This is a genomic window from Xanthomonas sp. NCPPB 1132, from assembly GCF_056629235.1.
In genome coordinates this window covers 1324211-1554896 of sequence record NZ_CM152819.1, presented here as the reverse complement: position 1 = coordinate 1554896, position 230686 = coordinate 1324211, and the positions used below count along the sequence as shown (strand labels likewise).

Below are 230686 nucleotides of genomic sequence, written 5' to 3'. Positions count from 1 at the left end.
CCCACCAGCGTGCCCACGATGCGGTTGCGCGCCTTGACCACGCTCATGCCGCGGTCGGCCTGGGCCACGATGAAGACCGTCATCGCCGCCCACTTGGGGTCTTCCATCGAACAGAGCAGCGCGATGGCCAGCGCCAGCAGCGCGGCGGCCGTGGTCCGCAGCGCAAACCACACCTCGGGAGAAGGACGGAGACGGACCATCGACACCGCGTCGAAGCTGGGCAGGCGCATGGACCTCATCGTAGCGGCGGACGGTTTTCAGCATAATGCGGCCGGAGATGGATAGACTCTTGCCAGAAACGGAAGAAAACGCGCGCGCCGGCCGCGTGGACTTCGACAACGTGCGGCTGTTCCTGCGCGTGGTCGAACAGGGCAGCCTCACCGCCGCCGCGCGCCAGGCGCGCGTGCCGCTGACCAGCGTCAGCCGTCGCATCAAGGCACTGGAACAGGCATTGGGCGTGCAACTGCTCCATCGCAGCACCCGCCGGCTGGCGGTGTCCGAGGCCGGGCGCGCCTTCTATGCCCGTTGCGTGGAGGCCGAACAGACCCTGCAGGATGCCGTGCAGGACGCGCGCGACCTGCGCGCGCAGGCGCGCGGCACCCTGCGTGTGCTGGCCCCCTATGCGCTGGGCCTGCTGGTGCTGGAGCCGCAGCTGGCGCGATTCCGCCAGCGCCACCCAGGCGTGCAACTGGCGCTGACCTACGACGATCAGCCACTGGACCTGCTCAGCCATGGTCTGGACGTTGCCGTCCACGTCGGGCCACCGCCCCACTCCAGCTACGTTGCGCGGCCGTTGGGCGCCTCGCGCGCCATCCTGGTGAGCAGTCCCGATTATCTGGCCCGTGCCGGCACGCCTGCGCATCCCAAGGACCTGCTCGGCCACGCGGTGCTCGCGGTCGGCGCGGATGCCCCGCTCGTGGTCTGGGCGTTGCGGCACGGCACCGGCGAATCGATCGAGCTGACCCTGCGGCCGCTGCTGATTTCGAACGAATCGACCACGGTGATCCGCCAGGTGGCGCAAGGGGCCGGCATCGCCCTGCTCTCCCAGCCGCTGGTCCAGGCGCGGCTCGACCAGGGCCAACTGGTGCGCCTGCTGCCAGACTGGCAACGCTGGCCGGATCTGGAGATCACCGCGCTCTATCCGCGGCGCGCCACCCAGGAACGCAAGGTGCGCGCCTTCGTCGACTTCCTGCTGGAGATCTTCGCCGATTGGCGCGTGTGCGACTGAAGCACCTCTCAGGTTGCCCTGTAGGAGCGGCTTCAGCCGCGACGGGCGTTATCGGGAACGCCCCGTCGCGGCGACGCTGCCTCGCGCTCAGGCCTGCGCCAGCGCCTGCTGCAGGTCGGCGAGCAAATCGTCGATGTGTTCGATGCCCACCGACAGCCGCACCGTGTCCTCGCTGACGCCGCTGCGCTGCAATTCCTCGGGCGAGAGCTGGCGATGCGTGGTGGATGCCGGATGGGTGGCCAGCGACTTGGCATCGCCGATGTTGACCAGGCGGGTGAACAGTTGCAGCGCATCGAGGAAGCGCGCGCCAGCGGCGCGGCCGCCGCGCAGGCCGAAGGTCAGCACGCCGGAACCGTGCCCGCGCAGGTACTTCTGCGCCAGCGCGTGCTCGGGATGGTCCGGCAGGCCGGCGTAATTGACCCACTCCACCTTGGCTTCGCCCTGCAGGTGCCGCGCCAGTGCCAGCGCGTTCTGGTTGATCCGGTCCATGCGCAGCGGCAGCGTCTCGATGCCCTGCAGGATCTGGAACGCGTTGAACGGCGACAGCGCCGCACCGGTGTTGCGCAGCGGCACCACCCGCGCGCGGCCGATGTAGGCGGCCTCGCCCAGCGCCTCGGTGTAGACCACGCCGTGGTAGCTCACGTCCGGCTCGTTGAGGCGGCGGAAGCGCTGCGCGTGCGCCGCCCACGGGAAGCGCCCGGAATCGACGATCGCCCCGCCCAGGCTGGTGCCATGGCCGCCCAGGTACTTGGTCAGCGAATGCACCACGATGTCGGCGCCGAACTCGAACGGCCGCAGCAGGTACGGCGTGGGCACGGTGTTGTCGACAATCAGCGGCACGCCATGCGCATGGGCGATGGCGGCCACCGCTTCCAGGTCGGTGACGTTGCCGCGCGGATTGCCGATCGACTCGACGAAGATGGCCTTGGTGCGCTCGTCGATCAGCCCGGCGAAGGCGCCCGGATCGCGGTAGTCGGCGAAGCGGGTCTGGATGCCGGACAGCGGCAGCGTATGCGCGAACAGGTTGTAGGTGCCGCCGTACAGCGCGCTGGAGGAGACGATGTTGTCGCCGGCCTCGGCGATGGTCTGGATGGCGTAGGTCACCGCCGCCTGCCCGGAGGCCACCGCCAGCGCACCGATGCCGCCTTCCAGCGCGGCGATGCGCTGCTCCAGCACGTCGGTGGTGGGATTCATGATGCGGCTGTAGATGTTGCCCTGCACCTTCAGGTCGAACAGGTCGGCGCCGTGCTGGGTATCGTCGAAGGCGTAGGCCACGGTCTGGTAGATCGGCACCGCCACCGCGCGGGTGGTCGGATCGGGACGATAGCCGCCGTGCACGGCGATGGTTTCCAGCTTCCAGTTCGGGTCGGACATGGGCGACGAGTCTCGGCAGGGAGAGCGGAGACAATAACGGCGATTCGGTAAGGGCCTGCTAACCGCTGGTTATGAGCCTATACCCGGAGTGCGCGAAGCGCTTTGAAATTCCCGTCCGCCGTGCCACATGTCCTGGCTTTGCGCGAGCCACGCGACGGCCCCGATCATCGCCTTCGCCGTGCGGAGCCGTTGGCGTCGTTCGGCATGGCGGCCATGGCAAGACGCTGAAGCACCGCATTACTGCCATTGATCACCACGCTATTTGCGCACCAGATATCCTACCAGTGCGCCGCCTACCGCGGTAAGGAACGACATCGCCCACTTCTTGTCGTCAGCCGATACCTTGCCGGTCGTATCCAGCAGCGTCGCCAGACAGAACCAGCCGATCGCGCCGATGAAGATCGAAGCGAACAAGAACAGCAGGACGTCCTTGATCAAGCGTACCGCGCGCTCGGCATCGGTTTCGTTCTTTTCGACATTGACCTTGAAGCTATGTCCGCTTGGCGGATTGTTCAGGTCAAGCGTACTCATAACCCGATGATTTCGGTTTCGAGCTGGCGGGTCTCCGGATTCACCAAGCCGATCTTGCGACCCTGTTTAGTGCCGTCACGGGCAGCGAGGTAAAGCTGCAACGCCTTGCGCAGGATCTCGCTCTTGCTCTGCTGGGATTCCAGGGCGGCCTGGTCGATAGCTTTGTTGAGATCGTCGGAAAGGTTCAGGTTCAGACGGACAGACATGACAGCCTCCAGATCGCGCAATGAGGCAAATATACATCAAATATCCTCAAATACACCTCACCACGCATTGCGGGCCGGCTCGTCCATCGCCCAGGCTCGCCCCGGGCGATGGCGGCCGCAACGTGCCGTGCGCCACCTCAGGCCTTCTCGAACACCAGCTTGCCGCCCTCGGCCTCGACCTTGATGGTGTCGCCGCTGACGAACTGGCCGGACAATATCTGATGCGCCAGCGGGTTCTCCAGTTGCGCCTGGATCGCGCGCTTGAGCGGCCGCGCACCGTACACCGGGTCGAAGCCGACGTTGCCGAGCAGTTCCAGCGCGCGGTCGCCCAGTTCGATCTTCAGCCCGCGCTCGGCCAGGCGCTTCTCCAGACCATGCAACTGGATGCGCGCGATCGACTTGATCTGCGCCTTGTCCAGCGGGTGGAACACCACGATGTCGTCCAGGCGGTTGATGAACTCCGGGCGGAAGTGCGCCTGCACCACCCCCATCACCGCCGCCTTCATCTGCGTGTAGGCCTCGGCGCTGCCGTCGCCGCTCAGCTCCTGGATCTGGTGCGAGCCCAGGTTGGAGGTCATCACGATGACGGTGTTGCGGAAGTCCACGGTGCGGCCCTGCCCGTCGGTGAGGCGGCCGTCGTCGAGCACCTGCAGCAGGATGTTGAACACATCGCTGTGCGCCTTCTCGACCTCGTCGAGCAGGATCAGCGAATACGGCCGGCGCCGCACCGCCTCGGTGAGGTAGCCGCCTTCTTCGTAACCCACGTAGCCAGGAGGCGCGCCGATCAGCCGCGCTACCGAGTGCTTCTCCATGAACTCGCTCATGTCGATGCGGATCATCGCGTCGCTGCTGTCGAACAGGAACTCGGCCAGCGCCTTGCACAGCTCGGTCTTGCCGACGCCGGTGGGGCCCAGGAACAGGAACGAGCCGCTCGGCCGGTTCGGATCGGACAGGCCGGCGCGCGAGCGGCGCACCGCATCGGACACCACCTTGATCGCTTCTTCCTGGCCGACCACGCGCTGGTGCAGCTCGTCCTCCATGCGCAGCAGCTTGTCGCGCTCGCCCTCGAGCATCTTGTTGACCGGGATACCGGTCCAGCGCGACACCACCTCGGCGATCTCCTCGGCGGTGACGCGATCCTGCACCAGCTTGAAGTCGTGCTGTTCGGCTTCGTTGGCCGCGGCCAGCTGCTTCTCCAGGTTCGGCAGCAGGCCGTACTGGATCTCGCTCATCTTGGCGTAGTCCTGGCGTCGCTGCGCCGCCTCCAGCTCGACGCGCGCCTGCTCGATCTGCTCCTTGATCTTGGTCGCGCCCTGCAGCGCGGCCTTCTCCGACTTCCACACCTCGTCCAGGTCGGAGAACTCGCGCTCGAGCTTGTCGATGTCGCTCTCCAGGTCGGCCAGGCGCTGCCGCGAGGCCTCGTCCTTCTCCTTCTTCAGCATCTCGCGCTGGATCTTGAGCTGGATCAGGCGCCGCTCCAGGCGATCCAGTTCCTCCGGCTTGGAGTCGATCTCCATGCGGATGCGGCTGGCCGCCTCGTCCATCAGGTCGATGGCCTTGTCCGGCAACTGGCGGTCGGTGATGTAGCGGTTGGACAGCGTGGCCGCGGCGACGATCGCCGGGTCGGTGATCTCCACGCCGTGGTGCACCGCGTAGCGCTCCTTGAGCCCGCGCAGGATGGCGATGGTGTCCTCCACGGTCGGTTCGCCGACGAACACCTTCTGGAAGCGCCGCTCCAGCGCCGCGTCCTTCTCGATGTACTTGCGGTACTCGTCGAGGGTGGTGGCGCCGATGCAGTGCAACTCGCCGCGCGCCAGCGCCGGCTTGAGCATGTTGCCCGCGTCCATGGCGCCATCGGCCTTGCCGGCGCCGACCATGGTGTGCAGTTCGTCGATGAACAGGATGATCTGGCCTTCGTTCTTGGCCAGGTCGTTGAGCACGCCCTTGAGCCGCTCTTCGAACTCGCCGCGGAACTTGGCACCGGCGATCAGCGCGCCCATGTCCAGCGACAGCACGCGCTTGCCGCGCAGACCTTCCGGCACTTCGCCATTGACGATGCGCTGGGCCAGGCCCTCGACGATGGCGGTCTTGCCGACGCCGGGCTCGCCGATCAGCACCGGGTTGTTCTTGGTGCGCCGCTGCAGCACCTGCACGGTGCGGCGGATCTCCTCGTCGCGGCCGATCACCGGGTCCAGCTTGCCGCTCTCGGCGCGCGCGGTGAGGTCGATGGTGTACTTCTCCAGCGCCTGGCGCTGTTCCTCGGCGTTCTCCGACTGCACGGTCTCGCCGCCGCGCAGCTTGTCGATGGCGGCCTCGAGCTTCTTCTTGTCGGCGCCGGCCGCGCGCAGCGCCAGGCCCAACGGGCCGCCGTCGTCGGCCGCTGCCAGCACGAACCACTCGCTGGCGATGAACTGGTCGTTGTGCTGCTGCGCCAGCTTGTCGGTCTGGTTGAGCAGGCGGCTGAGGTCGTTGCCCATCGACACGTTGCCGGGCTGGCCGCTGACCTTGGGCAGCTTGTCCAGCGCCTCGCCCAGGCGTTCGCGCAGCACCGGCACGTTGACGCCGGCCTGCGCCAGCAACGGCCGGGTGCTGCCACCGGCCTGATCGAGCAGCGCGACGAACATGTGCACCGGCTCGATGATGGTGTGGTCGCGGCCAACGGCCAGCGACTGCGCGTCGGCCAGGGCCTGCTGGAAGCGCGAGGTGAGCTTGTCCATCCGCATCGGAAAGTCCTCTGAAGGAAAGGGCCGGCCGTGCCGGCATGCCAGCAAAATGCGGCTGTCCGCCCCTGTTTCAAGGCCGTCGGCGGCGTCTGTATACGCTACGCAGGAGCACCGCGACGCGGTGTGCGGTTCGCCGCACTTTGGCACTGGCCAGTCACACGCCGCTACCGCAAGGGCGCTACCCTCGGTGCCATTGTTCCCACGCACAGGCACGCCATGCACTACGAGCTCTACTACTGGACCGGCATCCAGGGCCGCGGCGAGTTCGTGCGGCTGGCGCTGGAGGATGCCGGCGCCGGCTACCGCGACGTGGCCCGCGAGCAGGGCGATGCGGCGATGCAGCCCTTCCTCGACGGCGCCCATGCCGGCGCGCGGCCGTTCGCACCGCCGTTCCTCAAGGCCGGCCGGCTGGTGATCGCCCAGGTCGCCAACATCCTGCACTACCTCGGCCCGCCGCTGGGCCTGGTACCGGACAGCGAATCGCGGCGACTGCAGGCGCTGCAACTGCAACTGACCATCGCCGACCTGGTCACCGAGGTCCACGACAGCCACCACCCGATCGCCAGCGCGCTGTACTACGAAGACCAGCAAGCCGAAGCGCGGCGGCGCGCCGAAGACCTGCGCAAGCAGCGGCTGCCGAAGTTCCTGGGCTATTTTGAGCAGGTGCTGGACCAGGGCGGCGGGCGCCACGTGCTGCGCGAGCATTCCTATGTGGATCTGTCGCTGTTCCAGCTGATGAGCGGACTGGACTACGCCTTCCCGCAGGCGATGAAGAAACTGTCGCCGAAGCTGCCGCGGCTGCGCGCGCTGCAGCAGCGCGTGTGCGAGCGCCCGGGCATCGCCTCCTACCTGGCCTCGCCGCGGCGCCTGCCGTTCAACGAGAACGGCATCTTCCGGCATTACCCGGAGTTGGATGGCTGAGCGGGCCGGCGGCCTTGTCATTTACCGGAAGCCCGCTGTCACCCGGCGGGCTGACAGATGACGGCATCGCGGTTGTAGGAGTCAACTGTCATGCACCTGCGATGGCAGGAGGAGCGTACGGGGCCTGATCGCGCGCGATGGCATTGAGCCAGCGCAGGAACTTGTGCATGCAGGCGACGATGGCGACCTTGGCCGGCTTGCCCGCTGCGCGCAGGCGCGCGTAAGTGTTGGCCAAGGGGGATTTGGCGCGGATGCTGGCCCAGGTGGCCATGTACAGCACGCGCCGCACGTCGGCACGTCCGCCTTTGATGCGGCGCTGGCCTTTCCAGCAGCCGCTGTCGTGATTGAACGGGGCCAGCCCGACCAGGGCAGCGAGCTTGCGTGGCGGCAGCGTGCCCAGCTCTGGCAGCCGCGCGGCCAGAACCGCGCGCAGGATCGTGCCGAGCCCAGGCACCTTGGGTAGGCTCGAGCAGGTCTTGCCCTGCTGCTCGATCTCCTGCGTCAACGTCTGGATCTGCTGGTTCAGCAGGGCGATCACCTCTCGGCAGCGGTGTTGCACCTTGGCGCTGGTGATGTGCTCCAGGCGCCGCCGATGGACATCACGCTGGCTCACCAGGGTGGCACGCAGGTCCAGCAGTTCGCGAAGAGACTGCTGGTGCTCGGGTGCCACGGGCGTGGGCATGGTCGGGATGTGCTGGGCGGCGATGGCCAGCAGGCGCGCGTCCAGGGCATCGGTCTTGGCATGCAGGCCCAAGGCCTGGGCGAGCTTGCGCGGACGATCGGCAGGCATCCGCACCACGGGCAGGTCGGCCTGCCGCAACACTTGCAGCACGGCATGTTCGTAGCCGCCACTGGCTTCCAGCACGATCCGCTCGCAGCCCAGCTCGGCCAGGCGCTGGGCCAGCGCACGCTGCCCCTGTGGCGTATTGGGTTGGGTCCAGGTCTGCTCGTCCGGCAGGACATGAATGACCAGTTCGGCCTTGGATACATCGATCCCGACATGGCGTCGCATAGACGTTCTCCGCAGTAGACTTATGGACGAGAGCGCTCCTGCCGATGCCCATGCTTGTGGAGTTCGAGCTCGTCACTCGGGCAACTGTTCGGGCTTGTCAGGCAGGAGAACCGGAGTGCGGCGGCGCTGACTCCTACTCGTGCTTGCTGGCACTGCGGCTAAACGGCCTGCCGCACTCCGCTCTCACCTGCAACGATAGACCCTTATTTGACACAAGCGGCTTCAGCCGCGATGGGCATTTCCCGGTAAGGCCCGTCGCGGCTGAAGCCGCTCCTGCGAGAACCAAAAGCCCGCGACCGCATGACGCGGCACGCGCCTCGCGCCCGGCTCAGGTCCGCGTCAACTCCACGCGCACCGCACGCAATTGCGCCTTCACCGCCGCGGCCTGGGTCGGGCCCATGCGCAGCAGCGCCTTCTGCCCGATCGACAGCGATTCCAGCGCCGGATCCACGAAGCGGTACTTGCCGCGCACCGGATCCATCTCCACCGCGAGCGGCGCGGTCGGCGTCGGGGTCTGCAACAGGTGGTCGATCACCTGCACCAGCCGATCGTTGAAGTAGCCCTGCGGATAGCCCAGTTCCACGTAGGCCTGCTGGAACAGCGGATAGAAGCGCCGGTAGGCCGCCACCGCCGTGCCCGGATCGGCGCGGGTGAACGCCTCCACGTAGGGTGCATAACGCTGGGCATTGGTGTCGGCGATGACGCTGGCGCCGCTGGCATCGGTGCTCACCTGCAGGTCGCCCGGCACCTGCTTGAGCGCCAGGGAGCGGGCAGTGACGCGGCGCTGGGTCAGGTTGTCGACCATGGTCACCAGGCGCTGGATCAGGTGGTCGCGCACCAGCAGCGCCAGCGGTGCGTCGCCGCCGGCCAGCGCGCTCAGTGCCGACCAGGCCGCATCGTCGCTGGCGGCAAGCGCCGGAATCGCCGCATCGGCCGCGGCCGCGGCATCGATCGGGTGCTGGATCGGCGGAGGTGTTGCCGCCGGCGCGGGCGCGGTCGGCGCGACAGGCGGAGCCGCGGCGGGCGCTGGCGTGACTGCGGCAGGCGCCGGTGCGGCGGCCGGCCATAACGCTGCGATGTTGTCGCGGAACAACCATGCCGCAGCGGCGGCCACCAGCACGGCGACCAGGATCCACGGCCAGAACGAAGGACGCGACTGCATGGGATGCACATCTCCATCGGACAATGGAGGTGTGACCGCCGCGATGCGCACCGGTTCCAGCGTGCGACGGCTGGCGTTCAGCCTCGACGCATCGTCCCCATGCAATGTCGCCATGGCCGGCGCACCACCGCGCCGCTCACTCCACCAGCACCGCGCGCGGCTTCTGCAACGACAGCAGGCCGAGCAAGGCGGCCAGCACCAGGTAGCCGCCGACGAACTGCCAGGCGATCAGCTTGGGCACGCCGCTCAGCGTCCACGGCAGGTACAGGCCGCCGCGTGGGTCCACCGAATGGATCAGCCCGAACAGGGTCAGCCCGGCCGCCACCAGCAGGAACGCGGCGGCGCGACGCAGGCGGCCGTCGACCATCGCCGCCACTGCGGCGATCCACAGCATCGCGGTGATGATGAAGCCGTTGCCCAGGGTCAGGATCACCGCCAGCTCCGGCAGGCCGTGGCCGTCGAGGGTGGTGGTGAGTTTGGCCAACTGCTCCGGGGCGATCCAGCCCGGCGCCTTGATCGCCAGCAAATAGGCCACCGACGGCAGGAAGCCCAGCACCATCGCCCCAGCGTGGCGCTTGGGCGTGGCCTGGAAGGCCTGGGTGGTGATGTCGATGGCGACGTAAACGATGATCGGCGCCAGCACCGCCATCGGCAGCCACTGCACCAGGCCGGCGACCAGCCCGAGCATGCCGCCCAGGCCGATGAAAAGGCCGGTGAGCAGCGTGTAGCCGCTGCGCGCGCCCATGTGCTTGTAGGCCGGCTGGCCGATGTACGGCGTGGTCTGGGCGACGCCGCCGCAGACGCCGGCGATCAGGGTCGCGCCGGCCTCGACCAGCAGGATGTCGCGGGTGCGGTAGTCGTCGCCGGCGGCGCGCGCGCTCTCGCTGACGTTGATGCCGCCGACCACCATCAGCAGGCCGAACGGCAGCAGCAGCGGCAGCAGCGGCACCGTGTCGGCCAGGCCGGCGACGAAGCCCAGGCTCGGCCACGGCAGCACCAGTTGCGGCGCGATCCACTGCGGCGCCTGATGGCCGGGAATGCCGAAACCGGCCGCATTGGCCCAGTAATACAGGCCGGTGCCCAGGGCCAGCGCCACCGGCACCCCGGGCAGGCGCCACGGCAACCGCCCCTTGGCGATCAGCACGTACAGCAGCAGGCCCAGCACCACCAGCCCGACCAGCGGCGTGCGCAGCGTCTCCAGCAGCGGCAGGAAGCCCATCAGCACGATGGCGATGCCGGCGATTGAGCCGAGCAGCGCGGCGCGCGGCAAGGCGCGGGTGACAGCATCGCCGAAGAACGACAGCACGGTCTTCAGCCCGCCCATCACCACCAGCGACGCCATGCCCAGGTGCCAGGTGGCCAGCGCCGCGGCCTGCGGGTCCAGGCCCTGCTGCTTGTAGCGCACGAACGCCGGGCCGAGCACCAGCAGGGCCATGCCGATGCTGGTCGGCGCATCCAGGCCCAGCGGCATCGCGGTGACGTCGCTGCGCCCGCTGCGCGCAGCCAGCCGCCGCGCCATCCAGGTGTAGAGCAGGTTGCCGACCAGCACGCCGAAGGCGGTGCCGGGAATCATCCGGGTGTAGATGACCTCGGCGGGGAACTGGAACAGGCCGACCAGTGCCAGGGTGATGAAGCCGAGGATCGACAGGTTGTCGACCACCAGGCCGAAGAAGCCGTTGAGGTCGCCGGCGACGAACCAGCGCAGGCGCGGCGAAACGGGAGCGGGACTGGACATGCGGGCAGTGGCGGCGTGGGGAGTCGAGGGATGGTAAGGGGAAGCGGCACCGACGGATCGGTGCACGCGCAGGATGCCGTTTTCCGGCGGCGGCGCACCGCTACGGCGACAGCGGCAGATGCAGGAACTGGTTGAACGCGCTGGGCACGTAGTCGCCGAACGCCGGCCCGTTGCGGAAGCCGCGTCGGCGATACAACGCCAGCGCCGGCTCGAATGCCGCGCCGCTGCCGGTCTCCAGGCTCAGCCGTTGCAGGCCTTCGGCACGGGCGAGTGCGATCAGGTGGTCGAGCAGCGCCGCGGCCGCGCCCTGGCGCAGGAGCGACGGATGCGTGCGCATCGACTTCAGCTCGCCACCGCCATCGTCCAGCGTCCGCAACGCGCCGACCGCGGCCAGCGCATCGTCGCGCCACACGCTCCACACCCGCACCTGCGGCTGCCGCAGGCCGGACAGATCCAGCGCATACACGCTGCCCGGCGGCGACTGCGCATGCATCTGCTGCACGTGGTACTCCAGCAACCCACGCACCGCCGGATCGTCCAGATCACCAGGCCGAATCACGAACGACCCCACCGTCACCGCAGCGCTCCGCTTTTGCGAATCCCCACTCCCCACTCCCGAATCCCGGCAGTCAAAACGACACGTCCACCGCCTGCCGCGCCCAAAGCACCGACTGGTGCCCGGTGGCCTGCTTCCACGCCAGCCGGATCGCCTCGATGTCGGCGCGGCGCTGCGGGGTGTCCTCGTGCAGGATCACCAGCACCTTGGTGTTGAGCCGGTTCGGTTCCTTGGCGCCGCGGAACAGCCACTGGCCGTAGGCATCGAACACGGTCAGGCCGTCGGGAAAGCGCGGCGTCACTTCCTTGTCCAGGAACGCGCGCCAGCGCGCCTCGCTGATCGGCTCGGCCTGCGGGCGGTCGGCCGGGCCGCTCTCCTCGCCGACGCCGAAGTACAGTTCGCTGCGCACCCAACCGCTGGCCTGCGCCGGCCGCGCCGCATCGCCCTGCATGGTCGCGCTGACCTTGCTCGGCGCGGTGGGGGCAGACGGGGCGACGCTGGCGCAAGCGCTCAGGGCCAGGAGGACGGCGATCAACGGGGCACGCAGCAGCATCGGCAAGGTCTCGGTCGGAAGGGGCAGACAACACACGATCGTAGGCCAGGTGCGGACCGGGCCGGATAACCGCCGGGCATGAGCTCATGCCCGAGCGCACCGAACACGCGGCTCGCACATCGCCTTAACGTCAGGATAATATATCGCTTCATCCGGATGGATGCAGCAACCTTTGCCGACCCCAGTCGCCGCCATGGCCGGCGCGGCCGGTCTTGATGGTCATCGTTTCAGGAGAGAGCCCCCATGTCGTCCCCGTTCGTCAGGCCGTTGAGCCTGGCCATCGCCCTGGCCCTGGCGGCCCCCGCCTTCGCCCAGGACGCCGCCCCGGCCACCACGACCAACCTCGATACGGTGATCGTCACCGGTACCCGCGCCAGCGGCCGCACCGTGCTCGAATCCACCGCCCCGGTGGACGTGCTCAGCGCCGAGGACATCCGCAAGGCCGGCGTAGTCAACGGCGAACTCGGCAGCGCGCTGCAGGCGCTGCTGCCCTCCTTCAATTTCCCGCGCCAGTCCAACTCCGGCGGCGCCGACCACGTGCGCGCCGCGCAGCTGCGCGGGCTCTCGCCCGACCAGGTGCTGGTGCTGGTCAACGGCAAGCGCCGCCACACCTCGGCGCTGGTCAACACCGACAGCAAGATCGGCAAGGGCACCACGCCGGTGGACTTCAACGCGATCCCGATCAGCGCGATCAAGCGCATCGAGGTGCTGCGCGACGGCGCCGGTGCGCAGTACGGCTCCGACGCGGTGGCCGGGGTGATCAACGTGATCCTCGACGACGACCCGGACAGCGCCGCGCTGGAAGCCAGCTACGGCGCCAACCACACCGACGTCAAGCCGATCCACCGCACCCTCACCGACGGCCAGACCGGCTATGCCAGCGGCAAGGTCGGCACGCGCCTGGGCGAGGACGGCGGCTTCTTCAAGGTCGGCCTGGAACTGAAGAACCACGAAGCCACCAACCGCGCCGGCTTCGACCAGATCCCCTCGTTCGAGGAACAGACCCCGGCCAACCTGGCCCTGGCCGGCAAGCGCAACTACGCGCTCGGCGACGGCGCCAGCAAGGACCTCAACGCCTGGCTCAACGGCAAGCTGCCGTTCGGCCAGAGCAGCGAGGTCTACGCCTTCGGCACTTATAATCAGCGCGACACCCAGGGCGACAACTACTTCCGCTACCCCGACGGCGCCGCCAACTGGACCCAGGTGTATCCGCAGGGCTACCGCCCGGTGTCGCTGGGCGAGAACCGCGATCTGCAGGCGGTGCTCGGCGCGCGCGGCCAGTGGGGCGAATGGGCCTACGACGCCAGCCTCGACTACGGCCGCAACGACTTCACCTACCGCCTCAAGCACTCGCTCAATGCCTCGCTGGGCCCGGGCAGCCCGACCCGCTTCAAGACCGGCGACTACGCCTTTGCGCAAGGCGTGGCCAACCTCGACCTGAGCCGCAGCTTCGACGCCTCCGGCGCCACCCACACCGTGGGCACCGGCGTGGAACTGCGCCGCGAGCACTACCGCACCCGCCCGGGCGACCCGGCCAGCTACGCCGCCGGCCCCTACACCGACCGGCCGACCGGCGCCCAGGCTGGCGGTGGCCTGACCCCGCAGGACGCGGCCGACCTGTCGCGCAACGTCGCCAGCCTCTACGCCAGCGTGTCCAGCCAGTTCGGCGACAAGCTCTCCACCGACCTGGCCGCGCGCTACGAGCACTATCAGGACTTCGGCGGCGAACTGACCGGCAAGCTGGCCGCGCGCTACGAGTTCGTCCCGGCGTTCGCCCTGCGCGGCGCCATCTCCAACAACTTCCGCGCGCCGTCGCTGAGCCAGATCGGCTACGAAGCCAGCTCCACCGGCTACAACGCCAACGGGCAGTTGCTGCAGGGCCGCCTGCTCTCGGTCGACAACCCGATCGCGCAGGCGCTGGGCGCGCGCACGCTGCAGCCGGAGAAGTCGCGCAACTACAGCCTGGGCTTCACCAGCCGTGTCGGCAGCCACTTCGACCTGTCGCTGGATCTGTTCCAGATCGACATCGACAAGCGCATCGCGCTGTCGGAAAGCATCGACGGCGACGCCCTGACCGACTTCGTCGCGCAGCGCTTCGGCATCACCGGCCTGCAGAGCGCCAGCTTCTTCGTCAACGCCGCCGACACCCGCACCCGCGGCGCCGAACTGGTCAGCAACTGGCGGCAGGCGCTGGGCCAGGGCCAACTGCAGCTGACCGGCACCTGGAGCTACGCCAAGACCGAGCTGGAGAACGTGGTGGCCACGCCGGCGCAGTTGCTGGCGCTGAATCCGGACTACGTGCTGTTCGGCGTGGAGGAGCGCAACACCCTGACCGAGGCGACCCCGCGTACCCGCGCGCAGCTGGCGGCGAACTGGAGCGACGCGCGCTGGTCGCTGCAGACCCGCGTCACCCGCTACGGCAGCGCCACCCGCGTGTTCGACTTCGGCGGCGGCTTCGCCCCGGAGCAGACCTACAGCGCCAAGTGGCAACTCGACGCCGAGGTCGAGTATCACCTCACCCCGCAGTGGAGCGTGGCGGTGGGTGGCCAGAATCTCACCGACGCCTACGCCGACCGCTCCAAGCCCGACATCGCCTACTACGGCAACCTGCCCTACGACGTGCTGTCGCCGATCGGCAGCAATGGCGCTTACTACTATGGGCGGGTGCGGTACACCTTCTGACGAAGGTGTGGGGAATGGGGAGACGGGAATCGGGAATGGGTAAAAGCAACAGCCGTGCGCGCAGGCCCGCCTTTGCTCCTCCCATTCCCGTTTCCCCATTCCCGATTCCTGGCCCAGACACCTTCTGACGAAGGTGTGGGGAATGGGAAGACGGGAATCGGGAATGGGTAAAAGCAACAGCCGTGCGCGCAGGCCCGCCTTTGCTCCTCCCATTCCCGTTTCCCCATTCCCGATTCCTGGCCCAGACACCTTCTGACGAAGGTGTGGGGAATGGGGAGACGGGAATGGGGAATGGGTAAAAGCAACAGCAGCGCGCGCAGGCCCGCCTTTGCTCCTCCCATTCCCGTTTCCCCATTCCCGATTCCCGGCCCCCGACCAATCCACCTGACGCTAACGCCACCCCGTTCATCATGGCGGAATGGCAGACGCGCTCCCCCTCCGACCGCCGCCGCCGCGTCTGGACGATGCCTGCGCATTGTTCCTGGACGTGGACGGCACCCTCATCGCCTTTGCCGAACGTCCCGACCAGGTGCAGTTGCTGCCCGAGGTGCGTGAGGCGATCGGCCGCCTGCACCAGCGCCTGGGTGGCGCGGTGGCGCTGGTCAGCGGACGTCCGCTGACGCAGCTGGACGCCTTGTTCGCGCCGCTGCGGCTGCCTGCCGCCGGCCTGCATGGCCACGAACTGCGCAGCGACGCCGACGCGCAGGCGGCGATGCCCACCGACACCTCCGACTTTCTCCATGCGCTGCATGCACGCGCCGCGCATCTGCGCCAGGCGCATCCGGGCGTACTGGTCGAAGACAAGGGCGCGAGCATGGCCCTGCATTGGCGGGCCGCGCCGGCCGCCGCGGAGGCGGTCCTGGCGTTCGCCAACGAACAGCTCGCCGACCTGCCCGGCTACCGCCTGCAGCCCGGCGACCACGTGGTCGAGTTCGTGCCCGAAGGCAGCGACAAGGGCGTGGCGCTGACCACGCTGTTGCAGCAACCGCCGTTCCGCGGGCGCCGCCCGGTGTTCGTCGGCGACGATCTCACCGACGAATTCGGCTTCGCCGCGGCCAACCAGGCCGGCGGCTGGAGCGTGCTGGTCGGCAGCCGCGCCGACAGCGTCGCCACCTATGCGCTGCCCGATCCACGCGGCGTACACGCCTGGCTGCGCGATAACGCCGGATGAGGCCGCCGCAACGCCCGTCCGTCCGCGCCCCGTGGCCGTTTCCCCCACTGCTTCCGCACAAGGACCCGACCGCTCCATGAGTTCCCCCAATCTCGACCTCGGCGTCATCGGCAACGGCAGCTTCGGCGCCCTGATCGACAAACGGGCCAGCGTGGTGTGGAGCTGCCTGCCGGCCTTCGACGGCGACCCGGCGTTCTGCGCCCTGCTCTCCCCGCGCGCGCATCCCGGCGGCGATTTCAGCATCGAGCTGGAAGATTTCGTCGACAGCGACCAGCACTACCTGGCCAACACCGCGATCCTGCGCACCGTGTTGCGCGACGCCCACGGGGGCGCGGTGGAGGTGATCGACTTCGCGCCGCGCTGGCGCAACCACGGCCGCTTCTACCGGCCGGTGAGCATCATCCGCCAGGTGCGGCCGTTGGCCGGCAACCCGCGCATCCGCGTGCGCGCGCGGCCGCTGGCCGACTGGGGCGCGCGCCAGCCGGAGAGCACCTGGGGCAGCAACCACGTGCGCTGGCTGCTGCCGGATTTCACCCTGCGCCTGACCACCGACGTGCCAGTGCGCTTCATCCGGGAAGAACTGCCATTCGTGCTCAACCACCCGGTCAACCTGATGCTGGGCGTGGACGAGTCGCTGACCCGCTCGCTGACCGGCTACATCCAGGAAGCGCAGGAACGCACCGAGGAATACTGGCGCGAGTGGGTGCGCTATCTGTCGGTGCCGCTGGACTGGCAGGAGGCGGTGATCCGCAGCGCGATCACGCTGAAACTGTGCCAGTACGAGGACAGCGGCGCGATCATCGCGGCGATGACCACCTCGATTCCCGAAGCGCCGGACACCCCGCGCAACTGGGACTACCGCTACTGCTGGCTGCGCGATGCCGCCTTCGTGGTGCGCGCGCTGAACCGGCTCGGCGCCACCCGCACCATGGAGCAGTTCCTCGGCTACATCTTCAACATCGCCACCACCGACGGCAGCCTGCAGCCGCTGTACGGCATCGGCTTCGAGGCGGCGCTGGAGGAACACGAGGTCGAGTCGCTGGCCGGCTACCGCGGCATGGGCCCGGTGCGGCGCGGCAACCTGGCCTGGATCCAGAAGCAACACGACGTGTACGGCAGCGTGGTGCTCGCCTCCACCCAGTTGTTCTTCGACCTGCGCCTGAAGGATCCCGGCGACACCCACACGTTCCTGCGCCTGGAACCGCTGGGCGAGCGCGCGTTCGAACTGCACGACGTGCCCGACGCCGGCCTGTGGGAATTCCGCGGCCGCGCCGAGGTGCACACCTACACCAGCGCGATGTGCTGGGCCGCCTGCGACCGCCTGGCCAAGATCGCCGCGCGGCTGGGCCTGGAAGACCGCGTGCTGTACTGGCGCGAGCGCGCCGACCGTATCCACGCGCGCGTACTCAGCGAGGCCTGGAGCGCGGACCTCGGACACTTCACCGACACCTTCAACGGCCACCGGCTGGACGCATCGCTGCTGTTGCTGGCCGACATCGGTTTCATCGCCCCGGACGATCCGCGTTTCATCGCCACCGTCGAGGCGATCGGCCGCGATCTCAAGCATGGCGATGCGCTGTACCGCTACGTGGCGCCGGACGATTTCGGCGAACCGGAGACCAGCTTCACCATCTGCACGTTCTGGTACATCGACGCGCTGGCCGCGATCGGCCGCAAGGAGGAGGCGCGCGAGCTGTTCGAGCGCATCCTCGCCCGGCGCAATCACCTGGGCCTGCTGTCGGAGGATCTGGCCTTCGACAACGGCGAAGCCTGGGGCAATTTCCCGCAGACCTATTCGCATGTCGGCCTGATCATCGCCGCCATGCGCTTGTCGCGCAGTTGGCAGGAGGCATCATGAGCAGATTGGTGGTGGTATCCAACCGTGTGGCCTTGCCCGGCGAGAACCGCGCCGGCGGCCTCGCGGTTGGCTTGCTGGCGGCGCTGAAGGAGCGCGGCGGCGTCTGGTTCGGCTGGAGCGGCAAGACCGTGCGCGGCGACAGCGGCGCGATGCACGAACAGACCCAGGGCGACATCCGCTTCGTCACCATGGACCTCAATCGCGCCGATCTGGACGCGTACTACAACGGCTTCGCCAATCGCACGCTGTGGCCGCTGCTGCACTTCCGCCTGGACCTGGTCGACTACGACCGCGCCACCCGCGAAGGCTACCGCCGGGTCAACGCCATGTTCGCCGACAAGCTCGCGCCGATGCTGCGTGAGGACGACACGGTGTGGATCCACGACTATCACCTGATTCCGCTGGCCTCGCTGCTGCGCGAGCGTGGCATCGGCTGCCGCATCGGCTTCTTCCTGCACGTGCCGTTCCCCTCGGCCGACCTGATCCAGGCGCTGCCGGACCACGCGCGGCTGTTCTCCGGCTTCTACGCCTACGACCTGATCGGCTTCCAGACCCGCCGCGACGTCGACCGCTTCCAGGCCTATGTGCGCCTGTTCGGCGGCGGCAAGGTGATCAAGGACGGCGTGCTGGAAGCGCCGGGCGGGCGCCGGTTCCGCGCGGCCATGTTCCCGATCGGCATCGACACCGAACTGATCGCGCAGCAGGCGCGCGCGGCGATGTCCAAGCCGGCGGTGCGCGATCTGCGCAGCAGCCTGCGCGATCGCCAACTGGCGATCGGCGTGGACCGGCTGGACTACTCCAAGGGCCTGCCGGAACGCTTCCTCGGCTTCGAACGCTACCTGGAACGGCATGCGGACCAGCGCGGCAGCCTCACCTACCTGCAGATCGCGCCGGTCTCGCGCGGCGACGTCACCGAATACAAGCAACTGCGCAACCAGCTCGAGCAGATCGCCGGACACATCAACGGTGGCCATGCCGAGCCGGACTGGACCCCACTGCGCTACGTCAACCGCAACTTCACGCACGCCACGCTCACTGGCTTCTACCGCGCCGCGCAGGTGGGCCTGGTGACGCCGCTGCGCGACGGCATGAACCTGGTGGCCAAGGAATACGTGGCCGCGCAGGACCCGGAGAATCCCGGCGTGCTGGTGCTGTCGCTGCTGGCCGGCGCCGCCGACGAACTGAAGGAGGCGCTGCTGGTCAATCCGCACGACCTGGACGGCGTGGCCGATGCCATCGCCACCGGCGCGTCGCTGCCCAAGCCCAAGCGCATCGAACGTTGGCAGGCGATGATGGATCACCTGCGCAAGCACGACATCAATGCGTGGCGCCAGCGCTATCTGCAGGCGCTGGAGAGCGTGCGCTAGCGGCAGCGCACGCTTCCCGCGACGCGGCGCGCATCGCCTGCGCGTCGCACGATCCGACCTTGCACGCCATGCGGCGCCCGCCATGGCACCGCATGACGCAGTGTTCCGTGCTCCGTCACGGCCCGACCACCTGCGTCGCCTAAAATAGCCATCACGCGCCGCGCCGGTTCCTCTGCTTTGCCAGACCACCGCAGCGCGGCCGCTGCTTCGCGATGCACGCCGCGCTTGCGGCCCCGCTCCCGCCTCTCCCCCCACGATCCGCCTGCACCGCCGCCATTCGCGCCACGCGCAGGGATCCTCGTCGGATGTTTCGCTCATGACCGTTTCTTCCCCACCGAATGCCGGCCGCTGGCTGTTCGCCGGCTATGCCGTCCTCATCGCCGCGATCGGCGTCGCGCTCGCCCTCATGGGCGGGCAACTCGTCGCCGTCGGCGGCTCCTGGTACTACCTGCTCGCCGGCGTGGCGCTGGCTGTGTCCGGCGGGCTGCTCGCGCTCGGCCGTCGCACCGGCCTGTGGCTGTTCGGCGTGACCCTGGCCGCGACCATCGCCTGGGCGCTGGCCGAGGTCGGCCTCGACGGCTGGGCGCTGATCCCACGCCTGGCGATGATCTCGGTGCTCGGCCTGCTGCTGTTGCCATTCTGGAAGGTCGCACGTTGGCGTCTGGCGCCCGTCTCCGGCATCGGCTACCTGCTGGTCGCCGGCGTGCTGCCGGTGCTCGGCGCGGCGCTGGTGTTCGTGCCGCTGCTGTTCCCGCGCACGGTGGAACTGGCCGACCCCAGCCTGGCCGCGCAGCGCCCGCAGGCCGCCTTCAGCCGCGCCACGGTGGACAGCCCCGACGGCAACGTCGCCGGCAACCACGACGCCGGCAACTGGACCGCCTACGCCGGGTCCAACCTGTCCAACCACTACAGCCCGGGTGCGCAGATCACCCCGGACAACGTCAAGGATCTGAAGATCGCCTGGGAATTCCACACCGGCGACCTCAAGCCGGCCGGCTCCAAGCTCGGCTACGCGTTCCAGAACACCCCGCTCAAGGTCGACGACCTGGTCTACATCTGCACGCCCACGCAGAAAGTGATCGCCGTGGAGGCGACCACCGGCAAGGAGCGCTGGCGCTTCGATCCGCACACCGATCCCAAGGCCATGGCCGGCGTCGCCGCCACCACCTGCCGTGTTGTGTCTTACTTCGAGGCCACCACGCCGGTCGCCGAATGCGCCAAGCGCATCTTCTGGCCGATGGTCGACGGCCGCCTGGGCGCGCTCGACGCCCTGACCGGCAAACTGTGCGAGAGCTTCGGCACGCACGGCTATGTCGATCTGAACAAGGACACCGGCAACACCAAGCCCGGCTACGTCGGCCCGACCTCGCCGCCGGTGGTGATGCGCGGCGTGGTGATCCAACCGACCGGCCAGGTCCGCGACGGCCAGGAGCGCGATGCGCCGTCCGGCGTGGTGCGCGCCTTCGACGCGGTCAGCGGGCAACTGCGCTGGGCCTGGGACCTGGGCAACCCGGCGATCGCTGCGGCCCCGCCGGCCGGCCAGACCTACACCCGCTCCACCCCGAACGTGTGGTCGCTGATGGCCGCCGACGACCAGTTGGGCCTGGTCTACCTGCCCACCGGCAACGCCTCCGGCGATTTCTTCGGCAAGCAGCGCACGCCGCAGGAAGAGGAGTACACCGCCTCGCTGGTCGCGCTGGATGCGGCCACCGGCAAGGAACGCTGGCATTTCCGCACGGTCAACCACGACCTGTGGGACTACGACATCGGCCCGCAGCCGAACCTGGTGGATTTCCCGGTGCCCGGCGGCGGCACCCGCCCGGCGGTGATCCAGGCCACCAAGTCCGGCCAGGTGTTCGTGCTCGACCGCGAAACCGGCGCGCCGATCATGCCGGTGGAGCAGAAACCGGTGCCGCAGGGCACCGACCACGGCGACTGGACCGCAAGGACCCAGCCGGTGTCCCCGGGCATGCCCAACACCGTCGGCGCGCCCAGCCACGAGTACGAGACCCTGGTCGAATCCGACGCCTGGGGCATCACCCCGTTCGACCAGTTGGTGTGCCGCATCCAGTTCAAGCGGCTGCGCTACGAAGGCATGTTCACCCCGCCCAGCCTGGGCGGCTCGCTGGCCTTCACCGGCAACCACGGCGGCATCAACTGGGGCGGCGTGTCGGTGGACCTGCAGCGCGGCATCATGGTGATGAACAGCAATCGCCTGCCCTACACCGAACACGTGTACCCGCGGCAGGAAATGCAGTCGCTGGGCGTGGTGTCGGTGTTCAACGGCAAGAGCAGGACACCCGGCTACATGGCCCAGGAAGGCCTGCCCTACGGCGCGCGCAAGGAACCGTGGATGTCGCCGCTGAACACGCCGTGCGTGGCGCCGCCGTGGGGCTACATCTCCGGCGTGGACCTGCGCACCCAGCAGGTGATCTGGCGGCGTCCGCTGGGCACCGGCTACGACCAGGGCCCGATGGGCATCCCGTCGAAGATGAAGTTCGAACTGGGTACGCCCAACAACAGCGGTTCGCTGGCCACCGCCGGCGGCGTGACCTTCATCGGTGCGGCGCTGGACAACTTCCTGCGCGGCTACGACACTCAGACCGGCAAGCTGCTGTGGGAAGTGCGCGTGCCGGCCGGCCCGCAGGCCGCTCCGCTGAGCTACACCGTCGGCGGCAAGCAGTACATCGTCGCCGCCATCGGCGGCCACGACCGCATGGACACCAAGGCCGGCGACAGCGTGATCGCCTGGACCTTGCCGGACACGGCGCCGGCAAAGTAACCGCCCACCGCGCACCACCGGCCGCCTGCGGCCATGGCGGGTGGCCGGCAGCGGCGATGGGCGACCCCGCAGCGGGCGGCGGACTATCCAAGCGCCCGCCACAGGCGCCTCCGCCGCTCACCCTGCTGCGATGCAGCACGCCAGAACATCCCATGCAGACACCCATGGACGTTCAGGCCACGTAAAGTTTCCGACGAACGGCAGGTGCAGGCGATCAAGCCAGCGTGGTGATGCGCCGATACTGGATAAGCCCCCGCGCGACCGCCTCGCCCTCGCGGCGATGCCCGTTGTTTTCCAGCCGGTGCAGACCATGCCCTCGCCATCCGCCGTTTCCCGCTCCACCACAGCCTCATGGCTGCGCTCCCGTTCGACGCTGCTTGCCCTTTTCCATGCGCTGCTCCTGCTGGCGCTGGCCGGCTATGCGCTGCACGTCGGCCGCACGGTCGGTGCAACCGGATCGGCGCTGCCGCGCTTGCTGCCGGCCCTGCTGATCGCCGTGGCGGTGGCCGCGGCGCTGGCCTGGTTCGGCAGGCGCAGCGCACCGCGCGCTCTGGCGCAGGCCACGCAGGCGCTGCAGGCGCTTGGCGAGGGCCGCTTCGCGCAACGGGTGGAGTTGGCCGGCGACGCCGCCGAGGTGGCGCTGCTGCGCGCGCTGCAGCACGCACAACAGGCGCTGGCGGCGCGCCAGGCGCAGACCGAGGCGGAGCTGCAGCATGGCCGCTTCGTGATCCAGGCGCTGGACGATCTCGACACCATGGTGCGCATCGCCGACGACGATGGCCGGGTGCACTTCGCCAACCGCAAACTGCTGCAGATGTTGAAGACCATCGAACCGGACGTGCAGCGCTTCCGTCCGGAATTCCGCGCCGAGCAGTTCGTCGGCGGCAGCATCGGCGACATCTATCCGGACAGCCAGGCGGCGATCGACCGCATGCGCGCACTGACCGGCTCCAAGCGCGTGCGCGCGCCGTTCTTCGGCCGCCAGATCGATTTCGTGTACAGCCCGATCGACGGCGCCGACGGCCGCCGCCTGGGCACCATCGCGCAATGGGACGAGGTGACCGCGCAGGTCAACGCAGAACAAGCGCTGGCCACGGTGATCGAAGCCGCCGCGCACGGCGATTTCAGCCAGCGCATCGAGACCGCGGCGATGGACGGCGTCCTCAAGTCGCTGGCCGAGGGCGTCAACCGCATCGCCGATGGAGTGGAGAGCAACCTGGCGCAACTGGCCGGGGCGCTGGCGGCACTGGCCGAAGGCGACCTCACCCACCGCGTCGACGGCCAGGCGCAGGGCGTGTTCGCGCGGCTGCGCGAGGACACCAACCGCACCGTCGCCAAGCTCACCGAGATCATCGTCGGCATCCAGGACTCGGCCGAAACGATCCGCCGCGCCGCCTCGGAGATCGCCGCGGGCAACACCGACCTGTCCGACCGCACCGAGCAGCAGGCCGCGAGCCTGGAGGAAACCGCCAGCTCGATGGAAGAGTTGACCTCGGCGGTAAAGCAGAATGCCGATAACGCCCAGCAGGCCAACGGCCTGGTGCAGAACACCGGCGAGGTCGCCCGTTCCGGCGGCAAGGTGATGGACGACGTGGTGGCGACGATGCGCGCGATCAGCACGTCTTCGCAGCGCATCGGCGAGATCATCGGGGTGATCGACGGCATCGCCTTCCAGACCAACATCCTGGCGCTCAACGCGGCGGTGGAGGCCGCGCGCGCCGGCGAACAGGGCCGCGGCTTCGCCGTGGTCGCCTCGGAAGTGCGCTCGCTGGCGCAGCGCTCGGCCGATGCGGCCAAGGAGATCAAGGAGCTGATCGAGGCCTCCACACGTACCGTCGGCGAAGGCGCCGAACTGGTCAACCGCGCCGGCGCCACCATGCACGAGATCGTCGGTTCGGTGCAGCGGGTCACCGGCCTGATCGGCGAGATCAGCGCCGCCAGCGGCGAGCAGTCCAGCGGCATCGAACAGGTCAACCGCACCGTGGCGCAACTGGACGAGGTGACCCAGCGCAACGCCGCCCTGGTCGAGGAAGCCACCGCCGCCGCGCGCAGCATGGAGGAACAGGCCGGTGGGCTGGCTGCGGCAGTTGCGGTGTTCCGGATCGACAGCGGCCGTGCCGGCGGCGGCGACGGCAAGGTCGTGCCGTTCGCGCGCGGCGCCGGCTGAGCCGGTCCGCGCGAGGCGCTCAGTCCAGGAAGCGCGCGCGCTGTTGCGGTTCCGGCAGGAAACACTGTGCAGTCGTGCCGAACCAGCGATGGCGGTTGCGCGCCAGCACGCGGTAGCCGGCATCGCGCCAGCGACGCGGCAGCAGGCGCAGCAACGCGACGCTGCGCCACACGCCGCCGAGCCCGGCGATCACCGCAATCGCCGCGTCCGAATCGGTCAAGGCGCCGTGCCGTGTCAGCAGCAGGAACGACAGCGGATCGGCCGGATCCAGGCCATGCTCGCGCAACAGCGCGCTGCCGCGCGGCGACTGCATCGCCGCGAAGCGATAGCGGCCGCGGCGATCGAAGCGCAGCAGGAACCGCACCCAGCGGCTGCACAGCGCGCATACCCCATCGAACACGACGATGGCCGTGTCTTCCGACGCCGCAGGCGCCGCACCCGGTGGCGGCTCAGGCCGGCGCAAGCCAACCCTCGTAGCGGATGAACGGGCCGATCCACGGCAGCGTCACCGCGATCACGAACGCGTAGCAGCCGTCGCGTTGGTCTTCGCGGCAGTGCACGCCGGCCAGCCAGCGTCGCGGCAGCGGCAGCACGCCGAAGGCCCAGGCCCGCGCCGCGCGCCATTCGATGCCCGCGCCATCGACCCGCAAGGCGAATTCGAACACCACCGCGCCCAGGCGCTCGCGCAGCCGGCCGCGGTGCAGCCATAGCCGGGACGGCATGGCATGCGTGCCGAAGCGGCGTTCCCAGCGCTCGCCGCGGGCATCGGCGCGGAACACCACCTCCACCGGCGTCGCCGGCCCGGTGCGCGGCAGCCGCACCAGCCACGCGCACAGCGGCAACAGCGGATGGCGACCGCGCTGCACCATCGCCTGGCCGACATAGCGCGACTGCGACGAGGGCGTGTGCAGTTCGCGCAGCACCGGCGGCAATTGCGCGAACGCCGGTCCCAGCACCTGCGCGAACAGCGGCGGTGTCAGGGCGCGATCCACGCCAGGGTGGCCATGCGTCCGCTGCGACGGTCGCGCCGATAGGAGTAGAAGCGCTGCGCATCGGCGATGGTGCACAGCCCGCCGCCGTGGATCTGCTCCGGCACCATGCCGGCCGCGACCAGGCGCTGCCGCGCCAGCGCGTACAGATCCACCAGCCAATGACCGGGTCGGGTGGCGACGAACGCGGCCGCGGCGGCCGGATCGTGGCGCAGGAACGCCTCGCGCACCTCGACGCCGATCTCGTAGTGCTGCGGTCCGGCCGCCGGCCCCAGCCAGGCCTGCAGTTGCGCCGGCGCCGTGCGCAGCGCGGCGACGGTGGCCTCCAGCACGCCGCCGGCCAGCCCCTGCCAGCCGGCATGCGCGGCGCCGACCTCGCTGCCGTCGCGGGCGGCGAACACCACCGGCAGGCAGTCGGCGGTCAGGATCGCCAGCACCACCCCCGGCTCGGCGGTGACCGCGGCATCGGCGGTCGGCTCGGCGTCAATGCCGGTGCCGTGCGGCGGCCCGTCGAAACGCAGCACCTGCACGCCGTGCACCTGCCGCAGCCAATGCGGCGGCGTCGGCAGCGCCAGCCGCGCGGCCAGTTCGTCGCGGTTGCGCTGCACCGTGGCCGGGTCGTCGCCGTCGGCGGCGCTGCGGTTGCCCAGGTTGAAGCGGTCGAACGGCGGCAGCGAGGCGCCGGCGCCATGGCGCAGCGTGGTCAGGGCATGGACGCGCGGCGGGGCCGGCCAGTCGGCCTGCAAGGCGAAGTCGCTCATCGGCGCCGCCCTCGCCCGACATGGGGCGCCATGCCGCCCGCCTGGCGTCCCAGGCCGCAGCACGAGACGGAGCCACGCGCCACGGCGCGGGAGACCGGCAACCCGGCCATGCTCAGCGCCGCGCCCGCTCGGCGGCCGCCTGCGCATCCACGCGCAGGGCGGCCATCAGTTGCTGCAGGTCGGCGGGCACCGCCGCGGTGGCGCGGACCGGCTCGCCGCTCAGCGGGTGCTTGAACTCCAGGGTCTCGGCATGCAGCGCCTGGCGCTTGAAGCCGCGCAGTTCGGCGATCAGTTCCTCGCTGGCGCCCTTGGGCAGCTTCAGCGGGCCGCCGTACAGCGGGTCGCCGACGATCGGGTGCTTGAGGTGCGCCATGTGCACGCGGATCTGGTGGGTGCGGCCGGTCTCCAGGCGGCATTCCAGGGCCGTGTGGGCGCGGAAGCGCTCGCGCAGCCGGTAGTGGGTGACTGCGTCGCGGCCGTCCTCGCGCACCGCCATGCGCAGGCGGTCGCGCGGGTGGCGGTCGATCGGTGCGTTGGCGGTGCCGCCGGAGACCAGGGCCCCGACCACCACCGCCAGGTACTGCCGGTGCACGTCGCGCGCGGACAGCTGCGCCACCAGCGAGGTATGCGCCTGCAGGGTCCGCGCCACCACCATGGCGCCGCTGGTGTCCTTGTCCAGGCGGTGCACGATGCCGGCGCGCGGCAGCGCCGACAGCCCCGGATCGCGGTACAGCAAGGCATTGACCAGGGTGCCGCTGGGGTTGCCGGCGCCCGGGTGCACCACCAGCCCGGCCGGCTTGTTCAGCACGATGACCTGGTCGTCCTCGTACAGCACCTCCAGCGGGATGTCCTCGGGCAGGGCGTGGGTCTGGGTGTCCAGCACCGCGTGCAGGCTGGCGATCTCGCCGCCGCGCAGCGGATCGCGCGGCCGTGCCGGGGCGCCGTCGAGCAGGGCGTCGCCGGATTTGATCCATTCGGCCAGGCGCGAGCGCGAGTATTCGGGGAACAGTTCGGCCAGCACCGCGTCGAAACGGCGGCCGGCGGCGTGATCGGGGACGCGCGCCTGGCGCGGGCCGTCGCTGACGGCGTCCTCGGGCAGATCCGGGGGGGTATGGGGCATGGCAGGGGCACGGCTTGGGTCGGAAAAGGGGGTCGCGGCGGCCGTAGTCAGTCGCAGGACAGGCCACTAGGCTATCATCGCCCCTTCGTATTCCTGCCCTGCCGCGCCCGAACCCATGATCCGACGCTCCGTCCCGCTGTCCGCGCACGTCCGTTTCATCGCCCTGCTGCTGGTCACGCTGGTCGTGGCGACGGGTTGCCACCGTCAGAAGAAGAACCCCGAAGAAGGCATGCCGGTGGAGCAGCTCTACCAGAAGGCGCACGGGCAGATGGAGACCGGCAACTGGGCCGGTGCCGAGAGCAGCTTCAAGCGGCTGATCGCGCAGTACCCGTACGGCAACTACACCGAGCAGGCGATGATCGAAAGCGCCTACGCCCAGTACAAGGCCGGCAAGCACGACGACGCGGTGTCGACCATCGACCGCTTCATCCGCACCTACCCGACCCAGCGCAACATCGCCTACATGTATTACCTGCGCGGGCTGTCCAACTCCAACCGCGACACGGTGTTCCTGCGCCGGGTGTGGTCGCTGGATCCCAGCCGCCGCGACCTGTCCACCCCGCAGCAGGCCTATGCCGATTTCAACACCGTCGCCGAGCGCTACCCGAACAGCCGCTACGCCGCCGACGCGCGCGCGCGCATGATCGCCCTGCGCAACGTGTTCGCCCAGCACGAGCTGGACAACGCGCTGTACTACCTGCGCCGCGATGCCTGGGTGTCGGCCGCCTCGCGCGCCACCTACCTGCTCGAGACCTACCCGCAGAGCGCCTACCAGAACGACGCGGTGGCGGTGCTGGCCGATGCCTACACCCACCTGGGCAACAAGACCCTGGCCGCCGACGCGCGCCGCGTGCTCGAACTCAACGATCCGCAGCACCCGTGGCTGACCGGCAACTGGCCGAAGTACCCGTGGATGATCCGCAAGCTCAACCCGTTCGCCGGCGAGAAGTCCGCCGCCACCGGACAGTCGAATTCGCAGATGCAGCGCTGATCCACCGCGCCGGCACGATGCACACCGACAGGGGCCGCAAGGCCCCTGTCGCGTTCTGGAGGGCGATCGCTGCGGCCGCCCTGCAAGGCGAGCCGATCCGAACCGGTACACGCCACGAACGCCGCGCCGCAGCGCAACGACGCCGGGCCAGCCTGGCGCTGCGGACTGCGACGCATGCCCCAATCCGGACGATTGTCGGCCAGGCCACTGCGCAGGCTTGCTAGGCTGCCCGCACACCTCCTCCGTGCCGATCCGCTGGGACCATGCCCATGCCCATCCTGCGCCCGCTGCTGTGGTTGTTCGCCGCCGTCCTCGCCACCGCCGCCCTCCAGGCCGCCGCGGCACCGGCCATCGTGTACGGGGTCAATGGCCACGACGGCCGCCAGGCCTACCCGCTCAGCCAGAGCGAGGCGGTGTTCCGCCTGCTCGATCAGCGCAACCTGCGCAGCTACCGGTTCGACGTGGACCCGCGCAACTTCACCGTGCTCGACCGGCTGGTGCAGCTCTCGCGCCAGTACAACATCGCGCTGCGGCCGATGGTGTATCCGATGTCGCGCGAGATCGGCTACGCACTGGCGCGCCGCTATGCCAACGACATCAAGGTCTGGGAGATCGGCAACGAGCAGGACCTGGACCGTGCCGCCGCGCCGGCGCGGATCGCGGCGATGACCACGATGTACCGCGGCATGAAGCAGGCCTCCGACGAACTGGGCGCCGGCCTGCAGTTCACCATCAACATCACCGCCTGCAACAGCGACGATCATTCGGCCACCGCGCGCTGCCCGGGCGACCGCAACGGCTCGCTGTGGTTCCTGGACCAGGCCAAGGCCGCCGGCTTCGACTTCGACCGGATCAGCTTCCACTACTACGCCTTCCACGGCGAGCGCGGCTACTGGATGGACCTGTATCTCGGACAACTGCGCGCCGCCGCGCAGAAATACGGCACCAAGGTCTACGTCAACGAACTCAACTGCGCCGAGATCTACACCGGCACCACCGATGGCGGCCATCCCGGCGATGGCGCCTGCTACGACAGCGTGGCGGAGTTGCTGCAGACGTTGCGCAGCGACTATGCCGACGTGGTCGCCGAGATCAATCTCTACGAACTGCTCGACCAGCCTGACCAGCAGGGCGCGGAAGCGCATTTCGGCCTGATGTACGACCTGGGCCGGCCGAAACCGACGCTGGACCTGCTGACCGACGTCGCGCGCTGAGCCGGCCGCGTCTTCGCACGGCGTGGTCGCCGCCTGCGGCTATGCTGCGGCGATGTTCGAACTGCATCGGGTCACCCGCCGCTACGGCGACATGCTGGCGCTGGACCGGGTCGATCTCTGCATCGCCCCCGGCCGCACCACCGCGTTGATCGGCCCCAGCGGCGCCGGCAAGTCCAGCGTGCTGCGCCTGCTGCTGGGGCTGGAATGGCCGGATGGCGGCGAGGTGCGCTTCCAGGGTGAACCGCTGCGCCGCGCCACCCTGCTGGCGCAGCGCCGGCGCATCGGTTACGTGATCCAGGAAGGCGGGCTGTTCCCGCACCTGACCGCGCGCGACAACGCCGCCCTGCTGGCACGCACGCTGGGCTGGACGCGACCGCGCATCGCCGCGCGCCTGCACGAGCTGGCCGAATTGTGCCGGCTGCCGGAAGCGCTGCTGGCGCGTTACCCGGCCGAGCTGTCCGGCGGCCAGCGCCAACGCGTGGGGCTGATCCGCGCGCTGTTGCTGGATCCGCCGGTCCTGCTGCTGGACGAGCCGCTGGGCGCACTCGACCCGATCGTGCGCCACGAACTGCAGACGCAGATGCGCGAGCTGTTCGCGCTGCTCGGCAAGACCGTGGTGCTGGTGACCCACGACGTCGCCGAGGCCGCCTACCTGGGCGACACCCTGGTGCTGATGCGTGGCGGCCGCGTGCTGCAAGAAGGCAGCGCGCGCCAGTTGCTGGAGGCGCCGGCCGATCCGTTCGTCGGCCAGTTCCTGCAGGCGCAGCGCACCCTGGAGGATGCGCGATGACGTCGCTGGGCGCGCACTTGCGCGCGGTCGCGCTGCTCGCCTTCGGTGCAGTAGCCAGTCTGCTGAGCCTGCCGGCCGCCGCCGCCGACACCAAGGTCGTGGTCGGCTCCAAGAACTTCACCGAAGCGGTGGTGCTGGGCGAGATCGCCGCCGGCGCCGGGCGCCAGGCCGGCGTCGAGGTCGAGCACCGGCGCCAGCTCGGCGGCACCCGCATCCTGTGGCGCGCGCTGGAGCAGGGTTCGATCGACGCCTATGCCGAGTACACCGGCACCCTGGCCGCCGAACTGCTGCACATGCCCGACGCCGACGACGACGCGCTGCGGCAGGCGCTGGCGCAGCGCGGCCTGGCGATGAGCGCGCCGCTGGGCTTCGACAACACCTATGCGTTCGGCATGCGCCGGCAACGCGCGCAGGCGCTGGGCATCGCGCGCCTGTCCGACCTCGCCGCGCATCCGACGCTCAAATTCGGGCTGAGCAACGAATTCGTCTCGCGCGCCGACGGCTGGCCCGGCGTGCGCGATGCCTACGGCCTGCCGCAGGTGCCCACCGGCCTGGACCACGACCTCGCCTACCGCGCGCTGGACAGCGGCGCGATCGACCTCACCGACCTGTACAGCACCGACGCCGAGATCCCCGCGCACGACCTGCTGGTGCTGCAGGACGACAGGCATTACTTCCCGCGCTACGCCGCGGTGTTCCTGTACCGCGCCGACCTGGCGCAGCGCGCGCCGCGCTTCGTGCAGGCGCTGCAGGGACTGGGCGGACGCATCGACGCGGCGACCATGCAGCGGCTCAACGCCGAAGCCAAGCTCGACAAGCGCGCCGAGAGCGCCATCGCCGCACACTGGCTGGGCATCGCCGCGCCGGCCGAGGACGGCCGCCTGCCGCGGCTGCTGCAACGCACCCGCGAGCACCTGGCGCTGGTCGGGCTGTCGCTGGGCCTGGCCCTGCTGGTGGCGCTGCCGCTGGGCATCCTGGCCGCGCATCGACCAAGGCTCGGCCAGGCGGTGCTGGCCCTGACCGGCGTGCTGCAGACGCTGCCGTCGCTGGCGGTGTTCGTGTTCATGATCCCGCTGTTCGGCATCGGCGCCAAACCGGCGATCGCCGCGCTGTTCCTGTACAGCCTGCTGCCGATCGTGCGCAACACGCACGCCGGCATCACCGGCATTGCGCGCGAACTGCGCGAGACCGCCGCCGCGCTGGGCCTGCCGCCGGGCACCCGGCTGTGGCGGATCGAACTGCCGCTGGCGCTGCGCACCATCCTCGCCGGCATCAAGACCGCCGCGGTGATCAATGTCGGCACCGCCACCCTGGGCGCGCTGATCGGCGCCGGCGGCTATGGCCAGCCGATCCTGACCGGCATCCGCCTGGACGACCTCGGCCTGATCCTGGAAGGCGCGGTGCCGGCCGCACTGCTGGCGTTGCTGGTCCAGGGCCTGTTCGAGCTGCTGGAGCGGGTGCTGACGCCGCGCGGGTTGCGCCTGGCGGCGCGGCGCTGAAGCGGGCGCCGCACCGGGGAAATGCGATGCGCGCTGTACGTTCGCGGCGCAGGCGCACACGACACGCATGACACCGACGTGGTGGTCGCGGCTGAAGCCGCTCCTGCGGCATGCGTGCCGCGTCTGTCGTAGGAGCGGCTTCAGCCGCGACGAACGAAGGCATGCATCTCAACACGATCGACGATTCGGATCGGTCGTCGGCCGCTGACAGACCACGTCGCACACGCGTGCCTCAGCCGCGCACCACCGCCACCATCTCGCGCGCCAGGCCGCGCATCGCCTCTGGCGTCAGTTGCAGGTACGGCGCGATCCGCAGCGCGCCGTGCCGATGCGTGCAGATGACCTGCGCGCGCTGCAGCCATGGCAGCAACACCGGCATCGTCGAGGCCGGCGGACGCAGCGCGTACAGATGCGGCGCATGCCCCGACGCGATCCAATCGTCCGCGCCCAGCGCCTGCAGTTCCGCATCGAACGCCGCGCCAAGTTCACCGAGCCGCTGCGCGATGCGTGCCGGCTGCCAGTGCTGCACCTGCTGCAGCGCCGCGTTGGCCATCGCCAGGCGCAGCGGATCGGCCACGCCGCCGGCATCGAAGCGGCGCGCGCCGCTGCGGTAGGGCGGCGGCGCCTCGGCAGGGAATTGCCAATCCGCGCCCGGATCGCGCGCCTGCCAGTGCTGCTCGAACGGGACGCCGTGCGCGCGCCAGTGCGGCGAGGCCCACAGCCATGCCAGCCCCATCGGCCCGAGCAGCCATTTGTGCCCGACCGAGACCACGAAATCCGGCCGCCAGGCGTCCAACCGGACCGTCAGCACCCCCAGGCTCTGGCTCAGGTCCAGCACCAGCATCGCGCCGGCCGCATGCACGCCCGGCGCGATGCGGTCCAGATCCAACAGACCGCCGTCGCGCCAATACGCATTCGGCAATGTCGCCACGCGCACGCGCGGCTGTGCGTCGAGCGTGGCCAGCACCGCATCGGTCCAGTCCTGTCCGGGCGCCCGCCGCACCACCGCCAGGTGCGCACCGCTCTCGGCGCAGCGTTGCTGCCACGCCAGCAGGTTGGACGGGAATTGGCCATCGAGCAGCAGCACAGCATCGCCGGGCGCCAACGGCACCTGCCGCGCCGCGATGGCCAGGCCGTAGGCCGCCGACGGCACCATCGCCACCCCTTCGCTGTCGCCCGAGAACGCGGTGGCGGCGGCCAGCGCACGCAGGTCTTCGATCTGCGCGCGCCAGGCATCGAAGGACAGCGTCCACGGCGCGATCGACTCAGCCAGCGCCGCCTGCCCCGCGGCCAGCGCACGGTGCAGGCGCGGCCCCTTGCTGGCGGTGTCCAGGTAGCGCACCCCGGCCGGCAGGGCGAACGCCTCCGCCGCGGCATCGAGGTCGACCAATTGTCCGGTGGACGCCAGACCGGCTGCGTGGCGCGAGGCGATCGTAGACATGTGCCTAGGGTAACGCCACGGTCTGCGACGCGTGACGGTCCGTTCACGCCCCAGCGCTAAGACTGCGTCGATGCAAGCGATCTCTCCGGCGTCACCGCCCTCGCCCATCACGTCCGCCGCGACGCTGGCCGAGCGCCTGCGCCGCGTGCGCGCCCGCAGCCGTCATCTCGCCGCACCATTGAGCGAAGAAGACGCGATGGTGCAGAGCATGGACGACGCCAGCCCGGCCAAATGGCATCTGGCGCATACCACCTGGTTCTTCGAACGTTTCGTGCTCGGCGCCGATCCGGCGTACCGCGCCCGCGATCCGCAGTGGGACTACCTGTTCAACAGCTACTACCAGAGCATCGGTCCGGCGCATGCGCGGCCGCATCGCAGCCTGCTGTCGCGGCCATCGCTGGCGCAGGTGTTGGACTACCGCGCGGAGATCGAAAGCCGCGTGCTGGCGCAGCTGCAGGCCGGCACGCTGGAGCCGCAGACGCTGCAGATCCTGGAGCTGGGCCTGCAGCACGAGCAGCAACACCAGGAGTTGCTGCTCACCGACATCAAGCACGCGTTCTGGCGCAATCCACTGGGCCCGGCCTATCGCGCCGACCTGGCGACCCAGCACGCGCCCGCGTCCCCGCTGCGCTGGCTGCAGCGTGACGAACAGATCAGCGAGATCGGTGCCGCGCCGTGGCCGGCGCATGGCGACTTCGCCTACGACAACGAATCGCCGCGGCATCGCGTGCTGGTGCCGGCGCATGCGCTGGCCAGCCGCCCGGTGAGCAACGCCGAATATGCCGAGTTCATCGCCGATGGCGGCTATCGCACGGTCGGGCTGTGGCTCAGCGACGGCTGGTCCAAGCGTTGCGCGGAGGACTGGCAACGCCCGCTGTACTGGCATGCCGACGGCGCGCGCGAATTCACCCTCGGCGGCTGGCGCGAACGCGATCCGCATGCACCGGTGTGCCATCTCAGCCTGTTCGAGGCCGATGCGTTCGCGCGCTGGGCCGGCGCACGCCTGCCGACCGAGGCGGAGTGGGAACAGGCCGCCGCCGGCGTCGCCGTCGCCGGCAACTTCGTCGAACGCGATGCGCTGCATCCGCAGTCGACGGCGCCGGCCAGTACTGGCCTGCAGCAGTTGTTCGGCGATGTCTGGGAATGGACCGGCAGTGCCTACCTGCCCTATCCCGGCTTCCGTCCGTGGTCGGGCACGCTGGGCGAATACAACGGCAAGTTCATGAACGCGCAGTGGGTGTTGCGCGGCGGCAGTTGTGCCACGCCGCACGATCACATCCGCGCCAGCTACCGCAATTTCTTCCCCTCCGATGCGCGGTGGCAGTTCGCCGGCGTGCGCCTGGCCAAGGATCCCGCATGAATGCCGCAACCGCCCGTGCCCTCACCGAAGCCGCCCTGACCGACCTGCATCCGCAGCCGGACGACATCACCGCCGATGCGATCGCCGGCCTGTCGTGCAGCCCCAAGCAGCTGCCGTCCAAGTATTTCTACGACGCCGAGGGCTCGCGCCTGTTCGAGGCGATCACCCGCCAGCCCGAGTACTACCTGACCCGCACCGAGCTGGATCTGCTGGAAGCGCGGATGCCCTCGATCGCGCAGGCGGTGGGCACCGGCGCGCACGTGGTGGAACTGGGCAGCGGCAGCGGCCGCAAGACCCAGCTGCTGCTGGACGGCCTGCGCATGCCGGTGGCCTACACGCCCATCGAAATCTCCCGCGACATGCTGATGTCCAGTACCGCGCGGCTGGCCGAGCGCTTCCCGCACATCCAGATGCTGCCGGTGTGCGCCGACTTCACCGCGCCGGTGGCGCTGCCGGCGCCGCAGCGCGGCGCGCGCCGCACCCTGGTGTTCTTCCCCGGCTCGACCCTGGGCAACTTCACTCGCGAGGACGGCATCGCCCTGCTGCGCTCGATGCGCCAGACCATGGGCGCGGACGGCTGCGCGCTGATCGGCATCGATCTGGTCAAGGACACGGCGCTGCTGGAGGCCGCCTACAACGACGCCGCCGGGGTCACCGCCACATTCACGCTGAACCTGCTGCGCCGGCTCAACCGCGAGATCGGCAGCGATTTCGACTTGGTGCAGTTCCGCCATCGCGCGGTGTACTCGGAAACGCGCCAGCGCATCGAAACCTTCCTGGTCAGCCAGCGCGCGCAGCAGGTGACCGTGGCCGGGCGCCGCTTCGATTTCGCCGAGGGCGAAGCGATGCAGGTCGAGTACAGCCACAAGTACACCGACCAGAGTTTCGCGGCGATGGCCGCCGAGGCCGGCCTGCGCGTCAGTCATGGCTGGAATGCGCAGGACGATGCGTTCGGGCTGCGGTTGTTGCAAACGGTCTGAAGGGTGGGGATTTGGGATTGGGGATTGGGGATTCGTAAAAGCGAATACGGCGCGATGCCGTAGCTTCCTGTCAACGACACCCGCGTAACATCTCTCGTAGGAGCGGCTTCAGCCGCGACGGGCTTTACCAGCAAGGCCCGTCGCGGCTGAAGCCGCTCCTACAGATGAGGCAGATGCCAGGTCGAGGACCGCGTCAGGCCTGGTACCCGTTGCTGATCGGATAGCGCCGCTCGCGGCCGAACGCGCGGCGCGACACCTTCGGCCCCGGCGCGGCCTGGTGGCGCTTCCATTCGCTGATGCGCACCAGCCGCACCACGCGATCGACCACCTCGGCGGCATAGCCGGCGGCGACGATTTCGTCGCGCGACTCCTCCTGGTCGACGTAGCGGTAGAGGATGCCGTCGAGCACGTCGTACGGCGGCAGCGAGTCCTGGTCGGTCTGGTTGGCGCGCAGTTCCGCCGAGGGCGGCCGCGCGATCACCGCCGGCGGGATCACCGGCGTACCGCCGACCGTGTTGCGCCACTTCGCCAGGCCGAACACCTCGGTCTTGTACAGGTCCTTCAGCGGCGCGTAGCCGCCGCACATGTCGCCGTAGATGGTGGCGTAGCCCACCGCGTACTCGCTTTTGTTGCCGGTGGTCAGCAGCAGGCCGCCGAACTTGTTGGCCAGCGCCATCAGGATCACGCCGCGGCTGCGCGACTGCAGGTTCTCCTCCGTGACGTCGGGCTCGGTGCCGGCGAACAGCGGGCCGAGCGCGCTCAGCAAGCCCTCGAACGCCGGCTCGATTGCCACCGTCTCCAGCTTCACGCCGAGGACGCGGCATTGATCCGCGGCCAGGTCGTTGGACAGGTCGGCGGTGTAGCGCGATGGCAAGCGAACCGCGGTGACGTTGTCCGCGCCCAGCGCGTCCACCGCCATCGCCAGCACCAGCGCCGAATCGATGCCGCCGGACAGGCCCAGCCAGACCTTGGAAAAGCGGTTCTTGGCGCAGTAGTCCTGCAGCCCGCGCACCACCGCGCGCCAGGCCAGCGCATCCATGCTCTCGTCGCCGTCGTCGGTCCAGCGCAGCGGCGCGAAGCGGCGCGCGGCGGTGTCGTACTCCACCACCAGCCATTGGTCGGTGAAGGCGGCCGCCGCCGGATGCACGGTGCCGTCGCCGTCGGCCACCACCGAGGCGCCGTCGAACACCAGCGCATCCTGGCCGCCGACCACGTTGAGATAGGCCAGCGCCGCACCGCTCTCGCGGCTGCGCTCGGCCAGCAGCGCGTCGCGCTGCGCATGCTTGCCGCGTTCGTAGGGGGAGGCATTGGGCACCAGCACCAGTTCCGCGCCCACTCGCACGGTCGCCGCCAGCGGCTCCGGGAACCACAGGTCCTCGCAGATCACCAGGCCGACCGGAGTGCCCTTGACCTCGAACACGCAGTTCTCGCCGTCCGGGTCCACGTCGAAATAGCGGCGCTCGTCGAACACTGCGTAGTTGGGCAGTTCGCGCTTGCGGTAGGTGCGCTCGATGCGGCCGCCGCGCAGCACGCTGGCGGCGTTGTAGACCACGCTGCCGGCGCTCTGCGGCCAGCCGACCACCGCGACGATGCCACGCACCTGTGCGGCGATGCGCTGCACCGCGCGCTCGCAGTCGGCCAGGAAACCCGGCCGCAGCAGCAGGTCCTCCGGCGGATAGCCACTCACCGCCAGCTCCGGGAACAGCACCACGTCGGCGCCGTACTCGTCGCGCGCCTCCTCGATCAAGGCGATGATCCGGTCGGTGTTCTGGGCCACGGCGCCGACCGGGAAATCGAATTGGGCCATGGCGAGGCGGAGCGAAGAAGACATGGACAACCTTGCAGAAGCGGGAGGGGAAAGCGCGGCGGTCGTGCCGATGCCGGCCACCCACGGCGGTGCCAGCAGCAGCGCAGCCGAGATGCGCACGGCAGCAATGCGCAGTGTAGCGCCGCACCGCGGCCGGCGATCCGGTCGGCCGCACTTCATGCGGTGCCGGCCACCTGACGAATGCACTGTGGGAGGGACTTCGGTCCCATCTGATGCCGAAGCCGGCCGCTGACAGACTCCGCGTCGCGACTGACGTCGCTCCCACAAGGAGCGGCATGCCAAGTGCTGTCGGGGCACCGTCGTAGGGACTTCAGGGCAACTCGAACAGCGTGCTCTTGCCGCGGCTCAGCGGATATCTCGTGCCCCTCGTACGAGCGGCTTCAGCCGCGACGGGTATTCCCGGTAACGCCATCGCGGCTGAAGCCGCTCCTACAGGGACGCGACGCAGCAACGGAAGACGGCATGCTGGCCAAGCGCTGTGGGAGGGACTTCAGTCCCGACTGCATCACTCCCAAGCGCTAACCCGCCACCGCCATGTGCTTCAGCGGACGCCAGCACCGGTCCGTGCACGGCGCCGCCGGCGCCAACGCCGCACCAGCATCACCATTCCCGCGCACAAACTCAGCGCGGCGAGGCCCAGCACCGCCATGCGCACGCCGACGCCATGCTGGAACACCACGTCCTTGCCCGTGCCGTCGAGCGTATAGGCGACCACGTAGTCGCCCATCGTGCCCATGCCCTCGCGCCCGCCGGCCGCGATCACCACGTATTGCTTGCCGCCCACCGCATAGACCGAGGGCGTGGCCTGGCCGCCGGCTGGCAGCTTGGCCTCCCACAGGGTCTTGCCGGTGGCGCTGTCGAGCGCGCGCAGGCGCGCATCGGCCGCCGCGGCAATGAAGGTCAGACCACTGGCCGTGGTCACCGCGCCGCCGAGCAGCGGCGTGCCCACCTCCAGCGGCAGCCACGGCAGCTTCTCTTCCAGGGTGCCGAGCGGGCGCTCCCAGGCGATCTTGCGCGTGCGCAGATCCACCGCCACCAGTCGCCCCCACGGTGGCTTGACGCAGGGAATGCCGCCGGAGGAGCTGAGCATGCCGCGGCGCATGTAGTACGGCGTGCCTTCCATGTCGTTGAACTGCTGGTCCGGATGGCGCGCACGCTCGGCCTTGCTGAACTGCTCGCGCGGGATCAGCGCTACCTGCATCGGCAGGTCCGACACCGGCAGGATCGCCAGCTGCCGCTGCGGATCCACCGCGATCCCGCCCCAGTTCACGCCGCCGGCCCAGCCCGGCAGCGCGATCGTGCCGCGCACACTGGGCGGGGTGAACAGGCCTTCCGAGCGCAGCCCGGCGATCAGCGCAGCGCATTCGCGGCGCGCGCCCGGCGTCGCCCCCCAGGCATCGGCGGCGGTCAGCGGTGTATGCCGTGCCAGCCGCAACCCCGGCTCGGGCATCGGCTGGGTCGGCGAGGTGCGCTCGCCCGGCACGTCGGAGGCCGGCACCGGCACCTCGCTGATCGGGAACAGCGGCGTGCCGTCGCGGCGATCGAAGGCGAACAGGAAGCCGGTCTTGGTCGCCTGCAGCACCGCCGCGCGCGGCCCCTGCGCGGTCTGCACCGTGGTCAGCACCGGCTGCGAGGCCTGGTCGTAGTCCCACAGATCGTGGTGCACCAGTTGCTGCGCCCACACCCGGCGCCCGCTGTGCAGGTCCAGGGCCACCAGCGAGTCGGCGTCGCGGTTGTCGCCCAGGCGCTCGCCACCGTAGTAGTCGGGGCTGGCCGAGCCGGTCGGCACGTAGACCAGACCCAGCGCCGGATCCACCGACAGCGGCGCCCACGCATTGCCGCCGCCGACCGTGGCCGCCTGCTCCGGCTGCCAGCCGGCCGCAGCCGCCTTGGCCGGATCGCGCGGCACCGGATCCCAGCGCCACAGCTCGCGACCGCTGCGCGCGTCGTAGCCACGGACCACGCCCTGCTCCAGCGCATGCCCGCGGTTGTCGCCGATCGAGCTGCCGACCACCAGCACGTCGCCGGCCACCACCGGTGGCGAGGTCACCGCATAGTTGGCCCAGGCATCGCTGGCGTTGTCGTGCACGTCGATGCCGGCATGCAGGTCGATCGTGCCGTCCTCGCCGAACCCGGCGCAGGGCTTGCCGTCGGCGGCATCCAGCGCGATCAGCCGCGCATCCAGGGTGCCATACACGATGCGCTCGCGGCACGCGCCCGCCGTCGCCTGGGTATCGCGCCAGAAACTCACCCCGCGCGAGGCCGGGTCGCTGTAGTGCTTGTTGCGCGCGACCTTGGCATCGAACGACCACAGTTCGCGGCCGCTGGTCGCATCCAGGGCGAAGGCGATGCCGGTCCCGGTGGTGAGGTACATGCGCCCACCCAGCACCAGCGGATTGGCCTCGAAGCGGCGCCGTTCCGGATCGGGCAGGCCCGCGCCGAGTTCGCCGGTGCGGAACGACCAGGCGATGCGCAGCCGGCCGATGTTGTCCGGGGTGATCTGGGTCAGCGGCGAATACTGCCCGCCGCCGGGCGCGCCGGCATAACTGGCCCAGTCGCCTGGCGCCGCCGCGCAGAGGCCACCGATACCCATCGCCATGCCCGCCCCGCATACCGCTGCCCGCCATCGCCTGATCACGCATCCGCTCCTGTCGCTGTCGAAGAAAGTGGCGCCAGTGTCGGAGTCGTGCCGGGCCCTGTCAGCGCAGCAGGGACGGCAACCCCAGGCCTGGGGACCAATGGCGGGTCGGCAGGGACGAGTGGCGACCCCGGGGATGGCGCAAACGCTTGATTGCGCAGGGGGCTGGTCGGCTGCAGCGCGTGGCCGCCCGCACCCGGCCCGTCACACCAGGCACGCCGCAACGATGCCGTACACCGGCCAACCAAAACGAAAAAGGCCCCGCTTGCGCGAGGCCTTTCCGGACAGCGGCGGCGACAGCGACAACCCGAAGGCGGGTCGCTGCCGCGGCGCTGACGCCTTACTTCACCAGCGAGGCGATCGCCGCACCCAGGTCGCCCGGCGAGCGGACGGTCTTGACGCCAGCGGCTTCCATCGCCGCGAACTTGCCTTCGGCCGTGCCCTTGCCGCCCGAGGCGATCGCACCGGCGTGGCCCATGCGCTTGCCGGCCGGCGCCGAGGCACCGGCGATGAAGCCGACCACCGGCTTCTTGACGTGCTTGGCGATGTACTCGGCACCGGCTTCCTCGGCGTCGCCGCCGATTTCGCCGACCATGATGATGCCTTCGGTCTGCGGGTCCTCGTTGAACAGCTTGAGGCAGTCGACGAAGTTCAGGCCGTTGATCGGGTCGCCGCCGATGCCGATGCAGGTGGACTGGCCCAGGCCGACTTCGGTGGTCTGCTTGACCGCTTCATAGGTCAGCGTGCCCGAACGCGACACGATGCCGATCTTGCCCGGCTTGTGAATGTGGCCCGGCATGATGCCGATCTTGCACTCGCCCGGGGTGATCACGCCGGGGCAGTTCGGCCCGATCAGCACGGTGTCCGGATGCGAGCGGGTCAGCACGTTCTTGACGCGCAGCATGTCCAGCACCGGGATGCCTTCGGTGATGCAGACGATGACCTTGATGCCGGCCGCGGCCGCTTCCAGGATCGCGTCGGCCGCGAACGGCGGCGGCACGTAGATCACCGAGGCGTCTGCGCCCGTGCTCTGCACGGCATCGGCCACGGTGTTGAACACCGGCAGGTCGATGTGGGTGGTGCCGCCCTTGCCCGGCGTGACACCGCCGACGACCTGGGTGCCGTACTCGATCATCTGGGTGGCGTGGAAGGTGCCCTGCTGGCCGGTGAAGCCCTGCACGATCACCTTGGTGTTCTTGTTGATCAAAACAGACATTGGAGTTCCTTGGTGTCGTGGATCAGGCGGCGTTCTTGACAGCTTCAACGACCTTCTTGGCGCCGTCGTTGATGTTGTCGGCCGGGATGATGGCCATGCCGCTGTCGCGCAGCAGCTGCTTGCCCTCTTCCACGTTGGTGCCTTCCAGGCGCACCACGACCGGCACCTTGACGCCCACTTCCTTGACCGCCGCGATGATGCCCTCGGCGATCATGTCGCAGCGGACGATGCCGCCGAAGATGTTGACGAAGATGCCCTCGACCTTGTCCGAGGACAGGATCAGCTTGAACGCCTCGATCACGCGCTGCTTGTTGGCACCACCGCCCACGTCGAGGAAGTTCGCCGGCTCGCCGCCGTTGAGCTTGATCACGTCCATCGTGGCCATGGCCAGACCGGCGCCGTTGACCATGCAGCCGATGTTGCCGTCCATGGTGACGTAGTTGATGTCCAGCTCCGAAGCGGTCACTTCGGTCTCGTCTTCCTGGGACTTGTCGCGCATGGCGACCAGTTCCTTGTGGCGGAAGTTGGCGTTGTCGTCGCTGTTGAACTTGCCGTCCAGCGCGTAGAGGTTGCCGTCGTCCAGGATGGCCAGCGGATTGATCTCCACCAGGGCCAGGTCCTTCTCGTTGAAGATGCGGTACAGGTTGACCATGATGCTGGCGAACTGACCGGCCTGCTTGGCGGTCAGGCCCATCTTGAAGCCGATGTCGCGGCCGTGGTAACCCTGCACGCCCTCGACGAAGTCGACGTTGAGCGTGTGGATCTTGTCCGGGGTCTCGGCGGCGACCTGTTCGATCTCCATGCCGCCCTCGGAGGAGGCGATGTAGCTGATGGTGCGGGTGCCGCGGTCGACCAGCACCGACAGGTACAGCTCCTTGACGATCTCGCCGGCGGTGGTCACCAGCACCAGGTTGATCGGCAGCTCGACGCCGGCGGTCTGATAGGTGGCCATCTTGGTGCCGAGCAGCTTCTCGGCAACGGCCTTCACATCGTCGGTGGTCTTGCAGAACTTGACACCGCCGGCCTTGCCGCGGCCACCTGCGTGGATCTGCGCCTTGACCATCCAGGGGCCAGCGCCCAGCGACTTGGCGGCTTCAACCGCTTCTTCCGGAGTCGCCGCGACCTTGCCGGCCGGGACCGGGATGCCGTACTCGGCAAGCAGTTGTTTTGCCTGATATTCGTGGAAATTCATGCGTCACCGTGGGAAAAGGAACGGCCGTCCCGCAGCGATCCGGGCCCTGAGTGGCGGCCGGGAGCGGTACGGACGGGACGCCTATTGTCGCCGACCCAGGGCGGCGGCGCAAAAGCGGCGGCGCTCCGACCCGGCCGAGGACGCCGGGAAGGGCCGCGGCGGCAGCATCGACTGGAGCAGGCACCGGGCCGTCCCCGCCCTGCCGCACTCGCCCGTCCTTCTCTTGCCCGGACCGAGCACCGCCTCCCCGCGGCGACGGCCCGACCAGGCCGCCGCCGTCCCGGCTGCCATCCGCGCAGACGGCACCACCCCTATACTCGCGCCGTCCGCTGCCCGCCCGGAGTCCGGCTTGCCCCCCAGCGCCTCGCTCATCGATCGCATCGAGTCCATCCCGCGCCGCGAGCTGTATTTCTTCGCGCTGTACCGTGTGCTGGTGGCCGGGCTGATCGCCGCCCTGGTGTTCAGCCCGCTCGGCGTGCTGGTCGGCGAGCCGCGCTACCCGCAACTGGCCACCACCCTGTCCACCGCCTACCTGGCGGTGGCGCTGGCGCTGCTGGTGTGGGGCCGCAACGAGGCGCACCTGGCGCCGATCGTCGGCTTCAGCGCCATCGCCGACATCGTCGCCGCGACCCTGGCCGCGCATGCCCTGCCCGCGGCCAGCGCCGGCATCGCGATGATGCTGCTGTTCAACGTCGCCGCCGCGGCGATGCTGCTGCGCCTGCGCGGCGGCCTCGCCGTCGCCCTGACCGCCTCGGCGGCGACGCTGGCCGAATACATCTGGAGCGTCCTGGACGGCGCCGACAACACCCGCAGCCTGGCCGAACTGGCGATGTTCGCCACCAGCTATCTGGCGGTGGCCTACATCTGCAACCGCCTCGGCCAGCGTGCGCGCGCCAGCCAGAGCCTGGCCGAACGCCGCGGCGCCGAGGTGGCCAATCTCTACGAAATCAACGAACTGATCATCCGCCGCATGCGCACCGGGGTGCTGGTGGTGGACACGCAGAACCGGGTGACGCTGGCCAACGAGGCCGCGTCGGCACTGCTCGGCGACACCGACGGCAACAGCGAAAGCGGCCGGCTTGACCTGCTCAGCGCCGCGCCGGAACTGGCCCGGCGCCTGCAGCGCTGGCGCAACGGCTGGAACCAGGACGAAAGCCCGCTGCAGCTGTCGCCGGACCAGCCGGAGGTGCAGCCGCGCTTCGCCCGGCTGCTGGCCGAGGGCGACCTGACCCTGGTGTTCCTGGACGACGCCACGGTGGTGTCGCGACGCGCCGAGTCGTTGACGCTGTCGGCGCTGGGCCGCTTCTCGGCCAGCCTGGCCCACGAGATCCGCAACCCGCTGGCCGCGATCAACTACGCCTCGCAGTTGCTGGAAGAATCGCCGGCGATCGGCGATGCCGACCGCCGCCTGCTGCAGATCATCCACCAGCAGTGCCAGCGCACCAACGGCATCGTCGAGAGCGTGCTCGGCCTGGCCCGGCGCGAGCGCTCCAATCCGGAGAACCTGGACCTGGGCGCGTTCGTGCGCCGCTTCGTCCTGGAGTACCGGCAGACCCTGTCGATCGAGACCGACAGCCTCGAAGCGATCCTCGCCCCGCAGCCGGTGCACGCGCTGGTCGATCCCAAGCACCTGCACCAGATCCTCAGCGCCCTGGTGCACAACGCGCTCAAGTACGGGCGGGTGATGGAGGAGCCGGCGCGGGTGCGGCTGCGCGTGGCGCTGCAGGAACGCAACGCCATCGTCGACGTGATGGACCGCGGCCCCGGCATTCCCGAGGCGGTGGCGGCACAGCTGTTCCGGCCGTTCTTCACCACCTCCGAGCACGGCACCGGGCTGGGCCTGTACATCGCCCGCGAGCTGTGCCGGGCCAACCAGGCGCGTCTGGAATACGTGCCGGTACCGGCCGGCGGCGCCTGTTTCCGCGTCGCCCTGCCCGGCCCCCACACCATGCTCAGCGGCTGACAGGTGAGAATCGCTCCGCCAGCGCGCGGCCGGCGCCGGTAAATTGGCGCATGCCCCGGTTCCTACGCTATCTTCCCTGCACATGAACGAAACCCGAAGCGCCCTGGTCGTCGACGACGAGCGCGACATCCGCGAGTTGCTGGTCCTGACCCTGGGCCGGATGGGGCTGCGCATCAGCACCGCCGCCAACCTCGCCGAAGCGCGCGAACTGCTGGCGAGCAATCCCTACGATCTGTGCATTACCGACATGCGTCTGCCCGACGGCAACGGCATCGAATTGGTCAGCGAGATCGCCAAGCACTACCCGCGCACGCCGGTGGCGATGATCACCGCCTTCGGCAGCATGGACCTGGCAGTGGAGGCGTTGAAGGCCGGCGCCTTCGACTTCGTCAGCAAGCCGGTGGACATCCAGGTGCTGCGCGGCCTGGTCAAGCATGCGCTGGAACTCAACAACGAGAGCCGCGCCGCGCCGCCGCCGCCGGCCCCGGAGCAGGCCAGCCGCCTGCTCGGCGCCTCGGCGGCGATGGACGCGCTGCGCAGCACCATCGCCAAGGTCGCGCGCAACCAGGCGCCGGTCTACATCCTCGGCGAATCCGGCGTGGGCAAGGAACTGGTCGCGCGCACCATCCACGAACAGGGCGCCCGCGCGGCCGGCCCGTTCGTGCCGGTGAACTGCGGCGCGATCCCCGCCGAACTGATGGAAAGCGAGTTCTTCGGCCACAAGAAGGGCAGCTTCACCGGCGCCCATGCCGACCAGGCCGGCCTGTTCCAGGCCGCGCACGGCGGCACCCTGTTCCTCGACGAGGTCGCCGAACTGCCGCTGCCGATGCAGGTCAAGCTGCTGCGCGCGATCCAGGAGAAATCGGTGCGCCCTGTCGGCGCCGCCAGCGAAGTGCCGGTGGATGTGCGGATCCTCTCGGCCACGCACAAGGACCTGGCCGACCTGGTCGCCGAGGGCCGCTTCCGCCACGACCTGTACTACCGCATCAACGTGATCGAACTGCGCGTGCCGCCGCTGCGCGAGCGCGGCGGCGACCTGCCGCAACTGGCCGCGGCGATCCTGGCGCGGCTGGCCAAGAGCCACGGCCGCCCCACCCCGCTGCTGTCGCCCTCGGCGCTGGACGCGCTGAGCAGCTACGCCTTCCCCGGCAACGTGCGCGAACTGGAAAACATCCTCGAACGCGCCCTGGCGATGGCCGAGGACGACCAGATCAGCGCCACCGACCTGCGCCTGCCGCAACCCGGCAACCACGCCCGCAGCGCCGCCGAGGCCGCCCCCGCCCTGCCGCGCGGCGTGGTCGACATCGACCCCAGCTCCTCCGCCCTGCCGTCCTACATCGAACAACTCGAACGCGCCGCGATCCAGAAGGCGCTGGAAGAGAACCGCTGGAACAAGACCCGCACCGCCGCGCAACTCGGCATCACCTTCCGAGCGTTGCGCTACAAGCTGAAGAAGCTGGGGATGGAGTAGAGGAGCCGGGAATGGGGAATCGGGATTGGGGAATGGGCAAAGCCGCTCTTCCGGCTACCCCGTCCCTTCGCCCGAGGGAGTGATCCGACTAGGCGGGTAATAATGCGATTGGGCGCAGCCAGCATCGTGCGCCCTGCGCTACAAGAGGCCTGGGAATAAGACTTGGAATACCAGCAGGCCACCAGGAATGGGAAAGCTGCTTTTCCGATTCCCCAATCCCGATTCCCCATTCCCAGCCTTCAATCCTTCGTCACCCGATTGATCTCGGCCAGACTGGTGATGCCGTTGCGGGCCTTCAGCAGGGCCGACTGGCGCAGGTCCCTGACGCCGATGTTCTGCGCGGCGCTGGCGATGTCCATGGCGTTGCCGCCCTGCAGCACGATCGCCGCGATCTCGTCGTTCATCGGCATCACCTGGTAGATGCCGGTGCGGCCCTTGTAGCCCTCGGTGCACTCGTCGCAGCCGACCGCCTCGTAGAGCTGCACGCCGTCGGCGATCTCCGCCTCGGTGAAGCCTTCGGCCAGCAAGGCCTTCTCCGGCAGTTGGACCGGACGCTTGCAGTTGTTGCACAGGCGCCGCGCCAGACGCTGGGCGATGACCAGGGTCACCGAACTGGTGATGTTGTAGGGCGCGATGCCCATGTTCATCAGGCGCGCGATGGTCTGCGGCGCGTCGTTGGTGTGCAGGGTGGACAGCACCATGTGGCCGGTCTGCGCGGCCTTGATCGCGATCTCGGCGGTCTCCAGGTCGCGGATTTCGCCGACCATGATGATGTCCGGATCCTGGCGCAGGAACGAGCGCAGTGCCGCGGCGAAGGTCATGCCGCGCTTGTTGTTCTGCTGCACCTGGTTGACCCCGGGCAGGCGGATTTCGACCGGATCCTCGGCGGTGGAGATGTTGCGCGTGTCGTCGTTGAGGATGCCCAGCGCGGTGTACAGCGACACCGTCTTGCCCGAGCCGGTGGGGCCGGTGACCAGGACCATGCCGTACGGCTTGTGGATCGCATCCAGGAACAGCTTCTGCTGCTCCGGCTCGTAGCCGAGCTTGTCGATGCCCAGCTTGGCCGCACTGCCGTCGAGGATACGCAGCACGATCTTCTCGCCGAACAGCGTCGGCAGCGTGCTGACACGGAAGTCGATCTGCTTGTTCTTGGACAGGTTGAGCTTGATGCGGCCGTCCTGCGGGACCCGCTTCTCGGCGATGTCCAGCTGCGCCATCACCTTCAGGCGCGCGGCGATGCGCTGGTTGAGCTTGACCGGCGCCTTGGCCACGCTCTTGAGCAGGCCGTCGATGCGCAGGCGCACCCGGTAGTCGTCCTCGTAGGGCTCGAAGTGGATGTCGGAGGCGCCGCGGCGGATCGCATCGACCAGCACCTTGTTCACGAACTTGACGACCGGGGTGTCCTCGCCCTTGGCGTCGATACCGGTGTCGCCACCGCCGCCCATGTCCTCGTCGCCGCCGCCGACATCGAGGTTGTCCATGCCCTCGTCGTCGCCCAGCGCGCTGCCGAGAGAATCGTTGCTGGCCTGCCACTGCTCCAGGGTCCGGCGGATCTGGTCCTCGTCGACCAGGATCGGCTCCACCGTCAGATTGGTGTGGAACTTGATGTCGTCCAGCGCCCGGGTCTGGGTCGGGTTGCTGATGCCGACGAACAGGCGGGTGCCGCGCTTGAACAACGGCAGCACCTGGTACTTCTGCAGCAGCTCCTCGCTGACCAGCTTCATCGCGTTCTGGCTGGCGTCGAAAACCGAGACATCCATCAACGGCATGCCGAACTCGACCGCATTCGCGGCGGCCAGCTGTGCGGCAGTGACCAGCTTCTTCTCGGAGAACCACTGCGGCAGCGGCACCTTCGCCTCGGCCGCCTGGGCCATGGCGGTCCGCGCTGCGGCTTCCTCGAGCGCCCCGTCTTGCACGAGGCGGCGGGCAATCCCGGTTATGCCGACAAGATTTGGAGCCATCAACGCGCTCATTTTGCCACCTCAACTCACGATGAAAGAGCGGGCATGCATCTCAACCGCAGCCTCCTGGCCTGTAAGGTACCTCAAAGGCGCTCGCGTCACACGTCCAAACACCTTCCACATTGCGCCTCAAGTACAGGATCTTTCCTTCAACCTTTGAATTACCCGAAACACGGCAACCGAGTTGAACCATATAATTACCAGTCACATCGACACTCACTGCGGAGCAAGAAGCAGCCGCTTTGATCCCGATGTAATCGGCATCGAGGAGAGAAGCATCGCGCTGCTCCGCGACGGCAGTTTCGATCATGGTCTTTCCGGGGCGCAATATCGCTAATGCAGCAGTCGTTTGGCTTCTCGCGACATATCCCTGATAGACAGGGAACCCTATAGCAGCAAGGACAGCTACTATGACAATAGCCATCATCAATTCAATCAAAGCAAATCCGCGCATATGCCCCCCTTCATTGCGCACCCAAAAACATGTAGGCCTTATATGGCAACCATAGAAACAAAGAAGCCCCCATTCGGGGGCTTCCTGTAAACAACAGCGCTACAGATCAGCCCGCAGCGCAACTGCCCGGACGATACTTCGCGTCCAGGGTGCTGGTGCAAGTCCATGCACCGTTTGCGTCGCGAGTCCAGATAATCGTCTTGGTGTTGAACTTACCGGCATTTCCGCCCTTCGCGGTGCACGTGATATTACCAGTAGCGGTCGCCCCCAGCGTAACGTTGCAGTAGGTGGTGGTAGCCGGAATGCCGATGTAGCCATCATCCGTCGCGGTGGTGCTGGGAGTCTTGCCCTGGTTGATCGCGGTCTCAAAACCAACCTTGCCAGGCGTGATTTCAGCCAGAGCCGAGGTCGCCTGGGACTTGACAACATAGTCCTGGTACATCGGGATCGCGATGGCGGCCAGGATGGCAATGATCGCGACCACGATCATCAGTTCGATCAGGGTAAAGCCCTGCTGCTTCTTCATTGTGAACCCCTAGAGATGGAATGAGGTGGTGGTAGGCACTCGCCCGCGGATCCTACTCCCCGAGCGCCGCGGCGAAGCGCCACGTGCGAGGTGACAGAAGCAGACGGCGTGCCAACTTCTCGCACCGCCCGGCCCTATGCCTCGTGGCACATCATGCCCTAGCACGCCAAGCGAGATGCAGATAAATCGGCAATTTGCGACAGACTGGACCATCCGCCAAATTTCGGCAAAAAGTGACGCTGAAGGTCACCCCGTGGACAATGAGGCCTTGCCGAGACAGCTCCCACGGGTGCCAGATGCCCAGGAAACCGATACCATGCTCGGCATGTCCGCCCGGGGATGGCCGGACGGGGGAGACGACCTGATGTCCGCAACGCGCAGCGCAGTCAAGAAAGAGCCGGTCGCACGCAGCACCAGTCAACAGGTGCCATTTGTCTGGGAGGGCACCGACAAACGCGGCATCAAGATGAAGGGCGAGCAAGTCGCCAAGAATGCCAACCTGCTGCGTGCAGAGCTACGCCGCCAGGGCATTACCCCCTCGATGGTCAAGCCCAAGCCCAAGCCGTTGTTTGGCGCCGCTGGCAAGAAGATTAGCCCCAAGGACATCGCCTTCTTCAGCCGCCAAATGGCGACGATGATGAAGTCGGGCGTGCCGATCGTGGGTTCGTTGGAGATCATCGCCAGCGGACACAAGAACCCGCGCATGAAGCAGATGGTGGATCAGATCCGCACCGACATTGAGGGCGGCTCCTCGCTCTACGAGGCAATCAGCAAGCATCCTGTTCAATTCGACGAACTGTACCGAAACCTGGTCAAGGCCGGTGAAGGCGCCGGCGTGCTCGAGACGGTGCTGGAGACGGTTGCCACCTACAAGGAAAACATCGAGGCGCTGAAGGGCAAGATCAAGAAGGCCTTGTTCTATCCGGCCATGGTGATGGCGGTCGCCCTGATCGTTACCTCGATCCTGCTGGTCTGGGTTGTCCCGCAATTCGAGGACGTATTCAAGGGTTTCGGTGCGGAACTGCCAGCCTTCACCCAGATGATCGTCGCGGCGTCGCGCTTCATGGTGTCGTATTGGTGGATGCTGTTGCTGTTGCTGATCGGCAGCATCGGCGGCTTCATCTTCGCCTACAAACGTTCGCCTGCGATGCAGCACGGGATGGACCGATTGGTACTCAAAGTGCCCATCATCGGCCAGATCATGCACAACAGTTCGGTGGCTCGGTTTTCGCGCACCCTGGCTGTCACCTTCCGCGCCGGCGTGCCATTGGTGGAAGCGTTGGACATCGTCGCCGGCGCCACGGGCAACAGCGTGTACGAAAAAGCGGTACTGCGCATGCGCGACGACGTGGCGGTCGGCTACCCGGTCAATGTGGCGATGAAGCAGACGAATCTGTTCCCGCACATGGTCATCCAGATGACCGCCATCGGCGAAGAGGCCGGCGCGCTGGATGCCATGCTGTTCAAGGTGGCCGAGTACTTCGAGCAGGAAGTGAACAATGCGGTCGATGCCTTGAGCAGCCTGATCGAGCCGTTGATCATGGTGTTCATCGGCACCATCGTCGGCGGCATGGTCATCGGCATGTACCTGCCGATCTTCAAGCTGGCCTCCGTCGTTGGATAAGCATTAATGGCATTTCTCGATCAACACCCCGGCCTCGGCTTCCCGGCCGCGGCCGGACTCGGCTTGCTGGTGGGCAGCTTCCTCAATGTGGTGATCCTGCGCATGCCCAAGCGCATGGAGTGGCAGTGGAAGCGCGATTCGCGCGAGATCCTGGAGCTGCCGGACATCTACGATCCGCCGCCGCCCGGCATCGTGGTGGAGCCGTCGCACTGCCCGCACTGCAAGCACAAGCTGGCCTGGTTCGAGAACATTCCGCTGTTCAGTTGGCTGGCGCTGCGCGGCAAGTGCCGTTATTGCCATGCGCCCATCTCGCCGCAGTACCCGCTGGTGGAACTGCTCACCAGCTTGCTGGTGGTCGCGAGCGTGTGGCGTTTCGGCTTCGGCTGGCAGGGCTTCGGCGCGATCGTGTTCAGCTGCTTCCTGGTGGCGCTGTCCGGCATCGACCTGCGTACCCGCCTGCTGCCGGACCAGTTGACCCTGCCACTGATGTGGCTCGGCCTGATCGGCAGCATGGACAACCTGTACATGCCGGCCAAACCGGCCCTGCTCGGCGCGGCGGTCGGCTATTTCTCGCTGTGGTCGGTGTGGTGGCTGTTCAAGCAGATCACCGGCAAGGAGGGTATGGGCCATGGCGACTTCAAGCTGCTCGCCGCGATCGGCGCCTGGTGCGGCCTGAAGGGCATCCTGCCGACCATTCTGATCTCCTCGCTGGTCGGCGCGATCCTGGGTTCGTTGTGGCTGGCGGCCAAGGGCCGCGACCGCGCCACGCCGATCCCGTTCGGCCCGTACCTGGCGATCGCCGGCTGGATCACCTTCTTCTGGGGCACGGAAATCGTCGAGACCTACATGCGCTGGTCGGGACTGCGCTGACGGAGCCCGCCGCTTGACTGATTTCGTCGTCGGCCTGACCGGAGGCGTGGCCTCCGGCAAGAGCGAATTGAGTCGCCGCTTCGAGGCCAGGGGCATCGTCGTCGCCGATGCCGACCTTGCCGCACGTGCGGTGGTCGCCCCCGGGCATCCCGCGCTGGCGCAGATCGTGGCGCGGTTCGGGCCGCAGATCCTGCAGGACGATGGCCACCTGGACCGCGCGGCATTGCGCCAGCGGATCTTCGAGGACGCGACGGCGCGCCGTGACCTGGAAGTGATCACCCATCCCGCCATCCGCCAGTTGCTGCAGCAACAGTGCCGCGAAGCCGCAGGACCGTACGCGATCGCGGCCATTCCCCTGCTCACCGAGGTCGGCGCACGCACCGCCTATCCCTGGCTCGACCGGATCCTGGTGATCGACGCCCCCGAGGCAATGCAGCACGCCCGCCTGATGCAGCGCGACGGCATCACCGCCGACCTGGCGCAGCGCATGCTGGCGGCGCAGGCGACACGTGCGGAGCGCCTGGCCATTGCCGACGATGTCGTAGTTAACGATGGAGACCCCTCAAAGTTGGACCAAGAGGCAATCGCTGCAGACAAGCTATATAAGCACCTTTCCAAAATAAAGAAAAAGTAGCTATTGATCTAAAAAACCCGCCGACCACCTGATCGACGGGATGAAGAATAACGCATGAAAACAATCACGCAACAACCATATACTAAAAATCAATCAATGCCCAAAGGGGTTGTGCTTGACATTGCCAACATCGTTACCAGGAGGCAAGGGGGTCTGAGGCTCCGGAAGACGCGGAAAAGGGTTTTTACCTTTTGTCTCAATATTATCCCCACCACTCACATGAGCAACATCAAAAGCATCAAGCTCTCTCACAAATAACCTCCAGTGGACCATTGGAATTACCCTATAAGTCATACAGGGCTCAAGGAGGATATGCCTCTTTTTTTAGCCAACTACAGATGCTGATCGAACTACACTCAGCTAAAATTAACAGCTAAATTTTAAACCCACAGACGCTTGAGCCTGTCTAGTCGAAAATCACGGTTACATGATAATAGTTGGCTTCATTCGGCCCTGAACCACAGCGTCGCCACCACGCCCTTGGAGACACCGGGACGCACGTTGACCTGCCAACCGTAGAGGTCGCACAGCCGGCTGACGATCGAAAGGCCAATGCCGCCGCCTTGCGAATGACCGGCGTGGGTGCCGCGGTAGCCGCGCTGGAACAGCTTGGCCGCATCCTCCTCGCTCAGGCCCGGGCCGGAATCGATCACCTGCACCGCATCGCTCAGCACCCGCACCACAACCTGCCCTTCCTGGGTGTACTTGACCGCATTGCCGATCAGATTGCCCAGCGCCACCGACAGCGCCGCTTCCGGTGCATCAATGGTCAGGTTGCGCTCGCCTTCCAGCAGCAACTGCAGCGGCTTGCCGCCCAACTGCGCGCGGTGCGACTCGATCAACTGCTCAGCGACCTTGGCGACGTTGCTGTGTCCCTGCCCGCGCTCGTTGCGCGACAGCAGCAGGAGCGACCCAATCAGGTCGCTGCACTGCTGTTCGGCGCGCTGGATGCGCTGCAGGCGCTGCAGCACCTTCTCGTCGAGATTGGGTCGGGTCAGCAGCAGTTCGGTGGCGCCGCGGATCACCGCCAGCGGCGTGCGCAGTTCATGGCTGACGTCGGCATTGAACTCGCGGTCGCGCTGTACAACTTCGGTCAGGCGCGCCGAATAGTCGTCCAGCGCCTCGGCCAACTGGCCGACCTCGTCGTCGGGAAAGTGCGGCGCCAGCGGCTTGGGATCGCTGCTGCCGCGATAGGCGCGCAGGCGCGCGGCCAGGTCCGACACCGGCCGCATCACCCGCGAGGCCGACCACCAGCCGATCACCAGCGACAACGCGCTGAACACCAGGACCGACAGGATCAGGGTGCGCTTGAGCTGCACCTCGCCCTGCATGGTCTGGGTCATGTCGTAGGCGAGGAAGAACCAGACGTTCGGGGTCTTGCGCACCGCCACCTTGTAGGAGAACGGCTTGCCGGCTTCATCGCGACCGGACACGTTGTGGATGCCGTCGGAGAAGTTGTACCAATCCGGCTGCTCACGCCGCAGCGCTTCAAAGCGGTCGCTCTTCACCACCCGGCCGACCATCTGCTGCACCGGCAGGTCAGGATTCTTCGACGGATCGGAGAAGAACCGGTGCGAGTACTCGTCGATGTTGCGGTTCAGCACCACCTCGACCAGCTGGTTCTCCACGCGCGCGCGCGCCCAGTTGGTGGCGAACGCGAACAGCGCGGTCAGGCCGAAGCCCAACAGCACGAACGAGAGGATGATGCGGCTGCGGAGACGGCGGCGGTAACGTCCGCGCCGCCGCACCACCCGCGGCAACGCAGGCGTTTCAGGCATCGGGCGCGGCGATGCGGTAGCCGATGCCGTGGCGGGTCTGGATCATCGGCACGTCGAACGGCTTGTCCACCACCGCGCGCAAGCCGTGGATGTGCACGCGCAGGGAGTCGGAATCGGGCAATTCCTCGCCCCACACGCGGGTCTCCAGCTCCTGCCGGGTCACCACCGCCGGGGCGGCTTCCATCAGCGCCTGCAGGATCTTCAGCGCGGTGGGATTGAGCTGCAGCAGCTTGCCCTGGCGGCGCACTTCCAGCGTGTCCAGGTTGTATTCCAGGTCGCCGGTCTCCAGCACCCGGGTGTGCACGCCCTTGCCGCGGCGCGACAGCGCGTTGAGCCGCACTTCCACTTCCTGCAGCGCGAACGGCTTGATCAGATAGTCGTCGGCCCCGGAATCGAAGCCGGCGAGCTTGTTGTCCAGCGAATCGCGCGCGGTGAGCATCAGCACCGGGGTCTGCTTGCGCGCTTCGTTGCGCAACTTGCGACACACCTCGATGCCGTCCATGCCCGGCAGATTGAGATCGAGCACGATCGCATCGAACTCGTGCACCACCGCCAGGTGCAGGCCAGTGACGCCGTCGGCGGCGAAATCGACGGTGTGGCCGCGATCCTCGAGGTAGTCGCCCAGATTGGCAGCGATATCGCTGTTGTCTTCGATCACTAGAATTCGCACCAACATTTACCCCGTCAGTCGTACTACGTGTCAGTGGAGCGCCGCACCGATGCCGCGCCTCCCGGTCGCCCGCGGCGGCACGCCGCCATGGTCCTTGCAATGCATTTCAATGGGTGGTCGAGCAACGTTTCGCCCTTGCAACCCATCTGACGATCGCTGCCTTGGACAGCGCATCGCCGCCATCAGTTCTCGTTCCAGCCATTACGCGCGACCCACAGTGATCGCAAACGGCACGGCCTGCCAATCGTGCTCCGGCAAAGTCTGCCTCAAGCCACAGCCGCGGGCTTCTTGAACACGTTCACTCAAACCGGATCGCTGCCGAATTGTACTGAGTTGCAGTGCGAACACTTTCTTCACGTTCATGGGCGCCTCACGTTTGGCGCCATGACCCATCTGTCTGCATCCGCGGCACACCGCTGCATCGCAATGTAGCCGCCGTACAAACATGGCCGCAAGCGAGCCCGGCACAGGCCAGTAAGCGCTCGCCAACAAAAAGACCCAGGCAGCGGGGCTGCCTGGGCCGAAAGTTTTCTATCCCGATTACCGTTCCTGCTGAGGAGGGCAGAGCTGCGGTCCGATGAAGCTTACGCAGGGCGGAATTAAACCGGTGTTAAGCCAGAACCCGCGGCCACAGAGTCGGCTAAGCCACTGATTTCTTTCGCTTCAGGCAGGCTTCGAGGTGTTCGATGACCTTGCCGGCGATATCCAGCCCGCAGACCGTCTCGATCCCTTCCAGGCCCGGCGTGGAATTGACCTCCAGCACCAGCGGCCCACGCCTGGAGCGGATCAGGTCGACGCCGGCCACGCCCAGGCCCAAGGCCTTGGCCGAGCGCACCGCCACCTCCTGCTCGCCACGGCTGGCCGTGGTGCGCTCGGCGGTGCCGCCCAGATGCAGGTTGGAGCGGAAGTCGCCCTCCGGCGCGGTGCGGCGCATCGCCGCCACCACCTGGTTGCCGACCACGAAGCAGCGCAGGTCGGCACCCTCGGCCTCGCCGATGAACTCCTGCACCAGGAAATTGGCATACAGCCCGCGCAGCGCCTCGACCACGCCGCGCGAGGCGCTGGCCTTCTCGGTCAGGATCACCCCGGTGCCCTGGGTGCCCTCGTTCAATTTCACCACGTGCGGCGGCGGGCCGAGCATGGACAGCAGATCGCCGGTATCGTCGGGGTTGTCGCCGAACACGGTCATCGGCATGTCGATGCCCTTGGCCGCCAGCAATTGGTGCGCACGCAGCTTGTCGCGGGCACGCAGGATCGCATCGGACGGGTTGGGCGTGCAGACGCCCATCATCTCCAGTTGCCGCAGCACCGCGGTGCCGTAGCGGGTTACCGAATTGCCGATGCGCGGGATCACCGCGTCGTAGCCGGTGATCGGCTTGCCCTTGTAATGCATGGTGAAGGCGCCGGCGGCGATGCGCATGTAGCAGCGCAGCGGGTCCAGCACCCGCACCGTATGCCCGCGTTCGCGGCCGGCCTCGACCAGGCGCCGGGTCGAGTACAGCTTGGTGTTGCGGGACAGGATGGCGAGCTTCATCGAAGGCGGCGGCGGTGGCAGGCCCGGCATCATACGTCGCGCCACCGGCGCCGCGATGCCGCACGTCGCCGCAGATGCCGACTGCATGGCAAGGCCAGGCTGCGCGGTGACCGCCGTCACCCACCGTCCGCGTGCTGTCCCACAGCCGACATCGGACCGCCCCGAAACGTTCACAAAACCGTTGCATCGTGGCGGGCGGGCCGCGTACCGGCCCGGTACCGGCTGCCCGCGCCCCGCGCGGCAGGTCCGGAGCCTCTCTCCCTCATGATTGGTGACTTTCGATGACCCCCACTTCCAGATCCTTGCGCCCGCACGCGCTGGTGCTCGCCGTCGCGTCTGCCCTGCCGGCCTTTGCCGCGCTGGCCGAGACCGCGCCGGCCGCCGCCACCGCAACCGCCGATGCGGCGGCCAGCGCGAGCGGCAACGATGCCACGATGCTCGACGCGATCACCGTCGTGTCCAGCGGCACCACCCGCCAGGTGCAGCGCATCACCCGTGAGGACATCGGAATCGCCGCCCCGGGCACCAGCGCGCTGAAGGTGCTGGACAAGCTGCCGGGCGTGCAGTTCCAGTCGGCCGATCCGTTCGGCGCCTACGAATGGTCCACCGCGATCAGCCTGCACGGTTTCGACCAGAGCCGGCTCGGCTTCACCCTGGACGGCGTGCCGCTGGGCAACATGAGCTACGGCGTCACCGACGGCCTGCAGGTGACCCGCGCGATCATTTCCGAGAACGTGGCCTCGGTGGAACTGGCGCAGGGCGCCGGCGGCCTGGGCACGCCGTCGAGCAGCAACCTCGGCGGCACCGTGCGCTACTACTCGGCCGATCCGGATGCCGACGCCGGCTTCCGCTTCAGCCAGACCCTCGGCTCCGACAGCACCCGCCGCACCTACCTGCGCGGCGACACCGGCGACATCCACGGCTTCTCGCTGTACACCTCGCTGGTGCACGGCGAAATGGACAAGTGGAAGGGCTACGGCAACAACGAGTACAACCAGGCCAACGCCAAGGCGCTGTACCAGTGGGGCGACGGCAACCGCGTCAGCCTGTACCTGGACAGCTCGCACCGCAAGGAATACGACATCATGGACCTGTCGCTGACCTCGCAGCGGGTCCTCGGCTGGGATTGGGACTACCTGATGCCGGACTGGAACAGCGCGGTGCAGATCGCCAACGCGCTCAATGGCAAGGGCAGCTACCCGGCCAGCCTCAACGGCCTGCCGGCCGACTACGACAAGGCCGACGCGTCCTACTACTCCGGCGCCGGCCTGCGCCGCGACAACCTGGCCGCGCTCAGCGGCACGTTCAACCTCGGCGGCAGCGCCACGCTGAACCTGACCGGCTACTACCACGACAACAACGGCGAGGGCCAGTGGACCACGCCGTACGTCGCGTCCTCGGCCAGCGTGCCGCTGTCGATGCGCACCACCGACTACCGCCTCAACCGCCATGGCGTCACCGGCTCGCTGAACTTCACCGTAGCCGGCAACGAGATCGAGGTCGGCGGCTGGTACCAGAACGCCAAGACCGTGCAGGAGCGCAACTACTTCCTGCTCGATGGCCCGTTCACCGATCTGTACTACTTCAACAAGAACGGCACCCTGTTCGCGCGCGGCTTCGCCCAGCACTACGATACCGACACCACCATGGTCTACGCGCAGGACACGCTGCGCCTGATGGACGAGCGCCTGACCCTGAACTTCGGCGCCAAGAAGCTGATCGTCGACACCACCGCGCAGTCGCAGGTGCCGTCCGCGTCCAATGCCGCCGGCGAGATCAAGGCCGACTCGGACCTGCTGCCGCAGGTGGGCGTGAACTTCAAGATCGACGAGCACCAGGAGGTCTACGCCTCCTACAACAAGAACATGGCCGGCTTCGGCTTCACCCCGTTCCAGGAATCGCAGGCCGCGTTCAACGCGATCAAGGGCTCGCTGGAACCGGAGACCGCGCAGACCTACGAACTGGGCTACCGCGTGCGCGGTGCCGGCGTGGAAGCGTCGCTGGCGCTGTACCACACCACCTTCGACGACCGCCTGCTGGTGACCTCGCCGTGCAGCGCGATCCAGACCTGCTCGGCCACGCTCAACAACGTCGGTTCGGTGCGTAGCCAGGGTGCCGACCTGGCAGTGATCTGGCGTCCGATCGAACAGCTGCGCTGGCTGAACTCGCTGTCCTACGACGACTCGACCTACCAGGACGACTACCTCAATGGCGGCGTGGTAGCCACCTCCGGCAAGCGCGTGGTCGGCATCCCCGAGTGGATGTTCTCCAGCAGCCTGGCCTACGAGAACGCCGGCTGGCACGCCTCGCTGGACGGCAAGTACACCGGCCGCCGCTACATCAGCTACCTCAACGACTCGTCGGTGCCCAGCTACTGGCGCTTCGACCTGAGCGCCGGCTACGACTTCGGCCAGGTCGGCATGTTCCAGAACCTGGGCCTGAGCGCGAACGTCACCAACCTGTTCGACAAGCGCTACTTCGCCACCGTCGGCACCAACGGCTACGTCGTCTCCGACCCCAACGGCTACAACCAGACGCTGATGGCCGGCGCGCCGCGCCAGTTCTTCGTCACCTTCAGCGGCAAGTTCTGAGCCGACGCGACACTGCCAGGGAAGGCATCACGCACCGCCGCTGCTCTTGCAGCGGCGGCGTTTGCGTTTGGGAGATCATGCAAGCGCGCGGAGTGCCTTAGATCACCCGGCAATAGGAGTGGCGTTTCGGATCAGCGGTCGCGGCTGAAGCCGCTCCTACGGCAGCCGCATGGCCTGTAGGAGCGGCTTCAGCCGCGACCGGATACAGCTAGAAATCGTGCGCCCGTGCTGGAACGCCGCGCGTGCTACGCGTCGACCGCACGGCCGATCGCCGGATCGCTCATGCTCGGACGGCCGGTTTCGATGTGCCCGGCCAGGCGCCGGCGCCATTGCGGCAGGGTCGCGCTGTCGATGGTCAGGTCGTACCAGTGGTGCTGCGCCTGCAACGGCAGACGCAGGACAGTGCGAGCGCCGGCGGCCAGCGTGAGCGTCTGCTCAGCGCCATCGCCGCGATACCCGTCGCGCACGCGCAGCGTGCACGGCTGCGTGCCGGCATTGCCGAGCGTCAGCAGCAGGCACTGCGCAGCGGCATCGTAGTCGGCCTCCGCCTGCAGCCCGGCATCGCCGATCCCGTCGCCATGGAACTCGCGCAGGAACCCGTTGGGCCCGTGCACGCGCAGCGCGTAGCCGGCATCGGCGGCATCGCCGCGCCACGCGCGCGCATCCTGCAGCTCGCTGCCGGCGGCGAGCGTGTAGAACCAGGGGCCGGCCATGCCACCGTCGGCGTAGGCATTGAGCGCCACGCCAGCGTCGCCACGATTGCGCATGCGCAACACCCGCGCATCCGCCTGCACCTGCAGCCGCACGTCGAAATCGTAGGGCAACGCGCGCGCCGGGCGCTGGCCAGGCTCCTGCACCGGCAGCACCTGTTGCGCGGGACGCTGCGGCGGCGGCAACGTCGCGGTGGCGTCGATGCGCGCGATGTAGTCGCGGGTGTCCGGCAACGCCACCGGCGCCGGATCGTGGCCGACGAAATCCAGCGTGGAGGTCAGATCGCCGGCGACGGCGCGGCGCCAGGGATTGATGTTCGGCTCCATCACGCCGAAGCGGCGTTCGAGGAAGCGCAGCACCGAAGTGTGGTCGAACACCTGCGAGTTCACCCAACCGCCGCGGCTCCACGGCGATACCACCAGCATCGGCACCCGCGGCCCCAGGCCGACCGGCACGCCGTGATAGTCCTCGCCACGCAGGTCCACGTTGCTGGCGCCCAGTTCCGGCCGGATCGCCGGCAACGCCGGCGGCACGTGGTCGAAGAAGCCGTCGTTCTCGTCGTAGTTGATCAGGAACACCGTCTTCGACCAGACCTCCGGCGAGGCGGCCAACACCTCAAGCAGGCGCGCGCTCAAGGATTCGCCATAGGCCGGGGTGGCCTCGGGATGTTCGCTGAGCAGGTACGGCGCGACGATCCACGACACCTGCGGCAGCGTGCCGGCGCGCACGTCGCGCGCGAACGCCGCGACCAGGTGCTCGCCCCGCGAGGCCTTGGCATTGTCGGCGGTGGAACCGGGCACGATCGCGCGGCCGCGGCGGTACAACGGTGAGGCGCGGTCCAGCTTGCGAAAGTTGGCGAAGTACGGATGGCTGTTGTCGCCGTAGTTGTCGAACTCCTGATACACCTGCCAACTGATGCCGGCGGCCTGCAGGCGCTCGGAATAGGTGCTCCAGGTGTAGCCGGGAAAGCGCGGATTGTCGCGCGCCATGTCCGCGGTCCAGTTGCCGTCGTCGCGGTTGTTCACCGCCTGCTCGCCATCGTTGCCGACGCTCAGGCCGCTGGTGCCTGTGAACATGTACATGCGGTTGGGATTGGTCGGGCCGAACAGCGAGGCGTGGTAGCCGTCGCAGATGGTGAAGGCGTCGGCCAGCGCGTAGTAGAACGGCAGGTCCTCGCGCTGAAAGTGGCCCATGCTCATCGCGCTCTTTTGCGCGATCCAGGCGTCGTGATGCTTCCAGGTCTCGTGCGAGCCCTTCCAGTCGTGGTTGAGATCCTTCATCCACTGCGCACTGCTGGTCTGGCTGTTGAGCCGGAACGGCAGCACATAGCGATCGCCGCCCTTGCGCTCGGTCTGGTACCAGACCGGCTTGCCGCTGGGCAGCCGCAACGGCTGCGGATCGCCATAGCCGCGCACCCCGCGCAGGCAGCCGAAGTAATGATCGAAGGAGCGGTTCTCCTGCATCAGGATCACCACGTGCTGCACGTCCTGCAGCGTGCCAGTGACCCGCGCCGGCGGCACCGCCAGCGCGCTGCGGATGACGCCCGGCAGCAGCGGCATGGCCGCACCGGCCCCGAGGGCCACGGACGTGCGGGCGAGAAAACGACGACGGCTGTGATCGACCACGGGGAGCAGCACCGACAACGAGCGAACGCTCAGGCGTCGGCCAGCCTAGCGCTGGTCGATGAAGCGGGTTTGACAAAGGCTGCGGCGGGCACCGGCAATGGTCCTCCAATCCTCCTACACTCGCAGGCGGCCGCACGCGGGGATAAGCAGCGGATGCAAGCGGTGGACGGTGTACATGGGGCGCATCTCGGCAGATACCTCATGTGAAACCGGTGTCGGCCTGCTCGCTTTTTGCCGACCGAAATATGCGCCTTGCAGCGTGCCGCACCTGCCATCGCCTGGCCAGCCAATCACGGTACCGCTAAGACGTCTGCAAGATCCCGTAGCGACCTTGAGACCATTTCGAAGGCCTCGTTGCCGTCGTAACGCAGGGAGGACTCGTAACGAACCCATTGACTCTCCGCGCGTCGAACCGCGGACAACCAGTTGAAGGAGCCAACCACCAGCCAAGATCGATCGACCAGCAGCATCTTACTATGCACGCCCTTCGTAGTAGCCAGACCTACCTGAGCCCCTGCATCTTCCAAACGTAAGATGCAGCGCTCGAAAGCAACCTTATCCTTGTTCAAATGGGGATCGGAGATGATCCGAACCTTTACCCCGCGCCTTACCGCCGCACGAATCCCGGTCTCGATGGCATCGGCAGCGATAGCTGCTTCGGTCAGGAACGGCGACACGATCACCACATGCCGCTTCGCCGTCTCCAGCGCATCTCTCAAGACGGCGCGGTGATCTTCTAGGCTAGCAATCAGACGCCCAGGACCAATATCCGGCCCCGGCACCAGCAGAACGGGATCCACGCCGGATATCTCATTAGCACCATCATTGAACAGCATCCGGCCAATCACCGCACAAGGGTGCTGGCCGACAGGCTGAAACAGGTGCATGTTGCCGAAGATCAGGAATGCGTCTTTCGCCCTGGATATCGCCACGTTCAACATCGATCGATTGCGATCCAGGAAAGTATTGCCCGGCTCAGCTGCGAGGCCGTATGTCGGTGAAAATATCACCACACGTCTCTCGGCACCCTGCAGTGCGTGCACAGTGCCGACTGTGATGCTATGACCTGCGCCGAGCGCGTCGTCCAGCGAGGACCTCACCCGTCGGCTCTGCGCAGCAAAAGGAGTGACTACGGCGACCAGCCGACCTATGCTTTCGCCAGGATATACAGCCTCGATCTCTCCCCTCCGCAATGCAAGCCATCGGGCGATGGCGGTGGCCTCGGCAGGGTTGTCACGGCTGCCGCCTCTGGACCGGTCATTTCCAGGGATATGGACATAGCCGACGGAAGGAACGATCTTCCGCTCTCCGTCATCTTCCCGACAGGGCTGCAATCTCCCGCCGTAGACGAGCACATTGCACATGCGGATGATTTCCGGCCAGCATCTGCGATGTTCGGACAGGAACAGACCACGACCCCGCTCCGGGTACTTGGCATAGGGAGTTGCCCGCTGCGCCATGCGCATCAGGCTTCCATTGGATGCAGCAATGCCCGATTCGCGGAAGCCTTGCAACTGCTTGTCTCCATCCACTAGCCCGCTATGAAGGGCATTGGCGGCGTCGACGTGCCCCGGGATCGACCAGATTGGCTCGATCTGGTCTACGTCCCCCACCACCAGCCCGTGCTTAGCCAGAGCGAAGCTCGGCGCACCGATTTCGGGCGGAACCTGCCCCGCTTCATCGACGATCAACAAGTCGATCTCATTGAAAAGGGCGACCGACTCTGTTGGACTGGGATAAGCGATGAACTTATCCGGCAGCGTGTACAGGGTAGCCACAAAACACGGGTGGAGCTTGGCGAGCCTACGGTACTGTCCCAGCAGACGAGCCGGCGACTTGCTGTCCTGCATCGCGTCCTTGTTGCGAAAATGCTCCTGCAACTGGAGCAGGTAGCGCGCCTCCCAGTAATGCGTCGCCAGTTTGAAAGCAGTGTAGCGATGACCTACGTCCAGCGCCTGCTGTACCGATTCGACACTGAGAGCCTTACCTTCCAGCAACGTCTGCAGGGCATCCAATGCCTGTTGAAGTTGGTCGATTTTCTTCTCGGTCTCTTGAGCGCGCCACCCCGCCTGTACGAGTGCTTCCTGCTCCGCGCTGACCAGAGTCCGCATCGCCCGGTCAATGTCCAAGCGTTGCGCCGATTCGATCAAGCTCTCCTCAAAGAACTGAGGGTGAGATAGAACCGCTTCGGCACAGAAAGCTCGATCACGACGAATCCGCGGACTTACCAGACCGACCGCCGCCAGCAGGGATAGCCACCAAGGCTCCGAACTTACATGCGACATCCAGTTGGCACGAAGCCGCTGTTTCGCTTGAAGCCGGCGCTCTATAGTTTCCACATCGCATGCGTACCTGGTTCGGGCCTCGCCAAGTTCTTCCCGATACCTGCCGACCGCAGCATCCGACACGTCCCCGCTGCCGATAAGCACAACGAGCGTCTTGAGGGCATCGATCGCCTCCCTCATACCCAGGACTTCTTCCCCGAGGCGCGCGTGCAAGAACCTCACCGCCTGGGCCAGGTCGACGTTGTTGTCAGTCTCGAATGCTTGCTTGAAGCGAGTCAGGAATTCTCCTCCGGCCTCTTCGAGCGCGACCTTGTTCTCGAATCGCTGCGCATCGAATATGGCATCCCTTCCCATTCCCCGCATCTCATGCACGGGGAAACCGAAGATCTCCTTTTTTCGTGTTTTGGCAGGCAGATACAAGCCATAGCTCTGCATACCTGACAACCATCGCCCAGACCACGGACCTTCGGCTTCTTTTACTTCTGCAAAAGCGCGCAGGATGTTCGTCACCGCCTGATTGTTGGTGGATGCCGCCACGATGATCGGAGGCTCGCCATCCTCCAGCGCATGCTTTACCCATGACGTGGCGATGACACTCAGCAGCAGCGTAGTTTTTCCGGTACCTGGAGGTCCATCGACCGCCGTGACGGCAGGGCAGGCCTGACCATCAAGGTGATGCGCCAGTGCCTCTCGCTGGGAGACCGAAAGGCCGTAGTCGCACTCCATCTGCCCCAAATGGCCCATGGACAGATCGAGCTGCCGTTTTGCATCAAGCAGATCCCGGTTATCGGCCTCGGCAAGCAAGGTTTCGAAGAGTGGCGTGTCAGGCTGGTTCTTTGCGCGCAGCAGGTCGACGAGTCTCAGGATTGAATGCGTCGACGAGGAAATACCCGACACGAGCATGTAACCCTCATCGAGCCGCTCATAGCCTTCGATCCCGAATTCCTCGTACGGCCTGCCACAGACTTGCTCGAGAATCCCGATGCCCTTGCGCATCAATTCCGACCAACTCTCTGCACGACCCTTCTGCTTCGCGTAGACGACATCCGCGTCTTCAGCGCTTCCAATGCTGACGTCAAGGCGATTGGGCTCAAGCAGGTCGCGCGGCAGGATCGCCTGACGATCGCCCGCATCCTCGGGCATCAGACTTCCGTCCTTGCCCAGCTTGGCGAACAGCATCAGCGGCACGACCTTCTCAGGCAGTCGCCTCGTGGGCTTTCCGCGCTCGGGGCGCAATCCGTAGACATCCGGCATGATGACCACATCAATCGGCCACAACCGCTCCTCTTCCTGCTTGCTCCCGGCCCCGCGCGCTAGAGACCTCTTCGCCCGTGCGAACAACTGCGTTCTTGCATGCTCGCCGACCACGCCTCGCTCCAGCTCGTCGTGCGTGATCTCCACAACACTATCGTCTGCCAGTGAAGGCGTAAGACGAGCGGCATCAGCCAACGACAGATGGATGTATCGCAGATACTTCGCGGACCACGCTTCCATACGCACCATTTGCTGACGTCAACGAACCGAATTCAAGCACATTCAAAACCCAAACCCCACGCCTTTCATCACGTAGCGAGCTTGAATCCATAAGCTGGGGGCGACACGCGGTTTCGAGCGCAGCGGAATGCCCACCATCATGGGCATGATTTTCAGTGCCGGCATCAGCCTGGCCGCCAGCGCTCCTTTGGCCCATGCGGAGTTTCGTACATCCGCGAGCAGCCGCTGGACAGCTGCTTGCATAGAACGCGACGTCGTCCTCGGAAGTCACTGTGGATCAACGCCGCGGCTACCTTGCACGTGGCTGACCTGAATAGAAGGCTTCGCAAGCCAGCTAGCATGCCTCAGGCAAGAGCGCTCCCGATGCGTCCGAACGATGCCTAATGGAAAGCCACGTAGTGGCAGTAACTGCGAAGCAGCCGGAGTTAAAGCGCATGCCACAGAATGGAGCGGGCGATGGGAACAGAATCCAAATCACCCTAACCCATTGATTCAACTAAAATTCAGGCAGAATTAAAGGGTCGAAAACCGATACATCGAACGATACCTTGCTAGCTACGGACCATAGCTTAGAACCGCGCGCCGAGGCAAGCGAGCAGAGCCCCCGGACCATGCGCTATCCTGCCCTTGGGGACGGCGGCATGGGAGCTGCCAGCGGGAGGAACCATGCGTGTTGCTCGCGTCAAGATCGAGAATTTTCGGGGTATCCGCAGCGCTACCCTCCACATAGCGGGGACTACGGTCCTCCTCGGCGACAACAATACCGGCAAGTCCACCGTTTTCGAGGCAATCGAACTAGCCATTGGCGCTGATCGGCTGGCCCGGCACCAGGTGATTGACGAGCACGACTTCTTCGGTGGCGCCTACAAAGCCGCAGGCGACCAGCCAGCGCCCAAAATCACGATCGAGGTTGTGATTGCTGATCTGGACGCAGAGCACTGCCAGCGCTTTCGTGCCAACCTCGAATTTTGGCGGGAGACAGATAAACGTCTGCTGGAACCTGGCGAGGCTCGGCAAGTCGCCCAAGAAGGCGTCGTGCCCGCAGTCCGTATCCGATTCGAGGGGAAATACGATCCGGAAGGAGACGAGTTTGAGGCTAAAACCTGGTTTGCCGTGCCCCGGGCAGAGGATGGAACTCCTACGAGCGAATGCCGCTCCGGCGACAAGCGCGAGTTCGGCTTTTTGCACCTCAGGGCCTTACGCACTGGTTCGCGCGCGCTCTCGATGGAGCGCGGCTCGCTTCTCGACATCATCCTGAGAACCTACGAAGTCCGGACGAAGATGTGGGAGGGGCTGCTTGACAAGCTACGTCCCCTAGATGTCGTCAGTGCCGAGGATGAGGAGTTCGGACGAATTCTCAATGCTATTCAGGAGGCCATGCGAGACATTGTGCCCGGAGAATGGGCAGACGCTCCGCATCTGCGCGTTTCCGAGCTGACACGCGAAGATCTCAGGCGGGTTCTGAAATCATTCCTGGCAACGGGAGTTGCGGGCTACGCCGCCCCATTTCAGCACCAGGGTTCGGGCACGATCAATGCATTAGTTCTCTCAATGCTTGGCCTCATCGCTGAGCGCCGCCGGGGACGCGTAATTTTTGCCATGGAGGAACCTGAGCTTTCACTACCCCCTCATGTCCAACAGCGGGTCGTCGACAAAGTCCGAGGGCTTGCCTCACAGGCGCTGTTCACGTCGCACTCCCCGTACGTAATCGAGCAGTTCGAGCCAGAGCAGATGACGGTAATGCGACGTGACCCGACTGGTGTCATGTCTGTAACGCCAGTCTCGCTTCCGATCAACTTGAAATTGAAGCTCTTTCGCGATGGCTTTCGCACCCGCTTCTGTGAAGCACTACTCGCCCGCCGAGTCGTTGTCGTTGAAGGAAAGACGGAATTCGTCGCCTACAGTGCTGTGTCCCGTCGCCTGGCATTACTTTCACCTCAAAATTTCAAGCGGCTTGACTCGCTTGGCTGGGTGCCTTTTGACGCTGGCGGCGAGACAAACGTAGCCTCATTCGCAGCGTTCTTCCGACAGCTGGGAAAGACGGTCGCAACCATATTCGACCAGCAGTTAGCAGGGGCACGCGCGGCGATCGCATCCTCATGTGATCGGGCCTTCGAGCAACCCTATGCGGGTTTCGAGCACTTGCTAAGAGCTGAGGTTCAAACCGATATGCAGAGCTGGTTCGTCAAATGGCTGGTTGCCAACCAAGAGTGGCCGCATGCACTAGCAGGTATCGTTCCTCCAGAAGGCAGCCCAAATGACGCTTACATAGAACCATTCATGACATTGATGCGCCATAAGAAGGGCGACGACTACCTGACACTGTTCTTTGAGCAGTGTCAGGTCGGACATATGCCAGCATCGATGGTTCAGACACTGCGTAGCCTGCGCGAGATGGTAGAACGCCCAGCTGCGCATCCGGTTCTGCCCCTTCCCGTCATCGTGCCGCCGGTGGCATAGCGAACGTTAGGGAACGCAATGGCCATTGTTCTTTGCGATCAACGGCGGCGCCTTCTCACAACAGAAGGGCATATCGCGGTGCGAGGTGGGGCCGGCTCGGGCAAAACCACCATCGCACTTGCAAAGGCATGCGAAGACTTGACGGCTGGCCGACTGGGACGCACGGGTAAGGCCCTGTTCGTCAGCTTCGCCCGCGCCACTGTGGCGCGGGTTGCTGAGCAGGCGACCGCATCATTGCCGCGCGATCAACTGGCTCGAATCGAGATCAATACTTACCACGGCTTTGCCTGGTCGATCCTAAGAAGCCACGCCTATCTGCTAGGCACTCGCCCGGGTGTATCGCTACTTCTTCCAGCTCACGAGCGATCTCGTCTAGCGGGCGTGTTGGAAGAAAACCGCGCACGCGAGCTGCGGCGCTTGTTCGAAGAAGAAGGGCTAGTAGCCTTTGATCTTTTTCCAATCCTCCTAGCTGAGCTGCTCGACTTGCTACCCGTCGTTGCTCGCGCCATTGGTGACGCCTATCCGGTGATCATCCTCGATGAATTTCAGGACACGAACGCCGAGGAATGGGCAATGATTTCTCGTCTCGGGCGCCATAGCACTCTGATCGCCCTCGGGGATCCAAAGCAACGCATCTATGATTTCAAAGGCGCCGACGTCCCCCCGCTTTCAGTAGCGGGGCTCTTTAGAGTCCGGGTTTCATCGTAGCGGCTTTGGCTGCTAGCTGTTGGGCATAGGCGGCCGGGGGCAGGCCGCCCAAGATCTTCTTCGGTCGCTCCTCGTTGTATTCCCGTCGCCAGGTCTCGATCTCGGTGCGGGCGTGCAGCAGCGTCGGGAACCAGTGCTCGTTGAGGCATTCGTCGCGCAGGCGGCCGTTGAAGCTCTCGATGTAGGCGTTCTGGTTCGGCTTGCCTGGCTGGATCAAGCGCAGCTGCACACCGCGCTCGTGGGCCCACGTCACCATCGTCTTGCCGCAGAACTCCTTGCCGTTGTCGGTGCGGATCACCTGCGGCAGACCCCGTGTCAGCGCCAGCCGATCCAGCACCCGGGCCACGCCGTGACCAGAGATGGCCCGCTCCACCTCGATCGCCACTGCCTCGTGCGTGGCATCGTCGACGATGGTCAGGGCCTTGAGCACCCGGCCCTCGGCGGTGCGGTCGAACACGAAGTCCATCGACCAGACCTGGTTGGCGGCTTCAGGCCGAAGCAACGGCTGGCGCTCGCCCAGCAGCACCTTCTTCCGCTTGCGCCGGCGCACCTGCAACCTGGCCTCCTGATACAGCCGTTCCACCCGCTTGTAGTTCACCGGCCACTGCTCCTGCCGCAGTTTCAGATAGATCATCCCGACGCCGTAGCGCTTGTGCCGCTGCGCCAGCGCCAGGATCCGCTCGCGCAGCTCGACGTTGCGATCCGGACGCGGGACGTAGCGCAGCGCGCTGGCGCTCATCCGCACCACGGCCAGAGCCCGTCGCTCCGTGAGCCCGCGCTCCATCAGCTGCCGCACCAGCATCCTGCGCGCCGGTGCGGTCACCACTTTTTTCGCAGGGCATCCTTGATGACGTCGTTCTCGAACAGCTGCTCGGCCAGCAGCTTCTTCAGCCGCGTGTTCTCCGCCTCCAGCTCCTTGAGCCGCTTGGCCTCCGGCACGCTCATGCCGCCGAACTTGCTGCGCCACAGGTAGTAGGACGCCTCGCTGAACCCGTGCCGCCGGCACAGGTCCTTCACCGCCACGCCGGCTTCGGCCTCACGCAGAAAGCCGATGATCTGCTCTTCGGAAAAGCGCTTCTTCACGTCCAATCTCCGTCTCGTTGGGGATTGGACTCCAAATCGCCGTGCTACTCAAAACTGGGGGGACGTCGAGGTCCGAACGCTGTCCCGTGGTGACTGGGAAATTCGACGGGTGACACCATGAAAGCCGGGGTCACGAGCGCCTAAGGGAGCGCACATTCTCCGCGTGGAAGCAGACATGGACGTCTATCCTTGCCTGCTTCACATTGTCCGAGTTGGCGCTGCCTGCTCTTGCGCTTGCTTCTGGGTCATCTCCACCTGCTGCTGGCGCACTTGGTCCTGCTTGATGACCTCTGCCTGCTGCAGATTCTGCCCCGCTGGCTGCTGGGCTGCTTCGCGTCCATCCACACGGGCGTGGAAGAACGGGGATTTGTCGCCAAAGGGCGCGTAGACCGCCAACACGTTCTCAGCTCCGTCCTTACCCAGCGCGCCAGTCACCCGGTCCACCCGCTTGACCAGGGGATCCTCGACTTGCTGCTTGTAAAGCGCCGCTGAGACATTCCGGCTTTCTTCCTCGTTCCAGTTCCCAGTGCCTTTCACCCAGGAATGAATCGTTTGGTAGGTCGCATGGTCTGGGTGCGCGGGGTTGTCGGCTAGCAATGGACCAGCTGGCGTTCTTTCCTGAGCCGGTTCGGCTTCGTGCTCTTTGCTACGGGGTGGCGCGGTCACCGAGACGGTGCCAAGCGTTGGCACATGCGCCATGGTGGGCTGACTGAGTTCAGCCTTGGCCTGACGCAACTCCTCAGGCGTGGTCAATGCGACCTGATGGGCCACGCCATCTTGCCCGACCTGGTAGTGCGCGATCGGGCTGTCGTAGCCGAATTGCCCCTGCTCGTTCGGCTTTAGCTGCTGCATCGTCGGGCCAGTGAGCCCCTCGGCTTCTTTCGTGCGCTCAGTGGCGAGTTTGACCGCCTCTAAGTTGTGTTCCTGAGCATTGAGGTCCACGCCAGCAGCGCGGTAGCGATGCAAAAGCTCGTTGCGCTCCATCTGCTCAGGAGTGGGTGCAGGACGAGCCTCAATGGCGGCCAAGGTCTCCTGCGCGCGTTCCAGCGAGGGCTGGCGCATCTGATTGGTGAGTTCCAGCTCAACCGCCAGGTTGCCGGTGGCCACTCCGTCCTTCCCAAGCCACTGCCCGGCCTCATTGCGCTGGTAGGTCTGACCATCATGACCTTGCACCCGGTCCTGCTTGGCACGAGCACTTTCTACGGCGGCAGGAACGCCGACCCCATAGTCTTGCCCGCGCTGGGCGGCATGGCTTTCCAGGTAGGCCTGGGCGATAGCCTCGCGGCCGTTGGCGATGTTGCCCTCGATCCGTGCCAAGGCTTCTTGGTTCAGGCGCTGCGTTTGCTCGGGGTTGGCGATCTGGGGCTCATAGACGCCCCGGTCGTTGGCCCCGTCCACGCCGGTCTTGACCTGGCGCTCCCAAGCTTCTGTGCTCGGATTGCGATGCCAGTTCTGGTTGTCCAGCCCCGACTGGTCACCAGGCTGAGCTGGTAAGTTGAAGGGATCTCGCGGTGGGGGCGCCTTGCCCAAGGCGAATTCGACAGCCTTGGCATTGGCCATTGCGCCCAGTTCCTGGGACTTAGCGTAGCTGGCACCGACGGATACTTGGTCAGGGGCTTCGCGCCCATCAGCCGTGCGATCGAACGCGCCTTGGCGCTCCCAATCCCGTCCGTTGAACTGCCAGTCCACGCCGGCCCGATCGGTCTGGTGGAAGATGTCGCGGTTTTCTTTCAGATCCACAGCCTTATCGAAGGCCTTGCTCATCAAGACCGCGTCACCAACCACCAATGCCGCTGGCACAAAGCCACTGCTACTGCCCAGCGCAGCGGCCGTAGAGGCACCACCGGCCCAGCCGCCTACGTTGCGAGCAACGGCGTGATTGACTTCGGACTGCGCAGCGGTGAGGTTGCCCTGCTCCATTAGCGTCGCCGCCGTGCGGGCGGTCATCACAGCATCCGCCCCGGTCGCCAAGAGTCCGCCGGCGCGCGTGAGCCCACGCGCGGAAGCCTCGCCCATCAGCAGCTGCATGGAGACTTCACCACGCTGGCCGCGCGGCACGCGGAGACTGTTTGCGGCCTCTTCTCCCAATGTGTTTTCGACCACCGCTACCCCACCCGGCGACATGGTCAAGCGGCCGTCGTGGTAAGCGTCCGCTATAGCCTGGGATAGACTATTGCGTTGGAAGTCCAGGTCGCCGTCCCTCAGCAGCGGCCTTCCCGAACTTTGAAAGTGCTGTAAGGTGGAGACAATGCGGCCTTCGCTATACGTCACTGGGGCCCATTGGCGGGCATTGGCACTGGCCTTGCCATGTGCATCTAACTGCGTTTGGTTCTGAAAAGCATAACCGTTTGGGTCACGATAGAACGCTCGCGTGATAGCTCGCGTCTGGTCCATCGTTTCCCCTAGCGCATTGTTGGTGCGCAAGTCGCCATTAATGAGCGCTATTTGCACCGTGTCGCCCAATCGCTGAACCTTAAGGGCAACTCTATCTAAGGCATCAGGATCAGGTTTGGGGAGCAGCACGGCCTGACCATCCTTTGTGGCAGCCAAGTCATCGAGAGCATCTTTGATACCAAGGGGATATTCCTTGATATGGCGCCCTGTATGTGGCGTAACCCCAATGGCGTGAGCAAGGGCCTTGTCGCTTGGCAAATTAATCAGATTAGTGGCCGCGTCCTTGTTTAATCGACCGCTATCAACAAGCACCTGCAATAAAGCATGTTTTTCAAACGACTTCTGATCAACGCCATGGTGCTCCTGGAAGAGAGGCTTACCTGCCATGATCTAGGCTCCGTCCTTATCAGCTTATGAGATCAGATATCCGATGCATCAATGAAAGATATGCCACTGGATTCTGCGTCGTCAGGCACTCCGCCTTCGCGAATCGCGTCCTTAAACGTCTTGTCGCAGAACACAGATGGATTGAACGGCAGACGGAACACATGCGCCTGTCCCAACTCCTCATCCCGGAATACAAGGCTGGCGCCGCCCCCTAAGGAATAGAACTTTCCACGCACATAGTCATCACTGACCTTGACCATAAGCCTGGATACATCTTCATCCAAGGCATCCAGCTCTCGAACAACATCGCACAAGAAACGACGAGATCCCTTAATGCCATCGGCTAGACGATAATCCACCTCGGCAAATGCGAAGGCCTCTGGATCGACCGAGCACATGACGTCATGGAGTTTCTCGGAAACCAACCAATAGCCACCAAACCCCGCTTCCAGATCCCGAGGCTCGGGGCCGGCGCTGGGATCAAAGGTCATCTGTGGTTGCTCGAGCATCGAAGGGAAACCGCCCTCTGGCGGACGCAGGTTCACACAAGGCGTCGAAAGCAACCGGTGAAGGTTGTCAAACCTCACTCCGCAGCGCGGCCTATTGCTCTCCATGTCCGAGACGAACATGTAGAAGGCACCCTGCTTGGGCTGATTGGTCATCGTTGTTTCCATGCGTTGCATCCCGTCCACTTGGGTATGGCCTCCACGTCACCATGGCCAGAGTCTACCGCTCCGATCACCGACATGGGCAGACAAAGGGGGCATGCGCAAGCCCTCTAAGCACGCCCACCTCGATGAAACTTTCAGCGCGTTGTCGGCTGCCACTCTGCCTGCACCGCCTCCTCAGGGCTACAGAACATGCGCTCACCAAGGCTCAGGTCGATGCTGGTGCGCTCGTAGTCCCGCTGGCCAGGCACGTGGTAGATTTTCTTACCATGCCGGGAGATGTTGCCCTTGATCAGGCATCTGTCTGGCATGGGTGGCGCGGCCCTCCTACTGGCTGAGCATCGCTAGTCCGCTTCAAGATCAATCCCACCAATCTTTCTCAGGCTTGTTCCAGTGCGAGTAGCCACTAAAGTAAGGATCGAGCTTTACTTCCAAGTTGATCACGTTCGAGAGAGACGAGGCGATTGGATCCAAGCGCCTCACTTGTTCGTTGGCCCAGACCAGCCATGCCTGCGCTTCCGGTGTCGGATCTGCGCTTTGCTCGACTGCCAAGATGAAGTGGCGAATTCGCTCAGCGCGCTCCCAAGCAAGCATGTTCTGCACTAGGCCGGCGCGTTGTGCGCGCAAGATGGCCTTTGCTCGCTCCGCCTCTATGCGCCTGGCTTCTTGCTCTCTCGCATCAGCAGCTCGCTTTTCGTTCTCCAAGCGCCGCGTGCGTAGCGCGTTTTCCCACATTGGGACTTCTGCAATCACCTCATAGAGCTGAGACTCCAAGGGGTTCCCTGCTCGATCCTTCCAGGTGTGGCGACTGTTGCCAAGCCATTGGTCAAACTCCAATGCAAATTCCCCTGTCCCTACCAAGATGTAGGCTGGCCTAGATGGTTCGTAGTAATACTCTCCTCGCCGTCCGGGCGGGCGAGGCGGAGGGGGTGGTGGTAGCGTTTGCTTGGTCCTTTCGCTCAACCGGAAGGATACAGCTCCTTCTTTCAACACCAGCTCTGTTGAAGCCCGCTCCTCGTTGATGTGGACTTTGCAGCCTTTGGCCTCGAACTGCTTGATCAAGACATCCAACAGGATCAAGGCTCTGGGTAGCTGAGCCGCCGAGGTTCTGAGACGAAGCACCTTGTGGTAGTTCAACTGCAAGACGCCCTTGTCCTCTTGGGCAGCCTTTGCCGCCGCCTTGACCTCAGCGATCAAGCGGTGGGGCTTGATGAGTTCTTGGGGAACCTCAACAGGTGGTCCAAGCGGCACCTCGGGTCGAGGTGGTTTGGGAGGAGGGTTCTCGGCAACGGTGAAGTGCACGACGCTCGGCTGCCCTTCCTTGGCATCCGGGAGAGGCAGCTGCTTGACGGTGCGGCCAGTCCGCACGATTGCCCAGTGCCCTCTGTTCGGAAGTGGGATCCCTGCTTTTCGACATGCCTTCGAGAGGGCGACATCGGATACGCCGATTTCCTTGGCAAGAACGAGCACAGGGCGTTCCCAAACCATCTCGTAGAGTTCTTCCCGAGTGAACTTGACTTGCTTATACATAGAAGGCGTGCCTTTGATGTGCCAGCCACAACATCCTAGATGGACCGGATGACCAACGGAACCAGCACGGCAAGATCTTCTATGCACCCACAAAAAAGCCCCGATCAACTCGGGGCTTTTCGCCTGCTACCTATCAAGTAGATCAGTCAGGATACTTGGGAAACCTCAATCCTTCTTGGGCGGGCCACCGAAAAATCCCAGTTCGATCCACAACGCCAAGGCGCGCACAGCGATTTCTAGCGAGTGACTGTCTTCATATCTTCCTAGACGCAGCGCCGCCAATGACTGGACCTCAGGCGGCATCATGAATGCCGCTTTCTTCTCGCCTTTAGCTCTCTTCTTGACGACGAAGCTAAACGGCATCAAAGGCCAGTATCGAATGGTCGGCCACATATACGTCATGTATATTCTAGTGAGGGATGAAGTCTCCATCTGTGCCGAAATCCTGGCACCATCGCTTCCCACCCCAGAGAAGCGAAGTAGCCCATCCTTTTCGCCAGCAACAGATAGCCCGACTCTCGGAAAAGCATCTCTTGCCACCTCATTGAATATCTGTTTTCGCGCAACAACCGATTCCCCTCCTGTCAAATCGATAGCCGCTCCACGCGTGACGACACAGAGATTTTCAACCTCTTGTTCGACGCTTTCTTGATAGGCCGGCAGATGAGCAGAGAGCATCTGTCCGAGCTGCTCAGGAAAGAACCGCACGAGCAAATCACGCTTTCGCAAGAAATCGAGAATAGGATCATTCAAGATAATCGCAACGGCCTTTTTCACCTCTTCTCGAGAGGTGGCTTCCGACTCCGCCAGTCGAACGCCAAGCTCACTCTCGCGGCCGTTGGCAGCAACAAATAATTCTGGGAATGACTGATTTTCAATGAACTTTTGGTAGCTATCAGGCCCAAAAATAGTCGTTGCGAGAGCCATCTCACCTTGAATACTGGAAAATCCCCGATCGGCGAAAATCTCGTCAATCGGGGCCAGGCCTAGCTTTTCGTTCGAAATTTGCAAAATGAGGATCGCCCTTACTTTTCCGGATACAACCGGTTTTCGAATGTGGGCAAGACATACCAAGGCGAGACGTTTTTCATGTCCCTCAAGGTGCGATCAATCTCTCGACCCACTGGGTAATCCACCAAGTCCGCCCTATAAAAAACCAAGCCCGTGTTACCCGGGTGCGTATCGTGATAGAGCGTTAGTTCATAGACTTGACGCAAAAAGCCCCTGCCAACCTGAACGGTTCCAAGATAATCGCCGTCTTTGAAAAGATTACCAGTTGACTGACCGGCAGTCCAGCCTGTGCACATCTTACTCTTCTCGTCTGTGACAGGCCTGTTCGCAGACTTCAAGTAGCGAGCTATCTGAGGCTTTGCTATCCGGCGGTAAAGCTCTTCGTTATCACGATTTGAGATTGGCTTCAACTCAAAGACAGTCTTTCTGATTGGATTATAAGCGTCAGGGCGGCCGCTCTCAAAGGTTCCGCCATACGTGTCGTTGGCTCCGTATCCCATGCCGGTGACTTTTGCGCTGAAATAGTAATGCGCGCCTATGCCCACCATCAGCTTATTCCACCAGCCAGGGACCTCAGCACCCGCAGGCTCCCACTCCAACCCGAGCGGATCGGCAGCCGAAAACGGCTGAGAACCCGCATAGCTGAAAGTAGAAACGCCTCCATTTAATCCTATGGGATCGGATTGAATATAGCGACCACTAACCGGATCATAATCCCGAAATGCGTTCTGGTTAAGGCCGCTGGCGGGGTCATATAGCTGGCCCGGATAGCGCATATCCAGAGAAAATCCAGACCCGTCCATGTCCGGATCTTCGTTTGGAGGACTCGCTCCAAAAGACTCGCCCATCAAATCCCACTTCCATACTGCCTTATCTTGGGAAGGGTCAATGACCACACGTGGAGTGCCAAGATGATCTGCCTCCACATACTTCAAACGATTGGTTGAACTACTGGCACCTTGCAGCAGGCCAACTGGCTGGTCGTCAAGCCAGATCGCTTGCTGGACGGCTTGCCCGGCACCATCGAAGTCACCCAACCAATGACCCGCAGGGTCGTAAAGCCTGTGAATTGCGCCATTTGCGGTGGTGCGCTTCGCCTGCTGACCATGGCCGTTATAGACGTATGTTCCAAGCACAGCACCGCTGGATTTGGCTTCGGACATCCGACCAGCGTCGTTGTAGATGAACTCTTTCGAAGCTCCCCCAATCGACGTCGTGTTGCCAGCGCTATCGTAGGAACGCGCCTGCCCAGCGATGCTCGACAGCCGATTGGTGTTTGCCTGATACGAATAGGCCTGGTTTCCGGAGGCTGTTGACAGCCCGGAACGGTTTCCAACCGCATCATAAGAATAGGACTCGATCGAAACCCCAGTCGCGCCGTCTCGGAAGTGCGTGAGTCTTCCTACACCATCGTAGTCCAGCGTAGCGCGCTGCGTCGTTCCAGCAGCATAGCCAAGCCCAACCAAGCGCCCCGATGCGTCATAGCTTAGGCCTACATCAATGCCACCGTTCCCAGCGTCCTTGATCGATTTGGCCCGATAACTGCCATCAAAAGTCCGCGACAACGTTCTGCCGTTGCCGTAGGACCAAGCGGTAGCAGGTCCGAAGGGCGCATAAGTCACCCCCTCAAGCAGTGTTTCCACACCGGTGCCTGGCGTATCGACACGCAGAGCAGAGACACGCCCCTGCGCACCGTAGGCATAGTTGACGATTGAGCCGTCCGGATAGGTTCTTGAAGAAATCCGTCCTGCGGTGTCGTAGGTGTCTACAAAACTCAGAAGCGTGCCGTCACTTGCGGTGAAAGACGTACGAACGAGGTCTCCAAAACTGTTGTAGCAGTATTTCGTCTCGCCACTCTGATCCAGCATGCGAGTCAATCTTCCCACGGCGAATGTCTCCGCCTGAGCGCAGCTATTCTGTACCTCGTCATACACATACTGGATTAGGGCGTCACTACCGGACTTTACTGAGGTCAGACGGTTGAGCGCATCAAAAGTTCGGGTTGTGACCACACCACGCGCGTCCGTCGTCTCAATCCTATTGCCAGCAGCATCTACGCCATGTGTGCTGATCCCCGTGTCCGGGCTCTCAATTCCGACAGAATCGCCCAGCGTATTGAACGAGTAAGTCGTGGTCAGTCCGTTGGGATCCTTCACCGAGTCCAAGTTGCCCAACGGATCGTAATGGTAGTTGGTTTTTTGATTAAGACCCGTCGCGTCCCTTACAGCCTGCCTCAGTCGTCCTAACTCATCGTAGTGCCGTTCATCAACGATATTCAAAGCCGACGTGGTCGAGGTCAGCCGGCCCTCCGCGTCATACCCCAACTCGGTGGCGTTGCCATCATGATCGGCCTGGGTCACAGCCTGGCCCAACGAGTTGTAAATCGTGGAATTCTGACGACGCACCACGTTATTGCTGTCGGTTATGGTCTCCTGAATACGATTTCCATCGTTATCCAACGTGTAAGAAAGCTGTGCCCCGGAATTGTCGGTGACCTTTATCAGGCGCCAAGCGGCGTCGTAGTCGAACTTCCTCCAAGTGCCGTCCGGGCTTGTGATTTGCTTAACTTTCCCGGTTGGCCAATACTCATATAGCGTGACCCGATCATACGATGACGGCGCGCCTTGGGCTCGAATGGTGACGGAAGATACCGCACCTCGCGGCGTGTATGTCGTAGCCGTCAGAACGCCATTGCTATCCTTGGCCGAGGTCACGCGCCCCATCGGATCATAGGAAAGCATCTCGGTGCTTTGCCCCAGAGCATTAACCACCTTCCATAGATCGCCCTTACGATAAGCGCAAGCACCACCGGTTGTGCAAGAAGGATCGTCAGAGGCGTAGTAGAAATACTGCGTGACATCGTTCACGTCGAGGCGCGGACCATCAATTGCCTTGAGCAGCCCCAAAAGCGGACAGTTGCCACCCGCTGCAACATCCGCAGCCTCACAGTAGGAGTAGGTGGTGGTTCTTTCTCCAACCCCGCCTGCACCTATCTGGCTTGCCGCTGCTAGTTGGAGCCTGCCATTTCTGATGAATTCGGTGGACCCGCCGCCATCCTGCACGCTTGCCACGCGGTTTGACTGGTCCATGATGCGTTCGACAACGACACGCTCTGATGGTGTTCCCGCCGCTTCGGTTCTGCTTTGCAAGCGGTAGCTCGTCCCATTTACGGACTCTGACGAATACTCATAGTTGGTCACAATCCCCGATCGACTGCTTGATGAGGAAAGGCGCCCTGCGTTCGAACTATTTGTGCCGAAATATGAATACGTCCGCGTTCCCGCCGAGTCAGCGATCGAGGTTATCTGCCGAGAGCCTCCCACTGTGGTAATTGCATAGGTCTCAACTTCGCCCAACGCATTGGTGACCTGAGCACCACTTGGCGTGTAGGTGATGGAGGTCGCCCCGACACCGCCCGCCAGGTTGCTGCTTATTGCGCGCCCCTTTGCATCGTAGGTGAAGGTGCTTTTTCTTGATCCAGACTCGTCGGTAATTCCAGTCAAATGTCCCCGGAAACGACTGTCTTCATAATGGTAGATGCGCGAGTTTCCATCGGGGTATGTCACCGACTGCAGGATCCGATCCGCATAGGCGAAGGACGCTAGGACCACGCCTGAGGATTCGATCGACGTAATTAATGCGCCGCTCGAATCGTCACCGTATTTATATTCTATATACCTACCTTGCCCGGAGTGGACCTTCCAAAGCCTCGAGTATTGGTCATACTCGTAATTGAGTGTCTGTCCGTTTTCCTGGACAAACGACTGCAAGCGGCCACTCTGGTCAAACTGATAAATTCCAGAGGCTCTTCTCAGATCCCAGCCCGTGCTCGACGAGACCAAGACATCTCCGCTTCCGTCAGTGGCAGAGTAGCTCGTGCTGTCTACTGGGGCGAAGGTTGTTGTGTAGCCCGCACCATTGATCAGGATGGCACTATTTGTCGTGACGTTCAGTCTTAACCGATGACTGTCCGACCAACCGGGACCGTAGGCGCCAGCCTGGGTTGAGTAGCCCGAGTGGTAGGATCGAGTTAGGTCGATCCAGGCCAAACTTGCGTCACTCTCCTGCTCTACTTGCTCTCCTGTCTTGATGTCGCACGGGTCACCGACCTGGGCACTCGGCGCGCCTTCGTCAGCTTGGCATTCGGATTTCTGCGTGACGATTGATGCGATAGCCCATTCGTTGACGCAGCCGCCGAACGCGTTCTTCCAGTTGGTAAAATATTGCTGTGGCGGACAGTCGTAATATCTAGTCCGCACGAGCTGCATCTGATCTTGACGCAAGTCGCAATCGTCTGAAGAGTAGCGCGTCAGCGTGTAATCCTTGTTCTGCGCTTGACCACCATACGTCCCATCAGAATCGGTCGCATACCAGTCGCTGGTTAACTCGATACTCGGATATGGGCACGTCGGCTCGTTGGAGTATGTTATATCCAACTGCTCTTGCAGCGCTTCTTGTTCAGTTGGCCAGGAGTTGGCCATCTGGTAGGCCCACTCTTTATCGTTGGGCTGCTTTATCCCTATCCAATAATTGATCTTAATGAGCCCTTGCCCTATATCCTCAACATCCCTTATCTCTTTAACATAAGAGAATATCCCATCATAAATTGATACGGGCGCCGGGATAGTCGAGATGGCTGCCTCAGCTTCCTGCTGTGTTTCATATATGCCAACTTGCTTTCCGTCCAAATCATAAAGAGTGAAAGTCTGATCACTCTCTTGCGCAAGGCCCGTCTGAGCGACAAGCAAAAGCATTAATGAGATGAGAGCCAGTGCCGCATTCTTGATCTTGTTCATCGCAACTCCTTTTTGCGAAGCGCGCCGTTCGATCTATTGAGATCGATAGAACAGCATTCCTAGCAATCCATGCCATTTGGCGGGCTAAACCGCCGACATTGTTAGCACGGCCGCACGCGAGGATCAAGTGACCACCGTCGCATTATGAGCGCACTATACAGTCCACTTGCAAAAAAGCCCCGATCAGCTCGGGGCTTTTTTTGCCTACTGTTTATTGCAAGATCAGCCCGGATACTTGGGGAATTTTTCGTCCGGGTGGTTCTTTTTCCACTCTTGATAAGCCGAGGTTCCTTCCCAAGCCTTGAACGCCAAGGGCGTGCGTCCGCGACCAGACCAAGTCTCTTGAGTGTGCGGAAGCCAGTATTTTGGAGCCACTTCCTTTTTAGAGGTAGCTGCCTTCTTGGGCCTTGCCGCACCATTGATCACAAAGCCCGCAATTTCGGAGCGCTGCTTGGCATTGAAATACTCCGCAAACTCGCCGAGCAGCTTCACCACTTCGGTGAAAGCCTCGGTAGCCTGATCTTGCCGCAGTTGGGCTTCTTGCTCTTCAAGCTTGCGAAGCTCTTCCTCCAACTTGGCCTTGGCGGAGGTGATCGATTCCAAAGATTTTTTACTCACAAACGCCCTTTAATAAGATAGAACCAACGGCTTGACATGCTCCATTATTCGACTACAAAAAGCAAGCCACTCTCATCGACAACACCCATATGAAAATTGAAGATTTCTGGAACCAAGCCTTTATCGCAGCACTGACCAGACTACCCGTTGCAGAAGCTAAACAAGAAGCCACGGATGCACTCAATGCATGCATTGATCATTGGAATGAAGAGGGCCGTCAATATTTCCCGCAGCTTCCGCAACGTTGGTCTGATGCGGAACTCACCTCAATCCCGAGACGTGGAACTGATTTCTAAGGCTGGTGCCCGGCAGGAAATGGCGTGGGATCTGCTTCAAATGAATATCCCAAGTTTTCCGCTCTTTGTATTGCTTCTTCTTTGGTTGACCCACTACAAACAAACATGCGAGGCGGCGGATCGGTTAGCACCAGAAACCATTCTGGCGGGTCACTCAGCGTTGGATATCCATGCTGAGGATCTGCTTTAACGAGAATCACTTTGCGACTCTGCTCTTTGGGCTTCGATTTTTGGCTTCCGTATTCCATTTATATACCTCACACGGTTTAAAACATCAAAATTCAGTGAAGACTGATTGAGAACTGATCTAGTTCTTGGCCTTTAAATGCAGACAGTTTACTGGATAGAGCGGTAACGCGACTGGCGGATTGAAACGAGCCAAAGTCGCCACACGATCAGGCAAAGTCCGCCGATCAATGTAGAACTTCTCCAACACCCCCTGCCCTCGCGCATGACCGGTGATCGCCGCAATGGCTGAGGCCGACACACCCGCCTCATCCAAACGCGACGCGATGGTGTGGCGAAAGCCATGAAAGCCTTGCCCCTTCGCCGTGATCCCTTGACGTTTAATGTAAACGGAAAACTGTCGGCTCAACTGTCGACCAAAGCCCAGTCCCGTGCTGTTGGGCAGATGAGGAAAGATCTGCGTGTGTCCTGCTTGGCGCACCTCATCGATGTAGATCAGAAAACCCGCATCGATCACCGGCTTGGCCAACGGCACGAAACGGCGGCTGTTCTTGTTCTTGACGCTTTGGCCCTTTCCACCCTGTCGCACGAAGAACCCGGGCACCCCATCGATCGTGTCGATGTCCTCCACCCGAAGCTGCGCGATCTCATTCACGCGCGCCCCCGAGTAGAGCCCAAGCATCGGTCCAAACCACCGGTGCGGATACTTTTTGGCCCATGCCGGGAAGGCCACCGGATCGAAGATGGCCTTCAACTCGGCATCCGTGAAGGGCTCACCTGTGTCATCTGCGTCAGGCGTGGCAATCGCCCGGATGCCTGCCAATGGATTGTTTGGCAAAAGCCCTGCTGACACGAGCGACACCAAGAACACCGACACGCGCTGCCGATGCTTGGCAACCGTCCAGGCGGCAGGCTCGGGAACTTGATTGGCTTGGGCAAGCGTCACTACATCCATGACCGCAAGACCCTTGTAGGGCGCGCGCTTGGTCGCATTCGACGGCCACCACCGCACGACATCGAAAAAGGCGCGCACATGGTCTGCCGTCAACTCGGACACCGCCAGGTCTTGCCCCACGGCGCCCGCGAACAAACGCAGCGAGTGGCGGCTTTCAAGGATGGTCTTACTGTGGAGCTTGGCGCGACCCAAGTCTCCCAAGTGATCCGCAATCGCTTTGGACAACAGCGGGCCAGACGCTTTCGCCTTGCCTGTGCGCCAGCCGCTTCGCTTGTTGGTCGCGGCATTTCCGCTGGCTGGCTCACGCAACAACTCAGCGAACAATGCTGCGTCTTCGGGCGTGTCGATCTGGGCTCTACCCAAATGCGTGCCGTTGGGCAGCGTCACATCGGTCAATGTGAGTTCGCGCAGTCCTTGCTCTCGGATGCGGCGCAGCACTTCGTCCAGATCCACCGGCTTCCCCTGCCTCAATGCTTGGAACGCGTTCGATAGTGCCATCCCCATGTAGGCCGACACCAGACGCGCAGCATCGCCGGGGCGAAGATGGAGAGGACGAACGAGATATCGCGAGCCAACTTGCCCCCGCAAATCAGCAGGAACCAAGAAGCGCACATAGAGGCCTGACGGCCGATGCAGCAAGAAGGGCTTGGCCAAAAACGATACCTCAAACGATACCTTGGGAGGTCGTTCGAGGCGGTCTTCAGTCGGGAGGAATAGTCAGCGCGGTCAACAACTTAGCGCTAGCATTCGCGAGACTGGAGCGGGCGATGGGAATCGAACCCACGTCAGTAGCTTGGGAAGCTACAGCTCTACCATTGAGCTACGCCCGCGTTGCCGGTGCAGTCTATGCGCTGGGCCGGGGGTTGCGCAAGAAATCGGCGTGATGCGGCTGCAGCGCGCCATGTTCCGAAGCGGCCGGCGATCATGACCCGGCAAATGCGAAAGGGGCTTCAGCCCCGACGGCTCGCATTCCGAGGCGTCGGGGCTGAAGCCCCTTCCATAACAGGCATGGCTGCCCTGGTACGGTATGTCGCTCGCCCTACCCTGCCCGGCGCGTAGCCGGGCAAGGCGGGCGAACTCGGCGTTGCTTAGAAGCTGCCGCCGAAGTTCACGAACAGCGAGGTGTCGTGCGCACGCGACTGGCCGGTGGTGGCGGCGATGCCGACGTTGCTCTCCAGGCCCCACATCTTGGTCCGCGCGCCCAGCACCACCGAGGCGTAGTTGCGGTCGAAGTTGATGCCCGGCACCGCGTACTCGCCCAGGTCGGACATGGTCTGCAGGTACGCGGTGGCTTCCTGGTTCTTCTTGAACTCGTGGTCGTAGGTGGCCTGCAGGTACGGCTTCACCATGCCGGCGTCGATGCTGGCCTTCCAGCCAATGCGGCCGACCATCGACTCGACGTCGCGGTCGCTGTAGCCCAGCGCGCTGGAGTTCGGGTTGCTCTCGGCATAGCCGTCGAGCTTGACCTTCTGCCAGATCGCCGCGGCCACCGGGCCGTGCCTGAAGCTGCCTTCGCCAAACTCGTAGCCGCCCTGCAGCGCCGCGGTCAGGTTGCTGCCGTCCGGCGAGCCCTTGTGCTCGATGGTGGCCGGGCCGAGGTTGACCTTGCGGGTGACGTCGTAGCTCAGCCAGGTGTAGCTGACCTGGGCGTTGACCCAGGCATGCTCGCCGTACCAGCCGGCGAAGCCGCCGAGGGTGCTGTCGTCCTGGGTGTAGTCGCCGCCGCGGTTGCCGAAGTCGGCATCGGTGCGACCGAAGCCGCCGAAGCCGCCGAACACCCACTCGCCACGCGACCAGTCCACGCCGAACAGGCCGGCCGGGGCCAGACCGTCGTACAGGTCGCCGTGCTGGTAGCGCTGCATGTCGCCACGCAGGTTGCCCCACCAGCGCACGCCGTCCGCTTCCGGGCGGCCATCGACGTGCCAGGCGACCTGGTCGGCGCGCGAGCGGCCGACCATCTGCGCCGAGTGGGTCAGGATCTGCTGGGTGCGCGGGCCTTCCAGGATCGACAGCGCGTACTGCGCCAGCAGCTCGTGGGTGCGGCCGGTCGGGTGCACGCCGTCGGCGAACACATAGGTATCGGCGGCGTCGGCGCTGACGTAGCTGGTCGGGTTGCAGGTCAGCGACTGCGCGGTGATCTGCGGCTGGCAGGCGGTGCCGGTGACGTTGGTGAAGCCGTAGGTGCCCGGATTGGCCACCACTTCCTGCAGCAGGTGGAAGGTGTCGAACGGGATCACCCGCAGCCCGGCGCTCTTCAGGCCGGAGAACAGGGCGGTGTTGTACGCGGTGGCCAGGGCGGTGCCCTGCGCCATCGCCGCGGCGCCGCCGGCGCGGAAGCGCGGGGTGATGCCGACGTCGGGCAGGTTGTTGACCATGACGTAGCGCGCGCCGGCGTTCTGCAGGCTGGCGACGATGCCGACTTCGGCGGTCACGGCGTTGCCGATGGTGGTCTGCACCGGCGCACCGCCGGCGATGGCGAACAGGTCGTTGGCACCGCCCCACACCGAGTACAGCGCGTTCGGATCGGCCTTGCCGCCGTTGGCGGCCAGGTAGTTGCTGGCCTGGGTCGCCAGCGACGGCGCCACGCCCAGCGCGCTGGCGTTGGCCACGCCGACGCGCGCGTTGCCCGCGGCATAGTCGTCGCCGATCTGGCCATTGCCGTTGGCGGCGGCGTTGGTGCCGTAGTACTCGGCCACGTACTGCGCCCAGACGAAGTCCGGGTTGGTGGTGAACTGGCCGGTCACCGCACGCACCGAGGCCGGCAGCAGCGGACGGTAGTAGCCGGCGTCGGTCAGGCTGTCGCCGAAGAACACGGTGCGGCTGTAGGTGGTGGACTGCGCGAACGCAGGCGCGGCGGCGAGCACGATCGCGGCGGCGAGCAGCGAGCGGAGCGGACGGATAGACGACGTCATGGAAGCCCTCCCGGGCAAAAATGGAACACGAAGTGGAGCGAAACTGGGGTGCGGCCGCACCATACGTTGCCGCATGGCCGACATCATTCCACCTCTGCCGGACACGCTCACGTTGCACCGCCGCAAATGACACGACTCGCGCGCCAGTGGCACGCATTGCACAATGATGGCATGAACATCGAATTGAACGGCAGACAATGCACGCTGGCGCCGGCCACCACGGTGGCCGCGCTGCTGCAGGCCGAAGGGCTGGGGCAGCGTCGGGTCGCGGTCGAGGTCAACGGCGAGATCGTGCCGCGCGGCGCGCACGCCACGCACGAGCTGCACACCGGCGACCGGGTCGAGATCGTGCACGCGCTCGGCGGGGGCTGAATCGGGCGGCTGCGCGCCGCGGCGCGGACTCGGCAGGGCCGGTGCGATGGGCGATAATCCGCCGATGAACGCTCCCGCCCCCCACGATGCGCTGGTGATCGCCGGCAAACCCTATCGTTCGCGCCTGCTCACCGGCACCGGCAAGTTCGCCGATCTGGAACAGACCCGCCTGGCCACCGAGGCCGCCGCCGCGCAGATCGTCACCGTGGCGATCCGCCGCAGCAACATCGGCCAGAACCCGGGCGAGCCCAACCTGCTCGACGTGCTGCCGCCGGAGCAGTACACCATCCTGCCCAACACCGCCGGCTGCTACACCGCCGAGGACGCGGTGCGCACCTGCCGGCTGGCGCGCGAACTGCTCGACGGCCACAACCTGACCAAGCTGGAAGTGCTGGGCGACCAGCGCACCCTGTTCCCGGACGTGGTGCAGACCCTCAAGGCCGCGGAAATCCTGGTCGCCGATGGCTTCGAGGTGATGGTCTATACCAGCGACGACCCGATCCTGGCCAAGCGCCTGGAAGAGATCGGCTGCGTGGCGGTGATGCCGCTGGCCGCGCCGATCGGCTCCGGCCTGGGCATCCAGAACCGCTACAACCTGCTGGAGATCATCGACAACGCCAAGGTGCCGATCATCGTCGACGCCGGTGTCGGCACCGCCTCGGACGCGGCGATCGCGATGGAACTGGGCTGCGACGGCGTGCTGATGAACACCGCCATCGCCGGCGCGCGCAACCCCGTGCTGATGGCCAGCGCCATGCGCAAGGCGGTGGAAGCAGGCCGTGAGGCGTTCCTGGCCGGGCGCATCCCGCGCAAGCGCTACGCCAGCGCCTCCTCGCCGGTCGACGGGCTGATCGGGTGAGGCTGCAGGCATGACCGATCCGTTCTCCAGCGCCGGCGCCAAGACCCCGCCGAAACCCTTCACCGTCGAGGAAGGCCATCGCCAGGTGCGCAGCTTCGTGCTGCGCCAGGGCCGCTTCACCCCGGCCCAGCAGCGCGCGTTCGACGCGCTGTGGCCGCGCTTCGGCCTGGACTACAGCGGCCAGCCGCGCGACCTGGACGCCACCTTCGGCCGCAGCGCGCCCAAGGTGCTGGAGATCGGCTTCGGCAACGGCGCGGCCTTGCGCCACGCCGCGCAGCACGACCCCAGCCGCGACTACATCGGCATCGAGGTGCATGCGCCGGGCGTCGGCCGCCTGCTCAACGCCCTGGCCGAGGACGGCGCCGACCACGTGCGCCTGTACCACCACGATGCGGTGGAGGTGCTGCAGCACGAGATCGCCGACGGCAGCCTGGACGAGGTGCGCATCTACTTCCCCGACCCCTGGCACAAGAAGCGCCACAACAAGCGGCGCCTGCTGCAGCCGGCGTTCGCCGCGCTGCTGGTGCGCAAGCTGCGCGCCGGCGGCCGCCTGCACTGCGCCACCGACTGGGCCGACTACGCCGAACAGATGTGGGACGTGCTCGACGCCACCCCCGGCCTGGTCAACCGCGCCGGCCCGCGCGGCCACGTGCCGCGCCCGGACTGGCGCCCGCAGACCCACTTCGAGACCCGCGGCCAGAATCTGGGGCATGGGGTGTGGGATTTGTTGTACGACCGGGAATCGGGAACGGGGAATCGGGAATCGGAAGCGGGCTCGTCTGCCGCTCCCCGATAGCGACGACCTGCGACGACCGGCCGCTTCTGCCATTCTCCATTCCCGATTCCCCATTCCCGGCCTCGCATGGATACCGCGCTGACGCTGACCACCGATATGAAGCTCGTGCTCGGGCTGGTCGGCTTCACCATGGCGATGTTCGTGTTCGAGCGGATCCGCGCCGACGTGGTGGCGCTGGTGGTGCTGGTGGTGCTCGGGGTGACCGGGCTGATCGCGCCGGAGGAGCTGTTCAGCGGCTTCTCCGGTAACGCGGTGATGAGCATCATCGCCACCACCATCCTCGGCGCCGGGCTGGAGCGCACCGGCGCGCTGAACCGGCTGGCCTCGTGGCTGCTGCGGCGGGCGCGCGGGGTCGAGGAACGGTTGATGCTGCTGACCACCGCCATCGCCGGGCTCAATTCCTCGTTCATGCAGAACCCCTCGGTGATGGCGCTGTACCTGCCGGTGGCCTCGCGCCTGGCCGGACGCACCGGGCTGACGCTGCAGCGGCTGCTGCTGCCGATCGCCGCGGCCATCGTGATGGGCGGTGCGCTGACCATGGTCGGCAACTCGCCGCTGATCCTGCTCAACGACCTGCTGCAGTCGGCCAACAACAACCTGCCCTCGGGCATGGCCACCATCGAGCCGCTGCGCATGTTCGCGCCGCTGCCGATCGGCGTGGCGCTGCTGGCGGCGTCGCTGATCTATTTCCGCGTGCGCGGCGACAAGGCGCTGGCCGAAGAAGAGCGGCTGATCAACGACGGCGTCACCCCGGCGCGCACCGAGAGCTATTTCGCGCGCACCTACGGCATCGAAGGCGACGTGTTCGAGCTGATCGTCAGCGCCGACAGCCCGCTGGTCGGCATGACCCTGGGCGAGGCCGAGACCGTGCACAACGCGCCGCTGCTGCTGGCCCTGAAGACCGGCAACGACACCCGCCTGGCGCCGCCGGCGGATATGCGCATCTGGGTCGGCAGCGTGCTCGGGGTGATGGGCGCGCGCCAGCAGGTGGCCGATTTCGCGCAGAACCAGTTCCTGCGCCTGTCCTCGCGCCTGCGCAACCTCGGCGACCTGTTCAACCCCAGCCGCGCCGGCATCTCCGAGGCGGTGATCCCGCCGACCTCGCGCTTCATCGGCAAGAGCGCGGCCGAGCTGCGCCTGCGCAAGCAGGCCGGGATCAGCCTGCTGGCGATCAACCGCGACAAGCAGGTGATCCGCGAGGACGTGCGCAAGGTGCCGCTGCGCGCCGGCGACATGCTGGTGTTCCACAGCATCTGGCAGGACCTGGCGCAGGCCTCGGAAAGCCGCGACTTCGTGGTGGTCACCGACTACCCCAAGGGCGAGCACCGCCCGCACAAGTTCAAGATCGCGATGACGATCTTCGCCCTGACCATCCTGATCGCGCTGACCTCCAGGCTGCCGGTGGCGCTGACCCTGATGACCGGCGTGGCCGGCATGCTGCTGACCGGCGTGCTGCGCATGGACGAGGCCTACGCGGCGATCAACTGGAAGACCGTGTTCCTGATGGCCGGGCTGATCCCGCTGGGCTGGGCGATGGACAGCAGCGGCGCCGCCGCCTGGGTCGCCGGCCATACCATCGCGCGGCTGCCCGAGGGCATGCCGGTGTGGGCGCTGGAGATCGCCCTGGGCCTGCTGACCACCGCGTTCTCGCTGGTGATCAGCCATGTCGGCGCGACCATCGTGATGGTGCCGATCGCGGTCAACCTGGCGCTGGCGGCCGGCGGCAACCCCACCGCGTTCGCGCTGATCGTGGCGCTGTCGGCCTCCAACAACCTGATGACCGCGTCCAATCCGGTGATCTCGATGATCACCGGCCCGGCGAACTACCAGCCGCGCGAACTGTGGCGCGTCGGCGGCCCGCTGTCGCTGGTCTACACCCTGGTGGTGGTGCTGATGGTCAACCTGATGTCGATGGGCTGGTGGCACGCGCTGTAGCGCGGCTCGTCGCAAGCACCTGCGCTGCGCGCTAAACCAGCACCACCTGCCCGTCGCGCACGTCCACCGGCACCGCGTGCAGGCTCTGGCCGCGACAGGGGCCGGACACGCACTCACCGCCCTGCAGTTCGAACGCGGCGCCATGCGCGGCGCACACCACGTGGCCCTCGCGGCTCTTCAGGAACTGCCCCGGCGACCAGTCCAGGCGGCGCCCGGCATGCGGGCACACGTTCAACCACGCGCGCACGGTGTCGCCCTCCCGGTACAGCAGCAGCGACTCGGATTCGCCGCCGATCAGCGCCTCGGCCTCGGCCAGTTCGCCGGAAACGAGGGCGTGCAGCGACGCCAGCACGGCGGAAGATTCGGTCATGGCTTACGGGCACGCACGGCGACGGGGCCGCAATTCTGGCACGGACGCGCATGGCCCGCGCCGGCGCGCGGCTTCACTCCGCGAGGACATGCAAGCGATTGAACGCAAAGTGTTAATTTTTCGCTTAACGAAGTTTTCACTCCGTCACATAAAACAGCGTCGATACTGCGCGCCTTCGGTTCAAACTGAAACAGAATTCTGCCATGCGCGCTCGCCTCTTCAATTTCGACCAATTCCGGCACGTCTTCGCGCCGCGCAAGCCGCGCCATCCGCTGGTGAAGCTGGCCGTGGGCCTGCTCGGCCTGGCGATCCTGGCCGGGCTGGTGTTCGTCAGCGTGTTCGTGGGCGCGGCGATGATCCTGGGCGGCATCGCCATGAAGCTGCTGAGCCAGCGCGGCAAGCGCCCGGCCACCGCGCGCCGGCATGTCGTCGATGGCGAGTACCGGGTGGTGCGCAAGCCGGCCTTGCCGCTTTAGAGCTGGGAATGGGGAATCGGGATTGGGGATTGGTAAAGCGCCATCCCGCTGCTTAGAAGCCTTGCCGGGCTGACGCGTTAGACTTCGGCATCTTGTTCCGTTCGGATGCCAGCCCATGAAAGATCTGTTCGCCGCTGCCGAGGCTCCGCGTGTTCCTGTGCGCGGCCAGGGGCTTTTCCCGGTGCATCGCATCTATTGCGTGGGCCGCAACTTCGCCGACCATGCGCGGGAGATGGGCGCCAGTGCGCCGGCGTCGAAGGCCGAGCGCGGCCAGCCGACCTTCTTCATGAAACCGGCCGATGCGCTGGTGATCGGCGAGGAGGCCATCCCCTACCCGTCCGCGACCCAGGACCTGCACCACGAGGTGGAACTGGTGGTGGCGCTGGGCCAGGACGCGCCGGCCGGCGTGCTGCCGGTGGACGCCGCCGAGTCTCTGATCCTGGCCTACGGCGTGGGCCTGGACCTGACCCGTCGCGATCTGCAGGCCGCGGCCAAGGCCAAGGGCCTGCCGTGGGACATCGCCAAGGGCTTCGACGCGTCCGCGCCGATCAGCGAGCTGATCCCGGCCGGCGAGGTCGGTGCGCTGGAAGCGCTGAACCTGTCGCTGGAGGTCAACGGCGAAGTCCGTCAGCAGTCGCTGCTGGAGCAGATGATCTGGAACGTGCCGGAGATCCTGCACGAGCTGTCCAAGCTGTTCGCGTTGCGCGCCGGCGACCTGGTGTTCATGGGCACGCCGGCCGGCGTGGCCGCGCTGCGTCCGGGCGACCGCTTCAGCGCGCGCCTGGAGAACGTGGCCGAGCGGCATGGGCGCATCGTCGGCTGAGTTGGTCGGCCGAGGACACCCGCGCAGTCGCGCGGCGGACGCAGGCCTGTGACCCGACGACCACAATCGCTGCGCTAGGCTAGCGCCGCGGCGACAGGCCCGCACTGACAAGAGAGGAGTTCCGATGAGCATGATCCGCGAATTCAAGGAATTCGCCATGCGCGGCAACGTGCTGGACCTGGCGGTCGGCGTGGTGCTCGGTGCCGCGTTCGGCAAGATCGTCACCGCGCTGGTGGAGAAGATCATCATGCCGCCGATCGGGTTGCTCGTCGGCGGCGTGGACTTCTCGCGCTGGGCGTGGACGCTGAAGGCGGCCACGGTGGACGCGGCGGGCAAGCCGGTGCCGGCCGTGGTGATCGGCATCGGCGATTTCCTCAACACCATCATCCAGTTCGTGATCGTGGCCTTCGCCATCTTCATGCTGGTCAAGGCGATCAACCGCATCGCACGCAAGGAACCGCCGGCGCCGAAGGCCCCGACCGAGGAAGTGCTGCTGCTGCGCGAGATCCGCGATTCGCTCAAGCACGAGCCGCGCGCGGAGTAAGCGCGACGGTGCGCGCGGCCTCTTCCATGGAGGCCGCGCCGTGCACGGCGGCGAGGCACTGTTAAGCTCCCCGTTCCTGTGTTCGCGGAGTTTTCCATGCGCCGTCTCGCCCTCGTCATCGCTGCCGTCCTGAGCCTGTCCTCCACCGCCAACGCGGTCGAGGCCACGCGCATTCCAGAGGCGGCGCTGCGCGATGCAGCGACCCTGCGCGAACGCGCGCTGGCCGACGACACCGGCTGGAAGGTGGTCGAATCGCTGACCACCGAGATCGGTCCGCGCATGGCCGGCAGCGAGGCCGATGCACGCGCGGTGACCTGGGCCACGGCGAAATTCAAGGCGCTGGGCTTCGACAAGGTGTGGACCGAGCCGGTGACGTTCCCGAAGTGGGAGCGGCGCAGCGAACACGCGCAGGTGCTCGGCGCGCACGCGCAACCGCTGACCGTCACCGCGCTGGGCGGCAGCCCCGGCGGCACGGTCGAGGCCGAGGTGGTGCGCTTCGCCGACCTGGCCGCGTTGCAGGCGGCGCCCGCCGATGCGCTGCGCGGCAAGATCGCCTTCGTCGACTACCAGATGCTGCGCACCCGCGACGGCAAGGACTACGGCAATGGCGGCGCGGTGCGCAGCAAGGGACCGTCCGAAGCGATCCGCAAGGGCGCGATCGGTTTCGTGATGCGCTCGGCCGGCACCGATTCGCACCGCGTGCCGCATACCGGCATCACCCGCTTCGACGACGGCCTGACGCCGGTGCCGTCGGCGGCGCTGTCGGTGCCCGATGCCAACCAGCTGGCGCGCCTGCTCGCGCGCGGCCCGGTGCGCCTGCGCCTGGCGCTGGACTGCGGCTGGGACGGCACCGTCACCTCCTACAACGTGATCGGGCAGATCACCGGGCGCACGTTGCCGAACGAGGTGGTGCTGATCGGCGGGCACCTGGATTCGTGGGACCTGGGCACCGGCGCGATCGACGACGGCGCCGGCGTGGCGATCAGCATGGCTGCCGGGCATCTGATCGGCCAACTCAAGCAGGCGCCCAAGCGCAGCATCCGCGTGGTCGCCTTCGCCAACGAGGAGCAGGGTCTGTACGGCGGCAAGGCTTACGCGCAGGCGCATGCCAAGGACGTGGCGCGGCACCAGATCGCCGCCGAGAGCGACTTCGGCGCCGGCCGCATCTACGCCTTCAACACCGGCTCCACCGACGCCGCCGGCTCGCGCGAGGCGACCCGGCAGATCGCCGAGGCGCTGGCGCCGCTCGGCATCGCCTACGCGCCGGACGCCGGCGGCCCCGGCCCGGATGTCGGCCCGCTGGCGGCCAAGGGCGGCGCCTGGGCGTGGCTGGCGCAGGACGGCAGCGATTACTTCGATCTGCATCACACCGCCGACGACACCCTGGACAAGATCGACCCGAAGGCGCTGGCGCAGAACGTGGCCGCGTATGCGGTGTTCGCGTATCTGGCGGCGCAGGCCGACGGCGGGTTCGGCAGCCAGGCCAAGACAGTGGAACCGCCCAGGGAGTAAAGTGCACCGGACCTGCGCAGGACGCGCGCAGGGGCTTCCCTTCCGCAGCTGCGCCAGGACCTTTGATGGGCATACGGCAACGTCGCGCGGGCTCAGCGGTGACGTTGCTGGATGTGGCCCGCCATGCGGGCGTGTCGCCGATGACTGCTTCGCGCGTGATCAACCGCCACCCGCGCGTGAGCGCGACCATGCGCGAGCGCGTCGAGGCGTCGATCCAGGCGCTCGGCTACCGCCCCAACCTCGCCGGCCGCTCGCTGCGCACTGCAGGGCTAGCGCGCATCGGCGTGCTGTACAGCAACCCCAGCGCGGCCTACCTCAACCAGTTCATGCTCGGCGTGCTCGAACGCAGCAGCCTGGAAGGCTGCCAGGTGCTGGTGGAGAAGAGCGAGGACAGCGACAGCCAGCGCGCCGCCACCGAGCGCCTGCTCGATGCCGGCGCCGATGGCCTGATCCTGCCGCCGCCGCTGTGCGATGCGCGGCAGACCATCGCCGAACTGGAAGCGCGCGGCATCCCGCTGGTGGCGGTGGCCACCGGCGCGCCGTTGCCCGGGGTCAGCTCGGTGCGCATCGACGACTACGCGGCCGCATGCGCGCTCACCCAGCACCTGCTCGATCTGGGCCACCGCGACATCGGCTTCGTCAGCGGCGATCCCGGCCACACGCCCAGCGCGCTGCGCAGCCGCGGGTTCTTCGACACCATGGCGCGGGCCGGGCTGACGGTGGCGCCGGAACGCGTGGCCGAAGGCCTGTTCACCTACCGCTCCGGCCTGCTCGCGGCCACCGCGCTGCTGCAGGCCGCGCCGCGCCCCAGCGCGATCCTGTGCAGCAACGACGACATGGCCGCGGCGGCACTGGCGATCGCCCACGGGCTGCGCCTGCGCGTGCCCGAGGATCTGTCGATCGCCGGCTTCGACGACACGCCAGTGGCAACGACGATCTGGCCGGAGCTGACCACCATCCACCAGCCGGTCACGGCGATGGGCGGGGCGGCGGTGACGCTGCTGCTCGGCGAGATCCGCCAGCGCCGCGACGGCCTGCCCAGCCGCGGCACCCATCAGGTGCTGGACTACACCCTGGTCACGCGCGCCTCCACCGCGCCGCCTGCGGCGGGCTGATCGCTACGGCGTCGCGTGCGGCGTGCGCTGCCGCTCAGGCGCGCGCGTGCCGGACCACGTCGACCTGGGCGACGCCCAGCAGGCCGGTCAATGGCACCTCGGCGCGGCGTTGCCGCGGGTCGGCGACCAGCCCCTGGGCGCGCAGCAGGTCCAGCAAACGTTCCGCCAGCGGCATCACCATGTGCCGGCCCCAGCAGCGCTCGGACGCATGGCCGAACGGCAGGTAGCCGGGCAACGCATCCGGGTCCAGGCCGTCCCAGCGCTCGGGCCGGAACGCGTCCGGTTCCTCCCACAGCGCCGGATCGCGATGGCTGAGCAAGGGCAGCACCAGCACGTCGTCGCCGGCGCCGATGCGCGGATCCAGCGCGCCGTACTCGGGCGAGGCGTTGCGCAGGATGTTCCAGGACGGCGGCAGCAGGCGCAGGGTTTCGTAGAGGATGTTGCGATTGGAAACATGCGGGTCGAACGGCGAGCCCAGCCACAGCGCGTTGGCGACCAGCGTGGAAATGGTGAAGCACACCGGCGCGGCGGTGCGCCGGTACAGCCCCATCGCATCGCGACGTTCGCGGTAGTTGCCGGCCGCGGACAGCAGCGTGGCCAGTGCCGAGGCGTCCGCGCGCGGCGCCAGCGGTGCGAGCGCGCCGGCGGCGATCACCGCCCAGGTCAGGCGCGGCGTCAGTTCCAGCGTGCGGTCCATCAGCAGGCGCAGCCGCCAGGGATCGCCGCCGAGCAGCAGGTCGCGCAGGTAGACATGGCCGACATGCGGCCAGGGGCCGGACAGGTCGAGCGTCGTGGGGACCGGGCGCTTCAACGCCTCGCGCACGTCGCGGCCGATCGCCTGCATCAGCTTGGCCGCTTCGCTGCGCGCGATCGAGCGGCCGTGCAGCGGTTTGAAGGTCGGGCGTTCGTGTTCGGTCGCGGGCCGGGCCGCGAGCAGGCGGTCGGTCAACGTCGGCCCGGCGACGCCGACCGTGTCGGCATCCAGGCGGAACGCCTCCTGCCCCACATGCGTGCGCAACAAGTCCTGCAGACGCGGCGCGAAGACCGTGGCGCGCGCGTGGCGATCGACCAGGGTGGCGGACATCGCGAGTCTCCTGAAGGAACGGCGCCCGGCGCAGCGTCGTCGCCGCCGGGCACCGGCCGCACGCGACAGCGCGCGGCAACGCACGGGGCGCTCAGTACCAGATGTACCAGGCGTAGGACTTCAGCGGCTTCTTCGACGACAGCAGGTGCTTGATGGAGAACAGCAGCTTCATAGCGACATCTCCGCAGGAGTGACGATGGCCCTTTCGGGAGGGGGAACTGCGCGGTCTCGCTGGCACGCATCGCGCGGCGCGCGATCGCATCGACGAGGCGCGCCTGCACGCTACGCCGCCGACAAGCGCCCCGCAAACCCGAAACCGGCAGACGCGCACACTATTTCGTAGCCAAATGCAGCCGGCCCCTGGCGCCGGCCGCCGTGTTCAGCGCGCAGCGTGTTGGTGCGGATGCCGGCTGCGCCAGGTGCCCAGCAACACCGCGGTGGCGGCGGCGACATTGAGGCTTTCCACCGCGCCGCTGCCCGGGATCGACAGGCGCAGGTCGCAGGCCTGCGCGAAGTCGCGATCCATGCCGTCGCTCTCGGCGCCCATGACGTAGACCAGGCGCTGCGGCAAGACGCTGGCGAACAGATCGTCGCCACCGGCCACCAGCGTCGCCGCCAGGGCGAAGCCCGCGCCCCGCAACTGCGCCACCGCCTGCGCCGACGGCGGCAGCCGCACCAGCGGCACCACCTCGGCGCCGCCCTCGGCCACGCGCGCGGCGGCACCGGACAGCGCCAGTGCGGCCTGCTCCGGCAACAGGATCGCGCCCACGCCGAAATGCGCCGCCGAGCGCAAAATCGCGCCGAAGTTGTGCGGATTGCCCACGCCGTCCAGCCACAGCGCCACCACCGGTCCCGGCGCCAGCGTCTGCAGCCAGTCGGCCAGGGCCAGCGGCGCGACGCGCAGCACGTCGGCGACCACACCCTCGTGGTGACTGCTGGCGGCGAGCTTGTGCAGGTCGGCCTCGTCCACCACGCGGTAGCCGACCCGGTTGGCCACGCACCACTTCAGCAGTGGCTGCAGCGCCGGGATCCGCGCCTCGCTCAGGTACAGCTTGCGGATCGCCTCCGGCCGACGCGCGTACACCGCGCGCACCGCGTTGAGGCCGTAGAGGCGCAGTTCGTTGCGGGTATTGGCCGGCGCACCCTCACCCCCGGCCCCTCTCGCGGGGGGAGAGGGGGGATTTCCACCGCGCGGGCGGTTGCCCCAGGGCGAGGTCATCGGCGCACGCCCGTGGCGCAGCGGGGACGAAGGGCATGACGCATGGCAATCTCCTGAAAAAAGCGCGGGCCGCTCGTCGGGAACGGCGGGCTGCGGACATTTTCGCTCATCCGCGCGCCGCCGGCTGCCCCCGGCGTGGTCCAGCGCGGCGCCGGCACTTGTCTACATCGCGCGACACGAAGCGCAAACCAGATCGCGGCGGCGACCGAGAAGCAGTTCACCCTCGCCCGCACCATGCGGGATTCGCGGGGAGGCATGCGGAAATCCGACAAGCGCGCGCTGCGTGTTGGGTCCATCGTCGCCGCTTCCTCAGCGACCACGCAGGCCTCTATCGAGAACAACCACGTCCCATCCCACTCGCTTCGCAAACGGGAGGCACGCCGCGACCGTCGGCGCCGCAACGCGCCGCGCCGCCGCATGGCCTCCCGAGAACGCATTCCGCATTCTCACGACAAGGCGAACTCCCATGCACTCCGACTTCCGCGTTTCTTCCTGGACGGCACGCCACCGCGCCTGCACTGCATTGCTGATGCTGCTGGCGCTGTTCGGCCTCAGCGCCAGCGCGCTGGCGCAGACCGCCGCGCCCGATGCGCGCCTGGCCCGGGCCGGCGCCCTGCGCGCCGCACACAAACCCGTCGAGGTTCCTGACGACTACATCCAGACGCCCTTCGGCTACTTCGCGCCGGCCTGCGTGCGCCAGGTGCATCGCAACGAGCGCGTGCTCGGCGACGGCGGCCTGCAGCGCGCCAACGGCGTGCGCGAACAGGCGCAGGCCTGCACCCAGGACAACTTCACGCCCAGCGGCATCCGGGTACGGCCTGACGGACGCGGCGTGGATGGCCGGCAAGTCCGCGGCAACGCCGCACTGGCGGCCTCCAGCGCGCGCCGCGCGGTGCCGCCGCCGATCACCCACGACTGGGTGCAGTCGGCCATCGACGTGACCGGCAACAAGATGGGCCGCATCGTGGCCAGCTGGACGGTGCCGCAGAACCCGACCAACGTGGCGCAGCAGACGGTGTATTTCTTCCCCGGCATGCAGAGCGACGATCCGACCATCCTGCAACCGGTGCTGGGCTACCGTGGCGACAGCAATACCTGGGATCTGAGCAGTTGGAATTGCTGCCAGGACGGCATGGTCTGGTACAGCGACTTCATCCCGGCCAAGGCCGGCGACCGGATCGTCGGCGACACCTATGCCACCTGCAGCAACGGCAGCCCCTGCGCGAACTGGAACGTCGATACGCGCAACGTCACCACCGGCCAGAGCGTGCGGCTCAGCACCACCTACGACATCAATTCCCGGACGCACCTGGTGGTGGGCGGCGCGCTGGAAGTGTATGCGGTGGACAGCTGCGACCAATATCCGCCCGACCGCCGCATCACCTTCGAGGCGATCGGCGTCTACGACTACCGCATGCAACGGGTGGCCTCGCCGGCATGGGTGTCCTACAACGACAGTTCCGGCCTGGACGTGCAGTGCGATTACGCGGTGGATACCACCGCCACCTCGGCGACCATTTCCTACTGAGGCCGCATGATCACCTGAGTCCCGCGTCGCCGTCCGGTGGCGGCGACGCGGCTCAGGCGCCGGGCCAGGTGCGCGCGAACAGCCGCAGCGCGCGCCGTTGCCCGTCGCGTACCGAGACCTCAGAACGCACGCCGATCTCGGCGAAACCGTTCTTCTGCAGCACCCGCGCCGAGCCGTAATTGTCCGGCAGCGTCAACGCCTCGATCCGCTGCAGGCCTAGCGCCGGCACCGCCCAGTCCAGGTAGGCGGCGACGATGCGGGTCATCCGCCCCTGGCCCCAATGCGCACTGCCGAGCCAGTAGCCGAGCTCGGCCAGCCCAGGCGCCGGCTGCGCCGCGGCATGCAGGCCGATGCCGCCGCAGGCCTCGCCACCGATCTCGATCGCCAGCACCGGGTCGCTCAGGTCGATGACCTGCCCGCCCAGGAACGCGGCGCCGTCGGCGCGCGTGTAGGGATGCGGAAAACGCCGGCTGAGCCCCCGCGCCACCTGGGCGTCGTCGGCGTGGCGGACCAATGCGTCCAGGTCGCTGGCGCGCCAGCGGCGCAGCGCGATCCCGTCCAGTTGCAGCCGCAGGTCGTGCCAGCGGCCAGCCACGGCGGTCTCGGACATCGGCGCTCCTGCGGCAACGGGACGCCCAGCATAGCCGCCGGCCGGGCCGTCCGCCGGGTCGCGCAAGCGTCTACGGCTGAGGGTTTTACCCGACAGACCAGCGAAAGCCAGCGCCGGTAGACTCCCGCGCCGCACCTCGCCCTTCCGTCCCAAGAGCCGTTCCCGATGCCCTCCGACACCGCCGCCACGGCCCGCATTCCGATCTTCATGTACCACAACGTGGCCGAGGCGCCGCGCCACCTGCAGGTGTACCGCAGCCTGTACGTCAGCCCGGGCCGCTTCGCCCGGCAGATGCGCCTGCTGCAGCGGCTGGGCTACCGCGGCGTGTCCATGTCCGACGCCATGCCGTACCTGCGCGGCGAGCGCCAGGGCAAGGTCGCGGTGGTCACCCTGGACGACGGCTACCTGGACAACCTGCACGCGGCGCTGCCGGTGCTGCAGCGGCTGGGCTTCACCGCCACGGTGTACATGGTCAGCGGCTGCATCGGCCGCCACAACGTGTGGGATGCGCAGAAGCTGGGCATCGAGAAGCCGCTGATGAACCTCGCCGAGCTGCGCCAGTGGCGCGCCGGCGGCATGGAGATCGGCGCGCACACCCGTTCGCACCCGCACCTGACCGGCTGCAGCGATGCGGCGCTGCGCGAGGAGATCGGCGGCTGCAAGCGCGAACTGGAGGACCTGCTGGGCGAGGCGGTGCCGCAGTTCTGCTACCCCTACGGCGATGTCGACGACCGCGTCGCCGACGTGGTGCGCGAGGCCGGCTACACCGCCGCCACCAGCACCCGCCGCGGCCGCGCCCCGGCCGGCTCGGATCCGATGCGCTACCCGCGCATCCAGGTCGCGCGCCATCACCTGCTGCCGCAGTTCGCGCTGCGCGCCTTCACCGCCTACGAGGACCGGCGCGGATGAAATTCCTGTTCGTCGGCACCAATCCCGAAAACACCGGCGCAGCCACCCATTTCGTGGCGCTGGCGCAGGCGCTGGCCGGCGTCGGCCACCAGGTCGAGGTCATCGCCTGCGAAGGCGGCCTGATCGCCGACGAGTTGCGCCGCAGCGGCATCACCGTGCATGTCGGGCACTTCCGCAACGTGCTGGACCCGGACGGCTACGGGCCGTTGCTGCGGGTGGCGCGGCGCAGCCGGCCGGACTGGCTGGTCGGCAACTTCGGCAAGGAATACTGGCCGCTGCTGCTGGCCGGACGTGCCCTGGGCGTCCGCGTGGCGCTGTTCCGCCACCGCACCCCGGCGATGAGCGCGCTGTCCGGCTATGCGATCCCGCGCCTGGCCGCGCGCTTCTTCGCGGTGTCGCACTACGCGCGCCAGGCCTACCTGGAGCGCGGCGTGCCCGAGGCGCTGGTGCAAGTGCTGTACAACCCGGTGACCATGGAGCGGCTGCGCCCGGATCCGGAACGCGGCCGCGCCATCCGCGCCGCGCAGGGCCTGCCCGAGGACGCGATCGTGCTCGGCTACAGCGGGCGCATGCATGCCGGCAAGGGCATTTTCCCGTTGCTGGACGCTGCAGGAGCGGCGATGGCGCAGGAACCGCGCCTGCACTGCCTGTGGCTGGGCGACGGCCCGGACGCGGCGCAACTGCAGGCGCAGGCCGCGGCGCAGCCGCACGGCGAACGCCACCGCTTCGTCGGCTGGGTCAACGACACCACCCCGTACTACAACGCGATGTCGATGCTGGCGTTTCCGTCGCTGGCGCCGGAAACCTTCGGCCGGGTCTCGGTGGAAGCGCAGGCCAGCGGCGTGCCGGTTCTGGCCAGCCACGTCGGCGGCACCGCCGAGACGCTGGACCCCGGCGTCAGCGGCGAACTGCTCACGCCCGGCGACATCGCTAGCTGGCGCGACGCGATCCTGCGCCTGTGCGATGGCGAACGCCGCCAGCGCATGGGCCAGGCCGGGCGCGACTTCGTGCAGCGCCATTTCGGCGGCGCGGTGATCGCCGCGCAGTTCGTGCACCTGCTGCAGCAGCCGCGCTGCGCGCCGCGGCCGCTGGCGTCGTCGCGGGTCGATCCGGCCTGAAGCAAGCCGGCCCGAGCGCTCCCGCTCAGGCGTGGCCGCCGACCGAGGGCGTCTGCGCCTCCAGTTGCTGCAGGCGCTGCTGCACCGCATCCGGCGACCGCGTGTACGGCGCCAGCAGCGCATAGAACGCCGGCACCACGAACAGCGACAGCAGCGTCGACACCGACACGCCGAAGATCACCACGATGCCGATGGTGGCGCGGCTGGCCGACCCGGGGCCGCCGGCGACCACCAGGGGGATGGCGCCGACCACGGTGGCCAGCGAGGTCATCAGGATCGGGCGCAGGCGCACCGCCGCCGCTTCGACGATGGCCTCTCGCACGCTGCGCCCGGCATCGCGCAACTGGTTGGCGAACTCGACGATCAGGATGCCGTTCTTGGCCGCCAACCCGACCAGCATGACGATGCCGATCTGGCTGAACAGGTTGAGGGTGCCGCCGCTGATCGCCAGGCCGATCAGCGCGCCGAGCACGCCCAGCGGCACGGTCAGCATGATCACCAGCGGGTGGATGAAGCTCTCGAACTGCGCCGCCAGCACCAGGTATACGATCAGCAGCGCCAGTGCGAATGTCAGCAGCACCGCGCCGCCGGCCTTCTGGTACTCGCGCGATTCGCCCTTCCAGTCGAGCTGCGCGTAGTCGGGCAGTTCCTCGCGCGCCACCTGCTGCGACCAGGCGATCGCCTCGCCGAGCGGATAGCCCGGGGCCAGGCCGGCGTTGATGGTGATCGCACGCAGGCGATTGAAGCGATGCAGGTTGCCCGGCTCGGCGACTTCGCGCAGGGTCACCAGGTTCGACAGCGGGATCAGCTGGCCGTTGTCGGCGCGTACCCGGATCGCCGCAAGGTCGTCGGGGTCGGCACGGCCGTCGCGGCTGGCCTGCAGCATCACGTCGTATTCCTCGCCGTTGTCGACGAAGGTGGTGACCTGGCGCGAGCCCATCAGCGTCTCCAGCGCGCGGCCGATCTCGGTCACCGGCACGCCGAGGTCGGCCGCACGCTGGCGGTCGATCTCCACGCGCATCTGCGGTCGGGTTTCCTTGTAGTCCGAGTCCGCCCCGACCAGGCCGGGGTTGTCGGCGATGCGCGCGAGCAGGCGGTCGCGCCATTGCGCGATCTCGGCGTAGTCGGGGCCGCCGAGCACGATCTGGAACGGCTGCCCGCGGCTGTTGACCAGGCCGCCGCCGACCTGGGTGCGCGCGCGCACGCCAGGCAGCGCGCGCAGTTCGTCCTGCAACTGGGCGGCGACGTCGGCGGTGGCCACGTCGCGCTCGCTCCAGTCGCGCAGGAACACGCTGACCCGGCCGGTGTGCATCTCCTCGCTGGCGCCGAAACTGCCGGGCACGCGCGGATTGGCGCGCGCGATCGGCTGGCCGTCGCCGCGGTGGCGGTCGAGGATGGCCTCGACCTGGTGCATCTGCCCAACGGTGTAGTCGAAGCCGGCGCCTTCCGGCGCATCGATCATCACCTGGAACGAGCCGCGGTCCTCGGCCGGTGCCAGTTCCGAGGGAATCATCCGCGCCAGCAGCGCACTGGCCGCCAGCGCGGCCAGCAGCAGCGCGCCGAACAGCCAGGCGCGGCCGACATGGCGCTCGAGCACGCGCCGGTAGCGCGCGCTCAGCCCCTGCAGCCGCGCCTCGACCCAGCCATGCACGCGGTTGGGCTGCTCGCGCGCGTGCGCCTTGAGCAGCTTGGACGACATCATCGGGGTCAGGGTCAGCGCGACGAAGGCGGAGATCGCCACCGCCGCGGCCAGCGCCACCGCCAGTTCACGGAACAGGCGCCCGGTGTTGCCTTCGAGGAAGCCGACCGGCAGGAACACCGCCACCAGCACCGCGGTGGTGGCGATCACCGCGAAGGCGACCTGCGCGGTGCCGCGCCGCGCCGCCACCAGCGCCGGTTCGCCCAGATCGACGCGGCGCTGAATGTTCTCCACCACCACGATCGCATCGTCCACCACCAGGCCGATGCACAGCACCAAGGCGAGCAGGGTGAGCAGGTTGATCGAGAAGCCGAACGCATACAGCGCGATGAACGCGGCCACCAGGCATACCGGCACCGTCACCGCCGGAATCAGCGCCGCGCGCACGCTGCCCAGGAACAGCCAGATCACCACCAGCACCAGCACCACCGCCTCGATCAGGGTGTGGTAGACGCGCTCCACCGAAGCATCGATGAACACGGTGGAATCGAAGGCGACGAAGATCTGCGTGCCCTTGGGCAGGGTCTGCTGGATCTGCTGCGCGGCTGCGCGCGCGGCGCGGGCCACGTCCAGGCTGTTGGCGGTGGAGGTCTTGACGATGCCCAGGCCGACGTTGGGCACGCCATTGCTGCGGAAGTAGGCGCGGCGCTCGGCCGAGGCCAGTTCCACCTTGGCCACGTCGCCCAGCCGCACCACGTAGCCGTCGCCGCCCTTGCCCAGCGGAATGGCGGCGAAGTCCGCGGGAGTGCGGTAGTTGCGCTCCACGCGCAGGGTGAAGTCGCGATCGGCCGATTCCAGGCGGCCGGCCGGCAGTTCCACGTTCTCGCGGGCCAGGGCGTTCTCGACATCGGCCACGGTGAGCGCGCGCGCGGCCAACTGGTCGCGGTCCAGCCAGATCCGCATGGCGTAGCGCTGCCGCCCGCCCAGCATCACCTGCGCCACGCCGTCGATGCTGGACAGGCGGTCCACCACGTAGCGCTCGGCGTAATCGGACAGCTGCAACGCGTCCATCGTGCTGGAGCTCATGTTGAGCCACAGGATGGCGTCGGCATCGGACTCGACCTTGGCGATCTCCGGCGCGTCGGCCTCGTCGGGCAGGCGGTCGAGCACGCGGCTGACCGCGTCGCGCACGTCGTTGGCGGCGGCCTCGATGTCGCGGGTGGCGCGGAACTCCAGGCTGATGTCGGCCACGCCGTTGGAACTGCGCGCCTGGATCGTCTCGATGCCTTCGATGCCGGCCAGCGCGTCTTCCAGCACCTGGGTGATGCGGCTTTCCACCACCGCCGCCGAGGCGCCGGGATAGCGCACATCCACCGACACGATCGGCGGATCGATCGCCGGCAATTCGCGCAGGGTCAGCCGGCTGTACGCCATCACCCCCAGCACCACCAGCAACAGGCTCATCACCGCGGCGAACACCGGCCGGGTGATGGAAACGTCGGACAGCTTCATCGCGCCAGGTCCGCCGCGGCGCTGCCGCTGCGCGCGCCACCGCCGTCGACGCCGGCGGCGGCATCGACCACGGCCACGCCCGGGCGCAGCTTGCCGGTGCCCTCGACCACGATGCGCTGGCCGGGCTGCAGGCCCTCCACGATCTCGACCAGACCGTCGCGGCGCGTGCCGGTGCGCACGTCGGCGCGGGCCACGGTGGCATCGGCACCGACCCGGTACACGAACGCATCGCGTCCCACCTGCACCACCGCGATTTCCGGGATCACCAGCGCCTGCCGCGCGGGTCGGTACAGGCGCACGTCCATCAGCATGCCCGGGCGCAGCGCGCGGTCGGCATTGTCGAACGCGGCGCGCACGGTGACCGCACGGGTGGCGCTGTCCACGCGCGCATCCACCGTGGCGACCTTGCCTTCAAAGGCGCGCGCCGGATAGGCCACGCTGCGGCCGCCGACCACGTCGCCAGGCTTCACCGTGGACAGCGCCGCCTCCGGCACCTGGAAATCCACGTAGACCTGGGCCACGTCGTCGAGCGTGGCGATGGTGGCGTCCGGCGTCAGCAGCGCGCCGGGGCTGACCTGGCGCAAGCCGAGCACGCCGGCGAACGGCGCGCGCACGCTGCGGTCGCCGATCTCCGCACGCATCTGCAGCACCCGCGCCTGCGCGGCGTCGCGCAGGGCGCGTTGCGTGTCCAGTTGTGCGCGCGACACCAGTTGCCGGCCGACCAGCTCGCTCTGCCGGCGGTACAGTTGCTCGGCCTCGGTGTAGGTGGCCTCGGCCTCGCGCAGCGCCGCCTGCTGGCCCTGCCCGCGCAGCGTCACCAGCGGCGCGCCGGCCGCCACTTCCTGGCCGCTCTCGAAATGCACACGCTCGACGATCTCGCTGACCTTGGCGGTCAGCGTCACCGACTCGCGCGCCTTGACCGTGCCCAGCGAGGACAGGCTGTCGTTCCAGTCGCGCAGCTGCACCGTCTGCAGCGTCACCGGAACCGCGGCACTGGCCTTGGCCGGCGCCGCGGGCTTGCCGCACCCGACGAGCGCGATCGACGACAACAGCAGATACACCAGGCGGACGCCGGCGCGTGGTCGGTGCGGCATGGAAATCCCGGACGCGTGGAGTTCGGCCCAGTCTAACGGCCCGGCGTGACCGGCGTTGAGACAGTTCGGGCATGACCGACGACCCTTGCCGGCGCGGGGAGGCGCTGCGCGATGAGACGCAGCGCACGCATGGCGCGGCCTGCGGCGCTCACTCAATCCTTGGCGGTACGACGCCGGGTGAAGTACGGATAGGCCACCACGAAGGCGAGCGCCGATGCAGTCCCCAGCAGCATGCGCACCGCCTGCCCCAGGGTGTGCGGCACATACAGGGCATGCGCCGAGGCGTCATACCAGATCGCGTGCAGCATCATCAATCCGAACGAGGCCATCGGCAGTCCGAACACCAGCCAGCCGAAAAAGCGCAACGCCGGCGACGTACGCCCCTCGGCCAACTTGCCGACGATCTCGGTGCTGGCCAGGTGGTACTGAAATGGATCGGAGGTGGCGTACCTGGGCGGCGGTGGCGGCGCTGGCTCCGGCTGCACCGGCTGATGCGTCACCTGTTCGGCACACGCCGGTTGGACCAGTTCGGCCACATTGGTTCTGGCCAGTACATCATGCAGCTTCGGATCCATGCGTTCCCCCTGAACGTCGCCCGGCAGCGTCGTCCGCCACCGGATCCGCCATCCCTGCGCCTGCCGCGCGAGTGCGTGCCGCGTAGCATGCGGGCGGCGCAGGGGCCTGGCAACTGCGATCAATGCGGCGGAAACGCGGCACGCTGCCGCGCCTGCAGCGCACTGCACAGGCGAATGGTTTCGGCGGTCTGCGCCAGGCCGCGGTCGGCGCCGCTGAGCGCCTTCAGGCGCGGGGTGAAGAATGCCTCCAGCCGGTCCGCTTCTGAGGCGTCGCAGCCACCGCTGGCGGCCAGCGCCGGCAGGCGGCCGCCGTCGAAGGACCCGGAGCGCGCCACGATGCGATCGAAGTTGGCGGCGTACCAGGGCCACATCGAGGCATGCGTGGCCGGCTCGGCATGCGCGCCCATCAGCAGGCTTTTCATCTCGCCGACCTTGATCGCATCGGTCAACGCGAAATCGCGCACCTTCTGCACCTGCTGCGGGTCGCGCACGGCGCCGAGCGCCTCGATCATCGCGTTGCGCTGGGCCGGTTCGCCATGGCCGCGCAGGGCGGCGATCAATGCGTCCACGGCCGGCGCACCGCGCGTCTGCACCGCCACGGTCAGCGCCGTGCCGAGCAGGTCCGGGTTGGCGGCGGCGAAGTCCAGCGCGCCGCCCTTGCCGGCCAGCACCGCATCGCCCTGGGCCAGCAGCGCCTGCCGCACCGCCGGCACGCCCATGGTCACGCCGAGCAGGTCGGCCAGGTGCGAGCGCAGCGCCACGTCGTCGTCGCTGTCGCCGGCACGGCGCTGATCGCCCAGCGCCTGCAGGCGTGCGCCGAACGCGGCCTCGGTCGCCTGGCGCAGCCTGGCGCGCTGCGCGTCGTCGCGCGCCAGCACCCGCCAGATCCAGCCGATGCGGTCGTTCAACGCGGTGGCCACGGCCGTGGCCTTGGCCTTGGCCGGCGCCAGCTGCTGCATGGCCGCGATCACGTCCGCGGTGTCGGCATCGCCGGTGCGGAACGCGCTGTCGATGGCGTCGGCATAGGCCAGCTTCTCGGCATCGTCGAGCGCATCGAGATGGCGGCCGAGCGCGGCCAGTTGCGGCCTGGGCAGGGCGAAGCGGTAGTAGCCGGTGCCGCCGGCGTTGGGCATCACCCAACTGTTCGCATCGGCGCCAGCGAGCGCGAGGCGCCCGTCGCTGGAAGACAGCATCTGGCAGGCACGGCGCACGCCCTGGCGCGTGCCGTACTTGACGCACACCGGCACGCCCCAGGTCTGCGCGGCGTTGCCACGCGAACCCAGCGGCAGGAAGCGCTGCTGGTGCAGTTGCAGCACCGCACCGCCCGCCTCCGGCTGCACCTGGACCTGCAGCGAGGGCACGCCCGGCTGATCGAGGAAGCTGCGGAACGCCGCCTTGAACTCCTCATCCTTGCCGGCCGCGGCGGCGATCGCATCGACCAGGTCGTCGGCGGTGGCGTTGCCGAAACGGTGCGCACGGATGTAGGCGCGCATGCCGCTGCGGAAGGTGTCCTCGCCGACGAACTGCTCGAACATGCCCAGCACTGCGGCGCCCTTGCGGTAGGTGATGCTGTCGAAGGCGGTCTCGATGTCGCCGTTGCCGGTGATCGGCTGGCGGATCTTGCGCGCGCTGACCAGGCTGTCGTTGTCCATCGCCTCCTGCGCGGCGCTGATGCGGTCCAGGTCGGCGCGGTACTGCGGACGCAGGCGCATAGTGATCTTCTGCTGCATCCAGGTGGCGAAGGCCTCGTTGAGCCACAGGTCGTCCCACCAGGCCATTGTCACCGTATCGCCGGTCCACTGGTGCGCCAGCTCGTGCGCGGTGACGTTGAACGAGCCCTCGACGTTGTGCCGCGGCGAATCGTCGTCCAGCAGCAACAGCCAGTCGCGGAAGGTGACGAAGCCGGGGTTCTCCATCGCCCCGGCGGAGAAGTCCGGCGCGGCCACCAGGTCCAGCTTGTCGAACGGATAGCCGAAGTCGTAATAGTCCTCCAGCGCGGCGATGATCTCCGGCGTCTGCTGCAGCGCGCGCTGGATGCGCGGCCCCTGCCCCTGTGCGGCCACGCCGCGCAGCGGGATGGACTGCGGGCGCTGCGGCGTGGCCGGCAGCGCCGGCCCGTCGACCACGTCCCACGGCCCGACCGCGTAGGCCACCAGGTAGGTCGGCAGCGGCACGGTCTCGGCGAAGCGCACGGTCTTCCAGCCCTTGCCGGCCGGCTCGGTGGACACGGCGCGGGTATTGGCCAGCGCCTGCTCGCCCTCGGGCACGGTCAGGCGCAGCGCGAACGGCGTCTTCAGCGCCGGCTCGTCGAAGCCGGGGAAGGCGTAGCGCGCGCTGATCGGCTCCATCTGCGTCAAGGCATAGGCGTGTCCTTGGGCCTTGACCTGGTAGAGACCCTGCAACTGCTGGTTGAACGGCGCGCTGTAGACGATGGTCAGGGTCAGTTCCTGCGGCTGCAGCGTGCGCCCGAAGGCGATGCTGGCGACGCCGGCCTGCGCGTCGGCCTGGGTGTAGCGCACCGGCAACGACGCACCATCGGCGGTGCGCAACGTGGCCTTGCTCACCCGCAACTCCTTGCCGTGCAGCCACAGATGATCGGACGCGCTCTCCAGGCGCACGCGGACGGTGGCGGTGCCGTCGAAGCTTGTGCGCTCCGGATCGATCTTCAGGTCCAGCGCGTAGTGCTCGGGCACCGCCCACTCCGGCAGGCGCCCGCTCGGCACCGCGTCGGGCGCCTGCGCGCAGGCCGCGCCGCAGCACAGCGCGAGGACGGAGAACAGCACGCGACGGGACAGAGCTGGCATGGAAGGGCCTTCGCCGATGAGGAGGGCGACGACTTAAGCACGCGCGGCGGCGGCTGTCACGTGATGAAGGCAGTGTGGCAACACAGGCGCTAGCGCGGCGGGAGCAGTTCGTCTTAGAAATCAACTGTCATGCAGCCGCGACGAACGATTCCTGCTGTGCCCCAACCTTGAAAGGCGTCGGGACTGAAGTCCCTCCCACAGTGCACTCAGCCAACGTATCGCAGGGGGCAAAGTAGAAGTCGGCCCGCCACGCGCAACGGCGCCTGCAGCTGCTGCGGAAACCAGCGTTTTGCGTACCTACCACGATCAACGGGCGAGGTGGCCACCAAATGCAGCGCATTCGCTTTGCTATCGCCGTTGCTTCGGCTTTTGACTTGCCGGGTTCCCTTCCGCAGCGGCGGCCAGCGCGGGGAAACACCCGAAGGGCGGCGTACATGGATGTACGCCGTCCGCGGCAGGGGCAGGATGCCCCTTCCGCGGATCCCCGTGATGGACGCGGACCCGGAGCGCGCAGCGCGGAGGGCGCGAAGGCAGGGCGCGCTTGACCAGCCTTCGGCTGTGGTAAAGCGCTTCTTTTGGTTACCTTTTCTTTGCGCGAGCAAAGAAAAGTAACTCGCCCGCAAGGGCGAAAGCTCTTGCTGTTGCTTGATGTTTGCGTATCAGGCGAGAAGATCTGTATGTAGGAGCGGCTTCAGCCGCGACACACATGATCGGTAATGCCTGTCGCGGCTAAAGCCGCTCCTACAAAGGAGCGTTATAGGGGCACGGCGACGTGATCGGCGCCGCGCTCCAACATCAGTCCTGCAGCCCCAGCGCCGCCAGCACCTGCGCGGCCAGCGCTTCGACGTTGTCGCCGTCGGCGTGCAGGTGCAGTTCCGGGCGCTCCGGCGCCTCGTACGGCGAATCGATGCCGGTGAAGTTGGGAATCAGGCCGGCGCGCGCCTTGGCGTACAGGCCCTTGACGTCGCGCGCCTCGGCCACCGGCAGCGGCACGTCGACGAACACTTCGAGGAATTCGCCCTCGCCGAAGCGCTCGCGCGCCAGTTGCCGCTCGGCGCGGAACGGCGAGATGAAGCTGACCAGCACAATCAGGCCGGCATCGGTCATCAGCCTGGCCACTTCGGCCACGCGGCGGATGTTCTCCACGCGGTCCTCGTCGGTGAAGCCCAGGTCGCGGTTGAGGCCATGGCGCACGTTGTCGCCGTCGAGGATGAAGGTGTGGTAGCCCAGTGCATGCAGACGCTTGTCGACCAGGTTGGCGATGGTCGACTTGCCGGCGCCGGACAGGCCGGTGAACCACAGCACCTTCGGCATCTGGCCCTTGATCCGCGCGCGCGCGGCCCTGTCCACGTCCAGGTGCTGCCAGTGCACGTTGCCGGCGCGGCGCAGCGCGAAATCCAGGGTGCCGGCGGCCACGGTAGCATTGCTGTGGCGGTCGATCAGGATGAAGCCACCGAGCGTGCGGTCCTGCGCATACGGGGCGAAGGCGATCGGCTGGTCCAGCGCCAGGTTGCAATAGCCGACCTCGTTGAGCTCCAGCCGCTTGGCCGCCAAGCGCTCCTGCGTGTTGACGTCGATGCGGTGCTTGATCTCGGTGACGCTGGCGGCCACGGTGCGCGCACCGATCTTCAGCCAGTATGGGCGGCCGGGCAGCAGCGCGGCATCGTCCATCCACAACAGGTGCGCGGCGAACTGGTCGGCCACTTCGGGTGGATCGCCGGCGGCGGCGATCACGTCGCCGCGGCTGACGTCGATCTCCTCGGTCAGGGTCAGGGTCACCGCCTGCCCGGCCACCGCACGCGGCACCGGCTCGGCGCCGACCAACACCTGCGCGACCTGCGCGCGCCGCGCCGACGGCAGCACCACCACCGCATCGCCGGGCTGCACCACGCCCGCCGCCACGGTGCCGGCAAAGCCGCGGAATTGCGCATGCGGGCGGTTGACCCACTGCACCGGCAGACGCAGCCCGCTGTCGGCGGTGCGCGTGTCCAGTTGCACGCCTTCCAGGTGTTCGAGCAGCGCCGGGCCGGCGTACCAGGGCGTGCGCGCCGAGCGCTGCGACAGGTTGTCGCCCTCCAGCGCCGACAGCGGAATGCACTGCACGTCGGCGATGCCCAGTTGCGCGGCGAGCGCGCGGTACTCGGCGGCGATGGTCTCGAATGTCTGCTGCGCGAAATCCACCAGATCCATCTTGTTGACCGCCAACACCACGTGGCGGATGCCCAGCAGCGCGACGATGTAGCTGTGCCGGCGGGTCTGGGTCAGCACGCCCTTGGCGGCGTCGACCAGCACCACCGCCACGTCGGCGGTGGACGCACCGGTGGCCATGTTGCGGGTGTACTGCGCATGCCCGGGGCAGTCGGCGACGATGAACTTGCGTCGGTCGGTATCGAAATAGCGGTAGGCCACGTCGATGGTGATGCCCTGCTCGCGCTCGGCGGCCAGGCCGTCCAGCAGCAACGCATAGTCGATCGCCCCGCCGCGGGTCCCGTGGCGCTTGCTGTCGGCGCCAAGCGCGGCCAGTTGGTCGTCGAACAGCCGTTTGCTGTCGTACAGCAAGCGCCCGATCAAGGTGCTCTTGCCATCGTCGACGCTGCCGCAGGTGATGAAGCGCAGCAGCGGCTTGTGTTCGTGTTGCTGGAGGTAGGCGGCGACTGCGTCGCCGCCTACGGGATTGGGGATTGGGGATTGGGGATTCGTCACAGTGCTCCCTTCCGACACCACATCCGCCGCCGACATCCGCTCTTGCGAATCCCCAATCCCCAATCCCGAATCCCGGCTCATCAGAAATACCCCTCCACCTTCTTCTGCTCCATCGAGGCGCCCGGGTCCTGGTCGATGATCCGGCCCTGGCGTTCGGAGGTGGTGGCCTGCAGCATCTCGGCGATGATCTTCTCCAGGGTATCGGCCTGCGACTCGATCGCGCCGGTCAGCGGGTAGCAACCGAGGGTGCGGAAGCGCACGCGCCGCAGTTGCGGGGTTTCGCCGGGACGCAGCGGCAGGCGTGCGTCGTCGACCATGATCAGCGCGCCGTCGCGTTCCACCACCGGACGCTCGGCGGCGAAGTACAGCGGCACCACCGGAATCGCTTCGCGGTAGATGTACAGCCAGATGTCCAGCTCGGTCCAGTTGGACAGCGGGAACACGCGCACGCTCTCGCCGGGATGGATCCGCGGGTTGTACAGATTCCACAGCTCCGGACGCTGCTGCTTGGGATCCCAGCGGTGATGCGCGTTGCGGAACGAGAACACCCGCTCCTTGGCCCGCGCCTTCTCTTCGTCGCGGCGCGCGCCGCCGATGGCGGCGTCGAACTTCCACAGGTCCAGCGCCTGCTTCAGCGCCTGGGTCTTCATCACGTCGGTGTGCACGCTGGCGCCGTGGCTGAAGGGGCCGACGTCCTGGGCGACGCCGTCGGGATTGATGTGCACGCGCAGCTCCACCCCGGTCTCGGCGGCGCGGCGGTCGCGGAAGGCGATCATCTCGCGGAACTTCCAGCGCGTGTCCACGTGCAGCAGCGGGATCGGCGGCGGCGCCGGCGCGAACGCCTTGAGCAGCAGATGCAGCAGCACCGAACTGTCTTTGCCGACCGAATACAGCAACACCGGATTGCGGAACTCGGCAGCGACCTCGCGCAAGATGTGGATGCTCTCGGCCTCGAGGCGGTCGAGGTGGGACAGGGAAAACGCACTCATCGAGACGGCGGCGGCAGGCAGTGGAGGAATGGACCCGAAGCGTAACAGCGGGCGTGACGAACGGGGCGGCAGTGTGCGCGGCGTCTACGGGCAGCAGAAATAAGCCACGGGCATGAGCCGATAACCCCTGTTCCTTTCTGTACCGCGCAACGAATCCCTAACATCGGTCATCCCTTCCTCATCCCCGGACCGGCCATGACCGCCGCCTCGCCCGCGTTGCCGCCCAGCCCCTTGCCCGAGGAGCGCAAGGCACTGCTGGCGCGGACCGTGGAGGGCCTGGACGCGGCCGGCCTGTGGTGGCTGTCCGGCTACGCCGCCGGTCTGGCCCAGGCGCAGGGACCGGCAGCTCCGGCCCTGGCCGTGGTCGCCGGCGCCGCCGCGGCGCCCTCGCCCGCGCCGCAGCTGAGCATCGTCTACGGCAGCCAGACCGGCAACGCACGTCGCGCTGCCGAACAGGTGGCCGCCGAGGCCGAGGCGGCCGGGCTGGCGGTGCGCCTGCTGCGCGCCGACGCCTATCCCACCCGCGAGCTGGGTAACGAGCGCCTGCTGTACGTGGTCATCAGCACCCAGGGCGAGGGTGACCCGCCGGACGATGCGATCGGTTTCGTCGAGTTCCTGCAGGGCCGGCGCGCACCGAAGTTGCCGCAGCTGCAGTACGCCGTGCTCGGCCTGGGCGATTCCAGCTACGCCGATTTCTGCGGCATCGCCCGGCGCCTGGATGCGCGCCTGGCCGAACTCGGCGCGCGGCGGCTGCTGCCGCTGGGCGAGGCCGACCTGGAGATCGAGACGGTGGCGGCACCGTGGCGCGCGCAGGCGCTGGCGCAGGCACGCGACATCCTGGGCCGCACGCCCGCGACGCCGTCGGCCACGGTGACGCCGCTGCGCGGCGCCGCCGCCGCGACCTGGAGCCGCACGCAACCGTTCGCCGCAGAGGTCCTGGCGAACCAGCCGATCAGCGGCCGCGACTTCAAGGGACCGCGCTACGCCGCGCATGGCCAGGCCGACAAGGACGTGCGCCACCTGGAACTGTCGCTGGCCGGCAGTGGCCTGCACTACGAACCCGGCGACGCCCTCGGTGTGCGCCATCGCAATCCGCCAGCGCTGGTCGAGGCCGTCCTGGCCGCGACGCGCCTGGACGGCGACGTCGCATTCACTGTCGATGGGCAGACGCTGCCCCTGCACGCGTGGCTCGCCAGCCATCGCGAACTGACCCGGGCCTCGCGCCCTTTGCTCGCCGCAGTGGCCGAACGTGCCGGGGCCAACGCGCTGACCGAGCTGCTCGCCCCCACCCAGACCGCCGGCCTGGCGGCGTTGCTCGCCGATCATCAAGTGATCGACGTGCTACGTCGCTGGCCGGCGGATTGGGACCACGCCGCGCTGCTGCAGGCGCTGCGGCCGATGGTCCCGCGCCTGTACTCGATCGCCTCCAGCCGCAAGCGGGTCGGCGACGAAGCCCACCTCACGGTCGACGTGCTGGCCTACGACGCCCACGGCCATGCCCACGGCGGCGCCGCCAGCGGCTATCTGGCCGCCCTGGCCGAAGGCGACAGCGCCCCGGTCTACATCGAGCCCAACGAACGCTTCCGGGTGCCGGCCGACGGCAGCCGCGACATCCTGATGATCGGCCCCGGCACCGGCGTGGCGCCGTTCCGCGGCTTCGTGCAGGAGCGCGCCGAAAGCGGCGCCAGCGGCCGCAACTGGCTGTTCTTCGGCGCCCGCCACTTCAACCGCGACTTCCTCTACCAGGCCGAATGGCAGCAGGCGCTGCGCAGCGGCGAACTGCACCGGCTGGACCTGGCGTTCTCCCGCGACGTGCAGCCGCTGCGCGGCACTGCCGCCCCGGCCAAGGTGTACGTGCAGCAGCGCCTGCGCGAACACGGCCGCGCGGTCTACGACTGGCTGCAGAACGGCGCGCACCTGTACGTGTGCGGCGCCATCGCCATGGGCAAGGACGTGCACGCCACCTTGCTGCACATCGTCGCCGAACACGGCGCCCGCAGCCCCGAGGACGCCGCCGCCTACCTCAGCCAACTGCAGCAGGAGGGGCGGTATGCGCGTGATGTCTATTGAGGCGGGGAATCGGGAAACGGGAATCGGGAATGGGCAACAGCCGGCCTCGACAGGCTTTCCGTAATCCGACGCACCCGCTCTTGCCATTCCCTATTCCCCATTCTCGATTCCCTGCCTAATGTCCCACTCCGTCGAAGACATCAAGCACCAAAGCCAGCGCTTGCGCGGTTCGCTGCTGCAGAGCCTGGCCGATCCTGTCACCGGGGCGCTGCGCGAGGACGATCAGACCCTGATCAAGTACCACGGCAGCTACCAGCAGGACGACCGCGACCTGCGCGAGGAGCGGCGCCGGCAGAAGCTGGAGCCGGCCTACCAGTTCATGATCCGCACGCGCACCCCGGGCGGGGTGGTGGATCCGGCGCAGTGGCTCAAGCTCGACGCCATCGCCACCACCTACGGCAACCACTCGCTGCGCATCACCACGCGCCAGGCGTTCCAGTTCCATGGGGTGATCAAGCGCGAACTGAAGGCGACCATGCAGGCGATCAACGCCGCGCTGATCGACACGCTGGCCGCCTGCGGCGACGTCAACCGCAACGTGCAGGTCGCCGCCAATCCGCTCGCCTCGCAGGCGCACGCCACGCTCTACGCCAACGCCGCGCGCGTGTCCGAACACCTGCTGCCCAACACCCGCGCCTACTACGAGATCTGGCTGGACGAGGAGCAGGTCGCCGGCAGCGGCCAGGAGGACGAGCCGATCTACGGCAATGCCTACCTGCCGCGCAAGTTCAAGATCGGCTTCGCGCTGCCGCCGATCAACGACGTCGACGTGTTCGCCAACGACCTCGGCTTCATCGGCGTGCTCGACGCCGATGGCACGCTGGTCGGCTACAACGTCAGCCTCGGCGGCGGCATGGGCGCCAGCCATGGCGATGCCGAGACCTACCCGCGCGTGGCCAACGTGGTCGGCTTCATCGACCGCGCGCAGTTGCTCGATGTCGCCACCGCGGTGGTGACCACCCAGCGCGACCTGGGCAACCGCACCGTGCGCAAGCGCGCGCGCTTCAAGTACACCATCGACGACCATGGCCTGGACACGGTGGTGGCGGAGATCGAGCGCCGCGCCGGCGTGCGCCTGCAGCCGGTGCGCGACTTCGCTTTCGAGCACAACGGCGACCGCGAGGGCTGGCAGGCCGGCGAGGACGGACGCTGGCACCTGACCCTGTCGCTGCCGGCCGGGCGCATCGCCGACCATGCCGACGGCGCGCAGCACCTCAGCGGCCTGCGCGCGATCGCCGTGCAGCTGCGCGATGCCGGCGACGGCGCGCACTTCCGCATGACCTCGAACCAGAACCTGGTCATCGCCGGCATCCCCGCCGCGCAGCGCGAGGCGATCGACGCGCTGGTGCGCGCGCATGCGCTGGACGCCGGCAACCGCGCACCCACCGCGCTGGCGCGCGCGGCCATGGCCTGCGTGGCCCTGCCCACCTGCGGGCTGGCGATGGCCGAGGCCGAACGCTACCTGCCGGCCTTCGCCGCGCAGTTGCAGCCGCTGCTGGCCCGCCACGGCCTGGAGGACGCGCCGATCCTGCTGCGCATCTCCGGTTGCCCGAACGGCTGCTCGCGTCCGTACCTGGCCGAGATCGCCCTGGTCGGCAAGGCGCCCGGCCGCTACAACCTGATGCTCGGCGGCGACCACCGCGGCCAGCGCCTCAACACCCTGTACCGCGAGAACATCGCCGAGCCGGAGATCCTCGCCGCGCTGGAGCCGCTGTTCGCGCGCTATGCCAGCGAGCGGGACGCGGGCGAGCGCTTCGGCGACTTCCTGCACCGCAGCGGCGTGGTCGCCCTGCCCGCCTACCCCACCCACCGCCACCTGATTCCGTCGGAACTGCACGCATGAGCGCTCTGCCCGCCGCCTCCCAAGACGCCTCCGCCAACGCACCGGTGCCGGCCCTGGATCTCGATGCCGCCAATGCGCTGCTGGCGACGCTGTCCGCGCCGGAGCGCGTGGCCTGGGCGTTGCAGCACGGCCCGGCCGAAGCGGCGCTGTCGTCCAGCTTCGGCGCGCAATCGGCGGCCACCTTGCACCTGCTGACCCGGCAGCGTCCGGACATCCCGGTGATCCTGATCGACACCGGCTACCTGTTCGCCGAGACCTACCGTTTCGCCGACGCGCTGACCGAGCGGCTCAAGCTCAACCTCAAGATCTACCGTCCGCTGGTCAGCCGCGCCTGGATGGAAGCGCGCCACGGCCGCCTGTGGGAACAGGGCATGGTCGGCATCGAGCAGTACAACAACCTGCGCAAGGTCGAGCCGATGCGCCGCGCGCTGGACGAACTGAAGGTCGGCACCTGGTTCACCGGCCTGCGCCGCAGCCAGTCCGACAGCCGCGCGCAGACCCCGTTCGTGCAGAAGCGCGGCGAACGCTACAAGATCAACCCGATCGCCGACTGGAGCGATCGCGACCTGTGGCAATACATGCAGCAACACGACCTGCCCTATCACCCGCTGTGGGAACAGGGCTACGTCTCCATCGGCGACTTCCACACCACCCGCCGCTGGGAACCGGGCATGCGCGAGGAAGACACCCGCTTCTTCGGCCTCAAGCGCGAGTGCGGGATCCACGAGGATCTGTAGGTGCGCCAGCACGCGTTCGGCCGTTGTGTAGGCGCGGCGTCAGCCGCGGCAGACCTAACCGACCACACCGCGTCTGTTCCGTAGGCGCGGCTTCAGCCGCGAGCGGCGTTACCGACCGTACCGCGTCTTTTCCGTAGGAGCGGCTTTAGGGCACCTCGAACAACCTGCCACGACCTGGAGCCAGGGGCAGCATCTGTCGCAACGGCACCAGAGCGGCGCCTGATCGTGGTGGTTGGGAGGCTGAGGTGGCCGCTCGGCCACCTCAGCCGATCACGCCGGCACCATGGCCCGCTCCTGTAGCCGTGCCAGCCGCATCACGTTATGGCTGGCGACCTTCAGCCCGATCACCACCTTTGCCCGCGCCAAGCCGATGCAGCGTACGAACTTGCCGCCTTGTTGGGCCAAGCGCGCAAACGGGTGCTCGCCGAACACCCGATCCTTGGCAATGCGACGGTTCCGGCGCTTTGCTGCCTCGCTCAAGGGCTTGCGTGCCTGCCCTTGATGTTGGATCGCGGGGCGGTAACCACGCTTTTTCAGGTCTGCTTCTCGCGCTGCATCGGCATACCCGCTATCGGCCCATACCGTGCGGCCGGTGTTGTCCGGGTCCAGCACCTGCTCGAAGTGGCGGCTGTCGTGCACGTTGGCCGCGCTCACGTCGTAGCGGCGGATGAAACCCCAGCGGCGGTCCGTGCTGGCGTGCAGCTTGTAGCCGTAGAACGTCACCCCATGCTTCCTGGTCCAGCGTGCCTGCACGTCTTTCTGCGCACGCTTGGCATCACTCCAGTCCTGGCCGACGTCATCGCCCTGCTTGATCTGCGCGTTCTCCTCGCGCGTGTTGCGCTGGATCGGAGCGCTGACGATGCTGGCGTCGATGATCTGACCGCCGCGGGCAATGAACCCAGCACGTTGCAATTGCTCACCGATCGCCGTGCTGATGTCGCCCATCAGATCCTTGGTCTTGAGCCGTTCGCGCCACACCCAGATCGTCTTGGCGTCGGGCACCTTGCCGCTGTGTTCCAGTCCAAGGAATTGCTGGAAGCTGCGCCGATCCAGCACCTGATACTCCAGCGCATCGTCGGAGAGGTTGTACAACTGCTGCAACAGCAGCAGCTTGATCATCATCTGCGTCGGCCAAGCCGGACGGCCGCCGCGCTTGCCGGTACCCAAGGACAGCTTCGCGTCTACGGCGTGAGCAATCCCGGCAAAGTCGATATGCCGTGACAGCAGAGCCAGAGGATCGCCGATCTGCTGCCGCTTGGCTTCGCGTTCGTGGCCGGCAAACAGGCTGATCATCGTGGCGTCCTCGGCGTGTTCTCCAGACCAATGATGCCAAAGGTGGGGTTTTTAGAGGTGCCCTTTAGCCGCGACCTGGTATTTCATGGGAACGCCCGGTCGCGGCTGAAGCCGCTCCTACAGCGCACAATCTCTGTCTCCTGTGCGGGTGAAAGCAGCGCTGAATGCTGCCCCGCCCCTTGTGGGAGGGACTTCAGTCCCGACTGCTCAGGATCGGCTGCGCCGATGGCGTCGCTTGTCGCAGCGGAGTCACCGTCGCTTCCGACCTCGACCCGCTAAGCCCCCACCACCGGCTCGCGCCGCAGCACCAGCGCCCAGTCCAGCGCCAACATCAGCAGCAAGGACAGACCGACCAACGGGAACAGCAGCCCGCCCAGCACCAGCAACGCCACCACGCCGCGCAGCGTGCGCCGGTCCGCCGGCAGCGGCGGCACCCCGAGCCCGCCCCGTGGACGCCGCTTCCACCACATCACTGCGGCACTGACGCACAACAGCACGATGCCCAGGCACGCGCCGATCAGCACGAGTTGGTTGAGCACCCCGTACTCCTGGCCCAGGTGCACGTTGATGCCCCACTCCAGCGCCTTGGCCAGCGGCCCGTAATCGGCATAGCGCATGTCCAGCAGCACCTGGCCGCTGTACTGGTCCAGGTGGATCACCCGCTGCTGCGCCAGGTCCGGCGGATACACCGACGCGGTATAGACACCGCGCACGCCGCGCGGCAGCGCGACGCTGTAGCCGGGCGCGATGCCACGCGCCTGGAACCGCGCCACCGCCGCATCCAGGCCGATCACGCCGGCCACCGGCGCCGCATCCGCCATGCCGGCCATGCCGTCGTGGTCTCCATGACCATCATGCGCGCCGTGCGCCGCATGCGGATCCGCGGCGGGCAGCGACGACTGCGGCAGGCGCGCCTGCCGCAGCGACCACGCCGGCACCTCGCTATCGCTCAGCCGCTGCGTGGACATCGGCAGGTCCACGCGCAGCCCCGCCGGGTAGCCGTAGTGGTGGCCATTGGCCAGGCGATTGACCTGCGCGCCCCAGAACCACGACCACGGCATCCCGGTCAGCGCCAGGAACAGCAGCGCCACGCCGACCACGCTGCCGGTGAGCGCGTGCAGATCGCGCCAGAACACGCGCTGCGCCGGCCGTCCGCGCACCGTGGTCACGCCGCCGCGGCGCCCGCGCGGCCACCACAGGTACACGCCGGTCAGCACCAGCAGGATCGCCCAGCCGGCGGCCACCTCGATCAGCGCATTGGCGAACCAGCCGACGTAGTCGAGGCTGTGCAGGCGGCGGATGGTCCAGGCCACGGTGCCGTGTTCGGGCAACTGACCCAGCACCCGTGCCCGGTATGGATCCACGTACACCACGGCGTGGCGGCCATCGGCGGTGGCGATGGTCACTTCCGCCGAGGCATCGCGCCGCGGCGGCGTGGTGTAGCGCAGCGCCTGGCCCGGTTGCGCGGCCAGGGCCGCATCCAGCAACCGTTGCGGGGCCAGCGCCTGCGCGTGAGCCGGCACCGGCACGGTCTTCAGCGCGTGGTGGAAGTAGCGGTCGATCGGCTGCTGGTAGACGAAGGCCGCGCCGGTCAGTGCCAGCCAGACCAGCAGCGGCAGCACCAGCAGGCCGGCATAGAAGTGCCAGCGCCACACCGCGCGGTAGAAGCGCGCTGGCGCCGCCTCGGCGGCAAGAGTGCGCGCGGCCATCACCAGCCCCAGCTCAGCGTGGCGTACAGCGCGCGGCCATCGCCAGGCGAGTAGCCGGACGACCCGCTGTCGTACCAGGCGTAGACGAAGTGCCGATCGGTCAGGTTCTTCAGTTGCAGCGACACCTCACGCTGCGGACGCCAGCGCCAGGTCGCGCCGAGATTGGCCAAGGCGTAGCCACCGTAGCGGCCCAGTGTGTTGCTGCGCTCCACGTAGTAGTCGCCCTGCGCGTTGCCCCAGGCCGACAGCGTCAGCCTTGGCGTGGCCTGCCAGCCGATGCCCGCCGTCGCAAGGTAATGCGGCACGTTCTCGATCTCCTTGCCGCGGGTAGCCGGCGCGCTCGGGTCGGGAGTGACGATCAACGCGCGTTGCCGGGAATAGGCCAGCCACAGCGTCCAGCGTTCGTCCGGACGCAGGTTCAGTTGCGCGTCCCAGCCGCGGCGCAGGGTCTTGCCCACGTTGCCGACCTCGCCGGTGCCGACGCTGCCGTTCACGCCGAGGATGGTGGCCACTTCATCGGAGGCGCGCTGCTCCCAGTAGGCCACGCGTGCGTCCCAGCGCTGCTGCGCGCCGGCGAACTTGAGGCCGCTCTCCCAGCCGTCGTTGTAGGACGGCGCCAGGTTGCGCGCCTGGGTGCGGTAGGCGCCGTTGCCGCTGCCGATCTGAAAGGTGCGACCAATGTTGGCGTACAGGCTGGCCTGCCCAGTGAGCGCGTACACCGCGCTCAACTTGGGTTGGCGAATCGTGCCGTATGCGTAGGTCGGATAGCGCGCACCGCTGGCGAGGTCGCGGAACTGCCCGCCGACCCGATCCACCCGGTAGCCCGGCACCAGTTGCAGGCGCGCGGTCGGACGCAGCACCGCCTGCACGTAAGCGCCTTCGGTGTGCAGATCGAAGTCCCAGTCGCGCAGCGGCGCGGTGCGCACGCGCGCCACCGTGCGATAGCGCTGGGAGATGTTGTCCTGCCACTGCGCGTCGACCCCGCCCTCCAGCGCGAAGGCGTCGGCACGGGCCAGCGCCGGGCGCCAACTGAGCTTGGCCAGCACGCCGCGCTGGCACTCGTCGGTGTCGCGCTCCTGCTGCGCTCCGGCCGCGGTGAAGCGTACCCAGCGCTGATTGTCGTAGCGGTTCCAGTACGCCTTGGCGCTGCCCTGCACGGTCTCGGCCAGGCGCGCGTCCAGATGCAGCGACACCTGCGTGGTGTGGCGCTGGCTGCGGTCGTCGCGCGCGTAGTCGGGGGAACTGCGCGGCGCACGCTGCGCGGTCGCGTAGTCCAGGTATCCCGCCTCCAGCGCCGTGTTGCGGTAGTCGCGCGCGCTGAGTCCGGCACGCCAGCGCCCGTCCGGATCGGTGTAGAACCACTTGCCGGAGAACGCATGCTTGCGCGCGTCGGCGTGGTCGCGGTAGCCGTCGCTGTCGCGCCAGGCGGCGAAATAGTTCTGGCTCCAGGCACCGCGCTCGATGCCCTGCGTCGCCTGTATCTCGCGGGTGCCGAAGCTGCCGACGGTGACGCTGGCGCGGCCGTCGTTGCCGCCGCTGCGGGTCAGCACGTCGACGCTGCCGGCAATCGCGTTCAGGCCGTAGCGCGGGTCGTTGGTGCCGCGCACGATCTCGATCGCGGCGATGTCCAGCGGAAACACCGCATCCAGATACGGCATGGCGCCGGCATTGTCGTTGCTGGGCACGCCGTCGATCAGCAGCTTGACCGCATTGACCCGGCCCTCGCCGTTGAAGCCGCGGAAGGAGAAACGCCCGGCGTCGGTGCCCATCTTGAACTGGGTCACCTGCACGCCGGGCGCGCGCATCAGCAGTTCCCAGCTGTAGTCGACGTGCTGGTCCTGCAGCAGGTCACCGCCGAGGATGTCGACGGAACTGAACACGCTGCGCGCGCTGGAACCGGCGGCGAGCGGCGAGGTGGCCTGGACCTTGCCCAGGGTCAGCACGGAATCGCCGGCGCCTGGCGGCGCATCGGCGGCCAGGGCAGGCATGGCCGCTGCGAGATACACGCAGCAGCATGCCGCCACGGGCGGCATGGAAGAAAAGCGGAACATGGCGAAACTCCATCGGCACGAGGACATGCCGCAGCGATGCCGCGGCACGGAAACGGCAACCCGTGGATCAGGAGAACAGCGGCGGCCCGCGTGGCGGGTGTGCGCGGCGTGCGATGGCCGTGACGACACGGCTGCGCAGCGCCGCCCTCGGCGTCGGCGGGCAGCACCAGGGCAGCAGCGCCAGCAACAGTGCCACCCACGGCAACAGACGTGTGGCGAGCAGGCAGTAATCGCAGGCCGGCGCGTGCGCCAGGCCGGCATCGTCGTGGTGGCCGCCATGCGCCGCGGAGACGGCTCCCGCCAGCGCCGCCAGGCGCAGGCCGCCGCTGGTGCACAGCGCCTGGTCCTGCACCGCGGCCGCTTCGGTCCGTGCCTGGCGCCACTGGCTGATCGGCGGCGCCAGCAGCAACAGGCCGAGCGCCAGCGCGGCGAGCGCGGCCCAACACGACGGCAACTGGCGGAGACGGACCATCGGCGCATTCTAGAGGCTGCGCCGGCCATTGAAACGCATGCGACACCGAGTGCGGCGAAGTGACGCATGGCGCAGGACCACGTCTTGAGTCGGCAGGCTGCAGCACGCCATCGCGGCCGCTGCCTCGGTCCGAACATGGCCGCAGCGCGGTCGCCTCGCCGCTGCCAGACGCCGGCTAGGTGGTCCAGCCGTTGCGCGGCCGGACCATGCCGTCTGCGCAAATCGAAGAGAGGCCGGCCGTTCCCATCCCGCGACGATCGCCGCCCTTGCATGGCGCCACGATTGCGGCACCATCGGCCGCGGCCACGTGCAGGATTCCGGCACGGCCGCCTTTGTTCCGTCCCACTCAGCGAGCCACCCATGCCCACGATCACGATCTACCACAACCCCGCCTGCGGCACCTCGCGCAATGTGCTCGGGCTGATCCGCAACAGCGGCGTCGAGCCGGCCGTGATCGAATACCTGAAGACCCCGCCCGACCGCGCCACCCTGCAGACGCTGGCGGCGACCAGCGGGCTGCCGCTGCGGGAGCTGATCCGGCAGAAGGGCACGCCCTACGCCGAACTGGGGCTGGACGACCCGACGCTGGACGATGACGCGCTGCTGGAGGCCATGCTGCAGCACCCGATCCTGCTCAACCGGCCGATCGTGGTCAGCCCGCTGGGCACGCGCCTTTGCCGGCCGTCGGAGACGGTACTGGAGATCCTGCCGACGCCGCAGCGCGGCGCCTTCGCCAAGGAGGACGGGACGCCGCTGGTCGACGCGCAGGGCCGCTGGGTGGGCTGACCAGGCGCGCCGCCGGCGCCAGCCGATTCGCTAAGCCCGGGTGCAACCCACGCGAGCGCCATGTGAACGCCGCGTCGGCATAAACCGTGACAGGTACCATAGACTGGGTGCCTTTCCGCCCGAGTCGCGCTGCATGTCCCTTGTTGAGCCCGCCGCCGACCCGGTGTACTGCGCGGCCAAGCCGCGCAACGAAGCGCTGCGCCTGGACGCGCTGCACAGCTACGCGATCCTGGATACCCCGCGCGAGCCTGCATTCGATGACATCACCCGGCTGGCCGGCCTGATCTGCCAGGCGCCGATCGCGGTGGTCAACCTGATCGACAGCGAGCGCCAGTGGTTCAAGAGCGAGATCGGGCTGGGCACGCGCGAGACACCGCTGGCGACCTCGCTGTGCGCGCACGCCCTGCTCGAGGACGACCTGCTGCTGGTGCCGGACACCCGCGAGGACCCGCGCTTCGCCTGCAATCCGCTGGTGACCGGCGACATGCGCCTGCACTTCTACGCCGGCGCGCTGCTGAAGACCTCCGACGGCCTGGCCCTGGGCACGGTGTGCGTGCTGGACCGGCGCCCGCGCCAGCTCAGCTACGAGCAGATCGAAGCGCTGCGCGCGCTGGCGCGGCAGGCCATGGGCCAACTGGAACTGCGCAAGGCGCTGCACCTGGCGCAGGAATCCAACCACTACCGCAGCCGCCTGATGGCCATCGCCGGCCACGATCTGAAGACGCCGCTGCGCACCGCGTCCTACGCACTGAGCAAGCTGCAGCGCCAGCACGACGCCGCGCAGGATGGTTCGCTGGAGACCGCACGCGCGGCCCTGAACCAGGTCGCCGTGGGTCTGGACCAGCTCGCCACCAATGCCGCCGCCGGCGAGCTGCGCCTGCCGGCGCTGCAGACCCTGGCCCTGGCCGACGTGCTGGCGCCGATTCTGGCCACCTGGCAGACGCAGGCCGCGGCCAAGGGCGTGCAGCTGCGCAGCGTGCCGACCTCGCTGCGCGTGCGCAGCAGTACCGCCCTGCTTTCCACCTTGCTGGGCAACCTGCTGGGCAATGCGGTCAAGTACACCGCGCAGGGCAAGGTGCTGATCGGCTGCCGGCGCCGCGGCGACCAGGTGGCGGTGGAGATCATCGACCGCGGCATCGGCATGGACGAAGACGGCCTGCGCACGCTGTTCCAGGCCTTCCGCCAGGCCGACCCGCGCAGCGACGGCCTCGGCCTGGGCCTGTGGATCGTCCGCCGCGCCGCCGAGACCCTGGGCTGCACCGTGGAAGTGCGCAGCCAGCCCGGCCACGGCAGCCGCTTCACCGTGCTGCTGCCGGCGGCCGCGGACGCCTGACGCCTGACGCCTGAGCGACGCTGGCGCAGGTGTACTTACTTGGGCGGTACCCGTCCCCTCATCCGCCCCTTCGGGGCACCTTCTCCCGAAGGGAGAAGGAAGATGTCCAAGCGCAGCCGCGCATCGTTGAGTCGCTGAGGCTCGGCAGGGACCAGTGAGGGACCAAGGTCTTCCGGCAGCCTGCAGTCGGGACTGAAGTCCCTCCCACAAGGGGCTCTCACACTCAGTGCGAGGGGCCAGGGTGCAGCAGCCGCGGGAATCCAGCTTTTGCGATTCCCCAATCCCAATTCCCGATTCCCGGCTTCAAAGTCACTCCTTCAACACCATATCGATGCACAACACCGCCGCCATGATCAGGATCCGCCGCGGATCCTCGGCCGGCACGCTGTCGGCGATCGACAGCATGTAGTTGTCGGCGCTGGTGAACAGCTCCTTGCCCAGCCCGGCCCATTTCTTGGACACCTGCGCCAGTTCGCGCTCGCCCTGCACGAAGCGGAAATCCCAGCTGGTCCACTTGCCGCGCAGCGTGCACACCGGCGCGCCCTGGGCATCGAGCACATCGAACTTGCCGCCGATGGAGAAGAACTTCTGGCTGAAGGAACCGACCAGCCGATCGTGCTCGTCCAGCACCTCCACCCGGGACAGGAACAGCGAGAAGCCACGCTTGACCGTCAGCACCTTCTGCCCTTCGGGAGTCCGCACCTCCACCTGGAACGGGGTCATGCGCTTGTAGTCGGAGAACCGGAAGATCTTGGTGAACAGGCCCAGGTTCGGCTCGCGGCATTCCAGCAGCTTGCGGTTGCTGTGCGGATCGAACACGTCGTAGTTGTTGGCGGCCTTGAACATGCCGACCTGTTCCTTGACGAAGAACAGGTTGTGCTGGAGAACAGGATGCATCGGGCGTCCTTGCGTTGGGAAAGTCGACGCGCCCTGGGCGGCGCCCGCACAGCGGCGGCGTGGTGCCGGCAGGCGCCGGCACGTCCAGGGTCGCGGTCTGCCGGGTGGCAGAAGGGGCCGCATGATAGGGGGCGGCTCGCGCTGCGGCAACGCGCACGGCAGGCAACCACACCGGTGCGGGGTCTTCATTCCAGTGCAGGCCGCGACGCCGTTGCCCTTACTTCTTTTGCCCGGACGTCTGTCCGAAGCCAATCAACACATCGAGCACGAGGCGCCGCTGTCGCGATTCCCCAGTCCCGATTCCCTATTCCCGGCTTCTAGCTGGTAATGGTCTGGGTCAGATCTTCCCAACTCGGCGGCGCCGGCCAGTCCGGCTGCTGGTTGCCTTCCATCACCCGGCGCAGGTCGCGGGTGTCGATCTGCGGCGCCAGCACGTGCACCAGCTCCAGCGCGTAATCGCGCAGCACGCGGTCGCGCGGCAGCACCGCCCAGGCGATGCACTCGGGAATCTCCGGCGGCGCCGGCCACGCGCGCAGGTCGGTGTCGTTGGCGCTCACCGCCATCTCCGCCAGCAGGCCCACGCCGAGTCCGGTGCGCACATAGGTCTTGATCAGGTCCGCGTCGAGCGCGGTCAGCGCGATCCGCGGCTCCAGCCCGAGGCGGCCGAAGGCGCGCTGCAGCGAGGAGCCGGAGCGCGTAGAGGATTCGTAGCTGATCAACGGCTGCGCCGCCAGCGCGGCCATGTCCGGCACCCGCTTGGGTACGTCCAGCGCGTGCCCGCGCGGCACCAGCACCAGCCGCCGCCAGCGGTACAGCGGCACGGCGATGCCGGCGGCCGGCGCTGTGCCGGCGGTGCTGACGATGGCGATGTCGGCATCGCCCTGGCTGAGCAGATCCAGCGCCGCGCTCTCGGCGGCCTGCTGCAGGTGCACGCTGACCTGCGGATAGGCCTGCTTGATCTGCGCCACCGCCGGCGGCAGCACGAAGCGCGCCTGGGTGTGGGTGGTGGTGAGGGTCAGCTGGCCCTGGCTCTCGCGGCGCTGGTTGGCCGCGTAGGTGCGGATGTTGTTGGCTTCGGCCAGCACCGCACGGGCGCGCTCGATCACCTCGCGCCCGGCCGGGGTCACCGTTTCCAGGCTGCGGCCCTTGCGCACGAACAGCAGGAAGCCCAGTTCGTCCTCCAGTTGCTTGAGCTGCTTGGACAGCCCCGGCTGGGTGGCATGCACGCGCGCCGCCGCCAGGGTGATGTTCAGATCGGCATCGGCAATGGCGACGAGGTAGCGGAGTTGGGTCAGCGTCATCGGGACGAGGGCGAGGCGCCGCCTGGCGGGACGCTCGACTGTAGTGGAATTCGGCCTTTCACCTTATAACCGAAAGCTATCTGCGATGGGCATGAAGTCATTTCCTGGGGCTATGAGCCGGCGCTACGGTCGTCGCTCCCGCCTGCCCCGCGTTGCGAGACATCCTGTGAGCCCTGCCCCGATTGCCCTGTATCCGGACCTGCACGATCGGGCCGTGCTGGTGATCGGCGGCGGCACGGCCGCCGAACGCCAGGTGCAGGCGCTGCTGGCCGCCGGCGCCCTGCCACGGGTGGCCGCGCCGACCCTGACCCCGCCATTGCAGGCGCTGTCCGCGCAGGGCCGGCTGACCTGGCTACGCAGCGCCTTCGACAACGCCTGGCTGGAGAGCGTGTGGTTCGTGATCGCCGCCAGCGAGGATCCGGCGCGCAACCGGCAGGCACTGCAGGCCGCTGCGGCGCGACGGGTGCTGGCGCAAGCCGTGCCGGCCGCGCCGGCGTCCGCTGCAGATACCGCCGAAGCCGCCGCACCCCAGGCGCTGCCGCTGCGCCCGGGCAGCGTGACCCTGGTCGGCGCCGGTCCCGGCGATCCCGGCCTGCTCACCGGCAACGCGCTGCATGCCCTGCGCCAGGCCGACGTGGTCCTGCACGACCGCCTGGTCAGCGCCGCGATCCTGCAGCTCATACCGGTAGGTACCGAGCGCATCGCCGTCGGCAAATCGGCCGACGGCCACAGCGTCGCCCAGGAGCAGATCCACGCCCTGCTGCTGGAACACGCGCGGCGCGGACGCCGGGTGGTGCGGCTGAAGGGCGGCGACCCGTTCGTGTTCGGCCGCGGCGGCGAGGAACTGGAATACCTGCGCGCGCATGGCGTGCCCTACGCGGTGGTGCCCGGCATCACCGCCGCACTCGCCTGCGCCGCCTACGCCGGCATCCCGCTGACCCATCGCGACCACGCACAGTCGCTGCGCCTGGTCACCGCGCACTGCAAGGCCTCGCTGGACACCCTGGACTGGGCCGCACTGGCGCAGGAGCGGCAGACCCTGGCGGTGTACATGGGCGTGGCCGGCCTGGACACGGTGCGCACGCGCCTGCTCGCCGCCGGTCGCGCCGCTGGCACGCCGTTCGCGCTGGTGGAGAACGGCTCGCGCGCCGAGCAGCGGGTGGTGCGCGGCACCCTCGCCGACCTGCCCGACACCGCCCGCGCGCATGCGGTGCGCGCGCCGGCGCTGCTGATCCTGGGCGAGGTGGCTGCGCTGGCCGACACCCTGCACTGGTTCGGCGCCGCGCCGCTGCGCGCACCCTCACCTTCCCCGAAGCCGGCCGTGCCTACCCTGGCCCACGCCGCCTGACCCGCACTTTCCGGAGACCCCACGCATGGCCATCTACGACAACATCCTCGATACCATCGGCCACACCCCGATCGTCAAGCTGCAACGCCTGGCGCCGGCGCACGTGGAGCTATACGTCAAGGTCGAGGCGTTCAACCCCGGCGGTTCGGTCAAGGACCGCCTGGCGCTGGCGATCGTGCTCGATGCCGAAGCCCGCGGCCTGCTCAAGCCCGGCGACACCATCGTCGAGGCGACATCCGGCAACACCGGCGTGGCCCTGGCGATGGTGGCCGCCGCGCGCGGCTACAAGTTCGTGGCGACGATGGTGGAGACCTTCTCGATCGAGCGCCGCAAGCTGATGCGCGCCTACGGCGCCAAGGTGATCCTGACCCCGGCCGCCGAGCGCGGCAGCGGCATGGTGCGCAAGGCCGAGGAACTGGCCAAGCAGCACGGCTGGTTCCTGGCCCGGCAGTTCGCCAACCCGGCCAATCCCGCCTATCACCGCAGCACCACCGCCGCGGAGATCCTGCGCGATTTCGCCGGCCGCCGGCTCGACCATTTCGTCAGCGGCTGGGGCACCGGCGGCACCCTCACCGGCGTCGGCGAAGTGCTGCGGCTGGCCCGCCCGGACGTGCACATCACCGCCACCGAACCGGCTGGCGCCGCCCTGCTGCAGGGCCAGGAGTGGAAGCCGCACAAGATCCAGGGCTGGACCCCGGACTTCGTGCCCGAGGTGCTCAACCGCGAGGTCTACGACGAGGTGCTGAGCGTCGAAGACACCGACGCCATCACGGTGTCGCGCCGCCTCGCCGCCGAGGAAGGCATCTTCACCGGCATCTCCGGCGGCGGCACCGTGGCCACCGCCCTGCGCGTGGCCGAAACCGCAGCGCCCGGCGCGGTGATCCTGGCGATGCTGCCGGACACCGGCGAGCGCTACTTCTCCACGCCACTGTTCGCCGACATCAACGAAGGCAGCGACGACGACTGGTTGGCCGGCCTGCCGTGAGCGTCGTGGCGACGCGAGGATGCCGCCGCGTCGCCATGCCGTTGCGGCACGTCAGCCAGAGGCACGGCAGGGTCGACTTCGGTCACGACGCAGTACGCCATCGGAACGCGCACCGCTTGGTTCGTCGCGGCTGAAGCCGCTCCTACAGGAGACTTGCGGCAAGCTGGCTGGGGCACTGCAGGAGGGACTTCAGTCCCGACGCACTGCGCCATCGGAACGCGCGCCGCTTCGTTCGTCGCGGCTGAAGCCGCTCCTACGGAGCTTGCGGCAAGCTGGCTGAGGCACTGCAGGAGGGACTTCAGTCCCGACGCAGGGCACCGTCGGAACGCGCGCCGCTTCGCTTGTCGCGGCTGAAGCCGCTCCTACGGAGGCTTGCGACAAGCTGGCTGGGACATTGTGGGAGGGACTTCAGTCCCGACGCACTGCGCCATCGGAAAGTGCACCGCTTCGCTCGATTGCGACGTCATCGCGCAGCGAGCGCGGACTGCAATGGACGCGACGCAGCGTCCTCCACGGGCGGACGACGCTGCGCGTCCAGCGCCGACACGCACTGCAGCAATTGCGCAACCACCGCGATGGCGATCACCGCCGGCGCCTTGCCGTCGATCCCGGGCAGGCCGATCGGACAGGTCAGCCGCGTCTGCGCGGCCGCGCCCAGGCCGTCGTGGCGCAGCCGCGACAGGAACCGCGCGCGCTTGGACGCCGAGCCGATCAGGCCGACGAAGCCGGCACGGCCGGCCAGCGCCGCGGCGGTGAGCCGGTAGTCCAGGGCATGGTCGTGGGTCAGGATCAGCAGCATCGCGTCGGCCGGCGCGTTGCGGGCACGCGCAAGCAATGCGGCTTCATCCAGATGCGCGGCACCATCGGCAGCGGCAGCCAGGTCCGCGCGCGGATCGGCCCAGTCCAGGGCGAACGGCAGCTCGCGCAACGCACGCGCGATGGCGATGCCGACGTGGCCTGCGCCGAACAAGAGCAGCGGCGTGCGCGGTGGGCCGATCGCCTGCTGCAACAGCGCCCCGGCCGCGGGCGCCGGCGCACGCAGCGATAGCGGCTGTGGCGACGCGTCGTCGATGGCGTGCGCGATGCCGTCCACCTGCAACCGGGTCGACAGCGTGCGCCCCAGCGTCGCCTGCCGCAGCCAGTCGCTGCGCGCCGGATCCAGCCGCTCCAGCAACAGGCGCACGCGCCCGCCGCAGCACTGGCCGAGCAGATCGGCGGCCCGCGCTTGCGCCGCGCAGTCCACGCACTGGCCGCTGCAGGCCGCCGCGCGCGCCGGCGCCGCCGCGCCCAGCGTGTAGTCCTGCACCTGCCAGCTGCCCGGCGGCTGCGCCAGCAGGTCGCGCGCCAGCGCACAGGCACGCCACTCGAGCACGCCGCCGCCGATGGTGCCGATGCTGCCGTCGGCGCTCACCAGCATGCGCGTACCGGCCTCGCGCGGGGTCGAGCCGGCCGTGGCCAGCACCGTGATCAGCGCGGTCGCGCCGCGCGCCAGCGCTGTTTCGGCGTGCAGGCTCCAGTCAGCGCGCATCGGCCGCACGCCTCGCGATCGCGGCCAGGATCCGCTCCGGCGTGGCCGGCGCGTCCAATGCGGGCACGCCGTTGCCCGGCGCCGCCGCGGCCACCGCCTGGGTCAGCGCCGAGAACACCGAGATCGCCAGCATCAACGGCGGCTCGCCCACCGCCTTGGAACGGTGGATGGTCGGCTCGTCGTTGCGTCCGGCATCCCACAGGTCGATGCGCATGCGCGCCGGGCGATCCCCCGCGGTGGGAATCTTGTAGGTGGACGGTGCATGGGTCAGCAGCCGGCCGTGCGCGTCGTAGACCAATTCCTCGGTGGTCAGCCAGCCCATGCCCTGGACGAAGCCGCCCTCGATCTGGCCCAGGTCGATCGCCGGGTTCAGCGAGCGGCCGACGTCGTGCAGCACGTCCACTGCCAGCACCTTGTGTTCACCGGTCAGGGTGTCGATCACCACTTCGCTCAGTGCCGCGCCGTAGGCGAAGTAGTAGAACGGGCGGCCGCGGTGGCTGGCGCGGTCGTAGTGGATCTTCGGCGTGGCGTAGTAGCCGCTGGCGGCCAGCGAGATGCGCGCCATGTGCGCCTGCCGGCACAGCGCGCCGAACTCCAGTTCGACGCTGCCGGCCACGACCTTGCCGTCGGCGAAGCGCACCTGCGCCGGCGTCACGCCGCCGCGCTCGGCGGCCAGCACGGCCAGGCGCGCGCGGATCTCGCTGGCCGCGTTGTAGGCCGCCATGCCGTTGAGGTCGGTGCCCGAGGACGCCGCGGTGGCCGAGGTGTTGGGCACCTTGTCGGTGCGCGTGGCGGTGATGCGCACGCGCGCGGTGTCGATGCCGAACACGTCGGCGACGATCTGCGCGACCTTGATCATCAGGCCCTGGCCCATCTCGGTGCCGCCGTGGTTGAGCTGCACCGAGCCGTCGGCATAGACCAGCACCAGTGCGCCGGCCTGGTTGAGATGGGTGGTGGTGAAGCTGATGCCGAACTTCACCGGAGTCAGCGCCAGGCCCTTCTTCAGCACCCGGTGGCGCGCGTTGAACGCCGCCACCGCCGCCTGCCGCGCGGGATAGTCGGCGCGCGCGGCCAGTTCCTCGATCAGCGCCGGCGCGACGTTGTCTTCCACGGTCATGCCGTACGGGGTGACGTTGCGGTGCGGCGCCGCGTACAGGTTGGCCTGGCGCACCGCCAGCGCATCGCGGCCCAGCGCGGCGGCGACCGCGTCCAGCACGCGTTCGATCGCCAGCATGCCCTGCGGCCCACCGAAGCCGCGGAACGCGGTGTTGGACACGGTGTGCGTGCGCAAGCGGTGCGAGACGATCTCCACCACCGGCAACCAGTAGCAGTTGTCGGCATGGAACATCGCGCGGTCGTTGATCGCCAGCGACAGGTCGGTGGTGGCGCCGCAGCGCGAGGCCAGCTCCAGGCGCAGCGCCAGGATGCGGCCGGCGTCGTCGAAGCCGACCTGATAGTCGACCTGGAAGTCGTGGCGCTTGCCGGTGATGCGCATGTCGTCGTCGCGGTCGTAGCGCAGCTTGGCCGGGCGGCCGGTCAACGCGGCGACCAGCGCGCAGGCCGCCGCCGGCGCCGCCGCCTGGGTCTCCTTGCCGCCGAACGCACCGCCCATGCGCCGCACTTCCACGGTCACGTCGGCGCTGTCCAGGCCGAGCAGCGCCGCGATCAGGTGCTGCACCTCGCTCGGATGCTGGGTCGAGGACAGCACGTGCAGCTGGCCCTGTTCGCCGGGCAGGGCCACGGCGATCTGTCCTTCCAGGTAGAAATGCTCCTGCCCGCCGATCTCCAGCGCACCGCCGCAGCGTCGCGGCGCCGCCGCCAAGGCCGCATCGACGTCGCCGCCGCGGGCCATGCGCTGCGCCGGCTCCAGCACCGCGCCGGCGGCGCGCGCGTCGGCGATGCTCAGCAGCGCCGGCAACGGCGCGTACTCGACCCGTGCCAGGCGCGCCGCGCGCCGCGCCGCGACATGGCTGTCGGCGGCGACCACGAACAGCGGCTGGCCGTGATAGAGCACCGTGTCTTCGGCGAACAGCGGATCGTCGTGCGCGACCGGGGCGACATTGTTCTCGCCGGGAATGTCGGCGGCGGCGAACACCGCCACCACGCCGGATGCTGCGCGCACCGGTGCCAGATCCAGGCGCAGCACGCGTGCATGCGGCTGTTCGCTCAGGCCGAATGCCAGGTGCAGCAGGCCGGGCGGCTCGGGCAGGTCGTCGATGTAGCGGGCCTGGCCGCTGACATGCGCCGGTGCGCTGTCGTGGCGCAGCGCGCGGTGCACCTGCGACGACGCGGGGCTGGCAGCGGTCGGACCGTCAGCCATCGGCCAGCTCCAGCACCGATAGCGGCTCGTGCGGATGCGCGTGCCCGATCCACAGCCGCCGCAGCAGGTTCGCCGCGACCGCCAGGCGGTACCCGGCCGAACCACGCACATCGCTGAGCGGGCGGAAGTCCTGCGCCAGCGCCGCGGCGGCGGCCTCGACCGTGGCCGCACTCCACGGCTGCCCAAGCAGCGCCTGCTCGGCGCCGCGCGCGCGTTGCGGCGTGCCGGCCATGCCGCCGAAGGCGATGCGCGCCTGGCGCACCATGCCATCGCCGATGCGCAGCGCGAACGCGCCGCAGACCGCGGAGATGTCGCTGTCGAAGCGCTTGCTCAGTTTGTCCACGCGATACAGCAGGTCCGCGGGCGGCCGCGGCACGTCCACGTGCTCGACGAACTCGCCCGGCTGCAGGGCCTGGCGGCCGTAGGCCAGGAAGAAGTCCTCCAGCGGCAACGTGCGCCGCACATCGCCGCGGCGCAGGGTCAGGCTGGCGCCGAGCGCGATCAGCGCCGGCGGCATGTCGCCGATCGGCGAGCCGTTGGCGATGTTGCCGCCGATGGTGCCGGCATTGCGCACCTGGGTCCCGCCGATGCGCCGCAACAGCTCGCCCAGCGCCGGGTGCAGCGCCGCCAGCGCGGCCTGCGCCTCGCTGTAGCGCACGCAGGCGCCGATGCGCAGCCCGTCCGCGGTGTCCTGCAGCAGGCGCAACTCGGGGATGTCGCCGATGAACACCACGTCGTCGAGTACACGCTGCTGCTTGGTCACCCACAGGCCGACATCGGTCGCGCCGGCGACCAGACGCGACTCGGGGCGCTGCAGCAGCAAGGCGGCAAGCGCGTCGGCGTTGCGTGGCGCGGTGGCGCGGCGCGCGCGCCCGGTGGTGGTGGTGGCGTCGTGGGTCTGCGCCAGCGCGGCGGTGCGGCGAAGCGCGCGCAGGCCTGCCAGCGTGGCCGCATCGTCGCGCGGCGCCGGCGGCACCGCCGCGCCGGCGTCCAGGATCGGTCCATAACCGGTGCAGCGGCACAGGTTGCCGGCGAGCACGTCGGCCAGGGCCGCCTGGCCGGTGCCCAGCGCGCCGATGCTGCGCGCGTACAGCGACATCACGAAGCCGGGCGTGCAGAAGCCGCACTGCAAGCCGTGGCGCTGCACCAGTTCCTGCTGCACGGCATGCAGCGCGCCACCGACGGCCAGGCTTTCCACCGTCAGCAGCGCCTTGCCGTCGAGCATCGGCACGAACAGGATGCAGGCATTGAGCGCACGCCAGCGCACCTGCTCGTCGCCGTCGGCGCCATCGCCAGCGGCCAGTTCGCCGACCAGGACCGTGCATGCGCCGCAATCGCCTTCGGCGCAGCCCTCCTTGCTGCCGGTGCGGCCAAGCCGGTAGCGCAACAGGTCGAGCACGCTGGCGGTCGGGTCCGCGGCGTCCAGTTCCATCACCTGTCCGTCGAGCAGGAAGCGCACCGTCTCCATCTCAGCTGCCCCGGTAGGTGGAGTAGCCGAACGGCGAGACCAGCAGCGGCACGTGGCAATGCCCCGCCTCGGCCAGGCCGAACGCGATCGGCACCACGTCCAGGAACGGCGGCTCGGGCAAGGCGACGCCGCCGCTACGGAAGTAGTCGCCCACGGCGAATTCCAGCCGATAGCGTCCCGCTGCCAGAGTCAGCGCGCGCAGCGCCGGACAGCGGCCGTCGGCATCGGTGACGTCCGCATGCAGCAACGTCTCGCCGGCGAACAGGCGCAGCGCCACGCCGGCGGCGGGCAGCCCGCGACTCAGGTCCAGCACATGGGTCGACAGGCTACTCATCCGACAGCCTCCTCCAGGTGCGGCATCGGCCATTGGCCGACGAATTCGGGTTCGGCGTAGTCCATGTACGCGGCAAGCATCGCCTCGCGCTCGTCCAAGAAGAGTTGATCGGCGACCGCCTTCACCAGCCGCGGCAACGCGTGCTTCAGCCCGGACAGCGCCGCCGCCGACAGGCCCAGGCTCAGCAGCGCCGAATAGTTGAAGGCGAACAGGCCGTGCAGCGCCGCCGCGTGCGCCGGGGTGCGCGGCAGCAACTCGAAGCCGGGGCCCAGGTAGGGATGCGCATCCAGCAGCGGCAGGTCCTGTCCCGGCGGCGGGCGGTAACGGTCGCGCCAACGCGCGATGCCGTCGGCCACTTCAGCCAGTTCCGGGCGCAGCGCCGGGTCGGTGACCAGGCCGGTGGACAGCACCACGAAGTCGAACGGCAGGCGCCCGTGCGGCGTGGTCACCAGCACGCCGTCGGCGGTCTCGGCCACGTCCTGCCACGGGCTGCCCAGGTGCAGGTGGAAATTGGGCCAGGCCGCGGCGCGTTCGAAGGTGTCGTTGGTCGGCGGCTGATTGCGGCGGAAGAAGCTGGCCATCATCGCGTACTTGTCAGCATCGGGCAGTGCGGCAAAGCGCGGAATGATGCCGCTGCGTTCCATGTGCCGGATCGGATTGACCCGCGGCAGCGCGTTGCGGCGCACGAACACGTGCACCTCGCCGACGCCGGCGGCCAGCGCGTGCTGGGCGTTGTCGAAGGCCGAGGCGCCACCGCCGAGGATGCCGATGCGGCGCCCGGCCAGCGCCGCGTAGTCGATCGCCTCGGAGGTGTGCGCGTAGCGCGCGCGGGCCAGCTTGCCGGCCACCAGCGACGGCACGTGCCATTGCCCACCGCCCTGGATGCCGGTGGCCAGCACCACCTTGCGCGCCAGCAGCGTGTCGCCGCCGTCCAGGTGCAGGCGTTGCAGGCGCCGGGTCGGCAGCGGCTCGATGCGCAGCAACCGCGCCTGGTTACGTACCGGCAGGCCGAGCACCTCGCGGTACCAGCGCAGATAGTCCATCCAGTCCGCGCGCGGAATTTTGCCCAGCGCGTCCCAGGCCGCGGCACCGTGCCGGGCTTCCCAGTAGGCGCGGAAGGTCAGCGACGGCATGCCGAAGTCCAGCGCGCTCAGTTCCTTGGGCGTGCGCAGGGTGACCATGCGCGCGTAGGTGACCCACGGCCCTTCCTGGCCGGCCGGGTTCTCGTCGATCACCAGCAGGTTGGAGATGCGCTCGCGCAGCAGGCCGAAGGCCGCACCCAGCCCGCTCTGGCCGCCGCCGACCACGACCACGTCGTAGACATGCTCGCCGTCGTGCTGCTGCGCGCGGGTCCAGTCGGGCCCGCCGTGGCCGAGCCACTGCAGTTCGCGCGCGACCTGCGCCGACAGCGCCTGCAGCCCGCCTGCCGCGGCGCTCACGACAGCGCCTCCAGGCGCAGCCGCGCGATCTTGCCGATCTCGTCGAGGGCGGTGGCGATCTCGGCCTCGCGCGTATTCGCCAACCGCGCCTGCATCGCGGCGAGGATGCCGGCCTTGTCGGTCAGCCGCACGCAGACCACGAACGGAAAATCGAAACGCGCGCGGTAGGCGGCATTGAGCGCGTGAAAGCGGGCGAACTCCTCGGCGCTGAGGCGGTCCAGCCCGGCCTGCGCCTGCTCGGTGGCCGAGGCAGCGGTCAGGTCGCCGTCGATCGCGGCCTTGCCGGCCAGTTCCGGATGCGCGCGGATCAACGCCAGCTGCTCCTCGGCGCTGGCCGCGTGCAGCACCTGCAGCAGGCCGGCATGCAGATCGGCGAGCGGGCGCCGCGCCGCGGCGCGCTGCACCACCCACGGCGAATGCTCGAACAGCGCATGCAGGCGCGCGACGAACGCGGCCTCGGGCAACGCATTCCAGTCGATGGCGCTCATGCGTGGTCCCCCTGCAACGACACATGCGCCGATACCACCTTCCAGCCGTCGGCGAAGCGCACCCAGCTCTGGCTCTGGCGGCCGCGGCGCGGGCTGCCGTGGCGCTGGAACTCGGCATCGGCGGTGGCGAAATCGCGCCCGTAGGCGACGATCTGCACGCGCAGCAGACGCCGTTGCGGCGTTCCGCCGCGGCCGCGGCGGAACGCGCGGATCGCATCGGCGCCGTACAAGGCCTCGCCGACGCCGTAGCGCACCGTGGTCGGCGCATCGTGGAACAGCCGGTCCAGCGCGGCGACGTCGTCGTCCATCAGCGCGCGCTCGTAGGCGGCGAACGCCGCCTGCACTTCGGCCAGCACCTCGGGCGCGTTGAGGATCATGCCGGATGCACCCGCTGCCAATGGCGGGCGATGTCGATGCGCCGCGCGATCCAGGCCTGGCCGCTGGCCAGCACGTGGTCGAGAAAACGGGCCAGTGCCAGGGCGCGCGCCGGGCGCCCGGCGATGCGCCCGTGCAGGCCCACCGACATCATCCGCCCGCCCTCGGCGCACAATTGCTCGAAGCCGTCGCGCAGGTAACGGAAGAACGGTTCGCCGTCGGCGAAACCGTTGTAGGCGACGAACTTCATGTCGTTGGCGTCCAGCGTGTACGGCACCACCAGTTGCGCGCGGCCGTGGCGGCGGTCGTAGTACGGCAGGTCGTCGGCGTAGCTGTCGGCGTCGTAGACGAAGCCGCCCTCCTCGGCCACCAGCCGCGCGGTGTTGGGACTGGTGCGCCCCTGGTACCAGCCCAGCGGGCGCGCGCCGGTCACCTGCGTATGCAAGGCGATCGCCGCGGCGATGTGCGCGCGCTCGGTCGCCTCCGGCACCTGCTGGTAGTCGATCCAGCGCAGGCCGTGGCTGGCGATCTCCCAGTCGGCCTCGCGCATCGCCTGCACCGCCGCGGGATTGGCCGCCAGCGCCTGCGCCACGCCGAACACCGTCACCGGCACACCGCGTGCGGCGAACAGCCGCTGCAGCCGCCAGAAGCCGGCGCGGCTGCCGTATTCGTACAAGCTCTCCATCGCCATCGCGCGTGCGCCCGAATGGCTGTGCGCGCCGACCATCTCCGACAGGAACGCCTCGGAGCCGGCATCGCCGTTGAGCACGCAGTTCTCGGCGCCTTCCTCGTAGTTGAGCACGAACTGCACTGCCACCCGCGCGCCACCGGGCCACTGCGGATCCGGCGGCTGCGCGCCATAGCCGACCAGGTCGCGCGCGGCGTTCATCGCGGCGCTCCGTCGGCGTGCCAGGCGGCCAGCGCCGCGTCCACCGCGGCGCCGGACGCGCAGGCATGGCCTTCGGCGCGCAGCACCGCCTCCAGCGCGGCCAGGGTGATCAGCACCTTGTGCTTCATCGCGTTGTAGCCCATCGCGCCGATCCGCCACAGCTTGCCCTGCAACGGTCCGAACGCGGTGCCGATCTCGATCTCGAAATCCTCGCGCAGGCGCCGCCGCACCGCCTCGCCGTCGATGCCGACGGGAATGACCACGCCGGTGACGTTGGCCATGCGGTGGCGGTCGTCGCCGAACACCTGCAGCCCCAGCGCGCGCACGCCGGCGGCGACCGCGCGGCCGGCCGCCGCGTGCCGCGCGAAGCGCGCCGGCAGGCCTTCCTGCAGCGCCACGCGCGCGCATTCGCGCGCCGCGTACAGCATGCTGGTGGCCTCGGTATGGTGGTTCAGGCGCTTGTCGGACCAGTAGTCCATCACCATCGCCAGGTCGAAGTAGTTCGAGCCGATGCGTACGCCGCGGCCGTTGGCGATATCGTCGCGGACGATGCCGCGCTCGACGTGGCGGCGCGCGAAGATCGCCTCGGCCGCCTGCGCGGAGACGGTGATCGGCGCCGAGCCGGACGGCCCGCCCAGGCACTTCTGCAGCCCGCCGGTGACCACGTCCACGCCCCAGGCGTCGCTGGCGATCGGCATGCCGCCGATGGTCGCGGTGGCATCGACGTAGGACAGCGCGCCGGCGGCACGGCACAGCGCGCCGAGGCCGTCCAGCGGCTGCGCCATCGTGGTCGAAGTGTCGCCGTGCACGCAGGCGACCAACTTCGGCGCGAAGCGTTCGATTGCCGCAGCGACCTCCGTCATCGGCACCACCTCGCCCCACGGCGCCTCGACCGTCTCCACCACCGCGCCGATGCGGCCGAGGATCTCGCCCAGCAGCAGGCCGAAGCGGCCGAAGTTCAGCACCAGCACGCGCTCGCCCGGGGCCACCAGCGACACCAGCGCCGCCTCGATGCCGGCGCGCGCGGTGCCGTCGACCAGGAAGGTCCAGTGGTTCTCGGTGCCGAACAGCGGCCGGTACAGCGCCATCACCTGGTTCATGTAGCCGGTCATTTCCGGATCGAACTGGCCGAGCAGGTCCGCGGACATCGCACGCAGCACGCGCGGATGCGCATTGACCGGGCCCGGCCCCATCAGCAGGCGTTGCGGCGGATCGATCTCGCCGAACAGGTCGGCGGGCAGCGGCTCAACGGACAAGGGTGTCTCCCAGGGAATCGAGGAAGTGCAGCATCGCCGCCACCGCCAGGTAGGCGTCGGCGGGCTCCACGCGTTCGGCCGGGTGGTGGCTGACGCCGCCGGCGCAGCGCAGGAACAGCATCGCGGTCGGGCACAGCGCGGCCATCACCATCGCGTCGTGGCCGGCACCGGACACCAGCCGTCGCGGCGCGATGCCCTGCGCGGCGATCGCCGCTTCCAGCGCCGCGACCAGGCGCGGCGCGCAGGGACTGGCCGGCAGATCCTGCACGCACTGCAACTCCAACTGCACGCCGCGCGCGGCAGCGATCGCATGCAGGCGCTGCGCGATCGCCTCGGCCGCGGCATCGCGAACGGCATCGGTGCCGGCGCGCACGTCGATCGAGAACTCGACCCGCCCCGGCACCACGTTGACCGCACCCGGCGCCGCCTGCAGGCGCCCGACCGTAGCCACCAGGTCCGCCGGGCCGCTGCGCGCCACCTGCTCCACCGCCAGCACGCACTCGGCGGCGGCGGCCAGCGCATCGGCGCGCAGATCCATGCGGGTGGTGCCGGCATGGCCGGCGCGGCCCAGCAGCAGCGCACGGTAGCGGCGCTGCGCGGCGATGCCGCTGACCGCCCCCAGCGCCAGCCCTTCGGCCTCCAGCACTGGCCCTTGTTCGATATGCGCTTCCAGATACGCCAGCACCTCCTGCGGCGCGCGCGCCGCACGCGGCAGCAGCGCGATGTCCAGGCCCCAGGCGGCCAGCGCCTCGGCCAGGGCGATGCCGTCGCCGTCGTGCACCTGCAGGGCCGCCGGATCCAGCGTGCCGGCCACCGCGCGGCTGCTCAGCATCGATGCCGGGAAGCGCGAGCCTTCCTCGTCGCCGAAGGCGATCACCTCGATGGCGAACGGCAGCCGCCGGCCCTGCGCGTGCAGCGCCGCCACGCATTCGATGCCGAGCATGATGCCGAGCGGACCGTCGTAGCGGCCGGCGTCGCGCACGCTGTCCAGGTGGCTGCCGATCAGCAGCGCCGGCGCCTGCGCGACGGCGCCTTCGTAGCGGCCGAGCAGATTGCCGGCCGGGTCGATGCGGGTGTGCAGCCCGGCCTCGCCCATCCAAGCCGCCACCGCCGCCACAGCGGCGCGATGCGCCGGGCTGAGCCAGCCGCGGAACAGGCCGTGCGCGGTGTCGCTGTAGGGCGCCACGCCGAGCGCGTCGCAGCGCGCGACCGCGCGCAGGCCCGCGCTGGCCATCGGCGGCGTCAAGGCCGTGGCCGATGCAGGCACCGTGGCGGCGGGAGGGACGTGGCTGGCGAACATGGAACGGTCACGAAGGAAGAAAGAAGCGAGCGCTGGCGGGTACCAACCGCCAGAAAATCCATTTAAATTCAATGGATTGGCGGTTCAAAATGACAATTCGCAGCGGTCGTAGGGACTATACGAAGCGTTACAAATGCAGGCAAACGCCGTTTTCGCGTGGATGCATTGCAAAAAATGCAACGCGACCAAGATGCCGCTCTCGCGGCGCCATCATTGCCGGCACCGCTGGGTCGGACCCTCACCCCAACCCCTGCTCCGCGCCCCGGCCCGCGCTTGCGGCGCGGGCGCTCCAGGGTGCGCGCGTCAGTGACGCGCAAGACCCACCCTGTCGCCCCGACGGGAGAGGGGCTGGGCGCTTCCCTTCTCCCATCGGGAGAAGGTGCCCAGAAGGGGCGGATGAGGGTACGGGCGCAGCCTCGTGCACCTGACTCCACGAGTCGCTTTCGCGCCAGACCCTCACCCCAACCCCTCTCCGGATGCGAGAGGGGCTAGACGCTTCCCTTCTCCCAACGGGAGAAGGTGCCCCGCAGGGGCGGATGAGGGTACGAGCGGAGCCTCGTGCACCCGGGCTCCACGAGTCGCTTTCGCGCCGGACCCTCACCCCAACCCCTCTCCCGACGGGAGAGGGGCTAGACGCTTCCCTTCTCCCATCGGGAGAAGGTGCCCCGCAGGGGCGGATGAGGGTACGGGCGGCAGCCTCGTGCACCCAGGCTCCACGAGTCGCTTTCGCGCCGGACCCTCACCCCAACCCCTCTCCCGGTGGGAGAGGGGCTCGCTCTTCCTTCTCCCCCCGGAGAAGGTGCCCCGAAGGGGCGGATGAGGGTACGGACGCAGCCTCGTGCACCCAGGCTCCACGAGTCGCTTTCGCGCCGGACCCTCACCCCAACCCCTCTCCCGGTGGGAGAGGGGCTCGCTCTTCCTTCTCCCCCCGGGAGAAGGTGCCCCGAAGGGGCGGATGAGGGTACGGACGCAGCCTCGTGCACCCGGGCTCCACGAGTCGCTTTCGCGCCGGACCTTCACCCCAACCCCTCTCCCGATGGGAGAGGGGCTAAACGCTTCCCTTCTCCCATCGGGAGAAGGTGCCCCGCAGGGGCGGATGAGGGTACGGGCGCAGCCTCGTGCCCCCAGGCTCCACGAGTCGCTTTCGCGCCGGACCCTCACCCCAACCCCCGCTCCGCGCCCCGGCCCGCGCTTGCGGCGCGGGCGCTCCAGGGTGCGCGCGTCAGTGACGCGCAAGACGCACCCTGTCGCCCCGATGGGAGAGGGGCTCGCTCTTCCTTCTCCCCCCGGGAGACGGTGCCCCGCAGCGGCGGATGAGGGTACGGGCGCAGCCTCGTGCACCCAGGGTGTGCGCGTCAGTGAGGCGCAAGACGCACCCTGTCGCCCCGATGGGAGAGGGGCTAGGCGCTACGCGCCCGTGCGCGGCTCCAGGATCGCTTCCACCCGCGGCGCCAACACCTTGAGCATGGCCTGCGCCGCCCTGGACAGTTGTCGCTGCGGCGCCACGCACAGCGCCAGCGTCATCGGCCTGGCCAGGCCCTCGCGCAAGGGCACGAATGCCAGGCGCCCGTCGGCCAGGTCGGCGAGCACGTCCAGTTGCGACAGCAGGCCCACGCCGACGCCCTGGCGCACCAGCGCGCGCAGCGTGCGCACGTCGTTGCAGCGGATGCAGCGGCGCGTGTCGATGTGCTGGCGCTGGTACACCGCCTTGGCATGCTCGTTGACGATCAGCGGCGCCGCCGGCAGCAGCAGGCGATGCTCGCCGAGCAGGTCGTTCAACTGCAGGCTCGCCCTGCCGCTGAGCGGATGCCCCACCGGCATGCACAGGCCCAGCGGAATCTCGGCGAAGGCGACCACCTCCAGGTCGATGCCGCTGACCGGATCCAGCAACAGCCCGACATCCACCTCCGCGGCGACGACCTTGTCGGCCACCTTCTGATTGTCCTCGGTCAGCAGGTTGAAGGTCAGGCCCGGGTGCGCGTCGATCAGGTGCGCCAGGGCATCGACCACGATGCCCTCGCTCAAGGCATCGATCATCGCGATCTCGACGTGGCCGCGGCGTAGCCCCTTCAGTTCGTCGAACAGTTCCAGCGTGCGCTGGTAGCTCTTCTCCCAGCGCCGCATGTCCACCAGCAGCAATTCGCCGGCGCTGGTCAGGCGCAGGCCGCCCGGCAAGCGTTCGAACAACTGCACGCCCAGTTCCTGCTCGGCCTTGAGGATCTGCCGGTCGATCGCCGACGCCGACACGTGCAGCGCCTCGGAGGCGCGGCGGATGCTGCGCCAGTGCGCCACCTCCATGAAATAACGGGTGAAGCGGGAAAAGGTCAGCATGGCGGCTCGAAGTCCCTGGGTACCCAACACGCGGCGCGAACGCGGCGAGAGCGGCGCGCCAGGGCCATGGTACGGAAGCGCTGCCGCCGGCATGGCGTGCGCGGCGTTGCACCGCAGACGTGGATGGCATGGCGCGCGCCGCGCCTCATTGCGCCTGCGGATCGAAATAGGCTTCCCAGGTCGCCGCCGATCCCTCGCGCGTGGCCGCCTGCCTGAACCGCGCCATCGCCTGCTGGCCGTCGCCGCGGTTGAGCAGCGCCACGCCGAGGTTGAAGCAGGTATGGCGATCGTCCGACTGCAGCCGCACGGCGCGCTGCAACGCGTCGACCGCATCAGCGTAGCGTCCCAGGTCGCACTGCACCGCCCCCAGGCCGGTGAGCAGTGCGGCATCGTCCGGCGTCGCCGCCAGCACGGCCAGCAGCAGCGACTCGGCCTGTATCAATGCCGCGGTCCCGCCCTGCGGATCGGTCATCGCCGCATGCACCAGCGCCCTGGCACGCACCAGGGCGTCGCGACCGGCGTGCGTGCCGGCATCGGCAGCAGGCAACGCGCCTACCACCCTGCCACCGCCCCATCGCTGCGCGGGTCGCTGGCACCGCTCAAGGTGCCGTCGGCCTCGCGCACCAGCGCGCCGGCGTGACCCATCACCGCGGTGAACGGCGGCAGCAGTTCGACCGCGTGCCCGGCCGCGCGCAAGGCCTGCACCACGGCGGGGTCGAAGCGGTCCTCCAGTTTCAGTGTGGTGCTGTCCTCGCCCCAGGTGCGGCCGAGCAGCCACCGCGGCGCGCTGACCGCCTGCTGCAGCGGCACGCCGAACCGGGCGTAGCGGCTGAACAGCGCCGCCTGGGTCTGCGGCTGGCCTTCGCCGCCCATGGTGCCGTAGGCCATCAGCCGGCCGTCGTCGAAGCGTGCCAGCGCCGGATTGAGCGTATGGAAGGGTTTGCGCCCGGGCGCCAGCGCGTTCCAGCCGTCGGCCGCGAGACGGAAGCTGCAGCCGCGGTTCTGCCAGACGATGCCGCTGCGCGGCAGCACCAGCCCGGAACCGAATTCGAAATAGGTGGACTGGATGCAGCTGACCGCACGACCGGCGCCATCGATCGCGCCGAACCAGACGGTGTCGCCGGCCTGCGACGGCTGCGGCCACGGCAGCGCGCGCGCCGGATCGATGCGCGCGGCCATCGCGTCGAGCGCTCCGGCATCGTCGAGCAGCGCCTGCGCGTCCAGGGTCATCCAGGCCGGGTCGCCGACGTGCGCATCGCGGATCAGGAACGCCTGCTTGGTCGCTTCGACCAGGCCGTGCAGGTGCGCGTAGCCATCGGCCTGGTCCACGGCCAGGCGGTCGAACAGCGCCAGGATCAGCAGCGAGGCCAGGCCCTGAGTCGGCGGCGCGTGGTTGTACAGGCGCGCGCCGGCGACCGCCACCGACAGCGGCACGCTGGCCTCGGCCTGGTGCGCGGCCAGATCGGCGGCGCGCAGCGGGCTGCCCAGCGCCTGCAGGTCGGCGGCGAGGTCGGCGGCGAGCGCGCCGCGGTAGAAATCGTCCAGGCCGGCCGCGGCCAGGCGCTGCAGGGTCGCGGCCAGTTGCGGCTGGCGCAGCAGTTCGCCCTCGCGCAGCGGCCGCCCGGCGGCCTCGAAGATCGCCGCGTAGGCGCCGGGCTGGGCGCGCAGTTCGGCACCCTTGGCCGCGGCGACGGCACTGCCGCCGAGGGTGACCGGCACGCCGGCCGCGGCATGCTGGATGGCGTCGTCGAGCAGGCGCGCCAGTGGCAGCCGCGCCTCGCTCTGGCGCAAGGCCAGCGCCCAGCCGGACACGGTGCCGGCGACGGTATTGGCCGCGCCCGGACCGCGCCATGGAATGGCCGCCTGCCCGGCATAGTGCTGCAGCGTGGCGCCCTGCGCGGCACGGCCGCAGGCGTCGATCGCATGCACGCGGCCGTCCGGTTCGGCGATCAGCCAGAAGCCGTCGCCGCCGATGCCGGTCATGTGCGGATAGACCACCGCCAGGCAGGCCGCGGTCGCCACCGCCGCCTCCACCGCAGTGCCGCCGTCGCGCAGCACGTCGCGCCCGGCCTGCGCGGCGAGATGATGCGGGGCGACCACCATGCCGCGCCGCGACCGCAGGGTATGCAGCATCAGCGCGGCTCCAGCGACGGCGGGGTCGCGCCGATCAGGCCGGCGCGTTCCAGTTGCGCGGCGAGCGCGAACAGGCGGTCCTCGCGCCCTGGCGCAGCGATCAGTTGCACGCCCAGCGGCAACTGCCCCGGGCGGTACAGCGGTGCGGCCAGCACCGGGCAACGCGCCAGGCCCAGCGGCTGGGTGAACACGCCAAGATTGGCCCGCGCCGACACCGCCACACCGTCGAGTTGGATCGTCTCCTGGTCGATGCGCGGCGCCGCGCACGGCGTGGCCGGCGCCAGCAGCACGTCGACCTCGTCCCACAGGCGCTGCATCGCCTCGGCGAACCAGGCGCCGAACCGCTGCGCGTCGGCGATGGCCGCGGCCGGCAGTTGCAGCCCGGCGAGCAGGCGATCGCGCGTGGCCGGATCGAAGCGGTCGCCATGCGCGGCCAGCGCCTGACGATGGCGATAGCCGCCCTCGGCCGCGGTCATCACGAACGCCGCCGCGCGGGCGCGTTCGGCCTGCGGCAGTTCGCGCCAGGCGTTGCCGCCCAGCGCGTCGTGCAGCGCGGCCAGACCGGCGTCCAGTTCCGGATCGAGATTGCGTCGGAACCAGCCGTCCAGGCGCGCCACGCGCAAGCCGACGGCGTCCCGCGACGGCAGCGGCTGCCCACGCATGGCCTCGTACACCACACGCAGGTCGGCGACCGTGGTCGCGAACGGACCCACCACGTCGAAGGCCTCGACGAACGGAAACACGCCGTCCATCGCCAGGCTGCCATGGCTCGGGCGCAGGCCGTAGATGCCGCACAGCGCCGCCGGCACACGGATCGAGCCGTTGGTGTCCGAGCCCAGCGCGAACGGCACCCAGCGCGCCGCCACCGCCGCCGCCGAGCCGCCGGAGGAACCGCCAGCCAGGCGCTGCGGATCGTGCGGATTGGTGGTGGTGCCGTAGTGCGCGTTGACCGTGGCGAAGCCGTAGGCGAACTCATCCATGTTGGCGGTGCCGACCAGCACTGCGCCGGCCTCGGTCAGGCGCCGCAGCACCGCCGCATCGCACGTGGCCGGCGCCGCGTCGGCGCGCAGCGCGGCGCCGGCGGTGGTCGCCAGGCCGGCGACATCGAACAGGTCCTTGACCACGAACGGCACCCCGGCCAGCGCGCCGCCGTCGCCGCCACCGGCCAATGCCGCCTGCACGCGCGCCGCATCGGCCTCGGCGCGCGCCGGCAGCGGCCGCGTCACCGCGCACAACTGCGCATTGCCGCGGTCGATCTGCGCCAGCGCCTGCTGCGCGTGTCGCCGTGCGGCGCTGCCGTCGGCGCGCGTGGCCGCCACCATTTGCGCGACGACCCCGCCCTCCTGCGGCGCTGGCGGTGGCGGCGGCGCCGCGAAGTCCTGCAGCAGGTGCGCGTAGCCGCGCAGCAGCTCGGCGTTGCGCTGGATACCGGCCTGCCAGGTCGCTGGGATCTGCATGAGCTCGTCTCGATGGAGGGGGAACGGTGCACGCTGTCGATCGCCAGCGTCGCCTGCAACGCGCGGTTCGCGCAACCCGCCCGAGCAGCGGGCATGTCCTCCAGCGACGCGTCCGTCACCCTTCGGCCTGGCGCGGACGGCGCCAGCGTCACGCAGCGCAGCGCCCGACCGGCGGTGGGCCGATGGCCCGCCCTACGCCGGCAGCGGCGCGCCCAGCGCCGGCGGCTGCGGCGCGGTCAGGCGCTCCACCAGCAACTGTTCGATCGCGTCCACGTCGACCTCGCGCACCACCTGCTGCGCCTGCTCGCCCAGGCCCGGCTGGTAGCCCGGCGCCCACGACAGGATGTCGCCGTAGCCGGCGCCGAACTCGGTGTTGGTGTCCACGTACAGGGTCTCGCTGACCGTGGCCAGTTCCGGGCGCAGCCACACCGCGGTGGCCAGTTCGTCCCACATCGGGAAGCCCGGCTCGCGCCGGCGCAGCGCGTGGCCGATCGGCGTGTCGGCCGCGCTCATCCGCGCCAGCAGCTGCGGGGTCAGTTCGGTGGCGGTGGACGGATCCACCGGCACCATCACCATGCGCCGCCACGGCGCACGCATCACGATGCTGGCCGCCTCCGGATCCCAGCGGATGTTGAACTCGCGCCGCGGCGAGTTGACGAACTCGCGGGCGAACTGCGCCGCCGACACGCTGTCGCGGCGCTGCCGCGGATTGAGGCTGCCGCCCATGTACACCAGTTCCTTGGCCAGGCTTGCGAACTCGGGATCCAGCCGCTGCGCCAGGGCCAGGTTGGTCAACGGCCCGGTGGCGACGATGCTGACCTCGCCGGGGAACTCGCGCACCTTGCGGATCATGAACAGCGCCGCCGGCTCGCTGGCCGCCTGCACCACCGTGGGATTGCCCAGCGGCAGGTCCGGGACCACGTCGTGCGCGTGGTAGCGCGGCGCGCTCTGCACGGTGTCGTGCTCGACCCATTGCCGGGTCCACGCGCCCTTCCACAGCAACTTGCCGTACAGCGCCTCCCAGCGCTCGGTGGCCAGTTCGCTGTTGAGCAGCGGGAACACCGGGCCGGGCAGCACCGGCACCTCGCCGCGCCCGGCGATTTCCAGCAACCGGCGCGTATGCGCCAGCGCCTCGTCGCGCCAGATGTTGCCGCTGACCACCGAGATGCCGAGCACCTCGACCTCCGGCGATTGCAGCAACAGCAGTTGCGCAGGGGTGAAGCCGTCGATGTCGTCCTCGAGGATGACCCGGCGACGCGGGATGGTGGCGGTGCTGGCGGAAGCGATTGGCATGAGGCGGGACAGTGGGTGGCGGAAAGGGAAACGACCGGCGCGTCGGGCGCGATCGACGCGGAACGACGCGACACGTCGAAACGCAGGCGCCGGCGACGTACCGCGCGGGCGCTAGGGTAATCGGGTTTGCGCGCACTGCCACGCACGACGAGGCGCCGTCGGGTCGCGCACGCACCCATTCGTGACGCGCTCGCGCGCGTCCGCCGGGGGCAGCCGCGTAAACTTGCGTGGCCGCAACCGAACCAGGGAAGGACTGCATGCACGAACGAACCGACCGAACCGAGCAAGCGCCTGCGCGCGCACAGGCGCGCGTGCCGTTGCTGGTCCGCACGACCTCCCCGGCGCACTTCCTGCTGGCGCTGCTGCTCGGCGCCAGCCTGCAGCACGCGCTGCCGCTCCCGCTGCCGCAGGGCGCCGCACTGGCCTGGCTGCAACTGGGTGGCGGCGTGGTCGCGCTCGCCGGCCTGCTGCTGGCGTGCTGGTGCTTCGTGCTGTTCGCGCGCGACCGCACCACCCTGCTGCCCGAGCGCGCGCCCTCGCAGCTGGTCTGCCACGGCCCCTACCGGCTGACCCGCAACCCGATGTACGTCAGCCTGACCCTGAGCTACCTCGGCCTGAGCGTGCAGATTGGCTGGCCGTGGTCGGCGCTCTTGCTGCCCTTGCCGTTGCTGGCCTTGCAGTGGGTGGTGATCCCCTACGAGGAAGCGCGCCTGCGCGAGCGCTTCGGCAGCGCCTATGCGCGCTACTGCGCGCAGGTCGCGCGCTGGCTGTAGCCACCGGCCGGGCCGGCACGCCTCAGCGTGTCAGCCACCAGGCCGCCGCCGCGGCCAGCAGCAGCGCCAGCAGCACCCAACGCCAGGCGCCGCCGCGGTCGCCGGCGACCACGGTCGAGGCGGTACCCAGCGTGGGCGCCGAGCGCAGATGCCGCTGCACCATCTCCAGCGCCTCGCGCAGCGACATGTCCGGATACTGCTCGAACACCAGCTTGGCGGCCTTGCGCCGCTCGCCGCGACGCAGCGCCAGTTCCGCCGCCGGTGGCAGGCGCCGTTCCTCGGTCGGCGCACGCGCCTGGGCCGACGGCGCCGACGTCGTCCCCGCTGCGGCAGCGGACGCGTGGCGGTCGAGCAACTCCGTCACCGAGCGGGCCGCACCGGCCAGCAACCAGGCATCGACCTGCTCCTTCGCGCTGCGCAGGTCCATGCCGCTGTGCGCGCGCAGCAGCTTGATCGCCTTGACGATCTGGCCCTGCGCGAGGGCCTCGGCAACCTGTGGCGGCGGCGGGTTCGGGTTCATGTCGCAGGTGCTGAGATGGGGGCGCGTCAGTCTTGCCGCTGGCCGGTTAAGCGGCCGTGGCAACACGCGGCGCCGGTGGAAACACCCTCACGCATCCATCATTCGGCTCCCCTAAAGATCGGCGCATGAAGATCGAAATCTGGCAAGGCGACATCACCCAGCTCGACGTGGACGCGATCGTCAACGCCGCCAACGAGTCCCTGCTCGGCGGCGGCGGCGTGGACGGCGCCATCCACCGTGCCGCCGGCCCGGAACTGCTGGAAGAATGCCGGCGTCTGCCGGAACTCAAGCCGGGCGTGCGCTGCCCGGTGGGCGAGGTGCGCGCCACCGCGGGCCATCGGCTCAAGGCGCGGCATGTGCTGCATACCGTCGGGCCGGTGTGGCGCGACGGCGCCCACAACGAACCGGCCCTGCTCGCCAACTGCTACTGGCGCACCCTGCGCCTGGCCGAACAGATGGGCCTGCACTCGGTGGCGTTCCCGGCGATCAGCTGCGGCGTCTACGGCTACCCGCTGCACCAGGCCGCGCGCATTGCGGTCGCCGAAACCGACGCCTGGCAGCGCGCGCACGCGGTGCCGAAGCGAATCATCCTGGTGGCCTACAACGACGCCACCGCCAAGGCGTATCGGCAGGCGCTGCGTGACGCGCAATGCGCCACCGCCGCCTGAGCGACCGTCCGCTGGCAGCACCACGCCAGACATGGGCATCTGGCCTACACCGGGCGTAGGCTGCCTCGGATCCCGGGCATCTGCTCACTGATTGACGTTGCGGGGCGCCGCGGGGTGTCGGTGTTTCCCCGACACCGTGCCGGGGGACGCTGCAAAGAGTGATTGCGCGCTCAGATTTGCTCAGATTGACCCGCGGCGGGAAGGCTACAGTGCGCGAGCCTCAATCCTAACGCCGCCTTAACATCATGACGATCTCCTGCCGCCCGCGCCCAAGCACGCTGGCGAATGCGCTGTTTGCGCTCCCGTGGGCCGCCGGCCTGGCCTTGACCCTGACCTGCGCGCCGGCACTTGCCCAGGAGGCCGCCCCGGCCGCCGGCACCACCACCGACGCGGCGGCGCCGATCGCGGTGCAGGCGATCCGGGTGACCGGCGTCGGCGCGCATCCGCGCGAGCGGATCGACCCGGCGCGCCTGCAGGCCCTGGCCGACGCCCGCCTGCACGCGCTCGGCGGCGGCACGCTGCCGGCCCGGCTCAGCTTCGCGCAGCTGCAGCAGATCGCCGACACGCTCACCCAGGCCTATCGCGACGCCGGCTTCCTGGTCGCCCGCGCGTATCTGCCGGTGCAGACCCTGGGGCCGGACCAGGTGGTCGAGATCCGCGTGGTCGAGGGCCGGGTCGGCAAGATCACCGTCGAGGGCGCGCGCCGCTACGACGACCGCCTGATCGCCAGCCCTGCCCTGGCCCTGCAGGGCCAGATCCTGCGCCAGCAGGATCTGCAGTCGGCGCTGCTGTATGCCCGCGACCTGCCGGGCGTTTCCGCCACCTCCGTGCTCAAGCCCGGCACCAACCCCGGCGAGACCGACGTGGTGATCCAGGCGCGCGAGGAGCGGCCGCTGCATGTCAGCGTCGGCGCCAGCAACTACGGCACCCCGAGCATCGGTCGCTACCGCGCCCAGGTGGGGGTGGACTGGAACAACCCGCTGGGCCTGGGCGACCACCTGTCCGCCAGCTACGCCTATGCGCTGGATCCGGCCAATACCTGGCAGGGCAGCCTCGCCTACCAGGTGCCGATCGCCGGCGTCGATGGCCTCAGCGCCAGCGCGTCGTACACGCGCAGCGTGGTCAACCTCGACAACGGCGCGTTCGCCGCGCTCGACATCCAGGGCCCGACCCAGCAGAGCGCGCTGGGCCTGGACTGGAAGTTCGTCAATTCCGATGCCTGGCGCGTGCAGAGCTGGCTGCACCTGGTCAAGGAAAGCTCGCGCCTGCAGGGCCTGGGCGTGCTGCTGTCCAAGCAGAAATTCGACGTGGCCGAGCTCGGCACCAGCGTGCGCCACGACGACCGCCGGCTCCACGCCATCGACCTGCTGCAGCTCAGCGTGCGCGGCGCGCTCGACGACGATTCGCCGCAGACCGATTACCTGTACGCCCGCCACGACCGCCACTTCACCGTCGCGCGCCTGAGCTACACCCGGCTGCAGGGGCTGACCGCCACGCAGCGGCTGCAGCTGCGCGTCAACGGCCAGTACAGCGACGACACCCTGACTCCGCTGGAACAGTTCTCGCTGGGCGGACCGACCAGCGTGCGCGCCTTCCCGCTCGGCGCCGCGCTCGGCGACCGCGGCTTCGACTCCGGCCTGGAGTACCAGGTGGACGCACCGGGCTTCGCCGGCACCGCCTCGCCGTTCGGCGGCCGCGCCTGGGGCCAGTTGCTGACCGCCAGCGTGTTCTACGACTACGGCCGGGTCTACCCGAACGGCGCCAACCGCGCGGTCTACGACAGCGTCACCACCTTCGAGGGAGCCGGTGTCGGCCTCAGCTTCCGGCTGCCCGACTGGCACGGGCTCTCGTTCGATCTGGCCGCGGCCAAGCCCACCGGCACCACCAAGCCGGGCGACGGCAAGGATGTGCGCTACTGGGCCCGCTTCGGCCTGACCTTCTGACCTGGGGATCCCCATGAACCGCATCTACCGCCTCGTCTTCAATCGCCACCTCGGCGTGCTCCAGGTCGCCTCCGAAGTCGCCGCCGGCCACGCCGGCGCCACCGGCGCGAGCGGCGCCGCCCGCCTGGCCGCGCCACTGCTGCCCTTCGCCCTGGCTTGCGCGCTGGCCGCACCGGCCTACGCCAGCGGCGTGCCGTCGCTGTCCAGCGCCACCGGCGCCACCGTGTCGCAGAACGGCGGCACGCTGCAGATCGACCAGAACGCCGCCAAGGCGGTGCTGAACTGGAACAGCTTCAACGTCGGCAAGGACGCCAGCGTGGTGTTCGTGCAGCCCTCCAGTTCGGCGGTGGCGCTCAACCTGATCGACGCCAGCCACGGCGCCAGCGTCATCGACGGCAGCCTGCGCGCCAACGGCAACGTGTTCCTGATCAACTCCGCCGGCATCCTGTTCGGCAACCACGCGCAGGTGAACGTCGGCGGCCTGGTCGCCAGTTCGCTGGGCCTGGCCGGCGACGATGACCACGGCTACCTGCTCGCGCGCGGCGACCATGGCGCTGCCAGCGTGGTCAACCAGGGCAGCATCAACGCCGGCAACGGCGGCTCCGTGAACCTGGTCGGCAACCATGTCGCCAACCGCGGCAGCATCACCGCCGACGGCGGCGCCATCCGCCTGCTCTCGGCCGACCAGGTCAAGGTGACCATGGACGCGGCCGGCGCGATCGGCATGCAGATGGTCGCGGCCGCCAGCCAGTCGGTGGACGGCGCCGCGGCAGCGGTGGAGAACAGCGGCACCCTGCGCGCCAACGGCGGGCAGATCCTGCTGCAGGCCGGCAGCACCGGGTTGTCGCAGTTGCTGGTCAACAATACCGGCACGCTCGAAGCCACCGGCATCGACACGTCTGGCGGCAGCGTGCGCCTGGTCGGCAGCGGCGGCGACGTGGCCAGCAGCGGCCGCATCGATGTCTCCGGTACGCAGGGCGGCAGCGTGCAGCTGCTGGCCGATGGCGCGGTGAACGTCGCTGGCCGCATCGATGCCCGCGGCAGCGCGGCCGGCGGCAGCATCCGCATCGGCGGCGGCTACCAGGGCGGCGAGCAGTTGCAGCACGCCAGCGCGGCCACCGTCGCCAGCGGCGCGACGCTCGACGCCAGCGCGACCGGCCAGGGCAATGGCGGCTCGATCGTGGTCTGGTCCGACGGCCACACCGCGGTGCACGGCGCGCTGCGCGCCGACGCCGCTGGCCGCGGCAACGGCGGCCTGCTCGAAACCAGCGGCCACACCGTCGACTTCTCCGGTATCGCCGTCGGCGCCAAGGGCGCCGGCCCCGGCAGCGCCGGCACCTGGCTGGTCGACCCGGAAGACCTGACCGTGGACAGCGCGGCGGCCAGCACCATCAGCGGCGCGTTGAACGGCGGCACCAACGTCACCCTGATCGCCTCCATTACCAACGCCAGCGGTCCGGGCAACGTGAGCAGCGGCGCCGGCGACATCAACGTCAATGCGGCGATCGGCTGGAACGGCAACTCCACGCTGACCCTGGACGCGTACCACAGCATCTATCTCAATGCGCCCATCACCGCGACCGGCGCCAACGCCGGCCTGGTGCTGAACTACGGCGGCTATACCGACAACGGCACCGTCGGCGGCTCCGGCGACTACTACGTCAACACCCCGGTCTCGCTCGGCGGCGCGCACGCCAGCCTGGCCATCAACGGCCAGGCGTACACGCTGATCCACTCGCTGGCCGACGCGGCCACCTATTTCAACAGCCCCGGCGCCTACGCGCTGGCCCAGGACATCGACCTGGCCGGCGTCACCCGCAGCAGCGCCCTGGTCTCCTCCTTCCAGAGCAAGCTGGCCGGCCTGGGCCACAGCATCCACAACCTGACGATCTCCGGCGCCAGCGGCTACGTCGGCCTGTTCGGCACCACCAGCAGCAACAGTGTCATCCGCGACCTGCACCTGGGCAATGTCTCCATCTCCGGCGGCTACTACGTCGGCGGCCTGGTCGGCTATGGCCAGGGCGCGATCAAGAACGTCACCGTCGACGGCAGCGTGACCGGGAGCTCCGGCGGCGTCGGCGGATTGGCCGGCTACAACCTGGGCTTGATCGACGGCAGCGCGTTCGCCGGCAGCGTCAACGGGCAAAGCGCCGTCGGCGGCGTGGCAGGCAACAACGTCAGCGGCACGATCCGCAACACCCACAGCACCGGCAGCGTGACCGGCAGTTCCTCCAACACCGGCGGCCTGGTCGGCTACAACGACGGCGGCAGCCTCACCAACACGTATTCCACCAGCAACGTGAGCGGCACCAATTATGTCGGCGGGCTGGTCGGAACCAACCAGAACGCCGGCACGATCAAGAACAGCTATGCCAGCGGCAGCGTCATCGGCACCAGCTCCATGGTCGGCGGACTGGTCGGCATGAACTACCAGAGCAGCATCGCCAATACCTACGCCACCGGCAGCGTCACCGCGCCGACCTCGGTCGGCGGACTGGTGGGCGTCAACAATCCAGGCAGCGCAGCCGTCACCTCCGCCAGCGTCAGCAACAGCTACGCCACTGGCGCGGTCAGCGGCACCAACAATGTCGGTGGGTTGATCGGCTCCAATGCTGGCAGCGTCAGCAATGCGTCGTGGGACGTCGGCAGTACCGGCCAGGCCAATGCCATCAGCAGCGGCGGCGGCGGCAGCGCCACCAACCTGACCAGCTTCGGCAGCGGCAACCGTTACAGCCACACCACCTACGGCAATCTCGGCACCTGGACGTTGCTGACCGGCACCAGCAACGTCTACGTCGCCAGCGATGGCGTCGGCAGCCCGGCCTGGATCATGATCGAGGGGCAGACGCGCCCGTTCCTGGCGAGCGAGTACAGCACCACGATCGGCAACGCACACCAGTTGCAGCTGATGGCGTACAACATGGCGGCCAACTACAGCCTGTCCGCCGACATCGATGCCAGCCAGACCGCCGGCAGCAACGCCAGCGGCATGTGGAGCAGCGCCGGCTTCAGCCCGGTCGGCGACAGCAGCAACGCCTTCACCGGCAGCCTCAACGGCGCGAACCGCACGATCTCCGGGCTCACCATCGCCCGCAGCGGCGCGTCCTACGTCGGCCTGTTCGGCAATACCGGCGCCGCCAGCCAGATCGGCAATCTCGCCCTGACCGGCGCCACTGTCACCGGTACCGCCTACGTGGGCGGCATCGCCGGCTTCAATGCCGGCACCCTCAGCGGCATCCGCGTCAACGGCAGCATGAGCGGCACCGGCAACTTCATCGGCGGCCTGGCCGGCTACAACAACGCCGGGACGATCGCCGGCGTGCAGACCAGCGGCAGCGTGGTCGGCAGCGGCGGCGCCTACAGCGGCAACTATGTCGGCGGACTGGTCGGCAGCAACGCCAACGGCACGATCGGCGCCTCGTCCTCGTCGAGCACGGTCTCCGGCGGCAGCAGCGTCGGCGGCCTGGTCGGCAACGACTACCAGGGCAGCTATACCAACACCTTCGCCACCGGCAACGTCAGCAGCACCAGCACGACCACCGGCAACAACGTCGGCGGACTGATCGGCAACGCTATCCAGAGCACTCTGCAGAACGTCCACGCCACCGGCAATGTCACCGCGACCACCTCGAGCGCTGGCGGCCTGGTCGGCATGGCCGGCGCCGGCAGCATCCAGAACGCGTATGCCAGCGGCAACGTATCGGGAACCCGCAGCGTCGGCGGCCTGGTCGGACGCAGTTCCGCCGCGATCGACACGGCCTATGCGACCGGCGGGGTGATCGGCACCTCGTCCGAGATCGGCGGCCTGGTCGGGACCATGGACCACGGCAGCCTCGCCTCGACCCATGCCACCGGCACCGTGTCCGGCGGCAGCTTCGTCGGCGGCCTGGTCGGCTACAGCGACAGAGGCAACGTCGGCGCGTCCTATGCCACCGGCGCCGTGTACGGCAGCAACTACCTCGGCGGGCTGATGGGCTACAACGACGGCGGCAGCATCGGCAATGCCTACGCCACCGGCAACGTCTCCGGCAGCATGTATGTCGCCGGGCTGGCCGGCTACAACGACAACGGCACCATCGCCAACACCTATGCCAGCGGCGATGCCACCGGCACGGCGTATGTCGGCGGACTGGTCGGCGTCAACTACAACAACACCGTGCGCAACTCCTACGCCACCGGCAACGTTTCCGGCACTGGCGCGGTCGGTGGCCTGGTCGGCTCCAATTCCAACGGCAGCATCGTCGCCAGTTTCTTCGCCACCGACATCGGCGGCAATCCGCGTAACGTGGGTCTGAACACGGCAGGCAACAGCGTCGGCACCATCGACGCGATCAGCGGCGGCAGGTCGTGGAGCGCGCTGAACACGCTCTCCACCTTCACCGATGCCGGCTGGGCGATCGACGACCGCGGCGGTACCGGCCTGACCTGGCGCCTGTACGAACACATGGGCACGCCGCTGCTGCGCAGCTTCCTGACCCCGCTGACGATCAGCGGCAGCGTCTCCGGCCTCGACAAGACCTATGACGGCAACGGCGTCAGCGGTACGCTCGCGTCCTACACGGTCGGCAGCGCCTTCGACCCCAGCCTGCTGTTCGGATCGTCGCTGCGCTACGCGACCGCCGGCAATGGCGTCGGCAGCTACACCACCGGCAACGGCACGCTGCAGATCGGTGGCCTGGCGTCCTCGCAGCAGGGCTACGACATCGGCTACGTGGTCTCCGGCGGCATCGCCATCACCCCGGCGACACTGACGGTGACGGCGACCTCGGGCTCCAAGACCTACGGCGACACCGCCAACCTCAGCGGCTACAGCGTCGCGGGTCTGTTCGGCAACGACACGGTGTCCGGCGTCGCGCTGGGCAGCGCGGGCGCGGGCAGCGGCGCGGCAGTGGGCAACTACGCCATCACCGCCTCCGGCGCCAGCGGCGCAGGGCTGTCCAACTACGTCATCACTTACGTCGATGGCAGCCTGCGCGTCGATCCGGCCACCCTGCGCATCGTCGCCACCGACGCCAGCAAGACCTACGGCGGCACCGCCACCCTCAGCCGCTACAGCGTCGCCGGCCTGCTCAATGGCGACACCGTCTCCGGCGTGGCGCTGGGCAGTGCGGGCGCTGGCGCCGATGCCGCTGTCGGCAACTATGCCATCACCGCCTCCGGCGCGACCGGCGCAGGGCTGTCCAACTACGTCATCAGCTACGTCGATGGCAGCCTGCGCGTCGATCCGGCCACCCTGCGCATCGTCGCCACCGACGCCAACAAGACCTACGGCGGCACCGCCACCCTCAGCGGCTACAGCGTCGCCGGTCTGCTCAATGGCGACACCGTCTCCGGCGTAGCGCTGGGCAGTGCGGGCGCCGCTGCAGGCGCCGCGGTTGGCAACTACGCCATCACCGCCTCCGGCGCCAGCGGCGCAGGGCTGTCCAACTACGTCATCAGCTACGTCGATGGCAGCCTGCGCGTCGATCCGGCCACCCTGCGCATCGTCGCCAGCGACGCCAGCAAGACCGTCGGCAGTACCGCCACCCTGACCGGCTACCGCGTCTCCGGCCTGCTCAACAGCGACACCGTTTCCGGCGTCGCCCTGAACAGCGACGGCGCCGGCAGCGGCGCGGCGGTCGGCAACTACGCCATCACCGCCTCCGGCGCCACCGGTGCAGGACTGTCCAACTACGCCATCACCTATGTCGATGGCCTGTTGGACGTGGTCGCCGGCAGCGGCGATGGCGGCGGTAGCGGCATCCAGTTGCCCACCACAACCGTGCAGGCGATCAATACCTCGGTCGCCGCCGCCACCGTGACCAGCGATGCCGGCAGCACGCCGGAGACGAGTCCGCAACAGGCCGACGAAACGGCGCGGGAGCTGGCCGCCGCGGCACGCACCGGCAGCAGCGGTACGGTGACGGCCGCCACCGACTCGATCCTGATCGTCGACGGCGGCATTCGCGCCCCGGCCGTCGCCTGCAGCCCCGGGGCGTCCGACGCCTCCGCGGACAGCTGCATCATCCGGCAGTAACCGGGAACCACCTGACGGCACCGCGCGGCGGTGTCGTCAGGTCAGCGCGCTGCCTTCCTCACCGGCCAAGGCGGCCGCGCCAGGCGCTCTACGATCGTGAGACCGGGCGCAGCCGCGCCCTGTCGTTTTTGCTGCGGGCGCAGGCCGCGCATCGAGAGACGCACGTGCGCATAGATCAGCCATCGCTTGGCGGCGGCAACCGCGGCAACGCGCGCTGTCCATCCGGACGACGCGGCAGCAGCAACACGAAGCAGACCGATTCGTCCGGCGCCTGCGTGACCAGCTGCACCGAGCCGCCAAGCCGCTCCGCGATCCGCCGGACCAGATACAGACCGAGCCCCGCGCCCGGCGCATCCTGCGCGTTCTCGCCGCGGTAGTACTTCTGGAACAGCCGCGCCTGTTCGGCGGGCGCAATGCCTTCGCCCGGGTTGGCGACCTCCAGCCGCAGGCCTTCGCCAGTGCTGCGCACGCGCACGCGGATGGCCATGTCCTTGGGGCAATGGCGGTCGGCGTTGGCGATCAGGTTGCGCAATGCCACGCGCAACAGCCCGGCATCGGTGAGCAGGCCGTCGTCGTCGGTGAGGATCTCGCAGACCACGCGCTGCGGCGGAAAATCCCGGCACAACTCCTCCAGCAGCGTGCGCAGCGCACACGGCCGCAGCCGCAGTTCCGATGCCGCCTCGCCCATGCGGTCGTCGGCGAGATACTCGTCCACCAGCGCCAGCAGCCGTTGCGCGGCATCGCGGATGTTGCCGCAGCGCGCGCGGTTGCGTTCCGGCGGCGCATCCAGCTTGCGCGCCAGCTGCTGCGCCGAGGTCATGATCACCGCCAGGGGCGTGCGGAACTCGTGCGACACCATCGCCACGAAATCGCGCTGGTCCTGCGCGACCTGGCGTTCGGTCTGCAGCAAGGCGCGCAAGTCGTCCTCCAGCGCCTGCCGCCGGTTGATCTCGTTGCGCAACTCGGCGGTGCGCAGCGTCACTTCGTGCTCCAGCGCCTGGCCGTGCCTGCGCGCCAGCTTCACCGCGGCATCGGCGTGTCGCCGTTCGCGCAGCCGGCGCAGCCGCTCGTAACGGCCGATGAGGAACACGCTCAGCAGCGTCATGTGCAGCATGGTGCCGAACGTGGTGGCGTACTGGGTCCAGGCATTGACCGGGACGAAGCCCAGGTTGCGCAGGAACCCCAGCATCACCCCGAGGTAGAACGGAAAGAACGCGAGCACGAAGAACCGCGCCGGCCGATAGCGGCGCCACAGCAGACGCAGCCCCAGCCCCGCCAGCAGCAGGATCTCCAGCAGGCCCAGCGCCTGCACCGGTTGCATGCCCCAGGCGTAATGGCCGGCGAGCACGGCCACCGCGCCGGCAAGCGCGACCGCCCACAGCGCGCGCGTGCCCCAGCGCACCAGCCGCGGATGAAAGGCGCGCAGGTTCAATTGCCGGCAGGCGACCTGGAATCCCACCGGCAGACTGCAGGCGATGCTGATGCCCAGCAGCGTGTCGCTCCACGCCATCGGCATGCCGGTGACCTGCTGCACCAGGCCGATCGACAACGCCTCGTTGAGCACGCAGCCGCCAAGATAGGCCACGAACAGGCCACTCATGCGCGCGCGCGTGGCGAGCCAGAACAGCACGTGCAGACACAGCAGCAGCAGGTAGAAGCCGAAATACAGGCCGAACTGCAGTCCTTCGCGCCGCGACTGGTTGTCGAACGGCAGCCGTTGCCACACGTCCAGACGGGTGACCATCGCGTTCTTGCTGCGCAACCGCAGCAGCACCTCGTAATCGCCCGCATGTGTTGGCGCAAACTGGAAGACCGGGCTGCGGTAATCCACCGGCCAGTCGCGTCGCGGCAGGCGCTCGCCGCTCTCCCCGAGCGCCCGCCAGGGGCCGCCGGCGGGACGCACATAGGCCTGCACGTCATCGAGCAAGGCATTGCTCAATCGCAGCATCCAACCGCCCGGCGGTACACTTTCGACATGAACAGGCAGACGCAGCCACACGGCACCGTCGGCGAATCCCGCGTTGAGGCCGGCGGGCAGCCGCGTCCAGCCGCCCGCCGCGGCGGCCTGCGTGGCGTCGAACCGGCCTTGCGGATCGTCCAGGCGCTGCAGGTATCCGCTCGCATCGTGGTGCGCGGCGGTCAGCGGCAGCGCCGCGGCCGGGGATGGCGCCGGCTCGGCGGCCACGCACACGCCCATTGCCGCCACGAGCCATGCGCTCACCAGCCAGCGCCACCATTGCGCCATCATTCGCCATACCGCACCGTTGCCAGCCGATGACGTTACAGCAAACCGCACTGCGCGAGGACGCGACTCCATGTCCGAAGTGATCCTGCTCGAGGACGAGCCGGTGCTGTGCGAGGAACTCGGCGAGTTCCTGCAGGATCTGGGCTATATCGCCGTCTGCGTGGACAGCATCGCCGGCTTCCGGCAACGATTCGATCCGGCGCGCCACACCATGGCCGTCATCGACGTGGGCCTTCCCGATGGCAGCGGCCTGGAGTTGATTCGCGAGCTGCGCCGCGCCGGTCACCGGCTGGGCATCGTGGTGTTCAGCGCGCGCAATACCGCCAGCGATCGCATCGCCGGGCTGGAGTTCGGCGCGGATCACTACCTGGGCAAGGGCATCGATCTGGACGAGCTGGCCGCGACCCTGGCCGCGCTCGGCCGCCGCCTGGCGCTGCCGCCACCGGCGGCGCGCTGGGTGCTGGAACTGGCCGCCGCCCGCCTGAACGTGCCCAACGCACCGCCGGTGCCGCTGTCGCGCCAGGATCTGCTGGTGCTGGCGTGCCTGATGCGCCATGCCGGCGAGAGCGTGGGCCACCGCGAGATCGCCGACGCGCTGGGGGTGAACTTCCTCGAGTACGACCGGCGGCGGCTGGACACGCAGATGTACCGCTTGCGCCGCCGCGTGGAGGAGATCAGCGGACGCCCGTTGCCGGTGAAGACCTTGCGCAACAGCGGCTATCGCTTCCACGCGCCAGCGGCGATCGCACCCTGAGCGCCGCGGCGCGGCCTGGCCACCGCTGCGCAAGCGCCACTGCCGGCTCCCGCAAGTCGCTGAGCCCCGAAACGAAAAACGCCGGCGATGCCGGCGTTCTCCGTAAGCGTTGCGGAGGCGATCAGCCCTGCCACTTGCCAAGCGCGGCCAGGCCGTTTTCCTTGGCGCGCTCGTACACCACCTGCTGCGCCTTGGCGAAATTGCCCTTCATGTCCTGCGCCCACAGCTTCAGCGCGGCCTGCTGCATGGCGCGGCCGTAGGAGAAGCTCAGCGGCCACGGCAGGTTGCCGAGCTGGTTCATCGCGTTGAGGTGCGCGGTGGACTGCTCGTCGGTCTGGCCGCCGGACAGGAACACGATGCCCGGCAGGATCGCCGGCACGGTGCTCTTGAGGCACATCACGGTGGACTCGGCCACTTCCTCGACGCTGGCCTGCTCGTCGCAGTCCTTGCCGGCGATGACCATCGAGGCCTTGAGGATGGTGCCTTCCAGGACCACGTTCTGCTCGTACAGCGCGCCGAACAGCGAACGCAGCGTGGCTTCGGTGACCTCGTAGCAGGTCTCGATGTCGTGGTCGCCGTCCATCAGCACTTCCGGCTCGACCATCGGCACCAGGCCCTGCTCCTGGCACAGCGCCGCGTAACGGGCCAGCGCATGCGCGTTGGTCTCGATGCACACGCCGGACGGGATGTCCTCGCCGATGGTGATGACCGCACGCCACTTGGCGAAGCGTGCGCCGAGCTTGTAGTACTCCTCCAGGCGCGCGCGCAGGCCGTCCAGGCCTTCGGTGATCAGTTCGCCCGGCATGCCGGCCAGCGGATGCGTGCCCTTGTCGACCTTGATGCCGGGGATGATGCCGTGCTCGGCCATGTACTTGGCGAACGGCACGCCATCCTTGGTCTTCTGGCGGATGGTCTCGTCGTACAGGATCGCGCCGGAGATGTGGTCGCTCAGCTTCGGCGTGGTCAGCAGCAGCTCGCGGTAGGCACGGCGGTTCTCTTCGACATTCTCGATGCCCACGCCGGCGAAGCGCTTGGCGATGGTGCTGGTGGATTCGTCGATCGCGATGATGCCCTTGCCCGGGGCGACCATTGCCTGTGCGGTTTCGGCAAGCTGTTCGATGCTCATACGGTTCCTGATGGCTGCAACGGGGGAACCCCCAGTATACCGGGCCGGCCTGCATGCATTCCGTTACCACCGGCATTGCAAGCGGTTACAGGCGTAGACCGCGCAGATTACCGGCACTTCAGGCAAGCGCATCCGTCATCGCGTCGCACTGCACATGCGCATCGCCCTGCGCTGTCTTCAGCGGTGCTGCATCCACGGCCTGCGCCTGCGCGTCCTGCGCAGCCGGCAACGCGATGGCGAGCGCATCGAGCAACGGCTGCCAGTCCTCGGCGCTGCGCGCGCGGCGGTGCGCCAGCAACGCGGCATGGCGGCGCAACCCCGGCAACTGCCAGCGCAGTTCGCAACAGACGCGATCGACTTCCTCGGCCGCCTCCGGCGCGGCGATCAGCCACGGCAGTTGCTCGACCATCTTGCCGGCGCCGGAATCGTGGATGGCCATGATGTAGCCCACGATCAACAGCAGCAGATGCTGCAGGGCCGCGCGCTCGTCCTCGCGCAGGTCGCCGCCGCGCTGCAGGCGCAGGGCTTCGTCGCGCGCCCTTTCCAGGCCGTCGAGCAAGGCCGCCACCCCTTCGCGCAGGTGCTGCGGATCATGCGCCGACGCCGGCTCCGGCGCGCAGTCGCGCAGGCGCTCGCTCAGCAGGTCGACCACCTCGCGCGGGAACTGTCCGGGCACCACGCGCAGCGCGATGCGCATCCGCGCCAGCGCCTGCGCATGGCCCCGCTCGCGCTCGAACAAGCCATCCAGCGCTTCGGCGCAGGAGATCAACCGGCCCAGGGGCGAGAGTACCGACGCACCGACCGGGTAGCCGGAACCGTCGATGCGCTCGTGATGCTCGCGCGCGGCGGCGGCCTGCTGCGCCGAATACACGCCGGATTCGCCGAGCAGCGCAGCGCTGATCACCGGGTGTACGCAGTGCATGCGCCACTGCGCGAAGTCCTGCTGCGACTCCGGCAATTCCAGCACCGCCGGATCCACGTACATCTCGCCGAGATCGTGCAGCAGGCCGACTTCCGCGGCCTCGCGCATGGCCGCGTCCGAGCGCGACAGCAGCGCCGCCAGCCAGGCCACCAGCATCGCCACCCGCACCGCGTGCGAGAACGCGGCCGGCCGGGTCTGGCCGAGCGTGGTCAGCAAGGTGCCGGGCGCGCCCAGCGTGCGGGCGCGGGCCAGCGTGGCCAGCACCGGCGGCACGTGGTCGCCCAGCAACTGGCGCAGGTGCGGGTGTTCGTCCAGTTCGCGCTGCGCGGCCAGTTGCACTTCGCTCGGGCGCAGCTCCTCGCAGAACGCCAGCGAGGATTCGAGCGGACGCAGCAGGCGCCGCGCGATCAGGCGCTCGCGCAAGCCGGCGTTGATGCGCTGGCCCTTGGCGACCAGCAGGATGCCGCGGCGGTCGCGGATGTCTTCGGCGACCACCAGCTCGCGCGTGGCCGAAGCCTGGATCAGGTGTTCAAGGCAATGCGTGCCGGGGCGTTCGGGCAGGTCCAGCCCGAGTTCGGCGTGCGCGCTTGGGGACGTCATGGGGGTGTCGCACGATCAGGGAACGGGGGGCGCCGCGCCGTTCCATGCACGATCGAACAGGTGTTGCCGACGGCGCGGCGGCCGAAGCCGCCGCGCCGCGTCCTTCAGAGTTCGCCCAGGCCGCTGGCGCGGCCGTCCGGGCCGACCTCGAGCAGGCGCAGGGTGTTGGTCGCGCCGTGGGTTTCCATGTGCTCGCCGCTGGTGAACACCACGCGGTCGCCCGGCGCCAGCAGGCCGGCCTCGACCAGCACGCGGATCGCGCCGCGCGCGGCCTCGCGCGGGGTCAGGCCGCGGCTGTCGAAATTGATCGGGAACACGTCGCGCATCATCGCCATGTGCCGGCGCGCGCCGTCGTGGCGGGTCACCGCGAAGATCGGCGCCTTGGCGCGGAAACGCGACAGGTAGCGCGGGGTGCCGCCGGATTCGGTCATCGCCACGATCGCGCGCACGCCCACGTGCTGGGACAGGAACATCGTGGCCATGGCGATGGCCTGGTCGGCGCGCTCGAGGTTGCGCGGGGCCATGCCGAAGTCGGTCTCGGTTTCGAACTGGCGCTCGGCGCCCAGGCAGATGCGCGCCATCGCCTCGACCGCACGGATCGGATAGGCGCCAGCCGCGCTCTCGGCCGACAGCATCACCGCGTCGGTGCCGTCGATCACCGAGTTGGCCACGTCCAGCACTTCGGCGCGGGTCGGGATCGGGCTCTCCACCATCGACTGCAGCATCTGCGTGGCGGTGATCACCACTTTGTTCTGCGCCAGCGATTCCTTGATGATCTTCTTCTGCAGGCCCGGCAGCTCGGCGTCGCCGATCTCCACGCCCAGGTCGCCGCGCGCGACCATCACCACGTCCGAGGCCTCGACGATCTCGCTCAGGTTCTCGATCGCCTCGGTGCGCTCGATCTTGGACACCAGGGCCGCGTCGCAGCCGTGCGCGCGGGCGATGCGCCGCGCCTCGTTCATGTCCTCGGCGTTGCGGCAGAACGAAACCGCGATGAAGTCGACGCCGATCTTGGCGACGATGCCGATCAGCTCCTTGTCGCGCTCGGTCAGCGCGCCCAGCGACAGGCCGCCGCCCTGCTTGTTGAGCCCCTTGCGATCGGACAGCACGCCGTCGTTGAGCACGCTGGTGACGATGCGCTCGCCCTGCACTTCGACGACCTTCAACTGCATCAGGCCGTCGTCCAGCAGCAGCACGTCGCCCGGGGCCACGTCCTGCGGCAGGCCCAGATAGCTGACGCCGACCTGGCTGGCGTCGCCCGGCGCGGCATTGGGGTCGGCGATCAGGTCGAAGCGGTCGCCGAGCTTGAGCGAGACCTTGCCCTGGGCGAAGCGTTCGATGCGGATCTTCGGGCCCGGCAGGTCGGCGAGGATGCCGATCTCGGCACCGACGCGGGCCGCGGCGGCGCGCACTTCGGCGGCGCGCTTGGCCTGGCCGGACGGATCGCCGTGGCTGAAGTTCAACCGCACCACGTTGACGCCGGCGCGGAACAGATCCTCGAGCACGCCCGGCGGGTCGGTGGCAGGACCGAGGGTGGCGAGAATCTTGGTGCGGCGCTGACGTTCGATCATGATGGCATCCTTGGAAAAAGCGCTCAAAGCTAGCACACGCGCCCCTCACACAGCATGGCATTTCGGCATAGACGCACGCGCGGTCCGGCATAGGGAGCGGACAATGCGGGACAGTATGTGGTCATGTCGCGCCAACCGGCGCCGCCCCCGCGCGCACCACAGATGAGATGACATCAGGCCCTGGCCGTGCACGGCCAGGGCCATGTGCGCCGGACGCACCGGCGCACGTGCCCATTCAGGCGACTCAGGCCGCAACCAGCGCCGGCAGCTGCGTCGGCATCTGCGCCAGCACATCGGCGCCGGCCTGGCGCAGTTCCTCGGCATCGCCGAAGCCCCACAGTACGCCGATGCTGCGCATGCCGTGGTGGCGCGCACCGTCGATGTCCATGCGCCGGTCGCCGATCATGCGGCAGTGCGCCGGCACGACCGCGAGCCGCCGCAGCGCCTCGGCGATCAGGTCCGGCTTGGCCCGGCGCGCGCCGTCGTCGCTGGCGCCGACGATCTCCTCGAAGCGAGCGCCGAACGGCAACTGCTCGACGATGCGCCGCGCGAAGCGCTCGTTCTTCGAGGTCACCACCGCCAGGCGGTGGCCGGCCGCGGCGATCGCCTCCACTGCAGCGCCGATGTCCGGAAACACCGTGTGCTCGCGCCAGCCGTGGCTGTCGTAGCGGCTGCGGTACAGCGTCAAGGCCTGCTCGACCAACGCCGCATCGCCGCCGAAGTGCTGCTGGAAGCTGTCGCGCAGCGGCGGGCCGATCCAGGCGCGCAACTGCGCCGGGGTCGGCAGCGGCTGGCCCAGTTCGGCGAAGGCATGGCGCAGGCTGCCGACGATGCCGGCCTCCGAATCGACCAGGGTGCCGTCCAGGTCGAAGAACAGGACGTCGGCGGCGCTCACGCGCCGCGCGCCTGCAGCGCGGCCACCGCCGGCAGGGTCTTGCCTTCCAGGAACTCCAGGAACGCGCCGCCGCCGGTGGAGATGTAGCTGACCTGCTCGGCGATGCCGTACTTGTCGACCGCGGCCAGGGTGTCGCCACCGCCGGCGATGGAGAACGCCGACGATGCGGCGATCGCCCGCGCCAGGGTCTCGGTGCCCTTGCCGAAGGCGTCGAACTCGAACACGCCGACCGGGCCGTTCCAGACCACGGTGCCGGCCTTGGCGATCAGCTCGGCGTAGTGCGCGGCGGTCTGCGGGCCGATGTCCAGGATCAGGTCGTCGTCGGCGACGTCGGTGACCGCCTTCACCGTGGCCTCGGCGTCGGGCATGAACTGCTTGGCCACCACCACGTCGCTGGGCAGCGGAATCGCCGCGCCGCGCGCGTTGGCGTCGGCGACGATCTTGCGCGCGGTGTCCAGCAGGTCCGGCTCGCACAGCGACTTGCCCACCGCGTGCCCGGCCGCGGCGATGAAGGTGTTGGCGATGCCGCCGCCGACGATCAGTTGGTCGACCTTGTCCACCAGGTTGGACAGCAGCTCCAGCTTGGTCGAGACCTTGCTGCCGGCGACGATCGCCAGCAGCGGCTTGGCCGGCTGTTCCAGCGCCTTGGCCAGCGCATCCAGCTCCGCCATCAGCAGCGGGCCGCCAGCGGCGACCGGCGCGAACTTGATCACGCCATGGGTGGAGGCCTGCGCGCGGTGCGCGGTGCCGAAGGCATCCATCACGAACACGTCGCACAGCGCCGCGTACTTCTTCGCCAGCACCTCGTCGTCCTTGCTCTCGCCGACGTTCATGCGGCAGTTCTCCAGCAGCACGATCTGCCCCGGCTGTACTTCCACGCCATCGACCCAATCGCGGATCAGCGGCACGTCCACGCCGAGCAGCGCGGCCAGGCGGACGGCCACCGGCTCCAGCGAATCCTCCTGGGTCCACACGCCTTCCTTGGGCCGGCCCAGGTGCGAGGTCACCATCACCGCCGCGCCCTGTTCCAGCGCGTGCTTGAGCGTCGGCACCGAGGCCAGGATGCGCTGCTCGGAGGTGATCAGGCCATTGTCGATCGGCACATTCAGGTCTTGCCGGATCAGCACGCGCTTGCCGGACAGGTCGAGATCGGTCATTCGCAGGATGGACATGTAAGTGCTCGCTTTCGTGGGGTTGCAAAGGGAAAACCGCGCCATCGGTGCAGTGTCGGCGCCGGCATCGTAACGTCGGGTGCAGGAGCACCGGCCGATCGCCGCAGCGGCGAAACCCCCATTGTCCGGCGTCGGCCGCACAGCGGCAAATCGGTGCGCTGGCGCGCGCACGGCGCAGCGTGCGCGCGATCGCCGTGCTGTGGGTCAGCCTGCGCCGTCGGCGGCGGCGGGTTTGCGCAGCAGGCTCAGCGCGAAGCCGAGCACCAGCAGCGCGCCGCCGATCAGCAGCGCCCACAGCAGCCAGGTCTTCCAGTCCCGCGGCGGTGGCGGTGCCTGCAACGCCGCGGCCCCCGCCAAGGGTTGCGCTGCGCCGAGGCTGGCGGTGGCCGGCGTCCATTGCGGCCCGCGCTGGGTATGCAGGGCCTGCAATGCGGCAGCCAGCGGCGCCGGCGCACGCTGGGTGCGCGCACTGCCGGCGGCCAGCGCATACGGCGGCGCGCCCTGCGCCAGGAACACCAGCGTCTCCGGCTGGTAGCCCAGGCGCAGCGCCGGCCGCTGTCGGCCCGGATCCTGCGCCGCCAGCAGCCGCCAGTAGCGGTCGCGCACCGGCGCGGTCAGCGCCTGCGGCGGCGAGCGACTGCCGCCACCGACCTGGTAGGCCAGCCACGGACCGGCGCGATCCTGCCAAGGCGCCTCGGCGCTGTCGCGGCTCTGCACGCGCCATTCGATGGCGTTGTTGCCGGGCAAGGCGATATCGATGCGCGTCACCGGATAGCGCCCCGGCGACACGAACGCATAGCTGTGCTGCGCGGGATCGCTGCTCGCCGCGTCCAGCTGCTGCCAATGCCAATCGGCGGCGACCGGTGCCGGCGCCAGTTCGGCCTCCACCCCGGTCAACGGCGGCGCGCTGGCGCCGGCCAACGGCAGCAGGCGCAGATAGCCCACTTCGCGGCCGATGGGGATGCGCAGTTGCTGCAGGCGGCGCCCCTGGTTGCTGAGGTCGACCAGGGTCGCCTCATCCACCACCACCTCCCAGTCGCGCAGATCGTCGCTGCCCTCGACGCGGTAGCGGGCCTGCTGCGGCTGCGCGGCGGCGGCCCATTGCAGCGACAGCGCGCGCAGTGGCGCGTGCAGTGCGCTGGCATCGACCAGCCAGCCGGCAGCCGCTGCGTCGCTGCCGCTGCCCGCCACGCGGGTCTGGATGCGGCGCACGCTGCCGTCGCGGTCACGCTCGGCGATCAGCTCCAGGTCCGCTGCACGCCCGTCGCGCGAGGCCGGCAGCGGAAACCACGGCAACGGCTGCCGGCGCGGCGCGGTCTCGGCCTGCTCGGCGGCGAACAGCGCCGCCGGCAACGGATCGCCCGCGGCATTGAACACCTCCACGTCGCCCAGCGAGGCACGCTGCGCGCTGCGGTAGACCGCATCGTCGAGTTGCACGCGATAGGCGCCGGCATCGGCGTCCTGCAGGGTCAGCGGCCACTGCTGGGCGTAGTCGTCGCGCTGGCTGGCAGCGAACGCGCACAGCGGCAACCCGGCCAGCAACAACGGAAACAGCGCACGTCGGATCATGGGATGGCCTCCTCGGCCGGTTCGGCGGCGCGCGGCGGTGCCGGCGCCAGATAGCCGACCACCGTACACAACAGCCCGTACGCGATGAACGAGGCGATGCCGGCGACGTTGCCGAGATTGCCGCGATCCACCAGCAACAGCTTGCCCAGCACCACCGCCATCAACACCGCGCCGGCCAGCCACAGGCCGCGCTGGCCGCGGCGCGAGCCCAGCACCCAGCCGAGCACGCCCAGCACGCTCCAGACCACGGTCAGGCTGGTCTGCGCCACGCCATCGCCGAGCACGCCGGGCCACGGCACCGCCGCCCAGTAATGCACCGCATGCAGGGTGACGCTGGTGATCCACACGAAGCCGGCAGCGGCCAGCAGATGGGTGCGCCACGGGCGCAGCAGTGCCGGCAGTTCGGGGCTGCGGGTCCAGCGTACGCCCAGGACCAGCAGCGCCAACTGGCTCAGTTCCAGCGGATTGAGCAGCGGCACCCAGGGCAACGGCGCGCTGCTGCCGGGCAGGCCCAGGCTGTACAGCCAGGCCACCGTCAGCAGCCCGAAGTAGGTGCTCTGCAGCGCGCTGCGGCACGGCGCGAAGGCCGTGCCCAGCGGCGCCGCCAGCCAGTTCCAGCGCCACAGCGACAGCGCCGTCGCCAGCAACCAGGGCGCCAGCAACAGCATCCAGCGCCAGCCGGCGGCGAGGTCGCTGTGCAGCGCGATCCAGGTGCACAGCAGCCCGACCACGGTGGGCCACACCAGCCACCACACGAACTGCGCCGCGCGCGCCACGCCGCCCCCGCTGTCGCGCAGGCACAGCAGGCTGCGCACGCCGAGCACCGCGAACAGCGCCCAGGCCCAGGCGCCATGCCCGGCGAACGGCTGCCCGTGCGCATCGGCCTGCCAGGCCGCCAGCGGCAACGCCAGCGCCAGGCCGCCCAGCGTGGTCGCAGCCAGCGCCGGCGCCGGCCAGCGCCGCTGCGCTTCGGCCGCGAGCCAGCCGCTGACCGCCGCCCAGGCCAGCAACACATCCGGCCGCGCGCCGGCATCGACGAAGCGCAGGATCTCGGCGACGCCGATCCCGCACCACCAGGCCAGCCCCCACAGGTAGTAGCCCAGCGCCGGCATGGCGGCGCGCGCACGGCGATAGCACCAGGCGCTGGCGAAGCCGGCCAGGGCCAGCAGCAGCGCGCTCATGCAGGTGGCATTGGCCACGGCCTGGCTGTCCTGCACCGCCGCGTCCAGGCCCAGGGTGAAGCCCAACGCGGCCGCCATCTGCAACCCGGCGCCGCTGAGCTGCGGCAGCCAGCGCCGCTGGCGCAGGCCCAGCCACACCAGCGCCGCCCCCTCCAGCGCGAACACGCTGGCGGTGGCCCGCGCCGACAGCGCCAGCGGCACCGCCAACGTGGCGAAGCCCACCGCCAGCACCGCATACGCCTGCCCCAGCAGGGCGAAGCGCGCGCGCCGGATCAGCGCGGCGGCCAGCAGCGCATAGAGCGCCGCCAGAGCCAGCGCGCACAAGGCCAGCGGCAGGCGCTCGCCGCGCAGCAACCCCGCCTGCAGCGAGAACGCGATCAGCGGCGTGCCGAACAGCAGGCTGCCGTCGATCAGCGCGCTGCGCGCGGCCTCCTGCCGCCGCGCGTACAGGATCGGGATCAGCAGGTAGAAGGCGAAGAACAGCAGCAGGAACGGCTCGGTGCTGGCGAACTTCTCCGGCCGGTACTGCAGCACGCCCCACAGCGTGCCGATGCCGAAGGTGAAGCCGAACCCGAGCAGGTTCAGCACCCGCCACGGCCGGTACCAGGCGATCGCGAACACCGCCGCGTTGAGCAGCGCGTAGTAGGAGAACAGCGCCACATGGTTGCCGCTGCCGGTGGACAGCCACAGCGGCGCGAGGAAGCCGGCCAGCGTGCCCAGCACCGCCAGGGTGCGCGATTCCTGCGCCACCGCCAGCACGCACATGCCCGCGACCAGCGCGATGCTCAGCGCCAGCGCCGCCCCGGCCGGGATCAGCCCGGACAGCTTGAACGCGGCGAACACGGTCAGCAGCAACACGCCGATCGCCCCGCCCTGCAGGGCCAGCGCGAAGCTGCGCTTGCGCGTGCGCTGGCGCCAGCCGAAGGCCAGGCCCGCCAGCGACGCGGCGGCGATGCCGGCATAGCGCAGCTCGATCGGCATGCGCAGCCAGCCCTGGTCGCCGGCGTACTTGAGCAGCGCGGCGACGCCGGCCAGCAGCACCAGCATGCCGATCTTCACCGGCACGTTGCCCTCGGTGAACCAGCGCTTGACCCCGCTCACCAAGCGCTCGATCGGGTCAGGCCGGTGCGGCGCGGCGATCGCGGCCGCCGCCGCGGCGCGCGCCTGCGCTTGCGCCTGTTGTTGCTCGGCGCGCTCGACCGCGGCAGCCAGCGTCGCGAAATCGTTGGTGTGCTGCGGCATCGGCAAGGGCGGCGGCAGTGGCGGCGGCGCGCCCGCGTCCTCCACGACAAGGGGCAAACCCGCGGGCTCGGGCGACGCCGCGATCGGCGCGTCCTCGGCCTGCGTCTCGGCATCGACGGCGGATTGCGTGTCCCCGGCCGCGGCCGCAGAACCGGCCCAGGCCGCCGCAGGCGCCACCGGGGCGGCCGCCATCCGCGCGACCCGCACCTCCAGCGCGGCGAGCCGCTGGCGCAGGCGCGACTGCCCGACCAGGGCCACGATCAACAGCACCGGCATCGCCAGCACCGCCAACACCACCAGCACGACCAACATCTCCATTCGACTCGCATCTCCACGGCGGTGGCGCGGCGCCTGTGACGCGCACCAGATGTCCGGCGGCGCCGGACCTGGCGCAGATGGTAGACGAGTTCGGTACCGGCATCGGCCCACAGGCGGGACCGCAGCCCAGGCAGCGCAAGCCTAGGCGTTCCGACGAACGGTCTTCACACCACCCTCAAGTCGATGAATCGACAGCCGCTACACCCCTTACCGCGTCGTCCGTCTGCTGTTCCCTCCCACCCCACCGGCAGCATGAATGAACCTACCCGCCCACCCCGCCGAAACGGGGATCGATGACCATATCCGCGCCGTCGTCGGCCTCTCCGACCAATTGCTCGGCCAACTGCGCCGCTCCTTGCAGGGCATCGACGCGATCAACCGCACCACCCACATGATCTCGATGAACGCGCGCATCGAATCGGCGCGCATCGGTGCCGCCGGCCGCGGCTTCAGTGTCATCGCGCAGGAAATGGACGGGCTGTCGCGGCGTGTGGCCGAGGCCACCCAGGACCTGGACAAGGTCGCCGCGCGCACCAGCGCGGAGATGCGGCAGACGCTGAGCCGGCTGCAGGACGACGTGCGCCGCACGCGGCTCAGCGAACTGGCCCTGAGCAACATCGACCTGATCGACCGCAACCTCTACGAACGCAGTTGCGACGTGCGCTGGTGGGCCACCGACGCCGCGGTCGTGGCGGCAGCGCGCACCGACAGCGACGCCGAGGCGCTGGCCTACGCGTCGCGGCGCATGGGCCAGATCCTGGATTCGTACACGGTCTACTTCGATTTGATCCTGGCCGGCAGCGATGGCCGCATCCGCGCCAACGGGCGGCCGCGGCAGTTCGCCTCGGTCGGCAGCGACGTCTCCACGCAACCGTGGTTCGAGCAGGCCATGCGTACCCGCAGCGGCGAGGACTTCAGCTTCCAGGGCGTGCACGCCAGTGCGCTGGCCGATGGAGAGCGGGTCCTGGTGTACGCGTGCACGGTCCGCGAGGGCGGCCGCATCGATGGCCGCGTGCTGGGCGTGCTGGGCATCGTGTTCCGCTGGGACGCGCTGGCGCAGACGATCGTGCAGCGCACGCCGCTGTCCGAATCCGAATGGGGCCGCAGCCGGGTCTGCATCGTCGACGCGCAGGGCCAGGTGCTGGCCGACTCGGCCGGGCGCATGCTGCAGGACCGGATCGACTTCGACGGCCGCGACGCCTTGTTCAAGCAGCCGCGCGGCGCCGTGCTGATCGACCTGGACGGCCGGCCGCACTGCATCGGGCATGCCGCCTCGCCCGGCTACGAAACCTACCGCACCGGTTGGCACTCGCTGATCCTGCAGGCCCTGTAGCGCGCCCACGCCGCACTGGCGCCATGCCCAAAAAGCGGCAGCGGATCACGGGGCAACGCATGCCCCGTCGACCCGCTGCGTGCGCAGCGGCACGCCACATGGCGCTCGCGATCCCGCCGTCGGCCTTGCCGGCAGGGGCGTCGTCGTTGCCTGAATGTCGCAGCCTGCTGTATTGACGACGTCATTTCGCCATGCCTAAGCTCGTTGCGCCGCGCTGAAGCCGTACCGACGCATCTCGACGCGACCGGTGCCCTCTGGATTGCAGACGCCACTTCCCAGGTAAACGGACATGACCATGAAACCCTTTCGCACCCTGCTGATCTCGGCCATGCTGGCCGCGTCCTTCGCTGCCCCCGCCCTGGCCGAAAAGGTCGACAATCCGGAGCTCTACACCCCCGATGCGGTGAAGAAGAACATCGTGATCGGCAAGACCACCAAGGAGCAGGTGCGCGCGATCTATGGCGAGCCCACCTACGTCTCCAGGACGTCCGGAAAGGAAGGCGGCTACGAGAAGTCCTGGAGCTATCGCCCCAGCGAATCCCACGGCGAGAAGGCGCGCAAGACCGCCACCGGCCTGCTGAAGCGGATGCTGCCCGGTTACTACACCGGCCCGGCGATCAACGAGGCGCAGGAGCACGGCGTCGGCGCGCGCAACGTCAAGTCCTACGACCTGGAAGTGGAATTCGACGCCAAGGGCGTGGTCACCGATTACCAGCAGAGCGAAAGCAACGTCTCCAAGGACGCGCTGTAACGGCGAGCGGATGGCGGCGGCGCGGATCGCGCCACTTCCATCCCGCTGCATCCACGCCGACGTCGCGGCGGGCACGTCCCTCGCAGCACAGCCACAAAAAAGGAGCGCCGAGGCGCTCCTTTTTTGTTTGCATGCGTTCGCGATGGCGTGTGCAGCGTGCCAACGGCGGGCTGCAGCGGTCCCTGCCGCACAAGGCCGCGTCGCCCGCCACCGGCGGACGACGCGCGGCGGCTTACTTCGCCACCACCTTGACCATCTCCAGGCACTTGTTGGAGTAGCCCCACTCGTTGTCGTACCAGGACACCAGCTTGACGAAGGTGCCGTCCAGGGCGATGCCGGCATCGGCATCGAAGATGGAGGTGCGCGCGTCGCCGCGGAAATCGGTGGCGACCACCTTGTCCTCGGTGTAGCCGAGGATGCCCTTCAGCGCGCCTTCGCTCTGCGCCTTCACCTCGGCACAGATCTCGGCGTAGGTGGCCGGCTTTTCCAGTTCCACGGTCAGGTCGACCACCGACACGTCCGAGGTCGGCACGCGGAAGCTCATGCCGGTGAGCTTCTTGTTCAACTCCGGGATCACCACGCCGACCGCCTTGGCCGCGCCGGTGCTGGACGGAATGATGTTCTCCAGGATGCCGCGGCCACCGCGCCAATCCTTGTTGCTCGGGCCGTCCACGGTCTTCTGCGTGGCGGTGGCCGCGTGCACGGTGGTCATCAGGCCGCGCTTGATGCCCCACTTGTCGTTGATCACCTTGGCCAGCGGCGCCAGGCAGTTGGTGGTGCAGCTGGCGTTGGAGACGATGGCCTGGCCGGCGTAGGTGCTGTCGTTGACGCCGTACACGAACATCGGCGTGTCGTCCTTGGACGGCGCCGACAGGATCACCTTCTTGGCGCCGGCGTCCAGGTGCTTCTGCGCGGTTTCTTTGGTCAGGAACAGGCCGGTGGACTCGATCACCACGTCCACGCCGACCTCGCCCCACTTCAGCGCCGCCGGATCGCGTTCCTGGGTCAGGCGGATCTTCTTGCCGTTGACCAGCAGATGATTGCCGTCGACCGACACCTCCGCCTGGAAGCGGCCGTGCACGGAGTCGTACTGCAGCATGTAGGCCAGATAATCCGGCTCCAGCAGGTCGTTGATGGCGACGATCTCGATGTCGCTGCCGAAATTCTGCACCGCCGAGCGCAGCACATTGCGCCCGATGCGACCGAAACCGTTGATGCCGACCTTGATTGCCATTTCAGTAGCTCCTGCGGCCGCGCCTGGCGCGGCGGATGGAAGGGGAACCGCATTCTAGCAGGCCGGCCGCGCCACGCCGGACACGCCGGTTTGATCAGGATCAAGGCGGCGTGGGGCCGCACGCCGGACACTGCGGCCACACCCAACCGAGACTCCACCATGCGCACCACCTCCCCCCTCCTGCTCACCGGCCTGGCCGCCGCCCTGACCCTGTGCGCCCTGCCGGCGCTGGCGCAGTCGCAAGGCGACTGGACCCTCGGCATCGGCGCCCACCAGGTCGATCCGAAGTCCGACAACGGCACGCTGGCCGGCGGCACCCTGCCGCTGCGCATCGACAGCAACGTCCGCCCGACGGTGACCTTCGAGTACTTCGTGCATCAGGACCTGGGCGTGGAAGTGCTGGCGGCGCTGCCGTTCGAGCACGACATCAGCGTCAAGGGCGTGGGCAAGGTCGGCAGCACCAAGCACCTGCCGCCGGTGGTGTCGTTGCAATACCACTTCAACAGCGCCGGCAAGCTCTCGCCGTTCGTCGGCGCCGGTATCAACTACACCACCTTCTTCAGCGAGAAGACCACCGGCGCGCTGGCTGGCAGCAAGCTCAAGCTGGACGACTCCTGGGGCCTGGCCGCGCACGCCGGCGTGGATTTCGCACTCACCGAGAGGTCGGCGCTGCGCGTGGACCTGCGCTGGATCGATATCGACAGCAAGGTCAAGGTCAACGGCAGCGACCTGGGCACCGCGCACATCGATCCGCTGGTGTACGGCCTGGCCTACGTGATGAAGTTCTGAGACGGGCGCCGGCGCCACTGCGACCTGCGGCGCCGGCGGCCACACGATCGGCGCCGCGCGTCGCAGCGGCGCCATCCGCGCGGCGGCCCAGGCCGACGCGCATGCCGTGCCAACGGTAGCCCCGGTGCGCAGCGCGTCCGCGGCGCTTCTCTGGCAGACTACGCGCCACACGGATGTGGATCGGCGCCCGCTGGGCCGACACGGGGTTCGCATCCGCCCACTCGTCGTCTACCGGGGTCCCCCATGCCGCCACGCCTGTTCCGTCGCCTCGCCGTCGCCGCCATCGCCAGCATCGCCCTGCCCGCCGCGGCGCAGTCGGCCGGCCACTTCACCACCAGCTACGGCCTGCACGGCATGGTGCCGGGGTCGTCCAACGGCACGCTGCGCGGCAGCGATCAGCGCTTCGACGCCGACGTCGCGCCGGCCGTGTCGTTCACGTACGAATACTTCTTCCGCGGCAACCTGGGCATGGAGATCCAGGGCCTGGTCGGCCAGCAGAAGATCGGCGTGGACCGCGGCGGCGATATCGGCAGCGCCTGGATGCTCTCGCCTACCATCTCGCTGCAGTACCACTTCAACGGCAACGGCGACATCTCCCCGTTCGTCGGCGCCGGCCTCAACTACACCGCCTTCCTCGGCAGCGACGGCAAGGGCGCGTTTTCGTCCAACGACGTGAAATTCAAGGACACCATTGGTCCGGCGCTGCATGCCGGCGTGGATTTCGCGGTCGGCGAACGCAGCGCGATCCGCGTGGATGCGCGCTGGACCGGCATGCGCAGCGACGTGGAGGTGGACGGCAGCACGCTCGGCAAGGCCAAGCTCGATCCGGTCACCTACGGCGTCGCGTACCTGATGTATTTCTGAGCCTGCTGCCGGGTCGTGTCCTCGGACGCGGCGCGGCGCGGTCGGCGACGCCGTCTGGCACCGGCGTCCGCCGTGCTGAGCGGCAACGCAACAGACCTGACGCGCGTCATGGCCGCGTCGTCGGCGCCGGCTAGAATCGGCGCATGAAAATCTCTCCCTTCGTTTGCACCGCGCTCGCCGCGGCCCTCGCCGCCGCGCCGTCCGCCGCCTTCGCCTGGGGCCCGCTGGGCCACCGCCTGGTCGCCGATCTCGCCGACACCCAGCTCACCCCGCAAGCCCGCGCGCAGGTCCGCACCCTGCTGCAGGGCGAACCCGACCCGACCCTGGCCGGCGTCGCCAACTGGGCCGACCAGCTCCGCGAACACGATCCCGACCTGGGCAAGCGCAGCGCGCGCTGGCATTACGTCAACCTGGCCGAGAACGACTGCCACTACGAGCAGACCCGCGACTGTCCGGACGGCAACTGCGCGGTCGAGGCGCTGCGCCGCCAGGCCGCGATCCTCGCCGACCGCAGCCAGCCGCAGGCCGCGCGTGCGCAGGCGCTGAAGTTCGTCGTGCATTTCGCCGGCGACGTGCAGCAGCCGCTGCATGCCGGCTACGCCCGCGACAAGGGCGCCAACACCGTGCAGATCCAGTTCGAGGGCAAGGGCAGCAATCTGCATTCGCTGTGGGACAGCGGCCTGCTGCGCAGCCGCGGGCTGGACGAACAGGCCTACCTGGCCGAGTTGGAAAAGCAGCCGTTGCCGACGCCCTCGCCGGCGGGCAGCGCGCTGCCGCCGCCGGCCGCGGCGTGGGCCGAGGCCTCCTGCAGGATCATGATGCGTCCAGGCTTCTATCCGCCCGGCGCCACGCTGCCGGCCGATTACGTGACGACCTGGCGCCCGGTCGCCGAAGCGCAGTTGCGCCAGGCCGGTGCCGACCTGGCGGCAACCTTGAACGCGGCGCTGGGCAAGTAAGCGCGGCGCACCGTGCAGGAGCGGCTTGGGCCGCGATGGGCTTTCCTGGGCAAGCCATCGCGGCTGAAGCCGCTCCTACGAGAGCGTTACGCAGAATTCAGCTGTGCCCGCGTCCAGCGCACGATCTCGGCAGTGCCGATGGCGCCGCTGTGGCGGGCGATTTCGCGGCCCTGGCGCAGCAGGAGCAGCGTCGGGATGCTGCGGATGCCGAAACGCCCGGCCAGCGCCGGCTGCGCGTCGCTGTCCAGCTTGCCCAGGCGCAGCCGCGGCTCGAGCTGCGCGGCCGCGGCGGCGAAGTGCGGGGCCATGGTCCGGCACGGGCCGCACCACGGCGCCCACACGTCCACCAGCAACGGCAGCTCGCTGCGCTCGGCGTGCGCGGCAAACGTCTCGGCGGTCAGCGTGACCGGTGTGGCGTCGAACAGGCCGCGATGGCAGCGTCCGCATTGCGGCGCATCCGCCAGTTTCGCCTCCGGCACCCGGTTGAGCGCGGCGCAGTGTGGGCAGGCGACATGTAGCGGCATGGTCATGCGCCGGCCTCGATGCTCTTGTCGCCGAGCAGCACGGTGCCTTGCGCATCCTTGACCGTGACCTGCACGTCGATGCCCTGGCGCACGCTCTGGGTGACCACGCAGAACTGCTCGAACTGGGCCAGGATCCGTTCCAGCTGCGCGTAGTCCTGATTCGCGCCGGGCAGCTGCAGTTCCACCGAGGCCTGCGGAATGCGCCAGAACCCCTCCGGATTGCGCATCGGCGTGGCGGTGATGTGCGCGACCACCCCGGCAGGATCGTTCTTGTACTTGCGCATCGCGAACAGCAGGCTGGCCGCCAGGCAATTGGCAATGCCGGCCAGCAGGATGCGCGTGGGATTGGGGCCGCGCTCCTGGCCCAGCGGCGCGGTTTCGTCGCTCAGCCAGGGCTCCAGCGCGGTTTCGTCGAAGCGAATGCGGAACGCGAAGTCCGTGTCCTGCTCCAGGGTGACGCGGATCGGATCGCCGATGGGCATCGTGGAAACTCCACTTCGCAGAAAGGGATTTCGACTCTACGCCGGCACCGGTAACGGCGTGTGGACGCAGCCTTGCGCTCACATCGCCGCTTCGCGCCGTGCCAGCGGGTAGTACAGCAACGGGATGACCAGCAGGGTCAGTGCCGTGCTGACCAGGATGCCGAACAGCAGCGCCACCGCCAGGCCGTTGAAGATCGGATCGTCGAGGATGAACAGCGCACCCAGCATCGCCGCCAGGCCGGTCAGCACGATCGGCGGTGCGCGCACCGCACAGGCCTCGATCACCGCCTGTTCGGCGCTGCGTCCCTGCGCCAGGGCATGACGGATGAAGTCCACCAGCAGGATCGAATTGCGCACGATGATGCCGGCCAGGGCGATCATGCCGATCATGCTGGTCGCGGTGAACTGCGCGCCGAGCAGGGCATGACCCGGCATCACCCCGATCACCGTCAGCGGAATCGGCGCCATGATCACCAGCGGCAGCAGATAGCTGCGGAACTGCGCCACCACCAGCAGATAGATCAGCAACAGGCCCACCGCGTAGGCGATGCCCATGTCGCGGAAGGTCTCGTAGGTGATCTGCCATTCGCCGTCCCATTTCACCGCGAAGTCGGCGGTGTCGGTCGGCGGTGCGATGAAATACTGCTGCAGCGTCTGCCCATCCAGCGGGTGCCGGCGCAGTTGCCCGACCAGGTCGAACATGCCGTACAGCGGGCTGTCCAGGCGCCCGGCTTCGTCGCCGGTGACGTACACCACCGGCCGCAGGTCCTTGTGCGCAATGCTGTCGTCCCAGGGCAGGCGCTGCACGGTGACCAGTTCCGACAGCGGCACCAGTTGCCCATCGCCACCGCGCACGCGCAGCGCCAGCAGGCGTGCGCTGGCGGCCTGCGCGGCGCCCGGCAGGCGCAGCCGCACCGGCTGTGCCACCTTGGACGTGCCATCGTGCAGCCAGGTGACGTCCAGACCCTGCACCGCCGTGGTCAGGGCATCGGCGATGGCCGCCTGGCTCACGCCCAGGCGCGCGGCGCGCACGCGGTCGACCACCAGCGTTTCGCGGGTGGCCGCACTCTCCACGCTGGTGTCGACATCGACCACGTTCGGCGTGCGCAGGAAGCGCCGCTCCAGCGCCAGGGCGAGCTGGCGGCTGCGCGGATAGTCCGGCCCATAGACCTCGGCCACCAACGGTGACAGCACCGGCGGCCCCGGCGGCACCTCCACCACCTTCAGCGAGGCGCCATGCCGGCGCGCGATCGCCGCCAGCGGCGGCCGCAGCGCGCGGGCGATGGCATGGCTGTGGCGCGTGCGCTGGTGTTTGTCGACCAGGTTCACCTGCAGGTCGCCGACGTTGTTGCCGCTGCGCAGGAAGTACTGCCGCACCAGGCCATTGAAGTTGACCGGCGCCGAGGTCCCGGCATAGCCCTGGTAGTCGTGCACCTCGGGCGTGCGGTCGAGCACCCCGGCCAACTCCACCAGCAACGCATCGGTGTCCTGCACGGTGCTGCCTTCGGGCAGGTCGACCACGATCTGCAGCTCGGACTTGTCGTCGAACGGCAGCATCTTCAGCACCACCCACTGCAGCCCGACCAGGCCGACCGCGGCCAGCAGCAGTGCCGCGATGCCGGCGAACAGCCAGCCGCGCCGGCGCGCGCCGCGGCCCGGATCCAGGAACGGGCGCAGCAACCGCGCGAACAGCGGCTGCAGGCGCGGCGGCGCGTCGCCACCGGCATGTGCCTGCGCGGCGTGCGCTGGCACATGCCGCTTCAACAGCTTCAACGCCAGCCACGGCGTCACCACCAGCGCGATCGCCAGCGACAGCAGCATGCCGACCGAAGCGTTGATCGGGATCGGCCGCATGTACGGCCCCATCAGGCCGCTGACGAAGGCCATCGGCATCAGCGCCGCGATCACGGTGAAGGTGGCGAGGATGGTCGGGCCGCCGACCTCGTTCACCGCCGGCGGAATCGCCTCGCGCAAGGTCTTGCCGCCGCCGCGCAGATGGCGGTGAATGTTCTCCACCACCACGATGGCATCGTCGACCAGGATGCCGATGGAGAAGATCAGCGCGAACAGCGACACGCGATTGAGGGTGAAGCCCATCGCACACGAGGCGAACAGCGTGAGCGCCAGGGTCAGCACCACCGCGCTGCCGACCACGATGGCCTCGCGCCAGCCCAGCGCGAACAGCACCAGCAGCACCACCGAGGCGGTGGCGAACACCAGCTTGTGGATCAGCTTGGCGGCCTTGGCCTCCGCGCTGGCGCCGTAGTCGCGGGTGACCTCGGCATGCACGCCCTGCGGCAGCAGTTCGCCGCGCAAGGCCTGCAGACGCGCGCTCACCGCGCGGGTGAGCGCCGAGGCGTCGCTGCCCGGCTTCTTGGCGATGGCCAGGGTCACCGCCGGCGCGCGCCCCTGCGCCGGGCCGCCGCGCGTGGGCGGCGTGCCGTACCACACGTAGGCCGTGGGCAGATCGGCGCCAGCCTGGATCTGTGCCACATCGCGCAACTGCAGCGGCCGGCCGTCGTGCACGCCGATCACCAGCTCGCGCACGGCGTCGGCATCGGCCAGGAACCGCCCGGCACTGAGCGGCACCGCACGGCCGCCGCCGATGCGGTCGCCGAGCGGGCGCGCCATGTTCGCCCCCTGCAGCGCCTGGCCGAGGTCGGCCACGGTGAGGTCGTAGGCGGCCAGCCGCGCCGGATCCAGCGTCACCGTGACCACCCGCGGCGGCGCACCGATGCTGTAGATGTCGCGCGTGCCCGGCAGGCGCTTGAGTTCGGTCTCCAGCGTACGCGCGATCGCACCCAGGTCGGCGGCGCTGCGCTGCGGATCGTCGCTCCACAGGGTCACGCTCATCACCGGCACGTCGTCGATGCCCTTGGGCTTGACCAGCGGCGCGCTGGCGCCCATCTGCGTCGGCAGCACGTCCAGATTGGAATACACCTGGTTGTACAGGCGCACCAGCGCGGTCTGCCGCGGCACCCCGACCTGGAATTCGACGGTCAACACCGCCTGCCCGGGGCGGCTCACCGAGTACACGTGCTTGATGCCCTCGATCTCGTCGAGCTTCTGTTCCAGCGGCGTGCTCAGCAGCTGTTCGACCTCGCGCGCATCGGCGCCGGGCAGCGACACGAACACGTTGGCCATGGTCACGTCGATCTGCGGCTCTTCCTCGCGCGGTGTGATCGCCACCGCCGCCAGGCCGAGCAACAGGCCGAGCAGGGCAAGTACCGGCGTCAGCGGATTGGCCTGGAAGAATGCCGCCAGGCGGCCGGACATCCCGAAACCGGTGGCCATCTCAACGCTCCGCCAGCGCGCGCCGCTGCGCGGCCAGCGCCTGTCCGGCAGCGACCGGATCGCGCGCCACCCGCTCGCCCGCGCGCAACCCGGCCAGCACTTCCACCCGCTGCGCATCGCGCTGCCCGATCCGCAGCTGCCGCAGGCTGAGCCGGCCGTCGGCCAGCACATAGGCCGCGCTGAGTTCGCCCCGCTGCAGCAGCGCCGACAGTGGAATGCGCAACGGCGCCGCCTCCGCGGCATCGCCGGCAGCCAGCGGAAAACCGACCTTGGCCGTGGTGCCGGGCGCCGGAGCCGGCTGCAGCGCCGGCAACGGTACCCGCACCGTCACGCTGTGGCTGCGCGGATCGGCGGTGGGGAACACCGTCACCTGCGGAATCTGCAGGCTGCGCCCATCGTCCAGCCGCACCTGCGCGCGCGGCACGGCACGGATGGCGTCGGCATCGGACTGCGGCACCTGCACCTCGATGCGCTGCGCGCCGGGCACGTACAGCGACAGCAAGGCCTGCCCGGCCGCCACCGCCTCGCCCGGCTGCACCTGGCGCGCGCTGATGACGCCCGCGAACGGCGCGCGCACCACGGTGTAGTCGGCCGGCTGCTGCGCCTGCGCCAGTTGCGCGACGGCTGCAGCGCGTGCGGCGTTCGCCGCATCGCGGGTGGCGCGGGCCTGGTCCAGTTGCGCGCGCGACACGTATTGCGCCCCGGCCAGCGACGCATAACGGCGATAGCTGGCCTCGGCCTCGTCGGCGCTGGCCGTCGCGGCACGCACTTGCGCCCGCGCACCGGCCACGCCGGCGCGCTGTTCCACTGCGCTGAGTTGCAGCAGCACCTGGCCGGCGGCGACCCGGTCGCCCACGTCCACCGCGACGCTGCGCACGCGCCCGCCGGTCTGCGCGCTCAGATCGGCGTACGCCACCGCGGTCACGACGCCGTCCCAGGAGCGCGACGCCATCGCCGCGGGCTCCACAGGCGCGGTCGCCAGCGCCGGCAACGGCGGCGGCGGCGCGACCGTGGCGGCGTCATGGCCACAGCCGGCGAGCGCCAGCATCGCCAGCGCCGCGAGCGCGCCCGCCAGGGGCGCACGACCGCTGCCGCGGGCCGGCGCAGCGGCAGGCGCAAGCCTCCCGCGCCGCCGTCCGGCGCGCCAGACACCCCGGACCGGCCAACGAAGCACACGCATGCTCGAACTCCAGAAGAAAGGGCGCATCCGCGCCGTCGGTGGGCACCCCGCCGCGGCCAGCCATGCGCGGCCGCCCGAGGCTGGCCGCGAGATAAATTAGAATTTTCTTATATTAGAGTCAACTGATATGATGGACGTACTTTCCCGCCGAGCACCCCCAATGCCCGCCTCCTCCGCCCAAGCCCTGGTCGACCGCGCACGCGCGCAGATCCACGAAACCCCTGTCCACACCGATGCCGCCGCCACGCCACTGCCCGGCGAATGGATCATCGACGTGCGCGAACCCGGCGAGTTCGCCATGGGCCACCTGCCCAACGCGATCAACATCCCGCGCGGCATCCTCGAATTCCGCCTCGATGCCGATCCGGCGCTGGCCCGACGCGACCAGCCGATCCTGCTGTACTGCGCCAGCGGTGGCCGCTCCACGCTGGCGGCGCTGAGCCTGCAGCACCTGGGCTACACCGCGGTGCGCTCGCTGACCGGCGGCTTCCTGGGCTGGACCGCCGCCGGTGGCCCGGTCGATTTCTGAGCCCATGCCGCGCCGCGCCGCAACCGCCCTGGACCCTACCGCGATGCGCGCGCACGCCAGCGAGGCGGCGCGCCTGCTGAAGGCGCTCGGCAACGAGAAGCGGCTGCTGCTGCTGTGCCTGCTGGTGGACCACGAGCAATCGGTCGGCGAGCTCAACGCGCGCGTGGAGCTGAGCCAGTCGGCGCTGTCGCAACACCTGGCGCTGCTGCGCGAGGATGGACTGGTGCAGACCCGCCGCGAGGGCCAGACCATCTATTATTCGCTGGTGCCCGGCCCGGTGCAGCGCATCCTCGAGGTGTTGCACGGCATCTACTGCAGCGCCGCGCCACCTGCCGCCACCAGGAGCGATCGATGAGCCAGCATCCGCACGTCCACGCCTTCCACCATGCCGGTTCCGGCACCTGGAGCTACGTGGTCGAGGATGGCCACGACGCCGCGGTGATCGACCCGGTGGTGGGCTACGACCCGCAGACCGGCGCACTGGACGACGCGCCGGCGCAGGCGCTGGCCGCGTGTCTGGACGCGCGCGGACTGCACCTGCGCTGGATCCTCGAGACCCACGCGCACGCCGATCATGTCTCCGCCGCGCAATGGTTCAAGCAGCGATGGCCACAGGCGACGCTGGCGATCGGCGACGGCATCCGCGAGGTGCGTGCCCGTTTCGCGCCGCAGTTCGGCCTGGACGCCGATGCACAGGCGCGCTGCGGCTTCGATCACCTGTTCGCCGATGGCGAGCGCTTCGCGATCGGCAGTGTGCAGGCGCAGGTGATCGCCGTGCCAGGCCACACCGGCGACAGCGTCGCCTACCTGATCGGCGATGCGCTGTTCCCGGGCGATTCGCTGTTCATGCCCGACAGCGGCACCGCGCGCTGCGATTTCCCCGGCGGCGACGCGGCCACGCTGTACCGTTCGATCCAGCGGCTGTACGCGCTGCCGGAGGCGACGCGCGTGTTCGTGTGCCACGACTATGGCGCAGGCGGCCGCGCGGTGGCCTGCCAGACCAGCATCGGCGAACAGCGCCGCAGCAACATCCACGTGCGCGACGGCATCGACGAAGCGGCCTTCGTGGCCTTGCGCCAGGCGCGCGATGCGACGCTGGCCGAGCCGCGGCTGATGCAGCCGTCGGTGCGCGCCAACATCCAGGCCGGCCGCACCGACGACCTGGCGCCGCCGCCGGCGTGAGCAGGCAGCGCGCCGCCGGCGCGCTAGGATGCGGAGTTGCGACAGCGCTGCGCGACCGTACTCCCGCGCCGCCGCGCACTGCCGCCTCGCCTACCTGCCCCCGCTGGAGTGACCCATGACCCGACTGCTGCGCCGCCTGCTGTGCCTGTGCACCTTGATCGTCGCCACCGCGATCGCGCCGGTCTCGGCGCAGACGCCGCTGACCGTGTTCGCCGCCGCCAGCCTCAAGGAATCGCTGGACGAGGCCGCCAGCGCCTACCAGCGCGCCAGCGGCACCCCCGTGCAGGTGTCCTACGCCGCCAGCTCCACGCTGGCCCGGCAGGTGGAACAGGGCGCGCCGGCGGACGTGTTCGTCTCCGCCGACCAGGAATGGATGGACTACCTGCAGCAGCGCAAGTTGATCGATCCGGCACTGCGCCGCGACCTGCTCGGCAACACGCTGGTACTGGTGGCGCCGGCCGCCAGCAAGGCGCAGGTCGACCTGCGCACACCGGGCGCGCTGCTCGCCGCGCTCGGCGCGCAGGGGCGCCTGGCGGTCGGCCAGACCACCAGCGTGCCGGCCGGCAAGTACGCGCGCGCCGCGCTGCAGGCGCTGGGTCAGTGGGACGCCGTGCAGCCGCGCCTGGCCGAAAGCGAGAGCGTGCGCAGCGCGCTGATGCTGGTGGCGCGCGGCGAGACACCGCTGGGCATCGTCTACGGATCCGATGCGCAGGCCGAACCGAAGGTGCGGGTGGTGGCGACCTTCCCGGCCGACAGCCACGCGCCGATCGTGTATCCGGTGGCCCCGCTGCGGGCGAGCGCGCAGGCGAAGAGCGCTGCCGAGTTCGTGCGCTGGCTGGGCACCCCACCGGCGCAGGCGATCTTCCGTCGCCATGGCTTCTCGCTCGCCCGCTGAGGCCTGGCGTTGTTCGACTTCACCGCGCAGGAACTGACCGCGATCGCGCTGAGCGTCAAGGTCGCGCTGGTCGCGGCGCTGGCCAGCCTACCGTTCGCGGTGGCCTGCGGCTGGCTGCTGGCGCGGCGCCGCTTCTTCGGCAAATCCTTGCTGGACGCGCTGCTGCACCTGCCGCTGGTGATGCCGCCGATCGTCACCGGCTACGCGCTGCTGCAGCTGTTCGGCCTGCAGGGCCCGATCGGCGGCTGGCTGTTCGAACATCTCGGCGTGCAGTTCGCGTTCCGCTGGACCGGCGCGGCGCTGGCCAGCGCGGTGATGGGCTTTCCGCTGATGGTGCGGGCGATCCGCCTGGCAGTGGAGTCCACCGACCTTCGCCTGGAAGCGGCGGCCGCCACGCTGGGCGCCGGCCCATGGCGGGTGTTCTTCACCATCACCCTGCCCCTGGCATGGCCCGGCGTGGTGGCCGGCGGCGTGCTCGGCTTCGCCAAGGCGCTGGGCGAGTTCGGCGCCACCATCACCTTCGTCTCCAATATCCCCGGACAGACCCAGACCCTGGCCTCGGCGATCTACAGCCTGCTGCAGGTGCCCGGCGCCGAGGCCGGCATCTGGCGGCTGGCGGCGGTGGCGCTGGCGATCTCGCTGGGCGCCTTGCTGGCCTCCGAATGGCTGGTCCGGCGCCAGCGCGGCGCGGAGGCGGATGCGTGAGCCGCGCATGCACCCGGAGCCTGCACCGATGCTGAGCATCGACCTGCAGTTGCAGCGCGGCCGTTTCGCCCGCCACGTGCGCATCGAGGAACAGGCGCGCGTGGTCGCCCTGGTCGGTCCGTCCGGTGCGGGCAAGACCAGCCTGCTCAACGCCATCGCCGGGGTGCTGCCGCCGCGCAGCGGGCGCATCGCCATCGATGGCCGGGTGCTGTACGACAGCGCGGCCCGCATCGACCTGCCGGCGCATCGCCGCGGCATCGGCTACGTATTCCAGGACGCGCGCCTGTTCCCGCACATGGACGTGCGCCGCAACCTCGGCTACGGCCGCCACGGCCGCGGCCAGCCGGCGCGCTTCGCACTGGACGCGGTGGTCGAACTGCTCGGCATCGGCGCGCTGCTGGAACGGCGCCCGGACACGCTGTCCGGCGGCGAAGCGCAGCGCGTGGCGATCGGCCGTGCGCTGCTGTCGCAACCGGCGCTGCTGCTGTTCGACGAACCGTTGTCGGCGCTGGACGCGGACCGCCGCAGCGAATTGATCCCCTACCTGCAGCGCGTGCGCGACGAAGTGCGCCTGCCGATGCTCTACGTCAGCCACCAGGCCGAGGAAGTGGCGCGCATCGCCGATGCGGTGCATCGGCTGGACTGACGCCGACATCGCGTTCACCGTGGCTGGGGAGACTGAAGGTCCCGCACGACAAACTTTGCATGCGCCGCTACCGCAAGCTCGACTTCCCCACGCAGGACGTGCGCCGCTTCCTCGAGCCAGGCCCGGTGGTGCTGGTCAGTTCGGCGTGGAAGCAGCAGCGCGACGTGATGACGCTCGGCTGGCACATGGTGCTGGAGTTCTCGCCCTCGCTGCTGGCCTGCTGCATTTCCAGCGCCAACCACAGCTTCGCGCTGCTCCGGCGCAGCAGGCAATGCGTGATCAACCTGCCCACCGCCGACCTGGTCGACACCGTGGTCGGCATCGGCAATACCAGCGGTGCGGACCTGGACAAGTTCGCGCACTTCGGCCTCAGCGCGGTGCCCGCCACGCACGTGGCAGCGCCGCTGATCGCCGAGTGCTACGCCAGCTTCGAGTGCCGCCTGCACGACGGCAGCCAGATCGACAAACACGGCCTGTTCGTATGGGAGGTGGTCAAGGCGCACGTCGCCGCCTCGCCCAAGCGGCCGCGCACCCTGCACTACCGGGGCGACGGCCGCTTCATGCTGTCCGGCCCCGAGATCTCGCGGCGGCGCCTGTTCAAGCCGGAGATGCTGTAGGCCGAGGCGGAAGGCGACGGATGCCGGATGCGCCGGTCGCCGCGCTCAGCGCGCGCCGCCGACGCGTCCCGACTGCACGCTGGCCTTGCCCTGCCGGACCTCGAAGGTGAACGCGTAGGCCAGCGTCACCGGCACCTCCTGCACCGACTGCGCATCGTCGCAGCGACCGTCCTGCGCCGGCCGCTGCGCCGGATCGGCATAGGTGCAGATCGCCGCCGGCACGAAGCGCCACTGCGCGACCGCGTCCTGCACCGCCTGCAACAGATCGGCCATCTCCTGCTGCGCGCCCGCGCTGCAGTCCGGGCGATCGTTCAACAGGGCGCTGCGCTCCACCGTGCCTTGTGCGGACAGGATCACCCGCACGCAGACCGTGGTCGGGGCCAGCGTGCGGCGCGGCGACGCGGCCGGCAACTGCGGCGTCGGCGCCTGCAGCGGCTGCGGCATGCGGAACACTTCCTGCGGCTGCATCCGATACGACTGCACCGCCGCCGCACCGGGCGCCGCGCCGAATCCTGTTTCCAGCATGCGCTGATCCACCGAGTCGATGCGCTGGGTCGGTTGCGGCGCGTCTTTCGGCACGTGGCTGGCGCAGCCGGAAAGGACCAGCGCCAGCAGCATGCCGGCCCGCCCGTGCGCACTCATCGCACGGTCCGCGCCATGCCGCACAGCGGCGCGGCGCCGCCGATGCCCGCGAACGTCTTGTCGCACAGGCTCGCCACCGCATCGCCGGCGCCTTCGCCCAGGCGGTACCAACGGTAGTCCGCAGCCTCGGCCACGCCCGCCGGTGCCGTCACGGGATCCATTTCCACGTCGAACGCCACCGGTATCTTCATGCGGCTGGGCACCGGCCGGCCGTGTTCGGTCGCCGGAGAGAAGCGCCACTTCCAGGCAGCGGACACCGCCGCCGCATCCAATACCGCACTACCGCTGCCATGGTCGAGCACGCGCACATCGCTCGGCCTCCCGCGTGCGTCAAGTTCGACCAGCAGCATCACCTTCCCTGAGATGCCAGCACGCACTGCCTCCTCTGGATACTTCGGCGGGGTCAGGTCGATCATCTTGGCTGGCCGCGTCGCCCGCGCGTTGGCGGATCCGCGCTGCGGCGCGGGCGCCGGCGCAATCTCCATCTCGCTCGCCACCAAGTCGCGCGCCATCCCGCCGACCGGCGCAGCGGTTGGCAGCGCCAAGACCACCGCACTCCCGCTCAACGCGGCCAGCGTCACCGCCGCCAGGCCCAGACGACGCCGCCAACCGCGCACCGCCGGGCGCCGCAGCAAGGCAATGCGCTGGCACAGGACGCTGCCTGCCTGCCAATGGCACCCCACCGGCAAGGCCAGCGCGTCCAACTGGGTCTGCAGCATCGCCTCGGCGTAGTGCCGGCGCGTGCCGGGATGGCGGACCAGCACCGCGGCATCGCAGGCCAGTTCCTGATCCAGGCGGAAGCGCGTGGCGGCCCAGTGCAGCAGCGGATTGAACCAGTACACGCAGCGCAGCACGGCGAGCAACAGATTGCTGCGGGTGTCGCCGCGGGCGATGTGCATGCGTTCGTGCGCCAGCACCAGTTGCGCCTGCGGCGGCGGATAGCGCGCGGCGAAGTCCATCGGCACCACCACCTGCGGCCGCCATGCACCCAGCACCAGCGGCCCATGCAGCGCATGCTCGGCGACCAGCACGCCGTCCTTGCCCGGGCGCAAGCGGCCCAGGCTGCGTCGGTAGCGGCGCTGCTGCCGCCACAGCACAGCCGCTGAGGCCAGCGCACCAGCCAGCCACAACGACAGCAACCAGACCGCGGCATGCCCGCTCGCCGACACGCCGTCGCCTACCGACATCTGCGCCCGTGGCACGCCGACCAGCACCGCCGGCATGTCCAGCGCCAAGCCCGCCGGCAACGCTGGACGCCAGCCGCTGGGCAACAGTGCCGCCAGCAGCGCCAACGGCACCGCGATCCATAGCGCGTAGGCGATGCTGGCGCCGAACGCGCGCCGCATCGGCACGCGCAACGCCAGCACCGCCGCGATGGCCACGCTGACGACCAGCGCGGTACTCCCGAGGTCCCTCACGATCCCGTCAATGCTCATCGTCCAGCTCCTGGATCAGTCGTTTGAGTTCGGCGATATCGGCATCGCTGAGCTTGCCGCGCTCGCTGAAGTGCGCCACCAGCGGCGCGATACGGCCGCCGAACAGGCGGTCGAGCAGGCCTTCGCTCTGTTGCTGCACCCACTGCGCGCGCTGCAGCAGGGGCGTGTACAGATAGCGGCGGCCTTGTTTGTCGGCGCGGATCGCGCCCTTGTTGAGCAAGCGGTTGAGCAGGGTCTTGACCGTGGGTTCGGCCCAGCCGCTGTGGCCGGACAAGGCGGCGAACACCTCCTCGGCGCTGAGCGGGTGCCGCTCCCACAGCACCTCCATGACCACGGCTTCCGCGTCGCTGATCGACATTGCGTTTACGTCCGTAAATTTTCATTGATTACGCGCGTAAACAAAATGCATGTCAAGCGTTTTTTGCGCAGCGGTCGATGCCCTGGCGATCGGCATGCCCTGATGGCCGGAGGTCGTCGCCGGCCGTCGCGTGTGCCGCGGCACCGCGCACATCGCGCGCGCACCACGATCGACGCAATCGCCGGCACACCCTCTAAGCTATGCCGATGACCGATCACCTCGACGACCTCGACGCCGCTGCCGACCTGATCCTGCAGCGCATCGCCGGCCCGCTGCGCGTGGGCGCACCGCTGGGCCTGGGCAAACCGCATCGCCTGCTCAACGCGCTGTACGAGCGCATCGAACACGATCCGACGCGGCCGCTGCAGATCTACACCGCGCTGTCGCTCAATCCGCCGGCGCCCGGTGGCGGAATGCAGGGACGTTTCGCGCGCCCGTTCGTGCAGCGCCATTTCGGCGAGGACTTCCCGCGCCTGCGCTATGTGCAGGCGATGCAGCGCGATGCGCTGCCGGCGCACATCCAGGTCGAAGAGTTCTACATGCAGTCCGGCGCGCTGCTGCGCTCGACCCAGGCGCAGCGCAGCTACACCAGCCTCAACTACACCCATGCCGCCGACGCGGTGGCGCAGCGCGCGCCGAACCTGATCGTGCAGAAGGTGGCGCGCGAACCCGACGGCACCCGGCTGTCGTTCTCGTGCAACAACGACATCACCCAGGACACCCTGGCCGCGGTGCAGCGGCGCGGTCTGCCGCGGCCGCTGCTGGTGGCCGAAGTCGATCCGCAGTTGCCGTGGATCGGCGGCTGCGCGGCGGTGGAGCCGAGCTTCTTCGACGTGGTGGTGACGCCGCCAGGGCCGTATCCGCGCCTGTTCGGGCTGCCGCGGCAGCCGGTCGCCGACGCCGATTACGCCATCGGCCTGTACGCCAGCACCCTGGTGCGCGACGGCGGCACCCTGCAGATCGGCATCGGCACCCTGGCCGATGCGCTATGCCACGCGCTGGTGCTGCGGCATACCGACAACGCGCGCTACCGGCAGGTGCTGGCGGCGCTGGATCCGGAACTGGAGCGGCATCCGGCGGTGCGCGAATGCGGCGGCCTGGAGCCGTTCGCGGTCGGCCTGTTCGGCTGCAGCGAGATGCTCAACGAAGGCTTCCGGCAACTGGTCCAGTGCGGGGTGATCCGGCGCAAGGTGCTCGACGACGCGCCGCTGCTGCAGCGCGTGGCCGACGGCACTGCCGATGCGCAGGACCTGCAGCGCCTGGAGCGCGAGGGCGAATACCTGCAAGGCGCGTTCTACCTGGGTTCGCCGGAGTTCTACGCCTGGCTGCGCGACATGGACCCGCAGGCGCGCGCGGCGATCGGCATGCGCCGCATCAGCGAGATCAACCAGCTCTATGGCGGCGAGACGCTGCGCCGGCTGCAGCGGCGCGAGGCGCGCTTCTTCAACTCCTGCATGATGGCCACCGCGCTCGGCGCGGCGGTGTCCGATGCGCTGGACGACGGCCGCGTGGTGTCCGGCGTCGGCGGCCAGTACAACTTCGTGTCCATGGCGCACGCGCTGGACGACGCACGCAGCGTGCTGATGTTCCGTGCCGTGCGCAGCGACGGCAGCGCGGCGCAGTCCAACGTGCGCTGGAACTACGGCCACACCACCATTCCGCGGCACCTGCGCGACCTCTACGTCAACGAGTACGGCATCGCCGACCTGCGCGGCCTCACAGACGAGGATTGCATCGCGGCGATGGCCGGCATTACCGATGTGCAGGCGCAGCCAGGGTTGCTGGAAACGGCGAAGGCCAACGGCAAGCTGGCCACCGGCTTCGCCGCGCCGGCGCACTGGCAGCGCAACCACGGCGCGCGGGTGCGCGACGCACTGGCGCCGTTCCGCCGCGACGGCACCCTGCCCGACTATCCGTTGGGCAGCGATTTCACCGAGGTCGAGCAGCGCCTGCTACGCGCCCTGGCCTGGCTGCAGCGACACACCGCCAGCACCGGCGCCAAGCTGAAGACCGTGGCCAGCGCGGTGCTGGCGCGTCCTGCCGCGGATGCCGCCTGCATGCAGCGCATGGGCCTGGACGCACCACGCAGCGTCGGCGAGCGCCTGGAGGCGGCGTTGCTGGCGTTCGCCCTGCAGCGCACGCGCACGCCGCAGTGACACGCGCACGGGCCTGACGCGACAGCGCGCAGAGGCGCGCCGATCGCGGACGCGACGCGACGCGACGCGAGACAGTGACCGCGGTCGCGCGCGAAAGCGACGTGTCGCACGGTCGCCGCACATGAAGGGCGCTGACACGATTCGGCAACACGCTGGCAGGAAACACGTCAACTCCGCTGGCGATGCTCTCGGGATATCGTTACCAAACGTGGCCACGATGCCTTCCCACCGTTCTGCCCCGATGTCGTCGTCGCTCTCCCATCGCACCACGCTGCGCGTGCTGCTGGCGATGCTGGCGCTGCTGCCGTCGGCGCTGTTCGCCGACCCCAGACTCAACGACCTGCAGTACATCGGCAGCCACAACAGCTACCACGCCGGCTTCGCACCCAGCGAAGCGGCACTATGGAAACGCCTGGACCCGGCGACGTTCGCGGTGCTGGATTACCGGCACCCGCCGCTGACGCAGCAACTGGACGACGGCGTGCGTCAGATCGAACTGGACATCTACGCCGACGCCAAGGGCGGGCGCTACGCGCACCCGGCGATGATCGAGCAACTCGCCAAGGCCGGGCTGCCGCCGGCCCCGCCGATCGCCGCGCCGGGGGTGATGCAGCGACCGGGCTTCAAGGTCATGCACATCCAGGACCTCGATCAACGCAGCACCTGCCAACCGCTGCTGGCCTGCCTGCGCGAGGTGCGCGCGTGGTCGCAGCGGCATCCCGGGCATCTACCGATCTTCATCCTGCTGGAAACCAAGCAGTCGACCGTGCCTGCGGCGTTTCCCACGGTGCAACCGGAACCGTTCGACGGCAAGGCGCTGGATGCACTGGATGCGGAACTGCGCTCGGTGTTCGCCGCCAACGACTACATCGGCCCCGACCAGGTGCGTGGCACTGCGCCGACGCTCAATGCCGCCGTGCTCGCGCATGGCTGGCCTGCGCTCTCCGCGGCGCGCGGCAAGGTGGTGTTCCTGCTCGACCAGCGTTCGGTCGGCCCGGCTTACCTGGCCGGCCATCCTTCCTTGCGCGGCCGCGTGTGCTTCACCAACGCCGACCCCGGCACCGACGATGCCGCCTTCGTCGAGCGCAACGACGGCAGCGCCGAGGACATCGCGCAATTGGTGAAGGCAGGCTACCTGGTGCGCACACGCACCGATGCCGACCTGAAGGAAGCCAAGCGCAACGACACCGTGCGACGCGACGCCATGCTCGCCAGCGGCGCGCAACTGCTCAGCACCGACTTCCCCGATCACGAACCGGCCACCTCCGGCTACGTGGTGCGCTTTCCCGGCGACGCCGTCGCCCGCTGCAATCCGCAACGTCCGCACGCCGACTGCCAAGGCGTCGACCTGCGCCACTGATCGCCCACGGCCGCGCCGGGTCGCGGCCACCCCCCAGACGCCGCAATGGAAGGCCTTGGCGATCCGCGCGCCGGCATCGACGCGCCTGGACCTCGGATCGCAACCGCTGTTTCCCCCAACGAGCCACCCCCATGCTCCCGTTCCATCGCCCCCGCCCCTTGTGCTGTGCCATCGCCCTCGCGCTTGCGCTCTCGCCGGCCGCGCACGCCAGCGACGCCAACGATCCCGCTGATGCCAGCGCGCGCACCACCACCCTGGACTCGGTCAACGTGCAGGCCGCTCAAGCCACCGTGCCGGGTTCACTGGACGAACAGCGCCTGTCCAACGGCGTCAACAGCGTGATGAGCAAGCAGCAGATCGACGCGATTCCCTCCGCCGGCATCGCCGACGTGGTCGCGCACCTGCCCGGGCTGTCGGCCTACAGCGACATGCACCTGGGCCAGGCCACCACCGGCGAGAACGCCTACGTCAGCATCCGCGGCCTGGACGCCAGCTACAACAGCTACCGCCTCAACGGCTTCGGCATGCCCGAGACCGATTCGTCCACGCGCGCGATCTCGCTGAACATGCTGGCGCCGTTCGGCATCCAGTCGGTCAAGGTCTCCAAGTCGCCGACCCCCGACCTGCCGGGCGACGCGATCGGCGGCGCGATCGACATGCGCACGCCCAGCGCGTTCGACTTCGATGGCGACTTCTACGGCAAGACCACCGCGCAAGGCCAGTTCAACGCGCTCGCTTCCGACCTCGGCGGCAAGCACACCGGCGGCACGGTGCAACAGGAACTGGCCTGGAAGTTCGGCGACGACCACGCGTTCGGCGTCTATGCCTCGGCCTACTACGGCAAGAACAACAACATGGCGCAGGCGCCGGCGCCCAACAGCGCGTATTTCCCGGCGGACCCGGCGCAGGCCAAGGCGGTGGACCTGCGCGATGTGGGCCCGCTGCTCAGCGCCCGCTACAAGTACAGCGTCTACACCAGCCAGATCGAGCGCTACGGCGGCAACCTCGCCTTCGACTGGCAGGGCGACCACACCTCCCTCTTCGCCCGCGCCATCTACGGCAGCTACAACGTCACCGGCCAGCAGGACCAGTCCAGCGCACGCCTGGAAACCGTCAACAACCAGCCGACCGCAGTGCGTGGCGGCTACTTCAACACCCACGACATCAAGGAAACCCTGGCCACGCTGCAGTTGGGCGGGCAGACCACGCTGGATCGCCTGCGCTTCGACTACGGCAGCTCCTTCGGCCGCGGCACCCGTAGCCGCCCGGACTACGTCGCGGCGAGCCTGTACGGCTTCACCCCGGGCAGCTTCGCGTTCGACCTGAGCGATCCCACCTATCCCAGCATCGGGCCCAGTTCGCCGGCCCTGAAGAACTTCTTCTACAGCCTGGATTCGGCGCTGTTCTGGAAGACCCAGGGCCACGATGCCGGCAGCCACGACAACCGCGCCAGCGCGCATGCCGACATCAGCTACCGCGTGGACGGCGACCTGCTGGACGAGGTCAAGACCGGCCTGTCGCTCGACCACGCCGATCGCGGTTCCTACGATCACCCGTTCTTCCACAAGGACGGCAACTTCGTCTACAACGGCCCGTATTTCGGCGGCAGCAACTACGTGTTCCCCAACGCCGGTGGCCCGCCGCTGAGCGCGCTCCCCGGTCGCCTCACCTATGCCGCCTTCGATGGCCACTACGCCGGCCCGTTCAAGATCCTGGACCGCGACTGGGTGCGCGCACAGGCGGTGCCGTACAAGTACGTCAACGATCCCAATGGCGCCGGCGTCTATACCGCCAACGACTACAACGCCAACACCACCTCCAGCACCGAGGCGATCTACGCCGGCTACGCGATGGCCACGCTGCATGTCGGCGCGGTGACCATCCTGCCCGGCGTACGCTACGAACTGACCCGTTATTCCGCCGACGCGTGGCAATCGAACGGCGATGGCATCAATGGCCGCTTCGTCGGCAGCGGCCGCAGCTACGGCGAGGTGTTGCCGGGCATCAGCCTCAACTATCGGCCGGACGAGCTGACCGTCTACCGCGCCTCGCTGCGGCGCAGCTTCAGCCGCCCGGTGTTCGGGCTGATTTCGGGCGAAACCGTGTACACGGTCGACCCCACCCAGAAGGTCATCGGCATCTCCAAACCCAATCCCGACCTGCAGCCGAGCAAGGCCGACAACGCCGACCTGTCCGCGGAGTTCTACGACCACAACGGCGGCGTGCTCAGCGCCTCGACCTACTACAAGCGCATCACCGGCTTCATCTACACCTCGCAGTCGGCGACCAGCAACGACAACACGCTGGGCGGTCTGGTCCCGACCGGCACCACCTTCGAGGACGGCGTACCGGTGACCATGCCGCAGAACGGCGGCACCGCCAAGCTGTACGGCGTGGAGCTGGCCGGCAGCAAGCGCCTGCAGGACCTGCCCGGGTTCTGGGGCAACCTCGGCATCGCCGCCAACCTGACCCTGCAGCACAGTTCCGCCGACAGCAAGCGCACCGACCAGCCCGAAAAGACCTGGCTGCCGCGTGCGCCCGAGCGCATCTACAACCTGGACCTGTTCTACGACGACAGTCGCCTGCGCGCCGACCTGAGCTACAACTACACCGGCCTGCAACTGCTCGGCCTGACCAGCGACCGGCTCAACTACTACCTGCAGCCGGTCAAGTCGCTGGACTTCACCGCCACCTACCACCTGCCGCACGGCATCGACGTCGGCATCGCCGCCAAGAACCTGCTCAATTCGGCCACGTTCTACGAGACCCAGGGCAAGTCCACCCGCTACATGGCCTACGACCCCGGTGCCGACGGCGCCTACGTGGAAACCGGGCGCGTGTACATGCTGACGCTGAGCTACACCTACTGACGCCCCCTGTGCCTCCGGCGCGCCGCGTCGGAGGCCTTGCGTGCAAACAGCACGCAAGGCATTGGGCAGGATGCATCAGCGCCGCGACCCGCCCTCAGAGGCCACTCCTGGCGCCGAAGCATCGAGGGGCGAGGCAATCCTCCGCAAGCTGCATCGCGCTTCCTCGGTCTGAAGGCCGGGGCATCTAGGGACATTTCCCGATCACGCACATGCCAGCGCGCAGCGACATTGGCTGCGCGCCGACCATGTCTGCATGGCGCGCAAGCCGACCATCCATCCCATTGCGACCAAGGATTCCCGTTTATGAACATGCGCCCATCGCTCTGCGTTCTCCTGCTCGTGCTGTCGACACTGCTGCCCTTTGCTGCGCTGGCCGCTCCGCCTGCCACCGTCGCCAGTTGCGCAGGCATCGCCGCCGCCTATCCGACAGACCTCGGCCCGCGTTGCAACAGCAACTACGCGAAGATCAACCACCAGCCGCAAGACGCGGCGCAGCGCCTGCAGACCTACTATGCACGCGTGGAAGTGCTGAAGATCTTCAGGAAAGCCCTGCTGTGCAATGGGCTGTATGGCGCCGGGGCATCGGCGCAGCAGAGTTTCGGCAGTGGCGAAAACGGCCACTTGCAGGCGCTGGCCAATCTTTACCAGAGCATGCAGAACGACCCGAATCGCCCCGCGGCGCTGTACACCTCGGCCGATCTGAAAGAGATCAAGATGAACAAGTCTCAGTGCAAATGAGGCAGCGCATCCGCGCGAAACGCCAGGCTTATTGAGTCCGCTTGCGCTTGCTCCTGGCCCGGCATCGGCCGTCTCCGGACAGCCGATGTCATTCGCGTGTAAAATTGCGGGTTTTTGACCACTCACATGGCGAAAGCCCTTCCACGGGCGCCCGTCCCGGGCCCGGCCTTCATTCGCCTGCTGGCGCGCCTGAGCGATGCGCCGATGCCCGCGTCCAGCCCCGCGCTGGCCGACCGGCTCGGCCAATGGATCGACTGGAACCGCGCGGTGGCGGTGTCGCGGGCGCTGGACGGCAAACTGTCCGAGCCTGCCGAGGACGCGCCCGAGGCGCCGGAACCATCGGCGCTGGAGGCCGAATGCGGCCGCGTGCGCGCCGCGCTGGAAGAGAGCATCGCCCTGGACATCGCCAAGGAAACCGGCAAGCCCGTGGGCAAGCGCCAGCACGACCCCGACGCACCGATCGACTACGCGCCGTTCCGCCAGCGCTACCTGGCGCTGCAGCGGACGATGCTCACCGCGACCGGGCGACTGCGCGGCCTGCTGCGCGATGCCCTGGTTCCGCTCTCGCCGGAGATGGCGCGGCTGGCCGAGGTCGATGCGGTGATGGAACTGACCCTCAGCCCGCGCGAGCAGACACTGCTGGCGACGGTGCCCAACCTGCTGGAAGCGCATTTCCAGCGCCTGCGCGCCGCCGCGGCGCACGCCCCCAATCCATCCCTCACCGACGTTCCGCCGGCGCCTGCCGACACGGCCTGGCTGGACCTGTTCCGCCAGGACCTGCACAGCGTGTTGCGCGCCGAACTGGACGTCCGCTTCCATCCCATCGAAGCGCTGCTCGCCGCGCTTCGCAGCCGTTGATTCGACCCTCATGCCCAAGACCCTGCTCCATTCCGTCCTGTTCCTTGCCGGCCTCGCCGTGGTCTGCTGGATCGGCGTCGGCTATCTCGGCTCCAACCCGCTGGGCGCCAGCTTCGCCGCGCTGATCGGCCTCTGCTATCTGGCCGGCATCGCCGAGCTGTACCGCTACCGTCAGGCCACGGCGACATTGCAGACCGCGCTGAGCGAGGCCGAGTCCGCGCGCGACGACCTGGGCGGCTGGCTGCAACGGCTGCACCCGAGCCTGCGCAACGCGGTGCGCCTGCGCATCGAAGGCGAGCGCGCGGCCCTGCCGGTGCCGGCGCTGACCCCGTACCTGGTCGGCCTGCTGGTGCTGCTGGGCATGCTCGGCACCTTCCTGGGCATGATGGCGACGCTGCGCGGCACCGGCCTGGCACTGGACAGCGCAACCGATCTGAATGCCATCCGCGCCTCGCTGGCGGCGCCGCTGAAGGGCCTGGGCTTCGCCTTCGGCACCTCCATCGCCGGCGTGGCCGCCTCGGCGATGCTCGGCCTGCTGGCCGCGCTGTGCCGGCGCGAGCGCCTGCAGGCGGTGCAGCACCTGGACCTGCATGCGGCCACCGCGCTGCGCATGCATTCACTGGCCTACCAGCGCAACGAGGCGTTCAAGCTGCTGCAGGCTCAGGCCATGCTGATGCCCGGCCTGATCGAGCGCATGCAGACGATGATGGCGGCGCTGGAACAGCACAGTGCGGTCAGCGGCGAACGCCTGGCCAGCAGCCAGGACGCCTTCCACAGCCGCACCGAGGCCGCCTACACGCGCCTGGCCGGCGCGGTCGAACACGCCCTGCAGGCCGGCGTGGCCGCGCATGCGCGTGCCTTCGGCGATGCGCTGGAGCCGGTGGTGCAACGCACCCTCGACGGCGTGGCACGCGAGACCGCCGCGCTGCAGGACAGTGTCGGCCAGGCGGTGCAGCGGCAGCTGGACGGCCTGACCAATGGCTTCGCCCAGGCCGCCGAACAGGCAACGCAGCGCTGGGACAGCGCGCTGGCCGAGCAGCAACGCGTCAATGGCGCGCTGCTGCAGGAACTCGGCAGCGCGCTGCAACGCGCCGGCGACGGCCTGGAGCAACGTGCCACCACGCTGGTGGAGGCGACCGCGGCACGCCTGCAGGGCGCCAGCGACGACGCCAGGCAGGCCTGGAGCGAAGCCCTGACGCAACAACGCGAGGTCAACGACAACCTCACCGCGCGCCATGCGCAGGCACTGGACACGGTAGCGAGCCGCCTGGATGCCACCGCCGAGGCGACACAGCAGGCCTGGAGCGCAGCGCTGGCGCAGCAGCGCGAGGTCAACGACGCGCTCGCCGCGCGTCATGCGCAGGCACTGGACACCGTGGCGACACGCCTGGACGCCACCGCCGAGGCCGCACAACAGGGCTGGAACGCGGCGCTGGCGCAGCAACGCGACGTCAACGACACGCTCGCCACGCGCCATGCACAGGCGCTGGAGACCGTGACCACCCGCCTGGATGCCACTGTCGAGGCCGCGCAGCAGGCCTGGAGCGCGGCGCTGGCGCAGCAACGCGAGATCAACGCGGCGTTGGCCGCACACAACGCGCAGGCGCTGGACGCCGCCTCCGCCAGCCTGGAGCAACGCGCCGCCGCGCTGGCCGAGACGCTGCAGAAGGCGCACGCCGACCTGCAGGACGCGCTGGAAGCGCGCGACCAGACGCGCCTGCAGGCCTGGACCGACAGCTTCGCCGGCATGGCTGCGACACTTGGCGCGCAATGGGAACAGCACGGCGAGCGCATCGCGCAGCGCCAGCAGGAGATCTGCAGCACCCTGCAGGAGACCGCGACGGCGATGTCCGAGCAGGGCCAGGCACAGGCGCGCGACACCATCGCCGAGATCGAGCGGCTGGTGCAGGTCGCCTCGGAAGCGCCGAAGGCCGCGGCCGACGTGGTCGCGGAACTGCGCCAGAAACTCTCCGACAGCATGGTCCGCGACACCGCCATGCTCGACGAGCGCAACCGCCTGCTGGCCACGCTGCAGACCTTGCTGGAAGCGGTCAACCACGCGTCCACCGAGCAGCGCAGCGCGGTGGACGCCCTGGTCGCGACTTCGGCAGATCTGCTGGAGCGCGTCGGCAGCCGCTTCACCGACCGGATCGAGGCCGAGACCGGCAAACTCGGCGACGCCGCCGCGCAGGTCGTCGCCGGCGCCACCGAGGTGGCCAGCCTGGGCGATGCGTTCTCCGGCGCAGTACAGGCCTTCGGCGAATCCAACATGGCCCTGCTGGAGCGCCTGCAGGGCATCGAGCAGGCCCTGGACAAGTCGTTGGCGCGCAGCGATGAACAGTTGGCCTACTACGTGGCGCAGGCGCGCGAAGTGATCGACCTGAGCATGCTCTCGCAGCAGCAGATCACCGAGGAATTGCGTCAGCTCGCCACGCGCCAGGCGCCCGACCAGGCCGACGCGGCATGAGCGACGAGCTGGAACTCGAGGCCGACAGCGGCGCGCCGGTCTGGGCGGTGTTCGGCGACCTGATGTCGGTGCTGCTCGGCGCCTTCGTGCTGATCCTGATCGGGGTGATCGGCGTGCAGCTGCAGCTGTCGAACAAGCTGGATGCGGAAATGCGTCAGCGCCAGCTTGAAGCGCAGCAGCGCAAGACCCTGGAACAGGCGCTGGCCGCGCCGCTGGCGGCCGGCCGAGTGACCCTGGTCGACGGCCGCATCGGCATCCGCGGCAACGTGCTGTTCGCACTGAACTCCGATCAGTTGCAGCCGGAGGGCCGCGACCTGCTGAAGAGCCTGGCCGCGCCGCTGGCCGGCTACCTCAAGGCGCGCGACGAGATCCTGATGGTCAGCGGCTTCACCGACGATCGCCAGGTGCGCGAAAGCAACCGCCAGTTCGCCGACAACTGGGAACTGTCGGCCGAACGCGCGTTGACCGTGACCCGTGCCCTGATCGAGGCAGGCGTCCCCGCCGATGCAGTCTTCGCCGCCGCCTTCGGCGCGCAGCAGCCGGTGGCGCCGAACGTGGACGAGGCCGGACGCGCCAGCAACCGCCGCGTGGAAATGGCGCCGCTGCCGCGCATGCGCAAGAGCGCCGCGACACCGCATGCACCCTGATCGGATCCCGGCTGCCGACCGCCTCGCCGCCTTGCGTGCACAGCATGCCGAGCGGCTGGATCCGCTGCGCTTCCGTTTCCTCGAAGCGCTGGCGCGCCGCACCGAGGCGCAGCAGGGCAAGGCGCGGGAACTGCTGGAGCAGAAGCTGTCCGCGTTGCTCGACGCTTACGCCGCGGCGCTGGCCGCGGCGCCGCAGGACGCTGGCGATGCGGCCGACGCCGCGATGCGAGCGCCGCAACCCGGCCCGCTCGGCGCCTTGCTGGCGCAGTACCGGCCTGCGACTGCGGCGGCCACCGCCCGCGGCGCTCAGGATACCGCCGTCGGCGCCCATGTGGAGACCGACACCGAGACGTCCAAGGCGACCGGCGCAACCGATGCAGAGGCCGCTGCGCCGTCGCACGCGCCTGCAGCAAGCGCCGCAGCGCGGCTTGCCGCGCCCCAGTTGCCCGCGGTCGAAGACGCGCGCCGGCTGTGGACGGAGCTGCGCAGCCGCAGCCAATTGCGGCAGTCCCTGCAACCGGCACCCGCCGACGCCGGCCCGCTCAACTCCGGCGTGCTGGTGCATCGCGCCGTGGCGCTGATGCGCACGCTCTCGCCCGGCTACCTGCAGCACTTCCTGTCCTACGTCGATGCACTGTCCTGGTTGCAGCAACTGCAGGAGGCGGGCGCACTGGCGACGCCGCAGAAATCCGGCAGCACTGCCGGCAAGCCTGCGACGCCGCGCAGCAAGCCGCGCAAGCGCGGTTGATCCCATCGCCGACGCGTATCGCGCCGATTGCGTGGTCGTAGGGGCGTCCCTTTCCTCATCCGACACACCCACACAGGCAAGAAAAAGGCCGGCATGCGCCGGCCTTTTTCGTCACCATCGTGGCTGTCTGTTACAGCGCCTTCGCCGCCGCCACCACGTGTTCGGCGGTGATCTGGAAGTGCTTGTACAGCACGTTCGCCGGCGCCGACGCACCGAAGCTGTCGATGCCCACCACCGCGCCGTCCAGGCCCACGTAGGCGCGCCAGAAGGCGGTGACACCGGCTTCCACCGCCACACGCTTGCGCACCGCCGCCGGCAGCACCGACTCGCGGTAGGCGGCGTCCTGGCGATCGAACACGTCGGTGCACGGCATCGACACCACGCGGGTCTTCAGGCCCGCGGCATCCAGCGCCTGCTTGGCTTCCACCGCCAGGCCCACTTCCGAGCCGGTGCCGATCAGGATCACGTCGGGCGTGCCGCCTTCGGCATCGGCCAGCACGTAACCGCCGCGCTCGATCAACTTGATCTGCTCGGCGCTGCGCGGCTGGTGCGGCAGGTTCTGGCGGCTGAACACCAGGCAGCTCGGGCCGTCCTTGCGGGTGATCGCGGCCTTCCAGCTCACCGCCGACTCCACGGTGTCGCAGGGGCGCCACACGTCGTTGTTGGGGATGTAGCGCAGCGACGCCAGATGCTCCACCGGCTGGTGAGTCGGGCCGTCCTCGCCCAGGCCGATCGAGTCGTGGGTGTAGACGTGGATCGCATGCGCCGGGATCAGCGCGCTCATGCGCACGCCGTTGCGCGCGTAGTCGCTGAACACCAGGAAGGTGGCGTCGAACGGGATGAAGCCGCCATGCAGCGCCAGGCCGTTGGCGATGGCGGTCATGCCGAACTCGCGCACGCCGTAGTACACGTAGTTGGCGTTCGGGTCGTCGCTGGCGACCGACTTGCTGGCCTTCCACAGGGTCAGGTTGGAATGCGCCAGGTCGGCCGAACCGCCGACCAGTTCCGGCAGCAGCGGCGCGAAGGTTTCGATCGCCATCTGCGAGGCCTTGCGCGAGGCGATGGTCTGGCCTTCGGCGGCCTGCTTGGCGATGTAGGCGTCGGCCTGAGCGAGGAAGTCCTCCGGCAGCTCGCCGTGCGAGCGGCGGGTCAGTTCCGCGGCTTCGGCCGGGTACTGCTTGGCGTACTTGTCGAAGGCCTGCTCCCACTCGGCCTGGCGCAGCGTGCCGGCACCACCGGCGCGCCAGCCGTCGTAGATCGCCTGCGGAATCTCGAACGGTGCGTACGGCCAGTTCAGCGCCTTGCGCGCGCCCTCCAGCTCTTCCTTGCCCAGCGCGGCGCCGTGCGAGGATTCCTTGCCGGCCTTGGTCGGCGCACCGAAGCCGATGGTGGTGCGGCAGCAGATCAGGGTCGGCTTCTCGCTCTCGGCGATCGCCGCCTCGATCGCGGCCTTGACCGCATCGGCATCCTGGCCGTCGACGTCGCGGATCACGTGCCAGTGATAGGCCTCGAACCGGGCCGGGGTGTTGTCGCTGAACCAGCCGGCGGTGTTGCCGTCGATGGAGATATGGTTGTTGTCCCAGAACGCCACCAGCTTGCCCAGGCCCCAGGTGCCGGCCAGCGAGGCGGCCTCGTGGGACACGCCCTCCATCATGCAGCCGTCGCCCATGAACACCCAGGTGCGGTGGTCGACGATCTGGTGCTCAGGGCGGTTGTAGCGCTGCGCCAGCAGCTTTTCGGCGAGCGCAAAACCGACCGCGTTGGCAAAGCCCTGGCCGAGCGGACCAGTGGTGGTCTCCACCCCCGGGGTCTCGCTGCGCTCGGGGTGGCCGGCGGTCTTGCTGTGCAGCTGGCGGAAGCGCTTGAGCTCCTCGATCGGCAGGTCGTAGCCGGACAGGTGCAGCAGCGCGTACTGCAGCATCGAGCCGTGGCCGTTGGACAGCACGAAGCGGTCGCGGTTGAACCAGTGCGGATTGTTCGGGTTGTGGCTGAGGAAGTCGTTCCACAGCACTTCGGCGATGTCGGCCATGCCCATCGGCATGCCGGGATGGCCGGAATTGGCGGCCTCGACCGCATCGGCGGCAAGGAAACGGATCGCATTGGCGAGTTCGCGGCGGGTAGGCGTCGTCATGAGGAATCTGTCGGAAGCGGGCGCGTGGCGTCGGGCCCACTATTGTCCCACAGGCGGGGATTGGGGATTGGGGATTGGTAGCGTCTCACCGGCTGGACGCCCGAGATGACGTAGGAGCGGCTTCAGCCGCGACAGGCGTTCACCGGGAGGCCCATCGCGGCTGAGGCCGCTCTCACGCGCGGCCGGTCAGGCGGCGACACTGCCGCCTTTACCAATCCCTAATCCCGAATCCCTAATCCCGAATCCCCGCCATCCTCACCCTTGGCCACCATCGTGGTCAAAGCCAGATCGCCGGTCACGTTCAGCGCGGTACGGCACATGTCCAGGAAATGGTTGACGCCGAGGATCATGCCGATGCCGACCGGGTCCACCCCGACCATCGCGCAGATCAGCGCCACCACCGGCAGCGAGCCGGACGGCACGCCCGCGGTGCCGATGCCGCCGAGGATGCACACCAGCATCACCATGCACTGCTGCGCGATGCTCAGCTCCACGCCGAAGAACTGCGCCAGGAAGATCACCGTCACGCCCTCGAACAGCGCAGTGCCGTTCTGGTTGGCGGTGGCGCCGACGGTGAGCACGAACCGCGACACCTTGTGCGGCAGCCCCATCTGGTCGGCCACGCGCAGCGCGGTCGGCAGGGTGGCGTTGCTGGACGCGGTGGAGAACGCCATCACCGTCGCCTCGCGGGTGGCGCGGAAGAACCACAGCGGCGAGCGCCCGGCCAGGCGCACCGCCACGCCGTAGCTCACCACCATGTGCAGGCCCAGCGCCAGCACCACCACGCCCACGTAGGCGCCTAGCCGCACCAGCAGCTCGAAGCCGAACAGCGCCGCCAGGTTGAACATGAAGCAGGCCACTGCATACGGCGCCAGGCGGATCACCAACCCGATCAGGGTCATCGAGATCTCGAACACACCCTCGATGCCGCGGCGCAGCGTCGCCACCTTGGCGTCTTCGCTGAGCACCATGCCCACGCCGAACATCACCGCGAAGAACATCAGCGACAGGATCGCGCCATTGCTGGAGGCGGCTGCGACCACGTTGTCGGGCACGATCGACAGCAGCATGTCCATGCCGTGCGGCTGGTGCTTGCTCTGGTCGACGATCTGCGCGGTGCGCTCCACGTTCTGCTGCAGCAACTGCTGCGCCAGTTCGCGATCCACGCCGATGCCGGGCTTGAGCACGTTGACCAGCACCAGGCCCAGCAGCACCGCCACACCCGACAGCACCACCGTGTAGCCCAGCGTCTTCCAGCCGATGCGCCCGAGCGCGCGGATGTCGCCCATCTCCGAAATGCCCATCACCAGCGCCGAGAACAGCAGCGGCACGATCAGCATGAAGATCAGGCTGAGGAACAGCTTGGAGAACGGCGTGGTGAGGTACTTGGTCAGCGCCTGCACCCAGGCCGCATCGCCGCCCACGCTCATGTGCACCGCCAGGCCCAGCACCAGCCCGAGGACGAAGCCGATCGCCATTTTCCAGTGCAACGGCATGCCGGTTTCGGCCTTCACGGGGGTGTCGGTCATGAGTACGCCTTGCGAGGAGAGGCACTCAGCTTAACAAACCATGAGCAGACATCGACCAACACACACTGACATAGGTTGCGCTGCGGGTGCCTCGGCTGGCCAAGGGGCGCCGACAACGCGACGTCAGGTCGCAGGCTTGCCGAGGCTGGCAAACCGCACCGCGCGCCATCGCGTCATCGCGTCATCGGACGGCAGGCTGGCGAGCCGCGCCGGCTCAGGCGTTGCGCCTCGGATACAGCGGCGGCAGATCGTCTGCGGCCGCGCCGCGCGTTGCGACGCGCCAGCGTGGACCGGACGCGAACGCCGTACGCAGCGCAGCACGTGCACCTGCCACATCCCCGCCACCGCCCCAGCGCGCGTGCTGCATGCGCCGGACGGCGTCGCGCTGCGCCGGATCGTCCAGACGCTGCACCATCGCATCCAGATCGGCGACGCCGGCCTGCGCGCACAGGATCGCCGCGACCTCGTCGAGTCCGCCGCTGTCCAGCGCCTTGCGCAATTCCGGCAATGCGGCGCGTGTGCCCGCAGGCGCCGCGTTGCCCGTCGTGGCAGGCAGTGCCGCAACGGCGCGCGAGCGGCGCGCGCGGCGCCAGGCCCAGACCAGGGTCAGCAGCCACAGCACCGCGAAGCCCACGGCCAATCCCATCCACAGCGGCAAGGAGGCAAGCCGTCCCTGCAGTGTGTGCGTCGGCGTCACCGCAGTGTCGGCAGGAACCACGCTCAGCGTCGGCGCCGCCGGGCTGACCGGAGCCGGGGCCGGCGCGGGCACGCCCTGTCCGGGCTGCACCTGCAGGGTCAGGTCCGGCAGGCTGGCCTCGCGCGCAGCGCCGGCGCCGACGTCCCACCAGGGCATGCGCAGGCCGCGCACCAGTAGCGGGCCCGCTGCCTGCGGCACGATCGAGTAACGGCGGGTGACGGTCACCTGCGGGCCGCCGTCGACGAAGCGTTCCTGTACCTGCGGCGGCTCCGCGAACACCTGCGCGCCATCGACGCTGGGCGTGGGCAGTTCGGGGAACTGCGCCTGCGTCGCGCCGCGTGCGGTGGCCTCGACCACGATGTCGGCAGCCTCCCCGGGCTTGGCGCGTTGCGGCGTGGCGGTGTAGCGCAGGCGCAGTTCGTGCAGCGGCAGCCAGGGCTGCGGCGCATTGGCCGGCTGCGCGCGTACCTGCAGGGTCTGCGCAGTGCCGCGCGCATTGAGTTCGCCGCCACGGCCGAAATAGTCGTCGAAGAAGCCGGTGGGGCCGCGGCCGTTGAATCGCGCGCCCGGCAATATCAGCGCGCCGCTGCGCTCGGGGACCAGTAGGTAGTGCCGCTCGATCACCGTGTACATGCGTCCGTCGATCTGGCGACGGTTCTGGATATCGTCGCCGACGCGCTGCAGCGACGCGCCGGCCGGCGCGTCCAGGTCGAGCTCGCCCGAACTCAGCGGCACGCCGAGATACAGCCGCACCACCACGCCCACGCTCTGCTGCACGTACGGCTTTGCATCGTCGACGACGGTCTGCACGAACACATCGGCATTGGCTACCTGCGCCGGCACATCGGCATTGGTGGTGGCCGGCACCGCGGCACTGGCCGCAGCGACTTCCAGCCGCAATGGCGCGGTGCGCTCGTTGCCGACCTGCAGCGACGGGATCTCCAGGGTGCCGGTGCTGCGCGGGGTCAGCATCACGCCAAACAAGGACTTCGCCGACACCGCGCCGTTGACGATCTGCATCTGCCGGCTCTTGACCTCGTTGCTGAGCGCGAAATCCGCGCGCAACGGCGTGTAGTCCGGCGTGGCCGCGGCCTGGTCGGTCTCGATGTTGAGGGTCACGCCCTCGCCGGCGCCGATGTTGTCGCGGTCCAGCCACGCGCGCGTGGCCGCGCCCGCCGGCAACGCCAGCAGCAGCGCGGCCGCAACCATCAGCACCGCGCACAGCCGTGTCCCCTGGCCGAGTCGCCTGAAGTGGATCATGGTTCTTGTTCCCGCTGCCTGCGTTCGTGTTCCAGCCTGAATTTGGCGCGCAGCAGATTGCCCGGATCGTCCGGCACCCGCCGCAACCATGCCTCCACCGCCTGGCGCTGCTCGCGCTGCTGCGGCGTCTCGTTGGCGGCGGCAGCGGCGCGTTCGGCGGCCTGCTTGTCGGCACCGCCCTGCTGCGCCATCGCCTGCTGCATCTGCTGGCGCTGCGCCGCATCGGCCTGTTGTTGCGCCTGCGCATCGCCGGGCTTCGGCGGCGCCTGCTGCGCGTCCTTGGCGCCATTGCGTCCCTGCTGGCCGTCCCGCTGCTGGCCGTTCTGTTGCTGCCCGTCCTTCTGCTGCTGGTCCTTCTGCGCACCGTTCTGCTGTTGACCCGACTGCTGCTGGCCGTTTTGCTGCTGGCCGCTCTGTTGCTGACCGTTCTGCGACTGCCCGCCCTTCTGCTGCTGCCCGTCCTTGCCCTGCTGGCCGGATTTGGAGTTCTGCGACGACTGGCGCTTGCGCGCCGCCTCCACCGCCGCACGGTTGGCGATCGCATCGGCCATCTGCGGATGCAGCTTCAGCGCCTTGTCGTAGGCGTCGATCGCCTCGTCGTAGCGGCCCTGGCGCGCCAGCGCATTGCCTAGGTTGTACCAGCCGGCGTCGCTGTCGATGCCTTCGAACTGCTGCTGCGCGGCGGCGAAATCGCCCTTGCGATAGGCCTGCACGCCCGCGTCCAGCCGTTGCTGGCGGACCTGGTCGGCACGTTCCCACAATCCGCCTGCGACAGGACCGGGTGGCGGCATCTGTGCCTGTGGCGGCGCCGGTGCCTGCGCATGCACCGGGAGCGGCGCCGCCAGCGGCACCAACACCAGCAGCAGCACCGCGGCGCCACCGCGACGGCGGAACGCGAGCAATGCCAGCAGCATCAGCGGCGGCAACAACCAGTAGCCCTGGTCCAGCCAGACCCGGCCATGGCTTTCGTCGGCGGCCGTCGCATCCTCTTCCTGCGGCCGCAGCACGCCAAGCGCGCGCAGATCCGTCTCGTCGGGCGTCAGCCCGGCGTAGCGACCGGTGCCGGCCGCCGCCAGCGCGCGCAACGAGTCCGCATCCAGTTGCGCGTGCGCGAGCCGGCCCTGGTCGTCGCGGTAGGCGGCGCCTTGCGCGGTCCCCAATCCCAACGCGGACACGTGATAGCCCTGCCCCGCCGCACGCGCCGCCGCCTGCTGCGCCTGCGCGTCGGCCTGGTCGCTGAGCACCAGGATGTCGCCGCGGGAGAAGCCGGCCTGGCGCAACAACTGCGCCGCCCAGTCGATCGCCAGATCGGTGCGCTGCCCCGCCACCGGCATCACCTGTGGCGACAGCGCGTCCAGGAACAGGCCCACGTTCGCCGCATCGTCGGTCAGCGGCGCCACCGTGTACGGCTCGCCAGCGTAGGCCACCAGCGCCACTTCGCCGCCGGCGCGCTCGTGCAGCAGCCGCGCCAGCTTGGCCCGTGCCTGCAGCAGCCGCGACGGCGGCAGGTCGCGCGCGTCGATCTGCGCGGACAGATCCAGCGCGATCACCAACGGCGTGCGCGCCTGCCACAGCGGCTGCTGTTCCTGGCGCCAACTCGGCCCGGCCAGCGCCAACACGGCCAGCGCATACCCCAGCACGCCCAGCAACAGGCCGGCGCTGCCCTTGGCATCGCCGCGCGCCAGCAGGTGCGGCAGCAGATGCGGGTCCACCGTGCGCCGCCAGATGTCCCGGCGCCGGCGCCGCCGCCACCAGCTCCATGCCAGCAACGGCAGCAACAGCAGCGCCCACAGCCATTCGGGGCGCAGCAGGTGCAGGGCCTGGAAGAACTCCGCCACGCGGGTCATTGCCGCCTCCAGGGCCAGATGAAGGACAGCAAGGCCAGGACCAGCGCTGCGGCCAGCGGCCAGGCGTAGCGTTCGATCCGCGGCCGCACCGCCGGGCCGGCCGAACGCACCGGCTCGAGCCGGTCCAGTTCGGCATAGATCGACGCCAGCTCGGCGGTATCGCGGGCGCGGAAGAAGCGCCCACCGGTGTCCTGCGCGATCTTGCGCAGTGTGTCCTCGTCAACCTGGTCGTCGCCGCCGCTGCCGGGGATCGGCAGGCCGAACAGGGACATGCCGCCATCGCCGCCGAAGGCGATGGTGTACACGCGCACGTGTTCGGCCTTGGCCAGTTCCGCGGCCTTCAGCGGGTCGAGCACGCCGGCGGTGTTGACGCCGTCGGTGAGCACGATCAGCACGCGCTCGCCCTGCTTCTGCTCGCGCAGGCGCTTGACCGCCAGCGCGATCGCATCGCCCAACGCGGTCTCGCGCCCGGCCAGGCCGACCACGCTGTCGCGCAACTGGTCGCGTACCGTGGCCAGATCGGCGGTCAACGGGGTCAGCGCATACGCCTGCTGGCCGAACACCAGCAGGCCGATGCGGTCGCCGTCGCGGCGGTCGAGGAAGTCGGCCAGCACCGCCTTGGCCGCGGTGAGGCGATCGACCACGCGTCCGCCCAGGGTCATGTCCGGCTCGCTCATGCTGCCGGACAGATCCACCGCCAGCATCAACTGGCGTGCCTGCTGCGGCGGCATGATGGGTTCGCCCAGTTGCAGCGGACGCGCCGCCGCTGCGCACAGACAGAACCAGGCCAGCCATGCCAGCCACACGCTGGCGCGCCACAATCCGCCGCGCGCCGGCGCGGCGGCCACGGCCTGCAGGCGTTCGCCATAGGGCACGCGCAGGGCCGGCGCATTGCCGCGCCGCGCCGGCAGCAGCAGGTTGGCCAGCAAGGGCAGCGGCATCGCCAGCCACATCCAGGGCCAGGCGAAACCGGCCAGCAGGTCGCTGAGGCTCTGCCACGACGACGGCAACAGGCTCATCGCCGTCCTCCGCGCCGCGTCGCCGCCATCAACGCCAGGAACCGGCGCCGCGCCAGCGGCAGCAACGCCTGCACCTGTGCCGGGTCGAGGCTGGGGCGGTAGCCACCGTCGAGCAACACGCGGCCGGGGCCGGCGGAGAACGCCTGGTGTTTGTCGCCGCCATCCAGGAACCGCAACCACTCTTCGCCCTGCAGTGCCGCAGCGGCCGGATCGCGGCGTTGCGCCGCGCGCCGCAGCAGCTCCGAGACCGCGGCCACCTGCGCCGGCGGTTCGCCCGTACGCGTTGCCGCGTCGAACTGGCGCTGCCAGCGCTGCACGCGCTGGCGCCGACGCAACCACACGAACAGCGCCGCACCGATCGCCAGCAGCAGCACGGCCGCCAGCATCCACCAGCCCGGTGCGGGCGGCCACCACGCCGGTGCCGGCGGCAGGTGCACATCGCGTAGTTGAAGTTGCTGCGGGCTCATGGCGTCGCGCCCCGCTGCACCGGCAGCAACCACGACTCGCTGGGCGCGTCGCTCAACAGCACCCGCACCTGCACACCGCGGCCCGGCAGTTCTGCGGCCAGGGTTTCCAGCGGCTGCACGAACTGCGCGCGCCAGCGCTGTTGCGCGGCGCTCGCCAGCAGATCCACTTCCACGCGGCGGCCGCTCGCCCAGAACGGCAGGGCCGCGCGCGGCGGCTGCACTTCCAACGGGTCGGCGAGCAGCAGCAGTTCCACTTCGTTGTGCAGCGCCAGTGCCGCCCAGCGCGCGGCGGGCACTGCCTGCGCGCTGGCCGGATCGGCCAGCACGGTCAGGCGCGATCCCGGACGCAGCAGCTTGGCTGCGTGATCCAGCGCCATGCCGAGTCCGGCGTCGTCCTGCGGCGGCTGTGCGTACCAGCGTGCCAACGCATCGAGCACACGCAGCACGCCGCGCGGTCCGGATGCGGGCGGCACCGGCGCTTCGCTGCGGCTGCCGCGCAAGGCGGCCAGCCGATCGCCCTGGCGCTGCGCCGCCCACGCCGCCACCGCGCCGGCACGCGCGGCCTGCACCGACTTGAAGCGGACGCGGGTGCCGAAGTACAGCGACGGCGCGGTATCGGCGACGATCAGGCTGAGGCGTTCGCGCTCGGCCTGAAACAATTTGGTGTGGGTGCGGCCGCTGCGCGCAGTCAGCCGCCAATCGATGTGCCGCACGTCATCGCCCACCACGTACTCGCGCGATTCGGCGTACTCCATGCCGCGCCCGCGCATCGGCGACGGGGCGGCCCCACTGAGGCCATGACGGCCGCGGCGCGGCGGTGGAATGCGCGCGACCGCAGCGCGCAGGGCCACCAGCTCGGCCAGGCTGGGGCGGATCCCCGCCTCGGCCGGCGCGGCGGCGTGCGGCATGCCCGGCGCGGTCGGCTGCGGTGCCATCGTCGTTACTCCGCGCGCAGGCGGGTAGCGGACAGCAGCCGTGCTTGGTGGCGCCCGCTCACGGCGGCGGCACCTTGTCCAGCAGGGCGGCGACCAGGCGATCGCCGTCCCAGCCTTCGGCGGTGGCTTCATAGCTGGGCAGCACGCGATGGCGCAGCACATCGGCGGCGACCGCGCGCACGTCGTCGGGCGTGACGAAGTCGCGTCCGGCCAGCCACGCACGGGCGCGGGCGCAACGCTCCAGCGCGATCGAGCCGCGTGGGCTTGCCCCCCAGGCGATGCGCCGCGCCAATGCGGGGTCGTAGCCGCTGGCGTCGCGCGAGGCCAGCACCAGTTCGATCAGATAGCGCTCCAGCGGCGGCGCCATGTGCAACGCCAGCACCGCGCGGCGCGCCGCGAACACGTCTTCCAGCGGCATGCGCGGCGGCGGTGCCTCGCCCGCCTCCAATGTCTCGCGAGCGCGCTCGCGCGCCAGGCGCAGGATCTCCGCTTCCGCGGCCGCCTCCGGATAGCCGATCCGCACATGCATCAGGAAGCGGTCCAACTGCGCCTCCGGCAGCGGGAAGGTGCCCTCCTGCTCGATCGGATTCTGCGTCGCCATCACCAGGAACAGCTTCGGCAGCGCATAGGTATGCCGGCCGACGGTGACCTGACGCTCGCCCATCGCTTCGAGCAGCGCCGACTGCACCTTGGCCGGTGCGCGGTTGATTTCGTCGGCGAGCAGGATCGGATGGAAGATCGGCCCGGGCAGGAACTCGAAGCGGCTTTCCTGCGGACGCCACACCTCGGTGCCGGTAAGGTCGGCCGGGAGCAGGTCGGGCGTGAACTGCACGCGGGCGAAGTCCGCTTCCAGGCGCGAGGCCAGCGCGCGGATCGCCGTGGTCTTGGCCAGGCCGGGCGCGCCTTCGACCAGCAGATGGCCGTCGGCGAGCAGCGCGATCAGCAGACGTTCCACCAGCGCCGACTGACCGACGATGGTCTGGGACAGGCCGTCGCGCAGGGCGACGAAGGCGGCGTGCAGGCGCTGCTGCTCGGGCGCGGCCGGCGGAGAATCGAGGGGTGAGGATGACGTGTTCATTTGCGCAGTCTGACCGATCACCGGTGAAAATGGTTCCGCGCGCGGCCGACGCCGCGTGCGGCGAATTCAGGATTTCCTCATCCACGCAGCATAAACGCCGACGGGAGAGGCTCGCGCCTCTCCCGTCGGAGGATCCCGCCTTGTCCGCCGATCAGCCGGCGCGCTTGGCCACGCGCATCACTTTCGGTGTCACGAAGATCAACAGTTCGGCCTTGTCCTTGCTGCGGCCGCGCTTCTTGAACAGGTTGCCCAGGAACGGTACATCGCCCAGGAACGGCACCTTGGAAATGCTGCTGCGATCGTTGAACTCATAGACGCCACCGATCACCACGGTTTGCCCATCGTCCACCAGCACCGCGGTATTGATTTCGCGACGATTGATGATGGGCACCGTACCGTAACCGCTGAGCGTCACGTAGCTGTCGACCTCATCCTTCTTCACGTTCATGTTCAAGAAGATGCGGTTGTCGTCGGTAATGGTCGGCGTCACCTTGAGTTCCAGCAGCACTTCCTTGAACTGCACATTCGGGGTAGCGGCAGTACCGGCGGTACCGCCGGTGATGGTGACGTAACCGATTTCCTTGCCTTGGCGGATCACCGCCTCGCGCTGGTTGGACGTCACGATGCGAGGATTGGAAATCACTTCGCCGCGCCCTTCTTCCTGCAAGGCAGACAGCTCGAGATCCAGATTGAAGTTGGCGCCAAGCAGTGTGTACGCGAGGCTTGGCAACGTGGCAGGCGTAGTGAAGGTTTTCCCGCTCAGATCGACATTGAGCCCGCGCGTGGCCGACGTATTCCCGCCGGTAGCGGTGCTACCGATCGTCGCGACATTTCCTCCACTGTAGGTGTGGGTGCCACCAATACCAAATTTAGCGCCCAAGTCACGCGCGAAAGTATCGGTCGCAATGACGATGCGGCCTTCGATCAGCACCTGGTCGACCGGGCGGTCGATCACGTTGATCAGCTCGCGCATCTGCGCGACCTTCTTCGGGATGTCACTGATCATCAGCGTGTTGGTGCGCTCGTCGGCGACGATGCGCCCACGCGGCGACAGGAAGCCGTTGTCGTTCTGGCTGTTACCGTTGCTGCCGCCGTTTCCACCACCACCGCCACCACTACCACCGATACCCTTGGCCTCGGTCAGCGCCTTGAAGATCGCGGTGGCGCTGTGATAGTTGATCTGCACGTAGTCGGTGATCAGGTCCTCGCGGTTCTCGATCGCGATGCGCGCGTCTTCCTTGTCCTGCTCGAACTTGGCCAGTTCCTGCTGCGGCGCGACCCAGATCACCTTGCCGTCGCGGCGCTTGTCCAGGCCCTTGGCGCGCAGCACGATGTCCAGCGCCTGGTCCCACGGCACGTTGACCAGGCGCAGGGTGACACTGCCCTGGGCGGTGTCGGAGGCGACGATGTTGAGATTGGACTCCTCGGCGATCAACTGCAGCACCGTGCGCACCGGCACGTCCTGGAAGTTGAAGGTCACCGGCTTGCCGCTGTAGCCGCGGGCAGCGACCTGCGCGGCGGCCTGGCTCACCGTGGTGGCGGTGACCGCGCCCACCGCCGGCGCGGCGGCGCGCGGGGTGATCTCGACCACATACTCGTTCCCGGACTGATAGGCCAGGGATTCGAAGCCGCCATTGGTGTTCAGCACCAGCTCGGCACCGCCGGCATAGGGCTTGGCATCGATGCGCTGCACCGGGGTCGCGAAGTCGGTGACGTTGAGCGGACGCTGCAGTTCCGGCGGCAGCACGGCATTACCGACGTCGACCACGACGTTGTTGCCCTGGGTGCGCAGGTCCGGGCTGGCGCCGCTGCCGTTGAACGAAAGGATCAGCCGCCCCGCGCCGCCGTCGCCGCGCTTGAAGTCGATCTTCGACACCGTGAGCTTGGCTGGCGCCGCCGCGGGCGCGGCAGGTGCGGCAGCAGGCGCGGCAGGCGTTGCCGCAATGGCGACGACCGCGTTCCCGAGCATCGCCGCCAACCCCAAGGCGCATAGCCGCATCGTCGCGTGGCGCCGGATGGGGCGCAGGCTCAGGGCTTTGGAAAAAGTCATCGTGCTATCCCCATAATCAATCATTGATCGTCCAGCGCGACGGAGGCGGGACGTTCCAGCCAGCCGCCGGCGCCATCCGGCACCAGTTCAATCAAATCGATGCGATCCTCGTGCACCCCGGTCACGCGGCCATCGCTCTGCCCCATGTACACGCCCGGACGCACGCGGTAGGTCACCTTGTCCGGCGCCATCACCAGCGCCACCTGGCCGGCACCGCTGCCCAGCGTGCCGACCATGTTGAGGCTGTCCAGCGGGAACTGTTCCAGCGGCTCCTTGCGGCGGTTCGGATCCGGGCGCAGGCCGCTGCTGCCGTCGGGGTTGGCCCAGGCATCGCTGAACGGATCGCGCAGGCCCTGCGCCGCATATTCGAACGTCTCGAACTGCTGCATCACCGGCAACGGCTCCAGCGGCTGCGCCGGTCGTGCGCGCACTTCCTTCACCCAGTTCTCCAGGTTCGGCGCATCGCCCGGCGTGCTGGTAATGGTGCGACCGCAGGCGCCAAGCACCAGCGCCAGCGCGGCCGTGGCGAGAATCCTGAGCATGCGTTGCTGCCGGCTCATGCGCCACCGCCTTGCTTGCCGGCCTTCTTCGCGGCCGCCGCAGCCTGTTCCTGGTCGGCCATTTCCTTGTCGTCCAGATAGCGATAGGTCTTGACCGTGCCGGACAGTTCCAGCTCGCCGCGCGCGGTGATGCCGTTGCTCTTGTCGCGCGGTTTCAGGTTGATGTCGTGCATGGTCAGGATCACCACCCGCGGCAGCGAGGCCACACCGCTGACGAAGGCGCCGAACTGGTGGTAGCTGCCGACCATGCGCAGGGCGATCGGCTTCTCCGCGTAGAACTCCTTCGGCGACTCCGGACCCGGCTGGAACAACTCGTTGGTCAGGCCGCTGGACAGCGCGGTCTGCGAGATGTCGATGATCAGGTCGGGCATCTCGGTCTTGCTCGGCAACTGCCGCAGCATCTGCTGCAGCACCTGCTCCATCTGCACCAGTTGCTGCTTCAGCGGCTGCAGGTTCACCGCACGGCTCTGCTCCTTCTCGAAGGAGGCGCGCAGCTCGGTTTCCTTCTGCTCCAGCGTCTGCAACTCGTCGCTCTTGCTGCTGATCAGCAGGAACCAGGAAATGGCCAGAATGAACAGGGTCACCAGCACGCAGAACACGATCTTGGCCTGCTGCGGCCAATTGCCGAGATTGTTGAAATCCAGCTCTTTGATGTTGAATTTCTTGCTCATGACGCCGGTCCCTGTTGCACTGGCTTGGCGGCGGGAGCCGGCGCGGTGGCCGGCGCCGGTGCGGCGGCGCTCCCCGTGGCAGGTGCGGGGGCAGCCGGTGCCTGCGCCGGCGTGCCTGGCGCGACGCCGGCAGGTGCTGCGGCCGGCGTGGCGGGCGTCGCCGCACCGCCGGGTGCCGTCGCGTCGGCCGCCGGAACGGTGCTCTCGCCGGGCACCGGCAGCTTGACCCGCAGCGTGAACACGTACGGCAGCGCCTTGGTGTCGACGATCGGACCCTTGGCTTCCTTCTCCTGCGCCTTGGCCTCGATCACCGTCAGCTCCGGGTTGGTCATCCAGCCCGAACCTTCCAGGTTGCGCATGTAGGTACTGACCCGTGCATTGGACTGCGAGCGGCCTTCCAGGGTCAGCATGTCGCCCTCCTGCTTCACCGAGGTCAGCACCACGCCGTCGGGAATGGTCCGCACCAGCGAGTCGAACAGGTGCACCATCTGCGAGCGCTTGGCCTGCAGTTCCTCGATGACCTGCTTGCGCGCCAGCAGCCGGCGCTTCTTCTCGTCGAGGGTGTCGATTTCCTTGTTCTGCGCCTGGACCTTCTCGATCTCGGTCTGCAGATACGCGTTGCGCTCGTTCTGGCCGCTGATCTGCAGGTCGTAGTAGAACCAGATCAGCCCCGCCAGCAGCACCCCGGCGAACGCGGCCAGGCCAAGCATCGAGTAGAACTCGCGTTCGCGCTGCTTGCGCCGTTCCGCCCGCCAGGGCAGCAGATTGATCTTCGCCATCAGTCGAAGCTCCTCAGCGCCAGGCCGGTGGCGATCATCAGCGCCGGCGCGTCCTGGGCCAGCGCATGCGCCTGCACCTTCGGCCCCAGGGTCATCTGCGCCAACGGGTTGGCGACCACCGTAGCCACGCCCAGTTGCTCCTCCACCATCTCCGGCAGCCCGGCCAGGGCCGCGCAGCCCCCCACCAGGACGATGTGGTCGACCCGGTTGAATTCGCTACCGGCGTAGAAGAACTGCAGCAGGCGGCTGATCTGCTGCACCGTGGCTTCCTTGAACGGTTCCAGCACCTCGACCTCGTAGCTCTCCGGCAGCCCGCCCTGGCGCTTGGCCATGCCGGCTTCCTCGTAGGTCAGGCCGTAGCGGCGCATCACTTCGTCGGTCAGTTGCTTGCCGCCGAACACCTGTTCGCGGCTGTACAGGCTGCGCCCGCCGCGCAGGACGTTGAGGGTGGTCATGGTGGCGCCGATGTCGACCAGGGCGACGATGCCGTCGGCGGCCACCGGCAGCTCGCTGGCCACCAGCGCGAAGGCGTTCTCGACCGCGAAGGCCTCCACGTCCATCACCTTGGCCACCAGGCCGCCCAGTTCCAGGGCCGACTGGCGCAGTTCCACGTTCTCCGAGCGCGAGGCCGCCAGCAGCACCTGCACCATCTCGGGATTGTTGGGGATGACGCCCAGCACCTCGAAATCCAGGTTCACTTCGTCGATCGGGTACGGGATGTAATTCACCGCCTCCAGCTCGACCTGGGCTTCCAGCTCGTTCTCGTCCAGCTCGGCCGGCATCGGGATCACCTTGGTGATCACCGCCGAGCCGGCCACGGCAGCCGCGGCATGCTTGGCACGGGTGCCCGACCGGGTCACGGCGCGGCGGATCGCCTCGCCCACCGCCTCGACCTCGACGATGTTCTTTTCGACCACGGCATTGGGCGGCAAGGGTTCGACGGCGTAATGCTCGACGCGGAATCGGTTGCCGTTACGCGAAAGCTGCAGCAGCTTGACCGCGGTCGAGCTGATGTCGATGCCGATCAGCGGCTGCTGACTCTTTGGGATAAGCCCCACGGATTTTCCCCTGCCGGCGGGCACTTGGACGCCAATGTTGCGCCAGCGCATTAATAACAAATTTTTTGCAATTGGCAACCGCCCGGTTGCATACCGCGATCCGTGTCACGGCATGACCTGCGGCAGCAAACCCGTCGCATCCCCGGAACCGGCCCCAGCCGTTCCCCGGCGTACTCTATACTCTGCGCCCAAGAAATCTGCAATCGGAATCTCTCGCGATGCCCCGTTTTCGTCGTTGGCTGCGCTGGGCGCTGGTCTTGTTCGTCCTCCTCGGCCTGGTCGGCGCCGCCGTGGCAGGCGGGCTGTACTACGTCGTCTCCTCCAAGCTCCCGGACGTGCAGACCCTGCGCAAGGTCGAACTGCAGGAGCCCATGTACGTCTACTCCAGCGACGGCAAGCTGATGGCGCTGTTCGGCGAGACCCGACGCTACCCCATCACCATGAAGGACGTGCCGGAGCGGCTGAAGCAGGCCTTCCTGGCCACCGAGGACGCCCGCTTCTACGAGCATGGCGGGGTCGACTACAAGGGTATCGCCCGCGCGGTGTGGCTGCTGGCCACCACCAACGACAAGCGCGTGCCGGGCGGCTCCACCATCACCCAGCAGGTCGCCCGCCAGTTCTTCCTGAGCTCGGAATACAGCTACACCCGCAAGCTGGCGGAGATCCTGCTGGCGCGCAAGATCGAGGCCGAACTGACCAAGGACGAGATCTTCGAGCTGTATCTGAACAAGAGCTTCTTCGGCAACCGCGCCTACGGCATCGCCGCCGCCGCCGAGTACTACTACGGCAAGAAGCTCAACGAGCTGAGCCTGGACGAGATGGCCTCGCTGGCCGGCATCCCCAAGTTCCCCTCCAGCGGCAACCCGATCAGCAACCCCGAGCGCGCCAAGCAGCGCCGCGACAACTATGTGCTCAGCCGCATGGCCGCGCTGGGCTTCATCACCCCGGCCGAGGCCGAGGCGGCCAAGGCGGTGCCGATGCACGCCGCGCCGCACGAACGCCCCGTCGAGGTCGAGGCACCCTACGTGGCCGAACTGGTGCGCCAGGAGATGATCGCGCGCTTCGGCGGCGACGTGCTGGACAAGGGCTACCACGTCTACACCAGCATCGATTCGACCCTGCAGACCGCGGCCAACCATGCGGTGCGCGAGGGCCTGGTCGTCTACGATCGCCGCCATGGCTGGCATGGCGTCGAGAAGCACTTCGACGTCCCCGCCAATGCCGATGCGGCGTCGCTGGCCAGCCACCTGAGCGGCGTCTACGTGCAGGGCGGGATGCTGCCGAGCATCGTCGCCAGCACCGGCAGCGACGGCAGCGCCACCGTGGTGCTCGCCAACAAGACCGAACTGGTGCTGCCGGTGGCCGCCAGCCGCTGGACCGGGCGCAGCCCGGCCACCCTGCTCAAGCGTGGCGACCTGGTGCGCATCCAGGCCGGCGACAAGCCGGGCGAGTGGGAGATCACCCAGATCCCGCGCGGCCAGGCCGCCCTGGTCTCGCTGGACGCCAACAACGGCGCGCTGCGCGCCATGGTCGGCGGCTTCAGCTATGCCGGCAACAAGTTCAACCGCGCCACCCAGGCGCGCCGCCAGCCCGGCTCCAGCTTCAAGCCGTTCCTGTACGCGGCCTCGTTCGAGAAGGGCTTCAACCCGGCCTCGATCGTGCTCGACGCGCCGGTGGTGTTCCGCGACCGCCGCGGCAAGACCTGGTCGCCGCAGAACGACGGCGGTGGCTTCCGCGGCCCGATGCGCCTGCGCGAAGCGCTGGTGCAGTCGCGCAACCTGGTCTCGGTGCGCCTGCTGGATGCCATCGGCGTGGACTTCGCGCGCAAGTACATCAGCCAGTTCGGCTTCCAGGAAGCCGAGCTGCCGCCGAACCTGTCGATGTCGCTGGGCACCGCCTCGCTGACCCCGCTGTCGGTGGCGCGCGGCTATACCGTGTTCGCCAACGGCGGCTCGCTGGTCAATACCTGGATCATCGACAAGGTCACCGACCGCGACGGCAAGGTGCTGTTCCAGGAGCATCCGCTGACCGCCTGCCGCAGCTGCGGCAGCGTCGGCGGCAACGCCGCGCCGGTCAGCCAGGTGGTGGACGGCTTCAACTTCGGCGCGGCCACGCCGCCGCCGGCGACCAAGCCGGCAGAGACCGCGGCCACGGCGGCGGCAGCGGAAAAGCCCGCCGACCCCGAGGCCAAGGTGGCGCCGCGCGCCATCGACGAGCGCACCGCCTATCAGTTGGTGTCGATGATGCGCGACGTGGTCCAGCGCGGCACCGGCACCCCGGCCAAGGTGCTCGGCCGCGAGGACGTCGGCGGCAAGACCGGCTCCACCAACGACCACCGCGACGCCTGGTTCTCCGGCTTCGGCGGCCCGTACGTGACCACCGTCTGGGTCGGCCGCGACGACTACCGTTCGCTGGGTTATCGCGAGTACGGCGGCAAGGCGGCGTTGCCGATCTGGATCGACTACATGCGGGTCGCACTGAAGGACCAGCCGATCGCCCACAACGACCCGCCCGGCGGCATGGTCCAGGTCACCCTCAACGGCGCTACCGAATGGGTCAAGACCGAGGACATGGACCGCATCCAGCAGTTCGACGAAAGCCTGCAGGACCAGAAGACCGACGACGCGGCCTTCGACATCTTCTGATCGCGTCGTATCCCCTGCCCCGGCGCTCGCCGGGGCAGCAGTTCCCGCCGGGCGCCCCTCGCCCGGCGGACGCCGCCTCAGGCAGCGGCACCGGCTACACCCGAATTTCGCAAGGCTGCGGTACAGTCGGGGCAGGCTTTGAGGGGAGGCGCTCCATGCACCACGCTCGGCAACATGCCCGGACCCGCACGCACGAACGCCGCCGCCGGCTGGCGCACGAAGCCGCCCGCCTGATGGCCGAAGGCGGCATCCGCGATTTCCACCAGGCCAAGCTCAAGGCCGCCGACCGGCTTGGCATCCACGACGATGCCTCGCTGCCACGCAACAGCGAGATCGAGGACGCCCTGCGCGAATACCAGCGGCTGTTCGCCGGCCCCGACCATGCCGGCGAACTGCGCCGGCGGCGCGAGGCGGCGCTGCGCGCGATGGACTTCCTGCACGCGTTCGCGCCGCGCCTGGCCGGACCGGTGCACGACGGCACCGCCGACGCCAACAGTCCGGTGCAGTTGCATCTGCACAGCGACGATGCCGAGGCGGTGGCGCGCTTCCTGGAAGAGCACCGCATCCCGGCCGAGTTGCGCAGCCGCCGGCTGCGCCTGGACCGCGAGCGCAGCGAGGACTTCCCGGTATGGCTGTTCACCGCCGAGGAGCTGACCTTCGACCTGACCGTGCTGCCCTACGACGCGCTGCGCCAGGCGCCGCTGTCGCAGGTGGACGAGAAGCCGATGCGCCGCGCCTCGATGCCGCAACTGCGGCAACTGCTGACCGAGCAGGACATCGCCGACTACCAGTACGGCTGAGCGCGGCAGCGCGCCACGCATTGGCTGCGGCGGGCGCCGTGCCATGACGCATGCGCGCGCGGCGAGGCGAGGCGGACGCCAGCCCTTCCCCGCTTCGACCGCGCAAACAAAAACGCCCCGCGAGGCGGGGCGTTCCTGACAGCGTTGAGGCGATCGATCAGCGCTTGTCGGCGCTGGTGTAGTCGCGCTTGTCGTAGCCGGTGTAGATCTGGCGCGGACGGCCGATCTTCATTTCCGGGTCGACCTGCTGCTCCAGCCAGTGCGAGACCCAGCCGGCGGTACGGGCGATGGCGAACATCACAGTGAACATCTCCACCGGGATATTCAGCGCCTTGTAGATGATGCCCGAGTAGAAGTCGACGTTCGGGTACAGCTTGCGCTGCACGAAGTAGTCGTCCTTCAGCGCGGCCTCTTCCAGCTTCAGCGCCACTTCCAGCAGCGGGTCGTTGACGCCCAGCTCGCCCAGCACCTTGTGGGTCATCTCGCGGATGATCTTCGCGCGCGGGTCGAAGTTCTTGTACACGCGGTGGCCGAAGCCCATCAGGCGGAAGCTCGAGTTCTTGTCCTTGGCCTTGGCCACGGCGCTCTCGACGTTGTCGGCGGTGCCGATCTCTTCCAGCATCTTCAGCACGGCTTCGTTGGCGCCGCCGTGCGCCGGGCCCCACAGCGCGGTGATGCCAGCGGCGACCGAGGCGTACGGGTTGGCGCCGGTGGAACCGACCAGACGCACGGTCGAGGTCGAGGCGTTCTGCTCGTGGTCGGCGTGCAGAATGAACAACAGGTCCAGGGCCTTGGCCACGACCGGGTTCATCTGCAGCTGCTCGCTCGGCACCTCGAACATCATGTGCAGGAAGCGCTCGACGTAGCCGAGGTTGTTGCGCGGGTAGCGGATCGGCCAGCCGATGGAGTAGCGGTAGGCGGCGGCGGCGATGGTCGGCACCTTGGCGATCAGGCGGATCGCGGCCAGGCGGCGCTGCTCCGGATCGTTGAGGTCGAGGGTGTCGTGGTAGAACGCCGACAGCGAGGCCACGCTACCGGCCAGCATCGCCATCGGGTGCGCGTCGTGGCGGAAGCCGCCGAGAAAGTTCTTCAGCGACTCGTGCATCATCGTGTGATGCGTCACTTCGTGGTCGAACTTCTTGAATTCGTCGGCGGTGGGCAGCTCGCCGTTCATCAGCAGGTAGGCCACTTCGAGGAAGTTGGACTTCTCGGCCAACTGCTCGATCGGGTAGCCGCGGTACAGCAGCACGCCGTTGTCGCCGTCGATGTAGGTGATCGCCGACTTGCAGCTGGCGGTCGCGGTGAAGCCCGAGTCGTAGGTGAAGAGACCGGTCTCCTTGGTCAACTTGGAGATGTCGACGCAATCGTTGCCCAGGGTGGGCTTGAGTACCGGAAGAACGACCGACTTGTCGCCGGCGTTCAACGTGACCTGATCAAGATCGGACACAGTGTGCGCTCCTCGATGGAAGGCGCCTGTCCGATTACGTTGCGAACAGACGCGTGAAGGAAGTCCATGGCAATCGCCACGGATCGCGCCATTATCGCACAGCAGCATTTGCGTCGTCGCTCACCCCTCATGCTGCACGATGGCGGCAGGAAAGCGACACAGCGTTGCATCCTCGCCGCACTTTCACGGAAGGATGACACCGGCGCGTCAACGCCGGGAAGACAGGATGTGGCGGATAGCAAAACGGCCGCGCAAGCGGCCGTCGCTTTACATCCGTTCGACGGTTCCGATCAGCGCGCGTAGCGCTTCTGGAACTTGTCGATGCGGCCGCTGGTGTCGATGACCTTGTGCTTGCCCGTGTAGAACGGGTGCGAAGCCGAGGAGATTTCGACCTTGATCAGCGGATACTCTTCGCCGTCCTCCCACTTGACCGTCTCTTTCGAGGACATGGTCGAACGGGTCAGGATCTTGAAATCGGAGGTGACATCGTGGAACACGACGTCGCGGTACTGGGGATGGATGTCGGCCTTCATGGGCTCGCACCGTAGGTGGCTGCTGGACAAGAGGGAAACTATAACAGCCCTTCCGCCCTACACGCAACGTGTAATTCACACGTTACGTGTAATCGCCAGCCGCCGCCCCGGGCTCTGACGCATGCGCAGACGGGGATCGGCAGGCTCAGCCGGCGCCGACCGCCGCGCGAGCCAGGCCCAGGAAGCGGGCGTGGTCGTAGCGGATGAGCATGGTCGCATTGTCCGGCAGGCCCAACTGGCGGTTCCAGTCGACCAGGGTGGCGCCGCGGGTGTGCGCTCCGGACAGCTCGATCTGCATCGGCCGCGACTGCACCTCCTGCGCGCCCTCGGGCTGCAGCGCCCAGGCCATCGCCAGTGCGTCGGCGGCATACCAGTGCTCGCCGCGCGCGTCTTCCGACCACAGCCGGGTCTTGCGCGAGATCAGTTCGTAGAAGCGCGCCTTGGGCGCATCCACCGCCAGCCACTGCTCGACCTCGCGGTGCGGCAGGCCGTGCGCCACGGTCGCCTCCCAATCGGCGACCTCGATGTGCGGAAACGCCTTGAACACGATGTGCGCGGCTTCCGGATCGAAGGCGATGTTGAATTCGGCGGCCGGGGTGATGTTGCCGTGGCAGGTGATCGCCCCACCCATCACCAGGAAGCGGCCGACGCGCTGCGGCAGGGTCGGGTCCAGCTTCAGCGCCAGCGCGATATTGGTCAGCGGCCCCAGCGCGACCAGCAGCAGGCGCCCGGCATACTGGTGCGACAGGCGCAGGATCGCCAGCGCGGCGTGCTCGGCCTCGGCGCCACGCGCGGCCGGCGGCAGGTCGACGTCGCCGAAGCCGTCCTGGCCATGCACGTGCCCGGCATCCACCGACGGATGCAGCAGCGGATCGGCGCAGCCGGCGAACACCGGCACATCCTCGCGCCCGGCCACTTCGCACAGCTTCAGCGCGTTGCGCACGGTGTGGCGCAGCCCGACGTTGCCGGCGGCGATGGTCAGCCCGACCACCTCGTGACGCGGATCGGCGAACGCCATCAACAGCGCCAGCGCGTCGTCCACGCCAGGGTCGGTATCGATCAACAGGGGAATCTTGTCGCTCATGCGTCGCTTCGCTCGTCCATTCGGCCGCCGAGTCTGGCACTGCCGGGCGGGCATGGGAAGAAGACGGGATTGGGGAGTCGGGATGACCAGCAATTCGGCTGTTGAAAGCAGGGATTCGCAAAAGCAGCGCCACCGCTGTTTGTCGTAGGAGCGGCTTCAGCCGCGACCGGGCGTTACCAGGAAAGCGCCATCGCGGCTGAAGCCGCTCCTACAACAGCAGCCGGGCCGGCCGCTTTTTACGAATCCCCGCTTCCCACAGCCGAATGGCTGGTCATCCCCAATCCCGAATCCCCGCCCCTCACGCCCCGGCGAACCGCACCGCGCCGCCGACCCAGCGCGCGACGATGCGGTCGGCCAGCACCGGCGCCTCGTCGAGCAGCCGGTCGGCCAGGGCGTGCACGCGCGGCAGCAGGCCGGCGTCGCGGGCCAGGTCGGCCACGCGGAACGCGGCCAGGCCGGTCTGGCGGGTGCCGAGCAGTTCACCGGGACCGCGCAGCTCCAGGTCCTTCTCGGCGATGACGAAGCCGTCGTTGGTCTGGCGCATGGTTTCCAGGCGCTGCCGCGCCATCGCCGACAGCGGCGCCTGATACATCAGCACGCAGCTCGACGCCGCTGCGCCGCGGCCGACCCGGCCGCGCAACTGGTGCAACTGCGCCAGGCCCAGGCGCTCGGCGTTCTCGATGATCATCAGCGAGGCATTGGGCACGTCCACGCCGACCTCGATGACGGTGGTGGCGACCAGCAGGTCGATCTCGCCCTGCTTGAACGCGCGCATCGCCGCCTGCTTCTCCGCCGGCTTCATGCGGCCATGCACCAGGCCCACGCGCAGTTCCGGCAACTGCGCCGAGAGCGCCTCGAAGGTGGCCTGCGCGGCGCTGGCTTCGAGCCGGTTGCCGGCGCCGCCGCCCTGCGCGGACTTCTCGTTGTCCTCGGCTTCTTCGATCAGGGTGCAGACCCAATAGGCCTGGCGGCCCTCGGCGCAGGCCACGCGGATGCGCTGCACCAGTTCCGGACGGCGCTCGGCATTGAGCACGATGGTCTGCACCGGGGTGCGCCCCGGCGGCAGTTCGTCGATCGAGGAAACGTCCAGGTCGGCATAGGCGGCCATCGCCAGCGTGCGCGGAATCGGCGTGGCGGTCATCACCAACTGGTGCGGCACGCCCGCGCCCGAGGCACCCTTGTCGCGCAACGCCAGGCGCTGGTGCACGCCGAAGCGGTGCTGCTCGTCGACGATGGCCAGGGCCAGGTCGTGGAAGCGCACCGCGTCCTGCATCAGCGCGTGCGTGCCGACCACCACCTGCGCCTCGCCCGAGGCGATCTGCGCCAGGGTCGCGCTGCGCGCCTTGCCGGTGACCTTGCCGGCCAGCCAGGCCACGCGCACGCCCAGCGGCTCCAGCCAGCCGCGCAGGTTGGCCAGATGCTGTTCGGCAAGCAGTTCGGTCGGCGCCGCCAGCGCCGCCTGCTTGCGCTTGTCCACCGCCAGCATCGCCGCCAGCGCGGCGACCACGGTCTTGCCGCTGCCGACGTCGCCCTGCACCAGCCGCAGCATTGGCGCCGGCCGCTCCAGGTCGGCGCGGATCTGCGCGAACACGCGCTGCTGCGCGCCGGTCAATTGGAACGGCAGCGACTGCTGCAGGCGCTTGGCCAGCAGCCCGCGGCCGCGCAGCGAGGGCGCCGGCTGGCACTGCATGGCGATGCGCTGGCGGCGCAGGCTCAGGTGATGCGCGAGCAGTTCCTCCAGCGCCAGGCGCTGCTGCGCCGGATGCAGGCCGGCGGCGAGCGCGGCCAGGTCGGCCTGCGGCGGCGGCCGGTGCGCGACCAGCAGCGCGCTGCGCAGCGACGGCAGGCCGAGTTCGGCCAGCAGCGACGCCGGCAGCAGCTCCAGCGCCGCCTCCTCCGGCAGCCGGTCCAGCGCCTGGCCGATCAGCCGGCGCACAGTCGCCGGGCCGACGCCTTCCACCGCCGGATACACCGGATCCAGGCGATCGCCCAGCGCCGCGTCGTCGTCCTCACCGAGGATCTGATAGCTGGGATGCACGAACTCCAGCCCGTGCTGGCCCGGCTTGGGCGTGCCGAAGGCGCGCAAGCGCGCGCCGACCGCGAACTGCGCCGCCTGCGCGGCACGGAACTGGAAGAAGCGCAGCACCAGGGTGCCGCGCGAGTCGTCGGCCACCGCCACGCGCAGCATCGGCCGGTAGCGGAAGCCGCGGTCCACCGCCTGCACCCGCCCCTCGACCTGCGCCGGCACGCCCGGCTGCAACGCCGCGACCGTGGTCAGCCGGGTGCGGTCCTCATAGCGCAGCGGCAGGTGCAGCCACAGGTCCTGCAGCGTGGACAGGCCGCGCGCGGCGAACTTCTCCGCCAGCTTGGGACCGACGCCGGGCAGCGTGGTCAGCGGCGCCTCGCCTGCCGCCGACAGCGCCGGCGCCGGAACCTGCACGCGCGGCACGGCGGGGGATCAGTCCAGCACCATCACCGCGTCCACTTCGAAGCCCGCGCCCTTGGGCAGCGCCGAGACTTCGATGGTGGAACGCGCGGGGAACGGCGCCTGGAAGTAGTCCTGCATCACCGCATTGACCTGCGCGAACTGCGCCAGATCCGTGAGGTACAGCCCCAGACGCACGATGCGGTCCAGCGAACCGCCGGCCGCCTCGGCCACCGCCTGCAGGTTGTCGAACGCGCGGCGCGCCTGCGCGGCGATGTCGCCGGCGACGATCTCGCCGGTGGCCGGATCCAGCGGGATCTGCCCGGAGAAGTACACGGTGTTGCCGGCGCGCACGGCCTGCGAATACGGGCCGATCGCGGCCGGTGCACGGTCGGTATGGATGATCTGGCGGGACATGGCGACTCCGTTGGAAGAATGTCCGCCTAGTTTAGCTGGCGTGCGCGGCTGGGGATTGGGGGATTGGGGGATTGGGGGATTGGGGGATTGGGGAATCGGGAATCGGGAATCGGGAATCGGGAATCGGGAATCGGGAATCGGAACAGCATGCCGGCAAGGCATGCCACGCGATCCGCTCGCACGCTTTCGTAGGAGTGGTTTCAGCCGCGACGCTCCATCGGTAAGGCGTCGCGGCTGAAGCCGCTCCTACGACAGCAGGACCCGACCCGCTCCGACTCCCCAATCCCGACGCCTTACTGGCGGCGCACGCTCTGCACCGCATTCAAGCGCCGCAGCCGACGCATCACTTCGGCCAGGTGGTTACGGTCGCGCACCTGGATGTTGAAGCGCAGCACCGCGGCGTTGAAGTCGCGGTCCAGGTAGTCGACGCGCTCGATGTTGGACTGGCTCTGCGCGATCGCCGCGGCCAGTTGCGCCAGCACGCCGGTGCGGTTCTCCACGTCCACCACCAGCGCGGTGTCGTAGTCGCCGATGACGCTGGTATCCCAGCCGATCGGCACCCAGCGCTCGGGCGACTTGCGCAGTTCGGCCAGGTTCGGACAGTCCAGCCGATGCACCACGATGCCCTTGCCGGCGGTGTGGTAGCCCATGATCTCGTCGCCGGGAATCGGCTGGCAGCAGTTGGCGAAGCTGACCACGCCGCGCTCGGTGCCGTTGATCAGGATCTTTTCCTGCGAATGCTTGGAATGGCCGCCGCCACGCAGTTCGGCGTACGCCATCAGCGCCTGCGCCGCCTGGTTGGGCATCCAGTTGCCCAGCGCCACGTCGGCCAGCAGCGCCTCCAGGCGCGGGTAGCGGTGCTCGCTGAGGAACGAGTCCAGGCGCCCCTTGGGCAGCCGTTCCAGCGAACTGTCCATCGCCTCCAATGCGCGGTCGAGCATGCGGTGGCCGAGCTGCACCGCGTCCTCGTGCTCGAGCTGCTTGAGTTGGTGGCGGATCGCGGTGCGTGCCTTGCTGCTGACCACGAACTCCAGCCACTGCGGCTTGGGCGTGGCCGAGCGCGCGGTGATCACTTCCACCGTCTGTCCGCTGACCAGCTTGGTGCGCAGCGGCACCAGCTTCTTGTCCACGCGCGAGGCCACCGCGCGGTTGCCCACGTCGGTGTGCACCGCATAGGCGAAGTCCAGCGCAGTGGAATTGCGTGGCAGCGCCAGGATCTTGCCCTTGGGCGTGAACAGGTAGACCTCGTCCGGGAACAGGTCGACCTTGACGTTGTCCAGGAACTCCAGCGACGAGCCGGCGGCGCGCTGCGATTCGATCAACTCGACGATCCACGCATGCGCGCGGCTCTGCGCGCTGTTGGGCGAGTCGCCGCCGAACTTGTAGGTCCAGTGCGCGGCGACGCCGCGCTCGGCGATCAGGTCCATTTCCTCGGTGCGGATCTGCACCTCGATCGGCGAGCCGTAGGGGCCGAACAGCACCGTGTGCAGCGACTGGTAGCCGTTGGCCTTGGGAATGGCGATGAAGTCGCGGAAGCGCGCGTCCAGCGGCTTGAAGGTGGCGTGCACCGCGCCGAGGGCGTGGTAGCAGTCGGGCACGCCGCGCACCACCAGGCGGAAGCCGAACACGTCCATCACCTGGTCGAAGGATTTGTTCTCGTCGCGCATCTTGTTGTAGATGCTCCACGGCGTCTTGATCCGGCTCACCAGCCGGTGCTCCAGTCCTTCCTTGGCCAGACGCTGCGACAACTGCACCTCCACCTGCGCCATCGACTCGCGGCGCACCACCGGCTGGCTGCGGATGTGTTTTTCGATGATCGCGTGACGCCACGGATGCAGCGCGCGGAAGCCGAGGTTCTGCAGCTCGGACTTCATCAGGCTCATGCCCAGGCGCTGGGCGATCGGCGCGTAGATCTCCAGGGTCTCGCGGGCGATGCGGCTGCGCGCCTCGGCGCTCTGCGCGCCCAGCGTGCGCATGTTGTGCAGGCGGTCGGCGAGCTTGATCATGATCACGCGCAGGTCGCGCGACATCGCCAGCAGCATCTTGCGGAAGCTCTCGGCGGCCGCTTCCTGACGGTCGCGGAACTTGAGCTTGTCCAGCTTGGTGACGCCGTCGACCAGTTCGGCCACCGCCTCGCCGAACTCGGCGGCCAGCTCGGCGCGGGTCAGCGGGGTGTCCTCGATGGTGTCGTGCAGGATCGCCGCGATCAGCGCCTCCACGTCCAGGCCGAGCTCGGCCAGCACCCCGGCCACCGCCACCGGGTGGGTGATGTAGGGCTCGCCGGACTTGCGGGTCTGTCCCGCGTGCGCGGCCGCACCGACCTCCCACGCGCGCCGCAGCAGCGGGATCTGCTCGGGCGGCAGATAGCTGGCGCTGCGTTCGAGCTGCAGGACGTAGTCGGGGACCGCCTCGTCGGCCGACGACGGCGCGGCGTGGGCGACCTGGGCAGAAGGGCCTGGGTTCATGCGGAAAGACTATGCCAGCGGCGCGTGGACGGCAAACCCGCAAAACGAAACAGCCCGCGGATGCGGGCTGTTCGCAGGACGATCGCGACGCGGGACGCGATCAGTCGTCGTTCTTGGACATGTCCTCGTCGGCCACCACTTCGGCCGCGGCCCATTCCAGGGCTTCGCGCTCGGCGCGCTCGCGCTCGGCCTTCTCGACCTCGTCGATCAGCGCGTTGTCGATCTTGCGCGCGGCGATCTCGCGCAGCGCCAGCACGGTCGGCTTGTCGGCCGACTCGGTGTTGTCGAGGGTGGCCTGCACGCCGTTGGCGAGCTGGCGGGCGCGCTTGGACGCCATCATGACCAGTTCGAAACGGTTGTTAACGACTTCCAGGCAATCTTCTACGGTGATGCGGGCCATGCGGGCTCCCGGCGGGCCGGCGGCGGCCACGCGTTCGAATGAGGGAAAGGGCGGGGATTGTAGGGCGGCAGCCGCCCAAGATCAACCCCACCCCATTCAGTTCCCTTTGGAATCAGCCAGTTGGCTGTTCCTGCAGGAGGGTGGCGATCAGCCCGGCGTGGCGCTGCTGCTGCGGCAGCCGGCGCAGGCGGCTGGCGACGAAGATCGCGCACATCTCGTCCACCGCGGTGTCGAAGTGCTCGTTGACGATCACGTAGTCAAAGTCGGCGTAGTGCGACATCTCCTCGCGCGCGGCGGCCAGCCGCTGCGCGATCACCGCCTCGCTGTCCTGGCCGCGCTTGCGCATGCGCTGCTCCAGCGCCTCGCGCGAGGGCGGCAGGATGAACACGCTGACCGCGTCCGGCACCTTGGCCCGGACCTGGCGGGCGCCCTGCCAGTCGATCTCCAGCAGCACGTCGTGGCCGGCGGCCAGCTGCGGCTCCACCGACTGCCGCGCGGTGCCCTTCCAGTCGCCGTGCACGCGGGCGTACTCGAAGAAGTCGCCGGCATCGATCATCCGCTGGAACTCGTCGGCGGAGACGAAATGGTAGTGCTCGGCGTGGCGTTCGCCCGGCCGCGGCGCGCGCGAGGTGAACGAGATCGACAGCGCGATCTGCGGGTCGCGCGCCAGGGTCGCGTTGACGATGCTGCTCTTGCCGGCGCCGGAGGGGGCCGCCACGATGTAGAGAGTGCCGCGCATGTTCTTGGGAATGGGGAGTCGGGAATGGGGAATGGGAACAGCGCCGAGCCGGGCTGGGGGTGAATCGTACCCGCTTTGACGATTCCCCATTCCCGATCGCCCATTCCCGGCTACTCGAGGTTCTGCACCTGCTCGCGGATCTGGTCGATCAGCACCTTCAGTTCCACCGCGGCGTTGGAGGTGCGGCTGTCCACCGATTTCGAGCCCAGCGTGTTGGCCTCGCGGTTGAACTCCTGCAGCAGGAAGTCCAGGCGCCGGCCCGCCGGTTCCGGCTGGCGCAGCACCCGGCGCAGTTCCTTGATGTGGCTGCCGAGCCGGTCCAGTTCCTCGTCCACGTCCAGCTTCTGCAGCCACAGCACCAGTTCCTGCTCGGCGCGGCCGGGGTCGACCGGATGCGGCAGGTCGGCCAGGCGTGCCGCCAGCTTGGCGCGCTGGCCGTCGCGGATGGCCGGGATCAGCGTGCGCACCTCGCCGGCGATGCGTTCCACCGCATCGACCCGCTCGACGATGGCCGCGGCCAGCTTGCCGCCCTCGCGCTCGCGCGCGGCGACGAACTCGGCCAGCACCTCGTCCAGCAGTTCCAGTGCCTGCGCCTGCAGCGCCGCCGGATCGGCGGCCTGCCCCTGCAGCACGCCGGGCAGTTGCAGCAGGTCGACGAACTGCACCTGCATCTGCGGGAAACGCACCCCCAGCCGCTGCGCGAGCACGCCCAACTGTTCGACCAGGGTCTCGTTCACCGCCAGCGTCTGCGCCGCATCCGGCGCGCGCAGGCGCAGCATCAGGTCGAGCTTGCCGCGGCTGATCCGCGCGGCCACGCGTTCGCGCAGTTGCGGCTCCAGCGCGCGCAGTTCCTCCGGCAGGCGCACGCCCACTTCCAGGAAACGGTGGTTCACCGAGCGCAGCTCGCACCCCAGCGTGCCCCAGGGAGTGATGCGCTCGGCGCCGGCGTAGGCGGTCATGCTGCGGATCATGCGGTGTTCCAATGCGGGCAAGGGGCGGATGTTAACCTAGCGCCCTTTCCTGCCTTACCGAACGCGGTCACATGCCGCGCACGCCCCGCCCTTCCCGGAACCCCTGCATGTCCTTCTCCCGTCCCAGCGGCCGCACGGCCGATCAGTTGCGCCCGGTCCGCATCGAACGCGCCTTCACCCGCCATGCCGAAGGCTCGGTCCTGGTCAGCTTCGGCGACACCCGCGTGCTGTGCAACGCCAGCGTCGAGAACCGCGTGCCGGGCTTCTTGCGCGGCAAGGGCGAAGGCTGGGTGACCGCCGAATACGGCATGCTGCCGCGCGCCACCCATTCGCGCTCCGATCGCGAAGCCGCGCGCGGCAAGCAGGGCGGACGCACGCTGGAGATCCAACGCCTGATCGGCCGCGCGCTGCGCGCCTGCGTCGACCGCACCGCGCTGGGCGAGCGCACCATCACCCTGGACTGCGACGTGCTGCAGGCCGACGGCGGCACCCGCACCGCCGCCATCACCGGCGCCTACGTGGCGCTGGTGGATGCGGTGAACTGGCTGCAGAAGCGCGGCGACCTGAAGAAGCCGGTGGTGCTGGGCGCGGTCGCCGCGGTCTCGGTGGGCGTGTACCGCGGCGTGCCGGTGCTGGACC

At 68.6% G+C, this 230686-nt stretch carries 179 protein-coding genes, 1 tRNA gene and 2 pseudogenes (2 of these 182 cut by a window edge); 71 read left to right on the top strand and 111 right to left on the bottom strand.

Translation table 11 applies throughout. The features are described 5' to 3' along the window. Positions 1-230: the start of an FUSC family protein gene (locus AC1G9L_RS06635; RefSeq protein ID WP_481070536.1), read on the bottom strand. It extends 1807 nt beyond the left edge of the window; the window shows 230 of its 2037 coding nt (coding positions 1-230); its start codon is at positions 228-230; its stop codon lies off the left edge, out of view. A gap of 59 nt (positions 231-289) precedes the next feature. Between AC1G9L_RS06635 and AC1G9L_RS06630 the strand changes: the two genes are divergently transcribed. After that, complete coding sequence (locus AC1G9L_RS06630; RefSeq protein ID WP_481070535.1) at positions 290-1228, top strand: LysR family transcriptional regulator; 939 nt, start codon at positions 290-292, stop codon at positions 1226-1228. Between the two features lie 87 nt (positions 1229-1315). On the opposite strand, the gene AC1G9L_RS06625 is transcribed toward AC1G9L_RS06630, so the two are convergent. From AC1G9L_RS06625 to clpB, 4 genes are all read right to left on the bottom strand, one after another. Continuing rightward, a complete protein-coding gene (locus tag AC1G9L_RS06625) occupies positions 1316-2602 on the bottom strand; it encodes an O-acetylhomoserine aminocarboxypropyltransferase/cysteine synthase family protein (protein WP_019800868.1) in 1287 nt (428 codons plus the stop codon). Between the two features lie 258 nt (positions 2603-2860). Then, on the bottom strand, positions 2861-3133 hold the full coding sequence (locus AC1G9L_RS06620) for a hypothetical protein (protein WP_019800869.1): 273 nt from the start codon (positions 3131-3133) through the stop codon (positions 2861-2863). Beyond that, complete coding sequence (locus AC1G9L_RS06615; protein WP_046978296.1) at positions 3130-3339, bottom strand: ribbon-helix-helix domain-containing protein; 210 nt, start codon at positions 3337-3339, stop codon at positions 3130-3132. Before AC1G9L_RS06615 ends, AC1G9L_RS06620 begins: the two co-directional genes overlap by 4 nt. A 137-nt stretch (positions 3340-3476) precedes the next feature. Beyond that, a complete protein-coding gene (gene clpB, locus AC1G9L_RS06610) occupies positions 3477-6062 on the bottom strand; it encodes an ATP-dependent chaperone ClpB (protein ID WP_481070534.1) in 2586 nt (861 codons plus the stop codon). A 216-nt stretch (positions 6063-6278) separates the two neighbouring features. On the opposite strand from clpB, the gene AC1G9L_RS06605 reads away from it, so the two are divergent. Next, positions 6279-6983 carry a glutathione S-transferase family protein gene (locus AC1G9L_RS06605; protein WP_019800872.1) on the top strand — a complete coding sequence of 235 codons (705 nt, stop codon included), beginning with the start codon at positions 6279-6281 and terminating at the stop codon, positions 6981-6983. Positions 6984-7071: 88 nt separating this feature from the next. Here AC1G9L_RS06605 and AC1G9L_RS06600 read toward each other — a convergent pair whose 3' ends face one another. From AC1G9L_RS06600 to AC1G9L_RS06580, 5 genes are all read right to left on the bottom strand, one after another. Next, a complete protein-coding gene (locus AC1G9L_RS06600; RefSeq protein ID WP_481070532.1) occupies positions 7072-7995 on the bottom strand; it encodes an IS110 family transposase in 924 nt (307 codons plus the stop codon). 328 nt (positions 7996-8323) lie between these two features. Beyond that, positions 8324-9157 (bottom strand): DUF3014 domain-containing protein, encoded by an 834-nt coding sequence (locus tag AC1G9L_RS06595; RefSeq protein ID WP_481070531.1) that lies wholly within the window; start codon positions 9155-9157, stop codon positions 8324-8326. 136 nt (positions 9158-9293) lie between these two features. Continuing rightward, positions 9294-10892, bottom strand: a complete 1599-nt coding sequence (locus tag AC1G9L_RS06590) for a hypothetical protein (RefSeq protein ID WP_019800282.1) — start codon at positions 10890-10892, stop codon at positions 9294-9296. A gap of 100 nt (positions 10893-10992) precedes the next feature. Next, positions 10993-11451 carry a GNAT family N-acetyltransferase gene (locus tag AC1G9L_RS06585; RefSeq protein ID WP_481070530.1) on the bottom strand — a complete coding sequence of 153 codons (459 nt, stop codon included), beginning with the start codon at positions 11449-11451 and terminating at the stop codon, positions 10993-10995. Positions 11452-11521: 70 nt separating this feature from the next. Continuing rightward, the gene (locus AC1G9L_RS06580) at positions 11522-12001 is read right to left on the bottom strand and encodes a DUF3574 domain-containing protein (RefSeq protein WP_010344366.1); all 480 of its coding nucleotides are present in this window, start codon (positions 11999-12001) and stop codon (positions 11522-11524) included. A 243-nt stretch (positions 12002-12244) separates the two neighbouring features. Between AC1G9L_RS06580 and AC1G9L_RS06575 the strand changes: the two genes are divergently transcribed. The 6 genes from AC1G9L_RS06575 (at position 12245) to AC1G9L_RS06550 (ending at position 24028) form a co-directional block, all read left to right on the top strand. Next, on the top strand, positions 12245-14683 hold the full coding sequence (locus tag AC1G9L_RS06575) for a TonB-dependent receptor plug domain-containing protein (protein ID WP_481070528.1): 2439 nt from the start codon (positions 12245-12247) through the stop codon (positions 14681-14683). A gap of 418 nt (positions 14684-15101) precedes the next feature. Next, on the top strand, positions 15102-15854 hold the full coding sequence (gene otsB / locus AC1G9L_RS06570; RefSeq protein WP_481070527.1) for a trehalose-phosphatase: 753 nt from the start codon (positions 15102-15104) through the stop codon (positions 15852-15854). Between the two features lie 76 nt (positions 15855-15930). Beyond that, positions 15931-17712, top strand: a complete 1782-nt coding sequence (locus tag AC1G9L_RS06565; protein ID WP_019802025.1) for a glycoside hydrolase family 15 protein — start codon at positions 15931-15933, stop codon at positions 17710-17712. After that, positions 17709-19079 carry an alpha,alpha-trehalose-phosphate synthase (UDP-forming) gene (gene otsA / locus AC1G9L_RS06560; protein ID WP_019802024.1) on the top strand — a complete coding sequence of 457 codons (1371 nt, stop codon included), beginning with the start codon at positions 17709-17711 and terminating at the stop codon, positions 19077-19079. The genes AC1G9L_RS06565 and otsA overlap by 4 nt, the downstream gene beginning before the upstream one ends. Positions 19080-19431: 352 nt before the next feature. Next, on the top strand, positions 19432-21861 hold the full coding sequence (locus AC1G9L_RS06555; RefSeq protein ID WP_481071036.1) for a membrane-bound PQQ-dependent dehydrogenase, glucose/quinate/shikimate family: 2430 nt from the start codon (positions 19432-19434) through the stop codon (positions 21859-21861). Between the two features lie 280 nt (positions 21862-22141). Further along, complete coding sequence (locus tag AC1G9L_RS06550) at positions 22142-24028, top strand: methyl-accepting chemotaxis protein (protein ID WP_481070526.1); 1887 nt, start codon at positions 22142-22144, stop codon at positions 24026-24028. Positions 24029-24047: 19 nt separating this feature from the next. Here the strand turns inward: AC1G9L_RS06550 and AC1G9L_RS06545 are convergent, their stop codons facing one another. The 4 genes from AC1G9L_RS06545 to rluD form a co-directional block, all read right to left on the bottom strand. Continuing rightward, positions 24048-24491 (bottom strand): thiol-disulfide oxidoreductase DCC family protein, encoded by a 444-nt coding sequence (locus AC1G9L_RS06545; protein ID WP_029562305.1) that lies wholly within the window; start codon positions 24489-24491, stop codon positions 24048-24050. Next, positions 24478-25020: a DUF4166 domain-containing protein gene (locus tag AC1G9L_RS06540; protein ID WP_481070524.1), complete on the bottom strand. Its 543-nt coding sequence runs from the start codon at positions 25018-25020 to the stop codon at positions 24478-24480. Before AC1G9L_RS06540 ends, AC1G9L_RS06545 begins: the two co-directional genes overlap by 14 nt. Next, positions 25005-25778, bottom strand: coding sequence for a peptidoglycan editing factor PgeF (gene pgeF / locus AC1G9L_RS06535; RefSeq protein WP_481070523.1), 774 nt, complete (start codon positions 25776-25778; stop codon positions 25005-25007). The genes AC1G9L_RS06540 and pgeF overlap by 16 nt, the downstream gene beginning before the upstream one ends. Positions 25779-25890: 112 nt before the next feature. Then, positions 25891-26898: a 23S rRNA pseudouridine(1911/1915/1917) synthase RluD gene (gene rluD / locus AC1G9L_RS06530; protein WP_481070522.1), complete on the bottom strand. Its 1008-nt coding sequence runs from the start codon at positions 26896-26898 to the stop codon at positions 25891-25893. A gap of 115 nt (positions 26899-27013) precedes the next feature. Between rluD and AC1G9L_RS06525 the strand changes: the two genes are divergently transcribed. The 4 genes from AC1G9L_RS06525 (at position 27014) to AC1G9L_RS06510 (ending at position 31392) form a co-directional block, all read left to right on the top strand. Further along, complete coding sequence (locus AC1G9L_RS06525; protein ID WP_010344377.1) at positions 27014-27889, top strand: outer membrane protein assembly factor BamD; 876 nt, start codon at positions 27014-27016, stop codon at positions 27887-27889. Between the two features lie 269 nt (positions 27890-28158). After that, on the top strand, positions 28159-29103 hold the full coding sequence (locus tag AC1G9L_RS06520; RefSeq protein WP_019802494.1) for a hypothetical protein: 945 nt from the start codon (positions 28159-28161) through the stop codon (positions 29101-29103). Positions 29104-29155: 52 nt separating this feature from the next. Then, positions 29156-29893, top strand: a complete 738-nt coding sequence (locus AC1G9L_RS06515) for an ATP-binding cassette domain-containing protein (protein WP_481070521.1) — start codon at positions 29156-29158, stop codon at positions 29891-29893. After that, entirely contained in the window at positions 29890-31392 is a 1503-nt protein-coding gene (locus AC1G9L_RS06510) for an ABC transporter permease/substrate-binding protein (RefSeq protein ID WP_481070520.1), read from the top strand. Before AC1G9L_RS06515 ends, AC1G9L_RS06510 begins: the two co-directional genes overlap by 4 nt. Positions 31393-31624: 232 nt before the next feature. Here the strand turns inward: AC1G9L_RS06510 and AC1G9L_RS06505 are convergent, their stop codons facing one another. Then, complete coding sequence (locus tag AC1G9L_RS06505) at positions 31625-32833, bottom strand: aminotransferase class V-fold PLP-dependent enzyme (protein ID WP_481070519.1); 1209 nt, start codon at positions 32831-32833, stop codon at positions 31625-31627. A gap of 70 nt (positions 32834-32903) precedes the next feature. Here AC1G9L_RS06505 and egtB point away from each other — a divergent pair, with 70 nt between their 5' ends. Together egtB and egtD are read left to right on the top strand one after the other, a co-directional pair. Continuing rightward, complete coding sequence (gene egtB / locus AC1G9L_RS06500; protein WP_481070518.1) at positions 32904-34193, top strand: ergothioneine biosynthesis protein EgtB; 1290 nt, start codon at positions 32904-32906, stop codon at positions 34191-34193. Then, positions 34190-35173, top strand: coding sequence for an L-histidine N(alpha)-methyltransferase (gene egtD, locus AC1G9L_RS06495; RefSeq protein ID WP_019800693.1), 984 nt, complete (start codon positions 34190-34192; stop codon positions 35171-35173). Before egtB ends, egtD begins: the two co-directional genes overlap by 4 nt. A gap of 193 nt (positions 35174-35366) precedes the next feature. Here the strand turns inward: egtD and AC1G9L_RS06490 are convergent, their stop codons facing one another. The 4 genes from AC1G9L_RS06490 to sucC form a co-directional block, all read right to left on the bottom strand. Beyond that, positions 35367-37004: an NAD+ synthase gene (locus tag AC1G9L_RS06490; RefSeq protein WP_481070517.1), complete on the bottom strand. Its 1638-nt coding sequence runs from the start codon at positions 37002-37004 to the stop codon at positions 35367-35369. A 538-nt stretch (positions 37005-37542) separates the two neighbouring features. Then, positions 37543-39600: a pyrroloquinoline quinone-dependent dehydrogenase gene (locus AC1G9L_RS06485; protein ID WP_481070516.1), complete on the bottom strand. Its 2058-nt coding sequence runs from the start codon at positions 39598-39600 to the stop codon at positions 37543-37545. A gap of 379 nt (positions 39601-39979) precedes the next feature. Continuing rightward, positions 39980-40855, bottom strand: a complete 876-nt coding sequence (gene sucD, locus AC1G9L_RS06480) for a succinate--CoA ligase subunit alpha (protein WP_010342226.1) — start codon at positions 40853-40855, stop codon at positions 39980-39982. Positions 40856-40877: 22 nt separating this feature from the next. After that, complete coding sequence (gene sucC, locus AC1G9L_RS06475; RefSeq protein ID WP_010342227.1) at positions 40878-42047, bottom strand: ADP-forming succinate--CoA ligase subunit beta; 1170 nt, start codon at positions 42045-42047, stop codon at positions 40878-40880. Positions 42048-42396: 349 nt separating this feature from the next. On the opposite strand from sucC, the gene AC1G9L_RS06470 reads away from it, so the two are divergent. Together AC1G9L_RS06470 and AC1G9L_RS06465 are read left to right on the top strand one after the other, a co-directional pair. Continuing rightward, positions 42397-44010 carry an ATP-binding protein gene (locus AC1G9L_RS06470; protein ID WP_019799190.1) on the top strand — a complete coding sequence of 538 codons (1614 nt, stop codon included), beginning with the start codon at positions 42397-42399 and terminating at the stop codon, positions 44008-44010. Positions 44011-44092: 82 nt separating this feature from the next. After that, a complete protein-coding gene (locus AC1G9L_RS06465) occupies positions 44093-45481 on the top strand; it encodes a sigma-54-dependent transcriptional regulator (RefSeq protein WP_209245885.1) in 1389 nt (462 codons plus the stop codon). Positions 45482-45720: 239 nt separating this feature from the next. Here AC1G9L_RS06465 and pilB read toward each other — a convergent pair whose 3' ends face one another. From pilB to AC1G9L_RS06450, 3 genes are all read right to left on the bottom strand, one after another. Beyond that, positions 45721-47454 carry a type IV-A pilus assembly ATPase PilB gene (gene pilB / locus AC1G9L_RS06460; protein WP_481070515.1) on the bottom strand — a complete coding sequence of 578 codons (1734 nt, stop codon included), beginning with the start codon at positions 47452-47454 and terminating at the stop codon, positions 45721-45723. Positions 47455-47494: 40 nt separating this feature from the next. Continuing rightward, a complete protein-coding gene (locus tag AC1G9L_RS06455; protein WP_481070514.1) occupies positions 47495-47896 on the bottom strand; it encodes a pilin in 402 nt (133 codons plus the stop codon). Positions 47897-48002: 106 nt separating this feature from the next. Beyond that, positions 48003-48422: a pilin gene (locus AC1G9L_RS06450; RefSeq protein WP_019799634.1), complete on the bottom strand. Its 420-nt coding sequence runs from the start codon at positions 48420-48422 to the stop codon at positions 48003-48005. 364 nt (positions 48423-48786) lie between these two features. Here AC1G9L_RS06450 and AC1G9L_RS06445 point away from each other — a divergent pair, with 364 nt between their 5' ends. Genes AC1G9L_RS06445 through coaE form a run of 3 tightly spaced genes read left to right on the top strand, consistent with a single transcriptional unit; the run spans position 48787 to position 51550 of the window. Further along, positions 48787-50046, top strand: coding sequence for a type II secretion system F family protein (locus tag AC1G9L_RS06445; protein WP_019799635.1), 1260 nt, complete (start codon positions 48787-48789; stop codon positions 50044-50046). Between the two features lie 6 nt (positions 50047-50052). Further along, positions 50053-50916, top strand: coding sequence for a prepilin peptidase (locus AC1G9L_RS06440; RefSeq protein ID WP_010342233.1), 864 nt, complete (start codon positions 50053-50055; stop codon positions 50914-50916). A 13-nt stretch (positions 50917-50929) separates the two neighbouring features. After that, entirely contained in the window at positions 50930-51550 is a 621-nt protein-coding gene (gene coaE, locus AC1G9L_RS06435) for a dephospho-CoA kinase (protein ID WP_019799636.1), read from the top strand. 443 nt (positions 51551-51993) lie between these two features. Here coaE and AC1G9L_RS06430 read toward each other — a convergent pair whose 3' ends face one another. From AC1G9L_RS06430 to rimK, 3 genes are all read right to left on the bottom strand, one after another. Then, positions 51994-53328, bottom strand: coding sequence for a sensor histidine kinase (locus AC1G9L_RS06430; protein ID WP_481070513.1), 1335 nt, complete (start codon positions 53326-53328; stop codon positions 51994-51996). Next, the gene (locus AC1G9L_RS06425; RefSeq protein ID WP_010340533.1) at positions 53321-53998 is read right to left on the bottom strand and encodes a response regulator transcription factor; all 678 of its coding nucleotides are present in this window, start codon (positions 53996-53998) and stop codon (positions 53321-53323) included. Before AC1G9L_RS06425 ends, AC1G9L_RS06430 begins: the two co-directional genes overlap by 8 nt. 640 nt (positions 53999-54638) lie before the next feature. Then, the gene (gene rimK / locus AC1G9L_RS06420; RefSeq protein ID WP_019799638.1) at positions 54639-55532 is read right to left on the bottom strand and encodes a 30S ribosomal protein S6--L-glutamate ligase; all 894 of its coding nucleotides are present in this window, start codon (positions 55530-55532) and stop codon (positions 54639-54641) included. 281 nt (positions 55533-55813) lie between these two features. Here rimK and AC1G9L_RS06415 point away from each other — a divergent pair, with 281 nt between their 5' ends. Beyond that, positions 55814-58123, top strand: a complete 2310-nt coding sequence (locus tag AC1G9L_RS06415; RefSeq protein WP_481070512.1) for a TonB-dependent receptor family protein — start codon at positions 55814-55816, stop codon at positions 58121-58123. Positions 58124-58368: 245 nt separating this feature from the next. On the opposite strand, the gene AC1G9L_RS06410 is transcribed toward AC1G9L_RS06415, so the two are convergent. The 3 genes from AC1G9L_RS06410 to AC1G9L_RS06400 all read right to left on the bottom strand — a co-directional run bounded on the left by AC1G9L_RS06410 (position 58369) and on the right by AC1G9L_RS06400 (position 64481). Continuing rightward, positions 58369-60459, bottom strand: a complete 2091-nt coding sequence (locus tag AC1G9L_RS06410; RefSeq protein WP_481071034.1) for a phosphocholine-specific phospholipase C — start codon at positions 60457-60459, stop codon at positions 58369-58371. A gap of 290 nt (positions 60460-60749) precedes the next feature. Next, positions 60750-64145 (bottom strand): AAA domain-containing protein, encoded by a 3396-nt coding sequence (locus AC1G9L_RS06405; RefSeq protein WP_481070511.1) that lies wholly within the window; start codon positions 64143-64145, stop codon positions 60750-60752. A gap of 135 nt (positions 64146-64280) precedes the next feature. Continuing rightward, positions 64281-64481, bottom strand: a complete 201-nt coding sequence (locus AC1G9L_RS06400) for a hypothetical protein (protein ID WP_481070510.1) — start codon at positions 64479-64481, stop codon at positions 64281-64283. A 423-nt stretch (positions 64482-64904) separates the two neighbouring features. Between AC1G9L_RS06400 and AC1G9L_RS06395 the strand changes: the two genes are divergently transcribed. Both AC1G9L_RS06395 and AC1G9L_RS06390 read left to right on the top strand, forming a co-directional pair. Continuing rightward, positions 64905-66698: an AAA family ATPase gene (locus AC1G9L_RS06395; RefSeq protein ID WP_019799642.1), complete on the top strand. Its 1794-nt coding sequence runs from the start codon at positions 64905-64907 to the stop codon at positions 66696-66698. Between the two features lie 18 nt (positions 66699-66716). Beyond that, a complete protein-coding gene (locus tag AC1G9L_RS06390; RefSeq protein ID WP_481070509.1) occupies positions 66717-67406 on the top strand; it encodes a UvrD-helicase domain-containing protein in 690 nt (229 codons plus the stop codon). Here AC1G9L_RS06390 and AC1G9L_RS06385 read toward each other — a convergent pair. The 8 genes and pseudogenes from AC1G9L_RS06385 to AC1G9L_RS06350 all read right to left on the bottom strand — a co-directional run bounded on the left by AC1G9L_RS06385 (position 67384) and on the right by AC1G9L_RS06350 (position 79893). Beyond that, a protein-coding gene (locus tag AC1G9L_RS06385) for an IS3 family transposase (RefSeq protein ID WP_481069175.1) occupies positions 67384-68489 on the bottom strand; the annotation gives its coding sequence in 2 pieces (ribosomal slippage) (positions 67384-68231 and positions 68231-68489; 1107 coding nt in all). The genes AC1G9L_RS06390 and AC1G9L_RS06385 overlap by 23 nt on opposite strands. 198 nt (positions 68490-68687) lie before the next feature. After that, entirely contained in the window at positions 68688-71270 is a 2583-nt protein-coding gene (locus AC1G9L_RS06380) for an XVIPCD domain-containing protein (protein ID WP_481070508.1), read from the bottom strand. 32 nt (positions 71271-71302) lie between these two features. Continuing rightward, the gene (locus AC1G9L_RS06375) at positions 71303-71944 is read right to left on the bottom strand and encodes a DUF1629 domain-containing protein (RefSeq protein ID WP_481070507.1); all 642 of its coding nucleotides are present in this window, start codon (positions 71942-71944) and stop codon (positions 71303-71305) included. Positions 71945-72075: 131 nt separating this feature from the next. Further along, positions 72076-72240, bottom strand: a pseudogene (locus AC1G9L_RS06370) (sunset domain-containing protein); the annotation flags it as partial. Between the two features lie 58 nt (positions 72241-72298). Beyond that, positions 72299-73468 carry a hypothetical protein gene (locus AC1G9L_RS06365; protein ID WP_481070506.1) on the bottom strand — a complete coding sequence of 390 codons (1170 nt, stop codon included), beginning with the start codon at positions 73466-73468 and terminating at the stop codon, positions 72299-72301. A gap of 165 nt (positions 73469-73633) precedes the next feature. Further along, positions 73634-74479, bottom strand: a complete 846-nt coding sequence (locus AC1G9L_RS06360) for a hypothetical protein (RefSeq protein WP_481070505.1) — start codon at positions 74477-74479, stop codon at positions 73634-73636. Between the two features lie 14 nt (positions 74480-74493). Then, positions 74494-79275 (bottom strand): RHS repeat-associated core domain-containing protein, encoded by a 4782-nt coding sequence (locus AC1G9L_RS06355; protein WP_481070504.1) that lies wholly within the window; start codon positions 79273-79275, stop codon positions 74494-74496. Positions 79276-79497: 222 nt separating this feature from the next. Then, entirely contained in the window at positions 79498-79893 is a 396-nt protein-coding gene (locus AC1G9L_RS06350; RefSeq protein ID WP_209248966.1) for an H-NS family nucleoid-associated regulatory protein, read from the bottom strand. Positions 79894-80076: 183 nt separating this feature from the next. Between AC1G9L_RS06350 and AC1G9L_RS06345 the strand changes: the two genes are divergently transcribed. After that, positions 80077-80379, top strand: a complete 303-nt coding sequence (locus AC1G9L_RS06345) for a hypothetical protein (protein ID WP_481070503.1) — start codon at positions 80077-80079, stop codon at positions 80377-80379. 117 nt (positions 80380-80496) lie between these two features. Here AC1G9L_RS06345 and AC1G9L_RS06340 read toward each other — a convergent pair whose 3' ends face one another. The 3 genes from AC1G9L_RS06340 to AC1G9L_RS06330 form a co-directional block, all read right to left on the bottom strand. Continuing rightward, the gene (locus AC1G9L_RS06340; protein ID WP_481071032.1) at positions 80497-81834 is read right to left on the bottom strand and encodes a site-specific integrase; all 1338 of its coding nucleotides are present in this window, start codon (positions 81832-81834) and stop codon (positions 80497-80499) included. Between the two features lie 252 nt (positions 81835-82086). Then, positions 82087-82160: transfer RNA gene (locus AC1G9L_RS06335), tRNA-Gly, on the bottom strand. A 258-nt stretch (positions 82161-82418) separates the two neighbouring features. Further along, positions 82419-84242 (bottom strand): autotransporter domain-containing esterase, encoded by a 1824-nt coding sequence (locus AC1G9L_RS06330; RefSeq protein ID WP_019802356.1) that lies wholly within the window; start codon positions 84240-84242, stop codon positions 82419-82421. Between the two features lie 171 nt (positions 84243-84413). Here AC1G9L_RS06330 and thiS point away from each other — a divergent pair, with 171 nt between their 5' ends. The 4 genes from thiS (at position 84414) to AC1G9L_RS06310 (ending at position 88204) form a co-directional block, all read left to right on the top strand. Continuing rightward, positions 84414-84614, top strand: a complete 201-nt coding sequence (gene thiS / locus AC1G9L_RS06325) for a sulfur carrier protein ThiS (protein ID WP_019802355.1) — start codon at positions 84414-84416, stop codon at positions 84612-84614. A gap of 64 nt (positions 84615-84678) precedes the next feature. Further along, on the top strand, positions 84679-85473 hold the full coding sequence (locus tag AC1G9L_RS06320; protein WP_017910410.1) for a thiazole synthase: 795 nt from the start codon (positions 84679-84681) through the stop codon (positions 85471-85473). A gap of 10 nt (positions 85474-85483) precedes the next feature. After that, complete coding sequence (trmB, locus tag AC1G9L_RS06315) at positions 85484-86269, top strand: tRNA (guanosine(46)-N7)-methyltransferase TrmB (RefSeq protein ID WP_019802354.1); 786 nt, start codon at positions 85484-85486, stop codon at positions 86267-86269. A 66-nt stretch (positions 86270-86335) separates the two neighbouring features. After that, positions 86336-88204 (top strand): SLC13 family permease, encoded by a 1869-nt coding sequence (locus AC1G9L_RS06310; protein WP_010341810.1) that lies wholly within the window; start codon positions 86336-86338, stop codon positions 88202-88204. Between the two features lie 31 nt (positions 88205-88235). Here AC1G9L_RS06310 and AC1G9L_RS06305 read toward each other — a convergent pair whose 3' ends face one another. Continuing rightward, complete coding sequence (locus AC1G9L_RS06305; protein WP_019802353.1) at positions 88236-88574, bottom strand: Rieske 2Fe-2S domain-containing protein; 339 nt, start codon at positions 88572-88574, stop codon at positions 88236-88238. 203 nt (positions 88575-88777) lie between these two features. Between AC1G9L_RS06305 and AC1G9L_RS06300 the strand changes: the two genes are divergently transcribed. From AC1G9L_RS06300 to AC1G9L_RS06280, 5 genes are all read left to right on the top strand, one after another. Continuing rightward, a complete protein-coding gene (locus AC1G9L_RS06300; protein ID WP_017910413.1) occupies positions 88778-89050 on the top strand; it encodes a hypothetical protein in 273 nt (90 codons plus the stop codon). A 115-nt stretch (positions 89051-89165) separates the two neighbouring features. Then, positions 89166-89873: a fumarylacetoacetate hydrolase family protein gene (locus AC1G9L_RS06295; RefSeq protein ID WP_010341807.1), complete on the top strand. Its 708-nt coding sequence runs from the start codon at positions 89166-89168 to the stop codon at positions 89871-89873. A 124-nt stretch (positions 89874-89997) separates the two neighbouring features. Further along, entirely contained in the window at positions 89998-90417 is a 420-nt protein-coding gene (gene mscL, locus AC1G9L_RS06290) for a large-conductance mechanosensitive channel protein MscL (RefSeq protein ID WP_019802352.1), read from the top strand. Positions 90418-90513: 96 nt separating this feature from the next. Beyond that, the gene (locus AC1G9L_RS06285) at positions 90514-91929 is read left to right on the top strand and encodes a M28 family peptidase (protein WP_481070502.1); all 1416 of its coding nucleotides are present in this window, start codon (positions 90514-90516) and stop codon (positions 91927-91929) included. A gap of 65 nt (positions 91930-91994) precedes the next feature. Further along, positions 91995-93044, top strand: coding sequence for a LacI family DNA-binding transcriptional regulator (locus AC1G9L_RS06280; protein WP_371180877.1), 1050 nt, complete (start codon positions 91995-91997; stop codon positions 93042-93044). 238 nt (positions 93045-93282) lie between these two features. On the opposite strand, the pseudogene AC1G9L_RS06275 reads toward AC1G9L_RS06280, so the two are convergent. From AC1G9L_RS06275 to AC1G9L_RS06260, 4 genes and pseudogenes are all read right to left on the bottom strand, one after another. Continuing rightward, positions 93283-94128, bottom strand: a pseudogene (locus tag AC1G9L_RS06275) (cytochrome P450); the annotation flags it as partial. Between the two features lie 91 nt (positions 94129-94219). Continuing rightward, a complete protein-coding gene (locus AC1G9L_RS06270) occupies positions 94220-94300 on the bottom strand; it encodes a tryptorubin family RiPP precursor (protein ID WP_234006660.1) in 81 nt (26 codons plus the stop codon). A 207-nt stretch (positions 94301-94507) separates the two neighbouring features. Continuing rightward, positions 94508-95347, bottom strand: a complete 840-nt coding sequence (locus AC1G9L_RS06265; protein WP_481070501.1) for a TrmH family RNA methyltransferase — start codon at positions 95345-95347, stop codon at positions 94508-94510. Next, positions 95344-95688 (bottom strand): hypothetical protein, encoded by a 345-nt coding sequence (locus tag AC1G9L_RS06260; protein WP_481070500.1) that lies wholly within the window; start codon positions 95686-95688, stop codon positions 95344-95346. Before AC1G9L_RS06260 ends, AC1G9L_RS06265 begins: the two co-directional genes overlap by 4 nt. A gap of 125 nt (positions 95689-95813) precedes the next feature. Between AC1G9L_RS06260 and AC1G9L_RS06255 the strand changes: the two genes are divergently transcribed. Further along, positions 95814-96875, top strand: a complete 1062-nt coding sequence (locus tag AC1G9L_RS06255) for a hypothetical protein (protein ID WP_481070499.1) — start codon at positions 95814-95816, stop codon at positions 96873-96875. 52 nt (positions 96876-96927) lie between these two features. Here the strand turns inward: AC1G9L_RS06255 and AC1G9L_RS06250 are convergent, their stop codons facing one another. Next, positions 96928-97485: a GNAT family N-acetyltransferase gene (locus AC1G9L_RS06250; protein ID WP_019799465.1), complete on the bottom strand. Its 558-nt coding sequence runs from the start codon at positions 97483-97485 to the stop codon at positions 96928-96930. Between the two features lie 165 nt (positions 97486-97650). Here AC1G9L_RS06250 and AC1G9L_RS06245 point away from each other — a divergent pair, with 165 nt between their 5' ends. Beyond that, a complete protein-coding gene (locus tag AC1G9L_RS06245) occupies positions 97651-98394 on the top strand; it encodes a polysaccharide deacetylase family protein (protein WP_010341794.1) in 744 nt (247 codons plus the stop codon). Further along, positions 98391-99512: a glycosyltransferase family 4 protein gene (locus tag AC1G9L_RS06240; protein WP_481070498.1), complete on the top strand. Its 1122-nt coding sequence runs from the start codon at positions 98391-98393 to the stop codon at positions 99510-99512. Before AC1G9L_RS06245 ends, AC1G9L_RS06240 begins: the two co-directional genes overlap by 4 nt. Positions 99513-99537: 25 nt before the next feature. On the opposite strand, the gene AC1G9L_RS06235 is transcribed toward AC1G9L_RS06240, so the two are convergent. The 6 genes from AC1G9L_RS06235 to cysD form a co-directional block, all read right to left on the bottom strand. Continuing rightward, positions 99538-102663, bottom strand: coding sequence for an efflux RND transporter permease subunit (locus tag AC1G9L_RS06235; protein WP_481070497.1), 3126 nt, complete (start codon positions 102661-102663; stop codon positions 99538-99540). Beyond that, entirely contained in the window at positions 102660-103757 is a 1098-nt protein-coding gene (locus tag AC1G9L_RS06230; RefSeq protein WP_481070496.1) for an efflux RND transporter periplasmic adaptor subunit, read from the bottom strand. The genes AC1G9L_RS06235 and AC1G9L_RS06230 overlap by 4 nt, the downstream gene beginning before the upstream one ends. 152 nt (positions 103758-103909) lie before the next feature. Continuing rightward, on the bottom strand, positions 103910-104332 hold the full coding sequence (locus AC1G9L_RS06225) for a hypothetical protein (protein ID WP_019799174.1): 423 nt from the start codon (positions 104330-104332) through the stop codon (positions 103910-103912). A gap of 119 nt (positions 104333-104451) precedes the next feature. Continuing rightward, positions 104452-107136: a M1 family metallopeptidase gene (locus AC1G9L_RS06220; RefSeq protein WP_481070495.1), complete on the bottom strand. Its 2685-nt coding sequence runs from the start codon at positions 107134-107136 to the stop codon at positions 104452-104454. A 795-nt stretch (positions 107137-107931) separates the two neighbouring features. Then, entirely contained in the window at positions 107932-109875 is a 1944-nt protein-coding gene (cysN, locus tag AC1G9L_RS06215; RefSeq protein ID WP_019799631.1) for a sulfate adenylyltransferase subunit CysN, read from the bottom strand. Between the two features lie 44 nt (positions 109876-109919). Continuing rightward, positions 109920-110828, bottom strand: a complete 909-nt coding sequence (gene cysD / locus AC1G9L_RS06210; protein ID WP_019799632.1) for a sulfate adenylyltransferase subunit CysD — start codon at positions 110826-110828, stop codon at positions 109920-109922. Between the two features lie 195 nt (positions 110829-111023). Here cysD and AC1G9L_RS06205 point away from each other — a divergent pair, with 195 nt between their 5' ends. The 3 genes from AC1G9L_RS06205 to AC1G9L_RS06195 all read left to right on the top strand — a co-directional run bounded on the left by AC1G9L_RS06205 (position 111024) and on the right by AC1G9L_RS06195 (position 115478). After that, positions 111024-112898, top strand: a complete 1875-nt coding sequence (locus AC1G9L_RS06205; RefSeq protein ID WP_481070494.1) for an assimilatory sulfite reductase (NADPH) flavoprotein subunit — start codon at positions 111024-111026, stop codon at positions 112896-112898. Positions 112899-113016: 118 nt separating this feature from the next. Continuing rightward, positions 113017-114741, top strand: a complete 1725-nt coding sequence (gene cysI / locus AC1G9L_RS06200; protein WP_481070493.1) for an assimilatory sulfite reductase (NADPH) hemoprotein subunit — start codon at positions 113017-113019, stop codon at positions 114739-114741. Then, entirely contained in the window at positions 114738-115478 is a 741-nt protein-coding gene (locus AC1G9L_RS06195) for a phosphoadenylyl-sulfate reductase (protein WP_010341781.1), read from the top strand. Before cysI ends, AC1G9L_RS06195 begins: the two co-directional genes overlap by 4 nt. A gap of 270 nt (positions 115479-115748) precedes the next feature. Here AC1G9L_RS06195 and AC1G9L_RS06190 read toward each other — a convergent pair whose 3' ends face one another. The 4 genes from AC1G9L_RS06190 to AC1G9L_RS06175 form a co-directional block, all read right to left on the bottom strand. Next, on the bottom strand, positions 115749-116771 hold the full coding sequence (locus AC1G9L_RS06190; protein WP_019798968.1) for an IS5 family transposase: 1023 nt from the start codon (positions 116769-116771) through the stop codon (positions 115749-115751). A 275-nt stretch (positions 116772-117046) separates the two neighbouring features. Then, positions 117047-118480 (bottom strand): PepSY-associated TM helix domain-containing protein, encoded by a 1434-nt coding sequence (locus tag AC1G9L_RS06185; protein ID WP_481070492.1) that lies wholly within the window; start codon positions 118478-118480, stop codon positions 117047-117049. After that, the gene (locus AC1G9L_RS06180) at positions 118480-120468 is read right to left on the bottom strand and encodes a TonB-dependent receptor domain-containing protein (RefSeq protein WP_019801706.1); all 1989 of its coding nucleotides are present in this window, start codon (positions 120466-120468) and stop codon (positions 118480-118482) included. The genes AC1G9L_RS06185 and AC1G9L_RS06180 overlap by 1 nt, the downstream gene beginning before the upstream one ends. 130 nt (positions 120469-120598) lie before the next feature. Next, positions 120599-121003: a DUF2946 family protein gene (locus tag AC1G9L_RS06175; RefSeq protein ID WP_481070491.1), complete on the bottom strand. Its 405-nt coding sequence runs from the start codon at positions 121001-121003 to the stop codon at positions 120599-120601. A 360-nt stretch (positions 121004-121363) separates the two neighbouring features. Between AC1G9L_RS06175 and arsC the strand changes: the two genes are divergently transcribed. Next, on the top strand, positions 121364-121789 hold the full coding sequence (arsC, locus tag AC1G9L_RS06170; protein ID WP_019801525.1) for an arsenate reductase (glutaredoxin): 426 nt from the start codon (positions 121364-121366) through the stop codon (positions 121787-121789). 133 nt (positions 121790-121922) lie between these two features. Continuing rightward, on the top strand, positions 121923-123122 hold the full coding sequence (locus AC1G9L_RS06165; RefSeq protein ID WP_481070490.1) for a GAF domain-containing sensor histidine kinase: 1200 nt from the start codon (positions 121923-121925) through the stop codon (positions 123120-123122). A 309-nt stretch (positions 123123-123431) separates the two neighbouring features. Here the strand turns inward: AC1G9L_RS06165 and AC1G9L_RS06160 are convergent, their stop codons facing one another. Both AC1G9L_RS06160 and AC1G9L_RS06155 read right to left on the bottom strand, forming a co-directional pair. Further along, a complete protein-coding gene (locus tag AC1G9L_RS06160; RefSeq protein WP_010342779.1) occupies positions 123432-124019 on the bottom strand; it encodes an LURP-one-related family protein in 588 nt (195 codons plus the stop codon). Positions 124020-124336: 317 nt separating this feature from the next. Next, positions 124337-125320 carry a LysR family transcriptional regulator gene (locus AC1G9L_RS06155; protein WP_010342778.1) on the bottom strand — a complete coding sequence of 328 codons (984 nt, stop codon included), beginning with the start codon at positions 125318-125320 and terminating at the stop codon, positions 124337-124339. Positions 125321-125486: 166 nt separating this feature from the next. Between AC1G9L_RS06155 and cobA the strand changes: the two genes are divergently transcribed. Further along, positions 125487-126668: a uroporphyrinogen-III C-methyltransferase gene (gene cobA, locus AC1G9L_RS06150; protein ID WP_481070489.1), complete on the top strand. Its 1182-nt coding sequence runs from the start codon at positions 125487-125489 to the stop codon at positions 126666-126668. 25 nt (positions 126669-126693) lie between these two features. Continuing rightward, the gene (gene cysK / locus AC1G9L_RS06145; protein WP_019801348.1) at positions 126694-127653 is read left to right on the top strand and encodes a cysteine synthase A; all 960 of its coding nucleotides are present in this window, start codon (positions 126694-126696) and stop codon (positions 127651-127653) included. Positions 127654-128116: 463 nt separating this feature from the next. Here cysK and xdhC read toward each other — a convergent pair whose 3' ends face one another. The 15 genes from xdhC to AC1G9L_RS06070 all read right to left on the bottom strand — a co-directional run bounded on the left by xdhC (position 128117) and on the right by AC1G9L_RS06070 (position 146264). Then, positions 128117-129181, bottom strand: coding sequence for a xanthine dehydrogenase accessory protein XdhC (xdhC, locus tag AC1G9L_RS06140; protein WP_481070488.1), 1065 nt, complete (start codon positions 129179-129181; stop codon positions 128117-128119). Next, positions 129171-131501 (bottom strand): xanthine dehydrogenase molybdopterin binding subunit, encoded by a 2331-nt coding sequence (xdhB, locus tag AC1G9L_RS06135; RefSeq protein WP_481070487.1) that lies wholly within the window; start codon positions 131499-131501, stop codon positions 129171-129173. Before xdhB ends, xdhC begins: the two co-directional genes overlap by 11 nt. Continuing rightward, a complete protein-coding gene (gene xdhA / locus AC1G9L_RS06130; protein ID WP_481070486.1) occupies positions 131494-132969 on the bottom strand; it encodes a xanthine dehydrogenase small subunit in 1476 nt (491 codons plus the stop codon). Before xdhA ends, xdhB begins: the two co-directional genes overlap by 8 nt. A 1-nt stretch (position 132970) precedes the next feature. Next, on the bottom strand, positions 132971-133336 hold the full coding sequence (uraH, locus tag AC1G9L_RS06125; protein ID WP_481070485.1) for a hydroxyisourate hydrolase: 366 nt from the start codon (positions 133334-133336) through the stop codon (positions 132971-132973). After that, the gene (locus AC1G9L_RS06120) at positions 133300-134721 is read right to left on the bottom strand and encodes an FAD/NAD(P)-binding protein (protein WP_481071030.1); all 1422 of its coding nucleotides are present in this window, start codon (positions 134719-134721) and stop codon (positions 133300-133302) included. The genes uraH and AC1G9L_RS06120 overlap by 37 nt, the downstream gene beginning before the upstream one ends. Positions 134722-134738: 17 nt before the next feature. Beyond that, positions 134739-135230, bottom strand: coding sequence for a 2-oxo-4-hydroxy-4-carboxy-5-ureidoimidazoline decarboxylase (gene uraD, locus AC1G9L_RS06115; protein ID WP_019801941.1), 492 nt, complete (start codon positions 135228-135230; stop codon positions 134739-134741). Further along, positions 135227-135607, bottom strand: coding sequence for an oxalurate catabolism protein HpxZ (gene hpxZ / locus AC1G9L_RS06110; protein ID WP_481070484.1), 381 nt, complete (start codon positions 135605-135607; stop codon positions 135227-135229). Before hpxZ ends, uraD begins: the two co-directional genes overlap by 4 nt. Then, a complete protein-coding gene (gene puuE, locus AC1G9L_RS06105; protein WP_019801939.1) occupies positions 135604-136494 on the bottom strand; it encodes an allantoinase PuuE in 891 nt (296 codons plus the stop codon). Before puuE ends, hpxZ begins: the two co-directional genes overlap by 4 nt. Then, positions 136491-137687, bottom strand: a complete 1197-nt coding sequence (locus AC1G9L_RS06100) for a pyridoxal-phosphate-dependent aminotransferase family protein (RefSeq protein ID WP_481071028.1) — start codon at positions 137685-137687, stop codon at positions 136491-136493. Before AC1G9L_RS06100 ends, puuE begins: the two co-directional genes overlap by 4 nt. 52 nt (positions 137688-137739) lie before the next feature. Continuing rightward, the gene (locus AC1G9L_RS06095) at positions 137740-138984 is read right to left on the bottom strand and encodes an allantoate amidohydrolase (protein ID WP_481071026.1); all 1245 of its coding nucleotides are present in this window, start codon (positions 138982-138984) and stop codon (positions 137740-137742) included. Positions 138985-140457: 1473 nt separating this feature from the next. Then, positions 140458-141381, bottom strand: a complete 924-nt coding sequence (locus AC1G9L_RS06090) for a LysR substrate-binding domain-containing protein (protein ID WP_019801284.1) — start codon at positions 141379-141381, stop codon at positions 140458-140460. 145 nt (positions 141382-141526) lie between these two features. Then, on the bottom strand, positions 141527-141928 hold the full coding sequence (locus tag AC1G9L_RS06085; RefSeq protein ID WP_019801285.1) for a tetratricopeptide repeat protein: 402 nt from the start codon (positions 141926-141928) through the stop codon (positions 141527-141529). Between the two features lie 5 nt (positions 141929-141933). Next, on the bottom strand, positions 141934-143514 hold the full coding sequence (locus tag AC1G9L_RS06080) for a gamma-glutamyltransferase family protein (protein ID WP_481070483.1): 1581 nt from the start codon (positions 143512-143514) through the stop codon (positions 141934-141936). Next, complete coding sequence (locus AC1G9L_RS06075; protein ID WP_481070482.1) at positions 143514-144971, bottom strand: AtzE family amidohydrolase; 1458 nt, start codon at positions 144969-144971, stop codon at positions 143514-143516. The genes AC1G9L_RS06080 and AC1G9L_RS06075 overlap by 1 nt, the downstream gene beginning before the upstream one ends. Positions 144972-145163: 192 nt before the next feature. Further along, positions 145164-146264 (bottom strand): nucleoside hydrolase, encoded by a 1101-nt coding sequence (locus AC1G9L_RS06070; RefSeq protein WP_010341509.1) that lies wholly within the window; start codon positions 146262-146264, stop codon positions 145164-145166. Positions 146265-146521: 257 nt separating this feature from the next. Between AC1G9L_RS06070 and AC1G9L_RS06065 the strand changes: the two genes are divergently transcribed. After that, positions 146522-147037 carry a methyltransferase family protein gene (locus tag AC1G9L_RS06065; RefSeq protein WP_481070481.1) on the top strand — a complete coding sequence of 172 codons (516 nt, stop codon included), beginning with the start codon at positions 146522-146524 and terminating at the stop codon, positions 147035-147037. Positions 147038-147059: 22 nt separating this feature from the next. Here the strand turns inward: AC1G9L_RS06065 and AC1G9L_RS06060 are convergent, their stop codons facing one another. Then, complete coding sequence (locus AC1G9L_RS06060; RefSeq protein ID WP_481070480.1) at positions 147060-147557, bottom strand: hypothetical protein; 498 nt, start codon at positions 147555-147557, stop codon at positions 147060-147062. 125 nt (positions 147558-147682) lie between these two features. On the opposite strand from AC1G9L_RS06060, the gene AC1G9L_RS06055 reads away from it, so the two are divergent. The 3 genes from AC1G9L_RS06055 to AC1G9L_RS06045 all read left to right on the top strand — a co-directional run bounded on the left by AC1G9L_RS06055 (position 147683) and on the right by AC1G9L_RS06045 (position 156184). Then, complete coding sequence (locus AC1G9L_RS06055; RefSeq protein WP_010341506.1) at positions 147683-148225, top strand: O-acetyl-ADP-ribose deacetylase; 543 nt, start codon at positions 147683-147685, stop codon at positions 148223-148225. Positions 148226-148470: 245 nt separating this feature from the next. After that, complete coding sequence (locus AC1G9L_RS06050; RefSeq protein ID WP_481070479.1) at positions 148471-150168, top strand: ShlB/FhaC/HecB family hemolysin secretion/activation protein; 1698 nt, start codon at positions 148471-148473, stop codon at positions 150166-150168. 13 nt (positions 150169-150181) lie between these two features. After that, positions 150182-156184, top strand: a complete 6003-nt coding sequence (locus tag AC1G9L_RS06045) for an MBG domain-containing protein (protein ID WP_481070478.1) — start codon at positions 150182-150184, stop codon at positions 156182-156184. 175 nt (positions 156185-156359) lie between these two features. Here the strand turns inward: AC1G9L_RS06045 and AC1G9L_RS06040 are convergent, their stop codons facing one another. After that, a complete protein-coding gene (locus AC1G9L_RS06040) occupies positions 156360-158405 on the bottom strand; it encodes a sensor histidine kinase (RefSeq protein WP_481070477.1) in 2046 nt (681 codons plus the stop codon). Positions 158406-158499: 94 nt separating this feature from the next. Here AC1G9L_RS06040 and AC1G9L_RS06035 point away from each other — a divergent pair, with 94 nt between their 5' ends. Then, the gene (locus AC1G9L_RS06035; RefSeq protein ID WP_041500428.1) at positions 158500-159183 is read left to right on the top strand and encodes a response regulator transcription factor; all 684 of its coding nucleotides are present in this window, start codon (positions 158500-158502) and stop codon (positions 159181-159183) included. 121 nt (positions 159184-159304) lie between these two features. Here AC1G9L_RS06035 and AC1G9L_RS06030 read toward each other — a convergent pair whose 3' ends face one another. The 7 genes from AC1G9L_RS06030 to AC1G9L_RS06000 form a co-directional block, all read right to left on the bottom strand. Beyond that, positions 159305-160309 carry a class I fructose-bisphosphate aldolase gene (locus AC1G9L_RS06030; protein ID WP_010341500.1) on the bottom strand — a complete coding sequence of 335 codons (1005 nt, stop codon included), beginning with the start codon at positions 160307-160309 and terminating at the stop codon, positions 159305-159307. 118 nt (positions 160310-160427) lie between these two features. Next, the gene (locus AC1G9L_RS06025; protein ID WP_481070476.1) at positions 160428-161831 is read right to left on the bottom strand and encodes an HD-GYP domain-containing protein; all 1404 of its coding nucleotides are present in this window, start codon (positions 161829-161831) and stop codon (positions 160428-160430) included. 104 nt (positions 161832-161935) lie between these two features. After that, positions 161936-163402 carry a pyruvate kinase gene (pyk, locus tag AC1G9L_RS06020; RefSeq protein WP_010341498.1) on the bottom strand — a complete coding sequence of 489 codons (1467 nt, stop codon included), beginning with the start codon at positions 163400-163402 and terminating at the stop codon, positions 161936-161938. A 244-nt stretch (positions 163403-163646) separates the two neighbouring features. Further along, the gene (locus AC1G9L_RS06015; protein WP_019800737.1) at positions 163647-164297 is read right to left on the bottom strand and encodes an HAD-IA family hydrolase; all 651 of its coding nucleotides are present in this window, start codon (positions 164295-164297) and stop codon (positions 163647-163649) included. Beyond that, the gene (locus AC1G9L_RS06010; protein ID WP_481070475.1) at positions 164294-165469 is read right to left on the bottom strand and encodes a phosphoglycerate kinase; all 1176 of its coding nucleotides are present in this window, start codon (positions 165467-165469) and stop codon (positions 164294-164296) included. The genes AC1G9L_RS06015 and AC1G9L_RS06010 overlap by 4 nt, the downstream gene beginning before the upstream one ends. A 204-nt stretch (positions 165470-165673) precedes the next feature. Further along, positions 165674-167038, bottom strand: a complete 1365-nt coding sequence (locus AC1G9L_RS06005) for a DUF3999 domain-containing protein (RefSeq protein ID WP_481070474.1) — start codon at positions 167036-167038, stop codon at positions 165674-165676. Further along, complete coding sequence (locus AC1G9L_RS06000) at positions 167035-169779, bottom strand: DUF2339 domain-containing protein (protein ID WP_481070473.1); 2745 nt, start codon at positions 169777-169779, stop codon at positions 167035-167037. Before AC1G9L_RS06000 ends, AC1G9L_RS06005 begins: the two co-directional genes overlap by 4 nt. 256 nt (positions 169780-170035) lie before the next feature. On the opposite strand from AC1G9L_RS06000, the gene AC1G9L_RS05995 reads away from it, so the two are divergent. Together AC1G9L_RS05995 and AC1G9L_RS05990 are read left to right on the top strand one after the other, a co-directional pair. Further along, the gene (locus tag AC1G9L_RS05995) at positions 170036-171112 is read left to right on the top strand and encodes a methyl-accepting chemotaxis protein (RefSeq protein WP_481070472.1); all 1077 of its coding nucleotides are present in this window, start codon (positions 170036-170038) and stop codon (positions 171110-171112) included. A 289-nt stretch (positions 171113-171401) separates the two neighbouring features. Then, the gene (locus AC1G9L_RS05990) at positions 171402-171863 is read left to right on the top strand and encodes a hypothetical protein (protein ID WP_010341488.1); all 462 of its coding nucleotides are present in this window, start codon (positions 171402-171404) and stop codon (positions 171861-171863) included. Between the two features lie 232 nt (positions 171864-172095). On the opposite strand, the gene gap is transcribed toward AC1G9L_RS05990, so the two are convergent. Beyond that, complete coding sequence (gene gap, locus AC1G9L_RS05985) at positions 172096-173097, bottom strand: type I glyceraldehyde-3-phosphate dehydrogenase (RefSeq protein WP_017911669.1); 1002 nt, start codon at positions 173095-173097, stop codon at positions 172096-172098. A gap of 159 nt (positions 173098-173256) precedes the next feature. On the opposite strand from gap, the gene AC1G9L_RS05980 reads away from it, so the two are divergent. The 3 genes from AC1G9L_RS05980 to AC1G9L_RS05970 all read left to right on the top strand — a co-directional run bounded on the left by AC1G9L_RS05980 (position 173257) and on the right by AC1G9L_RS05970 (position 175706). Beyond that, the gene (locus AC1G9L_RS05980; RefSeq protein ID WP_019798963.1) at positions 173257-173886 is read left to right on the top strand and encodes an OmpW family outer membrane protein; all 630 of its coding nucleotides are present in this window, start codon (positions 173257-173259) and stop codon (positions 173884-173886) included. Between the two features lie 243 nt (positions 173887-174129). Beyond that, positions 174130-174750: an OmpW family outer membrane protein gene (locus AC1G9L_RS05975; RefSeq protein WP_019801760.1), complete on the top strand. Its 621-nt coding sequence runs from the start codon at positions 174130-174132 to the stop codon at positions 174748-174750. Between the two features lie 143 nt (positions 174751-174893). Next, complete coding sequence (locus tag AC1G9L_RS05970; RefSeq protein ID WP_209248860.1) at positions 174894-175706, top strand: S1/P1 nuclease; 813 nt, start codon at positions 174894-174896, stop codon at positions 175704-175706. Positions 175707-175792: 86 nt separating this feature from the next. Here the strand turns inward: AC1G9L_RS05970 and trxC are convergent, their stop codons facing one another. The 4 genes from trxC to AC1G9L_RS05950 form a co-directional block, all read right to left on the bottom strand. Continuing rightward, positions 175793-176236 (bottom strand): thioredoxin TrxC, encoded by a 444-nt coding sequence (gene trxC, locus AC1G9L_RS05965; protein WP_481070471.1) that lies wholly within the window; start codon positions 176234-176236, stop codon positions 175793-175795. Then, positions 176233-176712: an OsmC family protein gene (locus AC1G9L_RS05960; RefSeq protein WP_019801935.1), complete on the bottom strand. Its 480-nt coding sequence runs from the start codon at positions 176710-176712 to the stop codon at positions 176233-176235. Before AC1G9L_RS05960 ends, trxC begins: the two co-directional genes overlap by 4 nt. A 78-nt stretch (positions 176713-176790) precedes the next feature. Next, positions 176791-180006 (bottom strand): efflux RND transporter permease subunit, encoded by a 3216-nt coding sequence (locus AC1G9L_RS05955; protein ID WP_481070470.1) that lies wholly within the window; start codon positions 180004-180006, stop codon positions 176791-176793. 1 nt (position 180007) lies between these two features. Continuing rightward, on the bottom strand, positions 180008-181054 hold the full coding sequence (locus AC1G9L_RS05950) for an efflux RND transporter periplasmic adaptor subunit (protein WP_481070469.1): 1047 nt from the start codon (positions 181052-181054) through the stop codon (positions 180008-180010). Between the two features lie 292 nt (positions 181055-181346). Here AC1G9L_RS05950 and AC1G9L_RS05945 point away from each other — a divergent pair, with 292 nt between their 5' ends. The 7 genes from AC1G9L_RS05945 (at position 181347) to AC1G9L_RS05915 (ending at position 185760) form a co-directional block, all read left to right on the top strand. Continuing rightward, positions 181347-181715 (top strand): rhodanese-like domain-containing protein, encoded by a 369-nt coding sequence (locus AC1G9L_RS05945; protein WP_019800082.1) that lies wholly within the window; start codon positions 181347-181349, stop codon positions 181713-181715. A 4-nt stretch (positions 181716-181719) separates the two neighbouring features. Continuing rightward, positions 181720-182070, top strand: coding sequence for a metalloregulator ArsR/SmtB family transcription factor (locus tag AC1G9L_RS05940; RefSeq protein ID WP_019800083.1), 351 nt, complete (start codon positions 181720-181722; stop codon positions 182068-182070). Continuing rightward, positions 182067-182897 carry an MBL fold metallo-hydrolase gene (locus AC1G9L_RS05935; RefSeq protein ID WP_019800084.1) on the top strand — a complete coding sequence of 277 codons (831 nt, stop codon included), beginning with the start codon at positions 182067-182069 and terminating at the stop codon, positions 182895-182897. The genes AC1G9L_RS05940 and AC1G9L_RS05935 overlap by 4 nt, the downstream gene beginning before the upstream one ends. 115 nt (positions 182898-183012) lie before the next feature. Beyond that, entirely contained in the window at positions 183013-183792 is a 780-nt protein-coding gene (modA, locus tag AC1G9L_RS05930; protein WP_481070468.1) for a molybdate ABC transporter substrate-binding protein, read from the top strand. 9 nt (positions 183793-183801) lie between these two features. Next, positions 183802-184497 (top strand): molybdate ABC transporter permease subunit, encoded by a 696-nt coding sequence (gene modB, locus AC1G9L_RS05925; RefSeq protein ID WP_019800233.1) that lies wholly within the window; start codon positions 183802-183804, stop codon positions 184495-184497. Positions 184498-184525: 28 nt separating this feature from the next. Continuing rightward, positions 184526-185143 carry an ATP-binding cassette domain-containing protein gene (locus AC1G9L_RS05920; RefSeq protein WP_019800234.1) on the top strand — a complete coding sequence of 206 codons (618 nt, stop codon included), beginning with the start codon at positions 184526-184528 and terminating at the stop codon, positions 185141-185143. Positions 185144-185202: 59 nt separating this feature from the next. Beyond that, on the top strand, positions 185203-185760 hold the full coding sequence (locus tag AC1G9L_RS05915) for a flavin reductase (RefSeq protein ID WP_019800235.1): 558 nt from the start codon (positions 185203-185205) through the stop codon (positions 185758-185760). Between the two features lie 45 nt (positions 185761-185805). Here the strand turns inward: AC1G9L_RS05915 and AC1G9L_RS05910 are convergent, their stop codons facing one another. From AC1G9L_RS05910 to AC1G9L_RS05900, 3 genes are read right to left on the bottom strand one after another with little or no spacing between them, the layout of a single operon-like run. Then, positions 185806-186402 carry a hypothetical protein gene (locus tag AC1G9L_RS05910; protein ID WP_019800236.1) on the bottom strand — a complete coding sequence of 199 codons (597 nt, stop codon included), beginning with the start codon at positions 186400-186402 and terminating at the stop codon, positions 185806-185808. Beyond that, a complete protein-coding gene (locus AC1G9L_RS05905) occupies positions 186399-187838 on the bottom strand; it encodes a TonB family protein (RefSeq protein ID WP_481070467.1) in 1440 nt (479 codons plus the stop codon). The genes AC1G9L_RS05910 and AC1G9L_RS05905 overlap by 4 nt, the downstream gene beginning before the upstream one ends. After that, on the bottom strand, positions 187828-188196 hold the full coding sequence (locus AC1G9L_RS05900; RefSeq protein ID WP_019800238.1) for a BlaI/MecI/CopY family transcriptional regulator: 369 nt from the start codon (positions 188194-188196) through the stop codon (positions 187828-187830). Before AC1G9L_RS05900 ends, AC1G9L_RS05905 begins: the two co-directional genes overlap by 11 nt. Before the next feature lie 200 nt (positions 188197-188396). On the opposite strand from AC1G9L_RS05900, the gene AC1G9L_RS05895 reads away from it, so the two are divergent. From AC1G9L_RS05895 to AC1G9L_RS05860, 8 genes are all read left to right on the top strand, one after another. Then, positions 188397-190352 carry an acetyl-CoA hydrolase/transferase C-terminal domain-containing protein gene (locus AC1G9L_RS05895; RefSeq protein ID WP_481070466.1) on the top strand — a complete coding sequence of 652 codons (1956 nt, stop codon included), beginning with the start codon at positions 188397-188399 and terminating at the stop codon, positions 190350-190352. A 241-nt stretch (positions 190353-190593) separates the two neighbouring features. After that, the gene (locus tag AC1G9L_RS05890; protein ID WP_019799002.1) at positions 190594-191712 is read left to right on the top strand and encodes a Ca2+-dependent phosphoinositide-specific phospholipase C; all 1119 of its coding nucleotides are present in this window, start codon (positions 190594-190596) and stop codon (positions 191710-191712) included. A gap of 131 nt (positions 191713-191843) precedes the next feature. Further along, complete coding sequence (locus tag AC1G9L_RS05885) at positions 191844-194582, top strand: TonB-dependent receptor (protein ID WP_481070465.1); 2739 nt, start codon at positions 191844-191846, stop codon at positions 194580-194582. A 303-nt stretch (positions 194583-194885) separates the two neighbouring features. After that, complete coding sequence (locus tag AC1G9L_RS05880; protein ID WP_019799004.1) at positions 194886-195320, top strand: hypothetical protein; 435 nt, start codon at positions 194886-194888, stop codon at positions 195318-195320. A 126-nt stretch (positions 195321-195446) separates the two neighbouring features. Further along, on the top strand, positions 195447-196178 hold the full coding sequence (locus AC1G9L_RS05875) for a DUF3348 family protein (protein WP_019799005.1): 732 nt from the start codon (positions 195447-195449) through the stop codon (positions 196176-196178). A gap of 10 nt (positions 196179-196188) precedes the next feature. Further along, complete coding sequence (locus AC1G9L_RS05870; RefSeq protein WP_019799006.1) at positions 196189-198645, top strand: DUF802 domain-containing protein; 2457 nt, start codon at positions 196189-196191, stop codon at positions 198643-198645. Then, positions 198642-199292 carry an OmpA family protein gene (locus tag AC1G9L_RS05865; RefSeq protein ID WP_019799007.1) on the top strand — a complete coding sequence of 217 codons (651 nt, stop codon included), beginning with the start codon at positions 198642-198644 and terminating at the stop codon, positions 199290-199292. Before AC1G9L_RS05870 ends, AC1G9L_RS05865 begins: the two co-directional genes overlap by 4 nt. Then, a complete protein-coding gene (locus AC1G9L_RS05860; protein ID WP_481070464.1) occupies positions 199282-200040 on the top strand; it encodes a DUF2894 domain-containing protein in 759 nt (252 codons plus the stop codon). Before AC1G9L_RS05865 ends, AC1G9L_RS05860 begins: the two co-directional genes overlap by 11 nt. 130 nt (positions 200041-200170) lie before the next feature. Here the strand turns inward: AC1G9L_RS05860 and tkt are convergent, their stop codons facing one another. From tkt to AC1G9L_RS05795, 13 genes are all read right to left on the bottom strand, one after another. Further along, entirely contained in the window at positions 200171-202171 is a 2001-nt protein-coding gene (gene tkt / locus AC1G9L_RS05855; RefSeq protein WP_019799209.1) for a transketolase, read from the bottom strand. A 218-nt stretch (positions 202172-202389) separates the two neighbouring features. Next, positions 202390-203700 (bottom strand): cation:dicarboxylate symporter family transporter, encoded by a 1311-nt coding sequence (locus AC1G9L_RS05850; RefSeq protein ID WP_019799208.1) that lies wholly within the window; start codon positions 203698-203700, stop codon positions 202390-202392. A 214-nt stretch (positions 203701-203914) separates the two neighbouring features. After that, positions 203915-205657, bottom strand: a complete 1743-nt coding sequence (locus AC1G9L_RS05845) for a BatD family protein (protein ID WP_481070463.1) — start codon at positions 205655-205657, stop codon at positions 203915-203917. Continuing rightward, the gene (locus AC1G9L_RS05840; RefSeq protein WP_481070462.1) at positions 205654-207504 is read right to left on the bottom strand and encodes a vWA domain-containing protein; all 1851 of its coding nucleotides are present in this window, start codon (positions 207502-207504) and stop codon (positions 205654-205656) included. Before AC1G9L_RS05840 ends, AC1G9L_RS05845 begins: the two co-directional genes overlap by 4 nt. Continuing rightward, positions 207501-208523: a vWA domain-containing protein gene (locus AC1G9L_RS05835; RefSeq protein ID WP_209248813.1), complete on the bottom strand. Its 1023-nt coding sequence runs from the start codon at positions 208521-208523 to the stop codon at positions 207501-207503. The genes AC1G9L_RS05840 and AC1G9L_RS05835 overlap by 4 nt, the downstream gene beginning before the upstream one ends. Then, complete coding sequence (locus AC1G9L_RS05830) at positions 208520-208990, bottom strand: DUF4381 domain-containing protein (RefSeq protein ID WP_481070461.1); 471 nt, start codon at positions 208988-208990, stop codon at positions 208520-208522. The genes AC1G9L_RS05835 and AC1G9L_RS05830 overlap by 4 nt, the downstream gene beginning before the upstream one ends. Then, positions 208987-209925, bottom strand: a complete 939-nt coding sequence (locus tag AC1G9L_RS05825) for a DUF58 domain-containing protein (RefSeq protein WP_371184774.1) — start codon at positions 209923-209925, stop codon at positions 208987-208989. Before AC1G9L_RS05825 ends, AC1G9L_RS05830 begins: the two co-directional genes overlap by 4 nt. Positions 209926-209983: 58 nt before the next feature. Next, the gene (locus tag AC1G9L_RS05820) at positions 209984-211003 is read right to left on the bottom strand and encodes an AAA family ATPase (protein WP_481070460.1); all 1020 of its coding nucleotides are present in this window, start codon (positions 211001-211003) and stop codon (positions 209984-209986) included. Positions 211004-211154: 151 nt separating this feature from the next. Beyond that, positions 211155-213053, bottom strand: a complete 1899-nt coding sequence (locus AC1G9L_RS05815) for a type IV pilus secretin PilQ (RefSeq protein WP_481070459.1) — start codon at positions 213051-213053, stop codon at positions 211155-211157. Positions 213054-213073: 20 nt separating this feature from the next. Beyond that, positions 213074-213613, bottom strand: coding sequence for a pilus assembly protein PilP (locus AC1G9L_RS05810; RefSeq protein ID WP_019800796.1), 540 nt, complete (start codon positions 213611-213613; stop codon positions 213074-213076). Next, complete coding sequence (locus AC1G9L_RS05805; protein ID WP_010340866.1) at positions 213610-214284, bottom strand: type IV pilus inner membrane component PilO; 675 nt, start codon at positions 214282-214284, stop codon at positions 213610-213612. The genes AC1G9L_RS05810 and AC1G9L_RS05805 overlap by 4 nt, the downstream gene beginning before the upstream one ends. Continuing rightward, on the bottom strand, positions 214281-215063 hold the full coding sequence (locus AC1G9L_RS05800) for a PilN domain-containing protein (RefSeq protein ID WP_481070458.1): 783 nt from the start codon (positions 215061-215063) through the stop codon (positions 214281-214283). The genes AC1G9L_RS05805 and AC1G9L_RS05800 overlap by 4 nt, the downstream gene beginning before the upstream one ends. Continuing rightward, positions 215063-216121 (bottom strand): type IV pilus assembly protein PilM, encoded by a 1059-nt coding sequence (locus tag AC1G9L_RS05795; protein WP_019799879.1) that lies wholly within the window; start codon positions 216119-216121, stop codon positions 215063-215065. The genes AC1G9L_RS05800 and AC1G9L_RS05795 overlap by 1 nt, the downstream gene beginning before the upstream one ends. Before the next feature lie 218 nt (positions 216122-216339). Between AC1G9L_RS05795 and AC1G9L_RS05790 the strand changes: the two genes are divergently transcribed. Further along, entirely contained in the window at positions 216340-218766 is a 2427-nt protein-coding gene (locus AC1G9L_RS05790; protein WP_481070457.1) for a penicillin-binding protein 1A, read from the top strand. Between the two features lie 155 nt (positions 218767-218921). Further along, on the top strand, positions 218922-219566 hold the full coding sequence (locus AC1G9L_RS05785; RefSeq protein ID WP_010341535.1) for a hypothetical protein: 645 nt from the start codon (positions 218922-218924) through the stop codon (positions 219564-219566). Between the two features lie 157 nt (positions 219567-219723). On the opposite strand, the gene AC1G9L_RS05780 is transcribed toward AC1G9L_RS05785, so the two are convergent. Continuing rightward, positions 219724-221013: a citrate synthase gene (locus tag AC1G9L_RS05780; RefSeq protein ID WP_152236123.1), complete on the bottom strand. Its 1290-nt coding sequence runs from the start codon at positions 221011-221013 to the stop codon at positions 219724-219726. A gap of 66 nt (positions 221014-221079) precedes the next feature. Between AC1G9L_RS05780 and AC1G9L_RS05775 the strand changes: the two genes are divergently transcribed. Then, on the top strand, positions 221080-221316 hold the full coding sequence (locus AC1G9L_RS05775; RefSeq protein ID WP_481070456.1) for a hypothetical protein: 237 nt from the start codon (positions 221080-221082) through the stop codon (positions 221314-221316). Here AC1G9L_RS05775 and AC1G9L_RS05770 read toward each other — a convergent pair. From AC1G9L_RS05770 to AC1G9L_RS05735, 8 genes are all read right to left on the bottom strand, one after another. Then, positions 221304-221546 (bottom strand): type B 50S ribosomal protein L31, encoded by a 243-nt coding sequence (locus tag AC1G9L_RS05770; protein ID WP_010341537.1) that lies wholly within the window; start codon positions 221544-221546, stop codon positions 221304-221306. The genes AC1G9L_RS05775 and AC1G9L_RS05770 overlap by 13 nt on opposite strands. Before the next feature lie 145 nt (positions 221547-221691). After that, positions 221692-222630: a nucleoside hydrolase gene (locus AC1G9L_RS05765; RefSeq protein ID WP_019799882.1), complete on the bottom strand. Its 939-nt coding sequence runs from the start codon at positions 222628-222630 to the stop codon at positions 221692-221694. Between the two features lie 298 nt (positions 222631-222928). Next, positions 222929-225079, bottom strand: a complete 2151-nt coding sequence (gene recG / locus AC1G9L_RS05760; protein WP_481070455.1) for an ATP-dependent DNA helicase RecG — start codon at positions 225077-225079, stop codon at positions 222929-222931. A 9-nt stretch (positions 225080-225088) separates the two neighbouring features. Continuing rightward, positions 225089-225472 carry a RidA family protein gene (locus AC1G9L_RS05755; protein WP_010341827.1) on the bottom strand — a complete coding sequence of 128 codons (384 nt, stop codon included), beginning with the start codon at positions 225470-225472 and terminating at the stop codon, positions 225089-225091. A gap of 293 nt (positions 225473-225765) precedes the next feature. Continuing rightward, complete coding sequence (locus tag AC1G9L_RS05750; protein ID WP_017909851.1) at positions 225766-227937, bottom strand: RelA/SpoT family protein; 2172 nt, start codon at positions 227935-227937, stop codon at positions 225766-225768. A 100-nt stretch (positions 227938-228037) separates the two neighbouring features. Continuing rightward, complete coding sequence (gene rpoZ / locus AC1G9L_RS05745) at positions 228038-228337, bottom strand: DNA-directed RNA polymerase subunit omega (protein ID WP_010343101.1); 300 nt, start codon at positions 228335-228337, stop codon at positions 228038-228040. A 112-nt stretch (positions 228338-228449) separates the two neighbouring features. Further along, entirely contained in the window at positions 228450-229076 is a 627-nt protein-coding gene (gmk, locus tag AC1G9L_RS05740; RefSeq protein ID WP_010343100.1) for a guanylate kinase, read from the bottom strand. 110 nt (positions 229077-229186) lie between these two features. Further along, positions 229187-230047 carry a YicC/YloC family endoribonuclease gene (locus AC1G9L_RS05735; protein ID WP_481070454.1) on the bottom strand — a complete coding sequence of 287 codons (861 nt, stop codon included), beginning with the start codon at positions 230045-230047 and terminating at the stop codon, positions 229187-229189. 107 nt (positions 230048-230154) lie between these two features. On the opposite strand from AC1G9L_RS05735, the gene rph reads away from it, so the two are divergent. After that, positions 230155-230686, top strand: partial view of a ribonuclease PH gene (gene rph, locus AC1G9L_RS05730; RefSeq protein WP_010343098.1) — the 5' portion only. It continues 194 nt past the right edge of the window; only the first 532 of its 726 coding nucleotides appear in the window; its start codon is at positions 230155-230157; the stop codon falls past the right edge of the window.

What these genes read in the sequence shown, in the direction of transcription:
- AC1G9L_RS06625 (WP_019800868.1), bottom strand. Translation starts at nt 2,602, where the DNA reads ATGTCCGACCCGAACTGGAAGCTGGAAACCATCGCCGTGCACGGCGGC.
- AC1G9L_RS06620 (WP_019800869.1), bottom strand. Translation starts at nt 3,133, where the DNA reads ATGAGTACGCTTGACCTGAACAATCCGCCAAGCGGACATAGCTTCAAG.
- AC1G9L_RS06615 (WP_046978296.1), bottom strand. Translation starts at nt 3,339, where the DNA reads ATGTCTGTCCGTCTGAACCTGAACCTTTCCGACGATCTCAACAAAGCT.
- clpB (WP_481070534.1), bottom strand. Translation starts at nt 6,062, where the DNA reads ATGCGGATGGACAAGCTCACCTCGCGCTTCCAGCAGGCCCTGGCCGAC.
- AC1G9L_RS06605 (WP_019800872.1), top strand. Translation starts at nt 6,279, where the DNA reads ATGCACTACGAGCTCTACTACTGGACCGGCATCCAGGGCCGCGGCGAG.
- AC1G9L_RS06600 (WP_481070532.1), bottom strand. Translation starts at nt 7,995, where the DNA reads ATGCGACGCCATGTCGGGATCGATGTATCCAAGGCCGAACTGGTCATT.
- AC1G9L_RS06595 (WP_481070531.1), bottom strand. Translation starts at nt 9,157, where the DNA reads ATGCAGTCGCGTCCTTCGTTCTGGCCGTGGATCCTGGTCGCCGTGCTG.
- AC1G9L_RS06590 (WP_019800282.1), bottom strand. Translation starts at nt 10,892, where the DNA reads ATGTCCAGTCCCGCTCCCGTTTCGCCGCGCCTGCGCTGGTTCGTCGCC.
- AC1G9L_RS06580 (WP_010344366.1), bottom strand. Translation starts at nt 12,001, where the DNA reads ATGCTGCTGCGTGCCCCGTTGATCGCCGTCCTCCTGGCCCTGAGCGCT.
- AC1G9L_RS06575 (WP_481070528.1), top strand. Translation starts at nt 12,245, where the DNA reads ATGTCGTCCCCGTTCGTCAGGCCGTTGAGCCTGGCCATCGCCCTGGCC.
- otsB (WP_481070527.1), top strand. Translation starts at nt 15,102, where the DNA reads ATGGCAGACGCGCTCCCCCTCCGACCGCCGCCGCCGCGTCTGGACGAT.
- AC1G9L_RS06565 (WP_019802025.1), top strand. Translation starts at nt 15,931, where the DNA reads ATGAGTTCCCCCAATCTCGACCTCGGCGTCATCGGCAACGGCAGCTTC.
- otsA (WP_019802024.1), top strand. Translation starts at nt 17,709, where the DNA reads ATGAGCAGATTGGTGGTGGTATCCAACCGTGTGGCCTTGCCCGGCGAG.
- AC1G9L_RS06550 (WP_481070526.1), top strand. Translation starts at nt 22,142, where the DNA reads ATGCCCGTTGTTTTCCAGCCGGTGCAGACCATGCCCTCGCCATCCGCC.
- pgeF (WP_481070523.1), bottom strand. Translation starts at nt 25,778, where the DNA reads ATGAGCGACTTCGCCTTGCAGGCCGACTGGCCGGCCCCGCCGCGCGTC.
- rluD (WP_481070522.1), bottom strand. Translation starts at nt 26,898, where the DNA reads ATGCCCCATACCCCCCCGGATCTGCCCGAGGACGCCGTCAGCGACGGC.
- AC1G9L_RS06525 (WP_010344377.1), top strand. Translation starts at nt 27,014, where the DNA reads ATGATCCGACGCTCCGTCCCGCTGTCCGCGCACGTCCGTTTCATCGCC.
- AC1G9L_RS06520 (WP_019802494.1), top strand. Translation starts at nt 28,159, where the DNA reads ATGCCCATCCTGCGCCCGCTGCTGTGGTTGTTCGCCGCCGTCCTCGCC.
- AC1G9L_RS06515 (WP_481070521.1), top strand. Translation starts at nt 29,156, where the DNA reads ATGTTCGAACTGCATCGGGTCACCCGCCGCTACGGCGACATGCTGGCG.
- AC1G9L_RS06510 (WP_481070520.1), top strand. Translation starts at nt 29,890, where the DNA reads ATGACGTCGCTGGGCGCGCACTTGCGCGCGGTCGCGCTGCTCGCCTTC.
- AC1G9L_RS06505 (WP_481070519.1), bottom strand. Translation starts at nt 32,833, where the DNA reads ATGTCTACGATCGCCTCGCGCCACGCAGCCGGTCTGGCGTCCACCGGA.
- egtB (WP_481070518.1), top strand. Translation starts at nt 32,904, where the DNA reads ATGCAAGCGATCTCTCCGGCGTCACCGCCCTCGCCCATCACGTCCGCC.
- egtD (WP_019800693.1), top strand. Translation starts at nt 34,190, where the DNA reads ATGAATGCCGCAACCGCCCGTGCCCTCACCGAAGCCGCCCTGACCGAC.
- AC1G9L_RS06490 (WP_481070517.1), bottom strand. Translation starts at nt 37,004, where the DNA reads ATGTCTTCTTCGCTCCGCCTCGCCATGGCCCAATTCGATTTCCCGGTC.
- AC1G9L_RS06485 (WP_481070516.1), bottom strand. Translation starts at nt 39,600, where the DNA reads ATGGCGATGGGTATCGGTGGCCTCTGCGCGGCGGCGCCAGGCGACTGG.
- sucD (WP_010342226.1), bottom strand. Translation starts at nt 40,855, where the DNA reads ATGTCTGTTTTGATCAACAAGAACACCAAGGTGATCGTGCAGGGCTTC.
- sucC (WP_010342227.1), bottom strand. Translation starts at nt 42,047, where the DNA reads ATGAATTTCCACGAATATCAGGCAAAACAACTGCTTGCCGAGTACGGC.
- AC1G9L_RS06465 (WP_209245885.1), top strand. Translation starts at nt 44,093, where the DNA reads ATGAACGAAACCCGAAGCGCCCTGGTCGTCGACGACGAGCGCGACATC.
- pilB (WP_481070515.1), bottom strand. Translation starts at nt 47,454, where the DNA reads ATGAGCGCGTTGATGGCTCCAAATCTTGTCGGCATAACCGGGATTGCC.
- AC1G9L_RS06455 (WP_481070514.1), bottom strand. Translation starts at nt 47,896, where the DNA reads ATGCGCGGATTTGCTTTGATTGAATTGATGATGGCTATTGTCATAGTA.
- AC1G9L_RS06450 (WP_019799634.1), bottom strand. Translation starts at nt 48,422, where the DNA reads ATGAAGAAGCAGCAGGGCTTTACCCTGATCGAACTGATGATCGTGGTC.
- AC1G9L_RS06445 (WP_019799635.1), top strand. Translation starts at nt 48,787, where the DNA reads ATGTCCGCAACGCGCAGCGCAGTCAAGAAAGAGCCGGTCGCACGCAGC.
- AC1G9L_RS06440 (WP_010342233.1), top strand. Translation starts at nt 50,053, where the DNA reads ATGGCATTTCTCGATCAACACCCCGGCCTCGGCTTCCCGGCCGCGGCC.
- AC1G9L_RS06430 (WP_481070513.1), bottom strand. Translation starts at nt 53,328, where the DNA reads ATGCCTGAAACGCCTGCGTTGCCGCGGGTGGTGCGGCGGCGCGGACGT.
- rimK (WP_019799638.1), bottom strand. Translation starts at nt 55,532, where the DNA reads ATGAAGCTCGCCATCCTGTCCCGCAACACCAAGCTGTACTCGACCCGG.
- AC1G9L_RS06415 (WP_481070512.1), top strand. Translation starts at nt 55,814, where the DNA reads ATGACCCCCACTTCCAGATCCTTGCGCCCGCACGCGCTGGTGCTCGCC.
- AC1G9L_RS06400 (WP_481070510.1), bottom strand. Translation starts at nt 64,481, where the DNA reads ATGCAAGCAGCTGTCCAGCGGCTGCTCGCGGATGTACGAAACTCCGCA.
- AC1G9L_RS06395 (WP_019799642.1), top strand. Translation starts at nt 64,905, where the DNA reads ATGCGTGTTGCTCGCGTCAAGATCGAGAATTTTCGGGGTATCCGCAGC.
- AC1G9L_RS06390 (WP_481070509.1), top strand. Translation starts at nt 66,717, where the DNA reads ATGGCCATTGTTCTTTGCGATCAACGGCGGCGCCTTCTCACAACAGAA.
- AC1G9L_RS06380 (WP_481070508.1), bottom strand. Translation starts at nt 71,270, where the DNA reads ATGGCAGGTAAGCCTCTCTTCCAGGAGCACCATGGCGTTGATCAGAAG.
- AC1G9L_RS06375 (WP_481070507.1), bottom strand. Translation starts at nt 71,944, where the DNA reads ATGGAAACAACGATGACCAATCAGCCCAAGCAGGGTGCCTTCTACATG.
- AC1G9L_RS06365 (WP_481070506.1), bottom strand. Translation starts at nt 73,468, where the DNA reads ATGTATAAGCAAGTCAAGTTCACTCGGGAAGAACTCTACGAGATGGTT.
- AC1G9L_RS06355 (WP_481070504.1), bottom strand. Translation starts at nt 79,275, where the DNA reads ATGAACAAGATCAAGAATGCGGCACTGGCTCTCATCTCATTAATGCTT.
- AC1G9L_RS06345 (WP_481070503.1), top strand. Translation starts at nt 80,077, where the DNA reads ATGCATGCATTGATCATTGGAATGAAGAGGGCCGTCAATATTTCCCGC.
- AC1G9L_RS06340 (WP_481071032.1), bottom strand. Translation starts at nt 81,834, where the DNA reads ATGGGGATGGCACTATCGAACGCGTTCCAAGCATTGAGGCAGGGGAAG.
- AC1G9L_RS06330 (WP_019802356.1), bottom strand. Translation starts at nt 84,242, where the DNA reads ATGACGTCGTCTATCCGTCCGCTCCGCTCGCTGCTCGCCGCCGCGATC.
- thiS (WP_019802355.1), top strand. Translation starts at nt 84,414, where the DNA reads ATGAACATCGAATTGAACGGCAGACAATGCACGCTGGCGCCGGCCACC.
- AC1G9L_RS06320 (WP_017910410.1), top strand. Translation starts at nt 84,679, where the DNA reads ATGAACGCTCCCGCCCCCCACGATGCGCTGGTGATCGCCGGCAAACCC.
- trmB (WP_019802354.1), top strand. Translation starts at nt 85,484, where the DNA reads ATGACCGATCCGTTCTCCAGCGCCGGCGCCAAGACCCCGCCGAAACCC.
- AC1G9L_RS06310 (WP_010341810.1), top strand. Translation starts at nt 86,336, where the DNA reads ATGGATACCGCGCTGACGCTGACCACCGATATGAAGCTCGTGCTCGGG.
- AC1G9L_RS06305 (WP_019802353.1), bottom strand. Translation starts at nt 88,574, where the DNA reads ATGACCGAATCTTCCGCCGTGCTGGCGTCGCTGCACGCCCTCGTTTCC.
- AC1G9L_RS06300 (WP_017910413.1), top strand. Translation starts at nt 88,778, where the DNA reads ATGCGCGCTCGCCTCTTCAATTTCGACCAATTCCGGCACGTCTTCGCG.
- AC1G9L_RS06295 (WP_010341807.1), top strand. Translation starts at nt 89,166, where the DNA reads ATGAAAGATCTGTTCGCCGCTGCCGAGGCTCCGCGTGTTCCTGTGCGC.
- mscL (WP_019802352.1), top strand. Translation starts at nt 89,998, where the DNA reads ATGAGCATGATCCGCGAATTCAAGGAATTCGCCATGCGCGGCAACGTG.
- AC1G9L_RS06285 (WP_481070502.1), top strand. Translation starts at nt 90,514, where the DNA reads ATGCGCCGTCTCGCCCTCGTCATCGCTGCCGTCCTGAGCCTGTCCTCC.
- AC1G9L_RS06280 (WP_371180877.1), top strand. Translation starts at nt 91,995, where the DNA reads ATGGGCATACGGCAACGTCGCGCGGGCTCAGCGGTGACGTTGCTGGAT.
- AC1G9L_RS06270 (WP_234006660.1), bottom strand. Translation starts at nt 94,300, where the DNA reads ATGAAGCTGCTGTTCTCCATCAAGCACCTGCTGTCGTCGAAGAAGCCG.
- AC1G9L_RS06265 (WP_481070501.1), bottom strand. Translation starts at nt 95,347, where the DNA reads ATGACCTCGCCCTGGGGCAACCGCCCGCGCGGTGGAAATCCCCCCTCT.
- AC1G9L_RS06255 (WP_481070499.1), top strand. Translation starts at nt 95,814, where the DNA reads ATGCACTCCGACTTCCGCGTTTCTTCCTGGACGGCACGCCACCGCGCC.
- AC1G9L_RS06250 (WP_019799465.1), bottom strand. Translation starts at nt 97,485, where the DNA reads ATGTCCGAGACCGCCGTGGCTGGCCGCTGGCACGACCTGCGGCTGCAA.
- AC1G9L_RS06245 (WP_010341794.1), top strand. Translation starts at nt 97,651, where the DNA reads ATGCCCTCCGACACCGCCGCCACGGCCCGCATTCCGATCTTCATGTAC.
- AC1G9L_RS06240 (WP_481070498.1), top strand. Translation starts at nt 98,391, where the DNA reads ATGAAATTCCTGTTCGTCGGCACCAATCCCGAAAACACCGGCGCAGCC.
- AC1G9L_RS06235 (WP_481070497.1), bottom strand. Translation starts at nt 102,663, where the DNA reads ATGAAGCTGTCCGACGTTTCCATCACCCGGCCGGTGTTCGCCGCGGTG.
- AC1G9L_RS06230 (WP_481070496.1), bottom strand. Translation starts at nt 103,757, where the DNA reads ATGCCGCACCGACCACGCGCCGGCGTCCGCCTGGTGTATCTGCTGTTG.
- AC1G9L_RS06225 (WP_019799174.1), bottom strand. Translation starts at nt 104,332, where the DNA reads ATGGATCCGAAGCTGCATGATGTACTGGCCAGAACCAATGTGGCCGAA.
- AC1G9L_RS06220 (WP_481070495.1), bottom strand. Translation starts at nt 107,136, where the DNA reads ATGCCAGCTCTGTCCCGTCGCGTGCTGTTCTCCGTCCTCGCGCTGTGC.
- cysN (WP_019799631.1), bottom strand. Translation starts at nt 109,875, where the DNA reads ATGTCGGCGGCGGATGTGGTGTCGGAAGGGAGCACTGTGACGAATCCC.
- cysD (WP_019799632.1), bottom strand. Translation starts at nt 110,828, where the DNA reads ATGAGTGCGTTTTCCCTGTCCCACCTCGACCGCCTCGAGGCCGAGAGC.
- AC1G9L_RS06205 (WP_481070494.1), top strand. Translation starts at nt 111,024, where the DNA reads ATGACCGCCGCCTCGCCCGCGTTGCCGCCCAGCCCCTTGCCCGAGGAG.
- cysI (WP_481070493.1), top strand. Translation starts at nt 113,017, where the DNA reads ATGTCCCACTCCGTCGAAGACATCAAGCACCAAAGCCAGCGCTTGCGC.
- AC1G9L_RS06195 (WP_010341781.1), top strand. Translation starts at nt 114,738, where the DNA reads ATGAGCGCTCTGCCCGCCGCCTCCCAAGACGCCTCCGCCAACGCACCG.
- AC1G9L_RS06190 (WP_019798968.1), bottom strand. Translation starts at nt 116,771, where the DNA reads ATGATCAGCCTGTTTGCCGGCCACGAACGCGAAGCCAAGCGGCAGCAG.
- AC1G9L_RS06185 (WP_481070492.1), bottom strand. Translation starts at nt 118,480, where the DNA reads ATGGCCGCGCGCACTCTTGCCGCCGAGGCGGCGCCAGCGCGCTTCTAC.
- AC1G9L_RS06180 (WP_019801706.1), bottom strand. Translation starts at nt 120,468, where the DNA reads ATGCCTGCCCTGGCCGCCGATGCGCCGCCAGGCGCCGGCGATTCCGTG.
- AC1G9L_RS06175 (WP_481070491.1), bottom strand. Translation starts at nt 121,003, where the DNA reads ATGGTCCGTCTCCGCCAGTTGCCGTCGTGTTGGGCCGCGCTCGCCGCG.
- arsC (WP_019801525.1), top strand. Translation starts at nt 121,364, where the DNA reads ATGCCCACGATCACGATCTACCACAACCCCGCCTGCGGCACCTCGCGC.
- AC1G9L_RS06165 (WP_481070490.1), top strand. Translation starts at nt 121,923, where the DNA reads ATGTCCCTTGTTGAGCCCGCCGCCGACCCGGTGTACTGCGCGGCCAAG.
- AC1G9L_RS06160 (WP_010342779.1), bottom strand. Translation starts at nt 124,019, where the DNA reads ATGCATCCTGTTCTCCAGCACAACCTGTTCTTCGTCAAGGAACAGGTC.
- AC1G9L_RS06155 (WP_010342778.1), bottom strand. Translation starts at nt 125,320, where the DNA reads ATGACGCTGACCCAACTCCGCTACCTCGTCGCCATTGCCGATGCCGAT.
- cysK (WP_019801348.1), top strand. Translation starts at nt 126,694, where the DNA reads ATGGCCATCTACGACAACATCCTCGATACCATCGGCCACACCCCGATC.
- xdhC (WP_481070488.1), bottom strand. Translation starts at nt 129,181, where the DNA reads ATGCGCGCTGACTGGAGCCTGCACGCCGAAACAGCGCTGGCGCGCGGC.
- xdhB (WP_481070487.1), bottom strand. Translation starts at nt 131,501, where the DNA reads ATGGCTGACGGTCCGACCGCTGCCAGCCCCGCGTCGTCGCAGGTGCAC.
- xdhA (WP_481070486.1), bottom strand. Translation starts at nt 132,969, where the DNA reads ATGGAGACGGTGCGCTTCCTGCTCGACGGACAGGTGATGGAACTGGAC.
- uraH (WP_481070485.1), bottom strand. Translation starts at nt 133,336, where the DNA reads ATGGCCGATGCCGCACCTGGAGGAGGCTGTCGGATGAGTAGCCTGTCG.
- uraD (WP_019801941.1), bottom strand. Translation starts at nt 135,230, where the DNA reads ATGAGCGCCATCGACTGGAATGCGTTGCCCGAGGCCGCGTTCGTCGCG.
- hpxZ (WP_481070484.1), bottom strand. Translation starts at nt 135,607, where the DNA reads ATGATCCTCAACGCGCCCGAGGTGCTGGCCGAAGTGCAGGCGGCGTTC.
- puuE (WP_019801939.1), bottom strand. Translation starts at nt 136,494, where the DNA reads ATGAACGCCGCGCGCGACCTGGTCGGCTATGGCGCGCAGCCGCCGGAT.
- AC1G9L_RS06100 (WP_481071028.1), bottom strand. Translation starts at nt 137,687, where the DNA reads ATGGGGCCGGGCCCGGTCAATGCGCATCCGCGCGTGCTGCGTGCGATG.
- AC1G9L_RS06095 (WP_481071026.1), bottom strand. Translation starts at nt 138,984, where the DNA reads ATGGCCAGCGCGGGCCTGCGCGCGGTCGCGCGCTGCGACGCGCTCGGC.
- AC1G9L_RS06090 (WP_019801284.1), bottom strand. Translation starts at nt 141,381, where the DNA reads ATGCTGACCTTTTCCCGCTTCACCCGTTATTTCATGGAGGTGGCGCAC.
- AC1G9L_RS06080 (WP_481070483.1), bottom strand. Translation starts at nt 143,514, where the DNA reads ATGCTGCATACCCTGCGGTCGCGGCGCGGCATGGTGGTCGCCCCGCAT.
- AC1G9L_RS06075 (WP_481070482.1), bottom strand. Translation starts at nt 144,971, where the DNA reads ATGCAGATCCCAGCGACCTGGCAGGCCGGTATCCAGCGCAACGCCGAG.
- AC1G9L_RS06070 (WP_010341509.1), bottom strand. Translation starts at nt 146,264, where the DNA reads ATGCCAATCGCTTCCGCCAGCACCGCCACCATCCCGCGTCGCCGGGTC.
- AC1G9L_RS06065 (WP_481070481.1), top strand. Translation starts at nt 146,522, where the DNA reads ATGCACGAACGAACCGACCGAACCGAGCAAGCGCCTGCGCGCGCACAG.
- AC1G9L_RS06060 (WP_481070480.1), bottom strand. Translation starts at nt 147,557, where the DNA reads ATGAACCCGAACCCGCCGCCGCCACAGGTTGCCGAGGCCCTCGCGCAG.
- AC1G9L_RS06055 (WP_010341506.1), top strand. Translation starts at nt 147,683, where the DNA reads ATGAAGATCGAAATCTGGCAAGGCGACATCACCCAGCTCGACGTGGAC.
- AC1G9L_RS06050 (WP_481070479.1), top strand. Translation starts at nt 148,471, where the DNA reads ATGACGATCTCCTGCCGCCCGCGCCCAAGCACGCTGGCGAATGCGCTG.
- AC1G9L_RS06045 (WP_481070478.1), top strand. Translation starts at nt 150,182, where the DNA reads ATGAACCGCATCTACCGCCTCGTCTTCAATCGCCACCTCGGCGTGCTC.
- AC1G9L_RS06035 (WP_041500428.1), top strand. Translation starts at nt 158,500, where the DNA reads ATGTCCGAAGTGATCCTGCTCGAGGACGAGCCGGTGCTGTGCGAGGAA.
- AC1G9L_RS06030 (WP_010341500.1), bottom strand. Translation starts at nt 160,309, where the DNA reads ATGAGCATCGAACAGCTTGCCGAAACCGCACAGGCAATGGTCGCCCCG.
- AC1G9L_RS06025 (WP_481070476.1), bottom strand. Translation starts at nt 161,831, where the DNA reads ATGACGTCCCCAAGCGCGCACGCCGAACTCGGGCTGGACCTGCCCGAA.
- pyk (WP_010341498.1), bottom strand. Translation starts at nt 163,402, where the DNA reads ATGATCGAACGTCAGCGCCGCACCAAGATTCTCGCCACCCTCGGTCCT.
- AC1G9L_RS06010 (WP_481070475.1), bottom strand. Translation starts at nt 165,469, where the DNA reads ATGTCCATCCTGCGAATGACCGATCTCGACCTGTCCGGCAAGCGCGTG.
- AC1G9L_RS06005 (WP_481070474.1), bottom strand. Translation starts at nt 167,038, where the DNA reads ATGATCCGACGTGCGCTGTTTCCGTTGTTGCTGGCCGGGTTGCCGCTG.
- AC1G9L_RS06000 (WP_481070473.1), bottom strand. Translation starts at nt 169,779, where the DNA reads ATGGAGATGTTGGTCGTGCTGGTGGTGTTGGCGGTGCTGGCGATGCCG.
- AC1G9L_RS05995 (WP_481070472.1), top strand. Translation starts at nt 170,036, where the DNA reads ATGAACCTACCCGCCCACCCCGCCGAAACGGGGATCGATGACCATATC.
- AC1G9L_RS05990 (WP_010341488.1), top strand. Translation starts at nt 171,402, where the DNA reads ATGACCATGAAACCCTTTCGCACCCTGCTGATCTCGGCCATGCTGGCC.
- gap (WP_017911669.1), bottom strand. Translation starts at nt 173,097, where the DNA reads ATGGCAATCAAGGTCGGCATCAACGGTTTCGGTCGCATCGGGCGCAAT.
- AC1G9L_RS05980 (WP_019798963.1), top strand. Translation starts at nt 173,257, where the DNA reads ATGCGCACCACCTCCCCCCTCCTGCTCACCGGCCTGGCCGCCGCCCTG.
- AC1G9L_RS05975 (WP_019801760.1), top strand. Translation starts at nt 174,130, where the DNA reads ATGCCGCCACGCCTGTTCCGTCGCCTCGCCGTCGCCGCCATCGCCAGC.
- AC1G9L_RS05970 (WP_209248860.1), top strand. Translation starts at nt 174,894, where the DNA reads ATGAAAATCTCTCCCTTCGTTTGCACCGCGCTCGCCGCGGCCCTCGCC.
- trxC (WP_481070471.1), bottom strand. Translation starts at nt 176,236, where the DNA reads ATGACCATGCCGCTACATGTCGCCTGCCCACACTGCGCCGCGCTCAAC.
- AC1G9L_RS05960 (WP_019801935.1), bottom strand. Translation starts at nt 176,712, where the DNA reads ATGCCCATCGGCGATCCGATCCGCGTCACCCTGGAGCAGGACACGGAC.
- AC1G9L_RS05955 (WP_481070470.1), bottom strand. Translation starts at nt 180,006, where the DNA reads ATGGCCACCGGTTTCGGGATGTCCGGCCGCCTGGCGGCATTCTTCCAG.
- AC1G9L_RS05950 (WP_481070469.1), bottom strand. Translation starts at nt 181,054, where the DNA reads ATGCTGGCGCTCGCCGGCTGTGGCCATGACGCCGCCACGGTCGCGCCG.
- AC1G9L_RS05945 (WP_019800082.1), top strand. Translation starts at nt 181,347, where the DNA reads ATGCCCGCCTCCTCCGCCCAAGCCCTGGTCGACCGCGCACGCGCGCAG.
- AC1G9L_RS05940 (WP_019800083.1), top strand. Translation starts at nt 181,720, where the DNA reads ATGCCGCGCCGCGCCGCAACCGCCCTGGACCCTACCGCGATGCGCGCG.
- AC1G9L_RS05935 (WP_019800084.1), top strand. Translation starts at nt 182,067, where the DNA reads ATGAGCCAGCATCCGCACGTCCACGCCTTCCACCATGCCGGTTCCGGC.
- modA (WP_481070468.1), top strand. Translation starts at nt 183,013, where the DNA reads ATGACCCGACTGCTGCGCCGCCTGCTGTGCCTGTGCACCTTGATCGTC.
- AC1G9L_RS05920 (WP_019800234.1), top strand. Translation starts at nt 184,526, where the DNA reads ATGCTGAGCATCGACCTGCAGTTGCAGCGCGGCCGTTTCGCCCGCCAC.
- AC1G9L_RS05915 (WP_019800235.1), top strand. Translation starts at nt 185,203, where the DNA reads ATGCGCCGCTACCGCAAGCTCGACTTCCCCACGCAGGACGTGCGCCGC.
- AC1G9L_RS05910 (WP_019800236.1), bottom strand. Translation starts at nt 186,402, where the DNA reads ATGAGTGCGCACGGGCGGGCCGGCATGCTGCTGGCGCTGGTCCTTTCC.
- AC1G9L_RS05905 (WP_481070467.1), bottom strand. Translation starts at nt 187,838, where the DNA reads ATGAGCATTGACGGGATCGTGAGGGACCTCGGGAGTACCGCGCTGGTC.
- AC1G9L_RS05900 (WP_019800238.1), bottom strand. Translation starts at nt 188,196, where the DNA reads ATGTCGATCAGCGACGCGGAAGCCGTGGTCATGGAGGTGCTGTGGGAG.
- AC1G9L_RS05895 (WP_481070466.1), top strand. Translation starts at nt 188,397, where the DNA reads ATGCCGATGACCGATCACCTCGACGACCTCGACGCCGCTGCCGACCTG.
- AC1G9L_RS05890 (WP_019799002.1), top strand. Translation starts at nt 190,594, where the DNA reads ATGTCGTCGTCGCTCTCCCATCGCACCACGCTGCGCGTGCTGCTGGCG.
- AC1G9L_RS05885 (WP_481070465.1), top strand. Translation starts at nt 191,844, where the DNA reads ATGCTCCCGTTCCATCGCCCCCGCCCCTTGTGCTGTGCCATCGCCCTC.
- AC1G9L_RS05880 (WP_019799004.1), top strand. Translation starts at nt 194,886, where the DNA reads ATGAACATGCGCCCATCGCTCTGCGTTCTCCTGCTCGTGCTGTCGACA.
- AC1G9L_RS05875 (WP_019799005.1), top strand. Translation starts at nt 195,447, where the DNA reads ATGGCGAAAGCCCTTCCACGGGCGCCCGTCCCGGGCCCGGCCTTCATT.
- AC1G9L_RS05870 (WP_019799006.1), top strand. Translation starts at nt 196,189, where the DNA reads ATGCCCAAGACCCTGCTCCATTCCGTCCTGTTCCTTGCCGGCCTCGCC.
- AC1G9L_RS05865 (WP_019799007.1), top strand. Translation starts at nt 198,642, where the DNA reads ATGAGCGACGAGCTGGAACTCGAGGCCGACAGCGGCGCGCCGGTCTGG.
- AC1G9L_RS05860 (WP_481070464.1), top strand. Translation starts at nt 199,282, where the DNA reads ATGCACCCTGATCGGATCCCGGCTGCCGACCGCCTCGCCGCCTTGCGT.
- tkt (WP_019799209.1), bottom strand. Translation starts at nt 202,171, where the DNA reads ATGACGACGCCTACCCGCCGCGAACTCGCCAATGCGATCCGTTTCCTT.
- AC1G9L_RS05850 (WP_019799208.1), bottom strand. Translation starts at nt 203,700, where the DNA reads ATGACCGACACCCCCGTGAAGGCCGAAACCGGCATGCCGTTGCACTGG.
- AC1G9L_RS05845 (WP_481070463.1), bottom strand. Translation starts at nt 205,657, where the DNA reads ATGATCCACTTCAGGCGACTCGGCCAGGGGACACGGCTGTGCGCGGTG.
- AC1G9L_RS05840 (WP_481070462.1), bottom strand. Translation starts at nt 207,504, where the DNA reads ATGACCCGCGTGGCGGAGTTCTTCCAGGCCCTGCACCTGCTGCGCCCC.
- AC1G9L_RS05835 (WP_209248813.1), bottom strand. Translation starts at nt 208,523, where the DNA reads ATGAGCCTGTTGCCGTCGTCGTGGCAGAGCCTCAGCGACCTGCTGGCC.
- AC1G9L_RS05830 (WP_481070461.1), bottom strand. Translation starts at nt 208,990, where the DNA reads ATGAGCCCGCAGCAACTTCAACTACGCGATGTGCACCTGCCGCCGGCA.
- AC1G9L_RS05825 (WP_371184774.1), bottom strand. Translation starts at nt 209,925, where the DNA reads ATGGCACCGCAGCCGACCGCGCCGGGCATGCCGCACGCCGCCGCGCCG.
- AC1G9L_RS05820 (WP_481070460.1), bottom strand. Translation starts at nt 211,003, where the DNA reads ATGAACACGTCATCCTCACCCCTCGATTCTCCGCCGGCCGCGCCCGAG.
- AC1G9L_RS05815 (WP_481070459.1), bottom strand. Translation starts at nt 213,053, where the DNA reads ATGACTTTTTCCAAAGCCCTGAGCCTGCGCCCCATCCGGCGCCACGCG.
- AC1G9L_RS05810 (WP_019800796.1), bottom strand. Translation starts at nt 213,613, where the DNA reads ATGAGCCGGCAGCAACGCATGCTCAGGATTCTCGCCACGGCCGCGCTG.
- AC1G9L_RS05805 (WP_010340866.1), bottom strand. Translation starts at nt 214,284, where the DNA reads ATGAGCAAGAAATTCAACATCAAAGAGCTGGATTTCAACAATCTCGGC.
- AC1G9L_RS05800 (WP_481070458.1), bottom strand. Translation starts at nt 215,063, where the DNA reads ATGGCGAAGATCAATCTGCTGCCCTGGCGGGCGGAACGGCGCAAGCAG.
- AC1G9L_RS05790 (WP_481070457.1), top strand. Translation starts at nt 216,340, where the DNA reads ATGCCCCGTTTTCGTCGTTGGCTGCGCTGGGCGCTGGTCTTGTTCGTC.
- AC1G9L_RS05785 (WP_010341535.1), top strand. Translation starts at nt 218,922, where the DNA reads ATGCACCACGCTCGGCAACATGCCCGGACCCGCACGCACGAACGCCGC.
- AC1G9L_RS05775 (WP_481070456.1), top strand. Translation starts at nt 221,080, where the DNA reads ATGGCAATCGCCACGGATCGCGCCATTATCGCACAGCAGCATTTGCGT.
- AC1G9L_RS05770 (WP_010341537.1), bottom strand. Translation starts at nt 221,546, where the DNA reads ATGAAGGCCGACATCCATCCCCAGTACCGCGACGTCGTGTTCCACGAT.
- AC1G9L_RS05765 (WP_019799882.1), bottom strand. Translation starts at nt 222,630, where the DNA reads ATGAGCGACAAGATTCCCCTGTTGATCGATACCGACCCTGGCGTGGAC.
- AC1G9L_RS05755 (WP_010341827.1), bottom strand. Translation starts at nt 225,472, where the DNA reads ATGTCCCGCCAGATCATCCATACCGACCGTGCACCGGCCGCGATCGGC.
- AC1G9L_RS05750 (WP_017909851.1), bottom strand. Translation starts at nt 227,937, where the DNA reads ATGAACCCAGGCCCTTCTGCCCAGGTCGCCCACGCCGCGCCGTCGTCG.
- rpoZ (WP_010343101.1), bottom strand. Translation starts at nt 228,337, where the DNA reads ATGGCCCGCATCACCGTAGAAGATTGCCTGGAAGTCGTTAACAACCGT.
- gmk (WP_010343100.1), bottom strand. Translation starts at nt 229,076, where the DNA reads ATGCGCGGCACTCTCTACATCGTGGCGGCCCCCTCCGGCGCCGGCAAG.
- AC1G9L_RS05735 (WP_481070454.1), bottom strand. Translation starts at nt 230,047, where the DNA reads ATGATCCGCAGCATGACCGCCTACGCCGGCGCCGAGCGCATCACTCCC.